Below are 230,686 nucleotides of genomic sequence, written 5' to 3' on the forward strand. Positions count from 1 at the left end.
ACTTTCCGAGTGGCAACCGCTCGTTCTCGGGTCCGGGAGTTCCGGCAACCCGGTGTCCGATCCGTTTCATCGCCGCGCTCCTAGCAGAATCCGGGAACGGAATCCCAGGCGCAGCCGGCGTCGGGAGCGTCCTCGCGCTCGACGGTCGCGTCGATCAACCCGTAGGGGCGGTCGGCCGCGAAGAACACCTCGCCGGGGTTCTCGAGTCCGAACGGTTCCAGGTCGACGAGGAAGTGGTGTTTGTTCGGCATCGAGAACTTCACCTCGGCGATCTCGGGGTGCGCCTCGAGCACCGCCGAACCCATCTGGAACAGGGACTGCTACAGCGCGAGCGAGTGCGTCGTGGCGAACGCCTCCAGCATGACTGCCCGCACGTTCTCGAAGGTCTTGTCGAAGTCGACGTCGGTGGTGAGGTACCGCCACCGGGCGCTCACCGACGTCGCGAGGATCCGGTCGGACGTTTCCTGCAGGGTGGTGTACTTGTCCTTCGGGTAGCCCCGGAACTCCGAGCCCGTCGACTTCAGCACCACCATGTTGCTGAGCCCGGACACGATCCATGTCCGGTCGCCGTCGATGGTGACCACGGTGTTTCGCCGTTCGTCGCTCGATCGGACGAAGGAATGGTCGTGGCCCTCGCCGTCGACCGGGATCCGTGCCCACGAGTACTGCTCGATCTCCCATCGGCCGCCGGTGATCCACTCGAATTCCCCGGTGAAGTGCTGACCGAGTCGCATGGCGAACGTCTCGATCGGGCCGACGCCGTCGCGGGCGAACGCGTACACCGTGTTCTACTGGGTGTCCGTGGCCACGACGTGCGCGTTGTCGCCTTCGGTGTGCACCGCGTCGAGGTCGCCGCGCAGTTGCGACGTCACGGTGACGTCTTCGATCTCGTGTCGCTTCGTGTCCCGCGTGATCTTGACCAACCGGACTTCTGCCTTGCCGTACTGGTTCTGGCCGAGCACGATCTTGCTCATGATTAGCTCCCTCGGTAGGTCGAGTATGCGAACGGGCTGAGAAGGACTGGTACGTGGTAGTGCTGTTCGCTGTCGGTCAGAGCGAACGTGATGGTGATGTCGGGGTGGAACGCCGGACGGCCCTTCGCGGCGAAGTAGCGTCTGGTGTCGAAGACGATCCGGTAGGTGCCCGGATCGAGTCGGGCGGGGCCCAGGGTTGTGACGCGTCCGTCGTCGTCGGTGACGGCGTCGGCCACGGTGATCCATGCGGAGTCGCGCTGGACCGTCAGCGATACCGGCACTTCCCGCGCGGGCATGCCTTCGGCCGCATCCAGCACGTGGGTGGTGACCTGGCTGATCTCGCTCATGCGTCCAGCATCCCGGCGAGACGACGTGCGGCGATGTCGCGCAGTTCCTCTGCGACAACGGCTAATTCGCTGGCCTCGCTGTTGAGTAGCCGGCTGTCGAGTGCGGTGTCGTGACAGGGGTCACAATTCATGTCAAGACCCAAAATTGAATTGATCCAGATTCGGATGCGAGTGCGATCCGTGGCGTGCTGGAGTCATGACGTGTGAAAGCTGTTGTAGAACAACAGCATATAAACACAGTCGCGCCGAATTGCGGGTCCCTAGTCTTTGCCGCCCGCATCGTGATCGAACAGGCGGGGAAACACGAACCACAGCGTCGCGAACATCAGCGCGGCCACCACGCCGATCACGATCGCGACCGGACCGCCCACTGCCACTTCGGCAATCAGGAGCACGGTGCCGGTCATGGCTGCGGCGAGAAATCCGACACCCCACAGTGCGAACAGGTTGGCCCTGCGCAGGATGTCGACCCGGCGGCCCTGGCGGAACAGCACCCGGTGCCAGACCGCCGGGGCGATGAGCAGGGCCGAGGACACCGTTGCCAGGAGCACCGTGACGAGATGGAGCATGCGCAGGCCGAACGGCTGCTCCTCGTACGCCTCGGTGAAGGCGACCGCGAGGAGGAAGGCGAACAGGATCTGCACGCCCGCCTGCGCGACACGGAGTTCCTGAAGGAGCTCGCTGAAGTTGCGTGCGAGCCGTTGCGCGGGTGTCTCGGCGGTGCTCACCTCACGACCGTGAGTACTCGGAGGCCCGGCGGATCTCTTCGGGGGACGGGCGGACGCCGGTGTAGAGCACGAACTGTTCCGCGGCTTGCAGCGCGATCACCTCGGCGCCGGTGATGACGGTCTTGTGGCGTTCGGCCGCGGCACGGATCAGCGGCGTCGCGGCGGGCATGGCAACCACGTCGAACACGGCCTCCGCCGCGTCGATCGCGTCGAGTTCGAACGCCAGATCTTCGGCTTCGGGACCGCCCGCCATGCCGACGGGGGTGGCGTTGATCAGGAGCCCCGGCCGTGCCGCGCCGAGTTCGGGTTGCCAGTCGAATCCGTACTGCTTCGCGAGGGCGCCGCCCGTCGTCTCGTTGCGGGCGACCACGGTGACGTCGGTGAAGCCGTAGTCGCGCACGGCGGCGACCACAGCTTTGGCCATTCCGCCGCTCCCGGCCACCGCCACGGACAGCGAGTGGTGCAATGCGTTGTCGCGCAACAGGTTCGCGATGGCCTGGTAGTCGGTGTTGTAGGCGTGCAACACCCCGTCCTCGTTGACCACCGTGTTGACGGATTCGATGACCGACGCCGATTCGTGCATCACGTCGACGTACTCGATGATCCGCTCCTTGAACGGCATGGAGACACCGGCACCGCGGATCCCCAGCGCGCGGATGCCGCCGACCGCAGCCTGGAGGTCGTTGGTGGTGAACGCTTTGTAGACGAAATTGAGGCCCAGCTCGCCGTACAGATAATTGTGAAACCGGGTGCCGATGTTGCTCGGTCGGCCGGAGAGCGAGATGCAGAGAAGAGTGTCTTTGTCGAGCTGGTTCATCCGGTAAATACTAGTAGTGGGCTCCCATCCGTGCGCGTTCTCAGCTCCGAATACACGGTGACGACGACAAAGGAGCAGGGCTGCGATGACGACGACGATCGGTGACCGGCACGAGGCGGCGCGGACGCCCCGGAGACGGCGGCACCTGCTCTCCCGCGCGCTCGCCGGAGTGATCGCCGCCGGCATCGTGCTCGGGGTGGGCGAACTGCTGTCGGTGCTGATCGACCCGAACTCGTCGCCGTTCTATGCGGTCGGATCGACGACGGTGGACCGCAGTCCCGCCTGGGCTCGCGAGTTCGCGATCGACACGTTCGGAACCAACGACAAACCCGCCCTGTTCGTCGGCATGACGATCCTCATCGTGCTCCTTGCCGCGATCGCGGGCATCGTCGAGCGTCCCCGCGCCCCGTTCGGCAGCGCGATCCTGGCGGCTCTCGGGCTGGTGGGAATCTACGCCTCGACCCAGCGCCCCAGCGCCACGTGGATGTGTGCGCTGCCGACCGTGGTGGGGGTCGTCGCCGGCATCGCGGTTCTGCGGGTGCTGACGGCCGCCGCGCGGGCACCCGAGCACTCGGACGCCGAGGATTCGTGGTTGCCGCGCCGAACTTTTCTTCTGCTGGCCGCGGCCGCCGCCGCGACCGCCGCGGCCGCGGGAGCCGCCGGCCGGTACCTCGGGCAGCAAGCCGCGGGAGCTCTGGACAACCGTAGCGCCTTCGCCGTTCCCGAGGTGACGGACCGGGCGGCCCCGATCGCTCCGGGCACCGACATCGACGTGCCGGGCGCCACCCCGTTCGTCACGTCGAACGAGGAGTTCTACCGGATCGACACCGCACTACGGGTCCCACGGTTGACGACGGACGACTGGAAACTGCGCATCCACGGCATGGTGGACCGCGAGGTCACGCTGACGTGGGACGACCTGGTCGCGAGGACGCCCGTGGAACGGGTGGTCACGCTGACGTGCGTGTCCAACGAGGTCGGCGGAAACCTCGCCGGCAACGCCACGTGGATCGGCTACCCGATCAAAGACATCCTCGACGAGGCCGGGGTGCACCCCGACGCCGACATGCTGCTGTCCACGAGTAGCGACGACTTCACGGCGGGCACCCCGGTCGAGGCCTTGCGGGACGGACGCGACGCGATCCTCGCGGTGGAGATGAACGGTGAGCCGTTGCCGTTCGAACACGGTTATCCGGTGCGGCAGGTGGTCCCCGGTCTCTACGGCTACGTGTCGGCCACCAAATGGGTGGTGGATTGGGAACTCACACGCTTCGACAAGGCGGAGGCCTACTGGACGAAGCGCGGATGGTCCGCGAAAGGTCCGATCAAGACCGCGTCCCGGATCGACGTGCCCGCATCGTTCACGCCCACCGCGCCGGGGCCGATTCTCGTCGCCGGAACCGCCTGGGCACAGCACCGCGGCATCGAGAAGGTGGAGGTGCGGGTCGACAACGGCGAATGGCAGACCGCGACCCTCGCCCCGCAGTACACCATCGACACCTGGCGGCAATGGACCTGGGAGTGGCAGGCCACATCCGGACTGCACACCCTCCAGGTGCGGGCCACGGATCTGGAGGGCAACGTTCAGGTAGAGGAGCGGACGCCGCCGATCCCGGGTGGCGCCACCGGCTGGCACACGCGTTCCTTCACCGTGTCCTGAAGCACCGCCTTCTGAGGTGCTCACGGACACCGCTCCGCCACCTCGGCGAGCGCGTCGCGGTCCGCCAGCGTCACCGGAAGCCCGTACTCCACCGCCACCGACAGGTACTTGCCCGCGTAGAAGCAGTGGTACGCCGGATTCGGCGGAAGCCAGTCCTGCGGGGTCCGGTCGCCCTTGTCCTGATTGTCCGCACCGTTGACGGCCAGCAGGTTGAACGTGACGTCGTTGGCGAACCGCAGCCGACGCTCGGGCGACCACGTCGACGCGCCCATGTCCCACGCCGCCGCCAAGGGGTAGACGTGGTCGATCTGAACGGCTTTCGCGTCGGCTCGGTCGAATTGGAGCACCTCGCCGGAATACGGATCGGCGAGGACCCCGCTCAGCACCACGCAGCCGCGGGTGCCGTCGCGGAACGCCACCGAGCGGAGATCGAGCGCGAGAACGTTGTTGCGGGTGTCGCACCCGTCGTGGCCGGCGGCGGCGTCCTGGTCGTCGGTCCAGGCCGGGCCGAAGACGCACAACTCCTTGCCGGAACACCCGCGCTGATATCCGCCGGGGTGCGGACGGGACTCGACCGTCGCGACCCGGCCGAGCAACTCCTCGATGTGTGCGCGGGGCGGACTGCCCGGTGCCGGGCCGGGGCCGCTGAGGTCGAGAAGCGACACCCCGCAACCGCAGACCGTCAGGATCGCCACCAGCCACGCGGCCACGTACAGAAGTCTCATGCGTCCCCCGGCGCTCGACCCATCTCCCCCTACCACCGGGAGTATGCACCGGGCCCCCGACACGTCAAGTGAAGGGGAGGCGCACCGCGGCGATCGACGACAGGTGCGTGCCATCGTGGCCGATCACCCAGGAACCGCCGCTCTGCCGGCATTCCGCGAGCAGATCGAGGGTGCGGAGGAGGAAGAAGATCGCCTCGCTGGGGGTGGGGGTAACCGCAAGCCTGTGTGCCTCACCGTGTTTCATCCCGTCGAGCCACACACCCGACTGTCCGTCCAGTCGAATCGTGACGATGTGCGTGGCATCGACGAAGGCGTACTTCCGTTGCTCCCACGGAGTGGTGAGCGCGTACCCCTGTTCGAGAACCTGGATCAGGATGCTCATGACCGACTCCCGAGTGTCCGGCAGCTACGTCTCTCCAGCATCTACCTCGGAACCGGTGAAAGCCAGACCTGCTAACCGAACTCGATCACGACCTTGCCGCTCGTGTGACCGGACTCGACCATCGCGAGAGCGTCACCGGCGTGCGCGAACGGGAATCGGTGAGCGACCCGCGGATCGAGGGTCCCGTCGGCCACCAGCGCGGCCAGCTCCGCGAACACCGCGGACGTTCGGCGCCGTTCCACCCCCGAGCCGCCGAGATCCCGCGCGGCGAGCGGATCGCCGGTGCTGAGGATCGCCGCCGGATCCGCGACCACCCGCGCCGCCTCGGCGAGCGCGTCACCCCCGACGAGGTCGAAGACGGCGTCGACCGGGCCGGGTATGCGTGCGGCCAGTCCGTCTCCGGACGCCACCCAGGTGGCACCGAGCGATTCGACGATCTCTCGCTTGCTCTCGCTCGCGACTCCGATCACGGTGACGTCCCACGCCGCGGCCAACTGCAGCGCCACCACCCCCACACCGCCGCCCGCGCCAACGACGAGCAACCGGCTGCCGGGCGCCAGATCCAGGGTGGTCAGCGCGTCGTACGCGGTTCCCGCCGCGACGGGGAGCGTGGCCGCGTCGGCGAACGAGACCGGCTCGGGCTTGTGCGCCGCAGAGGCCGTGTTGACCAGGGTGTACTCGGTGTAGCCGCCGAAGCCGGTGGCGGTCGCGCCGAACACGGGATCGCCGACCGCGAAGCCGGTCGCCCGGGGCCCGACATCCGCGACCACACCGGCGACCTCCCGGCCGAGAACTGCGGGAAGGGTGACGGGGACGGTGTCCTTGCGCGTTCCCGCCCGCACCTTCCAATCGGCGGGGTTCACGCCGGCCGCGTGGACGGCGACCAGCAACTGTCCGGGGCCGGGGGAGGGAACGGGGACGTCGAAGAACTGCTGCGTCTCGGGGCCGCCGTACTCGCTGAAGCCGTATGCCATGCTCACGCCCACAGTCCTATCACGAACCGGGGTCGGAATTCGGGCACGACGGAGGCCCGCCGACGTGGAGTCGGCGGGCCTCCGTCGTGAGAACTCAGGAGCCGAACAGGCCGCCCAGGGAACCTGTGCCTCCGCCGCCTCCGCCGCCACCCATCAACGGTCCGAGAACCTGGATGAGCTGAACGAGGACTTCCAAGATCTGTTCCATGTCCATTTTGTCTTCCTCCGATCACTGCGATCACGTACGGCAGCGATCCCGGTGAGTTACCGGCGTGGACGGCCGCCAACTCGTTCATCGGTGGAATATGGTCGAGGGTTACATGCCACGAGCAGGGACTTCACGCGCTGTCGGTCGCACCTGCTTGGATGGGTGCATGCTGCACGGCCTCTGGACACCGGGTTCGGGTCTCATGCTGTGGGTGGAGGACCGGAATCCGGCCGCCGAGGAGCCGACGGATGCGGTCGGGCGGGTGCTGGCACGGAAGTTCCGGCATCACGTGAAGGTGCCGATGCCGACGCCGTCGGGGCCGGAGATGCTCGAGTGGGCCGCGGTGGCGCTCGCACCGCCGGACGCGACGGAGTTCCTGCTGTCGGTGTCGGCCCGCGACCCCCGGGTCGCCGGGGATCTGCGCTACCTCGCCCACGTCGCCCGCGGTGTCGAGCGGTGGGCACGCGCCGGCCGGGTGGTGCCCGAGGTGCACCGCGCGGAGGGCGGCTGGTGGCCGCGCTGGCGGCTGCTCGGCGGTGAGCGGCAGCGTGCGTGGCTCACGGAGCTGGCCGTCGCGATGCCGCCGGTCCAGCGTCACGGCACGACCCCCCGCGCTGTGCTCGACGACATGGTCACCGAGCTGACCGACCCCGTCGCCCGCCGTGTCCTCGAACGCCGGCATCCGGACGATTCCGCCACCGACGGGGATCATCCGCTGATCGAAGCGCTGCTGCGCGGCGACCAGTTCGACGAGGGCACCGCCCAGCTGTCGGGTTCGCTGGACGGGTGGCGCGACAGCCTCAAGGTGGACGAACCCGAACTGGTGCTGCGGCTCCTCGAGCCGGAAGACGTTGACGTGGAGGGGGACTGGGATCCGGACACGGTGCTGTGGCGACTGGAGGTCTGTCTTCGTCCGGAAGGCGAAGCGCCGGTGCCGATTCCGTTGCATCACACGGAGGCGAGTCGCCTGCAGATCGGGGTGCGCAAGCTGACGGAGGCCGTGGCCGCCTACCCGCGACTGCAGGACGTCCCCAGTGATCCCGACAGCCTGGACCTGATGTTGCCCACCGCCGTGGTCATCGACCTCGTCGGACACGGTGCGGTGGCGTTGAAGGAGAAGGGCATCAGCCTGCTGCTGCCGCGGGCGTGGAGTGTGGCGTCGCCGTCGATGCGCCTGAGGGTGAGCTCGCCGAGCACTCCGGCGAGCGCGGAGAACCGGGCCGTCGGCAAAGACCAGTTGGTGCAGTACAACTGGGAACTGGCACTCGGCGACACGGTGCTCACCGCCGCGGAGATGAATCGACTGGTCAACTCGAAGAGTGATCTCGTGCGGTTGCGCGGCGAGTGGGTGCGGGCGGATCAGGAGGTGCTCTCCCGTGCCGCGCGGTACGTGGCGGAGCGGCACGCGAGCGGCGACCGGGCCATCGTGGACCTGCTGAAGGACCTGATCGCGGACGATCTCTCCGACCTTCCCGTCGAGGAGGTCACGGCCACCGGCTGGGCGGCCGCGTTGCTGGACGGCGACACGAAGCCGCAGGAAGTGCCGACCCCGGACGGGTTGGACGCGACGCTGCGCCCGTATCAGAAGCGGGGACTCGACTGGCTGGTCTTCATGAGCCGCCTCGGCCTCGGCGCCGTCCTCGCCGACGACATGGGTCTCGGCAAGACACTGCAGTTGCTCGCACTGCTGGCACACGAGAACGCCGCGACACCCACGATGCTGGTGTGCCCGATGTCGGTGGTCGGCAACTGGCAGCGCGAGGCGGCACGCTTCGTTCCCTCGCTGCGGGTGCTCGTCCACCACGGTCCGCAGCGGCTGAGCGGTGAGGACTTCACCGCCGCCGTGACGCAGAGCGATCTGGTGATCACCACGTACGCGCTGCTGGCCCGCGACGTCGCGCACCTGAAGGAGCAGGACTGGCGGCGTGTCGTGCTGGACGAGGCGCAGCACATCAAGAACGCGAAGACGTCCCAGGCGCGGGCGGCGCGGAGCATTCCGGCGGCGCACCGCGTCGCGCTGACGGGCACTCCGGTCGAGAACCGGCTCGACGAACTGCGCTCGATCCTCGACTTCGCGAACTCGGGCATCCTTGGCTCGGAGGCGATGTTCCGCAAGCGCTTCGTGGTGCCGATCGAGCGGGAGCAGGACGAGGCGGCCGTCGCCCGGCTCCGCGCCGTCACGTCGCCGTTCGTACTGCGCCGCCTCAAGACCGATCCCGCGGTCATCGCCGACCTCCCGGACAAGTTCGAGATGACGGTCCGTGCCAACCTCACTGCCGAGCAGGCCGCGCTGTACCGGGCGGTGGTCGACGACATGATGGCGCAGATCAAGGACAAGAAGGGGATGAAGCGCAAGGGGGCCGTCCTCGCCGCCCTGACGAAACTCAAGCAGGTGTGCAACCACCCGGCACACTTCCTGCGCGACGGGTCGGCGGTGATGCGGCGCGGACAGCACCGCTCCGGCAAGCTGGGGCTCGTCGAAGACATCCTGGACTCGGTGGTCGCGGACGGCGAGAAGGCGTTGCTGTTCACCCAGTTCCGGGAATTCGGCGACCTCGTGACCCCGTACCTCGCGGAGCGTTTCGGTACCCCCGTGCCGTTTCTGCACGGGGGCGTCTCCAAGCAGAAACGCGACGACATGGTGGCCTCGTTCCAGGCGGACGACGGGCCGCCGATCATGATGCTCTCGCTGAAGGCGGGCGGGACGGGCCTGAACCTCACCGCGGCCAATCACGTCGTTCACCTCGACCGGTGGTGGAACCCGGCGGTCGAGAACCAGGCCACGGACCGGGCGTTCCGGATCGGTCAGCGGCGGGACGTGCAGGTGCGCAAGCTCGTGTGCGTCGGCACCCTGGAGGAGCGGATCGACGCGATGATCGCCACCAAGCAGGAGCTGGCGGATCTCGCCGTCGGGACGGGCGAGAACTGGGTGACGGAGATGAGCACCGAGCAACTCGGTGAACTGCTGCGGCTCGGCGACGAGGCGGTGGGCGAATGACGAATCGGCGACCCGGGCCGTACTTCGGCCAATACGGCAAGCGTCGACCGGTGACGGGCGGGCTGGAGGCACGATCGCAGCGCGGATCGTTCGGGCGCACGTGGTGGGGCCGCGAATTCGTCGACATCATCGAGTTCGTCGCCGACAAGGGCCGGATGAGCCGCGGGCGGAGCTACGCGCGCAGCGGACAGGTGATCTCGCTCGAGATCGCCGGGGGGATGGTCACGGGAGAGGTCCAGGGCAGTCAGCTCCAGCCGTTCGTCGCCACCGTCTCGATCGATCGCCTCGACGACGCGGAGGTCGCGGAACTCGTCGCGCTGGTGCGTCGGCAACCCGGCAGTCTCGCGATGCTGGCGGGCGGCGGAGTTCCGGAGGTTCTCGGACCCCTGCTGCTGCCCGCCGGGGCGTCCGCGCTGAGCTACGACTGCACCTGCCCGGACGACGGCTGGCCGTGCAAGCATGCGGCGGCGGTCGCGTACCTCACCACCGAACGCATCGACGAGAACCCGCTCGAGATCCTGACGCTGCGCGGCGTCGACCTGGACATGCTGATCGACGGCGTCGGCGGCGACTCCTCCGACGCGGACGTCGACGACTGGTTCGGTGACGAGTCCCATCTGCCCGACCTGCCCGACGCCGACTTCCGGGCGGCGATCGACGACCTCGACCCGCTGCTGCTGCGGAAGGCGATCCGATCGGTCAGCGAGGACGAGCGCGCGGTGGACGCCGCGATCCGGGAGCTGAAAGCGCTGTACCAGCACTTCCGCTGACCGTGCGATGATGAGAACGCGGAAGTTCGCCTCGTTCCGCGACCGGGAGCTGGTCACTCATGTTGACGGTCTACCTGCTCGGCGAACAGCGCGTATCGAACCCGGAGGATGCCAGGGTCGGCCCCATCTCGTCACGGGCGATCGCGTTGCTGGCCTACCTCGTGCTGCACGCCGGACTCGCTCAGTCCAGGACCCGCCTCGCGGGGCTGTTCTGGCCCGAGTCGAGCGAGCAGCAGGCCCGCACCAACCTCCGGCGGGAACTGCACAATCTCCGCGGCCTCCTCGGATCGGACGGTGCGCTCGCGGCGGACGGGCCGACGCTCACGTGGACGGACTCGTCGTCGTGCCGGGTGGACGTCGACACCTTCCGCAACGAGCGGTCGGCCGCCGTCGCGGCCCTCGCCGATTCCGACCCGCGGGCATTTCTCGATCACGCCGACCGCGCGATCGACACCTATCGCGGCGAACTCATGCCCGGAACCTACGAAGACTGGGTCCTCGAGCACCGCGAGGTGCTGCGCAGGCAGTGCGTCGAACTCTGCGAGGCGACGGTGCGGGTGTTGCGGGAGTCGGGTGACGTGGAGACCGCCACGGCGTGCGCGCGCCGACGTATCCAGCTCGACCCCCTGGAGGAGGTCGGGTACCGGACTCTCATGGAACTGCAGGCCGCGTCGGGCGACCGGGCGGCGGCGATGACCACCTACCATCGATGCGCGGCCGTTCTCGAGACCGAACTCGGCGTCACGCCGAGCGCGGCGACCAGCAGGCTGTTCGACAACCTGCTGGTGGAGCACCCGAGGGTCGGTGCCGGCGCGGCTCGCCGGCCCGAACGCGTCCGGACCGCGGTGCCCGCTCTGATCGGGCGGGAGCGTGAACGCGGGGAGTTGCAACGGCGGTGGCAGCAGTCCCTCGACGGCAGGCAGGGACTGCTGCTCGTCTCGGGGGACGCGGGTGTCGGCAAGACCCGGTTGACCACCGAACTCGCGGAGATCGCTCGCGCCGACGGAGCGGTGGTGGCGACCACGAGGTGTTTCGGACTGCCGGGCCGCGTCGCGCTGGCGCCCGTCGCCGAGTGGCTGCGCAGCCCGGATTTTCGGTCCGCGATCGGGTCTCTGAATCCGTTGTGGCGGGCCGAGGTCGAACGGCTCGTCCCGAGCGCCGAGCCCGGGCCGCGACCGTCGACGTCCCGGGCGATGGTCGACGCATGGCAGCGTCACCGCTTCTTCGAGGGAACGACGCGTGCGGTTCTGTCGTCGGGCCGGCCGGTCCTGCTCGTCCTCGACGATCTGCAGTGGTGCGACGCGGAGACGACGGCCTGGCTGGCCTTCCTGCTCTCACTCGACACCCACATGCGGGTACTGGTGGCTGCGACCGCCCGCACGGACGAGGCGCGGTCGCGACACGATGTGCGGGAAGCGCTGCGGGCCCTCCGGTCGGCACGGCTGGTCACCGACGTCGAGGTGGACCCGTTGACCGCGGAGGGGACCGCGGAACTGGCGCGGTCCCTCGGCGGCCGGGCGCTGGACCCGTCGGAGGAGGCGGTCCTGTACGCCGCGACCGGGGGCTACCCGCTGTACGTCGTGGAGGCCGCCAGGATGGTGCCGGGCATGGATGCGACCGGGCGCGGCGGGGGCGCCGACGACCTCGGCGAGGTGCTGCAGCGGCGGCTCGAACAGTGCTCGGAACCCGCGCGGGACGTCGCCGGCCTCGCCGGTGCGCTCGGCACGGATTTCGATCTGGACCTGCTCAGCGAGGCGAGCGACCTGGACGCGGATTCTCTCGTCCAGGCGGTGGACGAACTGTGGCGGCGGAGGATCGTCCGGCCGGCGGGCACCGGCTACGATTTCGTGCACGACCTGGTCCGGGAGGCCGCGTACCGTTCGGTCAGCCCGCCGCGACGCTGGCTCCTGCATCGGCGGCTGGCGCAGGGACTCGAACTTCTCCACGCGGGCCGCACGGACGACGTGGCAGCGCAACTCGCCGAGCAGTATCGGCGCGGCGGCCGCCCCGACCGCGCGCTCCACTATCTGCAGCGCGCCGCCGAGGTGGCAGCCAGCGTGTTCGCGAACGCGGAGGCTCTGCGGCATTTCCGGGACTGCCTCGACCTCCTCGAGGCGATGCCGGTGGGCCGCAACCGGGACGCTCATGAGGTGGATGTGCGGCAGGGCATGTCGGCGCCGCTGACCACCCTGTACGGGTACTCTTCCGCCGAGCTCGAGCAGACGCTGGACCGCACAGTCGAGCTGGGGCAGCGTCTGCGCCGGCCGAAAGTCGTGCTCGGTGCCCTGATCGGATTGTTCGCGGCACACTTCGTGCAGGGGCACACCGCGCAGGCCCATGGCATCGGCGTGCGTGCCCTCGAACTGTCCGCGGCCGATCCCGAGTTCGAGGGTCAGGCGCAGTTCGCCGTGGCGGGGGCCGCCCTCGCTCTCGGCCGTCCGAGGGATGCGATCGAACATTTCGACGTCGCGCTGCGATCGTTCTCCGACGACTATTCCTTCATCCTCGGGACCAGGCTCGAGGTGCATGCCCACGCCTGGGAGTCGCACGCGTACTGGATGATCGGTGACGAACAGAAGGCGGCGCGGTCGTGTGCGGATGCCCTCGCATTGGGCAGGACCTGCGGCCACCCCTACAGTCTCGCGGTGGCGTTGGGATACGCATCGGTGCTGTATCAGATCCGCGGCCACGACGCAGCGCTCCTCGCCTCGCTCACCGAGTTGCGGGAGCTGTGCGAGCGCTACCACTTCGCCTACTACAGTCAGTGGTCGCAGATCCTCGAAGGCCGGCTCCTCGGCGGCGAACCGGGAATCGCGAAGATCCGCGAGGGGCTCGCCGAGTTGCGCCGGCAGCGGGCGTTCGCGCGTATGCCGTACTGGCTCTCACTGCTGGCGGAGGTCCAGATCGACGTCGGGTGGAGGGACGCGGCCCGCGCCACGCTCGATGCCGCCCGGATCGCCGCCGAGCAACACGACGACCGCTGGTGGTTGCCGCAGGTGCTGCGACTGCGTGCGGACGCCGGACCGTTCGCGGGCGGGGCGCCGGCGCGAACGGTGCGCGAACGCCGGATTCCTACGGTGTGAATTACCAGGTACGGCCCGTTCCGGGGCCTGCCGATCCGAGGAGAAGGCTATGAGTACCACCACCACGAATTCGACGCCGTCGACGACGACACCGCCGCCCTACGCGGAACTGGCCGCATCGCTACGCGGAGAGTTGATCACCCCCGACGACGCCGGCTACGACGACGCGCGTGCGGTGTACAACGCGATGATCGACCGTCGACCCGCGGCCATCGCGCGGTGCGCCAACGCCGCGGATGCCGTCGCGTGCGTGAAGTTCGCGCGGGAGCATCACGTCGAACTCGCGGTTCGCGGCGGAGGACACAACGCGGGAGGTCTCGGCGTGTGGGACGGTGCCCTCGTGATCGATCTGTCGGGGATGCGCGGAACCACGGTCTCGCCCGCCGACCGGACCGTCCGGGTGGACGGCGGGTGCACCTGGAGCGACGTCGACCATGCCACCGTGCCGTTCGGCATGGCCACCCCGTCCGGGTTCATCGCCTCCACCGGTGTCGGCGGGCTGACGCTCGGCGGCGGGATCGGCTACCTGACGCGCCGTTTCGGTCTCACCGTGGACAACCTGCTCAGCGCCGACGTCGTCCTCGCCGACGGCACACTGGTGACGGCGAGCGAACGATCCCATCCGGACCTGTTCTGGGCGCTGCGGGGAGGCGGCGGAAACTTCGGTGTGGTCACCTCGTTCCAGTTCGCGTGTCACGACATCGGCGACCACGGCACCGTCGTCGGCGGGCCGGTGCTGTACGACCTGGAAGACACGCCCGACGTGATGCGGTGGTACCGCGAACTCCTGCCGTCGCTGCCCGAGGAACTCAACGGCTGGATCGGGCTGCTGACCATTCCGCCTGCGCCGCCGTTCCCCGAGGAACTGTGGGGACGCAAGGCGTGCGGCGTCGTCTGGTGCTACACCGGCGACCCGGACAAGGCCGACGCGGTACTCGAACCGATCCGCGACTTCGGAAACCCGCTGCTGGTCGGACTTCACGAAATGCCGTTCACCGCATTGCAATCCGCCTTCGACGGACTGTACCCGGCCGGATTGCAGTGGTACTGGCGCGCCGACTTCGTCCGGGAGATCTCCGACGACGCCATCGACATCCATCTGGAGTTCGGCCGTCAGCTGCCCACCGGGCATTCGACGATGCACATGTATCCCATCGACGGCGCGGCGACGCGGGTCGCCGAGGATGCCACGGCGTTCGCGTACCGGGACGGCGGCTGGGCCGCGGTGATCGTCGGTGTCGACCCCGATCCGGCCAACGCCGAGGTCATCACGGACTGGGCCAAGCGGTACTGGGAGGCCCTCCACCCGACGACCGCGGGCGGGGCGTACGTCAATTTCATGATGTCCGAGGGTGAGGACCGCGTGCGTGCCTCCTACCTCGGCAACTACGACCGGCTCGCGCAGGTGAAGGCGAAGTACGATCCGGACAACCTCTTCCATGTGAACCAGAACATCCGTCCCGCGGTCCGGTCGGAGCACTAGTCGCAGCCGTATGGATCCGGGGCAGGTGTGGGCGGCGGCATGGCCCGTCCTGATCGGCGCGGCAACGGGCCTGCTGGCCGTCTGGGTGGTGCTGGCGCTCGTGCTGTGGCGATCGAGACCCGACAGCACCCGGATCGGGGAGACGATCCGGGTGCTCCCGGACGTGCTCCGTCTCCTGCGCCGCCTCGCAGCCGATCCCGACCTGCCCCGGGGTGTGCGCGTCCGGCTCGTCCTGCTGCTGGTCTATCTCGCGGTTCCGATCGACCTGATACCCGACTTCGTCCCCGTCATCGGATACGCCGACGACGTGATCATCATCGGCATCACGCTTCGCTCGGTGATTCGCCGCGCAGGTCCGCAGGTCGTGGCTCGGCACTGGCCGGGCACCCCTGAAGGCCTCGAGGCCGTGCGCCGGGTAACGTGCCTACCCACCTGCTCGTGACGTCCGGACCGAGAGGATCCCGCCATCAGTACCTCCAGAGACGACCTGCCCGCGTTCACGTACCCCGAGGTGGGGGCGAGCCGCGACGTTCCCTTCCCTGCGGGATATCACCATCTGACCGAGCAGAAGGTGATCGGCTCCGGGGCAGACACATTCGCCGCAGCCGCCGCCCACCTGTGTGCCTGGGGGATGCACCGCGACGCCGGGCTGGACGTGCGGGCCGACGCTCCGACGGCCTCGCCCGGCACGTCGGTCGAACTGCGATGGGGCATCGGTCCGCTCCGGCTGACGTTCTCCTGCCGCGTCGTGTACGTCCTCGACGAACCGCATCGCAAGGGATTCGCGTACGGGACGCTGCCGGGTCACCCCGAGCGCGGCGAGGAGAGCTTCGTCGTCGAACAGCGGCCGGACGGCACCGTCCTCGCGACCATCTCGGCGTTCTCGAAACCGGATCGATGGTTCACCCGGCTCGGCGGGCCCGCCGGCCGGGTCGTGCAGAGGGTGATGACGCGCAAATATCTCGAGGCGTTGGCCGAGGCCGCACGGTAGGCCGGAGCGTCCGAATCACGTATTCTCGTGGTTGGACCGGACCGGACGGGACCTTTGCAGTCCGACTGCCTGATCCGATGTGTCTCACCCCTGACAGAGCTGGAGCCGCCGGAATGATGCCCGTACATCTACGCGACAGCGTGATTCCGAAGCACGAGCAACTCCGTGCCATCCTGCTGCACAAGTGCACCAAGGAACTTCAGCCCGGAGACCTGATGACGAGTGAACGAAAACTGATGCAGGACTACGGCGTCAGTCGCATCACGGTTCGTGAGGCGATCGGGCAGCTCGTCAACGAGGGTCACCTGGTACGGGTGCGTGGCAAGGGCACGTTCGTCGCGCATCGTCCGGTGCAGTCGAAACTCCACCTGGCCTCGTTCACGGAGGAGATGCGGGCGCAGGGGCACAAGCCGACGACGGTGGTGCTCCAGAGCGAGGAGGACGCGGCGCCGGAGGCCACCGCGAAGGCCCTGCGCATTGCGCCGGACACCAGCGCCTATCACGTCAAACGGCTCCGGCTGGCGGACGGCGAACCGGTCAGCGTCGACGACGGCTGGTTCAACGCCGCGCTGCTTCCCGGCCTGCTGGACCTCGACCTCACCGGCTCGATCTACCGGGCGACCGCCGACAAGTACGGCATGCCGATCGACCGGGCGGAGCAGACCGTGAGCGCCGACGGGGCGAGCCAGGAGATCGCGACCCTGCTCGGCATCAAGAAGGGCGCCCCGGTGATGTACTTCGACCGGGTGTCCTTCAGTGGTCCCACGCCGGTCGAGCACACCCGCAGCTGGTACCGGTCCGATCGCTACCAACTGCAGATGGAAGTTCAGGGGGAGCGGACTCAGCGCAGCGTCTGAGCCCGGCCGCCCCTCCGTTCTACGGCGCCGTCCAGTCGAACAGGGCGTCGCCGGTGGTCACGTCGGATCCGATGGTGTCGGTGGACACCGAATCCGGCTTGGAGTCCATGACGACGATCGGGCAGATGGCGGAGTATCCGGTGCCGTCGATCTCGGTCGGATCGAATCGCACCACGGGATCACCTGCGTCGACGTCGTCGCCCTCCGCCGCCAGCAGGGTGAACCCGTCGCCCTTCAGCTTCACGGTGTCGATTCCCAGGTGCACCAGCACACCGCCGCCCGCCGAGCCCAGAATGACGAACGCGTGCGGGTGCAGTTTGAGGATCTTGCCCGGGATCGGCGCGAGCACGTCGAGGGCGCCGCGGTCGCGCGCCGGTTCGATCGCGACTCCGGAACCCACCATCTGGCCGGCGAATACGGGGTCGGGCACGTCGGCCAGGGCGAGCACGCGGCCGGGCAGTGGAGCCTGCACGGACAGGCTCACAGGATGTCCTCGATGTCCTCGGCCAGCGTGTCCGCCTCGGGGCCGACGATGACCTGGACGACGCTGCCCGCCTTGAGCACGCCGTGGGCGCCTGCGGCCTTGAGCGCGGCCTCGTCGACCTTGGCGCCGTCCTTGACCTCGGTGCGCAGGCGGGTGATGCAGGCCTCGATCTCGACGATGTTGTCGGCACCGCCGAGGCCGCTGATGATTGCGTCCGCTTTGGACATCGGTTCTCCCTCGTAGTTCGTGTTCGAGCTGCAGGTGATGGTGCCGGATGGGTTAGCTGGATCACATTTGCCTGTTGACATCCCGTGCTCACCTGGTCAAACTAGCAACTGGTTATGACCGGACAGTACCCGTTGGGGGTGCTGGTCCACAATAGTTTTCCCGAAGCCGTACGACGCGCTCGCCGCCGCCGGTTTCGGGACTCACCAGACGCCGATTCGGCGACCGAAGCGCACAGAGAAGGCCGATATGACTGTCGTAGACAGCCCGAAAAAGGAATCAGCGGTGTTTGCCGGGTTACAGCGCCTCGGGCGCAGCCTGATGCTGCCGATCGCGGTACTGCCCGCGGCCGGCATCTTGCTGCGGCTCGGCCAGGACGACCTCCTCGGCCGGTTCGACTCGATGCACACCGCCGCATCCGTCATCTCCGCAGCCGGCCAGGCAGTGTTCACCTGGCTGCCCCTCATCTTCGCGGTGGGCATCGCGATCGGCTGGGCGAAGAAGGCGGACGGTTCCACCGCTCTCGCCGCAGTGGTCGGATACATGGTCATCAACGGCGTGTTCGAAGCCATGTCGCCGGTCGTCCTCGAAGGCAAAACCGATCCGAACGGCGACCAGGCGCTGATCAACTACGGTGTGCTCGCAGGCATCGTGATGGGTCTGCTGTCCGCCATCCTGTGGCAGCGGTTCTACCGCACCAAACTGCCCGACTACCTCGGATTCTTCAACGGGCGCAGGCTCGTTCCCATTCTCACCGCCGTCACCGGCCTCGTCGTCGGCGTCCTCATGGCGTTCCTGTACCCGGCATTCAACTCCGCCCTCACGTGGGTGGGCGAGACCGTCGCCGAGAACTCGGTGATCGGTGGCGGCGTGTACGGCATGGCCAACCGTCTGCTCATCCCGACCGGACTGCACCACATCCTGAACTCCACCGTGTGGTTCCTCGTCGGCGACCACCAGAACGCGAGCGGAGAACTCGTCCGCGGCGACCTCAACCGGTTCTTCGCCGGCGACCCGAGCGCAGGCATCTTCATGACCGGCTTCTTCCCGATCATGATGTTCGCCCTTCCCGCTGCAGCACTGGCGATCTGGCGCAACGCCCGGCCGTCGCAGAAGAAGCTCGTGGGTGGCATCATGCTCTCCACCGCGCTGACGGCGTTCCTCACCGGCATCACCGAGCCCCTCGAATTCGCGTTCATGTTCGTGGCATGGCCGCTGTACCTGATCCACGCGTTCCTCACCGGCACCTCGATGGCGCTCGTCAACGCGCTCGGCATCCACGACGGATTCACGTTCTCCGCAGGCTTCTTCGACTACGTGCTCAACTTCGGCAAGGCCACCAACGCGTGGATGCTGATCCCCATCGGGCTCGGGTACGCGGTCATCTATTACGTCCTGTTCAGCTTCGTCATCAAGAAGTGGAACCTGCGCACTCCCGGTCGGGAGGACGACGCGGAAACGAACACCGACACGAACGCCGACACTGAGAAGGCAGGTCAATGAGCATGGCTACACGAACGGTCCTCATCGGTTCCAAGGTCGGACTGCACGCCCGTCCCGCTGCGAAGTTCACCCAGGCCGCCGCGGCGGTACCCGTCGCAGTGCAGATCGCGGTCGGCGAGTCCGCGCCGGTGGACGCAGGCAGCATGCTCGCGGTGATGACGCTCGGCGCCGAATTCGGTACCGAAGTGACGATCACCGCGGAAGGGGAGGGCACCGAGGACGCCCTCGACCGCCTCGCCGACCTGCTCGCCTCCGACCTCGACGCCGCCTGATGCCGACGGCTACGGAAGTTCTCGTACACGGCCTCGGGGTGAGTCCGGGCCTGGTCTGCGCACCCTGGCTCGCGTTCGGGACACCGGTCGCGACGTCGGCCGAAGACCCTGTCGGCGAATCGGTCACGGCCGAGGTCGCCCGGGTGCGGGACGCTCTCGCGACCGTGTCCGCCGACCTCGAAGCCCGCGCCGCTCAGGTGGACGGCGTCGCGTCCGAGATCCTGCTCGTGTCGGCGGCCATGGCCCGCGACCCGGGAATCGTGTCCGCCGCCGAGGAGAACCTTCTCGCCGGCATGCCGACGGCACACGCCGTGAGCGTCGCGTTCGACGGCTACTGCGCCACACTCGAGACCCTCGGTGGGTACCTGGCCGAACGCGTCGCGGACCTGCGTGACCTCGGGCATCGTGCGGTCGCGGTGCTGCTGGGAGTCCCGATGCCCGGCATCCCCGATCCCGGGTACCCGTTCGTGCTCGTCGCCCGCGACCTGTCGCCCGCGGACACCGCGATGCTCGGCGGCAGCGACGTGGTCGGCCTGCTCACCGCCGAGGGCGGGCCGACTAGTCACACTGCGATCCTGGCGAAATCGCTCGGCCTGCCCGCGATCGTGAACTGCGCCGACCTCGACCGGTTGGCCGAGGGAAGGCCGGTGCTGCTCGACGGGACGACCGGCGAGATCGTCGTCGACCCCAGTGACCTTCGACAGGCAGAGGCGGCCGAGCAGATCGCCGAGGCGCTAGCGCGGGTCGCGGCCACGAGTGGACCGGGCCGCACCCGGGACGGCGCACCCGTCGGCCTGCTCGTCAACATCGGCACCATCGACGACGCCGCGCGTGCCGCCACCGCGGATTCGGAGGGCGTCGGCCTGTTCCGCACCGAATTCCTGTACCTCGGCAGGCAGATCGCGCCCACCCTCGACGAGCAGCTCGCGACCTACACGTCGGTGCTGGAGCAGTTCCCGGGACGCAAGGTGGTGGTCCGGACACTCGACAGCGGCTCCGACAAACCACTGCCGTTCCTCGACCTCGGCGCGGAGGAGAACCCGGCACTCGGCGTGCGCGGACTGCGGGTCGGCACCGTCTACCCGGACGTCCTGGCCACCCAATTGGAGGCGCTCGGCGCCGCGGCGGCCGCCACCGGCGCGGACCTGTGGGTGATGGCACCGATGGTCGCGACGGCCGAGGAGGCGGAGGCCTTTGCCTCGCTCGCCCGCTCACGCGGAATCGCCAAGGCCGGGGCGATGATCGAGATCCCCTCGGCAGCACTGCGTGCCCGCGACCTGCTCGAGCACCTCGATTTCGTCAGTATCGGGACCAACGACCTGAGCCAGTACGCGTGTGCCGTGGACCGGATGGCAGGCAGTCTCGCCCCACTGCTCGACCCGTGGCAGCCCGCGGTCCTGGACCTCATCGGCCTGGTCGGCGCGGCAGGAGCGGATGCAGGCACACCCGTCGGTGTCTGCGGGGAGGCCGCGTCCGATCCCGCGCTGGCCCCGGTGCTGGTCGGGCTGGGCGTCACCAGCCTGTCCATGGTCGCCCCGTCGCTGGATGCCGTGCGTGCCCGTCTGGCAGCCACCGACCTCGGCCTGTGCCGGGAGATGGCGGTCGCCGCACGCGGCGCACGGTCCCCGCAGGCCGCACGATCGGCGGTCGCCGCTCTCACATCCGGAGCGCCTCGATGATCCTGCGGGGCAAGGTCGTCGTGGAGGACGGCATCATCGCCGACGGTGTGGTGATCACCGACGGCGACCGAATCTCCTGGGTCGGGTCCGCCGTGCGGTACCGCGGAGAAGTGCCGCTACCGGAACCGAGTTCGTCGATACTGCTGCCGGGCCTGATCGACCTGCACTGCCACGGCGGCGCCGGCGCGGGGTTTCCCAACGCCGACGCCGACGGGGCCCGGCGGGCCGCGGACCATCACCGCGAGCACGGCACCACCGGACTGCTCGGCAGCCTCGTCTCGGCAGGGGAGCAGGACCTGCTCCGGCAGGCCGGAATCCTCGCCGATCTGGTGGAACGCGGTGAGCTCCTCGGGATCCACCTGGAGGGTCCGTTCATTTCCGGTGCCCGGTGCGGTGCGCAGGATCCCGCATCCGTGATCCCCGGCGATCCCGGCCTGTTCGAGAGGATCTGCGATGCCGCGCGCGGCACCGTCCGGTCGATGACGCTCGCGCCGGAGACCGCGCACTTCGGCGAACTTCTCGCCGCGATGCGCCGGCTCGACGTGCTACCGAGCCTCGGTCACACCGACACCGACGCGGCGACCACGTCCGCGAGGATCGCCGACGCCGCCGGCGGCCCACTGACCGCCACACACCTGTTCAACGCGATGCCACCACTGCACCATCGCGCGCCGGGACCGGTGGCCGCATTCCTGGCCGCGGCCGGTCGCGGCGACATCGTCGTCGAATTGATCGCGGACGGAGTGCATCTCGCGCCCGAGACCGTGTCGATGGTGTTCGACACCGTCGGGCCCGACCAGATCGTCCTCGTCAGTGACGCCATGGCCGCCGCCGGTGTCACGGACGGCGACTACCAGCTCGGGCCCCTGGACGTGCGCGTCTCGCGCGGTGTCGCCCGGCTCGCGACCACCGACGGGTCCGAGGGGGCCATCGCAGGCGGCACCGCACGGCTGCTGGACGTGGTCCGCACCGCCGTCGTCGACAGCGGCATCCGACTCGCCGACGCCGTCGCTTCCGCCACCAGGACTCCGGCCCGGCTGCTCGGCCTGGAGTCCGAACGCGGCAGCCTCGCCCCGGGCCGCCGCGCCGATATCGTCGTGACCGATCACCAACTGCGCCCCCGCGGCGTGTTCGTCGGCGGAATACCCGCCGAAACGGAAGGACTCGCATGGAAATCGTAATCCGGCAGACGCCGTCGGACGTCAGCTCGACCGTCGCGGACATCGTCGAGGGGTACGTGCGACGCGGTCCGGCGACGCTGGGCCTCGCGACCGGCTCGTCCCCGCTCGGAAGCTACCGGGAACTCGCCCGCAGGCACCGTGAGTCCGGACTGGACTTCTCGGACGCGCGCGCCTTCCTGCTGGACGAGTACGTCGGACTTCCGAAAACCCATGACCAGTCGTACTTCTCGGTGATCCGCTCGGAGTTCGTCGACCACGTCAACCTCGACACCGACCGCGTGCTCAGCCCGAACGGCGAATCGCCCGACATCGCCGAGGAAGGTGCGCGGTACGACGCGGCCATCGCCGACGCGGGCGGCGTCGACGTGCAGCTTCTCGGCATCGGGACCGACGGCCACATCGGATTCAACGAGCCGGGCTCCGCGCTGACCTCACGCACCCGCGTCAAGACCCTCACCGAGCAGACCCGCCTCGACAACGCGCGGTTCTTCGACAGCGTCGACGACGTCCCACACCACGTCCTCACCCAGGGGTTGGGCACCATCAGCGAGGCCCGGCACCTGGTGATGATCGCGTTCGGCAAGGGCAAGGCCGAGGCGATCGCCGCCGCCGCGGAGGGACCGCTCTCCGCGTTCTGCCCGGCATCGGTGTTGCAGCTGCACCGGCACGTCACCGTCGTGATCGACGAAGCCGCAGCGAGCAAGCTGCAACTCGCCGACTACTACCGGTATGCGCTGGAACACAAGCCTTCCTGGCAGTCGTTCTAGATGACACCCGTACTCGAACTGGCGGTCCAGGACGTCGCGGGCGCCCAGATCGCCCGACACGCCGGCGCGGTGCGCGTCGAGTTGTGCACCGCACTCGGCGCGACCGGCGGGTTGACGCCGAGCATCGGCATGATCGAAGCGGTTGCGGCCCAGGGGATCGCGGTGCACCCGCTGATCCGTTGCCGGCCCGGTGGATTCGTCTACGACGCCGACGAGATCGCCGTGATGGCTCGCGACGTTCGGGCCGCGGTGGGCGCCGGCGCGTCCGGGGTGGTGCTCGGTGCGCTCACGCCCGACATGTCCGTCGACCACGACGCGCTGCGCCGCCTGCTCGACGGCATCGACCCGTACGCGGTGGAGGTGACGTTCCATCGTGCGATGGACGTCGTCGACGACCGGGCGACCGCCGTCGATACGCTCGCGCGGTCGGGCATCAACCGGGTCCTGACCTCGGGCGGAGCGCCGCGGTGCATCGACGGCCTCGACGCCCTGTCCGGCATGGTCGCCCACGCGCACGGCCGGATCCAAGTGATGGCAGGTGGCGGGATCCGCGTCGAGGACATCGCCGCGGTCGCGGGCACCGGCGTCGACGCCGTGCATCTCTCCGCCCGCCGCACTGTCGCCGACAGCGGCGGTCCGGGCGGCGGGTCCGGCGGCTACGACGCCGTCGACGAAACCCTCGCGCGGGCAGCGGCGGCGGCGCTGGGGATCTGACTTCGACGGTTCCCTGTGGCCCCATGTCGAGATCCCTGCGAAGTCTGAATCACTCGCTAGTCCACAATGCCTGCATGGCAGCGACGGGTGACGCCCTTGGCGGCCTTGACAGCGGCGTGTCGCGGGTCGCGACCGTTTTCGATACAGCGTTGTGCCCGTCGGTCGACGGTCCCTTCATTCGGCCCCACCCCAGTACATACGCGGGCCTTTCTGATGCGTCGACGCGGGCTATTGCCACTGGCAAGGGCTGTTGCTAGTCTCGAACAGATATTCGAACAACCTTGGGGGAGGTTTGTTGTGGGGGCAGTACTTCTCGAGGAATTGCGCGCATTCACGGCGCGCCTGCAATGTGCCGAGACAACGAGTGGCGATGCGGGATTGGGCATCGATCTGCTCGATGCGATCGAGACGTTGAAGTCGGTCGGGTGTGCGGTGCAGGCGGTGATCACTGACGATGTCGCGACGAGTATCCGAGAGGACCGTAAAGCTCGGAGGCTCCCGCGATCCGAGTGGGCCCGGGGCGTCGGGTCGCAGATTGCGTTTGCGCGCAGAGAATCCCCGAACCGCGGCGGCCGGCATCTCGGATTCGCGCAGGCGCTGGTGCACGAGATGCCGCACACCCTGGCCCTGCTGCGGTCGGGTCGGTTGAACGAATGGCGCGCCACCCTGTTGGTGCGGGAGACTGCGTGCCTGTCGGCCGCGGATCGGGGCATCGTGGACCGCCGGTTGTGTTCGGACCCAAACACACTGGACGGGGTCGGCGACCGCGGTCTGATCGCACGGGCTAAGGCGTTGGCGGTGGAACTCGACGCCGCAGCGGTCGTGGCCCGGCACCGCAAGGCTGTGTCCGAACGGCGGGTCACAACACGCCCCGCGCCGGATTCGATGGCGTATCTGAGTGTGCTGATGCCGGTTGAGCAGGCGGTCTGCCTGCAGGCGACCCTGGGGCGGGACGCGGACAGCCTGATCGCCACCGGGAACGGCGGTGGCCGCACCCGCAATCAGCTGATGGTGAACTTGTTGTTCGACCGGGGCACCGGAGCCGAAGTGACGTCGGGTATTCCGGTGACGGTGAACCTCGTGCTCTCCGACGAAACGTTGCTGACCGGCGGGCACGAGGCGGCGCAGCTGCAGGGTTTCGGGCCGGTGCCGGCGGGGATCGCGCGGCAACTGGTCGCCGACGCCATCGATGGAGATGCCGAGACGTCGTTGCAGCGCATCTACGCATGCCCACAGTCGGGGTCGTTGACCGCGCTGGAATCCCAATCCCGAACATTTCCGAAAAGCCTGCGAAAGCTGATCGACCTGCGGGATCAGACGTGCCGCACCCCGTGGTGTGACGCCCCGATTCGACACCACGACCACATCCGCTCACACCGCGAATCCGGTGCCACCAGCGCGGAGAACGGGTCCGGGCTCTGCGAGGCCTGCAACTACGCGAAGGAAGCACCAGGCTGGACGGCCCGACCGGTGCACAACCCCGGCCGCACCCACCTCCTCGACCTCGGCACCCCGACCGGGCACCACTACCGATCTGCGGCCCCACCGCTCCCGGCCGCGGCACGACAGTCGGGAGTCGAGGCGGTACTCATCGCACAATTGCGTGCGTCTTGACCCGGCGGCCACAGGATTGGTCGTAGGGTCGTGTGCATGGCCAGCTGGAACGAGTTCGCCGAAGCTGCTCCGCGGATTGCCGCTATCTTCTCCCGTCGACATGCAGCGACCGGAAACCTCTGCATGCTTGGCACGCTTCGCTCCGACGGATTCCCGCGGATCAGCCCGGTCGAGCCGAGATTCTTCGAAAATCAGTTGTGGATCGCCGGAATGCCGAACACCACGAAGTTCCGGGATCTGGCTCGCGATCCGCGCTTCTGCCTCCACACCGCGACCGTCGACACCGAGGTGAAGGAGGGCGACGCAAAACTGTGGGGTGTCGTCGACGACGTCCAGGACAAGGCCCTGCACCAGCGTTTCGCGCAGGCGCTGTTCGACGAGACCGGGTTCGACATCCGGGGGCAGGAATTCGATCACTGCTACCGAGCCGACCTGACCGGCGGCTCGGCGGTGGAGGTCGGCGACGGCCACATGGACATCACCATCTGGAAACCGGGCGAGCCCGAGCACGTCGTGCGAAAGCACTGACTGCTCACTCCCGCCGCGACATGACACGGTCTGGACATACATGGACATCCAACTATAGGATGGGCTACATATTCGGAACTCCCTCATCATCGAGTAAGAAACGGGTTCGCACAATGGTTCAAGAGCTATCCCACTTCGTCGGCGGCAAGCGCGTCCCCGGTGCCTCCAACAAGTTCGGCGACGTCTACGACCCCAACACCGGTGAGGTGCAGGCGCGTGTGCCTCTCGCCGACAAGGCCGAGACCGAGGCGATCATCGCGAACGCGGTGGATGCTCAGCGGGAATGGGCGCTGTTCAACCCGCAGAAGCGGGCCCGCGTCCTGATGAAGTTCCTCCAGCTCGTGCAGGAGGAGATGGATTCGCTGGCGCGCCTCCTGTCGTCCGAGCATGGCAAGACGATCCCCGACGCGAAGGGCGACATCCAGCGCGGCCTCGAGGTCATCGAGTTCGCCCTCGGCGCCCCGCACCTGCTCAAGGGCGAGTACACGGAATCCGCCGGAACCGGCATCGACGTGTACTCGATGCGTCAGCCGCTCGGTGTCGTCGCCGGCATCACGCCCTTCAACTTCCCGGCCATGATCCCGCTGTGGAAGGCCGGTCCCGCGCTGGCCGCCGGCAACGCGTTCATCCTCAAGCCGTCCGAGCGCGACCCGTCGGTGCCGCTGCGTCTGGCCGAGCTGTTCCTCGAGGCCGGTCTGCCCGCAGGCGTGTTCAACGTGGTCAACGGTGACAAGGAAGTGGTGGACGTTCTGCTCACCGACGACCGCGTCAAGGCTGTCGGGTTCGTCGGCTCCACGCCCATCGCGCAGTACATCTACGAGACCGCCGCGGCCCATGGCAAGCGTGCGCAGTGCTTCGGTGGCGCGAAGAACCACGCGATCATCATGCCCGACGCCGACCTCGACGAGGTGGCCGATGCCCTTATCGGTGCAGGTTACGGCTCCGCGGGTGAGCGGTGCATGGCCATTTCCGTCGCGGTCCCGGTGGGCGAGGAGACGGCCGATGCGCTCGTTGCCAAGCTGACCGAACGGGTCGGCAAGCTTACGATCGGCCGCAGCGACGACGAGTCCGCCGACTTCGGCCCGCTGGTCAGCAAGGACGCCCTCGAGCGGGTGAACAACTACATCCAGATCGGCATCGACGAGGGTGCGGAGGCCGTGATCGACGGCCGCGGCTTCACCCTCGAGGGCCACGAGAACGGCTTCTTCGCCGGCGCGACCCTGTTCGACAAGGTCACCACCGACATGCGCGTCTACAAGGAAGAGATCTTCGGACCCGTCCTGCTGGTCGCCCGTGCCGCGGACTACGAGGAGGCACTCCGCCTGCCGACCGAGCACGAGTACGGCAACGGCGTCGCCATCTTCACCCGCGACGGCGACACCGCCCGCGACTTCACGAACCGCGTGAACGTCGGCATGGTCGGCGTCAACGTGCCGATCCCCGTGCCGATCGCGTACCACACGTTCGGCGGCTGGAAGCGCTCCGGCTTCGGCGACCTGAACCAGCACGGTCCCGACTCGTTCCGCTTCTACACCAAGACCAAGACCGTGACGCAGCGTTGGCCCTCGGGCAAGAAGGAAGAGACCAACCACTTCGTCATCCCCACGATGAACTGAACGGACCTCCATGTTCACCTTGACCGATGACGAGCGGGCGATCAGCGACACTGCCCGCGACTTCGCGGCCGAGCATCTCGCGCCGCATGCCGTGGAGTGGGATCAGGCCAAGCATTTCCCGGTGGATGTCCTGCGGAAGGCGGCGTCGCTGGGGATGGGTGGGATCTACATCCGCGAGGACGTGGGTGGATCCGAGCTGACTCGTGTCGACGCGGCCCGGATCTTCGAGCAGCTCGCGAAGGGGTGCCCGTCGATCGCCGCCTACATCTCCATCCACAACATGGTCACCTGGATGATCGACCGGTTCGGCACCGACGAGCAGCGGCGTGCGTGGGTGCCGGGGCTGTGTTCGATGGATCAGCTCGGCAGTTATTGCCTGACCGAGCCGGGTGCCGGTTCGGATGCGGCGGCGTTGAGCACGAGGGCGGTCCGGGACGGCGACGACTACGTGCTGACCGGGGTCAAGCAGTTCATCTCCGGTGCGGGCACCTCGGATGTGTACGTGGTGATGGCCCGCACCGGGGAGAGCGGGCCGCGGGGGATTTCGGCGTTCATCGTCCCGAAGGGGTCGCCGGGTCTGTCGTTCGGGCCGAACGAGGTGAAGATGGGCTGGAACGCCCAGCCCACCCGGCAGGTGATCTTCGAGGACGTGCGGGTGCCGGCGGCGAATCTGCTCGGGTCCGAGGGTGGTGGTTTCCGGATCGCGATGGCGGGCCTGAACGGTGGCCGGCTCAACATCGCGGCGTGCTCGGTGGGCGGCGCGCAGACCGCGCTGGAGCGGGCCGTCGCCTACCTGACGGACCGGAAGGCGTTCGGGTCGCCGCTGATCGACTCGCAGGCGCTGCAGTTCCAGCTCGCCGACATGCGCACCGAACTGGAGGCGGCCCGCACCCTGCTGTGGCGGGCGGCGGCGGCGCTCGAGGACGGCGCCCCCGATGTCGTCGAACTGTGTGCGATGGCGAAGCGGTTCGCCACCGACACCGGTTTCGAGGTCGCCAACCGGGCGCTGCAACTGCACGGTGGGTACGGCTATCTTGCCGAGTACGGAATCGAGAAGATCGTCCGCGACCTGCGGGTGCATCAGATCCTCGAGGGCAGCAACGAGATCATGCGGGTGGTCATCGCCCGCAGCGTCATCGGAAACAGAGGAGCGGCATGACCGACGCGGTACCCACGGAACCGGACGTTCTGATCGAGAAGCGGGGCGGGCTGGGCCGGATCGTGCTCAATCGGCCCCGGGCGATCAACGCCCTCAATCACGGCATGGTCCGGCAGATCGCGGCGGCCCTGGCCGAATGGTCCGGCGACGACACGGTCCGGGCGGTGGTGATCACCGGTGCCGGGGAGCGGGGCCTGTGCGCGGGCGGCGACATCGTGTCGATCTATCACGACGCGAAGGACGGGGGCACCGGTTCGCGGGAGTTCTGGCGCGAGGAGTACCTCCTCAACGCGGCCATCGCGCGCTACGGCAAGCCGTACGTGGCGATCATGGACGGCATCGTGATGGGCGGCGGGGTCGGGGTGTCGGCGCACGGCAGCGTGCGGATCGTCACCGAGCGGTCGATGATCGGGATGCCCGAGACCGGGATCGGGTTCGTCCCCGACGTCGGCGGCACCTACCTGCTCGCCCGCACCCCGGGCGAGTTGGGCACCCATATCGCCCTGACGACCGCCCGGCTCAGTGCCGGCGACGCGATCGCGTGCGGGTTCGCCGACCACTTCATTCCGTCGGAGAAGATCGAGCAGTTCATCGAGGCGTTGTCGACGACGTCCGTTCAGGAGGCGCTCGGCGCGTTCACCGAACCGGCACCGGCATCGGAGTTGCTGGGCCAGCAGGGCTGGATCGACGCCGCGTACTCCGCCGACAGTGTCGCCGACATCGTCGCCCGCCTGCGCGGCAGTGGGGTGCCCGAGGCTCAGAAGGCGGCCGAGCAGGTGCGCTCGAAGTCGCCGACCGCGTGCGCGGTCACCCTGCAATCGCTGCGCCGCGCCCGGCAGGCCGGCAGTCTCGAGGAAGTCCTCAACGACGAGTTCCGGGTGTCCGTCGCCTGCCTGAACTCGCCCGACCTCGTCGAGGGCATCCGGGCGCAGGTCGTGGACAAGGACCGCAACCCGCAATGGTCGCCCGCCACCATCGAGGAGGTCGACCCAGCGCAGGTCGACGCGTTCTTCGCACCACTCGGCGACCTCGAACTCGGCCTGACGGCCCCGCAGCCGCAGCATTGACCACCAGCTACACGCGTCCAGGAGGGACTGCTATGAGCACTACCGTCGGATTTCTGGGACTCGGCCACATGGGTGGTCCCATGGCGGCCAACCTCGTCAAGGCGGGGCACACGGTGGTCGGTTTCGACCTCGCGCCCGCCGCTCTCGAACAGGCAGTGAAAGACGGTGTCACCGTCGCCGATTCGGCCGTGGAGGCGGTGCGTGAGGTGGACGTCGTGATCACGATGCTGCCGAGCGGAAAGCACGTTCTCGGGCTCTACGCGGAGATCCTGCCCGCCGCGAAGCCGGGCACCCTGTTCATCGATTCGTCCACCATCGACGTCGCGGACGCCCGGGCGGCGCACGACGAGGCCGTCGAGGCGGGCCACCGTTCGGTGGACGCACCCGTTTCCGGTGGCGTCGTCGGCGCCACCGCGGGAACGCTCGCGTTCATGGTCGGCGGCACGGCGGACGACTTCGAGTCCGCGAAGCCGCTGCTCGACGTGATGGGCAAGAAGGTCGTGCACTGCGGAGACCCGGGCAACGGTCAGGCCGCGAAGATCTGCAACAACATGATTCTGGGCGTGTCGATGATCGCCATCAGCGAGGCGTTCGTCCTCGGCGAAAAGCTGGGTCTGAGCAACCAGGCCCTGTTCGACGTCGCGTCCAACGCGTCCGGCCAGTGCTGGGCGCTCACCACCAACTGTCCTGTGCCCGGACCGGTTCCGACGAGCCCGGCCAACAACGACTACCAGCCGGGCTTCGCGGCCGCGCTGATGGACAAGGATCTCGGTCTCGCCGCGAACGCGCTGAAGACCAACGGCGTCGAGGCCGACCTCGGGCTGCGTGCCGCCGAGCTGTACAGCCGGTTCCACGCCGCCGGTGGTGGTGGTCAGGACTTCTCGGCCATCATCAACGACATCCGCGACCGTTCTACCAAGGGAGACCAGTGACCGACTTCGAGACCATCCTGCTCGAACGCAAGGGCCGGGTGGGGATCATCACCCTCAACCGTCCGAAGGCGCTCAACGCACTGAACTCCGAGCTGATGCGCGAGGTCGTGTCGGCGGTGGAGGAGTTGGAGAAGGATCCGGAGATCGGTGCCATTCTGATCACCGGTTCCGATCGGGCGTTCGCGGCGGGTGCCGACATCAAGGAGATGCAGCCCAAGTCGTACATGGACGTCTACCTGGACGACTTCTTCGCCGCATGGGACCGTCTCGCCGCGGCCCGCAAGCCGACGATCGCTGCGGTCGCCGGGTACGCACTCGGCGGCGGATGCGAACTGGCGATGCTCTGCGACATCCTGATCGCCGCCGACACCGCGAAGTTCGGTCAGCCGGAGATCAAGCTCGGTGTCATCCCCGGCATCGGCGGTTCGCAGCGGCTGACCCGCGCGGTGGGTAAGGCGAAGGCCATGGAACTGTGCCTGACCGGCCGGAACATGGACGCCGAGGAGGCCGAACGCGCCGGGCTGGTGTCGCGGATCGTGCCCGCCGCGGATCTGCTCGACGAGGCGCTGCAGACGGCGACCACCATCGCCGAGATGTCGCTTCCGGTCGCGATGATGGCGAAGGAAGCCGTCAACCGCTCGTTCGAGACCACCCTCACCGAGGGTGTCCGGTTCGAGCGTCGGGTGTTCCATTCGACGTTCGCCACCGAGGATCAGAAGGAAGGCATGGCAGCGTTCGTCGAGAAGCGTTCGCCCGTGTTCAAACACCGCTAGAAACCCTGAAAACGACTGTCGCCCCGCACCGGGATCCGGTGCGGGGCGACAGTCGTCTCACCACTTGGTGGGGGCGTCTCCGGTGTCGAAATCGCCTGCCTCGCGGCGTAGTTCGGCGAGGATCGTGACCAGTTGTTCCAGCTTGTCGCCGGACACCCCGGGACTCGAGAACACCTGGGCGTTGAGTCGCTCGGTGGACTCGACGGCCAGTTTCCTTCCCGCGTCGGTGATTTCGATCAGGGTCGCGCGGCGATCGCTCGGATGCGGGACACGTCGCACGAGATTCGCCGTCTCGAGCCGGTCGACGGCGTTCGTCACGCTGGTCGGGTGAACCTGAAGGCGCGCGCTGGCCTTCGCCATCGGGAGCGCGCCGGTGCGCGTGAACGTCAGCAGTGTCAGCAATTCGTACCGGGCGAACGTGAGCCCCGACGGCTTGAGCACCTCTTCCACCCGGGCCATCATGATCTGCTGTGCCCGCATCACCGAGGTCACCGCGGCCATGCCGTCGGCGACATCACCCCAGCCGTGCTTCGTCCACTGCCGGTGGGCCTCTTCGATGGGGTCGAGATGAAGTGGTGACGGTGGTGGCATGCGTCGATCATCCCATGACGGGTGATGGGCCGCGAAAGTCTGCCGAACGTGTCGTCAGTGCGCTTCCGCCTTCGCGGCAGCCGCCAATGCCACCAACCCGAGTCCCGCGCACGCCGTCATCGTGACCGCGAGAGCGACGCCGGTGTTGCCGAGCACGCCGACCAGGGGAGCGATCAGCGCGCCGACACCGAACTGCAGGGCGCCGAGCAGCGCGGCAGCCGTGCCAGCCGCCTCCCCGTGGCGGCCGAGAGCCAGCGCGGGGGCGTTGGGCAGGACGAAGCCGACACCGGCGAGGAGGAACCACAGTGGAACCACGAACCCGACGAGCCCGCCGAGCTCGAAGTGGGCGGTGGTGACCAGCGCCAGCCCGGCCACCGTCGCGAAGGCGAGGGCCGACACCGTGATCTGCAGCGGTGACCACCATGCGAGGGCGCGGACGTTCAGTTGCGAGGCGCCGATCAGAGCGATCGCGCCGGAGCTGAACAGCAGCGCGAACTGCTGCTCGTCCAGGCCGTACTGGTCCTGGAACACGAACGACGCACCGGAGACGTACGAGAACAACGATCCCATCGCCACACTCGACACGAGTGCGAGCACCATGAACGCGCGGTCGCCCAGCAGGCTCTTGTAGGTGCCCAGCACGGCGCGCAGACTGCTCTTGCGCCGCCGCTCCGGCGGCAGCGTCTCCGTCAGACCCCACACCCCGATCAACGCCGTCAGGGTGCCGATCACGGCGAGGACGACGAAGATCCCGCGCCAGTCGACGGCGATAAGGAGCGCCCCGCCGATACTCGGGGCGAGAACGGGTGCGACGCCGAGCACGAGCATCAGCCGCGACATCACGACGGCCACGGTGTTCCCCGAGAACAGGTCGCGGACGACGGCGAGCGCGACCACCGCTGCGGCGGCGGCCCCGATGCCCTGGAAGACGCGGAGCACACCCAGCACGGCGACGGTCGGCGCGAAGACAGCGAGGACGGACGCGACCACGTGGACACCGATACCGGCGGTGAGGGGACGCCTGCGCCCGAGGCTGTCCGCGAGCGGTCCGACGATCAACTGCCCCAGCGCGAGGCCGAGCAGAGTGCCGGTGATGGTCAGCTGGACCGCGGACGACGATGCGCCGAGGTCGGTTCCGATGTCCGGAAGCGCAGGCAGGTACATGTCGATGGTGAAGGGGCCGAGGGCCACCATCGCGCCGAGTACCAGGATCACCCGAAGGCTGGGACGGGTGGTTGTCCGGTCGGCGGTCGGGGCGGCGCGTTCTTCGGTATCGGTCACGAAGCAACACAGCAACGAGGGCACGTGGTTTGTTCCCGCCCCGGCATGTCGGTTTCAGAATCACCGTGAGCGCAACCCTCGCGCCCGGGGCACCGGCCCGGCACAGTAATCATCGATGCGGGTGTGACTGAGTGGTTGAGGTACCGGCCTGCAAAGCCGTTCACACGGGTTCGAATCCCGTCACTCGCTCGGGTGAGAACCGGCAGGTGATGCACCTGCCGGTTCTCTTTCGCGTGGTCACACGTCTTCGAGGCGAATGCCCTTGGTCTCCTTCATGAACAGGCACGCGACGCCGGTGAGGACGGCCAGCACCATGATGTAGACGCCGAACACCCAGCCGAGGTCGAGTCCGAGGAGAAGCTGGTTCAGGTACGGGGCGGTGCCACCGAACACCGCGACGGAGAACGAGTACGCGAATCCGATCGCCTGGGTGCGTAGTCGCGTCGGGAAGCTCTCCGACAGCGTGGAGGACAGAATCGACGCGGGGACCGCGACGATCAGCAGGGCGGCGGTGGTGGCGACGAGCAGGGTCCACCCGTCGGACGTGATCATCATCGTCAGCGGTAACTGCAGGGCGAACATCAGAACCGCGAAGGCGCCCAGCATGGGCCGCCGGCCGATCTTGTCGGAGAGCAACCCGAGGAACGGCAGCGAGACCAGTGCGATCAGCTGAGCGATCACCAGCATCCAGTACGCAGTGTCGGGATTCATGCCCTGCTGCGTGATCGCGTACGTGGAGATGTACGACGTCCAGGTGTAGTGCGCGGCCGTGATGCCCGAGGTCATCCCGATCATCAGGAGGATCGCCCGGACGACGGCGCGGCGGGGGATGCTCGGCAGATCGTCGTTGTTCTGCGCTGCGTCGAAGACGTCGCTCTCTTCCATGCTGCGGCGCAGATACAGGGCGAACAGTGCCAGAAGCGCGCCGATGAGGAACGGGATACGCCAACCCCATTGACCGACCGCGGTGTCGGACAGAGAGGAGGTGACGACGCCGCCGACCGTGTAGGCCAGCACCGAACCGCCGAAGATCGCGATGAACGCGACGCTGCCCCACATGCCGCGCCGGTGCGGAGGCGCGATCTCGCCGACGTAGGAGTACGCGGTCGCGGACTCGCCGCCGTGCGCGAAGCCCTGCATGACGCGCGCCGCGAGCAGGATCAGGGAGGCCCACGCGCCGATGGTCGAGTAGGTGGGCATCACTCCGATGATCAGGCTGCCCGTGGCCATCATCAGCATGGTCGTGACGAGGACGAATTTGCGTCCGCGTTTGTCGGCGATCCGGCCGAAGATGATCCCGCCGAGCGGGCGCATCAGGAAGCCGACCGCGAAGACGGCGAGCGTGGACAGCAGGGCGGAGACCGGGTCCGAGTTGCTGAACATCGCCGCCGCGATGAACGGGGCGAACACCGCGTAGGCGCTCCACTCGTACCACTCGAGGACGTTGCCGACGGAGCTGGCGAGGAGCGATTTCTTGCGGGAGGCGAGGGTGGGGCCCGAATGGGTGTCAGGCTGCGCCTGGCGAGTGAGGTCGACGTTCACGTGCAGTCACTTTCGTCGGGGTCGCGGAGTCGAAAGGTCGGAGAGGTCGGGTCGTCAGCGCAGGTCGCTGCGACGGATCTTGCCCGTCTGGGTCTTCGGGAGGTCGGTGATGATGTGCACCAGCCGGGGCCGCTTGTACGCGGCGAGACGGTCGCGGGCGAACGCGACGAGTTCGTCCTCGGTGGCGGTCGCGCCCGTGCGGAGCGAGACGTAGGCCACCACCGATTCGCCCTGGTAGTCGTCGGGCTGACCGACGACGGCGGCCTCGTGCACGGCCGGGTGTTCGTAGAGGGTGTCCTCGACCTCACGGGGCCACACCTTGTAGCCGGAGACGTTGATCTGATCTTTGAGCCGGTCGACGAGGTACACCCACCCCGCGTCGTCGATGATCGCGACGTCCCCGGTGCGCAGCCGTCCGCCGGGCAGTGTGTCGCGGGAGGCGTCCGGGTTGCGCCAGTAGCCCGAAACAACCTGCGGTCCCGCAATTTCCAGCTCGCCCGCGGTGTGGGGCGGAACAGGGTCGCCATTCGGGTCGACGGCCCGGATGTCCACCCGGGGCAGCGGGAGACCGATGGACAGTGAGCCACTCGACGGGTCGACCGGCGCCCGCAGGCCGGGCGGCACCGCGATCACTCCGGCCGTGGTCTCGGTCATCCCGTACGCGTTGTGGATGTACTTGCCGAATCCGGCTTCGAACTTCTCCACTGTCGCTGGCGGGATGGGCGCGCCGCCCGAGTAGAGGGTCTTGACCGAGGCGAAGTGGTCCGCGCTCACACCCGGCACCTCGGAGAGTGCGTTGAACACGGTGATCGAGCCGATCGTGTAGGTCACCCGGTGTTCCACGAACGTCTCCAGTGCGACGGCCGCGTTGAACCTGTTCGCGAAGACGAGCACACAGTCCCGGACGAGGGCCACGCCGGCATTGAGCACGGCACCGGTGATGTGGAACAGGGGCGCGACAGCGAACACGACGTCCCCGTCGACGACGCCGGCGCAGTCACCGAAGTCGAGTGCGGTGGCCAGCACGTTCGCGTGGGAGTTGAGCGCGCCCTTCGGCGGGCCGGTGGTCCCGGAGGTGTAGGTGAGCAGCGCAAGATCGTCGCCGTCGAGTTCGATCAGGGGAGGCCGCCTGCCGCGAAAGCGTGCGAGGAGTGCGACGAGGTCGCCGTCGGCTGCCGGCGTGGCGCGCGTGGTGGACTCGAACACCCGCGGATCGTTGCGGGTCTGGAAATCGAGGGCACTGGTGCTGATCGAGAATCGCACGCTGCTGCCGCGCAGGGTCTCGGCCGTGGCCGCGGCGCTCACGTCTTCGCAGATGATGCCGATCGGTTCGGCATCGTCGACGAGGCGGCGGAGTTCGTTTCCGCGGTACATCGGATTGAGCACCAGCGCCGCTGCGCCGACCTTCCACAGTGCCAGCAGGGCGAGGGCGTACTGCGGCACATTCTGCAGGTAGATGCCCACCCGGTCGCCGCGCCCCACACCCCACTCGTCCAGCGCGACGGCGAGGGCATCCGACAGGTCGTCGACCTCGCGCGCGGTGAGGGTGCCATCGAAATAGGCCACGGCGGGGTGATCGGGATGGGCCTTCACGCGCGACCGCCACGCGTCGAGAGTGGTCGCCACGGGTGGCTCCTGGATTCCGTCGTTGGTGAACGTCGACGACACCGCTGTCCCCTTTCTCCGGCTCCGGTCCGAACGGGATGTCCGAATTCGAGCGGCCGACCGATCACTCGCTCGGTCGATGTGGGCAAGTGTTGTGTGTCACACCCGGGTGTGTCAAGTCGGTGCCCGTGGGACTGCTGAGTCCGTCACGGCTGCAGCGACGGTTGCGGCTCATATTTCCATCTGGCAATATGATGGCATGAGCGCCTACGCCGCCCTGGCCGAGCCGCACCGCAGACAGATTCTCGACTTGCTGCGTGATGGTGAGCGGCCTGCCGGAGAGCTGGTGGAGCACATCGCGCTCAGTCAGCCCGGCGTGTCCAAGCACCTCAAGGTGCTGCGCGAGGCCGGGCTCGTCGTGGTGCGCGTGGACGGCAAGCAGCGTCTGTACGCGCTGCGGCCAGAACCCCTCGCCGAGGTCGACCAGTGGCTGGAGCCGTACCGCGCGTTCTGGTCGAGGCGCCTCGACGCCCTCGAACTACACCTGGAGGAGAACCCATGACCGACGGAACCCTGGAGACGATCGATGGTCGCCCGGCACTGCGCTTCGAGCGCACGCTCGCCCACTCGATCGAGCGCGTGTGGCGGGCGGTCAGCGTGCCGGCAGAACTCGAGAGCTGGTTTCCCGCAGCAGCCGAGTGGACACCGGCGACGGGGGAGACCTTCGAGGCCTACGGCGCGACCGGCGAGGTGACCGAGGTCGATGCACCCCATCGGCTGGCGTGGACCTTCGGCGGCGAGAAGTACAGCTTCGATCTGACCGCTGAGGGAGACGGCTGCCGGTTGATCTTCATCCATGTCTTCGGTGACCGAGCGATCGCAGCGCAGACTGCGGCCGGCTGGGAGACCTACCTGTCGCGGCTCGAGCCGCATCTCGCAGGCGGGTACCTCTCCGAGGCGGAGGCGCACGGCTCGTGGGATCAGTGGGAGGAAGTTCACGAGAGCTACGCCGAGCGCTTCGACGTCGACCCGACGCCGGGACGGCAATTCCTGGCGGCTCAGCGGGCCGGTCAATGACATCCGGTAGACCCTAGGGTCACCCGAAACATTCCGAATTCCTAGCTCGCGACGCGGTAGTGGAGGAAGGCGAAGCCGCTGCCGAAACGGCGCTCGTCCAGCAGTTCCAGCCTGCACCGGACGCGCTCCGGGAGAGACCGGGTGCCGCCTCCCACGACGACGGGTGCGACGAACACCTGGCATGCGTCGACCAACCCGGCCGCGAAGGCGTGGGAGGCGAGTCCCGGGCCCCCGATGCTGATGTTCCGTGCCGCGCTCGCCTTCAGTTGCCGGACGGCGTCGGGGTCGAATTCCCGCTCGATGCGGGTCCTGGCGCTGGACGCCGCCTCCAGTGTCGTGGAGTAGACGACCTTGGTGGCTGCTCGCCAGATTTCCGCGAAGTCCTGCACACAGACAGGCTCTCTCGCGAGGTCGGGTACGGATTCCCAATACGTCATCGTCTCGTACATCCGGCGCCCGTAGAGGTAGGTGCCGATCGGACGTTCGAGGTCGTTGACGAAGCTGTGGACCTCCTCGTCGGGTGCGGCCCAGTCGAAATTACCGTCCTCGTCGGCGATGTAGCCGTCGAGCGACATGATCGTCGAGTAGATCAGCTCGCCCACCGCGAACCCCTTCGTGTCTGCTGGTCCGGATCAGCGTGTCACGTCGAGTGCATCGACATCGACGCCTGCCGCCGGAAGCAGGTAATAGAAAGCACGTTCGCAGAGATCGATCATGTCCGTGCGGCCCATGGTCGGCTCGTCGAGCCACGACAGCACGACCTCTTCCATGAACGCCTGCCAGCCCGAGATCGCAGCCTCGAGCGCGGGTGTCGTCGGCACCCCGAACTCCGCCAGCGACGCACCTATCCAGCGGGTGAAGGTGTGCCGCATGCCGCGGTAGATCTGCCGCATCCGCTCGTCACCGCTACCGGCCATCCGCATGACCGCCAGGTAGATGGTCGGGTGCTCGATCACCGCGTCCGCGAATGTTTCGACGCCGGCCCGGAGCTGCCCGGACACGGGGAGCGTCGCGTCGGGTGTCATCCGGCGTTGCAGTTCGGACGCCGAGGCCTCGAGGACGGCGTTGCGAAAACCCTGCTTGTTCTTGAAATAGTGGAACAGCAGGGGCGGGGAGACGCCCGCCTCGGCCGCCACCTGGTCCATCGACAGATCGTCGAACGGCACCGTCTCGAGAAGCCGGACGGCCACGTCGAGGATCTGCGCGCGCCGATCTTCGGGAGAGCGGGGTGCGGCGGCCACCCCTGCACTCTATTGAGGAACCCTCGAGGCGTCCATTGACTTTTACTCAACGGGATACGTAACCTCGGGTAACATATACCGAGTGTGAGGAGCGCAACAATGTCGGATTTCGATGTCGTCGTCAATGGTGGGCTGTGGTTCGACGGAACCGGATCCGCGCCCCGGCGCCGCAATCTCGGCATCCGCGACGGCGTCGTCGTCCGCGCATCGATCCGTCCGCTGCCCGTCGGGCCCGACACCGAGATCATCGATGCGGCAGGCAAATGGGTGGTCCCCGGATTCGTCGACGTGCACACCCACTACGACGCCGAGGTGCTCGTCAGCCCCGGGCTGCCGGAGTCGGTGCGACACGGCGTGACCACCGTTGTCCTCGGAAACTGCTCCCTGTCCACCGTGTACTCGACGCCGCGTGAATGCGCCGACCTGTTCAGCCGGGTCGAGGCCGTACCACACGACTCCGTGCTCAGGATCCTGGACGAGAACAAGATCTGGCAGAGCCCGGCGGAGTACGTCGAGGCACTCGAATCGCTGCCGCTCGGCCCCAATATCGCCGGTTTCATCGGGCACTCCGACATCCGCACCCACGTGCTCGGCCTCGGCCGGGGCACCGACAAGCGGACCAAGCCGAGCACCCGCGAACTCGAACGGATGGGCGCGATGCTCACCGAGGCCGTGGACGCGGGCTTCCTCGGCCTGTCCTCGATGACCAATGCGCTCGACAAGATCGACGGCGACGAATACCGTTCGCGCTCTTTGCCGTCCACGTATGCGCGGTGGAAGGAGTTCCGCTTCCTCAACCGCATCCTGCGCGACCGCGGCAAGATCCTGCAGAGCGCGCCGACGATCAACCTGCACCCCAACATCGCGGGATTCTTCGCGGAGAGTTCGGGTCTGGGGCGACGCAAGCCCCTCAAGACGTCGCTGCTGTCCGCCGCGGACTCGAAGGCCTACCCGCCGATCGTGTACTTCATGCTCGCCGCGGCGCCGCTGCTCAACCGCTTCGCCAAGACTGACTTCAAGTGGCAGCACCTCCCGGTGCCGTTCACCGTCTACGCGGACGGCATCGACCTCGTGGTGTTCGAGGAGTTCGGTGCCGGCGCGGCGGCACTGCATCTCAAGGACCAGGTGGAACGAAACGCCCTGCTGCAGGACGAGTCCTACCGACGCCGGTTCCGCAAGGATTACGACAACAAGTTCAGCCCCCGCATCTGGCACCGCAATTTCTACGACGCGGTGATCGTCGGGTGCCCCGACGAGGCGCTGATAGGCAAGACGTTCGGCGCGGTGGGCGACCTGCGTGGCGTGCACCCGGTCGACGCGTATCTCGATCTCGTCGTGAAGTACGGCACCGACCTGCGGTGGCGGACCACCATCGCCAACCATCGTCCCAAGTTCGCGAAGAAGCTCGCGGCCAGTTCCGGCGTGCAGATGGGATTCGGCGACGCGGGTGCGCACCTGCGCAACATGGCGTTCTACAACTATCCGATCCGGTTGCTGAAGAAGGTCAAGGACGCGCAATCCGACCGCAAACCGTTCCTGTCCGTCGAGCGTGCCGTCCACCGGCTGACGGGCGAGCTGGCCGACTGGTACGGCATCGATGCCGGCCACCTGCGCGAAGGGGACCGCGCCGACCTCGTCGTCATCGATCCGGCGGGTCTCGACGCGACCGTGGACGGATTGTTCGAGGCCGAGGTCCCCGAGTACGGCGGTCTGCGCCGGATGGTGAACCGAAGCGACGGCGCGGCGGTCGCGACGGTGATCAACGGCAGGCTCGTCTATCGCGACGGGGAGTTCACCGGCGGGTTCGGCGTCACCAAGACGGGACGGTTCCTCCGCGCCGGTGCGTCGGCCGCAGACCACAGCGAGCGTGAGACGGCCGTCCGATGAGCGGCATGGAGCGGATCCGCACGTTCACCCGGGACGGGCTCGTGTTCGACGTTCGCGACGAGGGTCCGATCGACGGCACGCCGGTGGTGCTGTTGCACGGATTTCCGCAGGACTCGCGGTCGTGGGACGAACTGGCACCGTTGCTGCACCGGCGGGGATTTCGCACTCTCGCGCCGGACCAGCGCGGCTATTCGGCCGGGGCCCGGCCCCGCGCCCGCTGGGCGTACCGCGGCTCGGAACTGGTCGCGGACGTCGTCGCTCTCATCGACCAGGCGGGCCTCGGGCCGGCGCATGTCGTCGGGCACGACTGGGGCGCTGTGGTGGCCTGGGGAATCGCGGCGGAACGGCCCGACCGGGTTCGCACGCTCACTGCGCTCTCGGTGCCGCATCCGGCGGCATTCGTGCGGGCGATGCTCACCAGTCGCCAGATCCTGAAGTCCTGGTACATGTTCGCGTTCCAGCTGCCGTGGATTCCGGAGCGGCTGATCACCCCGGACGGTTACGGCTACCGGGCACTGCTCGCCAGCGGCCAGTCTGCGGACCGGGCGAAGCGCGACCTCGAACCCATGCGCGATCGGACGCGGGCCCGGGGCGCTCTGAACTGGTATCGGGCCATGCCGTTCACCGCACCCCGTTCGGCCTCCCGGAAGGTCCGGGTGCCCACGCTCTTCGTGTGGAGCGACGGCGACTCGGCGATCGGGCCGGTAGGTCCCGCGCTGACCTCACGCTTCGTCGACGGCCCGTACACCTACGAGGTGTTCCGCGGTGTGAGCCACTGGATTCCGGACGAGGCGGCCGAGCGCGTCGACGAACTACTCGGCAGCCACCTGCTCGATCAGTCGTGACGCCGATCGGTCCGTCCGCGCCACGTCGCCGGTGACCAAGCGGTCGAGGAGGATGCCCCGCAGCCCGGACACCGCGACCGTCGCATTCTCGCGGGCGTCCTGAGCGGAGATCCCGCTTCGGATCATCGCGCGATCGCCGCCGTCGCCGGACAGGCATCGGTGTACGCACCGAAATCGGCACTCGGGCACTCCATCGGCGCGGTCGGAGCCCTCGCGGCGATCCTCACCGTTCTGACGGTGCGCGAACAGATCGTCCCGCCGACCCTCAACCTCGACAACCAGGACCCCGCCATCGACCTGGACGTCGTCGCCGGGTCGCCCCGCCGTCAGCGCATCGATTACGCACTGAGCAATTCGATCGGTTTCGGCGGGCACAACGTCGCGCTCGCCGTCGGACGGTACTGATCGGCTGTCCGCTGTCGGTGAACGCCGCCGCGTCCGGGTGCGTCGTCTGGAAGACTCCGAAGGTATGGAAGCTCAGCGCGGACTGACGCTGGTGACGGCCGCTCCCGAGCAATCGCGGGAGGAGCCGCTGGTGCGTGAGCTGTACGGGCGAGTGCTCCGCGAGGCCCGCCGGGACCAGGATCGGAGCCTCGAGGACGTCGCCGCCGCCGTCGGCATGTCGAAGCAGTACCTCTCCGAGATCGAACGCGGCAAGAAGGAGCCGTCGTCGGAAATGCTGCGCGCGGTGTGTGGCGCGCTCGGTCTGCCGGTGGAACACCTGCTGTTCCGGTCCGGGCACCGGCTCGGCGCGGCGAACCGGAACCCGGCGACCAGGAGCCTGAACCGGCAGGTGCCCACGCTGCTCGCCGCCTAGCGCCGTCCGTCAGGCCGCGACGAGCGTATCGGCCAGGCCGTACTCGATGGCCTCCTCGGCTGTGAAGATGCGGTCCCGGTCGGTGTCCCGCCGCAGCCGCTCGACGGTCTGACCGGTGTGTTTGCTCAGAATCGCTTCGGTCTGCGAACGGACCCGCATGATCTCCGCGGCCTGAAGCGCCAGGTCGGAGATCGTGCCGTTGCCCTGTGTCGACGGTTGGTGCAGCAGCGTCCGGGAATGGGCCAGGACGTGGCGGTGTCCCTTGGTTCCCGCCGCCAGCAGCACGGCAGCCGCGGACGCGGCCTGGCCCATGCAGTACGTGGCGATGGTCGGACGGAGGAACTGCATCGTGTCGTAGATCGCGAGCATCGCCGTCGTGGAGCCGCCGGGCGAATTGATGTACAACCCGATCTCCTGATCGGAACTGTCCGCCTGGAGGTGGAGCAGCTGTGCCATCACGACATTGGCGACTCCGTCGTCGATCTCGGTGCCCAGGAAGACGATCCGCTCGTTCAGCAGTCGGCTGAAGATGTCGAACGACCGCTCGCCTGCCGGGGTGCGTTCGATGACGTGGGGAATGGTGTATTGGGACATGGCTTCACAATCCAATTCTCGGGGCGGTGGTGTGCGGGGCGATCTCGGCGAACGAGGACACGACGCGGTCGACGATCCCGTAGTCGCGGGCCTCGTCGGCGGTGAACCACCGGTCCCGGTCGCTGTCCTCGGCGATCTGCTCGACCGGATGCCCCGTCTCGGCGGCGAGGATCTCCTGCGACTGTCGTTTCATCCGCTCGAGGCTCTCGGCCTGGATGGCGATGTCGACGGCGGTGCCGCCGATGCCGGCCGAGGGCTGGTGCATCATGATGCGGCTGTGCGCCAGACTGATCCGTTTGCCGTGGGTGCCCGAGCACAGCAGTACCTGGCCCATGCTCGCGGCGAAACCCATGGCGACGGTCACCACGTCGTTGGGAACGAGTTTCATCGTGTCGTAGATGGCCAGGCCGGCGAAGACGGAGCCACCCGGGGAATTGATGTACAGCACGATGTCGCGTTTGGGGTCGGCGGCCGCGAGCAGCACCAGTTCGGAGCAGGCCCGCTCGGCCATGGCGTCGTCCACCTCGCCGGTGAGGAGGATCGTGCGCTGGCGAAACAGTCTGTCCGCCAATAGGTCGCGGTAATTCAGGTCGGGTAGTGCGGCTGTGGTCATGCCTTCATTACTACCGCCGCGCCGGTGCCGGACCGGCGATTGTCTGCTGTGGGCAGACGACCTGCGCCGGGAGGTTCGGAAACCCCGGCGACGGTACCGCACCCACCCGGGAATGTGACGCAGATCGCGTACGTGGCGACACTCCGGCGTCGAGCGCCGTGAACTGGGCGTTCGTGATTCGAGGTGGCCACCAGGAATCCAGTGGGTGAACGACTCACCCCGGTCAGGTGAACGTCGGAAACAGACCGCTCGGCCAGTGGAATTGCCAGCGCGCGAAGGCGAACTCGCTGGTTAGGGTGCCCTCATGCACGTTCTGTTCGTCTGTAGCGGGAACGTCTGCCGCTCACCGATCGCAGAGCGGCTGACGCACGCGTACGCGCTTGCCCACGGTCTGCCGCACCTCACCGCGGAGAGCGCCGGTGTCCGAGCCCTCGTGGGCTTTCCGATCGAACCCGTCGCCGCCCGTGTCATCGAAGGCCTCGGCGCGAGCGCCGACGGGTTCCGAGCGCGTCGCCTGCGGCCCGAGATGATCAAACGCGCCGACCTCGTCCTCGCGATGACCGAGCAGATCCGGGACCGTTCGATGGAACTGCTCCTCGGGACGAGCCACTGCACGTTCACGCTTCGCGAGGCTCGCCGGATCGCCACCGACACCGGTGCCCGCACCGTCGCCGAACTCGCCGTCGCCCGAAGGGAATACGGAGAGATCGACGATGCGAACATCAGCGACCCCGTCGGCCTCGGCGGGGCGGCGTTCGCGCAGGTGGGAGATCGGATCGCCGCCGAACTGATGCCGCTGCTCGACACACTCGACCTCGGCAGCGGCACGAAACGGGAACCCGAGCCCCAGCCCGAGCCCGAGCCCGAGCCCGGACCGCGGCCGTCTCCGGTCGTCCAACTTCCGCTGTCGCCCAGGCCGTTGATCGCGGCGCGGGCGGCGTCGTCGATCCTCGACTATCCCGTCAGCTGGTCGCGCTGAACTGATACTTGGCGAATCTCTCGTCCACCTGCTCGGCCGTGAGCCCGAATTCCTCGAGCGTGTACTTGTGGGAGGGGCGGCGGTCGCCGCTGCGGCTTTCGGCGTGCATCGCCTCCATCGCCGACTGGGCCGAGGCGCTGAGTTCGAGCCCGAAGTGCGTGTAGACCCCTTCGACGGTGCCGAGGGGATCGGCCACGAAATCGTGGTAGTCGACGTCGATGAACTGAGTGGGATCGTGCCGGGCGCGGGCGGCGGTGAACTGCTCGAGCCCCCGGGCCCACAGCTCGAGCTGGCTCTCACCGATGACGCTGCCCCGGAACTTCTCCGACCACCCTTCCGTCGCCTGTTCCGCGAGGCTGCACACCGACGGGACGATCATGCGCGGCGGCCGGTGGGTCTGGATGATCGAGGCGTCCGGATAGACGGCGAGCAACTCGTCGAGCGCGAACAGGTGGCTGGGGTTCTTCAGCACCCAGCGGCGGTCCCGATCGGGAAGCCCGATCAGCTGCAGGTTCTTCTTGTGCCGCTGATAGGCGTTCGTCCAGTCCTGGCCCTCGAGCCAGCGGGAATATGTCGGGAGAGACGCCAGGCACTCGTAGGAGATCGACTTGAACGTCTGCCGCAGCAGTTGCCAGCACTCCTCGACCTCGCTCGCCGACATGTAGTGCACGCCCATGAATTCGGGGCGTTCGATGTGGTGGCGGCTGAAACCCTCCTCGATCTTCTGGAACACAGGATTCGATTCCCAGGTCTCGCGCGGCGGACGGGGTTGGGGCATCTCGGTCAGCCACATCTCCAGGCCCTGATGCGACGGATCCGCGGTGAGTAGCCGGTGCAGCGCCGTCGTCCCCGTGCGGGGAAGCCCGGTGACGAAGATCGGCCGCTCGATCCGAACGTCCGCGTGCTCGGGGTTCTGCTTCCACGCTGCCTCGCTCAGCAGCCGCGCCACCAGGGCGCCGCGGAGGAACACCCGCGACACCTTGCTGCCGAGCGGGGTCAGCTGCTCGTCGACGTGGTACGAGTCCAGCAGGACGCCGAGGGCCTCGGTGTAGTCGTCCACGCCGAAGTCGGTGAGGCCGGTCAGGCGGGTGGCCGAGGCGTGAAGGTCCTCGACCGTGCCGACGGTGGTGCGCTCGCTCATGATGCTCCGGTTCTCGTCGCTAGTGATGGAATTCGCCGCAGTTGACGTCGAGGCACTGGCCGGTCACGGCGCTCGCCAACGGTGAGGCCAGGAAGATCACGGTGTCGGCCACTTCCTCGGTCGTGGGGAGCCTCTTCAGGTCGGTGTTCGCGGCGGTGTGTTCGTAGATCTGCTCGACGGTCGTCCCGTACTTCTCGGCCTGGTGCGTGAAGTACTGCCTCAGCGTGTCTCCCCAGATATAGCCGGGAGCAACGGAATTGACACGGATTCCCTGAGGTCCCAATTCCGTGGCGAGCGACTGCGATGTCGCGAGCAGGGCGGATTTGGCCATCTTGTAGCTGCCGTACCGCTCCTGGGAGTGTCGGAGCACCATCGAGTTGATGTTCACCACCGCTCCGTTCGATTCGGCGAGTGCGGGGGTGAACAGCTGGGTCAGCCGCAGCGCCCCGAGCACGGTCAGCTCGAAACTGCTGCGAATGTGGTCGAATTCCGTGCGGGCCAGCGGTTTCATCGACGGAACCGAGAACGCGTTGTTGATCAGCACGTCGACCTTGCCGTACGCGTCGACGGCCGCGGACACCAGATTCTCGGCCGATGCCTGGTCCGTGATGTCGGTCGGGACGGTCACGGCGCGTCGGCCGACAGCGATGATCTCCTTGGCCACCTCGTCGAGACGCGACGCGGTGCGGGCGGCCAGCACCACGTCCGCGCCGGCGTCGGCGCAGCGGACGGCGAGGGTTCGGCCCAGGGCCGGACCGACGCCGGAGATGACGACCACCTTGTCCTGCAGGAGTTGCGGAGTGGTCATGGCGCTCACCCCAGCATCCGGTCGGCGACCGCGGCCTGGCGTGCGGCGATGCGTTCGGCGAAGTCCTCGGGCGAGATCTTGTTGGAGTCGTGGAACGGCAGCGTCCGATGGATCTCGTCGAACTTCACGACCTCGATGCGGGGACCGTCGTCCGGGGTCAGTTCGCGGGAGACGCGCTGCCAGCGGAACTGCAGGTAGCCGCGGAGGTGCCCGGTGGTGGCGATCCAGTTGGCGACGCCCGGATTGCGCTCGCTGACGACGAGCCGGATGTGGTCGTCGGGATCCACCTGCGACTGGGCGACGTTCAGCGAGGTCTGGTGGTTGACGTAGTCGAGGGAGATGTACCACATGCTGCCCAACTGAAAACCCTGGTAGGGCACGTCGGCTTTCGGGATGGTGATGACGATGGCCTCGTCCTCGGCGAGTTCGTAATGCCCGACGGACGAGTACTGCGTGGCGAGGCCGCCCGGCGTCAGCCGCGGTTCGGTCATCGTGTTCACCGGCAGGTTCAGATAGAACCACTCCGGGAACTGCAGCCACGTCTTCACCCGGGACACCAGGGCTGTGCCCGCGCGGGCGTACCGCTTCTCGACGGCTTCCCGCGTGAGCGGACTCGGAGCCGTACCCGTCGTATCCGCCCTGGCGATGCGGATGGTGCCGCGCTGCTGACTCCAGTCGCTGTACACCTCCCGGACCACCAGCTGCGACGAACCCGGCGCGAGGGTGAAGTAGTTGCGCCTGCCGGCGCTCTCGTCCGGGCCGAACCGCACCTCGAACGAGCCGTCGGGGGCGATGTCGATCTCCCGGTCGTCGAACGCGGTGACGCTGCCGGGAACGTGTGCGGCCGTGTAGTTTCCGCTCAGCACCTGGAAGCTCAGGTCCGCCGTGGTGCCGCGCCGCCCGGTCACCACGTATTCGACGTCGTCGTTGATCCGCGCGCCGAAGTACAGGGTGTCGGGGTTGTCGAGGCCCATCTTCATGTACGGGCCGGTGCCCGAGATGAACGTCGGGTGCGACCGTTCGGTGGCCCAGGCGGCGTGCGTCGTGGCGAGAATGCCGCCGGCGAGGTACTGGTAGCCCTCCAGCAGATCCTGTTCGGTGCGGATGTGGGGGGCGCTCTCGATCAGTTTCTCGGCTTCGGCCATGGCGTCGGCGAATGGGTCGGTCAGCACACCGTGCTCCTCACGAGGGGGGTGGTACAAATATGCACCTGCGTGGTAGAACATTGATGAACCGACAATAGAACGTGTTCTAAGGAGTGGTCAATGGGACACGAGGACGAGACGCCCGACAGGGCGCAGGGCCGACGGTCGCCGCCCACCGAGCGTGTGGTGCAGGTGCTCGACTTCCTGGTGGCGCGCAAGGAGCACCGCTTCGGTTTGTCGGAGCTGGCCCGGCAACTCGACATCAGCAAGCCCACCTGCCTGGGAATCCTCACCGAACTGTGCCGCGGCGGCTATCTCGTCCGAGATCCCGCCACGAAGACGTACGGCCTCGGGCCCGCCCTCATCGCGGCCGGCCGCGCGGCGCAGCAAGGATTCGCGGCCGGGCCGGTGGCGCGCACGCATCTCGCCGTGCTCAGTGAGGAGTTCCGGACCACGTGCACGGCGTCGGCGGTGGTCGGCGACCGCATCGCCGTCCTGGAGCTGACGAGTCCGCCCGGTGTGCGGGCGGCCGCCAAGGTGGGGGAGATGTACCCGTTCGCGCCGCCCGTCGGCCTGATGTACGTGCTGTGGGACGGCGACGACGCGCTGCAGTCGTGGTTGCGCCGGGAGCCGACTCTGCCGGTGCGCCTCGACCGCGACCGGTTGCGCACCGTGGTGGACGAGTGCTCCCGCACCGGGTATCTCGTGGAGACGCTCACTCCGGTCGGCCAGCGCCTGCACACGCTCATGGCCGGGGTCGCCGCGCACGACCTGCCGCCGGAGTTGCGCGACGTGCTCGGTGAGATGGTGTCCAGCCTCGGGGAGCGGGTGTACCTGGACGCCGAGCATGCGGACCCCGCCGCGCCGCATCCCGTCAGCCTCATCGCCGCGCCGACGTACGACGCCGAGGGGCATCAGGCCATGGTCCTGACGCTCTATGTGGGCACCGAACTCGCGCCGTCCGACATCGCGCGGCGGGGCAAGGCTCTCGCCGCGGCCGCGGACGCGATCACGGCGGAGGTGGGCGGCCGCCGGCCGCGGTGACGAACGGGCATTGACCGCAATCTGAAACACGTTCTATTCTCGGAGGTGCAATCATTTTCGACCGGGCTGGTCCAAATATGGACCAGTGACCGGTAAGGCACTCGCGACGAGGAGTCGCCCATGACCGCACCGCCCGTGTACGAGTTGTCCCACCTCGGCGCGCTCGAAGCCGAAGCCGTGCACATCTTCCGAGAAGTGGCCGCCACGTTCGAGCGTCCGGTTCTGCTGTTCTCCGGCGGCAAGGACTCGGTGGTGATGCTCCACGTGGCCGCCAAGGCGTTCTGGCCCGCACCTCTCCCGTTCGCCGTCATGCACGTCGACACCGGCCACAACTTCGACGAGGTCATCGAGTTCCGCGACCGGACCGTCGACCGCCTCGACCTGCGGATGGTGGTGTCCAGCGTGCAGGACGACATCGACGCAGGCCGCGTCAGCGAGGAGACGGGTCCGCGGGCCAGCCGCAACCGGCTCCAGACCGCGGCGCTGCTGCGCGGGATCCGGGACAACGGTTTCGACGCCATCTTCGGCGGCGCCCGCCGCGACGAGGAGAAGGCCCGCGCGAAGGAGCGGGTGTTCAGCTTCCGCGACGAGTTCGGGCAGTGGGATCCGCGGGCGCAACGCCCGGAGCTGTGGAGCCTCTACAACGGCAGGCACCGCAAGGGGGAGCACATCCGGGTGTTCCCGCTGTCGAACTGGACCGAACTCGACATCTGGCAGTACATCAGCGAGGAGGAGATCGAACTGCCGCCCCTGTACTACGCGCACCGCAGGAAGGTTGTGCCCCGCGACGGAATGCTGTTGGCGCACACCCGGTTCCTGACCCTGCTCCCCGGAGACGAGCCGTACGAGGCCCTCGTCCGATTCCGGACCGTCGGCGACGCCACGTGCACGGGCTGCGTCGAGTCGTCGGCAACCACCGCCGAGGCCGTGGTCACCGAGGTCGCCGCGAGCAGGCTGACCGAGCGCGGGGCCACCCGGGCCGACGACCGGATCTCCGAGGCCGGTATGGAAGACCGCAAGAAGGAAGGCTACTTCTGATGCCGCAGCTACTCCGGGTCGCGACCGCGGGCAGCGTCGACGACGGCAAGTCCACCCTCATCGGCCGGCTGCTGTACGACTCGAAGGCGATCTTCGAGGATCAGCTCGAGGCAGTCGAACGCACCAGCCGCGAACGGGGCGACGAGCACGCCGACCTGGCATTGCTCACCGACGGTCTGCGCGCCGAACGCGAGCAGGGCATCACCATCGACGTCGCGCACCGCTACTTCGCCACACCGCACCGCAAGTTCATCATCGCGGACACGCCGGGACACGAGCAGTACACCCGGAACATGGTGACCGGCGCGTCGACCGCCGACCTGGCCCTGATCCTCGTCGACGCCCGCAAGGGGATCCTCGAGCAGACGCGCCGCCACGCGTTCATCGCCAGCCTCCTCGGAATTCCGCACCTCGTGCTGTGCGTCAACAAGATGGATCTCGTCGGGTGGTCCGAGGACCGGTTCGAGGAGATCAAGGAGGAGTTCCGGCAGTTCGCGATCAAACTCGAGGTCCACGACCTCACATTCATCCCGGTGTCGGCACTGCGCGGCGACAACATCGCGCAACGCACCGTCAACATGCCCTGGTACGAGGGAGGGTCGCTGCTGCACTACCTCGAGCAGGTGCACGTGGCCTCCGACCGCAACCTCATCGACGCGCGGTTCCCGGTGCAGTACGTGGTCCGGCCGCAGCGCCGGACCGATTCCGCGCTGCACGATTTCCGCGGGTACGCAGGCACGGTCGCCAGCGGCGTGTTCAAGCCGGGCGACGAGGTGGTGGCACTGCCGTCCGGATTCACCTCCACCGTCAGCGCCATCTGGGGTCCCGGCGGAACCCGCCTCGACGAGGCGTTCGCACCGTCGGCGGTGTGCGTCCAGCTCGCCGACCAACTGGACGTGAGCCGCGGAGATATGCTGTGCCGCCCCAACAACCGTCCGCTCGTCGGGCAGGAACTCGACGCGATGGTCTGCTGGTTCAGCGAACAGTCCTCGCTGACACCGGATGCGCGGTACACGCTGCTGCACACCACCCGCGCCACCAGGGCGTCCGTCGCGCGGCTCGACTACCGCCTCGACGTGAACACCCTGCACCGCGACGAGTCCGCACAGTCGCTCTCGCTCAACGAGATCGGCCGTATCCAGTTGAGGACGTCGCAGCCGCTGATGTTCGACCCGTACCGCCGCAACCACGTGACGGGCAGTTTCATCCTCGTCGACGAGTCGACTCACAACACCGTCGCCGCCGGCATGATCACCGGGCCGACGCTGTCGCGATCCAAGGTGGTGTGGCACGCCGCGGCCGTCTCGCGGGACGAGCGGGCGACACGGGGTCGCACGGTGTGGCTGACCGGACTGTCGGCGTCGGGAAAGTCGACGGTCGCGGTGGAACTCGAGCGACGCCTGGTCGCGGCCGGGGTGCCCGCCTACCGGCTGGACGGCGACAACCTGCGTCACGGTCTCAACGCCGACCTCGGTTTCAGTGCGGAGGACCGCGCCGAGAACGTGCGCCGCGTCGGCGCCGTGGCGCAACTGCTCGCCGACTCCGGGGTGGTCGCGATCGCGTCGCTGATCAGCCCGTACCGCGCCGACCGGGACCGCGTCCGGGAGCAGCACCGGGCTGCCGGGCTCGACTTCGTCGAGGTGTTCGTCGACACGCCGGTGGAACAGTGCGAGGCGCGGGACCCCAAGGGCATGTACGCGAAAGCCCGCGCGGGGGAGATCACCGGATTCACCGGGGTCGACGACCCGTACGAGGCCCCGGAGAACGCCGAACTCGTCCTCCGGCCCGGGGAGGGCACGCCGACCGAACAAGCCGAGAGAATTATGGAATTGTTGAGACGTGATCACTGACGCACGACTCGCGGCCGACATCGCCTCCGGTGCCGGTGCCCTGCTGCTGGACATCCGCACCGCGGGACTCGGATCGGCGGACGGACGGGAGCTGGGCAGGCGAGGCGACGTCGCCGCCGACGCGTTCATTCTCGGCAAGCTCTCCGCGGAGCGACCCGGCGACGCGATCCTGTCCGAGGAGTCGGCCGACGACCGGTCGCGGCTGGAGAGTTCGCGGGTGTGGATCATCGACCCGCTCGACGGTTCCAAGGAGTACGGACTGCCCGGGCACTCGGACTGGGCCGTGCACGTCGCGCTGTGGGAACGCGGTCGGGGCATCACGGCGGCAGCGGTCGCGCAACCGGCGCTGGGCGCCGTGTATGCCAGTGACGACGACAGCCATGCGGTGCATACCGAACAACTCCCGGCACGACCACGGATCGTCGTGTCCGCCAGCAGGCCGCCTGCCTTCGTCGACGCCGTCGCGACGGAGATCGGCGCCGAGGTCACCACCATGGGTTCGGCCGGAGCGAAGGCGATGGCGGTGCTCCGCGGAGACGTGGACGCCTACATCCACTCGGGCGGTCAGTGGGAATGGGACTCGGCCGCACCCGTCGGCGTCGCCGAGGCCGCGGGCCTGCACTGCTCACGGATCGACGGAACCCCGTTGGACTACAACGAATCCCACCCGTACCTGCCCGACCTCCTGATCTGCCGGCCGGAGCTGGCTCGGCCGCTGCTCGCCGCGATCGCGACACACGCCACCGACACGGCCGACAGCGGCCGGGTCGCGATGGCCAGGGCCTACATCGATGCACTGGTCAGCCACGACGCCACCAAGGTGCGTCTCGCGGACAACGCCTGGCGGGTCGAGAACGGGCAGCACACGGGCGAATCGGGGGCGTTCATCCGGGACGAACTCGAGAACGGCCTGCAGTATCAGGCCATCCAGGCCGTGCGCGAACTCTCCTTCCACGAGTGGGGCGACAACGTGGTGGCCCGGTTCGTGCTCGACCTCGGGGCCACGCCCACCGAGGTGACGTCCGTCCGGATCACGGAACATTTCGACATCCCGGCCGGGGCGATCCAGTCCGTCATGGCCATCATCGAACCGTCCGCGATCGAAAGGGAGAACCGATGACCCCGGATCAACTGGTCACCCAATTCTGTGCCGAGTGGATCGAGCCCGATCCGGCGAAGATCGCGGAGTATTTCGCGGAAGACGCCGTCTACCACAACATTCCGATGGAACCCGTCATCGGGCGTGACGCGATCCGCGAGTTCGTCGCCGGCTTCATCGCGGCCTTCGGCGGCATCGACTTCCGTGTGCACCGGCAGGTCACCGACGGCGGGCAGAGCCCCAACGCCGAGGAATCGAGCGGCGTGGTGATGAACGAGCGGATCGACGTGTTCACGCTGAACGGCAACGTCGTCGAACTGCCCGTCGTCGGTGTCTTCGAGATCACCGACGGCAAGATCACCACCTGGCGCGACTACTTCGACATGGCACCGATCCAGGCTGCTGCCGGCGGTGGATAGCGGCCCGATGATCGCCGTCCCGGCCGGGCCGGTCACGCTGTCGGATCGCCGAACCACCCGCAGCTGGAGCGTCGAGCTGGGCGCCTTCGAGATCGCCGTCCATCCGGTGACGCAGGGGGAGTACGCCGACATCACCGGCGATTGGCCGGGCACGACGCGGGGAACGCGGCTGCCGGTCGACGGAGTGTCGTGGCGGGACGCGATCCTGTTCTGCAACACCCTGTCCGAGCGCGCCGGGCTCGCCGCTGCCTATCGCGTGACCGGCGACGACGTCGTGTGGGACACCATGGCCGACGGGTACCGGCTTCCGGCCGAGGCCGAATGGGAACGCGCCTGCCGGGCGGGCACCACGGGTCCGCGGTACGGCCCGCTCGACGCGATCGCGTGGTACCGCGGCAACTCCGACGGCCGGTCGCGGGACGTGGGCGGGAAGCAGCCGAACGCATGGGGCCTGCACGACACCCTGGGCAATGTGTGGGAGTGGTGCTGGGATCTGTACGACCCCGAGGTGTACGGCACGTACCGGGTCCTGCGCGGCGGTGGGTGGTTCGACGAGCACTGGAGTTGCCGTGCCTCCGTGCGGAGGCGCAGTCACCCGACCTACCGCATCGACGACGTCGGATTCCGTCTCGCCCGCGGTGCATTCACTCCTGACTAAATGTTGACGTCAGGTTCAAGTTGGCTCTAGGCTGAGCTCGGGAGTATGACGACGGTCACACCCGGAGAGGGCGAGTCTGCATGAGCCAGGTCAACACGGTCCGCGGGCCGATCGACAGCGCCGAACTCGGACGCACCTACATGCACGAGCACGTGTTCGTGCTGACGCCCGACGTGCAACAGAACTACCCGGACGAATGGGGGAGCGAAGACGAGCGGGTCGCCGACGCGGTCACCAAGCTGCGCGCGCTGGCGGAGCAGGGGGTCCGGACCATCGTCGACCCCACCGTCGTCGGGCTCGGCCGGTACATTCCGCGCATCCAGCGGGTCGCGGAACAGCTTCCCGAGCTGAACATCGTTGCCGCAACAGGGCTGTACACCTACGACGACGTGCCGTTCTTCTTCCACTACCGCGGTCCGGCGCTGGACGCGATCGTGGGGGCCGAGGTTCCCGACCCGATGGTGGACATGTTCGTGAAGGACATCGAAGAGGGAATCGCCGACACCGGGGTCCGCGCGGGACTGCTCAAGTGCGCGATCGACCATCAGGGGCCCACGCCCGGTGTCGAGCGAGTGATGCGGGCCGTCGCGAAGGCGCATCGGCGCACCGGCGTGCCCATCACCGTGCACACTCACCCCGGCAGCGAGGCCGGATTGCACGTCACACGCGTGATGTGCGACGAGGAGGGGGTGCGGCCGGACCGGATCGTCCTCGGCCACAGCGGAGACAGCACCGACATCGAGCATCTGACCAGCCTCGCCGAGGCCGGCTTCGTCCTCGGAATGGACCGGTTCGGGATCAACCTCGAGACGACGTTCGAAGCCCGCGCCGACACGCTCGTCGAGATGTGCCGCCGGGGATTCGCGGGGCAGATGGTGCTGTCGCAGGACGCCTCCTGCTACATCGACTGGATCGACCCCAACCTGATGGCCGCACTCCCGCAGTGGCACTACCTGCACATCGAGAACGACGTGCTGCCCTACGTCCGCGAGCGGGGTGTGACCGAGAAGATGATCACCGAGATGCTGGTCGAGGTGCCTCGGCGATACTTCGAGAACGTCGACCCCTACTGACATGTCGCGCCCGCGAATTGCACCCACACCACCGGTCACGGCCCGGGGCGTCCGCACCCGCGATCGTCTCGTCGCCGCGGCCCGGGTGGTGTTCGAGCGCGAGGGGTACCTCGACGCCCGTCTCGTCGACATCAGCAAGGAGGCCGGACTCTCGACCGGATCGTTCTACACCTACTTCACCAACAAGGAGGAGGCGTTCGCGGCGGTCGTCGAGGTGACGCAGAACGACCTGCTGCATCCGGGCATGGGACGGGTCGCGGACGAAGGCGACGTGCACGCGGTCGTGGAGGCGAGCATCCGCGCCTACCTGCACGCGTGCCGCCGGAACGCGCGACTGCTGGCCCTGCTCGAGCAGGTCGCGCACGTCGACCCCGCATTCCGCGAACTGGAACGCTCGCGGGACGAAACGTTCTACCGGCGCAACGCGCGTGCGATCGCCGACCTGCAGGACCGCGGTCTCGCCGACGCCTCGCTCGACCCGATGCTGACGTCGAAGGCGTTGTCCGCCATGGTCGGAAGGATGGCCTACAGCTATTTCGTCGGACCGCCGAGCGAGCGGCGATCGCTCACGTTCGAGCAGTTGACCGCCGGACTCGCGCGGATGTGGACGAACGCGCTGCGCGTCCCCGACCGCGTGTGAGGACCGTCAGTAGCCGGGTGCGTGGAGGATGCGCAGAACGAGGTCGGCGTTGATGTCGCCCAGTTCCTCCGGCGTGAATTCGCCGTCGGGGCTGTACCACCGGCAGATGTCCACCGCGAGCGACATGATCGCCAGAACCGCGACGCGGGGGTCGGGGATCAGGAACACCCCCTGATCGATCCCGTTCTGCACCTCTCGAATTGCCGCGAGCCGGATCTGGAGCCGGGTCTCGGCGACCACCTCGCGGTGTTCGGGGTCGAGATGCCTGCTCTCGTACTGGGCGATGCGCGCGCGGCGGAAGTTCCGGGCGTGCATGATGCTGAATTCGCGGACCAGTGCCCGGACGCGGTCGATGGGGTCGGTGAACGGCGCCACGGCCTTCAGCACCAGCGCGAGCGCGCGCTCGTTCGACCGGCGGACGAGCTGGAACAGCAGATCTTCCTTGGACGGGAAGTGCACGTACATCGCGGAGGGGCTCATCCCGGCCATGGTGGAGATGTCCCTCGTGCGGGTGGCTTCGAAACCCTTGTCGGAGAACAGTGTCGTCGCCGCCCGGAGCAGGCGTTCCTCGGATGTCGGCGGACCAGGGCTCGGCTCCTCGGTCGCGGACACGTCGTCTCGCAGTTCGGTCATCGGTGGTCCTCTCCGCCGCATCGAGCTTCGTCCGCATCGGCGGGATCCGGCAAGATCAATCCCCTCGAGTGATTGACATCACACAGCTATTCAAACACACTAAGCAAGCGCTCACTGACTTGAAGTTGGCGTCATGTTCTGAAAAATCTGTTTCCCACATCCATACGAAGACCTATCCCGAGGAGTGATCGGATGACTACATCCGCGGTGCAGCCGAGTAAGGACGCAGCCGGCGACACAGCCGTCTCGCGCAAGCGTGCGCATCGGAAACTGCTTGCGGCGGGACTCGTCGGCAGTTCGATCGAGTGGTACGACTTCTTCCTGTACGGAACCGCTGCGGCACTGGTCTTTCCCCACGTCTTCTTCCCCGACTCGTCGGCGTTGATGGGCACCCTGCTCTCGTTCAGCACGTTCTGGGCGGGCTTCGTCGCACGCCCACTCGGCGGCCTCGTCGCCGGCCACTTCGGCGACAAGTACGGCCGCAAGCCGGCCGTCGTCACCTGCCTGCTGTTCATGGGACTGGCGACATTCCTCATCGGCTGCCTTCCGGGCGCCGCGACCATCGGCGTCGCGGCCCCGATCCTGCTGGTGGTCCTGCGGTTCGTCCAGGGCCTGGCGTGCGGTGGTCAATGGGGTGGGATCGTCCTGCTGCTGACCGAATCGGCGAGCCCCAAGCGCAGGGGATTCTCCGGGACCTTCGGCCAGATGGGCGTCTCCTTCGGCGTCCTGCTCGGCAACCTGGTGTTCCTCGGCGCCACCGCGGCGATCTCGAACGAGGCGTTCCTCAGCTGGGGCTGGCGGATCCCGTTCTTCGCGAGCGCACTGCTGTTCCCGGTCGTGCTCTACATCCAGACCAAGGTCGAGGACACCCCCGAATTCCGGGACCTGCAGGAGGAGGCGCAGAAGAAGAACGAGACCGTCGTCCGCGCACCGCTGACGGAGGCGATCAAGGAACACTGGCGCAAGATCCTGCTCGGCTGCGGCCTGCTCGCGGCCACCAACTCCCTGTTCTACATCTCCATCGCCGGTGTGCTCAGCTACGGCACCGCGGAACTGGGGCTCGAGCGCAACGACCTGCTCGCGATCTCGCTGCTCAGCGCCGGACTCACGGTCGGTGTCGTGCTGTGGTCCGGGCACATGTCCGACAAGATCGGGCGTCGGCCGATGATCCTGATCGGCGCGGCGATGATCATCGTGTGGGCGTTCCCGTACTTCTGGCTGATCAACACCCGGAACCTGCTGCTGTTCTTCATCGCCGTCACGGTCGGCAGCGTCTTCCAGTCCATGACATACGGGCCGATCGCCGCGTACATGGGTGAACTGTTCGCTCCCAACGTCCGGTACTCGGCGGCCTCCCTCGCGTACCAGCTGGCGGCGATCACGGTCAGCGGCGGCACTCCGTTCATCATGACCGCGCTGATCGCCAAGACCGGAACCACCACGTTCGTCGCCGTCTTCGTCGCACTGATGGGGCTGGTCACGTTCCTCTGCGCGTGGAAGCTCCGCGAGACCAACACCGCCGAGGTGCGGAACGATCCCACCGCCGTACCCGGCGCCCAGTTCTACTGACCGGCACTACAAGGCGACGTGGGGTGGCTGGGACCCAGCCACCCCACAGCCGTCAGTTCGGCACCGTCAGCACGATCCGGCCTTCGCAGTCCCCGGCTTCGAGCAGGCGGTGCGCCTCGGCGGCCTGCGCCAGCGGCAGCGTGGTGTGCGGCATGCTCACCGTGCCCGCGGCCACCCACTCGATCGCGCGGCGCGCGGCGGCCTCCGCGGCGGTCGGATCCTGCATCAGCAGTCCGCCGACGTTGAAACCCAGGACGGCGCGGTTGGCGAGCCACAACTCGTTGGCACCGACTCGCACGTCGTCCTCTCCGCTCGCATTGCCCACGGCGAGAAGCCGGCCCAGCGGCGCGAGCACCTCGAGGCTCTCGGCACGCAACCGGCCGCCGACCGGGTCCACGACGATGTCCACCGAATCGATGCCCGCGTCCGACAGGGCGCTGCGAAATCCGTTGCTCGACACCACCAGGTCGTATCCGTACCGCTCGGCCTCCGCGGCACGTCGGGCAGACCGAACCGTGCCCAGCACCTGCGCGGCGCCGAGCCGCCGGGCCACCTGTGCGGTGATGCCCGACAGGGCTCCCGCGGCGCCGTGGATCAGCACCTGGCTTCCCGGACCGACATTGCCCACGAGTTCCAGCGACAGCAGCGCCGTAGTGGTGTTCGGGACCAGCGCCACCGCCTCGGGCGGATCGAGGCGAGGGTCCACGGAATCGAGCGGGATCGTGATGGCCGCATCGGCCACCGATACCTCCGCATAGCCGCCCGCGGTCGGGCGAGAGAGCGTCACGACAGGCTGGCCGGCCCGCAGATGATGCACGCCGGCACCGACTTCCCGCACTGTTCCCGCCACCTCGAGGCCGGGCACGATCGGTGGTGTCCCGCCGAACTCACCACGACGCATGAGGACGTCCGCCAACCCGACCGCGGCGTGCGAGACGTCGATACTCACCTGGCCGGGCCCCGGCTCCGGAACGGCGAGCTCGGCCGTCTCGAGGACGTCTACTTCGCCGAAACGTGAAATGGTGATCGCGCGCATGGCCTACCTAGTCATCTCGTCGTCGCACGGGTACGGCCGCCACCGTAGTACGGTGACGGCCGCGACGAGCCCTTCCGAGCGTGCTGTCAGTGGTTGCCGATCTCCAGCACGAGCTTGCCGGTGTTGGCGCCGTCGAACAGCAGATTGAGTGTGCGGCCGAAGGCCTCGACGCCCCCGGTCGCGACCTGTTCGCGGGTCACGATCTCGCCGGCGCGGATCCACTCCGACATCGCGTCCATGCCCTCGGGGAACCGGTCGAGGTAGTCGAACACGATGAACCCCGTCATCGACGCCCGGTTGACCAGTAGCGACAGGTACCGGGACGGGCCGGGCTGCGGGTCGGTGGCGTTGTATCCGGAGATCGCGCCGCACAGCGCGACCCGGGCGTTCTTGCGGAGCCGGGCCAGTGCGGCGTCGAGGATCTCGCCGCCGACGTTGTCGAAGTAGATGTCGATTCCGTCCGGTGCGGCGGCGCGCAGGGCCTTGCCGACCGATTCGGACTTGTAGTCGATCGCCGCGTCGAAACCCAGCTCCTCCGTCAGCCACGCGCACTTCTCCGGGCCGCCGGCGATGCCGATCACCGTGGCGCCCTTCAACTTCGCGATCTGCCCGGCGATACTCCCGACCGCTCCGGCCGCCCCCGAGATGAGCACGGTGTCGCCCTTCTCCAGCTTGCCGATGTCGGTGAGGCCGAAGTAGGCGGTCATCCCCGGGAACCCGAGCGCGCCCAGCCACGTCGGCGCCGGGGCGAGCGACTCGTCGACGGCGAGTGCGCCGCGGCCGTCGGAGAGCGCGAACTCCTGCACGCCGAACTGTCCGGAGACGAGCTGTCCCTCCGGGAACTTCGCGTTCTTCGACGCCACCACCCGGCCGACGGCGTGGGTGCGCATCACCTCACCGATCGCCACCGGCGGCACGTACGACTTCACGTCGTCGAGCCACCCGCGCATCGCGGGATCGAGGGACACGTAGTCCACCTTCACGGTGAATTCGCCGTCCGCGGGTTCGGGGATCGGTTCCGAGGTGATCTCCCAGGTGGAGTCGTCGGGACGGCCGACCGGACGCTTCGCCAGTCGGACCTGCCTGTTCACGGATGTCACGGTGTTCACCTTTCGGGTACCTCTGCGGTCAGTGCGTCGTTCTTCAGTGCGGTCCGGTCGATCGACCGCTTGAGGATCTTTCCGGTCGACCCCTTCGGGAGGGAATCGACGATCGCGACGATCCGGGGAATCTTGTATGCAGACAGTCGTTCCCGCGCCCAGCTGGTCAGTTCGCCGCCGTCCAGACCGGAACCGGGGACGGTGGCCACGACCGCGGCCACCTCCTCGCCGTAGTGGTCGTCGGGAACACCCACGACGGCGGCCTCGAGGATGTCGGGATGTGTGTACAACACCTCCTCGACTTCACTCGGGTACACGTTGTAGCCGCCGCGGATGATGAGGTCCTTGACCCGGTCGACGATGCGCAGATCCCCGTCCGCATCGATCTCGCCCAGATCCCCCGTGCGCAGCCAGCCGTCCGAGTCCAGGACGGCCGCGGTGTCGGACGGCCGGTTCCAGTAGCCCTTCATCACGGTCGCCCCCTTCACGAACACCTCGCCGACGGTCCCGGGAGGGCAGGCGGTGTTGTCGTGGTCCCGCACCTGGACCTCCAGCCGGGGAACCGCGCGTCCGGTGAAGCCGATCTTTCCGCCGCGGTCGATGTCGTTGAACGTGCCGAACGCGGTGGTCTCGGTGAGCCCGTATCCCTCGAGGATGGTGCACCTGAAGCGGGACTCGAATTCGCGGGCCACTTCGCCCGGCAGCGACGCGCCCCCGGAGATGGCGATGCGCAGTTGCGTGAAGTCCTGCGAGTCGGCGCCGTCCGCGGCGTGGAGCATCGCGTTCCACATCGTCGGCACCCCGGCCATGATCGTGAGGCGGTCGCGTCGGAGGAGCGCGAGCATCGCGGCCGGGTCGAACCGGGCCAGCAGCGACAGCGACCCGCCGCCCGTGAACGTCGCCATCATGACCGAGGCCTGGCCGAAGACGTGGAACAGCGGAAGCCCGGTGCCCGTCCGGTCGTCGGTCGAACCGCGACTGCATTCGGCGCCGATCTCACCGCCGGACAGCAGGTTCCCGACCGTCAGCTCCGCGCCCTTCGGCCGCCCGGTGGTGCCGGACGTGTAGAGGATGGCGGCGGTGTCGTCGCGGTCCCGCTCGGCGACGGGAACCGGCTCGGCGTCCGATGCCGCGGCGTCGGGTGCGAGCGTCCAGACGGGGATGCCCAACGCGGACGCGGCGTCGCCGATCGCGGGCCCGAGTTCGTGCCACACGACGGCGAGCGCGGCGCCGGCGTCGGTGAGAACGTACTCGGTCTCGGGCCGGGTGGACATCGTGTTCACGGGGACCACGACGCACCCCGCCGACTGAATTCCCAGATACGCCACCACGAACTCGGGCACGGAGGGTGCGGCCAGGAGAATTCTGTCGCCGGGGGACAGACCCGCTTCGGTGAGTGCTCCCGCATACCGGGTGCTCGCGTCGCGCAACTGTCCGTAGGTCAGGGTGCTGTCCGCACCCCGTAGTGCGATGTTGCCGGGAGTGGCGTCCGCGTGGCGGGACACCGGATCGATCACATTTGCCATGTCGTCAACCTCCGACGCGGTACAGGGTTTTCCGGCCTCGACGGCACGGGCGGTTATCCGGCCTCGACGACGCGGGCGACGGACTCGGACACGACCACCGGCTTGTCGGAGCCCTCACGCTCGACGACCTGACTCATCGTCACCTGGATGCCGCCCCCGACCTGTTCCGCGGACTGCACGGTGGCGCGCATCCGGATGCGTGAACCCACCGGCACCGGCGCGGGGAAACGGACCTTGTTGTAGCCGTAGTTCAGGCTGTGGGCGAAACCGTCGAACCGCAGCAGGGTCGCCGACAGTGCCGGTCCGAGAGACAGGCTGTACAGCCCGTGCGCGATGGTGCCGCCGAGTGGGCTGGCGGCGGCGCGCTCGGGATCGATGTGGATCCACTGGTGGTCGCCGGTCGCGTCGGCGAAGGCATTGACTCGTTCCTGGGTGACGTCGTGCCAGTCGGTGGGGCCCAGCTCCTTGCCGATCAACGCCGTGAGCTCGTCGAAGCTCGCGGGGCGAACGGGCAGTGCGGTGGTGTCAGTCATCTGTCTCCCTCAATTCCGGGTGGTGCGGGGCCTGGATGTGTCACGTTGGCTGCATCGAACTTCGAGGTGTTCGCCGAACTCCGACACTTGAACTTGACGACGGATTCAACTATACAAAAGAGAGACGCGAGTCACAACGCACGGCGAAGGAGAGGACACCTCGTGAAGGTTGCACAGAAGGTCGCCATCGTGACCGGCGGTGGAGGCGGAATCGGCGGGGCGATCGCGGACCGTCTCGCCGACCAGGGCGCCACGGTGCTGGTCGCCGATCTCGACCCGAACGCCGCCGCCGCGGTTGCGGACGGAATCAACGCACGTCACCCCGGAACGGCCGTCGCCGAAGGCGCCGACGTCGCGGACGCCGATCAGATCCGCCGCATCATCGATCGCGCGGAGACCGAGTTCGGCCCGGTCGATCTCTACTTCGCCAACGCCGGCATCGCGGGAGCACCCGGCCTCGACGCCGACGACGCCGGCTGGGATCTCGCGATCGACGTCAACGTCCGCGCCCACATCCGCGCCGCCCGGCAACTCGTGCCGAAGTGGGTCGAGCGGGGCGAGGGGTACTTCGTGTCGACCGCGTCCGCGGCCGGGCTCCTCACTCAAATCGGTTCGGCCACCTACGCGGTCACCAAGCACGCCGCCGTGGCGTTCTCCGAATGGCTGTCGGTCACGTATGGGGACAACGGAGTTCGCGTCAGCTGCCTCTGTCCGATGGGCGTCGAGACGAAGTTGATGCGCTCCGGCGAGAACTCGGGTGATCCACTCGGCGTCGCGGCCACCCGCGCCGTCGTCTCGGCAGGCGACGTGCTGCAGCCCGAGCAGGTCGCCGACATCGTGCTCGACGCCGTGGACCGGGAGACGTTCCTGATCCTGCCCCACGAGAGCGTCCTCACCATGTACCGGCAGAAGGGATCCGACTACGACCGCTGGCTGCGCGGGATGCGCCGCTACCAGAGTTCGCTGCTGGAGCACGCGTGACCCCCGAGCACGCAGACCTGGTCCTCGCCGAGCGGCGCGGACCGGTCCTGGTGCTGACGTTCAACCGGCCGGACAAGCTGAACGCCTGGACCGACGACCTCGAGGACCGGTACTTCACGCTGCTCGGCGACGCCGAGGACGACCCGGACGTCCGCGCGATCGTCGCGACCGGAGCCGGGCGCGGGTTCTGTGCCGGCGCCGACCTCGGACGCCTGCAGGCCGTCGGTGACGTCTCCGAAGCGGACCTCCTCCGGCCGCACCCCCGCGACCTTCCCGCAACACTGCGCAAACCGCTCATCGGGGCGATCAACGGGGTCGCCGCCGGTCTCGGAATGGTGGAGGCCCTCTACTGCGACGTCCGGTTCGCCTCGGCGTCCGCCCGGTTCACGACCGCCTTCGCCAAGCGGGGACTGATCGCCGAATACGGCATCTCCTGGCTTCTGCCCCGGCTCGTGGGGCACAGCCGCGCCACCGACCTGCTGCTGTCGAGCCGCATGGTCGATGCCGAGGAGGCGTTGCGCATCGGACTCGTCGACCACCTCGTGCCGGATGGTTCGGTCGTCGACGCCGCGGTCGCCTATGCCGAACAGCTGGCGACGCACTGCTCCCCGACGTCGATGGCCGTCATCAAGGACCAATTACAGAACGATGCGGACGGCACCTACGCCGAGTCCGTGGCCCGAGCGGAAGGCCTGATGTTGCAGGCGTTCCGCGGGGCCGATCTCGTCGAGGGCGTACAGAGTCACCTCGACAAGCGCACACCCACGTTTCCCTCACTACCCGTCAGGAGTTCCCATGTCCCTGTTTGACATCTCGGATCGCGCCCAGCAGTTGCAGACCGATCTGCTGGAGTTCATGGATTCGCATGTGTATCCGGCGGAGGCGGTGTATGAGGAGCAGATGCGGGAGTCGGGGGATCCGCATTTCCAGCCGCCGGTGTTGGAGGAGTTGAAGGTTGAGGCGCGGCGTCGGGGGTTGTGGAATCTGTTTCATCCGCATCCGGGGACGGGTGCGGGGTTGACGAATCTCGAGTATGCGCCGTTGGCGGAGATCATGGGGCGCAGTCATATTGCGTCGGAGGCGTGTAATTGTAATGCGCCGGATACGGGCAATATGGAGGTGCTCGAGTTGTTCGGTACGGCCGAGCACAAGGAGAAGTATCTGATGCCGTTGCTGGAGGGGACGATGGCGTCGGCGTTCGCGATGACGGAGCCGGCGGTGGCGAGTTCGGATGCGACGAATGTGGAGTTGTCGATGGTCCGGGACGGTGACGAGTATGTGCTGAACGGCCGGAAGTGGTTCGCGTCGAATGCGTTGCATCGGAATTGCCGGGTGTTGATCGTGATGGGGAAGACGGATCCGTCGGCGGCGCCGCATCGGCAGCAGTCGATGATGGTGGTGCCGATCGATGCGCCGGGGGTGACGGTGATGCGGGGGTTGCCGGTGTTCGGGTATCAGGATCGTGAGGGGCATGCGGAGATCGACTTCGCGGATGTTCGGGTTCCGGTCAAGGATGTGTTGAAGGGCGAGGGGGAGGGTTTCGCGATTTCGCAGGCGCGGTTGGGTCCGGGCCGGATTCACCATTGCATGCGGGCAATCGGGATGGCGGAGCGGGCGTTGGAGTTGATGTGTCGTCGGGCGTCGTCGCGGGTGACGTTCGGGAAGCCGGTCAGTGAGAATGCGAATATTCAGGATTGGATTGCGGAGGCGCGGATCGAGATCGAGATGATCCGGTTGTTGACGCTGAAGGCGGCGTATCTGATGGATACGGTGGGGAACAAGGAGGCGCGGACGGAGATCGCGGCGATCAAGGTGGCGGCTCCGAATATTGCGTTGAAGATCGTGGATCGGGCGATTCAGGTGCACGGTGGGGCCGGCGTCACCGACGACTTCCCGCTTGCCATGGCCTGGGCGCACCTGCGGACCCTGCGCCTGGCGGACGGTCCCGACGAGGTCCACAAGCGCGCCATCGCGCGACAGGAACTCCGGCAGTACCGCGACACCGCCGTCAGCGCCTCCACCAACGGACACAAGGTTGCGGTGAGCTGACATGGCCGGTCTCGACCTCACCGGACGCACCGCGATCGTCACCGGCGCGTCGCGGGGCATCGGCCTGGCCGTCGCCAAGGCCATCGCGGCCGCCGGCGGCAACGTGGTGCTCACCTCACGGTCCGAGGAATCGGCCGACGCCGCCGCGGCCGAGGTCGGGGGCACCGCGATCGGAATCGCCGCCCACGCCGTCGACGAAGAAGCCGCCCGGCGCTGCGTCGACGTCACCCTCGAACGCTTCGGCAGCCTGGACATCCTGGTCAACAATGCGGGGACGAACCCGTCGTTCGGGCCGATCATCGACCAGGACCACGCGCGATTCGCCAAGACCTTCGACGTGAACCTGTGGGCTCCGGTGCTGTGGACGGGGCTCGCCACGAAGGCGTGGATGGGCGAGCACGGCGGCGCCGTGGTCAACACCGCCTCCATCGGCGGCATGGCCTTCGAGGCGAACATCGGTCTGTACAACGCGTCCAAGGCCGCGCTGATCCATCTCACCAAGCAACTGGCACTGGAACTCTCACCGAGGGTGCGGGTCAATGCCGTCGCTCCCGGTGTGGTGCGGACGAAGCTCGCCGAGGCGCTGTGGAAGGAACACGAGCCGGCCGTGTCGGCGTCCACGGCGCTGGGGCGGATCGGCGAACCCGCGGACATCGCGTCCGCGGTCGCGTTCCTCGTCTCCGATGCCGCGAGCTGGATCACCGGCGAAACCATGGTGATCGACGGCGGTCAACTGCTCGGCGACGCCCTCCCGTTCCGGCAGGGGGCCCAGCTCGGTGTCTAGCGTGGACGTCGTCGGCATCGACACCGAGGCCGTGAGCCGCTGGTTCGGCACGCTCGGCATCGACAGTGCCGGACCGCTGACCTTCGACCGGATCGGACTCGGCCAGTCGAACCTCACCTACCTGGTCCAGGACCGGGCGGGCGGCAGATGGGTGCTCCGGCGCCCACCCCTCGGACACCTGCTGGCGTCGGCCCACGACGTCGCCCGCGAGGCGCGGGTCCTCTCCGCCCTCGAAGACACCGTGGTGCCCACCCCGCGGGTGTTCGGACTCACCGACGACCCGGAGGTGAGCGAGGTACCGCTGCTGCTTATGGAGTTCGTCGACGGACAGGTCGTCGATCGCATGTCGATCGCGGAGTCCCTGACCGCGGAACGTCGCCGGGCGATCGGTCTGTCGCTGCCGCGGACGCTCGCGAAGATCCACGCGGTGGACCTCGACCGGACCGGGTTGACCGACCTGGCCAGCCACAAGCCGTACGCGCAGCGTCAGCTCAAGCGGTGGTCGGGGCAGTGGGAGAAGTCGAAGACCCGCGAGCTGCCCGCCCTCGACGACCTGACGCGGCGGCTCGCCGCCTCGGTGCCGGAGCAGCGGGAACTGACACTGGTGCACGGCGACTTCCACCTGCGCAACGTCATCACCTCCCACGAGACCGGGGAGGTGACCGCGGCCCTGGACTGGGAGTTGTGCACCCTCGGCGACCCCCTCGCCGACGTCGGCAGCCTGCTCGCGTACTGGCCGGAGCCGGGCGAGACCACCGGCGGCGACTTCCCCGCGTCCACCCTCGACGGTTTCCCGGACCGGGTGGAGATCGCCGGGGTGTACCTCGACGAGACCGGCCGCGACCCGCAAGCCCTCGCGTTCTGGCACGTCCTCGGCCTGTGGAAGGTCGCGGTCATCGCGGAGGGCGTCATGCGCCGCGCGCGGGACGAACCGCAGAACAAGGCGGCCGCGGGCACCCCGACCGTCGAGCGCATCGACGACCTGGTGGCCAAGGCGTGCGACATCGCCGCCCGGGCCGGAATCTGATCGAACGACGATGGAGAAATTCATGAAGAGAACGGCAATCGTCACCGGCGCGGCACGAGGCATCGGTGCCGCGGTGGCGAAGAAACTGGCGAGCGACGGGTACGCGGTGGCCGTGCTCGACCTCGACGAGTCCGCCTGCGCGGCAACCGTCGACGCCATCGAGTCCGCCGGCGGCCGGGCGCTGGCCGTGGGCGCGAACGTCGCCGACGAGGCGTCGGTCGCCGCGGCGGTCGAGCGGGTGGCGACCGAACTCGGTGCCCCGACGATCCTGATCAACAATGCCGGAATCACCCGCGACAACCTGTTGTTCAAGATGACCGTCGACGACTGGGACGCGGTCATGAACGTGCACCTGCGCGGTGCGTTCCTGATGTCGCGGGCCGTGCAGCAGCACATGGTCGACGCCGGGTTCGGGCGCATCGTGAACCTGTCGAGCACGTCCGCGCTCGGTAACCGCGGGCAGGTCAACTACTCCGCCGCCAAGGCGGGCATGCAGGGCTTCACCAAGACGCTTGCCATCGAACTGGGCAAGTTCGGTGTCACCGCGAACGCGATCGCGCCCGGCTTCATCGAGACCGAGATGACCGCCGCCACCGCCGAGCGGGTGGGTGTCGGCTTCGAGGACTTCAAGAAGGCGGCGGCGTCGCAGATCCCCGTGAACCGCGTCGGGCAGCCCGAGGACATCGCCAACACCGCGTCGTTCCTGGCGAGTGAGGGTGCCGGATTCGTGTCCGGACAAGTGATCTACGTCGCCGGCGGACCGAAGGACTGAGGAACATGACCACTGACGAACAGGCGATCGCACGCGACCTCAGCGATCGTGTCGCGACCCTCGTCGAACAGAACGACCTGTCGGATCCGACCGGGTTCCTCGGAGCCCGATTCGACGCCGGCCTCGCGTGGGTCCACTTCCCGCCGGGGCGCGGCGGGCTCGGTCTGCCGCAGAGCTTCCAGGCGCAGGTCGACGCCGAACTCGCTGCCGCCGGAGCGCCCGGTCCGGCCAAGGGCCGCAACGGGATCGGATTGGGCATGGCCGCGCCGACCATTGCCGCGTTCGGCACCGAGGAACAACAGCAGAAGTACCTGCGGCCGATCTTCACCAGCGAGCACATCTACTGCCAGTTGTTCAGCGAACCGGGGGCGGGCTCCGACCTGGCCGCGGTCGCGACGCGAGCCGTCCGTGAGGGTGACGGCTGGACGGTCAACGGGCAGAAGGTGTGGACGTCGGGGGCGCAGAACGCACAGATGGCGATCCTCGTGGCCCGGACGGATCCGACGGTGCCCAAGCACGCCGGGCTCACGTACTTCCTGTGCGACATGAGCGATACCGGTATCGACGTCCGGCCGTTGCGGCAGATCACCGGTGAGGCCGAGTTCAACGAAGTGTTCCTCACCGACGTCCACATTCCCGATACCGATCGGCTCGGCGACGAGGGGCAGGGCTGGCGGGTGGCCACCGCGACCCTCAACAACGAGCGGGTGGCGATCGGCGGTTCCGCGGCCGCCCGCGAGAGCGGGATGATCGGACCGGTCGCCCAGGCCTGGCGGGAGCAACCCGAACTCCGCGATCCGGCGATGCACGACGAACTGCTGCGGCTGTGGGTCGAAGCGGAGGTCGCCCGGCTGACCGGGGAGCGCCTGCGGCAACAACTCGCGGCCGGGCAACCCGGCCCGGAGGGATCCGGCCTGAAACTGGCTTTCGCCCGGCTCGCGCAGACCATTTCGGGTTTCGACATCGAACTCCACGGCGAGGCCGGGCTGCGGTACGACGACTGGACCATGCGCCGACCCGACAAGGTCGACTTCACCGGCCGTGAACCCGGCTACCGGTACCTGCGCGCGAAAGGCAACTCGATCGAGGGCGGCACGTCCGAGATCCTGCGCAACGTCATCGCAGAACGCGTCCTCGGCCTCCCGCCGGAGCATCGCGTCGACAAGGACATCGCCTGGAAGGACCTGCCCCGATGAGCACCGCTGATCTGCTGTATTCCGACACGGAAGACGCCCTGCGCGACTCCGTCCGCCGCCTCCTCGCCGACCGCTGCCCACCGGAACTGGTGGTCGGGGCGTACGACCGGGCACCCGCCGACTTCTCCGGAGTGTGGAAATCCCTCGCCGTCGAACTCGGACTGGCGGGCCTGCTCGTCCCCGAGGACCTGGGCGGCGCCGGCGCGAGCGCACGCGAGGCTGCGGTGGTCATGGAGGAGATCGGACGTGCCGTCGCGCCCGTCCCGTACCTTTCCAGCGCCGTACTCGCGACGGTCGCGCTGCTGAAGGTGGGAGACACGCGAACGGTCGGCGCACTCGCCGACGGGACGACCACCGGTGCGCTCACGGTCGGGCTCGCGACCGCACCGGGCCGGTTCACCCCGACCGTGCGCCGGGACGGCGACGCTCTGACCGGCACCGTGACCAGTGTCGCGGGCGTCTCGGAGGCCGACATCCTGATCGTGCCGGTCGAGGGTCCGGGTGGACTCGAACTGCACACGGTTCCCGCCGGCACCGCCGGCGTCTCGGTCATGCCCGTGCTCGCGCTCGACATGACCCGGCCACTGTCGGATATCTCGTTCGACGCCGCCGCATCCACCCGCATCGACGACGGCAACGCCGCGGCGGCGGTCCGTGACGCCCTCGTCGTCGGTGCCGCACTGCTCGCCTCCGAGCAACTCGGGCTTGCGCAGTGGTGCTTCGAGACGACCCTGGCGTACGTCAAGGAGCGAACCCAGTTCGGCCGCGCCGTCGGGTCGTTCCAGGCGATCAAGCACCGCCTCGCCGACCTGTGGCTCGAGGTCACCTCCGCGGCCGCCGCTGCCCGCTACGCCGCGGACACTGCCGCCCGGGGCGACGCGGACGCCGAGGTCGCGGCTGCCGTCGCGCAGGCGTACTGCAGTGACGTCGCCGTCCACGCCGCCGAGGAGTGCGTCCAGCTGCACGGCGGGATCGGCATGACGTGGGAATACCCCGCGCACCTGTATCTGAAGAGGGCGAAGAGCGATCAGCTCGCGTTGGGCACCGCCTACCGTCACCGCGCGCGCCTCGCCGACCTGATCGACCTGCCCGCGTAACCCGAGCCGCACCACCGACAGTCAGGAAGCAATCCATGAAGGCATGGCGTGTCCACGAACTCGGCGAGCCGCGCACCGCGCTGCAACTCGAGGAGGTCCCGGATCCGACAGCAGGCCCCGGCCAGGTGCTGGTGAAGGTTCTCGCCGCACCGGCGAACTTCCCCGACGTGCTGCTGTGCCGCGGCGAATACCAGATCAAGCCGCCGCTGCCGTTCACACCCGGAGTCGAGCTGTGCGGTGACGTGCTGGAGGTCGGTGACGGCGTGACCCGCTTCGCCGTCGGCGACCGGGTGATCGGCAACCCCAACCTGCCCGGCGGCGGATTCGCCCAGATGGCCGTGATGGACGAGGCCAACACGTTCGCCGCCCCGTCCGCGCTCGACGACGCCGAGGCGTCGGCGTTGAGCATCGGCTACCAGACGAGCTGGTTCGCCCTTCACCGGCGCACCCAGCTGAAGCCGGGGGAGACGCTGCTCGTCCATGCCGCCGCTGGCGGAGTGGGCAGCGCCGCAGTGCAATTGGGCAAGGCTGCCGGAGCGAAGGTGATCGGCGTCGTCGGAGGCTCCGACAAGGTCGAGTACTGCCGCCGGCTGGGGGCGGATCTGGTGATCGACCGGCACACCGACGATTTCGTTCCGCTGGTCAAGGAATTCACCGGCGGACGCGGCGCGGACGTCGTCTACGACCCGGTCGGCGGCGACGCCTACGCGAAGTCCACCAAGTGCATCGCGTTCGAAGGCCGGATCCTGATCATCGGTTTCGCCGGCGGCACCATCCCGACACCCGGCCTCAATCACGCCCTGATCAAGAACTACTCGATCATCGGTCTGCACTGGGGTCTGTACAAGCAGTACAACCAGCAGGCGATCGCCGACTGCCACGAGGAACTGACCGGTCTCGCCGACTCCGGTGCGATCACGCCGCTCATCAGCGAGCGGCTCTCGCTCGCGGACGTCGCCGACGGCATCGGCCGGCTCGGTGACGGCAGCACCGTCGGCCGCCTAGTCTTCCAACCCTGAAGGGAACGCACATGGACATCGGTTCACTGTTCGACGTCGCAGGCAAGACAGTGGTGGTCACCGGAGGTTCGCGGGGTATCGGCCGGATGATCGCGCAAGGATTCGTCCTGGCCGGGGCTACCGTGATCATCTCCGCCCGCAAGGCCGAGGCGTGCGAGAAGGCCGCGGCCGAACTGTCCGCCGCCGGGCCGGGGACGTGTCAAGCACACCCCGCCGACCTGTCCACCGAGGAGGGGATCGAGGGCCTCGTCGCGCGGGTCGCCGAGGTGTCGCCCCGACTGGACGTCCTGGTGAACAACGCCGGAGCGACGTGGGGTGCGCCGGTCGACGATTTCCCCGCCGCCGGTTTCGACAAGATCTTCGACATCAACGTCAAGGGCGTGTTCATGCTCACCCAGGCGTTGCTGCCGAGTCTGCGGGCCGCGGCGACGGACGGTGACCCCGCCCGGGTGATCAACATCGGATCGATCGACGGACTCGTGGTGTCGGGTAGCGAGAACTTCTCGTACGGGGCGAGCAAGGCCGCGGTCCACATGCTCACCCGCAAGCTCGCAGCGACACTGGCCGCCGAGCGGATCACCGTCAACGCCATTGCCCCCGGACCGTTTCCGAGCAAGATGATGGCCTTCGTCCTGGACGATCCGGAGCGGAAGGAGGCGGTCGAGGGATCGGTCCCGCTCGGCCGGGTCGGCACCCCGGAAGACGTCGCGGGCACCGCGATCTTCCTCTCCTCGCGTGCCGGGGCCTACCTCACCGGCACCGTCGTCCCCGTCGACGGCGGGTTGTCGGGAACACGCTGAACAGCACGTCAGACAGTCGGAACACGGAACGAGCGAGAGGCGGTACGGCCGCGATGAGCTGGTACGACGACAGGCCCTGGATGGATCGGTACGACGAGAACACGCGTTCCGTGGGGGAGATCCCCGCCCGGACAGCGCTCGACATGTTCTCGGCCGCGGTCGAATCCGCCCCGGACGGGCCGGCCATCCGGTACCTCGGGGGCACCCTCGACTACCGCGAGGTCGACGAACTCAGCGACGGTGTGGCCGCCTACCTCACCGAGAACGGATTCGGGAAGGGCGACCGGCTCGCGATCTACCTGCAGAACATCCCGCAGTTCGTGCTGGCGTTGCTCGGCACGTGGAAGGCGGGCGGTGTCGTCGTCCCGCTGAACCCGATGTACCGGGACGAGCTTTCTCACATCCTCACCGACGCCGGAGTCACCGCGATCGTGTGCAGCGAGAACGCGTGGGCCGATCGGGTGGCGGAGCGGGCATCCGCCGCGGGGGTGCGGATCGCGCTGACCGCGAGCGAACTCGACATCCAGACGTCCGGCGACCCACGGGTGTTCGGGGGCGTGACCCGGGTGCGCGCCGAGGGCGTGCCGGACCTGCTCGAGGTGGCCCGGGCGCGCGCGGGTACCGGCGTGCCGGATCCCGGTCTGGTCCCGGACGACGTCGCGCTCGTGTCGTACACGTCCGGAACGAGTGGAGTCCCCAAGGGAGCGACCAACACCCACCGGAATCTCACCGTCAACAGTTCGATCCTGCGCCTGTACGAGAGCAAGCCCGCCGGTTCGCCGATCTTCGCGCTCGCACCGCTGTTCCACATCACGGGCATGGTGTGCCAGTTGCTCACCGCGATCGACCTGGCGTCGCCGCTGATCCTCGCGTACCGGTTCGACGCAGGGGTCGTCCTCGACGCCCTCGAGCGGGAGCGGCCGGTGTTCATGGTCGGCCCGTCCACCGCCTACATGGCGCTGATGGCCCACCCCGACTTCTCCGGTGAGCGCTTCGCTTCATTGGAGGCCGTGATGTCCGGTGGCGCCCCGCTACCCCCTGCCATCGTCGAACGGTTCCGGGAGCTGACCGGAAAGTACATCCGCAACGGCTATGGGCTCACCGAGACCAGCGCACCGTGCGTCGTCGTCCCGCCGAACCTGGAGGCGCCGGTCGATCCGTCGTCGGGCACGCTGGCGATCGGCCTGCCCCTTCCGTCCGCCGTGATCCGGATCGTCGGGGAGGACGGGCACGACCTCGACCCGCTCGAAGTCGGGGAGATCGCCGTCGACGGGCCGATGGTCGTGCCCGCGTACTGGAACAAACCGGACGCCACGGCGCAGTCGCTGCCCGGCGGCCGGTTGCTCACCGGCGATGTGGGCTTCATGGACGCCCAGGGCTGGGTGTACGTCGTCGATCGCAAGAAGGACATGATCAACGCGTCCGGGTTCAAGGTCTGGCCGCGCGAGGTCGAGGACGTCCTGTACCGGCACCCGGCAGTCCGGGAGGCCGCCGTCGTCGGCGAGCCGGACAGCTACCGTGGCGAGACCGTCGCCGCGTTCGTCAGCCTCCGCCCCGGGCAGACGGTCGAGACGGACGACCTCGTCGAGTACTGCCGGGAGCGGCTGGCGAGCTACAAGGCCCCGAGGCGCGTCGAGATCGTCGACGAACTGCCCAAGACGGCCAGTGGGAAGATCCTCCGACGCGAAATGCGCCGCAGCACCCCGGCCTGAGCCCGCCGCCGTCCCGGACGAACGGGACGCTCGTCGCGTCAGATCGAACGAGCGTCCCGTTCGTTCCGACAATCAGGCGAGAACGGGGTGCGGGTAGTCCGCCGCGCGGTGCTGGAACGACAGGATCCGGGGGTTCTGCACGACCCCGTCGCGGATCTCGACGGCCCGCCGGATCGTGTCGCTGCGGTCCCAGGCGGCGGGTCCGTCGAGGACGGTCCCCAGGTGCGGGAGCAGGGCCTCGCTGATCTCCCACGTCGCCGAATTCCACAGGTAGGACGGGCTGTGATCGACCGCGTAGTAGCGGACGTTCTCACCGATCATGAACGTCGGATCGGCGAACGACGTGGGCCGGGCCCAGCTGAAGCCCATTCCCTCGTCGCAGGACACGTCGACGACGAGGCTGCCGGGCAGGAGGGTCTCGACGTCCGAGTCGATCAGGAACGTCAGCGGCGACTCCGTGTCCTGCAGGACGCAGTTGACGATGATGTCGTGCCGGGCGAGGAATCCGGCGAGCGGCATCCGGCCCTCGTCCGTGGTGACGTGGCTGCGGCGCGGATCGGCGTCGTCGTGATCGAACTGCACGATCTCCGCGGAGTGGATCGGCGAGCTCACGGCGGTGACCCCGCGCTGGGTGACGACGTGGACGTCGTGAATGCCCAGGGCGTTCAGTGCGGTGACGGCGCCGCGGGCGGTGGCACCGAAGCCGAGGACCACGGCGCGGAGACGGCGGCCGTAGTCGCCGGTCGACCCCGCGATCGACAGGGCGTGCAGCACCGAGCTGTATCCGGCGAGCTCGTTGTTCTTGTGGAAGACATGGAGCTGGAACGACCCCTCGACGCTCCAGTGGTTCATGGCCTCGAACGCGATCAACGTGAGGTGGCGATCGACGGCCACCTGGGTGAGCTCCGTGTCCTGGACGCAGTGCGGCCACCCCCACAGGATCTGGCCGTCACGCAGGTCCGCCAGATCCTTCGCGAGAGGTTTGGGCAGCAGGAGGACGTCGTTGTGCTCGATCAGCTGCTCCCGGGTGCGCAGACCGCCCACCGACAGGGCCAGCTGCTCGTCGGACACGCCGAAGGGCTCTCCGTAGCCGTACTCGAGATGGATGCGGCCACGGAGGTCGGGGTCGATCCGGTCGAAGTGGAGCGGGTGGATCGGGAGCCGGCGTTCGTCGGTTTTGCTCGAACGCGCGACGACGCCGAGGGTGAGTGGATGAGAGCGGTGTTGCTGCACAGGGGTGTCCCTTGGTCGACACTGCCGGAGAGAGTCTTCGGCAGAGAGTTGTTGCCGCGGAACCCGCAATGGAGGAGGCCAGCGTTCGATCGATGTGCGCGGCATCGGCCGGCGCGGCTGCAGCTCTCGACAAAGCCCGAGGAGATCACTCGGGGAAGACTGGTAGCACCAGAGAGAAAGGCTGCGCCGCGACAGGCGACGCAGTTCCTCGTGGTGCCCCCGGCAGGATTCGAACCTGCGACCTTTCGCTCCGGAGGCGAACGCTCTATCCCCTGAGCTACGGGGGCGCACCGGAAATCCGGTGTGCCGATTGGGCTGGCCAATCGTAGCGCATGGGTAGTGGGATCGACCAAATCGGTCCCCCTACTTCGTGGACTCGCCCCGGTAGCGGCCCGAACACGCCTAGTGTCGGGAGGACGTGGACGCTCGCGAACTCTCGGGGAGGGGTCGAGAATGACCGATGGACGGCAGGTCGGGTCGCAGGACTCCGACGGGCACTATTCCGATTCCGACCTCGATCTGGACCTGCGGTGGTGGGCGGCGGCCAACTATCTGACGGTCGCGCAGATCTACCTGCAGGACAACGCGCTTCTGCGTGCGCCGCTGCGCCCCGAACACATCAAACCCCGGCTCCTCGGGCACTGGGGGACGAGCCCGGGTCTGTCGATGATCTACGCCCTGCTGAACCGTCTCATCCGCCGGACCGACACCGACTGTCTCTACGTGACGGGTCCCGGACACGGTGGCCCTGCGCTCGTCGCCGCCACGTACCTGGAGGGGACGTACTCGGAGGTGTACCCGGGCGTGTCCCGCGATGCCGCCGGTATCCACCGTCTCTGCCGGCAGTTCTCGACGCCGGGTGGCATCCCGAGTCACGTCAGTGTGCAGACGCCGGGCAGCATCCACGAGGGTGGCGAGCTCGGCTACGCTCTCGCGCATGCCGCCGGTGCGGCATTCGATCACCCGAACCTGTTGGTGGCGTGCGTGATCGGAGACGGCGAGGCCGAGACCGGACCACTGTCCGGTTCGTGGAAACTCCCCGCATTCCTCAATCCGGAACGTGACGGAGCGGTGTTGCCGATCCTGCACGTCAACGGAGCGAAGATCGCCGGGCCCACCGTCTACGGTCGCAGCAGCGACGCGGACGTCGAGGCGTTCCTCGGCGGTCAGGGCTGGGCGCCGACCGTCGTCTCCGGCGACGACCCGAGGCATGTCTTCCCGGCGCTGCATCGCGCCCTCACCGACGCGCACGCAGCGATCTCCGACCTGCAGCGGGAGGCGCGGGCCGGCCGGCGCAGCGCAGCCAAGTGGCCGGCGATCGTGCTGCGGACCCCGAAGGGCTGGACCGGTCCGCGCACCGTCGACGGCGTGCTCGTCGAGGGCACGCACCGGGCGCATCAGGTTCCGCTGTCGGGGGTGCGGACCGACGAGGCGCATCTCCGTCAGCTCGAGGAGTGGATGCGGTCCTACGGCCCCGGTGAACTGTTCGACTCCTCCGGCGCACTCGTTCCGGACCTCGAGCGGCTCGCGCCGCAGGGCGACAAGCGGATGGGTTCGTCGCCGTACGCGAACGGCGGCCGCCTGCGTGCCGATCTTCCCGTGCCGCCGCTGGAGAAGTACGCGCTCGCGATCGAGAAGCCCGGCACCACCCTCCACGAGACCACCCGGGTGCTCGGGGAACTGCTCCGCGACCTGTACGCCGCCACCGCCACGCCCGACGGCGGTGGATACTTCCGGCTGTTCTGCCCGGACGAAACGGCCAGCAACCGGTTGGGCGCCGTGTTCGAGGTGACCGACCGCTGCTGGCAGCTGCCGGTCACCGACTACGACGACGGACTGTCGGCCCGCGGCCGGGTGATGGAAGTGCTCAGCGAGCACCTCTGCGAGGGATGGCTGGAGGGATATCTGCTGTCGGGGCGGCACGGGCTGTTCGCCAGCTACGAGGCGTTCGCGATGGTGAGCGTGTCGATGCTCGTCCAGCACACGAAGTGGCTGCAGCACGCGGTGGATCTGCCGTGGCGGGCACCGGTGGCGTCGCTGAACGTCCTGCTGACCAGCACGTGCTGGCGCAACGACCACAACGGGTTCAGTCATCAGGGCCCGGGCATGATCGACGCCGTCATCCCGCTCGCACCGGATGTCGTCCGGATCTGGCTGCCACCCGACTCGAACACTCTGCTCTCCATCGCCGACCACTGCCTCCGCAGCACCGACCACGTCAATCTCATCGTGGTCGACAAGCAGCCGCACCTGCAGTACCTGACCCTCGCGGAGGCGCATGCGCACTGCGCGGCCGGGGCGTCGGTGTGGGAGTGGGCGGGGACGGAAGGCGCGGTGGGCGCCGACCCGGACGTCGTGCTCGCCGCCGCCGGGGACGTCCCGACCCAGGAGATCCTCGCCGCGGCGCAGTTGCTGCGCGAACACACGCCGGACCTGGTCACCCGGGTGGTCAACGTCGTCGACCTGATGGGGTTGCTCACCCCCACCGAACACCCGCACGGATTCGACGCACGCATGTTCCTCGACCTGTTCACCGCGGACACGGACGTGGTGTTCGCGTTCCACGGGTACTCGCGCGCCGTCCACGAGCTGATCCACGGGCGTCCCGCCCCGGACCGGTTCCACGTTCGCGGCTTCAGCGAACAGGGCACCACGACGACACCGTTCGACATGGTCGTGCTCAACCGGATGAGCCGCTATCACCTGGTCCTCGAGGCCCTGCGACGCACGCGGAGAGAGCCGGCCGGGGCCGGCGAACTGGCCGATTTCTGCCTCCGGCAACTCGAACGGCACGGCGAATACGTCGTCGCGCACCTCGAGGACATGCCCGAGGTGCGCGACTGGACGTGGTCGTGAAGCCGGAAGTCAGTTCATCGGGAGGGGAGCAGCGCCCTTCGCGGTGAGCATGTTCGTCATCACCGTCGACTCGCTCTGCTGGGTGTCCACCATCGTCTGCGCGAGAGAGCGCACCGCGTCCTCCGACGCGTGCTGGGCCGCGTACTCCATCATCGGAAGTCCGCCCTGGTGGTGACGCAGCATCAGCTGGAGGTACAGGACGTCGACGGCCGGACCGGTGGCCTGACGCAACGCGGCCATGTCCTCCGAGGACGCCATGCCCGGCATCTTCGACATCGATCCCATGTGCCCGCTGTCGGCGGATCCGTGGTCGTGACCGTCCGAGTGCTCGGATTCCATCCAGCCCATGTAGCCGCCGGACGGCAGCGCCGGCTGATCCCACAGCGCGAGCCAGCCCTGCATCTGCCCGAGCTGATTTTGCTGCGTGGTGAGGATGTCGTACGCGAGGCCGCGCACCGCCGGGTCGGTGGCGCCCGCCAGCGCGATCGCCGACATCTCCACCGCCTGGCTGTGATGCACGCTCATGTCCTGCGCGAATCCGACATCGACGGAACCGGCCTCGGGAACCGGGGCGCCGGAGTCCTCGAGCGGAAGCCGGGCGAGGAACCCGAGCGCGAATCCGAGGGCGATGGCGCCGATCAGCCCGATGACCAGCAGCGCTGTGCGCTGACTGGGCCGGGACGGGGCTGGATCGTCCGCGGAGTGGGTCTCGGGTCCGTCCCCGGGTTCGGCAGAACTAGCCATTTCCGCCCTCAGCCGGCGCCTGCTGCAGATCGGACGGCAGCTGCAGGTCGCTCGGGAGCTGCATGCCGCTGGGCAGCTGCGCCCCCGCGCCACCGGACTCGGACTGGTCGGGGCTGATACCGCCACCGTCCATCGGCACCGCGTCCGCGCCGGGTGCGCTCGGGTCGAACGGCGGCGGGTTGTCGGGGTCGAAACCGGAGCCCGGGATGGACGAGCAGCTCGCGCCGACCTCCGGGTAGGTGTTCTTGTTGATCCGCAGCGCGGTGATGAACTGGTCGATGCGCTCGTCGTCGACGCTGTCCAGCTTCAGCTGGTGCCCCCACGACTGCAGCGAGACCGGGCTGTCGAGGCCCGGGAACGGCGACATCAGCGTGTACGTCTCGCCGTCCACCTTGTCCTTCAGCGTCTCGACCTGGTCGGCGGACAGCTCGTCCGGGTTGTAGGCGATCCACACGGCGCCGTGCTCGAGCGAGTGCACGGCGTTCTCGGTGCGGATCGCGTTCGGGTAGACCGTGCCGGTGCACGTCGCCCAGATGGCGTCGTGCGGGCCACCGAACGGGGGCGACTGGTCGTACGCGACGCGCTGCGTCGGCTGGATGTGGATGCCGGCCGGGTAGTCGACCTTGACGACGCCGTCGATGTTGACCGACGGGTCGGGATTCTCGGCGCTCGGTGCGTACTTCGCGGCTTCTTCCTTGGCCTGGTACTTGGGGACCAGGTTGATCGCGAGGATCGCCACGAGTGCGAGAACGGCAGCTCCGGCGCCGATCGTCAGCCAGGGGATGTTCCGCGGAGCGGACGCGCCACCCTTGACTTTCGCGCCGCCGCTCCTCTTCTTGGCGGCCTTGATGGCCTTCGCCGATTTCGCGCCCGAGTTCTTATCGGGACCGCGACTTTCCGAACCGCTTGGCATCGATTGTGATCTTTCGGTGTGTGGGTTACGGGCGCTCGACCCCCGGTAACCGGAAGCTGAGGGCCGGGACTCAGGGCGACACCACTGTACTTTCCCACCCTGAGCGCAACCTGGGAGAGTGGCCGCGGCCACGCTCGCCGGCGGTCGCCGGGCCCGCGGCGAGACTCGCGGGAAGGCGGATCACCGCCCGGGACGCGTTGGCCATAGGATAGATACCTGTGACTCCAGCTGACCTTGCCGAACTGCTCCGCGGAACCGCCGCGAAAGTGCTCGCCGAACGCGGACTCGACGTGTCCGTGCTTCCCGAAACTCTCACGGTCGAGCGTCCGCGCAATCCCGAGCACGGCGATTACGCCACCAACGTCGCGATGCAGGTGGCCAAGAAGGTCGGTACCAACCCGCGTGAGCTGGCCGGCTGGCTCGCCGAGGCGCTGACCGCGGCCGCGGGCATCGACAGCGCCGACATCGCGGGCCCGGGATTCCTCAACATCCGCCTGGCCGCCGACGCGCAGGGCGTGATCGTCGCGAAGATCCTCGAGGAGGGTGCCGCGTTCGGATCCGGACACACGCTCGACGGCAAGAAGATCAACCTCGAGTTCGTCTCGGCCAACCCCACCGGCCCCATCCACCTCGGTGGAACGCGCTGGGCGGCCGTGGGCGACGCGCTGGGCCGGATCCTGTCCACCCAGGGCGCGGCGGTCACCCGCGAGTACTACTTCAACGACCACGGCGCCCAGATCGACCGGTTCTCCCGCTCGCTGATCGCGGCCGCCAAGGGCGAACCCGCCCCCGAGGACGGCTACGCGGGCGCGTACATCGCCGACATCGCCACCCAGGTGCAGCAGCAGCGCCCCGACGTGCTGGAACTGCCCGCGGGCGAGCAGCAGGAAGTCTTCCGCGCCATCGGCGTCGACCTGATGTTCGCCCACATCAAGCGCACCCTGCACGAGTTCGGCGTCGACTTCGACGTCTACTTCCACGAGAACTCGCTGTTCGAGTCCGGTGCGGTGGAGAAGGCCGTCGAGACGCTCAAGGACTCCGGCAACCTGTTCCAGGAGGACGGCGCCTGGTGGCTCAAGAGCACCGACTTCGGCGACGACAAGGACCGCGTCGTCATCAAGAGCGACGGCAACGCGGCGTACATCGCCGGTGACATCGCCTACTTCCAGGACAAGCGCTCCCGCGGCTTCGACCTGTGCATCTACATGCTCGGTGCCGACCACCACGGGTACATCGGCCGGCTCAAGGCGGCTGCGGCCGCGTTCGGCGACGACCCCGACACCGTCGAGGTGCTGATCGGCCAGATGGTGAACCTCGTCCGCGACGGTGTGGCCGTGAAGATGAGCAAGCGCGCCGGGACGGTCATCACCCTCGACGACCTCGTCGAGGCGATCGGCGTCGACGCGTCGCGGTACGCGATGATCCGGTCGTCGGTGGATTCGAGCATCGACATCGACCTCGAACTGTGGACGAGCACCGGCAACGAGAACCCGGTGTACTACGTGCAATACGCGCACGCCCGCCTGTCGGCCATCGCCCGCAACGCCGCCGACCTCGGTGTCGCGGTCACGGATCCCGACTTCTCGCTGCTCGTCTCGGAGCAGGAGGGCGATCTGATCCGCACCCTCGGCGAGTACCCGCGCGTCGTCACCAGTGCCGCGAATCTGCGTGAGCCGCACCGTATTGCGCGGTATCTCGAGGAGCTGGCCGGTGCCTATCACCGGTTCTACGGCGCCTGCCGGATCCTGCCCCAGGGTGACGAGGAAATCGGCCCGCTGCACATCGCGCGACTGGCGCTGTGCGACGCGTCCCGTCAGGTCCTGTCCAACGGACTGGCCCTGCTCGGCGTCAGCGCACCGGAGCAGATGTGAACGCGCACCCCGCAGGTCCCAAGCACGCCGAACAGCTGCACGCACCCGGTCTGCCCGAACGTCCCGCCGACGCGGCCGCATTCGCCGCACTCTCTCCCGAGGTATGGCCCCGCAACGCGCGCCGCGCCGCGGACGGAGTCGTCAGCCTGGCGGGCATCCCGGTCACCGAATTGGCCGAGAAGTACGGCACCCCATTGTTCGTGGTCGACGAGGACGACTTCCGGTCCCGCTGCCGCGACATGGCCCGTGCGTTCGGGCCCACCGCCAAGGTGCACTACGCGTCCAAGGCGTTCCTGTGCGGCGAGATCGCCCGCTGGGTCGCCGACGAGGGCCTGTCCCTGGACGTCGCGTCGGGCGGTGAACTGGCGGTCGCCCTGCACGCCGGATTCCCGGCGGAGCGAATTGCCATGCACGGCAACAACAAATCGGTCGCCGAGCTGAACGCCGCCGTGTCGGCCCGGGTCGGGCACATCGTGCTCGACTCCGCCACGGAGATCGACCGCCTCGACAAGGTGGCCGCCGAAGCCGGTGTGCTGCAGGACGTTCTGATCCGCGTGACGGTCGGAGTCGAGGCACACACCCACGAATTCATCTCCACGGCCCACGAGGACCAGAAGTTCGGGTTCTCGCTCGCGGGCGGAAAGGCGATCGACGCGGTCCGCCAGGTCTTCGCCGCCGACAATCTGCGGCTGGTCGGACTCCACAGCCACATCGGCTCGCAGATCTTCGACGTCGACGGCTTCGAGTTGGCCGCACACCGCGTGATCGGGCTGCTGCGGGACGTCGTCGCGGAGTTCGGTGTGGACAAGACCGCCCAGATCTCGATCATCGACCTCGGCGGCGGCATGGGAATCTCCTACGTCCCCACCGACGACCCGCCGCCGGTCGACCGGCTCGCCGCCAAACTCGGCGACATCGTGCGCAACGAGTCGGCGCTCGCCGGTCTGCCGGAGCCGACGCTGGCCGTCGAACCCGGACGCGCGATCGCCGGACCCGGCACGGTGACGCTGTACGAGGTCGGCACCATCAAGGACGTCACCGTCGGCGCCAACCTCACCCGCCGGTACGTCAGCGTCGACGGCGGAATGAGCGACAACATCCGCACCGCGCTGTACCAGGCGGAGTACGAGGCCAAACTGGTCTCGCGGGTCAGCGACGCGGCACCGGTGGTGTCCCGCGTCGTCGGTAAGCACTGCGAGTCCGGCGACGTCGTGATCCGCGACACCTGGATGCCCGAGGACATCGACGCCGGCGATTTGCTCGCCGTCGCGGCCACCGGTGCATACTGCTATTCGATGTCGAGCAGGTACAACCTGCTCGCCCGCCCTGCCGTGGTGGCGGTGCGCGACGGACAGTCGCGCGTGATCCTCCGGAGGGAAACCGTGGAAGACCTGCTGAGCTTGGAGGTACAGGAGTGACGAGCGAATCGGCGCATCGCGCTATCGGTGTGGCCGTCCTCGGCCTCGGCAACGTCGGGAGCGAGGTCGTGCGCATCCTGCGGGAGCACAGCGAAGACCTCGAGGCTCGCGTCGGTGCCCCGCTGGAACTGCGCGGAGTGGCCGTGCGCCGCCCCGGCAAGGACCGCGGAATTCCCGAGGAGTTGCAGACCACCGACGCGGAGTCACTTGTGGCCCGCGACGACGTCGACCTCGTCGTCGAGGTGATCGGCGGCATGGACCTGCCCCGCAAGCTGATCCTCTCGGCGCTCAACTCCGGCAAGTCCGTCGTCACCGCCAACAAGGCGCTGCTCGCCGATCACACGGGTGAACTGGCCGAGGCCGCGGAACTGCACAACGTCGACCTCTACTTCGAGGCCGCCGTGGCCGGCGCGATCCCCGTGATCCGCCCGCTCATCCAGTCCCTCGCCGGTGACCGGGTGAACAAGGTCGCCGGAATCGTGAACGGAACCACCAACTTCATCCTGTCGGCGATGGACGAGACCGGCGCGGACTACGCCGCGACCCTCGCCGAGGCCGGACGCCTGGGATACGCAGAGGCCGATCCGACCGCCGACGTGGAGGGCTACGACGCCGCCGCCAAGGCGGCGATCCTCGCGTCGATCGCATTCCACACCCGGGTCACGGCCGCCGACGTGTACCGCGAGGGGATCTCCAAGATCACCGCGGCCGACCTGACGTCGGCTCGTGCACTCGACTGCACGATCAAGCTGCTGTCCATCTGCGAGCGGATCACCACCCCCGAGGGCAAGGAGCGGATCTCCGCGCGGGTCTACCCGGCGCTCGTGCCGCTGGAACATCCGCTGGCCTCGGTCAACGGTGCGTTCAACGCCGTCGTCGTCGAGGCGGAGAACGCCGGACGCCTGATGTTCTACGGGCAGGGCGCAGGCGGCGCCCCCACCGCGTCGGCCGTGATGGGCGACCTGGTGATGGCCGCGCGCAACAAGGTGAACGGTGGCCGCGGACCCCGCGAGTCCAAGTACGCCAAGCTGAAGATCGCGCCGATCGGCGACATCCCCACGCGCTACTACGTCAACATGCAGGTGACGGACAAGGCCGGGGTCCTGTCGGCGGTGGCTGCCGAATTCTCGCAGCACGGCGTCAGCATCTCCACCGTGCGGCAGGAAGGCGCCGGCGACGGTGCCCGCCTCGTCGTCGTGACCCACGTCGCGACGGATTCTGCTCTGTCGGAAACCGTTGAGGCACTGAGCAAACTCGAATTCGTCACCGCTGTGACCAGCGTGCTGCGACTGGAAGGCACCGAACAATGACCGGCACCCGTAACCCCGTTCACGTCCCCTGGCCGGGGCTGATCGAGGCTTACCGCGACCGCCTCGCCATCGGACCGAACTGGAAGACGGTCACCCTGCGCGAGGGCGGTACCCCGCTGCTGCCCGCCGGGCACCTCTCGGAACTCACCGGTTGCGACGTCTACCTGAAGGTCGAGGGGCTCAACCCGACCGGTTCGTTCAAGGACCGCGGCATGACGATGGCCGTCACCGACGCGCTCGCCCGCGGCCAGCAGGCGGTCCTCTGCGCGTCCACGGGTAACACGTCCGCTTCCGCCGCCGCGTACGCCGCGAAGGCGAAGATGACCTGCGCCGTGCTGGTGCCCCAGGGCAAGATCGCGATGGGCAAGCTCGCGCAGGCCGTCATGCACGGCGCCCGGATCATCCAGGTGCAGGGCAACTTCGACGACTGTCTCGAACTGGCCCGCAAGACCACCGCGGAGTTCCCCACGATCGGGCTCGTGAACTCGGTCAACCCGGTCCGCATCGAGGGCCAGAAGACCGCGGCCTTCGAGATCTGCGACGCACTGGGCAAGGCCCCCGACGTGCACGTGCTCCCGGTCGGCAACGCAGGCAACATCACCGCGTACTGGCGCGGGTACTCCGAGTACTACGCGGACGGGCTCACCGGCGTGAAGCCGCGCATGCTCGGCGTCCAGGCCGCCGGCGCCGCCCCGCTCGTCCACGGCGCACCGGTGAAGGACCCGGAGACGATCGCGACCGCGATCCGCATCGGCTCGCCCGCGTCCTGGAACGGCGCGGTCACCGCCAAGGAAGAGTCGCACGGCGCCTTCCGGGCCGCGACCGACGACGAGATCCTCGAGGCGTACCGGCTGATCGCCAGGACCGAAGGGGTGTTCGTCGAGCCCGCCTCGGCCGCGAGCGTCGCAGGTCTGCTCGCCGCCCGCAAGGAGGGCTGGCTGGACTCGGGGCTGACCGTCGTCTGCACGGTCACCGGTAACGGCCTCAAGGACCCCGACACGGCGTTGGCGGGTATGCCTGAGGTTCAACCGATCCCGGTCGATCCTGTCGCGGTCGCGTCGGCCCTCGAGCTGGCGTAGTGGTGGCGCCCACGCCCACCACGCCGCAGGACCACACCGCTGCCATGACACAGACCCTCCCCACCGGCCTCACCGTGACCGCCCGCGTGCCTGCGTCGAGCGCCAACCTCGGCCCGGGCTTCGACACGCTGGGCATCGCGCTCGGACTGTACGACGAGATCACCGTGACCACCACGGGTTCGGGGCTGAAGATCCGGGTCGAAGGCGAGGGTGCCGACGACGTGCCGTGGGGTCCGTCCCATCTCGTGGTCCGGGCCATCGAACGTGGCCTGGAATCGGCGGGTGTGTGGGCTGAAGGCCTGGATGTGGTGTGCCGCAACGCGATACCCCATTCTCGGGGCCTGGGTTCGTCGGCCTCCGCCGTCGTCGGGGGGCTGGCGGCCGCCAACGGCCTGGCGATCAAGCTCGACCCCGAACTCGGACTGTCGCTCGATCAGCTCGTCCAGCTGTCGTCCGAATTCGAAGGGCACCCCGACAACGCGTCGGCGAGCGTGCTCGGCGGTGCCGTGGTGTCGTGGAGTTGCGCGGGCGAGCAGACCGACGGAGCGCCCGCGGCCACCGACATCTACTCGGCGGTCGCGCTGAAGGTCCATCCCGCGATCCGCGTCGTCGCTCTCGTGCCGGGGGAGCGCTCGTCGACCGCCCACACGCGGGGTCTGTTGCCCGAGACGGTTCCCCACCGGGACGCGGCGTTCAACGTCAGCCGCGGGGCGCTCGCTGTGGTGGCGCTCACAGAGCGTCCCGACCTTCTGATGGCGGCCACCGAGGACCGACTGCATCAGACGCAGCGCGCTCCGGCTCTCCCGCTCACGACGCGATGGATCGCCGTCCTCCGTAAGGCGGGTATCGCCGCCACCGTCTCGGGAGCCGGACCGACCGTCCTCGCATTGACCACGGAGCCTTTCCCCGTGGATCTTCGAGCGCAGGCCGAGGCCGAGGGGTTGCAGGTTCTCGAACTGGACGTGGCGGACGGCGTCCGGACCAGCTGACACGCCGTAGGGGCGTCTCCTTGCCCCTACGGTCGTTCACAGCTATCCTGGGCAATGTCCGTACATCGTGCGCATCAGACGCCGGTGCTTCACCAGGGCAATTACTCCAGGTCAATCGGGGTTGACGGCTCCTGGCACGATCCTCCGCACTATCTGTCGTGTAGGGATTGCGAGTACGCGCCTGTTTCAAGGGTGATGTGATGGCGGGCAAGCCGGCAGTTCTTCACATGCAACTACGTACGGCACATCCGAATTCGGTATTCGAAACCGAATTGCGGGACGAACCCTCGACTCTGCGCAGCGCGAGTGAGGGAAGGAAAGGACCTCCGTGACCGATACGGACCTCATCGCCGCTCCTGTGCGCGCCTCCTCGGTGGATACCGTTGGCGCGCAGGCAGGCGACTCTTCACAGGCGTCATCGACCGCACCCGACACCGGTGCCGTGACAGCCTCCACCAAGCGCGCCGAGGCGCGCCGGGGTGCCGGGCTGTCCGGAATGGTGCTCACCGAGCTCCGCACTCTCGCAGGTGAGCTGGGCATCAAGGGCATTTCGGGGATGCGCAAGGGCGACCTGATCGCCGCGATCAAGGAGCGTCAGGGCGGCTCTTCCGCCCCGGCCGCTGCCGCGACCGAAGCCGCTCCCCGGACCCGGGCCACGCGCGCGAAGCGCGAACAGTCCGCTCAGACCGAACTCGAAGTGACTCCGCAGGCGGAGACCACGGAGAAGACCGCCGAGCCCAAGTCGGCCGAACCCGCGACGGGCGACGGCGCAGCCGCCGACTCCGACACCGCCGAAGGCGGCCGTCGCGGGCGTCAGCGCCGCGGATCCGCGCGTCGGGCAGGCGCACCCGAGCAGGGTGACCAGGGCGGCAACGCTCAGGACACCGCCTCGGCGAATGCCACCGACACGCAGCAGGCCGAGCGCAAGCAGGCCGACGACCGTCAGGATTCCGCCGAGAAGCCGGCCAAGCAGGACGGCTCCGGCGAACAGGGCGGCGACCGCAGCCGACGTGAGCGGGGCGGCGACCGCGGTGATCGTGGCGACACTCGTGGTGACCGCGGCGAACGCGGTGACCGGGGCGAACGCGGTGACCGGGGCGAACGCGGTGACCGGGGCGAACGCGGTGACCGGGGCGATCGCGACAACCGTGGCGACCGCAGCCAGGGCAGCAACGGCCCGCGCAACAACGACAACCGCCCGGGCGACGACGAGGAAGGCGGTCGCGGACGCCGCGGACGTCGCTTCCGCGAACGTCGTCGTGGACGCGACCGCGGCGAAGGCGGCGGCGGTGACGCCCGCGAGACCGAGATCCGCGAGGACGACGTCCTGCAGCCGGTCGCCGGCATCCTGGACGTCCTCGACAACTACGCGTTCGTGCGGACCTCCGGCTACCTGGCCGGACCGAACGACGTCTACGTGTCGATGAACCTGATCCGCAAGAACGGTCTCCGCCGCGGCGACGCCATCACCGGCGCCGTCCGGGTCGGACGCGAAGGCGAGCAGGGCAACCAGCGCCAGAAGTTCAACCCGCTGGTCCGCATCGACACCGTCAACGGTGGCGACGTGGAAGCGGCAAAGAAGCGCCCCGAGTTCGGCAAGCTCACCCCGCTGTACCCGAATCAGCGGCTGCGTCTGGAGACGACGCCGAACATCTTGACGACCCGTGTCATCGACCTGGTGATGCCGATCGGCAAGGGACAGCGTGCGCTGATCGTGAGCCCGCCGAAGGCCGGTAAGACCAGCGTTCTGCAGGCCATCGCCAACGCCATCGCGACCAACAACCCCGAGTGCTACCTCATGGTCGTGCTGGTCGACGAGCGTCCCGAAGAGGTCACCGACATGCAGCGTTCGGTGAAGGGCGAGGTCATCTCCTCGACCTTCGACCGTCCGCCGGGAGACCACACCTCGGTCGCCGAGCTGGCCATCGAGCGTGCGAAGCGTCTGGTGGAGGCGGGCAAGGACGTCGTCGTCCTCCTCGACTCGATCACCCGCCTCGGCCGTGCGTACAACAACTCGTCGCCGGCCTCGGGACGCATCCTCTCCGGTGGTGTCGACTCGACCGCGCTGTATCCGCCGAAGCGTTTCCTCGGTGCTGCGCGCAACATCGAGAACGGCGGTTCGCTCACGATCATCGCGACGGCCATGGTCGAGACCGGTTCCACCGGCGACACCGTGATCTTCGAGGAGTTCAAGGGCACCGGTAACGCCGAGCTGAAGCTCGACCGCAAGATCGCGGAACGTCGTGTGTTCCCGGCCGTGGACGTGAACCCGTCGGGAACGCGTAAGGACGAGCTGCTGCTCAGCCCGGACGAGGCGGCGGTGCTGCACAAGCTCCGGCGCGTGCTCTCGGGTCTCGACTCGCACCAGGCCATCGATCTGCTGATCGACCGCCTCAAGAAGAGCAAGAGCAACATCGAATTCCTCATGCAGGTGTCGAAGACTGCTCCGGGCGCGATCGACGACTGATCTCGACCCGACGCGGGGCCCGGCGACTCTCGGTCGCCGGGCCCCGCTGTTTTCCCTCGGGAACCACCGTGGAACAAAACGCGGACCACCCGCGTTGACCACACCGCAAGCACAAATGCCGATTGGGATCGCGAACCTGCGATCTGGCATACTGAGCGGCTGAGTCCGGTTCCGGTTCACGTCTTCGAACGGCGAAGGCGACCCGGCGACCATTGAAAGGGACACCATGAAGTCAGGCATTCACCCCAACTACGTGGCCACCACCGTGGTCTGCGGTTGCGGAAACACCTTCGAGACCCACAGCACCAAGGAGACCGGACGTATCAACGTCGAGGTCTGCTCGCAGTGCCACCCGTTCTACACCGGCAAGCAGAAGATCCTCGACACCGGTGGACGTGTCGCCCGCTTCGAGGCTCGCTACGGCAAGCGCGCCGGCAAGGGCGCAGCCAAGGAATCTGCAGAGTCCTAGCTGTTCCGCCGACGCCCGTCCTGCGATAATTGCAGGCCGGGCGTCGGCTTTTTTGTGCCTATTCCCGAAAGAAACGCAGAGCGGAGCGAATCATGGCAGGGACCACCCAGCCGTCGGCCATCGACGACATCCTGGCCGAACATGCCGGCCTGGAGCAGCAGTTGGCGGACCCGGCCCTGCACAACGACGCTTCCGCGGCCCGCAAGGCGGGCAAGCGATTCGCCGAGCTCGCGCCGATCATGGCGACGTACACCAGGCTCAAGTCGGCGCAGGACGATCTGGATGCCGCGCGCGAACTCGCCGCCGACGACTCCAGCTTTGCCGCCGAGGTACCCGAACTCGAGGCACAGGTCCTGGAACTCGACAAGACCCTCACCGACCTTCTGGCCCCCCGCGACCCGCACGACGGTGACGACGTGGTGCTCGAGGTGAAGTCGGGGGAGGGCGGCGAGGAATCCGCGCTGTTCGCCTCCGATCTGGCCCGGATGTACGTCCGGTACGCCGAGCGGCACGGCTGGCGTGTCGAGATCCTCGACGCGACGGTGTCCGATCTGGGTGGATACAAGGACGCGACGCTGTCGATCAAGTCGAAGGGCGATGTGCGTGACGGGGTCTGGGCGCGACTGAAGTTCGAGGGCGGTGTCCACCGCGTGCAGCGCGTGCCCATCACGGAATCGCAGGGACGCGTCCACACGTCCGCCGCCGGTGTCCTCATCTACCCGGAACCGGAAGAAGTCGAGGAGGTGCAGATCGACGAAACCGATCTGCGCATCGACGTCTACCGCTCCTCGGGCAAGGGTGGTCAGGGTGTCAACACCACCGACTCCGCGGTCCGGATCACGCACCTGCCCACCGGAATCGTCGTGACCTGCCAGAACGAGCGCTCACAGCTGCAGAACAAGGCCCGCGCCATGCAGGTGCTGGCCGCACGGCTGCAGGCCGCCGCCGAGGAAGCCGCGGATGCCGAGGCGTCGGCGGGCAGGCAGAGTCAGGTGCGCACCGTCGACCGTTCGGAGCGCATCCGCACCTACAACTTCCCGGAGAACCGCATCACCGACCACCGGATCGGTTTCAAGTCCCACAACCTGGATGCGGTCCTGGACGGCGAACTCGATGCTCTGCTGGACGCCCTGGGCAAGTCGGACCGCGAGGCGAGGCTCGCCGCGGAGTAACCGCGAAGCGGGACCGCGCCACCGGACGGCGAGCCGCGTGGCAGTCTGTACCTGTGAGTCGCCTTCCTCTTCGCCTGGCCCTGATCGACGCAACCGCGCAACTCGACGAGGCCGGGGTGCGTAGCTCCCGTGCGGATGCCGAACTGCTCGCGGCCCACCTGCTGGGGGTGGAGCGGACCCGGCTCGGCCTCGTCCCGCTGGTCGACGAGTCGGTGATCGACGCCTACAAGAAGATGGTCGACCAGCGCGCCAAGCGGATTCCGTTGCAGTACATCCTCGGTACCGCCGCGATGGGGGACATCGACATCGAGGTCGGCCCCGGGGTCTTCGTGCCGCGTCCCGAGACGGAATTGCTGCTCGGCTGGGCGCTCGCGTTCCTCGGAAGCTGCGATCAGCATCCGCCGGTGGTCCTCGACCTGTGCACCGGGTCGGGCGCGCTCGCGCTCGCGATCGCCAATGCCCGCCCCGACGCCGTCGTGCACGCCGTCGAACTCGAACCGCACGCTCTCGCGTGGGCCCGGCGCAACGCCGATGCCCGCGAACAGGCAGGTGACGCACCGATCCGGCTGTACCAGGGCGACGTGACCGATCGGACGTTGCTGGCCGGGCTCGAAGGCGGCGTCGACCTGATCGTGGCGAACCCGCCGTACATCCCGGAAGGTGTCGAGCTCGAACCCGAGGTGGCCGACCACGATCCGCACAGCGCGCTGTTCGCCGGACCGGACGGACTGTCCGTCATCAAGCCGATGATCTCGAACGTCGCGCGCTGGTTGCGGATCGGGGGAGCGGTCGGCATCGAGCACGACGACTCCAACGGGTCCGACGTGGCGGCACTGTTCGCGTCCCGCCGGGTGTTCGGCGAGGTCGCGGAGCACCCGGACCTCGCCGGCAAGCCGCGCTTCGTGGTCGCCCGGCGCGTCGCAACGGATATCGAGGCGCAGCGTGCAGGGGCCGTCGCCGAGGGTGAAAGAATGGGCGGGTGAGTACCGTATACGACTGTGGCCTTCCCGATTCACGCTCCGCCGGAATGAGTGCGGCCAAGAATGCGCTGAAGGCCGGGCGGCTCGTCGTGCTCCCCACAGACACGGTGTACGGAATCGGCGCGGACGCATTCGACAGCGAGGCTGTCGCCGCCCTCCTGCGGGCCAAGGGTCGCGGACGCGACATGCCGGTTCCCGTGCTCGTCGGCTCGTGGAACACGATCGACGGCCTGGTGTACAGCGTCCGCCCGCAGACGCGCGACCTGATCCGGGCGTTCTGGCCGGGCGGGCTGAGTCTCGTTGTGGAACAAGCGCCTTCGCTGGCGTGGGATCTCGGCGACACCCGGGGCACGGTCATGCTGCGCATGCCGCTGCACCCCGTCGCCCTCGAACTGCTGCGTGAAGTCGGACCGCTTGCGGTGTCGAGCGCGAACGTCTCCGGGCAGCCGCCCGCGACGACGGTCGAGGAGGCGCGCGAGCAACTCGGCGGATCGGCGAGCGTGTACCTCGACGGTGGTCGGGCCGAGCAGGGGCAGGCATCGACGATCGTCGACCTCACCGGCGCGACCCCCCGGATTCTGCGTGAAGGTGCCGTGCCCACCGGCGATGTCGCCGACGTGCTCGGAGTGACGGCGGAGAGCCTGTCCGCCCAGTGAGTGCTGCCGAATCGGCCGGCGTGGCGCTGGCCCAAGCAGGTGGGGGCGCGGGTGTCCCGCTGCGTGAACTCCTGCTCGTCCTCTTCACCGCTGCGGTGGTCACCTACCTGGCCACCGGGGCCGTGCGGCTGTTCGCACTCCGGTTCGGGGCGGTGGCCGTGCCGCGGGACCGCGACGTCCACGTCACTCCGACGCCGCGCCTCGGCGGGGTCGGCATGTATCTCGGCATGCTCGTCGCGTTGTTGTTCGCGCAGCAGCTACCTGCCCTGACCAGGGGATTCGAGTTCACCTCCGACATTCCCGCGGCCCTGGTCTCGGGGTTCGTGATCGTGTTGGTGGGGGTGGTCGACGACCGGTGGGGCCTGGACGCGCTCACCAAGTTCGTCGGCCAGGTCACCGCGGCGGGAATCCTCGTCGTGATGGGGGTGAGCTGGTTCATCATCTATATGCCGTTCGGGGACGGCAGCACCGTCATCCTCGACCAGCTCCAGGCCGGTCTCGTCACGGTGGGTGTCGCGGTCGTGATGGTGAACGCCATGAACTTCGTCGACGGCCTCGACGGCCTCGCGGCGGGCCTCGGTCTGATCTCCTCGCTCGCGATCTGCGTGTTCTCGGTGGGGCTTCTGCACGATCAGGGCGGCGACGTCAGCGCGTATCCGCCCGCGCTGATCGCCGCGGCGCTGGCAGGTGCGTGTCTCGGATTCCTGCCGCACAACTTCCAGCCCGCCAAGATCTTCATGGGCGACTCCGGCTCCATGCTGATCGGCCTGATGCTCGCGGCCATCTCCACCAGCGCGTCCGGTCGCATCCCGCTGACGGCGTACGGCACCCGCGACCTGCTCGGACTTCTCTCTCCGCTGCTCCTCGTCGGTGCCGTCATGTTCATCCCGATCCTCGACCTGCTGCTCGCCGTGGTCCGGCGTACCCGTGCGGGGGTGAGCCCGTTCAGTCCCGACAAGATGCACCTCCACCACCGGCTCCTGCAGATCGGGCACTCGCACCGTCGCGTCGTGCTGCTCATCTACTTGTGGGTCGGTGTCCTGGCGTTCGGCGCGGTCGGATCGGCCCTGTTCGACCGTCGCGTCGTCGTCCTCCTGGTTGCGGGAGGCCTCGTCTTCGCGCTGGTCGTCACGGCCGTCCCGTCGATTCGCGGACAGCAGCACGACCGTCGCGGCTGACCGGAGGGTTGCGGCGGACCGGCGAAGATCCACTACCCTTGGCGACCGTGACGTTCACCCCCGCCTCCGCCCCTGATCACACCGCATCGTTGCGGGCTGCCGTCCGCTACGGAGTTCTCGGTCTGATCGTGCTGGCAGTGGTCGGTTCGATCATCGCGTTTCTCGTCGCGGGCAAGCCCGGTCTGTACGGCGCTCTTCTCGGTGCGGCAGTCGGGGGAGGGTTCATCCTGTGCACCGCACTGGGTGTGCTGTTCACCGCGAAACTTCCGGCCTTGACGGCGGGAGCGGTACTGCTCGGTACGTGGTTGTTGAAGATGATCCTCGCGATCACGGTCCTGGCGATCCTCAAACCGCTCGACTTCTACGACAAGACAGCATTGGTGCTGGTCATGGTGCTGTCGCTGGTGATCGTGCTGGGAGCGGAGACGTTCGGAGTGCTGGGAACCAAGGCGCCGTACGTCGAGCCCACGCCGTCGGACGACGCCGGCTCGCCGGAATCGGACGATAAGTAGTACTACGAGATGTAGTAAAATTGAATCGACCCGGACCCCGTCTACACAACGTCGTAGATGACTTGCTAAGGTCTGGGTCAAGCGAGAGCAATGAGAGTGCGAGTAAGTTACTCGCCGGTATTGCATGCTTGTAGGTGGCCGCACTTTCAGGGCCGCCGAGTCGACGAGAGTCGCCGACACCGACAGACGCTGGACTCGAACAGTCCGCTGCAGCTGACGAATACGCGAGTCGAGCTTGTCGACTTGTTTGATCGTCAATGTCCGATCGAACCGCAGTCAACGAAGGCTGCGGACCGACTACGGGAGAGAACGCTGAGCGTCATCAACGTGGCTGCTGGAGAAGAATTCCACGCGCCTTCCCTGAACGACTTCTTCCCGCCCGCGGTCCTGTTCGAAGGGACTCCGTTCGAACTCGACCGCCTGATGCTGGTTCGCATCCTGCTGTCCGGACTGATGATGCTCTTCTTCGTCATCGCGATGCGCAGCCCGAAGATCATTCCGCGCGGTGTCCAGAACATCGGTGAGATCGCGCTCGACTTCGTCCGGATCAACATCGCGGAAGAGATTCTCGGCAAGGAGCAGGGCAAGCGCTTCCTGCCGGTCATCACCACCATCTTCTTCCTGGTGCTCGCCAGCAACCTCGGCAGCATCATCCCCTTCATCAATATCTCGCCGAACGCGCGAATCGGCATGCCGTTGGTGCTCGCCGCCCTGGCGTACATCGTGTTCAACTACGTCGGCATCAAGAAGTACGGCTTCTTCAAGTACGTGAAGAGCAGCATCGTGGTCCCCGGTGTTCCACTTCCGCTGCACTTCCTGCTCGTGCCGATCGAGTTCATCTCGACGTTCGTCCTCCGGCCGTTCACCCTCATGGTTCGTCTCATGGCCAACATGCTGGCCGGCCACATCCTGCTGGTGCTGTTCTTCAGCGCCACCCAGTACTTCTTCTTCGTCTCCGGTGGCTTCCAGGCTGTGTTCGGTGTGGCCTCGCTTGCCGCCGGCATTGCATTCACCTTCTTCGAACTGCTGGTGATCTTCCTGCAGGCCTACGTCTTCGCGCTGCTCACATCGGTGTACATCGATCTGGCGCTGCACGCGGATTCGCACTAGCACCACAAGTTTTCACGACCAGCTACACCAAGAACTGAGCCTCTTGCCGAATCCGGCGGAGGTCAACAGAAAGGGAACGGAACACCATGAGCCTCGCGTACCTGGCACAAGGAGCGGTCGAGACCACCACCACGGCGAAGGGCTTCGGAGCCATCGGCTACGGCCTCGCCGCAATCGGCCCCGGCATCGGCGTGGGCATCGTTGTCGGCAAGGCGATCGAGGGCATGGTTCGCCAGCCCGAGATGGCCGGACAGGTCCGTACCACGATGTTCCTCGGTATCGCCTTCACCGAAGCCCTCGCGCTGATCGGCCTCGTCGCCGGCTTCATTTTCTAAGACCGTCACATGGCAGCCAACATCGCATTGCTCGCGGCAGAGGAAGAGAGCCACAACCCTCTCCTCCCCGCGACGTATGACATCGTTTGGTCGATCGTCTGCCTGGTCATCGTTGGCTTCGTCTTCTGGAAGTACGTCCTTCCGATGTTCCAGAAGGTCCTTGCCGAGCGAACCGAGCAGATCGACGGCGGCATCAAGCGGGCCGAAGAGGCCCAGGCCGAAGCGAAGGCGGCGCTCGAGCAGTACCGCGCCCAGCTCGCCGAAGCTCGCACCGAGGCTGCGCAGATCCGTGAGGACGCGCGCACCCAGGGGCAGCAGATCATCGCCGAAATGAAGGCACAGGCTCAGGAAGAAAGCGACCGCATCGTGGCCGCCGGCAACAGCCAGTTGGTTGCCCAGCGTCAGCAGATCGTCGCCGAACTGCGCGCCGATCTCGGCCGCACCGCGGTCGACCTCGCTGAGAAGGTCATCGGTGAGTCCCTCGCCGACGACGTCAAGCGGGCCGGCACGGTCGATCGCTTCCTGAACGAGCTCGACACCATCGGCGCAAATTCCGCAGCAGGGAAGTGAGCACCATGTACGCAGCGAGCCGTGAGGCCTTGACGCAGACCCGTGCTGCGTTGTCTTCGGCCTTGGGATCCGTCTCTGCCGGAGCAGCCACAGCGGCCGCGGCCCAGATCGGGGCCGAGCTGTTCTCGGTCGTCGAGATCCTGGACGAGCAGCGCACTCTCCGGAGTGCCCTGTCGGACACCTCGACGCCCGGGAACGTTCGCGAAGGTCTGGCCGAGCAGGTATTCGGTGGCAAGGTCTCGGCCGAGACCCTCGCCGTCCTGAAGGCGGCGGTGGGCCAGGACTGGTCCGTCACCTCCGACCTGCTCAACTCGCTGGTGCTCGTCGGTCGGGAATCGCTGCTGAAGGCAGCGGCCGATCAGGGACAGCTCGACGCTGTCGAGGACGAGCTCTTCCGCCTCGGCCGCATCGTTGCCGGTGACCCGAAGCTCGAGCAGGCACTGTCCGACCGTTCCGTGCCGGCGAAGAGGAAGCGTGAACTGCTCTCCAAGCTGCTGTACGGCAAGGTCACCGCTGTCGCCGAGGCGCTGGCGACCCAGGCAGTGGGCCGGTTGAAGAACTCCGCACCCGCGGACGCCTTCGACGAACTGTCGAATCTGGCAGCAGCACAGCGGGAAGCAGTTGTCGCCAAGGTGCGCAGCTCTGCTCCGCTGTCCAGTGAGCAGTCGGATCGGCTGACCGCCACCCTCACCCGTACCTACGGGAAGCCGGTGACGGTTCACGTGGAGGTCGATCCTGAACTCCTCAGCGGCTTGGTCGTCCGGGTGGGCGACGAGGTGATCGACGGCAGTGGCGCGGGACGTCTCGCAGCGCTGCGGAAGTCCCTCAAGTAGTCCGCAACCGAACCCCATACCCCAGATCTTTTCGAAGACCAGACACCGAGAGCAGGAAAAACATGGCGGAGCTGACGATCTCCTCCGACGAGATCCGTAGTGCGATCGAGAACTACACCGCGAGCTACTCCCCGGAGGCCTCCCGCGAAGAGGTCGGCCTTGTGACCGACACCAGCGACGGCATCGCGCACGTCAGTGGCCTGCCTTCGGCGATGGCCAACGAACTGCTGGAGTTCCCCGGCGGAATTCTGGGTGTCGCGCTCAACCTGGATGCCACCGAGATCGGTGCCGTCATCCTGGGCGATTACGAGCACATCCAGGAAGGCCAGGAAGTCAAGCGGACCGGCGACGTGCTGTCGGTACCGGTCGGCGACGCCTTCCTCGGCCGCGTCATCAACCCGCTCGGCCAGCCGATCGACGGCCTGGGCGAGATCGAGAGCAACGAGACCCGCGCCCTCGAACTGCAGGCTGCCTCGGTGCTCGAGCGTCAGCCCGTCGAGGAGCCGCTGCAGACCGGCATCAAGGCCATCGACGCGATGACCCCGATCGGCCGCGGACAGCGTCAGCTCGTCATCGGCGACCGTAAGACGGGCAAGACCGCCGTCTGCATCGACGCGATCCTGAACCAGAAGGCCAACTGGGAGACCGGCGACGAGAAGCAGCAGGTTCGCTGCATCTACGTCGCGATCGGGCAGAAGGGCTCCACCATCGCGGGCGTCAAGGCTGCCCTCGAGGAGCAGGGCGCGATGGAGTACACCACCATCGTCGCCGCCCCGGCCTCCGACTCCGCCGGTTTCAAGTGGCTCGCGCCCTACACCGGCTCCGCCATCGGACAGCACTGGATGTACCAGGGCAAGCACGTCCTGGTCGTGTTCGACGACCTGACCAAGCAGGCCGAAGCGTACCGCGCCATCTCGCTGCTGCTGCGTCGTCCGCCGGGACGTGAGGCATACCCCGGTGACGTCTTCTACCTGCACTCCCGCCTGCTGGAGCGTTCGGCCAAGCTGTCCGACGCCCTGGGTGGAGGCTCGCTGACCGCGCTGCCGATCATCGAGACCAAGGCCAACGACGTCTCGGCCTACATCCCGACCAACGTCATCTCCATCACCGACGGTCAGGTGTTCCTCGAGTCGGACCTGTTCAACAAGGGTGTCCGTCCCGCCATCAACGTGGGCATCTCGGTGTCCCGAGTCGGTGGCGCCGCGCAGACCAAGGGCATGAAGAAGGTCTCCGGTTCGCTGCGTCTGGAGTTGGCTCAGTTTCGTGAGCTCGAGGCGTTCTCCGCCTTCGCCTCCGACCTGGACGCCGCCTCCAAGGCACAGCTCGAGCGTGGTGCCCGCCTGGTGGAGCTGCTCAAGCAGGATCAGTACAGCCCGATCCCCGTCGAGGACCAGATCGTGTCGATCTACCTGGCCGGCGAAGGTGTCTTCGACAGCGTTCCCGTCGGTGACGTCCGCCGCTTCGAGGCCGAACTGCTCGACGAGCTGCACCGCACCGCCTCCGGCGTGTACGAGAGCATCAAGGGCGGCAAGGCCCTCGACGCCGACAACGCCAAGGCGCTGGTCGTGGCCACCGACAAGTTCAAGGAAACCTTCCTCGCGTCCGACGGAAGCCGGGTCGTGAACGAGGCCGAGGCCGAAGCTCTGGATGCCGGCGAGGTCGGCCACGAGCAGATCAACGTCAAGCGCACCACCGTCAGCAAGTGAGCGGCCCGTCCATGATGCTGCGAAACATGAAGGGAGAGTGATCGATCGATGGCAAGCATTCTCGAACTGAGGTCTCGCATCAAGTCGGTCAACTCGACCAAGAAGATCACCAAGGCCCAGGAACTGATCGCGACCTCGCGCATCACGAAGGCGCAGTCGCGCGTTGCCGCGGCGAAGCCGTACGCCGAAGAGATCACGAAGGTCCTGTCGGAGCTGGCGAGCGCGTCCGCTTCGCTGGACCACCCGTTGCTGAACGAGCGCACCGACCCCAAGCGTGCCGCGGTTCTGGTCGTCACCAGCGACCGCGGTATGTGCGGCGGGTACAACTCCAACGTCCTCAAGGAGGCCGAGGAGCTGTTCCAGCTGCTGCGCAGCGAGGGCAAGGACCCGGTCATCTACGTGCTCGGATCCAAGGGTCTGGGGTACTACACGTTCCGTGGCCGCGACCTGGGAGGTGCGTGGACCGGGTTCTCCCAGAATCCGGGCTACTCCGACGCTGCCAAGGCGAGCCGGCACCTGGTCGACCTGTTCATGGCGGGCTCCGGTTCGGAGGTCCCCGCGCCGAACGGTGAGGGCACCATCGAAGGCGTCGACGAGCTGCACATCGTCTACACGCGCTTCGTGTCGATGCTGACCCAGTCTCCCGAGGTTCGCCGGATGGCTCCCCTCGAGGTGATGGTCTCCGAGGAGCGCGTCGAACTCGGCGAAGACATGCTGTCGAACGGTCACGGATCCAGCAACTCGGAACCGGTCGCCGGATACAACTTCGAGCCGGAACCCGACAAGTTGCTCGGTGCCCTGCTGCCGAAGTACATCAGCACCCGTATCTACTCCTCGCTGCTGGATGCTGCGGCGTCGGAGTCGGCTGCCCGTCGTACGGCCATGAAGGCGGCGACGGACAACGCAAACGAACTGGTGAACACGTTGAGCCGTCAGGCAAACCAGGCTCGCCAGGCCCAGATCACCCAGGAAATCAGCGAGATCGTCGGCGGCGCGAATGCGCTCGCCTCGAGCGCAGGAAGTGACTAAGCAATGACCGCAGCAGTAACCGAAAACAACGGGGCAGGCTCGGGTTCGTCCGTCGCCGGCCGCGTCGTGCGGGTCATCGGTCCCGTCGTGGACGTTGAATTCCCGCGTGGCGCTATTCCTGAACTGTTCAACGCCTTGCACGCCGAGATCACGCTCCCTTCGGTCGCCAAGACGCTGACCCTCGAGGTCGCACAGCACCTCGGGGACAATCTGGTGCGCACCGTCTCGATGCAGCCCACCGACGGCCTGATCCGTGGCACCTCCGTGTCCGATACGGGCAAGCCGATCTCGGTTCCCGTCGGTGACGTCGTCAAGGGCCACGTGTTCAACGCACTGGGCGACTGCCTCGATGCTCCCGGCACGGGCCGCGACGGCGAGCAGTGGGGCATCCACCGCAAGCCACCGGCCTTCGACCAGCTCGAGGGCAAGACGGAGATCCTCGAGACCGGCATCAAGGTCATCGACCTCCTCACCCCGTACGTCAAGGGTGGAAAGATCGGTCTGTTCGGTGGTGCCGGCGTCGGCAAGACCGTTCTGATCCAGGAAATGATCACCCGTATCGCCCGCGAGTTCTCCGGAACCTCGGTGTTCGCAGGCGTCGGTGAGCGCACCCGTGAGGGCACCGACCTCCACCTCGAGATGGAAGAGATGGGCGTCCTTCAGGACACCGCCCTCGTCTTCGGCCAGATGGACGAGCCGCCGGGAACGCGTATGCGTGTCGCCCTGTCCGCGCTGACCATGGCGGAGTACTTCCGCGATGTCCAGGGTCAGGACGTGCTGCTGTTCATCGACAACATCTTCCGTTTCACCCAGGCCGGTTCCGAGGTGTCGACCCTGCTCGGTCGTATGCCTTCGGCCGTGGGTTACCAGCCGACCCTGGCTGACGAGATGGGTGAGCTGCAGGAGCGCATCACGTCGACGCGAGGCCGCTCCATCACCTCGCTGCAGGCGATCTACGTGCCCGCCGACGACTACACCGACCCGGCGCCGGCCACGACGTTCGCGCACCTCGATGCCACCACCGAGCTGTCGCGTCCGATCTCGCAGATGGGTATCTACCCCGCTGTGGACCCGCTGACCTCCACCTCCCGCATCCTGGAGCCCGGCATCGTCGGTGCCGAGCATTTCCGGGTCGCCAACGAGGTCAAGCGCATCCTGCAGAAGTACAAGGAACTGCAGGACATCATCGCCATCCTCGGTATGGACGAGCTGCAGGAAGAGGACAAGGTGCTCGTCGGCCGTGCCCGCCGTCTGCAGAAGTTCCTCGGCCAGAACTTCATCGTCGCCGAGAAGTTCACCGGTGAGCCCGGCTCCGTGGTGCCGCTCCGCGATACCATCGAAGCCTTCGACCGCATCTGCAAGGGCGAGTTCGATCACCTTCCCGAGCAGGCGTTCAACAGCTGCGGTGGACTCGACGACGTCGAGGCTGCAGCCAAGAAGATCGCCGGGAAGTAGTCGACGATGGCTGAGATGACCGTGGAACTCGTCGCCGTGGAGCGACGGTTGTGGTCTGGTTCGGCGACTCTCGTCAGCGCACAGACGACCGAGGGCGAGATCGGTGTCATGCCTGGGCATGAGCCGGTTCTCGGACAGCTGGTCGAGGGCGGAGTGGTTGCGATCACGACGGCCGACGGTGAGCGTATCGTCGCTGCTGTGCACGGCGGGTTCCTGTCCGTGACCGCGAAGACAGTCACGATCCTCGCCGAGTCAGCCGACTTGGCCGAGGACATCGATGTGGAAGCGGCCAAGGCCGTGCTCGCAGAGAGCGGAGACGATCTCGAGGCGATTGCTGTCGCCAAGGGTCGGGTCCGCGCTGTAGAGCGCGCTTAGGCTGCACGAGAAAGACCGCGACGGAGCCGACGAACAGTGACAATCGGAATGACTGTGTTGATCATTCTGGTTGTGCTGCTCGCGGCCTTCGTCGCGGTCTTTTTGTATCGGCTTGCAGTACTGCGCCGCGGTGGCACCGCGGCGATCCTCCGGGTGACGCCTGCCCCGGGGGACACCGGGTGGCGCCACGGCGTCATCCGCTACGGCGAGGGTTCCCTCGTCTTCTTCAAACTGTCGAGTTTGCGTCCCGGCCCTGATTCGCGCATCGACCGCCAGGGCATCGAGGTCGCAGGTCGTCGCAGCCCGGAGGGCTCCGAATTCGACATCATGTCCGAGGAAATCATCATCCTGTCGGTCAAGGACCGCGGTAGCTCGTACGAGATCGCATTGGACGGGGGAGCGTTGACCGCGTTCCTGTCCTGGGTCGAATCACGGCCGTCCGGCCGATCGGTTCGCGGTCGCCGACTCTGATCAGGACTTTCCGGCCCCGGGCTTCCACAGCACGTCGCCCTCGGGGTTCGCGAGCCTGCTGACGATGAACAGCAGATCCGACAGCCGGTTGAGGTATTTCGCGGGGAGTGCGTGGGTGGTCTCCGGGTTCGCGTCGACGGCCGCCCACGCAGACCGTTCGGCCCGCCGGGTCACGGTCCGCGCCACGTGCAGCAGAGCTCCCAGTGCCGTGCCGCCGGGGAGAATGAAGGAGTTCAGCGGCGCCAGGCGTTCGTTCAGTTCGTCGCACCAGCCCTCGAGACGGTCGATGTACTCGTCGGAGATCCGCAGCGGCGGGTACTTCGGTTCGGCCTCCACCGGGGTGGAGAGGTCGGCGCCGGCGTCGAACAGGTCGTTCTGGATCTGCCGCAGGATCGACCGGATCTCCTCGGGCGGGTCGCCCAATGCCACCGCGACCCCGATCGAAGCGTTCGCCTCGTCGCAGTCGGCATAGGCGATCAGCCGCGGATCGTTCTTCGACACACGGGAGAAATCGCTGAGTCCGGTGGTCCCGTCGTCGCCGGTCCGGGTATAGATCTTGGTGAGGTGTACGGCCATAGCGTTACGGTACCGGCCTCCGGGGTCGGCATCCCTGGCTCTAGGCTGTGTTCTGTGAGCGAACGCTTCCTTGTCACCGGCGGTAACCGCCTCGTAGGTGAAGTGTCTGTCGGGGGCGCGAAGAACAGCGTTCTCAAGCTGATGGCGGCAGCGCTGTTGGCTGAGGGCACCACAACTGTCACCAACTGCCCGGACATCCTGGATGTCCCCTTGATGGCCGACGTCCTTCGCGGCCTCGGCTGCGAGGTGGACCTCGACGATTCCATCGTCCGGATCACCACACCCGCCGAGCCCAAACACCACGCCGATTTCGCGGCGGTACGTCAGTTCCGCGCGTCGGTGTGTGTGCTCGGACCGCTGGTCGCGCGATGCCGTCGCGCGGTGGTCGCGCTACCGGGTGGTGATGCCATCGGTTCGCGGCCCCTCGACATGCACCAGTCGGGGCTGCGGTTGCTGGGCGCCCACAGCACGATCGAGCACGGCTGCGTGGTTGCGCAGGCCGACGACCTGCACGGTGCGAACATCCGGCTCGCGTTCCCCTCGGTGGGGGCGACCGAGAACATCTTGATGGCCGCCGTACTCGCCAAGGGCGAGACGGTGATCGACAACGCGGCTCGCGAACCCGAGATCGTCGACCTGTGCAACATGCTGATCCAGATGGGCGCGAAGATCCGGGGTGCCGGCACGTCCACGCTGACGATCCAGGGCGTCCCCAAACTCGAGCCGACCACGCACCGGGTCATCGGGGATCGGATCGTCGCAGCGACGTGGGGGATTGCCGCGTCGATGACCCGTGGCGACGTGCGCGTTCGCGGAGTCAACCCGAAGCATCTCGGCCTGGTGCTCGACAAGCTGCGGGTCGCCGGAGCCGACGTCACGGCCGAGGCCGACGGATTCCGGGTGGTCCAGGAAGCACGGCCTACGGCCGTCAACTTCGCGACCCTGCCGTATCCGGGTTTCCCCACCGACCTCCAGCCGATGGCCATCGGTCTCGCCGCGGTCGCGGAGGGAACGTCGATGATCACGGAGAACGTCTTCGAGGCGCGGTTCCGTTTCGTCGAGGAGATGATCCGGTTGGGTGCCGATGCGCGGACGGACGGTCATCACGCTGTGATCCGGGGAATCGCGCAGCTGTCGAGTGCGCCGGTGTGGTCCTCGGACATCCGGGCAGGCGCCGGCCTGGTGCTGGCGGGGCTCGTCGCCGACGGGGTTACTGAAGTGCACGACGTCTTCCACATCGACCGGGGCTACCCCCGATTCGTCGAGATCCTCCAGGAACTCGGTGGCCGGATCGAAAGGGTGGACGCAGATCCAGGCTCTGAGCGGTGAGTCCGGCGTCACAGCGGCCCGGGTGAGCGGCAGAACGCCGGATCGGTTCCGGCGCACCGGCTCTGACCAGCAGAATCTAAATCGACGAACACCGTGACCTGGCGATTTGGCAAGCAGTTTCCCTTCGCGTAACTTATTCCAGGTCAGAGCGACACGGACACCGACCCCGGCCGGAAGGCGGGGACACGAGGTTGGACGCAGGCGCCTGGTAAATCGGAAGTTCACCGTCGTGTACGGTGATGCTTCCATCCCGGTTAGATTCTGATCAGCGTCTCGGCTTGCGCCGGTGAGGCTGGTAGGATAAGATGGAACGGTTGCCCCGGAGCGGCCGAAGTTGCGACTTCGGTAGTGATGGTGTGTGCGTGTTCTTTGAGAACTCAACAGTGTGTCGATGAATGTCAGTGCCAAATGTTTTTGGTACTCCGCATCACGGATGATCAACTGGCCCTTGTGGTTTGGTTGTGAGTTGTGGTGTGGGTATTTGCTGGCTCTTCTCCTTCTTCCGTCGGAGGGGGGTCAGTGTTTGAAATGCTAGTTTGAGTTTTTGATTGCTAGTGATTTGACTCGATGTCTATGACTGATTAGAGACTCCTTTTGGGGGTTTCGAAATCTAGAGTCTTCAACGGAGAGTTTGATCCTGGCTCAGGACGAACGCTGGCGGCGTGCTTAACACATGCAAGTCGAGCGGTAAGGCCCTTCGGGGTACACGAGCGGCGAACGGGTGAGTAACACGTGGGTGATCTGCCCTGCACTTCGGGATAAGCCTGGGAAACTGGGTCTAATACCGGATATGACCTTCGGCTGCATGGCTGAGGGTGGAAAGGTTTACTGGTGCAGGATGGGCCCGCGGCCTATCAGCTTGTTGGTGGGGTAATGGCCTACCAAGGCGACGACGGGTAGCCGACCTGAGAGGGTGACCGGCCACACTGGGACTGAGACACGGCCCAGACTCCTACGGGAGGCAGCAGTGGGGAATATTGCACAATGGGCGAAAGCCTGATGCAGCGACGCCGCGTGAGGGATGACGGCCTTCGGGTTGTAAACCTCTTTCAGCAGGGACGAAGCGAAAGTGACGGTACCTGCAGAAGAAGCACCGGCCAACTACGTGCCAGCAGCCGCGGTAATACGTAGGGTGCAAGCGTTGTCCGGAATTACTGGGCGTAAAGAGCTCGTAGGCGGTTTGTCGCGTCGTCTGTGAAAACTCGAGGCTCAACCTCGAGCTTGCAGGCGATACGGGCAGACTTGAGTACTGCAGGGGAGACTGGAATTCCTGGTGTAGCGGTGAAATGCGCAGATATCAGGAGGAACACCGGTGGCGAAGGCGGGTCTCTGGGCAGTAACTGACGCTGAGGAGCGAAAGCGTGGGTAGCGAACAGGATTAGATACCCTGGTAGTCCACGCCGTAAACGGTGGGCGCTAGGTGTGGGTTTCCTTCCACGGGATCCGTGCCGTAGCTAACGCATTAAGCGCCCCGCCTGGGGAGTACGGCCGCAAGGCTAAAACTCAAAGGAATTGACGGGGGCCCGCACAAGCGGCGGAGCATGTGGATTAATTCGATGCAACGCGAAGAACCTTACCTGGGTTTGACATATACCGGAAAGCCGTAGAGATACGGCCCCCCTTGTGGTCGGTATACAGGTGGTGCATGGCTGTCGTCAGCTCGTGTCGTGAGATGTTGGGTTAAGTCCCGCAACGAGCGCAACCCTTGTCTTATGTTGCCAGCACGTAATGGTGGGGACTCGTAAGAGACTGCCGGGGTCAACTCGGAGGAAGGTGGGGACGACGTCAAGTCATCATGCCCCTTATGTCCAGGGCTTCACACATGCTACAATGGCCAGTACAGAGGGCTGCGAGACCGTGAGGTGGAGCGAATCCCTTAAAGCTGGTCTCAGTTCGGATCGGGGTCTGCAACTCGACCCCGTGAAGTCGGAGTCGCTAGTAATCGCAGATCAGCAACGCTGCGGTGAATACGTTCCCGGGCCTTGTACACACCGCCCGTCACGTCATGAAAGTCGGTAACACCCGAAGCCGGTGGCCTAACCCCTTGTGGGAGGGAGCCGTCGAAGGTGGGATCGGCGATTGGGACGAAGTCGTAACAAGGTAGCCGTACCGGAAGGTGCGGCTGGATCACCTCCTTTCTAAGGAGCACATCTCCAGACGTGTACCACTGAACAGTCAGTGGATGATGTTCTGGCAGAGACTGTTTCGTTCCCACATGTGGAACGGCAGACGCTCATGGGTGGAACACTGACAAACATTCTTTTCACTACTGCCGGCCCGAGTGCCGGTGGGAGAAGAGTTATATCGATGCACTGTTGGGTCCTGAGAGAACACGTGAGTGTTTTTTCTAGGCAAAAACGATCCGGTTCGAATGTCAGGCAGACCGCATCATTTCGGTGGTGGGCATGGTGCTGATGGGAGTTCGAGCGGGGTGTGTTGTTTGAGAACTGCACAGTGGACGCGAGCATCTTTGTTGTAAGTAATGAAGAGCGTACGGTGGATGCCTTGGCACCAGGAGCCGATGAAGGACGTAGGAGGCTGCGATAAGCCTCGGGGAGCTGTCAACCGAGCTGAGATCCGAGGATGTCCGAATGGGGAAACCCAGCACGAGTGATGTCGTGTTACCCGCACCTGAATATATAGGGTGTGTGGAGGGAACGTGGGGAAGTGAAACATCTCAGTACCCACAGGAAGAGAAAACAATAGTGATTCCGTGAGTAGTGGCGAGCGAAAGCGGAAGAGGCTAAACCATGGATGTGTGATAGCCGGCAGGTGTTGCATTCGTGGGGTTGTGGGGTTCATCTTGTCAATGCTGCCGTGTTGGCCGACAGTAAGAAATCATTGTGTTAGTGGAAGTGGTCTGGAACGGCCTGTCGTAGAGGGTGAGAGTCCCGTACACGAAAACATGATGACTGTCGTGATGGAAACCCAAGTAGCACCGGGCCCGTGAAATCTGGTGTGAATCTGTCGGGACCACCCGATAAGCCTGAATACTCCCTGGTGACCGATAGCGGACTAGTACCGTGAGGGAAAGGTGAAAAGTACCCCGGGAGGGGAGTGAAATAGTACCTGAAACCGTGCGCTTACAATCCGTCAAAGCCTTTGCACACTTCGGTGTGGGGGGTGATGGCGTGCCTTTTGAAGAATGAGCCTGCGAGTTAGTGGCATGTCGCGAGGTTAACCCGTGTGGGGTAGCCGTAGCGAAAGCGAGTCCGAATAGGGCGTCCGTAGTGGCATGTTCTAGACCCGAAGCGGAGTGATCTACCCATGGCCAGGTTGAAGCGACGGTAAGACGTCGTGGAGGACCGAACCCACTTAGGTTGAAAACTGAGGGGATGAGCTGTGGGTAGGGGTGAAAGGCCAATCAAACTCCGTGATAGCTGGTTCTCCCCGAAATGCATTTAGGTGCAGCGTCGCGTGTTTCTCACCGGAGGTAGAGCTACTGGATGGTCTAGGGGGCCCACAAGCTTACCGAAATCAGCCAAACTCCGAATGCCGGTGAGTGAGAGCGCGGCAGTGAGACTGCGGGCGATAAGGTTCGTAGTCGAGAGGGAAACAGCCCAGATCGCCAGCTAAGGTCCCTAAGCGTGTACTAAGTGGAAAAGGATGTGGGGTCGCGAAGACAACCAGGAGGTTGGCTTAGAAGCAGCCACCCTTGAAAGAGTGCGTAATAGCTCACTGGTCAAGTGATCCTGCGCCGACAATGTAGCGGGGCTCAAGTACACCACCGAAGCTGCGGCATTCACACAATGCACCCCCTTGATTCTGCGGAGTCTTGGGCAGTGGTGTGGATGGGTAGGGGAGCGTCGTGTGGCCATGGAAGCGGCAGGGTGACCTAGCCGTGGAGGCCACACGAGTGAGAATGCAGGCATGAGTAGCGAAAGACGAGTGAGAAACTCGTCCGCCGAATGACCAAGGGTTCCTGGGCCAGGTTAATCCGCCCAGGGTGAGTCGGGACCTAAGACGAGGCCGACAGGCGTAGCCGATGGACAACGGGTTGATATTCCCGTACCCGTGTGAACGCGCCCCTGGTGAATCAGTGATACTAACCATCCTGAAGCGTCCTTACGCCCCTTCGGGGGCCCTGGATGTGGATGCATGGGACCTGATCTGGTAGTAGCCAAGCGATGGGGTGACGCAGGAAGGTAGCTGAGCCAGTCAGTGGTAATACTGGTGTAAGCCTGTAGGGCGAATGGTAGGCAAATCCGCCATTCACACAGCCTGAGAGGTGACGCATAGCCGAATGAGGCGAATTCAGTGATCCTATGCTGCCGAGAAAAGCCTCTAGCGAGCTTTCACACGGCCCGTACCCCAAACCGACACAGGTGGTCAGGTAGAGAATACTAAGGCGATCGAGATAACTATGGTTAAGGAACTCGGCAAAATGCCCCCGTAACTTCGGGAGAAGGGGGGCCTCGTCCGGTGATCACTCTTGCAGTGTGAGCTGGGTGGGGCCGCAGAGACCAGTGAGAAGCGACTGTTTACTAAAAACACAGGTCCGTGCGAAGTCGTAAGACGATGTATACGGACTGACGCCTGCCCGGTGCTGGAAGGTTAAGAGGACCGGTTAGCCAGCAATGGCGAAGCTGAGAATTTAAGCCCCAGTAAACGGCGGTGGTAACTATAACCATCCTAAGGTAGCGAAATTCCTTGTCGGGTAAGTTCCGACCTGCACGAATGGCGTAACGACTTCTCAGCTGTCTCAACCATAGACTCGGCGAAATTGCATTACGAGTAAAGATGCTCGTTACGCGCGGCAGGACGAAAAGACCCCGGGACCTTCACTACAGCTTGGTATTGGTGTTCGGTTCGGTTTGTGTAGGATAGGTGGGAGACTGTGAAGCGCTCACGCCAGTGAGTGTGGAGTCGTTGTTGAAATACCACTCTGATCGTATTGGACCTCTAACCTCGGACCATGATCTGGTTCAGGGACAGTGCCTGGTGGGTAGTTTAACTGGGGCGGTTGCCTCCCAAAATGTAACGGAGGCGCCCAAAGGTTCCCTCAGCCTGGTTGGCAATCAGGTGTCGAGTGCAAGTGCACAAGGGAGCTTGACTGTGAGACTGACAGGTCGAGCAGGGACGAAAGTCGGGACTAGTGATCCGGCACCGGCAAGTGGAAGCGGTGTCGCTCAACGGATAAAAGGTACCCCGGGGATAACAGGCTGATCTTCCCCAAGAGTCCATATCGACGGGATGGTTTGGCACCTCGATGTCGGCTCGTCGCATCCTGGGGCTGGAGTAGGTCCCAAGGGTTGGGCTGTTCGCCCATTAAAGCGGCACGCGAGCTGGGTTTAGAACGTCGTGAGACAGTTCGGTCTCTATCCGCCGCGCGCGTTAGAAACTTGAGGAAGGCTGTCCCTAGTACGAGAGGACCGGGACGGACGAACCTCTGGTGTGCCAGTTGTTCCACCAGGAGCACCGCTGGTTAGCTACGTTCGGAAGGGATAACCGCTGAAAGCATCTAAGCGGGAAGCCTGTTCCAAGATGAGGTTTCTCACCCCCTCGAGGGGGTAAGGCCCCCGGCAGACCACCGGGTTGATAGGCCAGAACTGGAAGCCAGGTAACTGGTGCAGGTGACTGGTACTAATAGGCCGAGGACTTACCACAAAGAAGCTACGCGTCCACTGTGCAGTATCTGAAACAACACACACGTTTCAGAACAGAAGAAAGAAGAACACCCCACCACCGATGGTGATGGGATGTGTGTCTTCGCTGATGTTCCGTGTGACAGTTTCATAGAGTTACGGCGGCCATAGCGGAGGGGAAACGCCCGGTCCCATTCCGAACCCGGAAGCTAAGCCCTCCAGCGCCGATGGTACTGCACCCGACAGGGTGTGGGAGAGTAGGACACCGCCGAACATCCGTTACCGAAAGCCCCCCAACCATGTTGGGGGGCTTTCGGCATTCCCGGGCACGAACACCCATGCCGCGCCTGTCTTTTCACCCCGGCGCACCGCCGGCCAGGACCTGCAGTGCGCGGGACGCCAGATGAAGATTCAGGCGTGTGTCGACGCTGCGGAGATCACGCCCGGTCAGTTCGTGAATGCGAGACATCCGGTATCGCAGGGTGCTGCGGTGGATCCGGAGTGCCTGCGCGGTCTCGTCGTACTTGCCTCCGCATTCGAGGTATTGGGCCAGTGTGGCCGTCATCGTGCTGCGGTGTTCCCGGTCGTAGTCGAGCAGTGGGCCGAGCCATTCCTGCACGAATGCCTCGACGTCTCCGGTGCTGCTGTGCGAGTCGAGGATCCGGTAGACGCCGAGTTCGTCGAACAGCGCCACGCCACGGGGCGACAGCGACTGTTTTCTGATCTCGAGCGCCCGTATCGCGTGGGTGTACGAGTCGGGAAGACCACTGGGGGAGATGCATTCGGATCCGACACCGATCACTCCCACCGCGGGGCCGAATGACTTCTCCAGCGCTGTGAAGATGATGTTCACATCTGTCTTCGCGTCCATGACGGCGGCGAGGACCCCGGTTCGGTGCTCGGTGTTGTGGACGAGGAGGGCCGACGAGTCGGAGGACGCCAGGTGACGCCGGAAGGCCTCCGCGACGGACTCGACGGGTGTGTCCGGCCCCCAGTGGACCACCAGGACGCGTTGCGGGGTGTGCAGGTCGTAGCCGAGTGCGTCGGCCCGCGAGTAGGCGCTGTCGTCGTCGGTGCCGGCGAGCAGGTCGGCGCCCAGGTCGCGGCTCAGCCGCGCCTCCGTCTCGGCGAGTGATCTGCGATGCGCCATGTCGACGGCGAGCATCGTCGCGGCGTATTCGAGGGCGACGGTGTCGAGGTCGGTGGCCCGATGTTCCGGGTCGGACAGATACAGAACGCCGAGAAGTGTCTGGCCGGGCCGGACTATCTGCACGATCCGGTTGTCGTGCCGCAGCGGGCGCCCTTCCATCGCGGCACGGCGCAGGATGTCGACTCGGTTCCCGCCGCCGATCTTGCGGTACCGCGGGGCCTTGTCCGGGCCGGCCCAGACGCGGAGATTGCCGAAGGCGTCCTCGATCCCGACGGCAAGTCCGGTCACGTGGTGGAGGGTCTCGGCGATGGCGGTCTCGTCGGCGCCGGTCGCGGCAAGGCGTCCGAACGTGTTCTGGATCTTTGCTTCCTCCTCGAGCCGCGCGACCCGCGCGCCGAGCGCGGTGATCTCGTCCGCGGCCTCGCGCAATTGACGTTCCTGTGTGGCCGCCCGGGAGCGGAGCGATGTGGCGCGCAGGGCCGACCCCGTGTGCTGAATCAACAACTCGAGCAGCGTGGCCTGCACCGGGGTAGGCGGGTAGTCGGCCCGCAGGGTGAGCGACACCGGCCTCGACCACGAATCGTCGAGCAGCACGCGGTGTCGCCAGACGTCGTCGTCGTGGCGTTCGCCCGTCGGAACCGACACGGGTTCCACCGTGAAGGGACCGACTTCGGGGAGAGCTTCGACCAGCAGGGCGAGGATCTCGTCCCGATTCCCGCAGTCGTGCATGTGCGCGGTGACGGCCAACACCGCGGACAGGTTCGTCGCCCGCGGCGTGTCATCCACCCTCGGGTCTGGGGCTGCTTCCAGATCCATGGCTTGGAACTACCCCGTTTTGCGCCGTCGAAACCGGGACGCTGTCCGCTGAGGCCGGATTTCGGTGGATTCTTTCGTTCCGCCGTGACCATGTGGCGAGACGGATCAGCCGCCAATCTTGGTAACTGAGGGGTGGCACTATGACCCAATCCAATAATTGGCACGATCCCGATCTGAACATGATTCGCGATGTCGTCGCGCACACGTCGGACGGGTGCGAGGGCTGTCTCGCGCTCGGTACCCGCTGGGAGCACCTGATGTTGTGCCTGACGTGCGGCTATGTCGGATGCAGTGACGGATCACCGATGCGGCACGCGCGACACCACGCCGAACGCAGCGGTCATCCGATCGTCCAGTCGCTCCACGCGGGGGACAACTGGCGCTGGTGCTTCGTGCACGACGCCCAGATCTGCACGCCGTATCCGGCGACCGGGGCCCGGGTGGTCGCACCGAGCCTCGTGCCCGGACCGTCGGACGACCTCAGACGCGGTCTCCGTATCGCGAAATCGCAGTGACGATCGCAGACCACACGGCGTCCGCCTGAACCTCGGGGGGAGCGTCGTCGAGCCAACGTGGGCGCACCAGGATTCCGCCGGAACGAGGCGACGTCGGAAGCGGTCCGGGAACTGCGGCGTAGGCGTCCAACGCCGACACCGGGACGAACGAACCGTCGAGCGAGGAATGAGACGTCTCCTCGTGTGCGCCGTGCCTGAGCTGGAGAACCTCCTGTCCCTCCCGTCCGCGCAGGAGGAAGAAGAGCAGCGGGTCGACGTCGAGCACCCACGCGGCCTGATACAGCACCGCGGCAGCGTGGCGGCACGGCACGGCCCACTCCTCGCAGGTGCACGTTGCGTCGGCGTCGAACATCGACGGCACGAGGGACACGTCGACGGCAGCGAGGTCGTCGTCGAGTTCGCGGGGAAGCGTCCCACTCGACAACTGGGCGACGTGACCGCTCCGCGACGCGAGGGTCGTGAGCACCTCGCCCCACTGGCGCTCGTCCAGCTGGTCCACCCGGATCCGCACGTGTCTCTCCTCGTCCGTGTGCACGTCCGCGGAGACGAGCCCGGCCGCGAACGTGAGCGGACCGACCAGTCCACCACGGGCATAGGCGCGTCCGCGTTTCAGCGTGTCCGAGTCGAGTGCGGCCTGCTCGACATCGTCGACCCATCGCTGCGCCCACCAGGTCCGGCCGCGGGTGCGGCGGCCCTTCTGCGCCGGAAAGCGGGGAAGCGTGACGGCGTCGCTCACAGATCACCTCCGAAGTCGTAGTCGGGGCTCAGCGCCACCAGCCGGGTGAGTTCGCGATCGGTCAGTTCGGTGAAGGCGTCGGCACCGTGTGACAGGACGGAGTCGGCGAGCTGCCGCTTGGACGCGAGCATGCCGGCGATGCGTTCCTCGATGGCTCCCGCGGTGACGAGCCGGTGGACGACGACCGGCTGGGCCTGCCCGATGCGGTACGCGCGGTCGGTGGCCTGGTCCTCGACCGCGGGGTTCCACCAGCGGTCGAAATGGACGACATGATCGGCCCGGGTGAGGTTCAACCCGGTACCGGCGGCTTTGAGGGACAGGATCAGGACGGGAATGTCGCCGTTCTGGAAGCGTTCGACCAGTTCCTCCCGGGCGGGGACGGGTGTGCCCCCGTGCAGGAATTCGCAGCCCACTCCTCGCGCCGTCAGGTGCCGCCGCAGCAGCCGTCCCATCGTGGTGAAGTGGGTGAAGACGAGCGAACGCCCGCCCTCCGACAGGTTGGTGTCGATCAGCTCGTCGAGCAGACCGATCTTGTGGGAGCGGCCGGTGAGCGCGGCGTGCTCCTGCCCGAGGTACTGGGCGGGGTGATTGCAGATCTGCTTGAGTCCGGTCAGCAGCGACACGATGCTGCCGCGCCGCCCGATGCCGTCGCTCGTCTCGATCTGCTCCATGGCCTCGCGCACGAGGGCCTCGTACATTCCGGCCTGTTCCGGGGTGAGCGTGACGTCCAGGTCGATCTCCGTCTTCGGCGGAAGCTCGGGGGCGATCCCCGGATCGGACTTCGTGCGCCGGAGGACGAACGGCGAGATCAACGCCGCCAACTCCGCCGCGCGGTCGGTGCCGTCCTCGGCGGCCGAGCCGTCGTAGCGGCGGTGGAACTGCGCGTACGGACCGAGGAGGCCCGGTGTGACGGCGTCGAGGATCGACCAGAGGTCGCTGAGCCTGTTCTCCACGGGTGTCCCGGTGAGCGCGACGCGGGCCTGTCCCGGAATCGTCCGCAGTGCCCGGGTGACGGACGCGGCGCGGTTCTTCAGGTGTTGCGCCTCGTCCGCGACGACCAGACCCCACACGGTCCGGGCGAGTACGTCGCAATCGAGCCGCATCGTCGCGTACGTGGTGAGGACGACGGTGTCGCTGCCGCCTGCGACCGTCTCACCGGGAGGGCGCCGCTTCGGACCGTGGTGGACGAGGGCGCCGGTGCCCGGTGTGAAGCGTTCGATCTCTCGTCGCCAGTTTCCGAGCAGAGACGCGGGACAGACCACCAGCGTGGGTCCTGCCGTTTGCGGTGTCTGCTGTCGGTGCAGGTGAAGTGCGATGAGGGTCAACGTCTTTCCCAGGCCCATGTCGTCGGCGAGACAGGCGCCCAGGCCTCGTGACGTGAGCCCGGCCAGCCAGCGGAATCCGGTCAGCTGGTAGTCCCGCAACTGCGCGCAGGGCTGCGGGGACCGGCACGGCCTCCGGATCCTGGTCGGACAGCTCACGCGCCACCGCCGCGGCCGCTCCATAGGAGTCGACGCGGACGTCCTCCTCGCCGCGCCGGGCCCGGCCGGTCAGCGACGCGCGGAGGGCCTCGATGGACGTCATCGTTCCGGTCCGCCGCTGGAGGGTCTTTCGTATCAACGCCGAGTCCGCGACGACGTATCGGTTGCGGAGTTTCACGACGGCGCGCTCCGCCGAGACGAGCTCCTCCATTTCCTCGCGGGTCAGAACGTCGTCGCCCACCGCCACGCGCCAGTCGACGTCGAAGGCGCGGTCGCCGCCGAAAGCGGCTGCGCCCTCGCGGGACCCGGGCTCGCCGAGGATCATGCGGGTGGAGGTGCGGGCGACCAGTTCGCGCGGCCAATGGATCTCGACTCCACGCTCACGCAGCCGACGGCCGGCGTCCCCGGCGAGGGACGCCAGGTCGTCGTCCTCGAGCCGGATGCGGTGCGGCGCCTCGGCTCGCAGCAGATCTTCGAGCGGAGCCCAGTCCTGGGCCGCGCGGCGGAGGGCGTCGAGAACCTCGATCCGCGGGTCGGCGGCGAACGCGGACTCGGCGAGCGTCGGATGCCGCCACAGGTCGACGGCGTCGCACACCACCCCGGGCCGCGCCACACCGTGCACCTGGACCGTCGCGTCGAACTCGCCGGCCGAGAGGTCGACCGCGTGCGGATCGACGGGGTCGATCCGCAACGACAGCGCGATCGCATCGGGTGCCAGGGCGTCCGCCCACGCCTAAAGTGCGGGGAAGGTCTCGGCGTTCCATCCCCGGTAGGGGCCGGCGTCGGCCGGTGAGTCGAGTCGCGGGATCGTGTCGACGGCAGCGGTGAGGAAGTCGCGCAGCACGTCCACCGCGGCGGGGAGGCGAACTCCGGCGGCGGACGGATCCCCGAGTGGAATCGCGCGCGCTTCCGGCGGGAGGGCGGCGGCCAGCAGGCGCAGATGCGATTCGTCCTCGTCGTCGAGGACGCCGAGCCGCCAGCGGTCTCGGCCACTCGGCGCAACCGCGGGAAGGATCTTGCCCGTCCCGACGTATCCGAGAGCGGTCCGGGTGCAGGCGGCCCAGAATGCGACCGATCGATGCGCTGTCTCGCCGGGTCGCAGTGCCAGGAGCATCGGCAGCGTGTCGGCGAGCGAGATACTCTGCGTCGGAACGCGTTCCACGGTGCTTCCGATTGCCATCCGGGTGTGGGAATCGATACTCGGTGGCAGTGGCCCGTCCGGGGAATCACGCCAGAACGCCAAGCGGGAGTCGCGCGGAGGATCGGACGGCACGAAGGTGGCCGCACAGGCGGCGAGGATGGGCCCTGCTGTCACTACTGCGCCTTTCGCCTCGTTTACAGTACGCCGTACGTCAACGAGGCGGCGGACGGAATTGTTCCCGGGCGCCGTGGGAAGATCTCGGCATGGGTAGAAGCGCGACACCGGAGGGCGACCCCGCCCGCACCATGGAGCTGCTCTGGGGTGGCGGCAGTACACCGATCTCTCGCCCCCGCAACGGGAAGCCGGGCCTGACGCTCGACCGGATCGTCGAGGCCGCCATCTCCGTCGCGGATGCCGAAGGGCTGGACGCCGTCTCGATGCGCCGGCTGGCAGCCGAACTCGGCGCCGGGGCGATGTCGCTGTACACGCACGTGCCCGGGAAGACCGAACTGGTGGAGGTGATGCTCGATCGCTCGCTGTCCACACTCGAGCCGGCCGACGACACCGAAGCGGGGTGGCGGGAGCGTCTCGCGGCCGCCGCGCACGACTATTTCCAACTGCTGTGCGCCCACCCGTGGATGCTCGGCGTCGTCGCGCTGAGCCGGCCGGTCCTCGGGCCCGGCGGGATGGCCAAGTACGAGCGGGAACTGCGCGCGGTCGAGGGACTGGGACTGTCGGACCTCGACATGGATTCGGTCGTCACGCTCCTCGACAGTTTCGTCGCGGGCGCGGCGCGGGCCGCGGTGGACGCGGCCGCGCTCGCCGCCCAGGGGGAGGCGGACCGTGAATGGTGGCAGCGCGTCGCTCCGCACTTCGAAAAGGTTTTCGACCCCGACCGGTTCCCACTGGCCGCCCGGGTCGGGGCCTCCGCGGGGGAACACCACGACGCCGCGTACGCGCCCGCCCACGCCTTCGAATTCGGGCTGGCCCGGCTACTCGACGGAGTCGGCGCCCTCATCGTCGACGGTGGAACCGGCGGGGAGTAGTTCGGCGGGAACGGCCAGCGTGGTCGGTTCGACACGGCCGCGCAGGGTGACGGTGTCGGTTAGTTGCCACCGCGAGCGTTCGTCCTCGGCTGCCGCGTCGATCGCCCGCTCGGACGCGACGACGTGTCCCGACACGTTCTTGGCGAGTTCGGACAACCGCGCCGCCTCGTTGACGGGATCGCCGATCACCGTGTACTCGAACCGTTCGTGGGCTCCGATGTTTCCGGCCACGGCGCGACCCGCCGCCACCCCGATTCCCGCATCGCACTCCGGGACCTCGGCGGTGAGCCGTTCGCGGAGGGCCCGAGCGGCGGAGAGCGCGGCACCTGCATGGTCGTCGAGCGCCACGGGTGCCCCGAAGATGGCCAGCGCGGCGTCACCTTCGAACTTGTTGACGAACCCGCCTCGCAGATCGACCTCGTCGACGACCACGTCGAAGAACCGGTTGAGCAGGTCCACGACCTCCGCAGGCGACCGGGTGGCCGCGATCGTGGTGGACCCGATGATGTCGACGAACAGGACCGCGACGTCACGTTCCTCGCCGCCGAGTTCGGGGTTGTGCCGCAGGGCCTGGGAGGCCACCTCCTGCCCGACGTGGCGCCCGAACAGGTCGCGGATCCGCTCACGTTCGCGGAGTCCCTCCGCCATCCGGTTGAACCCGGTCTGGAGCGCGCCGAGTTCGGTGCCGTCGTACACGACGACCTCGGCGTCGAGATCGCCCTCCGCCACCTTCGCCATGCCCAGCGACACCGAGCGGATCGGCGCCTCGGTGGCACGCACGCTGATCACGACCAGCAGCAGGCCGAAGAGCAGGATCACACCACCCAGCGCGAGGATCGACACCGCGAGGCTGGTCGGGCTCGCCGGCCGGATGAAACTGAAGATCGCGATGAGCATCAGACCGAGCACCGGAACACCCGTCCCGAGGATCCACGCCAGCGCGGTGCGGCCGGTGATGCCCAGGGTTCGGCGGGGTCGCGGTCCGTCCGATCCCAGTGCCCGGGCGGCGATGGGGCGGAGGGCGAACTCCGTCAGCAGGTAGCAGAACGCGCAGACCGTGATCCCGGCCAACGCAATCGTGAACGCGACTTTCGGAATGGTCTGGGGATCGATGAGGCCGTACAGCGTCGTGAAGAAGACCAGCCCGATGCCCCACAACGCCGCCTGGACACGCGTCAGACGCCACGGTGCGCGAAACGCCGCCGACCGGTCGTGGTCCGTGGGCGTGTCGTCCTCCGTGGCCCACCGGAGATCCGACACCAGTCGTTTGGTGCCCCATGTCACGCCGATCAGGACCGCGCACAGCACGAACACGGGCACCGCGACGAAGTTGGCGATCATGAACTCGCTCGACCACACACTCGGGCCGGGGACGACGACACTGACGAGCAGGCAGGTGATCACCGCGCCGACCAGGTTGGTGAACACCAGCGGGGCGGTCAGCAGCAGCTGGACACGGATACGCCGCCTGCGGGGACTCTCGTCCGGTGATCCGAGCAACCACGACCCCAGCGGGGCGACGGATCGGCGAGGGCGGCGCATAGTCATTCGAGACTAGTCGGCACGATCCCTTAGGGTGGGCGGGTGCGCCTAGTGATTGCCAGATGCCGAGTCGACTACGTAGGCCGTTTGACGGCACATCTGCCCACCGCTCGTCGCCTGTTGTTGATCAAGGCCGACGGTTCCGTGAGCATCCACGCCGACGACCGCGCCTACAAGCCGCTGAACTGGATGAGCCCGCCCTGTTGGCTCGTCGAAGAGACCGTGGAGGACGCCGAAGCGCTGTGGGTGGTGACCAACAAGGCCGGTGAGGAACTGCGGATCACCATCGAGGAGATCGAGCACGACTCCAGTCACGAACTCGGTGTCGATCCGGGGCTCGTCAAGGACGGTGTCGAGGCACACCTGCAGGAGTTGCTCGCCGAACACGTCGAAACGCTCGGCAGCGGTTACACGCTCGTGCGGCGTGAGTACATGACGGCCATCGGTCCCGTCGACCTGCTGTGCCGGAACGCCGACGGGGCTTCCGTCGCCGTGGAGATCAAGCGCCGCGGAGACATCGACGGTGTCGAGCAGCTCACTCGGTACCTCGAACTGCTCAACCGGGATCCGCTGCTGGCGCCGGTGAGCGGTGTCTTCGCCGCCCAGCAGATCAAGCCGCAGGCCAAAACCCTTGCCACCGACCGCGGAATCCGGTGCCTCGTGCTCGACTACGAAGCGCTGCGCGGTACCGAGAGCACCGAGTTCCGGCTCTTCTGAGGCCTAGGCTGAACCCGTGCCCCGTCGTAAACCGCAGCGGAAGAACACACGCCGCAGTGCGCCCCCGGACGACTCCGAGGGGTCGCTGTTCGGTAGTGCGGTGATGCGTCAGGAGTCCGGGCCCGCAGGCTACGCCGACGAGACTTTCATCGTCCGCACGATCCCCGGGGCCCGGGCGACCAAGTCCTACCGGTGCCCCGGCTGCGATCACGACATCCGGCCGGGTGTCGCCCACCTCGTCACCTGGCCGGCCGAATACGGCGGAGCCGAGGACCGGCGGCACTGGCACACCGGGTGCTGGTCGGGACGCAGCACCCGGGGCCTCACGCGAAGGTGGTCCTAGCTTCCCGTCTTCACGGTCCGCTGATCCGCCGGCCGGTTCGCCGGGTTCTTCTCGACGGTGGACAGCACCGCGGTGTCCTCGTCCGAGTTGTCCGTCTCGTCCGCGGAGTTCTTCCCGGACTCGCTCGGCGTGGTTTTCCGGTCGGCGGCACCGCCCGGTGCGGGCTTGCTGCTCGTGTTCTCGGTCGAGCGCTTCTCCGAGTTCGATGCCGCGGTGTCGGGTTGCGCGTCCAGGAGCTCACTCTCCCGGTTGACCGACGCCAACATGGCGGGAACGGAATCGAGCTGACCCCGAATCCCCAAGAGCTGCGCCAGGATCCGGCCGCGTAGCACGCGCAGTTCTTCCGCGAGTTCCTTGGCGTGGGCGATCTTGCGCTCCGACTGGTCGGTGGCCGCCTGCAGCCTGCGCTCCGCCTCGTGCGTGGCGTCCGCGAGACGGCGATGCGCCTCGGCCTTGCTGGTGGACTCGAGTTCGTTGACGGCCGTGATCGTCTTCTGACGACGCTCGGACATCGCGAGGTCGAAATCTTCCTGCACCTGCGACCGACGCAGTTCGGCCTCGGCGGCGAGGCGGTCGCGCTCGGACTGAGCGGCCTCGACGATCTTCGCCGCCTCCGTGCGGGCCTTGGCCATCGTCTGCTCGTGCTGAATCTCGAGAGCACTCCGGCGGTCTTCGAGTTCCGCGACCAGCGACTCGTACTGGCCGCGGAGCTGCGCGCCCTCCTGCTCGGCGACGGAGATCATCTCGGCGGCGTCGGCCTCGGCCTTCGCACGCACCTCGGACGCTTCGTCCGACGCGAGCCGGAGCATGCGCGAGATGCGGTCGCTCATTCCCTCCGCGGTGGTCGGCGGAACGGACAGGCGGTCGACATCCTTGCGGAGATCGTCGATCTCGTCCCGCGCATCGTCGAGCTGCTTGGCGAGATCCCGCGCCTGCGCCGCCGCGGCGTCGCGGTCGGCGGCAGTGACGCGGAGCTCGGCGTCGAATCGCTCGAAGTAGTTACGTACCTCGTCCCGATCGAATCCCTTGCGCACGGTGGAGAAGGGAAGGGGGATCGAACCACGGTCCTGCTCGTTTACCATGGCCGCCAATCTACCTGGGCAAAGTAGAACTTGTCTCTGCGCCTGGTACCCGGCGGCCGGCCACAGCTCTAGTGAGTCGCCGACGGCTCGACGAGCTCGACGAGAACTCCGCCTGCGTCCTTCGGGTGGACGAAATTGATGCGCGAGTCGGCGGTTCCGCGGCGAGGTGCGTCGTACAGCAGGCGCACGCCGCGCTCGCGCAGCTGGGCGGAGATGGCGTCGATGTCCGTCACGCGGTACGCGAGCTGCTGGAGACCGGGACCGCTGCGATCGATGAACTTGGCGATGGTCGAGTTCTCGTTCAACGGTGCGAGAAGCTGCAGCGCGGTGCTGCCCTCGGGGGAGCCGACGACGCTGAGCATCGCTTCGCGCACGCCCTGCTCCTCGTTCACCTCTTCGTGCGTCGACACCATGCCGAGGTGTTCGGAGTACCACGCGATGGCGGCGTCGAGGTCGGGAACGGCGATACCGACGTGGTCGATGGCGGTCACCAGGTCCGAGGACAGCGGTGACGTGGTCTGGGTGGGGGAGGACTGTGTCATGGTCCCGACGTTAGCGCTACCGTTTCGGTAGTTCTCGTCGGGATGTGACTTCCGTCGCCCCGCACCTGCCTACTCGTCTCACGCGGAGGAAATCGTGACCAGTTCTGTGATCGTCGCCGGAGCCCGGACCCCGATGGGCCGGTTGCTGGGTTCGTTGAAGGATGTGTCGGGTTCGGATCTGGGTGGGGTGGCGATTCGTGGTGCGCTGGAGAAGGCGGGCGTCGCTCCCGAGCAGGTCGAGTACGTGATCATGGGTCAGGTGCTCACGGCGGGGGCGGGGCAGATCCCGGCGCGGCAGGCCGCGGTGGCCGCGGGGATCGGGATGGATGTGCCGGCGCTGACCATCAACAAGGTGTGCCTGTCCGGGATCGATGCGATCGCGTTGGCGGATCAGCTGATCCGGGCCGGCGAGTTCGAAGTGGTGGTCGCCGGCGGCCAGGAGTCGATGTCGCGCGCCCCGCACCTGCTGGAGAAGTCGCGGGAGGGTTTCAAGTACGGCGACGTCACGATGCGCGACCACATGGCCTTCGACGGGTTGTACGACATTTTCACCGATCAGGCGATGGGGAGTCTGACCGAGGCGAAGAACGCGGAGGACGGGCAGCGGATCAGCCGTGAGGAGCAGGACACCTTCGCGGCGGCGTCGCATCAGAAGGCGGCGCGGGCCTGGAAGGACGGGGTGTTCGACGACGAGGTGGTGCCGGTGCCGGTGCCGCAGCGGAAGGGGGATCCCGTGCTGGTCGGCTCCGACGAAGGCGTGCGCGGCGATACGACGGCGGAATCCCTGGCCAGGCTGCGGCCGGCGTTCAGCAAGGACGGCACGGTCACCGCCGGGTCGGCGTCGCAGATCTCCGATGGCGCGGCCGCTGTCGTGGTGATGAGCAAGGCGAAGGCGCAGGAACTCGGGTTGTCGTGGATCGCGGAGATCGGCGCGCACGGGGTCGTTGCGGGTCCGGATTCGACGCTGCAGTCGCAGCCGGCGCGGGCCATCGCGAAGGCGTGCGCCAAGGAGGGGATCGAGCCGAAGGACCTGGATCTGGTGGAGATCAACGAGGCGTTCGCGGCGGTGGGGATCGCGTCGACACGGGAGCTGGGGTTGGATCCGGAGATCGTGAACGTCAACGGCGGGGCGATCGCGATGGGGCATCCGCTGGGCATGTCGGGGGCGCGGATCGCGTTGCATCTGGCGCTGGAGTTGCGTCGTCGCGGCGGGGGTGTGGGCGCTGCGGCACTGTGTGGTGGTGGCGGTCAGGGTGACGCCCTGATCGTCCGCGTCCCCAAGGCCTGACCAGACGACAGTCCGTAGTGGTGTATCTCACACCACTACGGACTGTCGTAGATGGTCGGGCACAATGGTCGGCATGGCGAACGTCTTCGATCTCAGCACCACGGCTACGCGCTTCCGATTTGTCGCAATTCTGGAGGCATTCACCTGGCTCGGCCTCCTTATCGGCATGTCCTTCAAGTACCTGCCCGCCGACGGCAACGAGATCGGCGTGAAGATCTTCGGGCCCATCCACGGCGGCGTCTTCGTCCTGTACCTGCTCATCTCGCTGTGGACCGCCCGCAAGCTGAGCTGGAATCTGGTCACCACCTTCTGGGCGCTCGTCGCCAGCGTCCCGCCGTTCGGCACCGTCGTGTTCGAGGTCTGGGCGGCCCGCACCGGCCGGATGGGCGAACTGTCCCGGTCGAGCGCCGTGAAGAGCGAACCGTCGCTCGTCTGATCCGCGCCGCGGTAGGCACGGCCCGCATTCCGGTGCGCGCTCAAATCGTGACAAACTGGTGGACGTGACTCGACCAGGTTCTCGTCCGTCAGCGCGTTCCTCAGCAGTGGCCGCGGCCATGAGCGGAGCAGTCGATCTCTCCGCCCTCAAGGAGCGTGCGGCCGCTCCACCCCCGCCGGCACCCGCACCCTCCGGGGACGGCGCGGCCCCGGCCGCACCCGGGAGTACCGGACTCACACCCGTTATCGACGTCACCGAGGCGACGTTCGAGGCGGAGGTGCTCGTCCGGTCCCAGCAGGTCCCGGTCGTCGTCGACCTGTGGGCCACCTGGTGCGAGCCGTGCAAACAACTCTCACCCCTGCTCGAGAAGCTGGCACACGAGGCCGGCGGCACCTGGGTGCTCGCCAAGGTCGACGTCGATGCCAACCCGCGGATCGCGCAGGCTTTCGGCGTCCAGTCCGTCCCGACCGTGGTCGCCATCGCCGGCGGGCAACCGCTCGCCGACTTCCAGGGCGCACAGCCCGAACCGCAACTGCGTCAGTGGCTCGCCGCCGTTCAGCAGGCCACCGCCGGAAAGCTGTCCGGACCGCCGGCCGGTGACGGCAACGAGGACGAGCCCGAACCGGAGGACCCGCGTTTCGTCGCGGCCGAGGCCGCGCTCGACGAAGGCGACCTGTCGGCAGCCGAAGCCGAGTTCCAGAAGATCCTCGACGACGAACCGGCCAACGCCGAGGCGCAGGGCGCGATCCGGCAGGTGCGTTTCCTCGCCCGCGTGCAGTCCGTCGATCCCGGTGCCGTCGCCGCGGCGGACGCCGCCCCGAACGACATCGACGCCCAGTTGCAGGCCGCGGACGTCGAGCTCTACTCCCAGGCCCCCGACGCGGCGTTCGCCCGTCTCATCGGTGTCGTCGCCCGCAGCGCCGGCGACGACAAGACGCGGGTACGGACACGTCTGCTGGAGTTGTTCGAACTGTTCGACCCGGCCGAGCCGGTCGTCATGACCGCGCGACGGAAACTCGCCGCCGCACTGTACTGACGAGGAACCGGGGTGAGTGCTGTCGGCACTCACCCCGGTCACCTCGTCTGATGGTCAGCTTCGTACGCGCTCCACCCGTCCGACCAGGAAGACGTAGGACGCGACCCCGACCGCGGTCACCACGGTCATGTAGACGAATCCCGGCGCGAAGCTGTCGTCGGTGACGAGCAACCCGATCACGATGGGCGTCGCGATCGACGACAGGTTGCCGATGAAGTTGAACATTCCACCGGTGAGCCCGAGCAGCCGTTCCGGCGCGAGCGCCGAAACCAGCGACCACGTGATCGACGCGAGTCCGTTGCCGAAGAACGCGATGGACAGGAACACGATCACCATGGCGGTCGAGTCGGTGAAGTTGGCGCCGATCATCGCGACGGTCAGCAACAGGCCCACGATGATCGGACCCTTCCGGGCGACTCCGAGAGACACTCCCTTGCGCAGCAGGAAATCGGAGAACGCCCCGGAGAACAGCACACCGGCGAGTGCCGCGACGAACGGCAGCGAGGCGAGAAATCCGGACTTGATGTAATCCATGTCCCGGTACTCGACGAGATACGTGGGGAACCAGGTGAGGAAGAACCACAGCGTCGACGTGAGGCAGAACTGCCCCAGGTAGATCCCCCACAGCTTGCGCCGGCCGAGGACGGTGGCGACATCGTTCCGGGTCACCGCCGGACGTTCGGGTTGCTGCTCGTCCGCGAGGTCGACGAGTCCGCCGCCGTCGCGGATCAGGTCGATCTCGGCGTCGTTCGCCCGCGAGTCGCGTGGCTCGCGATAGAACGCGTACCACACGGCACCCCAGACCGCCCCGATAGTTCCGGTCACGATGAAGACCCAATGCCACGACAGCACGGACTGCAGCCAGGACAGGAACGGCGTGAGCAGGGCCAGTCCGATGAACTGCCCGGAGGTGTAGAAGCCGATCACCGTCGCCCGTTCACGCTCGGGGTACCAGGCCGTCGCGACCCGGTTGTTGATCGGATATGCGGGCGCCTCGAACACACCGACCAGCAGGCGCAACGCGATGAGCGCCACGAAGCCGCCGATGACCCCCATGAACGCGGTCGCGACCGACCACAGGATGAGGCAGGCGGGGTAGAGCAGTCTCGGGGGAATCCGGTCGACGAGCCATCCTCCGGGGATCTGCAGCGCCGCATAGGTCCAGCCGAAAGCCGAGAGCAGAAGTCCCTGCTGCGCCTTGGAGAGATCCATTTCGTCCGCGATCGCAGGCATCGCGATCGACAGGTTTGCCCGGTCCATGTAGTTGATGACGACGGTCACGAACAGCATCACCGCGATGAGAACGCGCGCCTTCGACGCCTGCGCGGCGACCGTAGTGGACTTGCCGATCTTCTGGGTCTGCACCATTGCCCTCACCACTCCGCAAAGGATCCGTCGGTGTGGCGCCAGACCGGGTTTCGCCAGCGATGGCCTTCGGCGGCCCGTTCGATCACGTACTCCTCGTTCACCTCGATGCCCAGTCCCGGACCGGTGGGGATTCGGACCTGACCGTCCGCGTACGTGAACACGGACGGGGCGACGAGATAGTCGAGGAGATCGTTCGACGTGTTGTAGTGGATGCCGAGGCTCTGTTCCTGGATCGTCGCGTTGTAACAGCCCGCGTCGATCTGCAGGCACGTGGCCAGAGCGATCGGCCCGAGGGGGCAGTGCAGCGCGAGTGCCACGTCGTACGCCTCGGCCATGTGCGCGATCTTCCGGGCCTCGGTGATGCCACCGCAGTGCGACGGATCGGGCTGGATGATGTCCACCGCCCCGGACGCGAGGACGGTTTTGAAATCCCAACGAGAGAACAATCTCTCACCCAGCGCGATCGGGATCGGCGACTGTCGCAGCACGTCGACGAAACCGTCGACGTGCTCGGAGAGGACCGGTTCCTCGACGAACATCAGCCGGAACGGCTCGAGTTCCTTCAGCAGTACCTTGGCCATCGGCTTGTGCACCCGGCCGTGGAAATCGACGCCGATGCCGATGTTCGGGCCCACTGCGTCCCGTACCGCGGCGACGTTGGCGAGGCACTGGTCCACCTTGTCCCAGGAGTCCAGGTACTGCAGTTCCTCCGTGCCGTTCATCTTCACGGCGGTGAACCCCCGGTCGACCACTTCGCGTGCCGCCTTCGCGGTGTCCGAGGGGCGGTCGCCACCGATCCAGGAATAGACCTTGATCCGGTCCCGGACGCGGCCGCCGAGAAGCTCGTACGCCGGCACGCCGAGGGCCTTGCCCTTGATGTCCCACAGGGCCTGGTCGATGCCGGCCAGCGCGCTCATGTGGATGCCGCCACCGCGGTAGAAACCGGACCGGTACATGACCGTCCACAGGTCTTCGATCTGCGTCGGATCCTGTCCGATCAGGTAGTCGGACAGTTCCTCCACCGCCGCGGCGACGGACGCGGCCCGGCCTTCGAGCACCGGTTCGCCCCAGCCGACCACGCCGTCGTCCGTCTCGATCCGCAGAAACAGCCACCTGGGGGGAACGGCGTACGTGGTGAGTGACTTGATCTTCATGGAGTCCTCCTGTGCGGGGCTGTGGTGGTGGCCCCGGGGTAGTAGGTGTCGGTTCAGGCGGCTTCGGCCGACCAGATGTTCATCAGGGTGAGGGCGCGGTCGCGGACGGTCTCGGCGCCGTCCCCGGGCCGGTACAGGCAGGTTCCGAGTCCCGCGCCGCCCGCGCCCGCGGATGCCCACTCGGCGAGGTTGGTTCGGTCGACGCCGCCGACGGGGAGCAATTCGACCTCCGTCGGCAGGACGGCCCGCCATGCCTGCATCCCGGCTGTCCCGACCGAGTCGGAGGGAAACAGTTTGATGCTGCGCGCTCCCGCACCGACGGCGCGAAACGCCTCGGTGGGAGTGGCCGCTCCCGGATACGGGTGCAGGTTCCGGGCAACGGCGGCGCCGATGACCTCCACGTCGGTGTTGGGCGAGACGATGATCCGGGAGCCGGCTGCTTCGGATCGGATCACGTCGTCGACGCTCAGTACCGTTCCGGCCCCGACGACGCAGACGTCGCCGACGGCCGCGGCCAACCGCTCGATCGAGTCGAACGGTCGCGGCGAGTTCAGCGGGACCTCGATCGCGGTGAACCCGGCGTCGACGAGGGCCGAGCCGACGGCGACGATCTCGTCCGGGATGATGCCGCGCAGAATGGCGATCAAACCGGTCCTGGTGGTGGTGGTGGCTGTGCTGCTCATAGGGACTCCTTCTCGGGATTGGTGGATGGCGCCGGGTCGACCAGCCCCGCATCGACCGCCACGCGCCACAGACCCTGTGCGGCGGCCTCCTCGGCGACGATGTCGGCGGCCACGCCGTGAACGCGCAGTCCGGCTGCGTAGCGTCGGCAGAGATCGGCGTTTCCGCACAACAGGATTCGGCTTCCGGCGGCGTAGTGGGGCAGGAGATGCCGGACCTCGTCGGCGATGATCACGCCGGAGACGTAGTCGGGAAGCGACGCCGGATCGAGGAGTCCGTCGAGCACGAGCGCTCGTGCTCCGAACAGCTCCGCGGGTAGTCCGCGACGCGGTGTCGACGTTCCGGTGGCGAGGCCCCGCTCGAACGCGGCGTCGTCCCGCACCTCGGCGGTTGCCGTTCGGCCGAGGATGCCGTGCTGGATCACCAGGCCGTACAACTCGCCCGACATCGATGTGGCGAACGAGACGATCTTGCGGTTCTCGACTCGTGCCCACTTGCTGTGTGTTCCGGGGAGCACGATCGCGAGTGGTCGGTCGGTCGGCGGGAGCAGACCCAATGCCCCGATGATCTGCGTCTCCTCGCCCCGCATGACGTCGCCGGCCACCGTGCCGTCGGCCGAGGGTGCGACGCGCAGGCCGGGTACGAGATGCAGTACTCCGCGCGAATGAGGAACCGTCGTCAGATCGCCGGCGTCGATCGCGAGATCGGTCGGCGTGGTCAGATAGCCGGCTTCACGCCAACCCTGGGCGCTGCCGACCATGCCGCAGGCAATCGCCGGGAGATCGGGGGTGGCCGCGATCCAGTCGCCGCAGGCCTCGTCGAACGCGGCTTCGTAATCACGCGTGCGCGATGTGGGGTCGTCTCCGGCGGTGCCGAGCAATCCGAAGTCCGGCCGGCGAACGTCCAGAATGCGGCCGCCGTCGCCGAGGAGCCAGGCACGCTGTGACGACGTACCCCAGTCGAGGGCGATCAGGCGCGGTGTCGATGTGTCGGGGGTGTTCTGGATCACGCGAACCACTATCGGACGCGAATCCCATAATGACGAACATGGTCCCTATATGTGGGACAGTGGGGTGTGGCGAATCCGACGTACGACATTCCACCCGGCACTCAGACGCTCGCGAGGGGGCTGGCCGTCATCCGCGCCGTCTCCGACGGCGCGCAGGATCTCCGCGCGGTCGTCGAGAGCACCGGGCTGGGACGCAGCACCACCCACCGGCTCGTGCAGTTGCTGGTCCACGAGGGATATCTCCGGAGCGGAAGCCGCGGCTACACGCTCGGCCCGACGTTGATCGAACTGGGTTTCAAGGCCCTCCACGGCAGCCCACTGCCCGTCGTCGCGCGACCGATCCTCGAAGAGCTGTCGGCGCACGTCCACGACACCGTGCACCTGGCGGTCGAGGACGGCGGATCGGTGCTGTATCTCGACAAATTGCCGGGGTCACGGGGTGCCGAGATGCGTTCCCGCATCGGTCACCGCATGCCGCTGACCCGCGCCGGTGTCGGAAAGGCGCTGCTGCTGGACTCGGCCGACCGCTGGGATGCGCTGTACGAGAGCGATGCCGCGCAGGGACAGCGGCCACCGAGCCCCCGCGGAGTGGCGGACTTCCGCGCGCGGATGGAGGACTACGCGCGGAGGGGCGCGGCGATGGACCTCGAGGACAACGAACCCGGAATCCGCTGTGTGGCGGCACCGGTGCGGGACGCGTCGTGCGCGATCGTCGGTGCGATCAGCGTGTCGGCCACGAGCCCGTACATGCCGGACGAGCGCATGCGCGGACTCGTGCCGGTCGTGTGCCGGGCCGCGGGGCGGATCTCCGCGGCGCTCGGCTACCGGGAGATCTGAGACGGCGATCGGGTGGTGGGACGGTCAGCGGTACCGGCCCTCGCAGGCCTGCTCGCCGCCGAGCACTCCGGTGCGGAACGCGTCGACCCTGGAGAATCCGCTGGGAACGGTCTCCCCGTTGACGTCACTGGCGGCGAGTCCGTCGGTGAGCAGCCCCGACACGGCCTCGTCGAGATCGCCGGGGGACAGCCACACGCTGCCCGCCTCCAGGGTGGCGGGACTGTCCGGGCTCAACGCGCTGGTGATGACGCCGGACAGGCAGGCGGCTCGCAGCGCGGTCTGGGGTGAGTGCAGATCGTTGCCCCGGTCCCGCTGCAACGCCAGGGTGTACCGCGAGGCGAGCAGGACGTATGCGTTGTAGTCGCCGGTGAGTTTGGTCTGGAAGAGTTCCCGCCTGCCCGGGCGGCCCGGTGTGCCGCGTTCGGCGAGGGCGTCGACACTCACCCCGATCGTGTTGGTGGCCGGGCAGTACGACACCGGTTCGGTCGCGTCGGCGTCCGCGCAGTCGAGGTCGGCGCCGTCGAGTTGCAGCGTCGGGGGATCGCTGAGATCGAAGATCTGCTGGAAGGACGTGAAGAACGCCTCGAGCGCCTCCTCGGTGACGGGGAGTTCGCCGTCGTCGCTCTCGTCGGCGAACCGCTGAGGCAGATCCGCGCGGCGCGAGTCGATCTCCTTCTCGTCGATGCGCGTGCAGGACGCCGGACCGTCCGTGAATCCGATCTGGGTGGCGGTGACGCGTTCGAACGCCGAGCCGTGCACGTTGTCGGGATCGTTCGGGTCGCTGTCACCGATCGCCACCGCCGACGCCAGTACCTTGTTCAGCCCGTCCGACGTGTTCAGCGTGAAATGGGTCGCCTTGTCTTCCGCGATGTACCGCATGAACGCCCCCGCGAAGCAGTCGGCCTGCTGTTCCCGCACGATGCCACCGCCCACGTTCTCGTCGGCGATTCCCGCCTTCGTCTGCACGGCGTGCCCGTACTCGTGTGCCAGAACGAAGACGGCGGCGACGACGCCGAACTTCTCCACGACCTCGGGCAGCAGCAGCGCCCGGTCCCAGCCGATCGTGTGGTCCGTGCTGCAGTAGCCGGCGTTGAGGAGTTCCTCGGTGCTGTCCCCGCAGAACCGCGGGCCGTCGGACTCGCGCGGATCCCAGGAGATCAGTTCCTCGACCGGCTCGAACTTGCGCTGGAACAACGCCGGGAACTCGGTGCGCCAGTAATCCTCGATGTCGCTCACCGCGTTGGCGGCCATCGTGTCGATCTCACCGCCGTCGGTGCCGGTGACGGGCACGTCGGCGTCGGCCACGCCTTTGCGGGCACCGCTCGGACCCGACGTGGCATCCAGCCCAGCCACCTTGAACGGATCGTCGTAGATGGACGCGGCCTCGCCGTCCACCGACCGCGTGCACCCGGACAGGACGACCGCGGCCACGGCCAGAACGCCCACGCTCGCAGCCCACTGCCGACGTCGGGTCAGCAAGGCCGTGCCTTCATCAACGCTCCAGACTCATCCAGATCGCGCCGTTCGCGGGCAGTGCCACCTCTGCAGAGGCGGGACGGCCGTGCCACGGCTGCGACGTTGCCGTCACCGCACCGAGATTTCCCCAACCCGATCCCGCGTAGATCTCGGCGTCGGTGTTGAGAATTTCACGCCATTCGCCCCGTTCTGGCAAGCCCACACGATAATTCGCGTGCGGCGAACCCGAGAAATTGAACAGGCAGGCCAGGATCGACCCATCGGTGCCGTAGCGCAGGAAGCTCAGGACGTTGTTCGCGGTGTCGTTGGCGTCGATCCAGGAGAACCCGCCCGGTGACGTGTCGAGAGTCCACAACGCCGGGTGCTCGCGGTAGGTGGCGTTGAGGTCGTGAACGAGCCGGAGCAGACCGCGGTGGAAACCGCCGGTGTACGGGTCGTCGAGCTGGTACCAGTCGAGTCCGCGCTCCTCGGACCACTCCGCGGTCTGTCCGAATTCCTGACCCATGAACAGCAGTTGCTTACCGGGGTGCGACCACATGTACGCCAGCAGGGCCCGTACACCGGCGGCCTTCGCGTAGTCGTCGCCGGGCATCCGCGTCCACAGCGTGCCCTTGCCGTGCACCACCTCGTCGTGGCTGATGGGCAGCAGATAGTTCTCGCTCCACGCGTACATCAGGGAGAACGTGATCTCGTGATGGTGATAGCTGCGGTGGACGGGATCGTGCGCCATGAATCCGAGGGTGTCGTGCATCCACCCCATGTTCCATTTCATGTTGAAACCGAGACCGCCGACATTGGTCGCGCGGGTGACACCCGGCCACGCCGTCGACTCCTCCGCGATGGTGACGACCCCGCGGTGCTGCTTGTGGACCGTGGCGTTGGTCTCCTGCAGGAAGGCGACGGCCTCGAGGTTCTCCCTGCCGCCGTGGATGTTCGGCGTCCAACCGCCCTCCGGCCGCGAATAGTCGAGGTAGAGCATCGACGCGACCGCGTCGACGCGCAGACCGTCCACGTGGAACTCGTCGAGCCAGTACAGCGCGTTCGCGACGAGGAAGTTGCGGACCTCGCGCCGCCCGAAATCGAACACGTACGTTCCCCAGTCGAGTTGCTCGCCGCGCTGAGGATCGCTGTGCTCGTAGAGCGGTGTGCCGTCGAAACGTGCCAGCGCCCACTCGTCCTTGGGGAAGTGGGCCGGTACCCAGTCGACGATGACCCCGATGCCGGCCGAGTGCAGGTGGTCGACGAACCACCGGAAGTCGTCGGGGGAGCCGAACCGTGAGGTGGGCGCGTAGTACGACGTGACCTGGTACCCCCACGAACCGCCGAACGGGTGCTCGGCGACCGGCAGCAGTTCGACGTGCGTGAATCCCGTCTCCGTGATGTGGGCCGCGAGTTGTTCGGCCATCTCGCGGTAGTTCAGGCCTGGCCGCCACGAAGCGAGGTGAACCTCGTACACGCTCATCGGGGACTGCGCCGGCTCGGTGGCCGCGCGCTGCGCCAGCCAGTCGGCGTCGTTCCATTCGTACGTGCTCACCGAGACCCGGGACGCGGTAGCCGGAGGGACCTCGGTGGCGAAGGCCATGGGGTCGGCCTTGTCGCGCACGGTGCCGTCCGGTCCGTGGACCCGGAACTTGTACAGGTCACCGGCCTCGATACCGGGAACGAACAACTCCCACACCCCGGTGGAGCCGAGCACCCGCATCGGGAAGTTCCGCCCACTCCATCCGTCGAAATCGCCGATCACACTCACCCCGCGGGCATTGGGAGCCCACACGGCGAACGAGGTGCCGGTGACGGTGCCGTCGGGGGTGTCGTAGCGGCGGCGGTGCGCGCCGAGGATCTCCCACAGCCGCTCGTGCCTGCCCTCACCGAACAGGTGCAGGTCGAGTTCGCCGAGCGTGGGCAGGAACCGGTACCCGTCGGCGGAGACGTCGTTGTGACCACCGGGCCACGTCGTGGACAGCCGGTAGTCCATCAGATCCCGGTACGGGACGAGTGCCCCCCACACACCGTGCGCCAGGTGTTCCAGCGAGAAACTCGTCCCACCGATGACGGCGTCGACGGCCTCGGCGTGGGGGCGCAGTGCGCGGATCACCGTGCCGTCGGGGTGCGGGTGCGCGCCCAGGACCGAGTGCGGGTTGTGATGCTCGCCCCGGGACAGCAGGTCGAGGTCGGCGGCGTCGGGTGCGATGGCGACAGGCGGTTCGACGGTCACTATGTACCTCCGCGGTAGGCCAGTTTCGTTCTGGCCGGATAGGGGATCGACGGTAATGCCAGGATATGGGCCACCGCGCGCCAGGGTTCCAGGCGCACGAAGTTGGCCTGCCCCCAGTGATACTGCTCCCCGGTGACCTCGTCGAGCACGGTCAGGTGGTCGTGCCAGTCGCGGCCCAGCGCGGGCATGTCCAGCCACACGTTGCCCTGCTCGGCGCCGTACGGGTTGAGATTGATCACCGTCAGCACGGCGTCGCCGGTGGTGGCGTCGAACTTGGAATAGGCGATCAGGGCGTCGTTGTCGACGTGGTGGAAATGGATGTTGCGCAACTGCTGCAGCGCCGGATGCTGCCTGCGGATCCGGTTGAGCGCGGTGATCCACGGTTCGAGGGACTCGCCGCGCGCGGCGGCACCCTCGAAATCGCGGGGACGCAGCTGATACTTCTCGGAGTCGAGGTACTCTTCACTGCCCACTCGCAGCGGAACATGTTCGTACAGTTCGTATCCCGAGTACACCCCCCACGTGGGGGACAGGGTGGCCGCCAGCGCGGCGCGCAGGGCGAACATTCCCGGGCCGCCGGTCTGCAGGCTCTCGTGCAGGATGTCCGGGGTGTTGACGAACAGGTTGGGGCGCGCCTCGTCGGCCTTGGCGGCGATCTCCTTGCCGAACTCCGTCAGCTCCCACTTCGCGGTCCGCCACGTGAAATACGTGTAGGACTGGGTGAAACCGCGGCGGGCGAGACCGTACAACCGTGCGGGACGGGTGAACGCCTCGGACAGGAACAGGACGTCCGGATCCGATTTCTTGACCTCGGCGATCAGCCACTCCCAGAAGTCCGGCGGCTTGGTGTGCGGGTTGTCGACCCGGAAGATCTTGACGCCCGCCGCAACCCAGTGCCGGACGACCCGCAGGACCTCCGCGTAGATGCCGTCGCGGTCGTCGTCGAAGTTGACCGGGTAGATGTCCTGGTACTTCTTCGGCGGGTTCTCGGCGTAGGCGATGGTGCCGTCGGGGAGCACGGTGAACCATTCGGGGTGCTTCTTCGCCCACGGATGGTCGGGTGCGGCCTGCAGGGCCAGGTCGATCGCCACCTCCATGTGCAGCTTCTTGGCGGCAGCGATGAACGCCTTGAAATCGCGCATCGTCCCGAGTTGGGGATGAATCGCGTCGTGGCCGCCCTCGTCCGAGCCGATGGCCCACGGCGAACCGACGTCGTCGGGGCCGGGGGTCAGTGTGTTGTTGGGGCCCTTCCGGTTGATCTTGCCGACCGGGTGGATGGGTGGGAGGTACACCACGTCGAATCCCATCGACGCGATGCGGGGAAGCGCAGCCACGGACGTGGCGAACGTACCGTGCCGCGGCTTGCCGTTCTCGTCCCAGCCGCCGGTGGATCGCGGGAAGAACTCGTACCAGGACCCGAACAGGGCGCGCGTGCGATCGACGAGCACGGTGTGCGGTTCGCTCTTCGTGACGAGATCGCGCAGCGGATGTGCGCGCAGCAGTTCGGTGACGTCGGACCCGAACGCCGGGGCCACACGTTCGGAGAGGTGACGGTCGGAACGCAGCGACGCCGCGACCCCGGCCAGCCGCGAGCGGTCCGCGCGGGGGACGCCCTTCGCGGCTCGCTCGAACAACCGCGCACCGATCTCGAGGTCGTTGGCCAGTTCGGCCGGCCCCTGTCCCACTGCCAGCTTGGCCTCGACCGCGTGCTTCCACGTGGTGAGCGGATCGCTCCAGGCCTCGATCCGGAACGTCCAGATGCCCTCGCCGGTCGGGGTGAAGGAACCGTCGACGGTGTCGGGCACCGGACCGCCGGTCATCGGAATGCGGAAGGTCGCCGAGCCGCCCGACGCCGCACTGCGCGGTCCCCGCACCGCAAGCGTGGCGGCCACGGCGTCATGACCTTCACGCCACACGGTTGCCTGGACGGGAAACACCTCACCCACAACGGCCTTGGCGGGGTAGCGACCGCACCCGATGTTCGGTTCCACGTCGTCGATACCGAGTCGACCTGTCACACTGGGCTCCGTTCCATAGCCGGAAGTTGCCGGCGGCTCGTGGGCTGGGCCGCCCGTTCAACCGTAATGGAGTCGACCGGTTCCTGTCCGTATTGGAGATCTGACGTCCACCCGCCCCGACACGGCGCAACGGCGCCCGCGGTGCGTTATCGTTCGCGAGGTGAAAGCCTTGCGTCGGTTCACTGTCCGAGCCCACCTTCCGGAGCGGCTCGCTGCCCTCGGTCCGCTGTCCACCAATCTTCGCTGGTCGTGGCATCCGGCCACGCAGGAACTGTTCGGATTGCTGGACGAGGAACTGTGGCGGCAGGTGCAGTTCGACCCGGTCCGGATGCTCGGTGAGGTCGATCCGGCCCGCCTGGACGAACTGGCCGAGGACGTCGCGTTCCTGGCCCGGCTCGACGCCGCGGCCGCCGACCTCGACGACTACCTGTCCCGCCCCCGCTGGTATCAGAACCAGCAGGCCAAGGGCGTGTCGCTGGACGGTGGGATCGCGTATTTCTCAATGGAGTTCGGGGTCAGCGAAGTGCTGCCCAATTACTCCGGCGGTCTGGGAATTCTCGCAGGCGACCACCTGAAGGCGGCGTCCGATCTGGGCCTGCCGCTGATCGGTGTCGGCCTGTTGTACCGCTCGGGTTACTTCCGGCAGTCACTGACCGCGGACGGCTGGCAGGCCGAGCACTACCCGCCGCACGACCCGCAGGGCCTGCCGCTGCGCCTGCTCACCGAGTCCGGGCCGCAGTCGTCGGACGGGGCGCCCGTCCTAGTCCACGTCGCGATCCCCGGTGGCCGGGTTCTGCGCGCCCGCGTGTGGATCGCCCAGGTGGGGCGCGTCCCGCTGCTGCTGCTCGACTCCGACATCGCGGAGAACGACGCCGAGATGCGGGGCGTCACCGACCGTCTGTACGGCGGCGACCAGGACCACCGCATCAAGCAGGAGATCCTCGCCGGCATCGGCGGTGTCCGTGCCGTGCGCGCCTACACCCACGCCTACGGCCTGCCCGATCCCGCCGTCTTCCACATGAACGAGGGACATGCAGGTTTCCTCGGCATCGAGCGGATCCGTGAACTGGTCACCACCGGCGGACTCGACTTCGACGAGGCGCTGGCCACGGTCCGGGCCGGCACGGTGTTCACCACCCACACCCCGGTTCCTGCGGGAATCGACAGGTTCCCGGCCGACCTCGTGCGGCACTACTTCGGCGGCGACAACGCTGCGAACGAATCCTCGCTGCTGCCGGGGCTGACGATCGACCGGATCCTCGGACTCGGCCGCGAATCGGATCCGGCCGTGTTCAACATGGCCCACATGGGCCTGCGGCTGGGGCAACGGGCCAACGGTGTGTCCAAGCTGCACGGCATCGTCAGCCGCGAGATGTTCCAGCCGCTGTGGCCGGGATTCGACGCCGAGGAGGTGCCGATCGGCTCGGTGACCAACGGTGTCCACGCGCCCACCTGGGCCGCACCCGAATGGATCGATCTCGCCACCCGCATCCTGGGCCCCGAACTGGTGGAGGAGGCCCGCGGCTGGGAGCGGCTGCAGGACCTGTCCGCCGAGGAACTGTGGTCGACCCGCAACGCGCTGCGCGGAAAACTGGTCGAGGAAGTGCGCCGCCGGGTCCGCGCGTCCTGGATCGAACGCGGTGCGACGTCCGCCGAACTCGGCTGGACGGACGAGGTGTTCGACCCGAACGTGCTCACCGTCGGCTTCGCCCGGCGGGTGCCCACCTACAAGCGACTGACGCTGATGCTGCGCGACCCCGAGCGGCTCCGCGCCCTCCTCCTCGACGAAAAGCGTCCCGTGCAGCTGGTGGTGGCCGGGAAGAGCCACCCCGCGGACGACGGCGGGAAGGCCCTCATCCAGCAGGTCGTGCGATTCGCCGACGCCGCCGACGTCCGGCACCGCATCACTTTCCTTCCCGACTACGACATGTCGATGGCGCGGTACCTCTACTGGGGTTGCGACGTGTGGCTCAACAACCCGCTGCGCCCGCTGGAGGCGTGTGGCACGTCGGGTATGAAGTCCGCTCTCAACGGCGGACTGAACCTGTCGATCCGGGACGGCTGGTGGGACGAGATGTTCGACGGCGAGAACGGCTGGGCCATCCCCACCGCCGACGGCGTCGTCGACGAGGCACGGCGTGACGACCTCGAGGCCAGCGCACTGTACGAACTGCTCGAGCGCGCCGTCCTGCCGAGGTTCTACGACCGCGCGGACGGCCTGCCGGTGCGCTGGGTGGAGATGGTCCGTCACACCCTGCAGAATCTCGGGCCCAAGGTGCTTGCATCGCGGATGGTGCGCGACTACGCCGTCCAGTACTACGCGCCCGCCGCCGAATCGGCCCGGACGGTGGCGGCGGAGAACTTCGCCGGCGCCCGCGAACTCGCCGCGTTCCGTCGCCGCGTCGAGGCCGCCTGGCCGTCGGTGGCGGTCCTGCAGGTCGACGGCGCGGGGTTGCCCGACACCCCCGAGATCGGCGCCAATCTGGTGCTCCGCGCCCGCATCCGCCTCGGCGAACTGTCCGTCTCGGACGTCACCGTGCAGGCCGTGATCGGAAAGGCCGGACCGGACGAGGAGCTCACCGACATCGTCACGGTCCCGATGACCCATTCCGCATCGGACGAGTCGGGGGAGTTGTTCGTCGCCGACCTGGCCCTGCCGTTGTCGGGGTCGGTCGGATACACGGTGCGGGTCCTTCCGCACCATCGGTTGCTCGTCGACCCGTCGGAGCTGGGTCTGGTGACGGTGCCGAACCCCTGACCGGCGCTACCGAGCCGTCACCAGCCGACGTCCCGGCGCTGGAATCCGGTGACGGCCGCGAGGAACAGGGCCGCTGCGAGAAGCAGCAGCACCGCGAGGGGAGTCGCCGAGAAACTCTCGGCAGGCAGGGTCGGCGTGTAGTGGAAGGGGGAGAGCACCCCGAACCGGTCCGGGAGCACTTCCCCGAACATTCCGGCGACGAGAACGTAGCCCAGGAAGGCCCACAACGCCGGCAGCGCGCGTGGAATCAGGCCATAGACGGCTGCGCACGCACCGACGATCACCAGCACTGCCGGCACGGTGTTCAGGGCCGCGCCGATCAACCGGCCGAGCGCGCCCGCATCGGACAGCGTGAACGCCGCGGTGATCCCCATGCCGACCCCTGCCGCCGCCGTGATCGCGACGGCCGCACCGGCGATCACGGCCAGCTGGCCACCGAGCCACGACGTGCGGGACACCGGGGTGGCCAGTGCCTCCTCGGCGCGACCGGACGATTCCTCCGAGCGGACGGATATGACGGCACCGACGACGTACATCGCCGCCATCACCACCAAGAACACCAGATACAGGGCGAATGCACCGTCCGCGGCCGCCGCGGCGCCACCCGGCAGCAGCTGTGCGAGATCGGGATCCTGGTCGATGAGGTCGCTGATCTGCCTGCCGAGTGAACCGATCGGCAGCGACAGCGCGAACACGCCGACACCCCAGGCGAGGATCTGGCCGCGCTGCTGACGCGCCGCCAGCGCGGTGACACCGGTCAGGCGGGGGGACGCCTCGGCGCGCCCGCCCCGCGGCGCGAGGAGCCCCGCCCCGACGTCCCGTCGACCGATGGCGGCATACGCGCACCCGACGGTCAGCGCCGCCGCGACGATGCCGATCAGCAACGGCCACCACCGTTCGTCGACGTAGGCGCGAGTGGCCTGCGACCAGCCGATCGGCGACACCCACGTCAGCAGGCTCCCGCTGTGTCCCTGCTGCACGTCGCCCACCGCACGCAGCAGATACGCGACGGTGATCGCGGAGATCCCGACACCGCTTGCAGTGCGGGCGTGCTCGGTGAACTGGGACGCCAGCGCCGACAGCGAGGTGAACACCAGACCCGCCACCAGCACACCCGCGGACATGTTCAGCGAACCTGCCGGAGGCAGACCCACGGCGAGCAGCCCGATGACGAGCAGAAGCGCGACGAACACATTGGCGAGCGCCGCGGAGATCAACCCCGCCGTGATTCCCGCATACCGCCCGACGACGCCGGCGCGTACCAGTTCCGTGCGCCCGGTCTCCTCCTCCGTCCGCAGATGCCGCGTCACCAGCAGCACCGACATGATCGCCACGGCCACCATCGTCATGCCGGCGATCTCGTTGGCGACCATCGCACCGAGCGTGTAGTCGTCCAGGCCGTACCCCGGCCCGGCGAGTGCCGTGGCGGCCGGGGACGAGATGAGTTCGGCACGGGCCTGCCGGGATTCGGCGGTCGGGTAGATGGTGGAATAGCTCGACGCGATCAGGACGGTGAGGCCCGCCACCGCGACCGTCCACACCGGAATCCGGACCCGGTCGGTGCGCACCGCCAATTCGGCGAGCACCCCCGTTCCGCTCAGTCGGCTCACTGCGGCCGTCCGATCCCGAGTGCCTCGACCTCGTCGAGGTACTCACGGAGGAACAGGTCCTCGAGTGTCGGCGGGTTGGCGGTGATCGAGACGATGCCCAGCCCCGTCAACGTGGTCATGACCGGATCGATCTGATCGGAATCGACGTCGAACGTCACCGTGTTCGCATCCTCACCCTTCCGCAGGTTGTGCACACCGGGGACGTTCGCGATGGGAGTGGGCCTGATCCGGGTGGTCGCCGTCACCGTGGTACGGGTGAAATGGCGCAGTTCGGAAAGCGTTCCCGCCTGCACGGTCCTGCCCGCGCGAATGATGGTGACGGCGTGGCACAGCGCGTCGACCTCGGCGAGGATGTGGCTGGACAACAGCACTGTGCGTCCGCTACGGGCGAATTCGGTGATGCACTCCTGAAACACCGCCTCCATCAACGGGTCCAGGCCCGACGTCGGCTCGTCGAGGATGAGGAGTTCGGTGTCGGCGGCGAGCGCCGCCACGAGGGCGACCTTCTGCCGGTTGCCTTTCGAATAGGTGCGGCCCTTGCGGGTGGGGTCGAGTTCGAACCGCTCGATCAGCGACGCGCGACGGACCGGATCCAGCCCGCCGCGCAGCCGCCCGAGGAGGTCGATCGCCTCGCCACCGGACAGGTTGGGCCACAGGTTCACGTCACCCGGAACGTAGGCGAGTCGCCGATGCACGGGAACGGAATCACGCCACGGATCGGAACCGAGAACGGACGCCGAACCGCCGTCGGCGCGCAGCAGACCGAGGAGCACCCGGATCGTCGTGGACTTGCCCGAGCCGTTGGGGCCGAGGAATCCGTGCACCTCACCCGACTTCACCTCCAGATCGAGGCCGTCGAGGGCGAGGACTTCGCCGAACTTCTTGGTGAGTCCGCGGACTGAGATCGCAAGGTCCATCGGTCGAGCATAGGTGCGCACCGATCCGCTGTCCGACTCAGTCTGCGCAGCGGTTCAGGGGCGCGAATCGCGGATCCGTCCCAGCGCCTTCCGCACGACTTCCGGATCGGACGTCTCCCAGAACGGTGGCAGCGAGGCCCGCAGATACCCGGCGTAGCGGGCGGTGGCGAGCCGCGGATCGAGGACGGCCACCACACCCTTGTCGTCGACGCTGCGCAGCAGACGTCCCACGCCCTGGGCGAGCAGCAGCGCCGCGTGATTGGCTGCGACGGAAAGGAACCCGTTTCCGCCGCGCGACTCGACGGCCTTCTGCCGGGCGACCAGCAACGGGTCGTCGGGGCGGGGGAAAGGGATGCGGTCGAGGATCACGAGGCTCAGGGACGGGCCCGGCACGTCGACACCCTGCCACAGCGACAGCGTGCCGAACAGCGACGTAGGCTCGTCTCCGGCGAACGCACGGACGAGAGCGCCCGTCGAGTCGTCGCCCTGGCACAGGATCGGGGTGTCGAGCCGGTCGCGCATCGCCTCGGACGCGGCCTTCGCGGCCCGCATCGACGAGAACAATCCCAGCGTGCGCCCACCCGCCGCCTCGACGAGCTCGGCGATCTCGTCGAGATACGTGGGGGACAGGCCGTCCCGCCCCGGCGGCGGAAGCTGCTTCGCGATGTAGATGATGCCGGCACGGGCATGGTCGAACGGCGACCCGACATCGAGGGCATTCCATTTGAGAGTGCCCGAATCGGACGGCGCCTCGGAGCCGGTGGCCATCGCCGGATCGATCACGACGGACGATTCGGCCGGAAGTCCCCAGTTGACGGCCAGACCGTCGAACGACCCGCCCACGGTCAGCGTGGCGGACGTCAGGACCACGGTCGATTCGGCGAACAGCCGGGAACGCAGCAGCCCGCCGACTGACAGCGGCGCCATCCGCACCACCCGGCGGATCGACCCGCGGTTGTCGTCGGCGGCCAGCCACACCACGTCGTGACGCTTGGCCGGATCCGGCTCGTCGAAGGCGCTCAGAACGCGGACGGCGCTGTCGTGCACCTCCTCGACCGACGCGAGTGCGGTGTTGCGTGCCGCCGCGGCCTCCGGGTCGCTCAATGCCATACCGGGGCGGGACGGGCCGATGGCCGTGCGCAGCGACCAGGCGGCGTCGCGAACAGCGGCGAGGGCGGGGGCCGCGCCGGGCGGCAACGCCTCCCACCGTTCCGGCCGCAACTCCTCGAGCAGTGCCGCCCAGCCTTCGCCCGCGGCCTCGAGACGGTCTGCGTCCTGCTCCTCGACGAGCTTCGCGCAGCGCCGCGCCGCGGCACTGATCGTCGACGCCGCCAACTCCGCGGTGGCGACGTTGGTGACGCGGTCGACCAGTTCGTGCGCCTCGTCGATGACCACGACGTCGTGTTCGGGGAGGATCGCGATCCCGGTGATGGCGTCGATGGCGAGCAGGGCGTGGTTGGTGACCACGACGTCGACCTGCGAGGCCTCCGCGCGGGCGCGCTCCGCGAAGCAGTCCTCGCCGACCGGACAGCGGGACTTGCCGAGGCATTCCCGGGCGGTGACGCTGACCTGGCGCCACGCCTTGTCGCTGACTCCGGGGGCCAGGTCGTCGCGGTCGCCGGTCTCGGTGTCCGAGGACCACTCGGTGAGGCGCTGGACCTCCCGTCCGAGCCGCGACACCGCGAACGGGTCGAACAGCTCGTCCGTGGGAGGCTCCTCGGCGGACCCGGTGTGGATCTTGTTCATGCACAGATAGTTGTTGCGGCCCTTGAGGATCGCGAAGTGCGGTCGCCGTCCGAGTGAACCCGCGAGCGCGTCCGCGAGCCGCGGCATGTCGCGGTCGATCAGCTGACGCTGCAGTGCGATGGTGGCCGTCGAGACGATGACCGTCTTCCCGCTCTGCACCGCGTGCCGGACGCTCGGCACCAGATAGGCGAGGGACTTGCCGGTGCCCGTCCCGGCCTGGACGGCCAGATGCTCCCCGGTGTCGATCGAATGCGCGACGGCGGAAGCCATGGTCAGCTGGTTGGACCGCTCGGCACCGCCCAGCGACCGCACCGCCGTGCGCAACAGCTCGGGGACGTTGGGGAGGTTTTCAGGCACCCGAGCAGGTTACTCGGGACCTACGTCAGAAATCGTCACGCGGTCCGAGGGGGTGTCTGCGTCGCGGCCCACGAGGCGCACCCCGGCGGCCCGCATCGCGGTGATCGCGGCCTCGACGGTCGCGGGGGCGACGCCTGCGGTGAGGGGGAGGCGGACGCGCGTCGGGAACCCGGCGGCCACGGCGTCGAGAGCCGTCGCGACCACGCAGTGATCAGTGGCGATCCCCACGACGTCGACCTCGGTGACTCCGGCCGCACGCAGCCATTTCTCCAGGCTCTGGCCGTCGGAGTTCTTGCCCTCGAAGCCCGAGTAGGCCGCCGAGAACTCGCCCTTGGAAAACACCGATTCGATGCCGCTCAGGTCGAGGTCGGGGTGGAAGTCCGCGCCGGACGTTCCCGATTTGCAGTGCACCGGCCAAGTGTCGACGTAGTCCGGTTCGTCGGAGAAGTGGTGGCCCGGGTCGATGTGGTGGTCGATCGTGGCCGCGACGGCGTCGTACTCGGTCGCCGCCAGGAAGCGGCTGATCGCGGCGGCGACCGCGGAACCGCCGTCGACGGCGAGGGAGCCGCCCTCGCAGAAGTCGTTTTGGACGTCGACCACGAGCAGCGCCCGCCGGAGGTCGGTGTTCTCGATGTCGGTCATGGTGCCCTCCTGGGTTCGGGTTCGGCGAAGCGCACCGGGATCGCGGGCTCGCCGTGGGAGAGCTTCAGGGCCTCCCAGGGCAGGCTGACGAGGCCCGCCGCCAGGAGGGATCTGCTGTCTTCCAGGGTAGTCGTGTCGCAGACGGTCTCACCGCCCCGCACCAGCGGGACCAGCAGTTCCCGCGTCTCGAGGCCGGCCGAGCCTGGTGCGTCCGAGTGGGCCGAGTACACGACCTCCTCCACCAGGGTTCCGGTGTCACGGGCGGATCGCAGCGCCCGCTTGGTGCCGCCCCGCGACGCCTTGTTGCTACTCCTCTTCTCGACGGGGATGCCGTCCACCTCGACGAGTTTGTAGACCATTCCGGCGGTCGGCGCGCCGGAGCCGACGACGACGGACGTGCCGACGCCGTAGACGTCCACCGGTTCGGCCCGCAATGCGGCGATGGCGTATTCGTCCAGGTCGCCGGAGACGACGATCTTCGTCCCGGTCGCACCGAGGTCGTCGAGTTGCCTGCGGACCTGCCGGGCCAGCACACCCAGATCGCCGGAGTCGATCCGGACACCCCCGAGACCGGGGCCCGCCACCTCGACGGCGGTCTTGACGCCTGCGGTGATGTCGTAGGTGTCGACGAGGAGCGTGGTCCCGACTCCGAGTGCCGCGACCTGCGCGCGGAACGCCGCCGCCTCGTCCGGCCCGTCCGGGGTGGTGTGCAACAGGGTGAACGCGTGCGCGCTGGTACCCGCACCGGGTACTCCGTGCCTGCGGACCGCCTCCAGATTCGACGTGGCCGTGAAGCCCGCCAGGTAGGCGGCGCGGGAAGCCGCCACCGCGGATTCCTCGTGGGTGCGCCGCGAACCCATCTCGATCATGGGGCGTCCGTCGGCAGCGCTGACCATGCGGGCGGCGGCGGACGCGATCGCGCTGTCGTGGTTGAGGATCGACAGGCTCAGCGTCTCGAGGAGGACGCATTCGGCGAACGTTCCGCGGACGGAGAGGATCGGGGAGCCGGGAAAATAGAAGTCGCCCTCCCGGTAGCCGTCGATGTCCCCGCTGAAGCGATAGTCACGCAGCCATGCGACGGTCGCCTCGTCGAGGAAGCGGGACACGATCTCGAGGTCCTGCTCGCCGAAACGGAAGTTCGACAGCGCGGCAACCAGACGGGCGGTGCCGCCGACCACTCCGTACCGGCGGCCGTCGGGGAGCCGGCGGGCGAACACCTCGAAGCTGCAGCGTCGGTGGGCGGAACCGTCGGCGAGGGCCGCCGACAACATCGTCAACTCGTACTGGTCGGTGAACAAGGCGGTGCTGTCTCTGGACACCCGGCCACTGTAAGCCGCGGTGTCGCCCAGTGGAGGAGCGTCGTACCCTGGTGTCATGGCTCATTGCTCGACGACAGCTCCATTCGTGGATGCCATGCCGGCATCGCCGCAGGTCACCCCTGCAGAGTCGGAGGTCGCCGAGATCGATGAAGCCAATGATCGTCCCTGGGTCACCGTCGTGTGGGACGATCCGGTGAATTTGATGCACTACGTCACCTACATTTTCCAGAAACTCTTCGGGTACAGCAAAGCCAAGGCCACGGAATTGATGATGCAGGTCCATTCCGAGGGGAAGGCCGTGGTGTCGAGCGGTTCCCGGGACAAGGTCGAAAACGATGTACGCAAGCTGCACGCGGCCGGCCTGTGGGCCACGATGCAGCGTGACGGCAGCTAACTTTCCGTTCGGACAGTAAGGAACTCGGTACACGACGTGCGGATGTGGAGCAGGAAGAACTCGCTCGGCGGTGTGAAGCTGCGTTCGGAGATGGACGCGCACGAGGCCACGGTGCTGCGATCGCTGGTCGCCTCCGTCCTCGGTCTCCTCGAGGAGCGGGCCGCGTCCGCCCCGGAGGACGAACTCGCGGCGCTCACCGGGATGCGGACCGGCAACACGGCGGCACCCGACGAGGAGGTCCTCGCGCGGCTGCTGCCCGACTTCCACCGTCCCGGCATGGACGCGCCGGACGACGACGAGATCCGCGCCGAATCGAAGGCCGACATCAACGGTGCGCTGCGCGGACTCCACGAACCGGAGATCATCGACGCCAAACTGGCGGCGGGCTCGGTCATTCTCCACACGGTGCCCGAGAACGGCGGCAAGGTGCTGCTCACGCCGGAGCAGGCCGACGCCTGGCTCAGCGGTCTCAACGACGTCCGGCTGGCGCTGGGCACCAACCTGGGCATTGACGCCGACACACCCGACGAACTCGATCCCGCCGATCCCCGCGCACCGCACCTCGACATCTACCACTGGCTGACCTGGATGCAGGACTCGCTCGTTCAGGCACTCGCGCCGTGACGGCCACGACGCCGGGCCGCACCGATTCGCTCGTCGATGTGGTGGGCCTGAGCGTCGGGCACCACCACGAACTCGCCGCGGACGCCACGCTCGGAAGCGGTGCCGCCACCGGGTGCACCGTGGTCCTCGCGCCGCACGGCGCGACCGGAGCGGTCGACGTCCGTGGCGGGGGACCGGGCACCCGGGAAACCGACCTTCTCGACCCCAGCCACAGCGTCCGGAAGGTGCACGCGATCGTCCTGACCGGCGGCAGCGCCTATGGACTCGCCGCCGCGGACGGCGTCATGCGGTGGCTCGAGGAGCACGGTCACGGAATCGCCATGGGGGAGCCCGATCAGGTGGTTCCGATCGTCCCCGCCGCCGTGATCTTCGACCTACCGGTCGGTGACTGGCGCACGCGTCCTACCGCCGAATTCGGTTACCGGGCAGCAGAGTCCGCGTCGCACGCCGTGCTCTCCGGTTCGGTGGGCGCCGGAGTCGGGGCGCGGGCGGGCGCGCTCAAAGGGGGGCTCGGAACGGCGAGTGTCGTCGTCACGGACGGTCCCGCGAAGGGCATCACGGTGTCCGCGCTGATGGTGGCCAACCCCGTCGGAACCGTGTTCGACCCGGCGACCGGACTGCCGTGGGGTGTCGCCACCGTGGGTGCAGCCGCTTTCGGGCTCAGGCCCCCCGTCGCCGCCGAGGTGTCGGCGGCGCGCGAACTGATCGCCAAGAGCACGGTCCTCAACACGACCATCGGGGTCGTCGCGACCGACGCCGTCCTGGGGAAGGCGGCGTTACGCCGCGTCGCCGTCGCCGGCCACGACGGGTTGGCCCGCGCGATCCGGCCGGCGCATTCGCCGCTCGACGGCGACACGATCTTCGCGCTCTCCACCGGTATCCACCCGGTTCACCACCCGCCGGGAGTGCCCGACGCGTTCCCGCCCGATCTGCCCGTCGTCGACGCCGTCTGCACCGCGGCCGCCGAAGTGGTGGAGAAGGCCATCGTCGACGCCGTCCTCAGCGCCACCCCTGTCGCGGGAATTCCCACCTACCGCGAACTGTTCCCCTCTGCACTGCGTTCCTGAGGTTCGCGTACCTGAGGTACCCGTTCCTGAGGTACCGGCCGGTCGGTGGCCGACTCGCCGGTGCGCACCTAGGATGGCGCTCACGGAGGTGGATGACGTGCTGGTGATTCGATCGGACTTCGTCGAGGCGATGGTGGCGCATGCGCGCGCCGACCACCCCGACGAGGCGTGCGGGGTCGTCGCCGGGCCGGAAGGCTCCGACCGCCCCGAACGGCACATCCCGATGATCAACGCCGAGCGTTCGCCCACGTTCTACCGCTTCGACTCGGGTGAGCAACTGAAGGTGTGGCGGGCAATGGACGACGCCGACGAGGTGCCCGTCGTGATCTACCACTCGCACACCGCCACCGAGGCGTACCCCAGCCGGACCGACATCTCCTTCGCATCCGAACCGGACGCTCACTACGTGCTGATCTCCACCCGCGACCCCGACGCCCACGAACTGCGCAGCTACCGCATCGTCGACGGTGTCGTCACCGAGGAACCCGTCGACGTGGTCCAGAGCTACAAGTTCGCCCACACGTCCGTGGCAGACATCCCCGACAAGTGACGGTGCCGTCCCTCGCGACGGGCCCGCGGCATGCAAAGACACCCACATCCCGAGGAGCCGACCATGGCTGTCACAGTTTCGATCCCCACCATCCTGCGTACCCACACCGGCGGTGAAAAGCGGGTGGAGGCAACAGGTCCCACACTCTCCGACGTCATCGACGATCTCGACGGCAACTACGGCGGCATCAAGGACCGCCTGATCAACGACGGTCGTCTGCACCGCTTCGTCAACGTGTACGTCAACGACGAGGACGTCCGATTCTCCGGCGGACTCGACACCGAGGTGACCGACGGGGACTCCGTGACGATCCTGCCCGCCGTCGCCGGAGGCTGATCGCGGCCGTGGCGCGGTTCGGTTCGCTGATCGACACCCTGGGCGACACACCCCTCGTCGGGCTGCCCCGCCTGTCGCCGAGCTGGAACGGCGCTGCGCCGGTCCGGCTGTGGGCGAAGCTCGAAGACCGCAACCCCACCGGTTCGGTGAAGGACCGGCCCGCCCTCCGCATGATCGAGCAGGCCGAGAACGACGGCACCCTGACACCCGGCGCCACGATCCTCGAACCGACCAGCGGGAACACCGGGATCTCGCTCGCGATGGCCGCGAAACTCAAGGGCTACCACCTGATCTGCGTGATGCCCGAGAACACGTCCGTGGAACGCAGGCAACTGCTCACGATGTTCGGTGCACAGATCATCGACTCGCCCGCGCGCGGTGGCTCGAATCAGGCTGTGGCCGTGGCCAAGGAGATGTCCGCGGAGCACCCCGACTGGGTGATGCTGTACCAGTACGGCAATCCCGCGAATGCGCTGGCGCACTACGAGACCACCGGCCCCGAGATCCTGCGCGACCTTCCCGAGATCACCCACTTCGTCGCGGGCCTCGGCACCACCGGCACCCTGATGGGTGTGGGACGCTACCTCCGCGAACACGTCGACGGCATCGAGATTGTGGCGGCCGAGCCCCGCTACGGCGAACTCGTCTACGGCCTCCGCAACATCGACGAGGGCTTCGTCCCCGAGTTGTACGACGAATCCGTCCTCACCTCACGGTTCTCCGTCGGCCCCGCCGACGCCGTCCGCCGCACCCGGCAACTGATCGACAACGAAGGCATCTTCGCGGGCATCTCGACCGGCGCGATCCTCCACGCCGCGCTGGGGGTGGCGCGCAAGGCCGTCAAGGCCGAACGCGCGGCGAACATCGCGTTCATCGTCGCCGACGGCGGATGGAAATATCTGTCGACCGGCGCATACGGCGGTACGGTCGAGGAAGCAGAAGAAGCACTGGAAGGGCAGTTGTGGGCATGACGACAGGGGTGTGTGGATCGTGACTTCGTCGTTCGACTCCTCGCGATTCGACTCGCCGGTGCCCAGGGGTGGCGCGAAGCCGGCGCCCGCGTCGAAGTCGAAGCCGCTGTGGCTGCAGTCCGCAATCCTCATCGGCACCTTCACGATGCTGCTGTACGTCATCGAGATCGTCGACGTGGCGTCCGACGAGCGACTCGAAGAGAACGGCGTCGGGCCGCGCTCCATCGACGGGCTCTGGGGGATTCTGTTCGCCCCGGTCCTGCACGACGACTGGGCGCACCTGTTCGCGAACACCGTCCCGCTGCTGGTCCTCGGGTTCCTCGTGCTGCTGTCGGGCATCGCCCGCGGCCTCGCCGCCACCGGGATCGTCTGGGTGGTCGGAGGTCTGGGCACCTGGTTGACCGGCGGATCCTATTCCAACCACATCGGCGCCTCCGTCCTGATCTTCGGCTGGCTCGCCTACCTGCTGGTCCGGGGAATCTTCGCCCGCAGCCTCGGTCAGATCCTCGTCGGTGTGGTGGTGTTCGTCGTCTACGGCAGCCTGCTGTGGGGTGTGCTGCCCAGCGCTCCCGGTGTGTCCTGGCAGGGACATCTGTTCGGTGCCGTCGGCGGTGTCGTCGCCGCCTGGCTGCTCTCCGCGGACGCCAGGAAACAGCGGGCCCGGAAAGCAGTGGGGCCACAATCGTTCGGGTGATCGCCCCGACCCGGTCGGCGCAAGCCCCCGACGCGTGCGATCAGGTCACAGTTCCCCATCGGTTGTGAGGTCGACGCGCCAATTCGGTCGGAAGCTTTTTCCGAAACGGGTCGTCGTGGCAGCATGGCGGGTATGCGCATTACCGTCCTGGGGTGTTCAGGGAGCGTCTCCGGACCAGACTCACCTGCATCGGGTTATCTGTTGACAGCGCCGGACACACCGCCGCTGGTACTCGACTTCGGACCCGGTGTCCTCGGTGCGCTCCAGCGGTTCGCCGATCCCGGCGAGGTCTCCGTCCTCCTCAGTCACCTGCACGCGGACCACTGCCTGGACCTCCCCGGACTGCTCGTCTGGCGTCGCTATCATCCGCTCCCGCCGAAGGGGCGCGCACTCGTCTACGGCCCGTCCGACACCGCCCGCCGGATCGGCGTCGCGTCCGCGGAGTGCGGCGGCGACATCGACGACATCTCCGACACGATCGACCTGCACCATTGGACCGACGGCGAACCGGTCACGTTCGGCGACCTCACCATCACCGCGCGCCGGGTAAACCACCCGCCCGAGGCGTACGGGTTCCGTGTGACCAACGGCGCCGGGCGCACCCTCGTCTACACCGGCGACACCGGCATGTGCGAAGAAGTGATCGACCTCGCCCGCGGGGCCGACGTACTGCTCGCCGAGGCGTCGTGGACGCACAGCCCGGACCGGCCCGAAGGGATCCACCTGTCGGGGACCGAGGCCGGTCAGGTCGCACACCGCGCCGGTGTCGCCGAACTGCTGCTCACCCATATACCGCCGTGGACGTCCCGCGAAGACGTCATCGCCGAGGCCAAGGCCGAATTCTCCGGCCCCGTGCACGCGGTGTCCGCGGGCGGCGTCTACACCGTCTGAAGCCGTGTGCCCGCGCCCCGCACGGGGGCGACTAGGCTCTCTGCCGTGACCACACGAGAAGACGGTAGGGCGGACGACGAACTCCGCGAGGTCAAGATCACCCGGGGCTTCACCACTCATCCCGCGGGATCGGTGCTGGTGGAATTCGGAAACACCAGGGTGATGTGCACGGCCAGCGTCGAGGACGGTGTTCCCCGTTGGCGTCAGGGCTCCGGACTCGGCTGGCTGACGGCCGAATACGCCATGCTGCCCGCCGCCACCCACACCCGCAGTGGCCGAGAGTCCGTCAAGGGCAAGGTCGGTGGACGAACCCAGGAGATCAGCAGGCTGGTCGGACGCTCCCTCCGCGCCTGCATCGACCTCGCCGCCATCGGTGAGAACACCATCGCCCTCGACTGCGACGTGCTGCAGGCCGACGGCGGAACCCGCACCGCAGCCATCACCGGCGCCTATGTGGCCCTCGTCGACGCGGTGACCTACCTCCGCGCCGCCGGCCGTCTCGCCGACCCCCAGCCGATCTCCTGTGGCATCGCCGCGGTGAGTGTGGGGGTCGTCGACGGCCGTGTGCGCCTCGACCTGCCGTACGAGGAGGACTCGCGCGCCGAGGTCGACATGAACGTGGTGGCCACCGACACGGGCACCCTCGTCGAGATCCAGGGCACCGGCGAAGGCGCGACGTTCCCGCGGAGCACGCTCGACAAACTGCTGGATTCCGCACTCGCAGGGTGCGAGCAGCTGTTCGAGATCCAGAAGGCCGCGCTCGAACTGCCCTACCCCGGTGCGCTTCCGGAGCCGAAGGTCCCGGAGACGTCGAAGAAGAAGTTCGGGGGCTAGCTCGGTGCCAACCACACGGGTGCTGGTGGCCAGCCGCAACGCGAAGAAACTCCGGGAACTGCATCGGGTGCTCGCGGCGGCCGGTGTCGACGGGATCGAACTGGTCGGGCTCGATGCCGTACCCGAGTACCCCGAGGCCCCCGAAACGGGTGCGACGTTCGAGGAGAACGCCTTGGCGAAAGCGCGCGACGGTGCCGCCGCAACCGGAATGGCCTGTGTCGCAGACGATTCCGGAATCGAAGTCGATGCGCTGAACGGCATGCCCGGAGTCCTGTCCGCCCGGTGGTCGGGCTCGCACGGGAACGATCCCGCGAACACCGCCCTGGTCCTGGCTCAGCTCGGTGACGTGCCCGACGACCGCCGGGGAGCGGCGTTCGTCTCGGCGTGCGCGCTCGTGGTGCCCGGCGGCGAGGAATCGGTGGTCCGCGGCGAATGGCGGGGAAGCATCGCCCGCGAGCCGGTCGGCGACGGCGGATTCGGCTACGACCCGGTCTTCGTGCCCGACGGAGACACCCGCTCGGCCGCCCAGCTGTCACCCGAGGAGAAGGACGCGTCCTCGCACCGAGGGCGGGCGCTCGTTCAACTCGTCCCCGCCCTGGCGGCGCTCACCGGGCACTGACCCTCGCTACGCTTCACGGGAGGAGGTTTTCGCATGTCGCCGATGATGGTGCCGCAGACACCGCTCGGCTGGCTGACCTACGTGATCGCGATGATCACCGGGCAGCCGGTCATCATGTGAAGGAGCCGACCGGTTCGATCAGAGACCGAAGTCGCGGCGGACCTGCTTGGTCCGCTGGTGCTCTACGTAGAACGACAGGAACGGAATGGTGCCCGCGAGGAGCGTCCCGACCGTCCGGCCCGCGGGCCAGCGCACCTTGACCGCCAGGTCGAGCGTCACCAGCAGGTAGACGAAGTACACCCAGCCGTGCACCACGGCGATCCAGCTGGGCAGGTTGTCGACCTTGAAGATGTACTTGGCCACCATCTCTGCGGTGAGGACCAGCAGCCACACACCGGTGGCGTAGGCGAGGACGCGGTAGCGCAGGAGCGCGGGGGCGATCTTCTTCTGCTTCGCGGTGTCTGTAACCGAACCGGCAGTCGTTTCGTCTTGGCCCGTGCTCACGTGGTGCTCCTATCGGTCTCGCGAGCAGACAGCTCGGCGAGGTACTGGTTGTACTGCGAAATCTGCCGGCTCTCGAGGTCGTCCGGATCGTCGTCCTCGGCCACCGAGGGGCGAGGGGGCAAGACGTCGGCCGGGATCTCCCGCAGTTCGGTGGGAGCATCCCGGACGTCGGTGGTGTCAGCTGGTTCGGCATCCTCGAGCTGCACGAATCGCCGATAGGCGTAGACGAGGAACGCCGCGAACAGTGGCCACTGGAACGCGTATCCGAGATTCTGGCCGGTCCCGCCCACCGCTTCGAAACGTGTCCACTGCCACCAGCCGAGTGCGAGGCACCCGACAGCCCCGACGACCACCAACAGGATCAGCGCGGGGCGGTGTTGCTTACGGTTACCGGACACGTAACGACGGTACCTGAATCGCTGAATGCGCTGCTAGGAGAGGTTGCCGCTATGGCGGCGGTCACAGCCGCCGCAGCGCCCGACAAGCCGTAAATCTAAGCGAAACAGGGCCGCCGGAAAATTGGCAAAGAACCCGAGAAGTGCGCGAGGGGGGATTCGAACCCCCACGTCCTTTCAGACACCAGGACCTAAACCTGACGCGTCTACCCTTCCGCCACTCGCGCGCGAAGCACAGACTACGCCATGTGAGCGACACTCTGGCGCACACGCGTCAGCCGGTGTGGTCGCCTCCGTTCCCGCTCCTTCGCCCGGCCCACGTCGCAGTCTGGCTGTGGCAGTTGGGGCACAGGAATCGAACTTGCTCCAAGCGGGAGTCCGACGGGTCACCCCGTATGTGGTCCACGTGCAGGATCAGTGGGAGTCCGCACCAGTCGTCACCGAGGCCGCAGAGAACGCATTTGTATTCGACTCCGGCCTCGATCAGGGCACGGCGCAACAGATGTGGTTTCACGCGTGCGCTACCTGGTGGTCGTTTCACCAGAATCTCCTCCCACGACATGCGATTGCGAGCCCGCTTGCCCTTGGTGTGTGCACTCCCCGTGAAGTGCGTCGTATCGATCCCGAACTTCTTGATCTGCCGACTCAGGTGCGCGTGTGTCCCACCCGCGGGCTTCAGTCCGAGGTAGCGCATGACGCCGGCGTAGCTCGTCGATTCTGCGACCGCCTGCTCGAGTACTTCCCGCGTGTACTTCATCTGGCACCCGATGCCCGCCGCTGCGCGCGCTGGTATCGCCAGACGGCGTGGGTGAAGGCGGTAGGTGTGATCTCGAGCCGTGCTGCTGCTGCGGCGACGAGGTGTTCGGCGTCTGCCGTCGATGGGGGTGCTTCGAGATGGAGCGCCTCGCCGAGGAACTCGCACACCACGCGGTGAGATTCGGCGGTGCGGATGCCGAGTTGCGTGGCGAGGCACTCCCAGGTGGCGGGACCGAACCCGGGCACCCCGACGAGGGCGTTCCGCTGGGCCTCGTCGTCGCGGAGGTCCGCCGAGGTGGTGCAGCCCAGTTCGGTGAGCGAGCGTGCCGCCGAGGCGACGGCCTCGGGCTTGGTGGTGTAGTTCCCCGGTACTCGCTGCCGGTTGTTCAGGACGGCCAGGAGGTCTTCGGGTTCGTCGGCGTGCGCGGCGAGCGCCGTGAGGTCGTCGAGAGGGCGGCCCGGTGATCGCGCCAGCGGGTGACGACGGCGCGGACCCCCGTGGTGGGCGTGCCGTACGTGGCGCGGGCGGAGAACGCGGCATCGAGCAGACCGGCTTCGATCTCGTGCGGCCAGCCCTCCGTCCAGTGCGGCCACGACTCTGGTGGCAGTTCGGCGGCGACGTGATCGAGTAGGGCGCGGACGTGGGCCGTGCTCATTTCTTCCCCCCGGAGAATGGCTGTCGGCTGTTCCTGGACTCGAACATTAGTGCGAGGGACCGACAGGTTCGCTTTCGCTGGTCGCGGACCCGGATTCGAGGGTGCAGACCTGCATGAACCTGGGACTTCGTCAAGGTGGTAACAGATTGATAACGATTAATGTGAGGCTTTCCTCAGGTTCTTGGACGTCCTCGCACTGCCCTCCTCCAGCACGGACGCGATCTACTCACCGGTCACTTCGCGGGAGATCTGTGAGGGACATCACGCGATATTTCTCCGATGCGCGGCTGTGACACCCCGACGGCTCGTGAACGTGAGGAAATCCTCATGATTCTGTGTCAACCTTGAACAGCCCGAAGAGCTGATCAGAGCCGATACAGCTGGCACACGATGCCGAGGGCGGCAGACACTATCCCCACCTCCCCCCAGAGGGGACCAGGAGAGGACATACGCGTGACGATTGACGACACGACACCCGCAGGAAACGGAAAAAACTCGAAGGGTTCGCGGCGCATCGGCGTAGACCGGGACGACACTCGGTCGTCGAGCAAGGGCACCCTCGTGGATCGTCTGCTCGGAGGTGAGCCGTACGCGCTCGCCTTCGGTGGTCAGGGCGCGCCCTGGCTGAGCTCGCTGGAGGAACTGAGCCGCGACAACGGACTCGAGCCGGCACTCACCACGATCGTCAACGACGCGGCCGACTACCTGGCCCCCGTGGCGCAGGAACTCCTCGTCGTGCGCCCGGTCGGATTCGACCCCATCGCCTGGATCCTCGAGCAGGAACTCGCCGACGAAGAGGACGGCGCCCAGGCGGCCGGTCCCTCCGCGGCAGCGCTCACCTCGGCGGCGGTGTCTCTCCCCGGCGTCTTCCTCACCCAGATCGCAGCGCTGCGTGCGCTGGCAGCTCAGGGCCTCGATCCCGCGGTTACGGCTCCCGTGTCGGTGATCGGCCACTCCCAGGGACTCCTCGCCGCGGAGGCCGTTGCCTCCTCGGGTCAGAAGGACGGCGAACTCCTCGCCCTCGCTCAGCTCATCGGTGCGGCTGCCGGCCTCGTCGGCCGTCGTCGCGGAGTGATCGCCGCCGCCGACTCCACCCCGATGCTCGCTGTCTCCAACGTCGACCCGGAACGACTCCGTCAGATCGTCGAGGAGCTCGCGGAGGGCCTCGAGCCCGAGCGTGCAGCCGTCCTCGGCATCCGCAACGCTCGTCGCCGCGTCGTACTGTCCGGCCCGCCTGCCCAGCTGGCACGCGTCCAGCAGCGGTGCGAGCAGATCGAGGCCGACGAGGCCCGTGAGCGCGACGCCAAGAAGCGTGGCGGCTCCATCTTCGCGCCCGTCTTCGAGTCCCTCGCGGTCGAGATCGGCTTCCACCACCCCGCACTCGCGGAGACGATCGACATCGTCGGCCAGTGGGCCGTGCGCTGCGGTCTCGACGAGGAGAAGGCCCGCGCTCTCACGAGCGCCTGCCTCGTCGATCCCGTCGACTGGGTCGCCGCCGTCGACAGCACCCTCGAAGCCGGTGCCGCGTGGATCCTCGACCTCGGACCCGGTGACCTCCTCACCCGCATGACGTCGGCCAGTGTCCGCGGCCAGGGCGTCGGCATCGTTGCCGCCGCGACCCGTGGCGGTCACCGCAACCTCCTCACCCCGGGCGCAACCCCTGAGGTTCCCGCCGCGTGGACCGAGTTCCTCCCGAAGCCGGTGTCGCTGCCGGGCGGCCGCATCGGCGTGGAGACCGCGTTCACGAAGCTGACCGGTCGTTCGCCGATCCTGCTCGCAGGCATGACCCCGACCACGGTCGACCCGACGATCGTCGCCGCAGCAGCCAACGCAGGCCACTGGGCCGAGCTCGCCGGCGGTGGCCAGGTCACCGAGCAGATCTTCGCCGACAACGTCGAGAAGCTCACCGGGCTGCTCGAGCCGGGCCGCGCCGTGCAGTTCAACTCGATGTTCCTCGACCCCTACCTGTGGAAGCTCCACGTCGGTGGCAAGCGCCTCGTGCCGAAGGCCCGTGCCGCGGGTGCCCCGTTCGACGGTGTCGTCGTCACCGCCGGTATCCCCGAACTCGAGGACGCCGTCTCGATCATCGGCGACCTCACCGACGCCGGCTTCAGCTACGTCGCGTTCAAGCCGGGCACGGTCGCGCAGATCCGTTCGGTCATCCGCATCGCCAACGAGGTTCCCTCGTTCCCCGTCATCGCCCACATCGAGGGCGGCCGCGCCGGTGGTCACCACTCGTGGGAAGACCTGGACGACCTGCTCCTCGACACCTACGCCGAGCTGCGCACCCGGCCGAACCTGGTCCTGTGCGTCGGTGGCGGCATCGGCACGCCCGAGCGGGCTGCCGACTACCTGACCGGCCGCTGGTCCGTTGCACACGGCTTCCCGGCCATGCCGCTGGACGGCATCCTGGTCGGCACCGCCGCCATGGCCACCCTCGAGGCGACCACCTCTGCCGAGGTGAAGCAGCTCCTCGTCGACACCCCCGGTACTCCGGACTGGGTCGGAGCAGGTACCGCCGAGGGCGGCATGGCCTCCGGCCGCAGCCAGCTCGGCGCCGACATCCACGAGATCGACAACGCAGCGTCCCGCACCGGCCGTCTGCTCGACGAGGTCGCCGGTGACGCCGACGCCGTCGCCGAGCGTCGCGACGAGATCATCGAGGCACTGAACATCACGGCGAAGCCGTACTTCGGCGACGTCGCGACCATGACGTACGAGCAGTGGCTGCGCCGCTACCTCGAGCTGGCCGTCGGCATCGACGCGGCGAAGGCATTCGACTGCGGCACCGACCTCCAGGACGCCATCACCGAGGCCACCTCGAGCCCGTGGCTCGACATCACCTGGCGTGCGCGCTTCGGTGAGATGCTGCAGCGCACCGAGTCGCGTCTGCACCCGGTCGACCGTGGCCCCATCCCCACCCTGTTCGCCGACGACGCGATTCTCGAGCGTCCCGAGGCGGCCGTCTGCGCCCTGCAGGCGCAGTACCCCGACTACGCCACCACGGTTCTGCACCCCGCGGACGTCTCCTTCTTCGTCTCGCTGTGCAAGACCCCCGGCAAGCCGGTCAACTTCGTGCCCGTCGTCGACGGTGACGTCCGCCGCTGGTGGCGTTCCGACTCGCTGTGGCAGGCACACGATCCTCGCTACACGGCCGACCAGGTCTGCGTCATCCCCGGTACCGTCGCCGTCGCCGGCATCACGCGCGTCGACGAGCCTGTCGGCGAGCTGCTGGACCGCTTCGAGAAGGCCACGTACGACGAGCTGGTTACCGCCGGTGTCGCGCCGCTGTCGCTGCCCGCACGCCGTCACGCGGACATCGCCCGCGGCCTCCTCGACACCGTGTTGTCGGCTCCCGACATCCAGTGGGCCTCGCGCCTGACGCTGAACCCGGTTCGCCGGCTCGGTGACCTCGACAAGTGGTCGATCGAGTCCGACACCCTCGCGGTGCACGAGACCACCGGTGCCGAGCTGTCCGTCATCGACGACCAGCAGGTGCTCCTCACCGTCCCGCTGGTGGCAGCCAAGTCCGTCCAGATCACCATCACCGTTCCCGCGTCCGTCGCGGACGGTGGCGCTCCCGTGGTCACCGAGGCCGACGCCGAGAAGTCGATGACCGCACTCCTCGCGGTCGCGGCCGGTCAGGAACTGCCCGCCGTCAAGAACGGTGTCGCACGCCTCAACCTCGCCTGGACGCCCGACCTGGTCGCCGACCATGCCGGTGTCACCGGCTCGGGTCTGCCCACGACGCTGAGCGTCAGCGGCAAGGCCGTCCCGGACGTGGTCGTCGGTGCTTGCTGGCCGGCCGTGTTCGCCGTGCTCGGTGCTGCCAAGACCGAGGACTCGCTGTCCGTCATCGAGGGCATGCTCGACCTGGTCCACCTGGACCACAGCGTCGATTTCGTCGGCGAACTGCCTTCGGAGACCAGCATTCTCGTCGTCAAGGCCGAGGTCGCCTCGGTTCTCGACACCGACCTGGGCCGCGTCGTCGAGGTCAAGGTCGAGGTCGGCGCCATGCTCGGCGAGGGCCTGGACGCGCCTGCCGTCGTCACCCTGTCGGAGCGCTTCGCGATCCGCGGCCGCACCGGCAAGGGCGAACTGACCGACCCGGCCCGCGCCGGTGGCTCGCTGAGTGACGAGGCCGTCGACACCCCGCGTCGTCGTCGCCGCGACACCACGATCGTCGCTCCCCGCAACATGGGCTCCTTCGCCCAGGTGTCGGGCGACCACAACCCGATCCACACCTCCGACAACGCGGCACTGCTCGCCGGCCTCGGCAGCCCGATCGTGCACGGCATGTGGCTCTCCGCCGCCGCTCAGCAGGTCGTCACCGCCGTGGATCCGGCCGAGACCAAGACGCCGCCGCGTCGCCTCACCGCCTGGACCGCACGCTTCCTGGGCATGGTTCGCCCGGGCGCCGAGATCGACGTCCGCGTCGACCGCATCGCGGTGGACCGTGGCGCCGAGATCGTCGAGGTCGGTTGCCGCATCGACGGTGAACTGGTGATGGTCGCAACGGGTCGCACCGCCGCCCCGAAGACCGTCTACGCGTTCCCCGGACAGGGCATCCAGCGTCCCGGCATGGGCCTCGACGCCCGCGCCCGCTCCAAGGCCGCCCGTGAGATCTGGGACCGCGCCGACAAGCACACCCGCAAGGCCCTCGGCTTCTCGATCCTCGCCGTGGTCCGCGACAACCCGACGGTCGTCAAGGCCCGCGGTGTCGAGCACAAGCACCCGGACGGCGTCCTGCACCTGACCCAGTTCACCCAGGTCGCGATGGCGACGCTCGGTGTGGCTCAGGTTGCCGAGCTCCGCGAATCCGGTGCCTTCGTCGAGGGTGCCCTGCTCGCAGGCCACTCGGTCGGTGAGTACAACGCCCTCGCCGCCGTCGCCGGTGTGCTGCCTCTCGAAGCCGTTCTCGAGGTGGTCTTCCAGCGTGGCTCCGCGATGCACGCACTCGTACCCCGCGACGAGGCCGGCCGCTCCGACTACCGGATGGCTGCCATCCGCCCGTCGCAGATCGGTCTGGCCGACGACGACGTCGAGGCGTTCGTCGCCGGTGTCGCCGAGGCGACCGGTGAGTTCCTGCAGATCGTGAACCTGAACCTGCGTGGCTCGCAGTACGCCATCGCCGGTACGGTCGCCGGACTCAACGCGCTGGAGGTCGAAATCGACATCCGCCGTGAGGCTTTCGGTGGCAAGCGCGCGTACATCATGGTCCCGGGCATCGACGTTCCGTTCCACTCGACGGTGCTCCGCGGCGGTGTCGACGACTTCCGCGGACGTCTCGAGGAACTGCTTCCGCAGGACATCGACCCGGCCATCCTGATCGGGCGCTACATCCCGAACCTGGTCCCCAAGCCGTTCTCCCTGAAGAAGGAGTTCGTGCAGGAGATCGCCGACCTGGTGCCGTCGAAGCCCCTCGACAAGGTGCTGAAGGACTTCGACTCCTGGTCGAAGAAGCCGGTTCAGCTCACCCGCGTGGTCCTCACCGAGCTCCTGGCCTGGCAGTTCGCCAGCCCGGTGCGCTGGATCGAGACTCAGGATCTGCTGTTCGCCGACGAGTCCGAGGGTGGACTGGGTGTCGAGCGGTTCGTGGAGATCGGTCTGGGCTCGGTCCCGACCGTCGCGAACCTCGCGTCGCAGACCCTGAAGCTGCCGGGCCGCTTCGGCTACCCGGTCGAGGTCCTCAACATCGAGCGTGAAGCGTCCATCGTGTACTCCACCGACGTCGATCCGGCGCCGGTCGAGGACGACGAGCCCGCAGCACCCGCAGCCGAGGCGCCCGCCGCATCGGCCGCACCCGCCGCGGCTCCGGTCCCGGCCGCGGCACCGTCCGGTGGACCGCGTCCCGACGACATCGCGTTCAAGGCCGCCGACGCCACGAAGGTCCTGATCAGCCTGTGGACCAAGCTCCGTCCCGATCAGGTCGGCCCCGTCGACACGATCGAGGCGCTGTGCGACGGCGTGTCCTCGCGGCGTAACCAGCTGCTCGTCGACCTCGGCTCCGAGCTCTCGCTCGGCGCGATCGACGGTGCCGCTGACGCCGACATGGGCTCGCTCGCCGGCACGGTCGACTCCCTGGCCCGCACGTACAAGCCGTTCGGCCCGGTGCTGTCCGACTCGATCAACGATCACCTCCGCAAGGTCTTCGGCCCCTCGGGTCGTCGTCCGGCGGCCATCGCAGACCGTGTGAAGAAGGTCTGGGAACTCGGCGACGGCTGGGCGTACCACGTCACCGCCGAGGTGGCGCTCGGAACCCGCGACGGTTCCAGCATCCGTGGTGGTGACCTCGGCGGCCTGGCCGGCGGCGGTCTCGCCGACGGCGCCGCAGTGGACGCCGTCATCGACAGCGCAGTGGCCGCAGTGGCCTCGCGCCGCGGGATCAGCGTCTCCCTCCCGTCCTCGGGTGGCGGAGCCGGTGGCACCGTCGACGCCGCGGCACTGGGCGAGTTCACCGAGCACATCACGGGCCGCGACGGCGTGCTGGCCTCGGCCGCCCGCCTCGTGCTCGAGCAGCTCGGTTTCGCAGGCGACACGGCGACGGCAGCGCAGCCGACCGACACCGAACTCGTCGACCTCGTGTCGGCGGAACTCGGCTCCGACTGGCCGCGCCTGGTCGCTCCGGCGTTCGACGCCAAGCGGGCGGTCCTGCTCGACGACCGTTGGGCCAGCGCACGTGAGGACCTCGCTCGTCTGTGGATCGACGCGGCAGGCGTGGAGTCTCTCGAGATCGAAGGCTTCGCCGGTGCAGGCAAGTCCGTTGCGGCGCAGGCCGCATGGTGGCAGGCCCGCGCAACCGACGAGGGTCGCACGGCCCTGGCCGAGAAGTACGGACGCATCGCGGAGGCGGCAGTCGTCGTCACCGACGAGACCCCGGAATGGGCAGACCAGGTCGCCGTCGTCACCGGTGCCAGCAAGGGCTCCATCGCGGCCTCGGTCGCAGGCAAGCTCCTCGCCGGCGGCGCGACGGTCTTCGTGACCACCTCGCGTCTCGACGACAAGCGTCTCGGCTTCTACCGCGACCTCTACCGCCGCACTGCTCGCGCCGGTGCCGCCCTGTGGGTGGTCCCCGCGAACATGGCGTCCTACACGGACATCGACGCGCTCATCGAGTGGATCGGTGAAGCCCAGTACGAGACGGCCGGTGGATCGAAGAAGCTCGTCAAGGAAGCGGTCACCCCGACGCTGCTGTTCCCGTTCGCCGCGCCCCGCGTGGCAGGCGACCTCGCCGACGCCGGCGCCCGCGCCGAAATGGAGATGCGCGTTCTGCTCTGGTCGGTGGAGCGCCTGATCGGCGGACTGTCGAAGATCGGTTACGACCGTGACGTCGACACCCACCTGCACGTGGTCCTGCCCGGTTCCCCGAACCGCGGCCTGTTCGGTGGCGACGGTGCGTACGGCGAGGCCAAGGCCGCGCTGGACGCAGTGGTCGGCCGCTGGAAGGCCGAGCGCAACTGGGCCGAGCGCGTCACCCTGGTGCACGCTCTCATCGGCTGGGTCCGCGGAACCGGCCTCATGGGCGGCAACGACCCGCTGGTCGAGGCCGTCGAAGGTGCCGGAGTCCGTACCTGGTCCACCCAGGAAATGGCCACCGAGCTGCTGCAGTGGTGCGAGCCCGAGGCACGTCGCCTCGCCTCCTTTGAGCCGCTCGCGGCCGATCTGACCGGTGGGCTCGCCCAGGCGAACCTGGACCTGCCCGCGCTGGCGAAGCAGGCTCAGGAAGCTGCGACCGCAGCCGCCGAGGCCGACGCGGATGCCGCCGAGCTCGACACCATCGCGGCCCTGCCCGCCCCGCCGCGGGTCTCCGCGTCGGTGGCACCGGCCTGGTCCGGCGTCACCGCGGCTCCGGAGGACCTCGTCGTCATCGTCGGCGCCGGTGAGCTCGGACCGTTCGGTTCCTCGCGTACCCGCTTCGAGATGGAGGTCGACGAAGAGCTTTCGGCGGCAGGCGTTCTCGAACTCGCCTGGAACACCGGACTCGTCGTGTGGGAGACCACGCCGTCCGCAGGCTGGTACGACGCCGAGACCGGGGAACTGGTTCCGGAGGCCGAGATCGCGGACAAGTACCACGACGCAGTCGTCGAGCGCTGCGGCATCCGCCGCTACGCGGACGACGGCGCCATGGTCGAGAACACCGCACCGCTCCTCACGTCGGTCTTCCTCGACAAGGACCTGAGCTTCGTCGTCAGCACCGAGGCGGAGGCACTGGCCTTCGTCGAGGCCGACCCGGAGAACACGGTCGCGACGCCGGTTCCGGATAGCGGTGACTGGCAGGTCACCCGCCGTGCGGGCACCGAGATCCGCGTCCCCCGCAAGATGAAGCTCACGCGCAGCGTGGGTGGTCAGATCCCGACCGGATTTGACGTCACCAAGTGGGGCATCCCCGCCGACATGGCCGACTCCGTCGACCGCGTGGGCCTGTGGAACATCGTCGCCACGGTGGACGCGTTCCTCACCGGTGGGTTCACGCCCAGCGAACTGCTGCGGTGGGTGCACCCCTCGCTGGTCGCCAACACCCAGGGCACCGGCATGGGCGGCATGACCTCCATGAGGTCGCTGTACATCGACACGCTGCTCGGCGAGAACCGGCCGAACGACATCCTGCAGGAAGCCCTGCCGAATGTGATTGCGGCGCACGTGGTCCAGTCCTACGTCGGCGGTTACGGCGCCATGGTCCACCCGGTTGCGGCGTGCGCAACGGCCGCGGTGTCCGTCGAAGAGGGCGTCGACAAGATCAAGCTCGGCAAGGCCCAGCTCGTGGTCGCCGGCGGGTTCGACGACCTCAGCGCGGAGGGCATCATCGGATTCGGTGACATGTCCGCCACGGCCAAGACCGACGACATGCGGGCCAAGGGCATCGACGACCGTCGATTCTCCCGGGCCAACGACCGTCGTCGCGGCGGGTTCGTCGAGTCGCAGGGTGGTGGCACGATCCTGCTGGCCCGCGGTGACCTGGCACTCGAGATGGGCCTGCCCGTCCTCGGTGTGGTCGCCTACGCCGGCTCGTTCGCGGACGGTGTGCACACGTCGATCCCGGCTCCCGGAATCGGTGCGCTCGGTGCGGGTCGTGGGGGAGCGGATTCGCAGCTCGCCCAGTCCCTCGGCAAGCTCGGTGTCAGTGCCGACGACATCTCGGTGATCTCCAAGCACGACACGTCCACCGCGGCCAACGATCCCAACGAGGCGGAGCTGCACGAGCGCCTCGCCGGGGCACTCGGCCGCAGCGAAGGTGCACCGCTGTTCGTGGTCTCGCAGAAGAGCCTCACCGGACACGCCAAGGGTGGTGCCGCCGCGTTCCAGCTGATCGGTCTCTGCCAGGTGCTCGACCAGGGCATCGTTCCGCCGAACCGCAGCCTCGACTGCGTCGACGAGAAGATGGCCGAGTTCGAACACCTCGTGTGGGCTCGGGAGCCGCTCCGCTTCGGCGAGCAGTTCGCGCTGAAGGCCGGTCTGCTGACCAGCCTCGGCTTCGGGCACGTGTCCGGCATGGTCGCGGTCGTGCACTCGCAGGCGTTCGTCGAGGCCATCCCGGCCGACAGGCGTGAGGCGTACCTCGAGCAGGCACGCAAGCGCACCGTCGAGGGTCAGCGTCGCCTGGCGAAGGCCATGGTCGGCGGCGGCAGCCTGTACGAGCGTCCGGCGGATCGTCGCTTCGGCGGCGACAGCGTCCCGGCCGCAGCGTCCCGTCAGCTCGAGGCGGACGTCCTGCTCACCGAGGCCGCGCGCCTCGGAGCGGACGACGTGTACAGCTCGGGTCTGCCCGGCTGCAAGTAGGAACGACGGATGGGAGTTCTGGGGATCGGCTTCGATCTCGTGACGGTGTCGGAGTTCGCCGAGCAGCTGGACCGGCCAGGGACGGCCATGCTCGACAACTTCACACCGGGCGAGCGTCGGGACGCCGTGACCCGGAGCTCCGATCCGGCTAGACATTTCGCCGCCCGGTGGGCTGCGAAGGAGGCAGTGATCAAGGCCTGGTCCACGTCTCTCTTCGCCAGCCCGCCGGTGCTGCCCGAGATGATCCACCACCTGATCGAGGTGGTGACGGATGCGTGGGGGCGACCGAGTATCCGCTTACGCGGAGACGTCGCCAAGCATCTGACCGACGTGAAGATTCACATCTCCCTCACACACGACGGAGACATGGCGGGCGCGTTCGCCGTCATCGAGTCGCTGTAGGCGCCTTCGGCGCCCGTGCGCCTTTCTGGTAGCTCCGGCAACCGGAAGGGCGCACAGGCGCGTAGCGCCTAGGTGGAGCGCGATTCCTTCTCCGCGACCAACAGGTATGCCACCATCAGCCGTTTGAGTTCGGCGACGGCGTCGGCGTGGCTCTGATTGTCCTGCACGGAGAAGTTGAGCATCGAGTACACGACGTGGACGAGCACCTCGGCCATCATCGTGCGCCGCTCCCGCGATGTCTGCGGGGTGAGCGGCGCGAGCATCCGTGACACCTGCTCCGCGAACGCCTTCTCGTGGATGGCGCCGGTGGCGCGCGTCGACGGCGTCGACTGCATCGCCAGCCACACCTCGCGCCTCGACGGGTCGGACGTCCACAGGCCCGCCATGTGGTCGACGAAGGAATTGAGGAACCGCAGCCAGTCGAGGGACGGGACCTCACCGTTGAACTGGGCGATCTCGTGCTGGACTCCGACGAGGTCCTGCCGGTTGAGTTCGCAGACGATCACGTACTTGTTCGCGAAGAACTGGTAGAGGGTGCCGATCGGGACGTCCGCGCGTGCGGCGACCTCCTCGCACGTGAACGATTCGAATCCCACGTCCACCAGCAACTCCCGCGATGCCGTGAGCAGCGCGTCGAACTTCCGGCGACTACGTTCCTGGGTCGGCCGTCTGCGGGGCAGGAGTTCCTGCGGGTCCGACTGCAGCTCCAACGCCGGGTCCACTCGGCGCGGCGCTTGCTTGCTGACTGAAGACTCCACCGCCCCAGGCTATCCGTCTTTCGTCCGGATTCCGAAGATCCCTCCCGGTGACGCGTCGGGTTTCACCTGGGCGAGGAGACTCGTCGCGCCGTTTCGGGCGTGACCGATGTGATCGGCCACAAGTGGCCGCTCGCTGAGATTCCGACCCACCACAACGCCGCGGGCAGTGCCGTGGCGTCGGCGTGTGTGCCCGACAGCAGGCCACGGACCGTGTCGGATGGGTCGCGGGCGGCTGACGATGCAGCCGCCCGTCGCGTGGATCAGACGGACAGGTCCCGGCGCAGTTTCGCGACATGGCCGGTGGCGCGGACGTTGTACTGGGCCACTTCGATCTTCCCGTCCTCGTCGACGAGGAACGTGGAGCGGATGACACCCTGCACCGTCTTGCCGTACATCTTCTTCTCGCCGAATGCGCCCCACGCCTCGAGTGTGGCCTTGTCGGGATCGGACAGGAGGGGGAACGTCAATTCCTCGTTGTCGCGGAACTTGGCCAGCTTCGCCGGCTTGTCCGGGGAGATGCCGATCACGTCCAGGCCGGCGCCGTTCAGGTCGGCGAGGTTGTCGCGGAAGTCGCAGGCCTGTTTGGTGCAGCCCGGCGTGCTCGCCGCCGGGTAGAAGTACACGACGACCTTGCGGCCGCGGTAGTCGGCGAGCGACACGTCGTTGCCGTCGGCGTCGGGCAGCGTGAAGGCGGGTGCGGTGTCTCCGGGGGCGAGTCTGTTGTTGTCGGTCACGAGAAGTCAGGCTACCGGGAAGGGGTGGACGTGGCCCGAAGCGCGATCGGGGGAGACGGAGTCGCAGGTCGGGAGTTCTCGTCTACGGTTGACGCAAGTGTGGGATCGTCGCGGTAGCGTCGCTCTCGCTGATCGAACCAGTCGAACAAGTTGGAGGACACGTGCCCAGGGACACCGAGAGCATCGAGCGTGAGATCGAGAACGCGCGCAATCAGCTCGCGAGCACTCTCGACGAATTGACGGTCCGCACCAACCCGAAGCGTCTCGTGGAGAACACGAAGCGCACGATGATCGCGAAGCTGAACGAGCCGGCGGTCAAGTACGGACTGATCGCCGTGGGTGCGGTGGCAGGGCTCCTGGTGCTCCGCAAAGCGTTGCGCTGAACGACCCTCGTCGACAACGGGCCGTCGGATGTGAAGTTCGCAGTGACTTCACGTTCCGGCGGCCCGTTCGTCATCTGACCGCCCGAGCGGTGCGTTGAGATGGTGACACGAGAAAGGCCCCCATCCTCGTGAGAGGATGGGGGCCTTCGTGCAAGTGCGCCCACAGGGACTCGAACCCCGGACCCAGTGATTAAGAGTCACTTGCTCTACCAACTGAGCTATAGGCGCTCGCTCTTGCGAGACAGAACATTAGCGGGTCGCTTCTCGGGAATGCAAATCGCCTGGTGGCGACTGCCCATGGCGACCCGGTCCGCACGGTGGCGCGTAACGAGAGCGCCGCTGGTCACGATTGATATTCGAACGTTATTGAGCGGCTCGGCGCTTGGTTGGAACCGGTCTCCAGTGGCTGGCATCATTGGAGACCACACGGTCTCGACGTGCTGATTCGTCTCGCGAAGGCGAGGGACGTGCCGGCTTGAACGTGAATTCGGAGCGAGGACGTGAAGTGGGGTTATCCATGGGTGTGGGGCGTGGCGGGCGCGTGCGTGCGCAATCGGTGAGATCCGTCTCGAAGACGGCGACGATTGTGGCGGCATCACTCGTATTCGCATTGTCGATCGCGGGGTGCACCGTCTCCGGTGCCGACAGCGTCACGTCGGAAGGTGAGGCGCCGATCGATTCCAATCCGGTCACCGAGCTCATCAAGCCGAAGCTGACGGCGTCGGCCGTCGATGGTGCGGTGGGATTCTCGCCCGGACAGCCGGTGACAGTGACGGTGGCCGACGGCACGCTGGTGGCGGTCACCATGCTCAACCCGGAGGGCGAGACGGTCGACGGCGCCATCGCCCCCGACGGGTTGTCCTGGGTCAACACGGAGCCGCTGGGCTACGACAAGGAGTACCGGCTCGAGGTGAAGGCGAACGGACTCGGCGGGGGCACCACCTCGACATCCGCGTTCACCACCAGCGCTCCCGGCAACGTCACCAAGCCGTACGTGATGCCGTCGGAAGGCGACGTGGTGGGCATCGGTCAGCCGATCGCGGTCCAGTTCGACGAGAACATCCCCGACCGCAAGGCCGCGGAGGCCGGCATCACCGTCACGACGAATCCGCCCGTCGAGGGCGCGTTCTACTGGGTGAACAACCGTGAGGTGCGGTGGCGTCCGCAGAGCTACTGGGCGCCCGGCACCGCCGTGGACGTCAAGGTCGCCGTGTACGGCCGTGATCTCGGTGACGGACTGTTCGGCCAGGAGGACGTCCACACGGCCTTCACCATCGGCGACGCCCTGATCGCGACGGCGGACGACAACACCAAGCAGGTGACGTTCGAGCGCAACGGCGAAGTGATCATGACGATGCCCACGTCGATGGGTAAGGACGACACACCCACCGACAACGGCGTCTACATCATCGGCGACCGGTTCGCGAACCTCGTCATGGACTCGTCCACCTACGGCGTGCCGGTCAACTCCCCGCAGGGATACAAGACTCCCGTCGACTGGGCCACGCGAATGTCCTACAGCGGCATCTTCTTCCACTCGGCGCCGTGGTCGGTGGGGCAGCAGGGCTACTCGAACGCGAGCCACGGCTGCCTGAATCTCAGCCCGTCCAACGCGAAGTGGGTGTACGACAACACCAAGCGCGGCGACATCGTGATCGTCAAGAACACGCTGGGCGGCACGCTGTCGGGTACGGACGGCCTCGGTGACTGGAACATCCCGTGGGATGTCTGGAAGGCGGGCAACGCCAACGCCTGACAGCAGGCGTCAGACCAATCGCAAAGAGGAAAGCCCCCGGCCGAGGCCGGGGGCTTTCCGTTTGGGGTGAGTGACGGGACTCGAACCCGCGACAGCCAGGATCACAACCTGGTGCTCTACCAACTGAACTACACTCACCATGTGCTTCAGGCACCGCCCGGGGGCAGTAACTTCGGCGAGGAAGATACTAGCGCGTCCGGTGCCCGAGAAGCCAATCGGTATCTCAGGCGGGCCCGAGTTCCTCGACAACGGCGGCGATGTCGCTGGTAGACGGTCCGGGCTCGGGCACGAACGCCGTCTTCCGGTAATACTTCAGTTCCCGGATCGACTCCTTGATGTCGGCCAGGGCGCGGTGGGCGAGACCCTTTTCGGGCTGACCGAAGTAGATCCGCGGGTACCAGCGCCGGGACAGTTCCTTGATGGAGCTGACGTCGATCATCCGGTAGTGCAGGTAGGTGTCGAGGTCCGGCATGTCGCGGGCGATGAATCCGCGGTCGGTCGCGATCGAGTTGCCTGCGAGCGGCGCCGTCCCGGCGACCGGCACGTGCTCGCGGATGTAGGCGAGCACCTGCTGCTCGGCCTCGGCGAGCGTGACCGTGGACTTCCGGACCTCGTCGGTCAGCCCCGAGTTCTCGTGCATCTTGGTCACCACGTCGGGCATGGCCGCGAGCGCGTCGTCGTCGGCGTGGATGACGATGTCGACACCCTCACCGAGCACGTTCAGCTCGCTGTCCGTGACCAGAGCTGCGATCTCGATCAGCTTGTCGGTGCCGAGCCGGAGCCCGGTCATTTCACAGTCGATCCACACAAGTTTGTCCTGCACCAGGAACACAGTAGTCACGTGAGTGACGGGATAAGGTCTGCGGTGGACACTTTCTCCCGACGTGCGTGATCCGAGGAGGGCTTGGATGACCCGGCAATCGCAGGACGGCGACGCGACCTCGACCCCGGCGGAAAGGGCGGCGGCGGCGAGGGCGGCGGCCGCCGAAGCGGCCAGGATCGCGGCGGAGGCTGCGGCAGCGGCAGAGGCGGCGGAGCAGGAAGCCCGGGACGCGGAGGCTGCGGAGAACCGTGCTCCCGCAGACGTCGCCGCCTCCTCCGGTGCCGCCGCGGACATCGCGGCCGGATACTCCTCGGAGGGTGCGGCTCTGGAGCTGGGCACCGTGGTTCTCGACGGCGCCGTGGATCCGGCGGCCCGGGTGCGTATCCCGCTCGCGACGGTCAACCGGCACGGACTCGTCGCCGGCGCCACCGGGACGGGAAAGACGAAGACGCTGCAGGGTATTGCCGAGCAGTTGTCGGCTGCAGGGGTTCCCGTGGTGATGGCCGACGTGAAGGGCGACCTGTCGGGCCTGTCACAACCGGGTGCGGCGGGCGACAAGATCACCGCCCGAGCGTCCGAGACGGGTGACGACGAGTGGCGGCCGGCGGGATCCCCGGTCGAATTCCTCTCGCTGGGAACGGAAGGCCTGGGCATTCCCGTCCGCGCGACCATCACGGCGTTCGGGCCGATCCTGCTCGCCAAGGTTCTCGGGCTCAACGAGACTCAGGAGTCCACGCTGGGGCTGATCTTCCACTGGGCCGACGTTCAGGGGCTCGCGCTGCTCGACCTGTTGGATCTGCGATCGGTCATCGCGCATCTCACCAGCGACGAGGGCAAGGCCGATCTGAAGGGCATCGGCGGCGTGTCCCCGGCCACGGCCGGCGTGATCCTCAGGGCCCTCGTCAATCTCGAAGCCGACGGCGGCGACACGTTCTTCGGGGAGCCCGAGCTCGAGACCGAGGACCTGCTCCGGGTGCTCGACGGCAAAGGCGTGATCACGTTGTTCGAGTTGGGCGCCCAGGCCGCGCGCCCGGCATTGTTCTCCACTTTCCTGATGTGGGTGCTGGCCGACCTGTTCCAGACGTTGCCCGAGGAAGGCGATCTCGACAAACCCAAGCTAATCTTCATCTTCGACGAGGCGCACCTGCTCTTCGCGGACGCGTCGAAGGCGTTCCTGCAGCAGGTGGAACAGACCGTGAAGCTCATCCGCTCCAAGGGAGTGGGGGTGTTCTTCTGCACCCAGTTGCCGACGGACGTCCCGAATGCGGTGCTGTCGCAGCTCGGCGCGCGGATCCAGCACGCGCTGCGCGCCTTCACCCCCGACGACCAGAAGGCACTGACGAAAACGGTACGGACGTACCCGAGCACCGAGAACTACGACCTCGAGAAAGCTCTCACCTCACTGGGCATCGGTGAGGCGATCGTCACGGTCCTGTCGGAACGGGGCGCGCCGACGCCGGTGGCGTGGACGAGGATTCGGCCTCCCCGCTCGCTGATGGACACCATCGGCAACGACGCGATCACGGCCGCGGCGTCGTCGAGCCCGCTGTCGGCGAAGTACCGGCAGACCGTCGACCGGGAATCGGCGTACGAGAAGCTGACGGCGAAGGTCGCCGGGGCACCGGCCACGGAACCGGGCCTCGACCTGCCCCCGCTGCCCGACCTGCCGCCACCGCCGCCCGCTCAGCCGGAGGGGCCGAACATGGCCGAGCAGATTCTCGGGAACTCCGCGGTGAAGAGCTTCCTCCGCTCGGCCGCGTCGGCCGCCGGCCGCGAGATCTCCCGCAGCATCTTCGGGACGGGAAAACGTCGCAGGCGCTAGAAACGCTGGGCGAATGTACCTTTCAGCGCCTCGGCAGGGGTGACCGGTACATTCACCCGGGCGTCATCCGCCCAGCTTCTTGTAGAACGTTCCGACGATCGGGGCGACCACCGCGCGCGGGCTGTATTGCCCGGCAACGGACATCGCCTTGCTGATGATGCCGGGCACGACCCGCATCTTGTTGTCGGCCAGACCGTCGAGCGACACCTTGGCGGTGTATTCGCTGGAGATCCACAGAAAGTCGGGCACCAGCTTGTCCACGATCGACGCCTCCGCCGGATCGGGCTCCTCGGTGCGGACCGGGCCGGGTGCGAGCAGCGTGACGTTCACTCCCGTCCCCTTGAGTTCGCCGCGCAGCGACTCGGAGAAGGTGTTGACGAACGCCTTGCTGGCCGCGTACGTGGCGTTGTGGGGAATGGGCATGTTGCCTGCCGCGGAGCCGACCATGAGGATGGCGCCGGACTTGCGTTCGAGCATCCCGGGCAACACCGCGAGGGTGAGGTCGTGCACCGCAACGGCGTTGAGTTCCACCTGGGCCCGCTCGTAGGCGGGATCGAGTCCGGCGACCGGGCCGAACGTGGCGATCCCCGCGTTGTTGCACAGGACGCTGATCTCTCGTCCGGACAGTTCGGTGACGAGGGTGGCCCGAGCGTCGCGATCCGACAGATCGCACGCGCGCACGTCGACCTCGACGCCGTGCTGGTCGCGCAGGGTCCCGGCGAGTGACTCCATCACCTCGCCGCGGCGTGCGACGAGGATCAGGGAGTGGCCCCGGGAGGCGAGATCGGTGGCCAGCGCCTCGCCGATTCCGGACGAGGCGCCGGTCACGACGGCGCGGGCACTGGGAGTGGGATTCGGCAAGCTCACGGTCAGCAGCGTAGTGCGTCAGAGGCGTGCGGCGAGCCGGGTGCCCTGCTCGATCGCGCGTTTGGCGTCGAGTTCGGCTGCGACGTCGGCGCCGCCGATGACGTGGGTGGTGACGCCGGCAACGGTCAGTTCGTCGACGAGGTCACGCACCGATTCCTGACCTGCGCAGATCACGACGTTGTCGACGGCGAGGGTGCGGGGCTTCTCGCGTTTGGCGCCGAACGTGATGTGCAGGCCGTCGTCGTCGATGCGCTCGTAGTTGACCCCGGACAGTTCCTGCACGCCCTTGTTCTTCAGCGCTGCCCGGTGAACCCAGCCAGTGGTCTTCGCGAGTCCGGCGCCGATCCGGCCGCTCTTGCGCTGCAGCAGGTACACCTCGCGCGGCGACGGTTCGGGAATGGGTGTGGTGAGGGCGCCCGCCGCCGCTTCGGGTGCGGTGACACCCCACTCCTGCTTCCACTCCTTCAGGTCGAGCGTCGGGGAATGCTCGTGGGTGAGGAACTCGCTGACGTCGACGCCGATCCCGCCGGCTCCGATCACCGCGACCGACTTCCCGACGGGTTTGCCGCCCCGCACGACCTCCGGGTACGTGAGCACCTTCGGGTGGTCGATACCCGGAATGGACGGAACGCGCGGCGTCACACCGGTCGCGACGATCACCTCGTCGTACGCGCCGATCAGTTCGGTCGCGGTGACGCGGCTGTCGAGCCGGACGTCGACACTGGCGAGCGGAAGCTGGCGGTTGTAGTACCGGATCGTCTCCGCGAACTCCTCCTTGCCGGGGATCTTCCGGGCGATGCCGAACTGGCCGCCGATCTCCGAATCCGCCTCGAACAGGGTCACCGAATGGCCACGCTGTGCCAGGCCGAGTGCCGCGGACAGTCCCGCGGGGCCGGCGCCGACGACGGCGACACGCTTCGCGGCCCGGGTGGGGGAGAGCGTCAGCTCCGTCTCCCGGCCCGCACGCGGATTCAGCAGGCACGACACGTGCTTGCGGACGAAGGCGTGGTCGAGGCAGGCCTGGTTGCATGCGATGCACGTGTTGATCTCGTCGGGGGTGCCTGCCTCCGCCTTCCGCACCCAGTCGGGATCGGCGAGCATCGGGCGTGCCATCGAGATGAGCTGCGCGTCGCCGCGGGTCAAGATTTCCTCGGCGACCTCCGGCATGTTGATCCGGTTCGACGCGGCCACGGGGATGCTCACGTGCTTCTCGAGCTTGCCGGTGATGTCGGCGAACGCGGCCCGCGGCACCGACGTCACGATCGTGGGAACACGGGATTCGTGCCAGCCGATGTCGGTGTTGATGATGGTCGCGCCCGCGGCCTCCACTTCCTGTGCCAGCGCGACGATCTCGTCCCACGTCTGACCGCCCTCGACGAGGTCGGCCATCGACAGGCGGAAGATGATGATGAAGTTCGGGCCCACCGCCTTGCGCGTGCGGCGGACGATCTCGACGGCCATCCGCCTGCGGTTCTCGGGAGTGCCGCCCCACATGTCGGTGCGCTTGTTGGTGCGCTCGCACAGGAACTGGTTGATGAAGTAGCCCTCACCGCCCATGATCTCGACGCCGTCGTAGTTCGCCTGCTGCGCGAGCCGGGCGCAGCGGACGAAGTTGCGGATCTGCCAGCGCACGCCGCGGCCGGTGAGTTTGCGGGGCCGGAACGGGTTGATCGGGGCCTTGATCGAGGAGGCGGACACGCTGAAGGGCTGGTAGCTGTACCGGCCGGCGTGCAGGATCTGCAGGGCGATCTTGCCGCCCTCGTCGTGCACCGCCTTCGTGATCGCGCGGTGCCGCCCGGCCTCGACACGGTTGGTGAGCTTGGCGCCGAACGGCAGCAGCCAGCCCGTCCGGTTGGGCGCGTATCCGCCGGTGACGATCAGCGCGACACCTCCGCGGGCACGCTCGGCGAAGTACTCGGCCAAACGGGGAACGTCCTTCGCGCGATCTTCGAGCCCGGTGTGGATGGAGCCCATGATCACCCGGTTCTTCAGCGTCGTGAAACCGAGGTCGAGGGGAGCGAGGAGCTCAGGGAACTGGGTCATTGGCGGCGTGTCCTTACTGTGCGAGCGCGTCGAGTACTTCTTGGCACCAGTCGGCGAATCCCTCTTCGACGCGGATTCCGCCGCGCAGGACGAGGTACTGGTGCAGGGCTGCCCCGGAGAGCTGGTCCGGTGCGGGAAAGTCGCGTTTTTCGATCATGCGGTAGACCTCGAGCCGGGCGGCGTGGCCGTCGCGGTGGCGAGCGACCTCGGCCGTGAGTGCGGCGATGTCACCGTGCTGAGCGGCGCGGATCTTCACTGCCAGCTCGTTACGCAGGTGATTGGGCTCGGTCGGTTCGGCGATCCAGCGCTCGAGTTCCGCGCGCCCGGCCGCGCTGACCCGGTACACCTTCTTGTCGGGTCTGCCGTCCTGTGCCACGACCTCGGCGTCGACCCAGCCGGACTCGTCCATGCGTTTGAGGACGCGGTAGATCTGCTGGTGGGTGGCGCTCTGGAAGAAGCCGATGGACTTGTCGAACCGGCGCGCCAATTCGTAGCCCGAGCCGGAGTGCTCGGTCAGGGAGACGAGAAGCGCATGTTCGAGGGCCACGAACAGAAGTATGTATGCAACGAGGTGCGTATGCAACTGAGTGCACACTAGGTCCTCCCGGTCGAACGGGACGCTCGTCGCGTCGGACCGCACGAACTCCCCGTTCGCTCGCATAGGCTCGCGGGCATGAGCACCGACGTTCGTCCGCCGGCCGGGATCGGCGAGGCCGCGACGCGCAGACATGTTGTCGCGTGGGGGCTGTGGGACTGGGGATCGGCCGCGTTCAACGCCGTGATCCTCACGTTCGTCTTCTCCGTGTACCTGACGGACGCCGTGGGGGAGGACCTGCCGGGATCGATCTCCGCGAGCACGTGGCTCGGGTGGTCGCTCGGCATCGCTGGTTTCCTCATCGCCGTGCTCGCCCCCGTCACCGGGCAGCGATTCGACGCCGCGGGACGACGCAAGTGGGCGCTCGGCGTCCTCACGTTCGCGACGGTCGGGTGCATGGCGGCGATGTTCTTCGTCCGCGACTCGTATCAGTACGTGTGGCTCGGGCTGGTGCTGCTGGCCGCCGGTTCGGTGATCTTCGAACTGGCCGGCGTCCCGTACAACGCGATGCTCAGGCAGGTGTCGACGCCGGCGAACATCGGCCGGGTGTCCGGGTTCGGCTGGGCGATGGGCTATTTCGGTGGGATCGTGCTCCTGCTGGTGTGCTACTTCGGTTTCATCTCCGGTGACGGCGACAACCGGGGGTTCCTCGGGCTCACCACGGACGGCGGCCTGAACATCCGGATGGTGGCGCTGCTGGCCGCCGTCTGGTTCGCGGTCTTCGCGATTCCCGTGCTGCTGAAGGTCCCCGAGCTACCCCGCCCGCACGCGGATCCGGGTGCGGACAAGGCCGGTTTCGTCGAGTCGTACCGGGTGTTGTGGCGCGATCTGCGCGACCTGTGGTCCGCCGACCGGCGCACCGTCTACTTCCTGGTGGCCAGTGCGTTGTTCCGCGACGGTCTGGCCGGTGTCTTCACGTTCGGGGCCGTCCTCGCCGTCAACGTCTACGGCATCGGTGCGGGTGACGTGCTGTTGTTCGGCGTCGCGGCCAATGTCGTCTCCGCGCTCGGCGCGCTCACCGCCGGCCGGTTCGACGACCGGATCGGGCCGAAGACCGTGATCATGACGTCCCTGATCGCGATGATCATCGTCGGTGTCGTCCTGATGGCCGTCTCGGGACCGGCCATGTTCTGGATCTTCGGACTGCTGCTGTGCCTGTTCGTCGGTCCCGCGCAGTCGTCCGCGCGCACGTTCCTGGCCCGGATCACCCCGCCCGGCCGGGAGGGGCAGATGTTCGGCCTGTACGCGACCACCGGTCGCGCGGTGTCGTTCCTCTCGCCCACCCTCTTCGGATTGTTCGCCTGGTGGTTCGCGGCGGATCGGGCGGGGATCCTCGGCCTGGTGATCGTGCTCGCGATCGGGCTCGCCGCGCTGACGGTGGTGAAGGCGCCCGAACGCGACTAGCGCCTCGCGCGAGTGTCGTCGATGCGAAGCTTCTCCGGGAACAGGCGCCGCTGCGTCAGCCAGCCCGCCGCCGCCACGACGATCCAGATCAGCGTGGCGAAGAACTGCTGGCCGCCCTCGTTCGGATCCTCCAGGAAACCCAGCGGGGGGACGGCCAGGCCGAGCCCGGTCAGCACCATGCTGGCGCCGCCGAGCGCGGTGAGCCACAACAATGCCCGCGCCCGGTACCGGTCGGCGATGAAACCGCAGGCGACGGCGAGCGCGACGATCACGACTCCACTGAGGAGCCAGCCGGCGTCGTCGGGTTGCAGAACACGACTGAGCTTCGCTCCGATCACCGCGCCGGCGATGATGCCGATGAAGAATGCGGCGAACTTGAAGATCAGGGTCGTGGCCACCCACACCACTACCGCGCCGATCGCCGCGACCAGGAACGTCGTCCCGAGCGACAGCGACAGCAGATCGGCCAGGAGCCAGCCGAGGCCGAAGCCCGAGGCGAGAACGGCGACGTGGAGTGAACCGACACCGGCGAAGCACAGAACGGCGCCGACCAGAAGAATTGCGATGCCACTCATGGTGCCCTCCCGGGGTGCACGAGACGAGTAGTGTCATCAAACCAGAACGGACGCCCCGTCGAGGGGAAGGGCGGATTTCAGTTCGGCACGGTTCCGGCACGCGTGAGGATCGCGTCCGCGAGGGCGTCGGGTCGCTGTTCCGGGATCCAGTGCGTGGCATCGTCGAGCACGACGAATTCGTACGGCGCATCGACGAACTCGCCGCACCGCTCCGCTCCCGCACGCCCCAGCGCCTGGTCGCCGGTGCTCCAGACGTAGGTCGTGGGAACGGTGACGGCGGGCGTCTGCTCGAAGTCGCTCGTCATGGCGCGGTACCAGTTCAGCGCGGCGGTCAGCGCTCCCGGTTCGCTGAGCAGCGCGACGTGCCGGTCGACGAGCGCCGGCGGGACGACGTCACCGAACATTGCGCGCAGTGAGTGCGCGTTGTCGTCGAGGAGGACCCGCTCGGCCTTGCCCTCCATCCTCAGGAGCCGGATGTAGGAGGAGCGTTCCTTCTGATCGGCGTCTTCGCGCAACGCCCAGCCGAACGCGCCGGGATGTGGCACCGACACGGTGGTGAGCGAGATGATCCGATCGGGGTGCCTGGCCGCGACGACCCAGGCCACGGCGGCACCCCAGTCGTGGCCGACGAGATGCGCCGTGTCGAGGTCGAGTGCGTCGAGCAGTCCGATCACGTCCGCGACGAGGTGGTCGATCCGGTAGGAGTCGACTCCGTCGGGTCGCGCACCGGGCGAGTATCCGCGCTGGTTCGGGGCGTACGTCCGCAGACCGGACTCGTTCAGCAGGGCGCTGACGGGTTCCCAGGACGCGGCGCTCTCCGGAAACCCGTGCAGGAGAACGACGGGGACGCCGTCGGCCGGACCGCTGGTCGTGACGTCGAACGTCAGGTCGCCGAGGGTGATGTGCGCGTGTTCCGAGGTTGACAGCATGCCCCCACCGTACGGCGAGAGCGCGACTACTTTCCGGGATTCCACCCGCTCATGCCGAGCATGATCAGGCGCAGTTGCCGTTCGGCGCGCGCGACCACCTCGGCCTCGCTTCGGCTTCCGGGGCGGTCGGCCTCGAGCAGGTCGACGACGACGGCGAACATGGTGGACACGATCAGGTCGGCCGCCATCTCCAGGTCGTCGTGGTCCCAGGACTGCAAACCCTCGATGCGGGACAGATCCACCGTGAGTTCGCTGACGAACAGCGTCATCTCGGTCGCGATCGCCCGGCGAATTTCGGGGACGCCGCCGTAGCGTTCACGGCTGAGGAACCGGAACTGCGCCTCGTGGGTGCGAACCTGCCGGACGAGGATGTCGAGGGATGCGCCAGCGCTCTTGGTGCTCGGGGTGCGCCGGGCGTCGCGCAGCATCTGCCGCAGTATTCGCATGCCCTCCTCGACGAGCACCACGCCGAGCTCCTCGATGGACGCGAAGTGGCGATAGAACGCGGTGGGCACGATTCCCGCAGTGCGGGCGATCTCGCGCAGGCTCACGCCGGCGAAACTCCGATCCGCCATGAGTTCGAGCGTGCCGTCGAGAAGCGCCTTCCTCGTGCGCTCCTTGCGGGCTGCCCTGCTCTCGGGTTCGGCGCCGGTCGACTGACTCACGGCAGTGAGTGTATTCGCGACAGTGCCCACACCTGTCATCTCCGGGTGCTCGTACCCGTCATCCGGCATGCGTATCCGATCCCTGCCTCGAGTGTGCGTGCGATCACATTCTGATTGACAACTTCCTGTCCCCCTCTGTCACACTATTGTCAGTGTACAACCGTGCACTCAAACGGAGGAGGCTGACGTGTCAGTTGCCCACACCAGTCGTCCGGCGGAGGGACGAAGGTTCTCGCTGCTGTCGTTGTTCGAGGCGATGGCCACTCCGCACCAGCTCGACCGCTACCTCGAACTCGTCACTCCCATGATCACCGTGCGCGACCTGCGTGCCGAAGTGGTCGAGGTCCGGCGGTCCACCGCCGACACCGTCACCCTCACGCTGCGCCCCACCCGTCAGTGGCGCGGATTCCGTGCGGGGCAGTTCGTACAGGTGAGCGTCGTGATCGACGGGGTTCGCCACACCCGGTGCTACTCGCCGGCCAATGCACAGGCGTCCATCGACGGCCTCGTCGAGCTGACGATCAAGGCGCATCCCGAGGGTCTCGTCTCGCGGTACCTGCACGCCCACGCGAGCCCCGGTCTCGTGCTCGACCTGTCTCAGGCGGCGGGCGAATTCACCCTTCCCTCTCCTCGCCCTCGCCGGCTCCTGCTGGTGAGCGGAGGCAGCGGAATCACCCCGGTTCTGTCGATGCTGCGCACCCTCGTCGACGAGCAGCACTTCGGAAGCATCACTTTTCTGCACTACGCGTACACCGAAAACGACGTCGCGTACCTCGACGAGTTGCGGGCACTCGCGGACGCGAACGCCAACGTCTCGCTCGTGCTGGCGTACACCGATCAGGACACCGGCGGCCATCTCCACGGGTTCTTCGGCCAGGAGCACCTCGACGCGGTGGCGCCCTGGTACGCGGACGCCGACACCTTCCTGTGCGGCCCGCCCGGACTGATGCGTGGCGTTCGGGAGGTGTACCGCCAACTCGGCATCGAGGACCGTCTGCACACCGAGGAATTCGCTCCCGCCGCTGCCCCGGCGGAGGGTGAGGCCGGTGGTGAGGTGTCCTTCACCGCCAGCGGTGTCACAGCGGACAATTCCGGAGCGACGCTGCTCGAACAGGCGGAGGCCGCCGGGCTCCATCCCGAGTACGGATGCCGGATGGGCATCTGTTTCTCCTGCACCACGGTGAAGAAGTCGGGGTGCACCAAGAACGTCCGCACCGGCGACACCGACACCGATCCGGACAAGGCGATCCAGCTGTGCGTCTCGGTTCCGGTGGGCGACGTCGCCCTCGACATCTGATTTTCACTCGACATCCAACGTTTGGAGACCGACATGTTTGGACTCTCACTCTCGTTCCTCCCGTTCGTCGACGGCTCCGACGGTTCCCGTAACGACGCCCCGGTGGTGCTCAGTCACGACCAGGTCGAAGAAATCGGCCGGGAACTGGACGCCCTCCGCGACCGGACGGTTGCGGACCTCGGCGCCGAGGACCGCGACTACATCTACAAGATCATCAAGGCGCAGAGGGGATTCGAGGTCGCCGGCCGCGGGCTGATGTACCTCGGCTTCTTCCCGCCGGCCTGGATCGCCGGGGTCGGGGCTCTCGGTGTGTCGAAGATTCTCGACAACATGGAGATCGGCCACAACGTCATGCACGGGCAGTACGACTGGATGCGTGAACCGGGCCTGAACTCCCGCGTGTTCGAGTGGGACACGGTCTGCCCGGCCGATCAGTGGAAGCACTCCCACAACTACATGCACCACACGTACACCAACATCCTCGGCCGGGACCGGGACATCGGCTACGGCATCCTGAGGATCGACGAGGCGCAGAAGTGGAACCCCTACTACCTGGGGAACCCGGTCTACGCCTTCTTCCTGATGATGCTGTTCGAGTGGGGCGTCATGATGCACGACCTGGAAGCGGAGAACGTGATCCAGGGCAAGCGGAAGTGGCGTGACGTCAAGCCGCTGCTGAAGGGCTGGTGGCGCAAGGCCGGTCGGCAGGTGCTCAAGGATTACGCGATCTTCCCGGCGCTCACGGGGCCGCTGTTCGTCCCCACACTGCTCGGCAACGTGACCGCCAACCTGATCCGCAACGTGTGGGCGTACTCCATCATCTTCTGCGGCCATTTCCCCACCGGCGTGCAGAGTTTCACCGAGGACGAGACCGCGGAGGAAACCCGCGGCGAGTGGTACGTCCGGCAGATGCTCGGCAGCGCGAACATCGAGGGGAGTCCGCTGTTCCACATCATGTCGGGCAACCTGTCGCATCAGATCGAGCACCACCTGTTCCCGGACCTGCCCGCCCACCGGTACCCGGAGATGGCGCCCGCGGTGAAGGCGCTGTGCGAGAAGCACGGGCTGCCCTACAACACCGGTGGCTTCTTCAAGCAGATCGGCTCCGTGTGGGGGAAGATTTTCACGTTCGCACTGCCGCCCGGTCTCGTCTCGTCCGACACCCCTCCCGGTGTTATCGTCGAGCGGCAGAAGACTGCAGCCTGAGAGGCGAAACACATGGTGGGGAAGTTCGAGCGGCGCAAGGACACCGTGCAGGAACTGACGGAGTCCGCGGCCACGCACGTGGGCCACATCGCGACGATCATCGCGGGCGCCGTCCGGGACGTCACCCGGGAGATCGGTGACTGGGTGTCCGACGGCATCGAGATGCGCGAGGCCGCGAAGAAGGCCCGCGAAGACGAGGGTGAAGACAGGCCGGTCGACTGAGGATCCTCGCGTGGGTGGGGCGCGGCCGGCGACGGCCGCGCCCCTTTTCGTTCTGCTAGATGACGCCGAGCGAGATCATGGCGTCGGCCACCTTCACGAAACCGGCGATGTTCGCGCCGTGCACGTAGTCGCCCGGCATGCCGTACTCGGCGGCCGTGGCCACGGTGCGCTCGTGGATGCCGCGCATGATTCCGGCCAACCGCTCGTCCGTGTATTCGAAGCCCCACGAGTCGCGGGATGCGTTCTGCTGCATCTCGAGTGCCGACGTGGCGACGCCGCCCGCGTTGGCCGCCTTGCCCGGGGCGAAGGCCACCGCGGCATCGCGGAACACCTGGACGCCCTGCGGGGTCGTGGGCATGTTCGCGCCCTCGGCCACCGCCTGCACGCCGTTCGCGACCAGTGTCTTGGCGGCCGCTTCGTCGAGTTCGTTCTGGGTGGCGCAGGGGAGCGCGACGTCGCACGGCACGTCCCAGATGGAGCCGTTCGGCACGAACCGGGCGTGCGGCACGGTGTCCGTGTACTCGCTGATCCGTCCGCGTCGCACCTCCTTGATCTCCTTCAGGAGCTCGAGGTCGATGCCCTTCTCGTCGACGAGGTATCCGGAGGAATCGGAGCTCGCGATCGCGATTCCGCCGAGCTGGTGCACCTTCTCGATCGCATAGATCGCGACGTTTCCGGAGCCCGAGACGACGACGGTCTTGCCGCCCAGTGAGCTGTTCGCCGCCTTCAGCATCTCGGCGACGAAGTAGGCGACGCCGTACCCCGTCGCCTCGCGACGCACCTGCGAGCCGCCCCAGGTGAGGCCCTTACCGGTGAGGACCCCCGACTCGTAGGAGTTGGTGAGGCGCTTGTACTGGCCGAACAGGTAGCCGATCTCGCGCCCGCCGACGCCGATGTCACCTGCCGGGACGTCGGTGTACTCGCCGATGTGGCGATGCAGCTCGGTCATGAACGACTGGCAGAACCTCATGATCTCGGCCTCCGAGCGACCCTTGGGGTCGAAGTCGGAGCCACCCTTGCCGCCGCCGATCGGAAGTCCGGTGAGGGCGTTCTTGAAAATCTGCTCGAAGCCGAGGAACTTCACGATTCCCAGGTTCACGCTGGGGTGAAACCGCAGGCCGCCCTTGTAGGGGCCGAGCACGCTGTTGTACTGCACACGGAAACCGCGGTTGACGTGCACGTTGCCGGAGTCGTCGACCCACGGCACCCGGAAGATGATCTGACGCTCCGGCTCGCACAGTCGCTCGATCAATCCGGAGTCGGCGTAGTGGGGATGGTGGTCGAGCACGACCTGGAGCGACTCGAAGACTTCGGCGGCTGCCTGGTGGAACTCGGGTTCTCCGGCGTTCCGCAGGCGGACCTGCTCGTAGATCTCTGCTACCTGGTCGCGCGTTGACACAGACCCACCTGCCTGACGTGTGAGGAATTCGTTACCTGACGTTTACTTTGGAAACTATAGACCTGGCGTCAGGCGTCCTGTATCGCGCCGTGCGGAGAGGTCAGGACTCCCGCAGTGGTGTGCGGGAATGCATTGCGACAGACGTGTTCTCGACGGTCTCGCCGCAGTGAGCGCAGCGGTGTTCCAGCTCCAGTGAGTGCCCGCATTCGTGCACGAGCACCGACGGCGCCTCGTCGACGGCCCACTTGCTGCCCCATTGGAACAGCGAGAGCAGCAGTGGTCGCAGGTCCTCTCCTGCCGGGGTGAGGTGGTACTCGAAACGGGGAGGGTGCTCGGAGTACTGGCGGCGCTCGATGACGCCGACCTCCTCGAGTTTGCGTAGTCGCGCGGTGAGGATGTCGCGCGAGACGCCGATGTACCCGGCAATCCGGTCGAAGCGGTGCACCCCGTAGCTCAGTTCGCGGATCACCAGCATGGACCAGCGGTCGCCGATCAGTTCCATGGTGGCGGCGATCGCGCAGGGTCTCGGCGCCAGTGGCATGCGGTCCATGAAGATCTCGGGTGTCGCTCGCTCGGTGTCGCCGTTGGTCATGTACTCCATCATAGAGGGTTGTGTTTTCCAACTAATAGGGTTTACTGTCGTAGCGCAGTTAGTTGGAAAAGCAGACTTACTCTCTCGAAGGGGTCGTCATGACCACGATTCAAGATCGAACGGTGCTGGTCACCGGAGCCGGCCGCGGGCTCGGACGTGCCTTCGTCGCCGAGGCGCTCGCGCGAGGAGCGCGAACGGTCTACGCGTCGGCACGTGATACGTCGACGATCGAAGGACATCCCCGGGTCGTGCCCGTCGAACTGGATGTCACGAACCCCGAATCGGTCTACGCCGCCGCGGAGTACGTCGGGGACCTCGGGGTGCTGATCAACAACGCCGGCATCCTCATCGGCGAGTCGCCGCTCACGGGTGATCTCGACGGAATGCGCCGGGAACTCGAAACCAACCTCTACGGCCCGCTCAACGTCACTCGCGCGCTGGCACCGATCATCGCCGCCAATGGGGGCGGCGCGATCCTCAACGTGCACTCCGTCCTGTCCTGGCTGGCCGTCGGTGGTTCGTACAGCGTCTCGAAAGCCGCCCTGTGGAGTGCCACCAACGCGATGCGTGCCGAACTCGCAGCGCAGAACATCCAGGTGGTCGGGCTGCACCTCGGGTACATGGACACCGACATGACGAGCGGTCTGGACGTACCGAAGATCTCCGCGGCCGAGGTCGCGCGACTGGCCTTCGACGGCATCGAGTCCGGCGCTCACGAAGTCCTCGCCGACGACACCTCCCGCACCGTCAAGGCGGCACTGTCGGGTGACCTCGACGTCCTCTATCCGCAGCCGGCGCAGCAGGGGGCGGCATAGTGAGCGAGTCCGGAAACGGTGCAGTGGCGACTGTCGAGGGCGGCGCGGACGCGGAGTGGGGAGAGGTGCGGTCGAGGACCGTCGAATGGCGCGACCCGGCAGGCCCGGCGCGGAAAGCGCGAGAACTCGACGGCCTCGGCTACCTGCGGGCGATCCTCGACGGCGAGATTCCCGCGCCCCCGATCGCGAGCCTGATGAACCTGCGGTTCCTCGAGGCCGAACCCGGAAGGGTCGTCTTCGCGCTGAACCCCGACGAGTCGCAGTACAACCCGATCGGCGCCATCCACGGCGGCGCCGTGTGCACCCTGCTCGATTCGGTCGCCGGCTGCGCCGTGCACACCACGTTGCCCGCGGGGTGGGGCTACACGTCGGTCGAGATCAAGGTCAACTACATCCGCGGAGCGACCCGGGACTCCGGGCCCCTCACGGCCACCGGAGTCGTCAAGAAGTCGGGTCGCCGCATCGCGTTCGCGGAGGGGGAGGTCACCGACTCGCAGGGCCGACTCGTCGCCACCGCCACCAGCACCCTGCTGGTGTTCGAGGTTCTACACGAGAGCTGACGCCGGACGGCGCCCGCCGGGTGCCTCGGGGGCGTCCGGCGGGCCGCCTGCCGACCCGAGTCGGGGGAGGGCCGGCGACCCCTAGGTTAGGTCATGAAAAGGTAATACGCGAGTAAAGGCAGCTGAAATGCGGGAAACCCGCCACTCGCGGAGGATCGTGGCGGGTCCCGGTGCACCGTTGCCCCGTCGGGTTGGGGCGATGCGCGAACAAGACTAATTGGTCGGTTTGTTACGCGCGAGTACGCAACTCCGGGTACGGACGAGGGGCGCAATGCCTATCGGACGGTCGTACAGGACGTCGCCGGTCGAAGCCGCCCTGTGGGGTACCGAAGTTTGATGTACTGAATTCCGTCCTCATCAGCGTCATCCCAGAGCGGTCAAGGAAGGCAACCACATGGGCACGATCACCACCCAGGATGGCACGGAGATCTTCTACAAGGACTGGGGAACCGGTCAACCCATCGTGTTCAGCCACGGCTGGCCGCTGTCGGCCGACGACTGGGACACCCAGATGCTGTTCTTCCTCCAGCAGGGCTATCGCGTCATCGCCCACGATCGGCGCGGTCACGGGCGCTCCACCCAGACCGGTGACGGCCACGACATGGACCACTACGCCGACGACCTCGCGGAGCTGACCGCGCATCTCGACCTGCAGAACGCGATCCACGTCGGCCATTCGACGGGCGGCGGCGAGGTGGTGCACTATCTCGCGCGGCACGGGGAGAGCCGGGTGTCGAAGGCCGCACTGATCAGCGCGGTACCGCCGCTGATGGTCAAAACCGAGGCGAACCCGGGCGGCCTCCCCAAGGACGTGTTCGACGACTTGCAGGCACAGCTCGCCGCCAATAGATCGAAGTTCTATCGCGACCTGCCGTCGGGACCCTTCTACGGATTCAACCGACCGGGCGTGGAATCCTCCGAGGCGATCATCGAGAATTGGTGGCGCCAAGGGATGATGGGCGGGGCCAAGGCTCACTACGACGGCATCGTCGCCTTCTCGCAGACCGACTTCACCGAGGATCTGAAGAAGATCACGGTGCCGGTGCTGGTGATGCACAGCGAAGACGACCAGATCGTTCCGTACGCCGACGCCGGACCCCTGTCCGCGAAGCTTCTCGCGAACGGGACGTTGAAGACATACCAGGACTTCCCCCACGGCATGCCCACCACACAAGCGGAGACGATCAACGCCGACCTGCTGGCGTTCCTGAAGGGCTGACGACGGACCCTCGATTCCTGTTCGTCCAGGTGATCGGGGGTTTTCGTCTGTCTGCGCTCCGTGGAATGAGTGCCCCCGGCAGGATTCGAACCTGCGACCAAGAGATTAGAAGGCTCTTGCTCTATCCCCTGAGCTACGGAGGCGCGCAGCAAATATTACCTGCCGCCTCGAGCGCTCCGACCGGGGCTGTGGTGTGCGGGTCACGAGCCCAGGCCGGCCGCCGACAGCAGAAGTCCCGCCAGAACGAGCTCGACCACGAAGTAGAACCACACGGGGTAGAAACGGGTAGGCCGGTCGGCGACGGCCGACACGATCCGGCCGAATGCCATCCCCAGCAGGGCGACGGCCACGGTCACCGAGGCGGCGGATCGGATGCCGTGGGCGTCGAAAGCTGCGAAGAACAGCAGGGCCGCCACCGCGACACCGAAGCCGCCGTAGACCGCGCGCACCTCGGCGCGGGAGGTCGCCGAATCCGCGGACAGACCGAACGGGGCGACCAGCCGGGCCGGCGCGGCGAGCCCGTACACACCCATGCCCGCGAAGAACAGCGCCACCGCGATGATCAGAAACTCAGCCATCTCAGCCTCTCGTTGCCTCGGGAGACGTCCCTGTCGACGGTAACCGGAGCGGCGACGGAACCCTCGCGTCTCCGACGGCCTGTCGTAGGTCCTACCCTTGATGTATGGCTACACCCCAGCTCGCGGCGTCCGACCCGGCATCGAAACCCCCGGATCGCGCCGATTCGACCGCCCTGTTCGTCGTCGGCGGACTCATCGCCGGTCTGGTCGCGGCAATCGTCGTCGGACTTTCCGCTGCTCAGGCGCTCGTGCTGCTGGGAATTCCGGATCCCGGACCGATCACCACCTACGGACTGCCTGCGATGCGAGCCGTGTCGGAGATCGCTGCGGTCATCACCATCGGGTCGCTGCTGCTCGCGGCGTTCTTCGTACCGCCGCAGAAATCGGGTGTCCTGGACGTGGACGGCTACCGTGCGGTCCGGACCGCGTCATATGCCGCGATCGTGTGGGCCGCGACCGCCCTCGTCCTGGTCCCGTTGACGTTGTCGGACACGTCCGGGCAACCCTTCGCCGAGGCGGTCGAACCGGCCAACATCTTCAATTCGATCGATCAGGTCGAACTCGCCGGCGCCTGGCGCTGGACCGCGATCATCGCGATCGTCCTCGCGATCGCATCCCGGCTCGTACTGCGCTGGTGGTGGACGCCGATCCTTCTGGTCGTCGGCATCCTCGGGCTGATGCCGCTCGCGTTGACGGGGCACTCGTCGTCGGGCGGTTCGCACGACATGGCGACGAACAGTCTGATACTGCACCTCGTCGCGGCCTCGCTGTGGGCCGGCGGTCTGTTCGCTCTCCTCGCCCATGCGCGCCGGCGCGGCGCCTACACCGATGTGGCAGCGCGACGGTTCTCCGCGGTCGCGACGGTCTGCTTCGTCGTCATGGCGGTCAGTGGTGTGGTGAACGCGCTCGTCCGCGTCCAGATCGGTGACCTCGTCGACACCACGTACGGACGCCTGGTGGTCGCGAAGGTCGTGGCGCTCGTCATCCTGGGCGTCTTCGGCTGGGCGCAGCGTCGACGGGCGCTGCCCGCGCTGCAGAAGGACCCGGCCGGCCGCGGCAACCTGATCCGTTTCGCCGGCGCGGAGGCCATGGTGTTCGCCGCCACGATCGGTCTCGCCGTCGGGCTCGGTCGCACACCCCCGCCCCCTCCGACCGCGGCGCCCACCCTCGCGGAGGTGGAACTCGGCTACAACCTGGCGGGGCCGCCGACGTTCTCCAGGCTGATGCTGGACTGGCGATTCGACCTCCTCTACGGCACCGCCGCGATCGTGCTGGTCGTCGTCTACGCGCTCGGATTGCGCAAACTCCGGCGTCGCGGCGACAGCTGGCCGGTGGGCCGGACCGTCGCGTGGATGTGCGGATGCGTGGTGCTCCTCGTGGCGACGTCGTCGGGTGTCGGGCGCTATTCACCGGCCGTGTTCAGCGTGCACATGGGCGCGCACATGGCACTGTCGATGCTGACCCCGGTCCTGCTAGTGCTCGGTGCGCCGATCACCCTCGCCCTGCGTGCCCTCGATCCGGCGGGCAAGAATGGTGTGCCGGGTCTGCGCGAGTGGATCCTGACGGCGCTGCACAGCCCGTTCTCCCGGTTCATCACCCATCCCGTCGTCGCGGCCGTGCTGTTCGTGGGCGGTTTCTACGCCCTGTACCTCGGCGGGATCTTCGAGGCCGCCGTCGACTCGCACTCCGCGCACGTCCTGATGAACCTGCACTTCCTGCTGAGCGGCTACCTCTTCTACTGGGTCGCCATCGGCGTCGATCCCTCGCCGCGCAAACTTCAGCCGGTGACGAAGCTCGCGATGGTGTTCGGCTCTCTGCCGTTCCACGCGTTCTTCGGTGTGGCGCTGATGAGCATGGGCGCGGTGATGGGCGAGTGGTACTACCGGTCGCTCGGACTGGGCTGGAACGCCGACCTTGTGGGTGACCAGCAACTGGGTGGCAGCATCGCGTGGGCGACCGGCGAGATCCCGTTGGTGCTGGTGATGATGGCGCTGCTCATCCAGTGGTCCCGCAGCGACGGCCGCACGGCGCGGCGGGTCGACCGGGCCGCCGACCGCGACGACGATGCCGACCTGGCAGCGCACAACGCGATGTTCGCGGAACTGGCGCGACGGGACCGAGAAGCCGGACACTGACCGCTAGCACGTGGTTCCGACACCGTCGGAGCGTCAGCAGCCGTTTCGGCTGCTCTATCCACACCCGCTCCGCTTCTCCACAGATTTCGGATGCCGTCCGGCAATCTCCCATCCGGACGGCACGCTGTGAGTGACGGCACCTTGCCGCACTCACAGGGGGTAGAGCGAAATGTACGAAACACACGGCACCGTGGTCGGAACGGTCATCACCAGCCCGGTCACCCGGTCGAACGCGGCCGGTGACGAGTTCCTCAATTTCCGGATGGCGAGCACGGTCCGGCGCCGCGATCACGCGACGGGCGAGTGGCGCGACGGGAGCACGCTCTACCTCACGGTGACCTGCAGGCGGCGACTGATGGCCGGCGTCGTCCAATCGATCGCGAAGGGGGATCCGGTCATCGTGACCGGCGAGTTGCGCACCACGGAGTACACGACGCGGGACGGAATCGCCCGCTCCGACATGGAGCTGAGCGCGACCGCGATCGGACCGGATCTCGCCCGCTGCACGGTCGTCCTCGAGCGCGCGCCCAGAACCGCGGACGGGGGTGCGGCGACCCCGGCGACGGAACAGGTCGCCACTCGGTCCCTCGTCGCGTAGCGCACCAGCGGGTATCGGCGCCGACCCCGCGCCCGCGGCGCCGGTGCCCGCGGCCTCTTCCTGCGAAGCCCCCGATCACGTCCCCGACCCTCCGCGATGTGGGTTCATCGCACTTCACCATTAGGCTGGCCCCATGGCTGAGTTCATTTACACGATGAAGAAGGTGCGCAAGGCGCACGGTGACAAGGTCATCCTCGATGACGTCACGATGAGCTTCTACCCCGGCGCCAAGATCGGTGTGGTCGGCCCGAACGGCGCGGGTAAGTCCAGCATCCTCAAGATCATGGCGGGGCTGGATCAGCCGGGCAACGGTGAAGCGTTCATCGCTCCGGGTGCCACCGTCGGGATCCTCATGCAGGAACCGCACTTGGACGAGACCAAGACCGTTCGCGAGAACGTCGAAGAGGGCCTGGGTGAAACCATGGTCCAGCTCAAGCGGTACAACGAGATCGCCGAGCTGATGGCCACAGACTACTCCGACGAGCTGATGGAGGAGATGGGCGAGCTCCAGGAGAAGCTCGATCATGCCGACGCGTGGGAGATCGACTCCCAGCTCGAGCAGGCGATGGACGCCCTGCGCTGTCCGCCGCCGGAGGAGATGGTCACGCACCTCTCCGGTGGTGAGAAGCGCCGCGTCGCCCTCTGCAAGCTCCTGCTCAGCAAGCCCGACCTGCTGCTGCTCGACGAGCCGACCAACCACCTCGACGCGGAGAGCGTCCTGTGGCTGGAGCAGCACCTGGCCGCCTACCCGGGTGCGATCCTGGCCGTCACCCACGACCGGTACTTCCTCGACCACGTCGCCCAGTGGATCTGTGAGGTCGACCGCGGCCGCCTGTACCCCTACGAGGGCAACTACTCCACCTACCTGGAGCAGAAGGCCGCCAGGCTCGAGGTCGCGGGCAAGAAGGACCAGAAGCTGCAGAAGCGCCTCAAGGAGGAGCTGGCCTGGGTCCGCTCGGGAGCGAAGGCCCGTCAGGCCAAGAACAAGGCCCGCCTCGACCGCTACGAGGAAATGGCCAACGAAGCCGAGAAGACCCGCAAACTGGACTTCGACGAGATCCAGATCCCGGCGCCGCCGCGGCTCGGCGACGTCGTGGTCGAGGTCTCGAGCCTCGACAAGGGCTTCGACGGCCGGGTTCTGATCAAGGACCTGTCGTTCACCCTGCCGCGCAACGGCATCGTCGGCGTGATCGGCCCCAACGGTGTCGGTAAGACGACGCTGTTCAAGACCATCGTCGGGCTCGAGGAGCCGGACGCCGGTGAGGTGAAGATCGGTCAGACGGTCAAGCTCAGCTACGTCGACCAGAACCGCACGGGCATCGACCCTGACAAGACGGTGTGGGAGGTCGTGTCCGACGGTCTCGATCACATCGTGGTCGGCCAGACGGAGATGCCGTCGCGCGCCTACATCAGCTCGTTCGGGTTCAAGGGCCACGATCAGCAGAAGCCGGCGGGCGTCCTCTCCGGTGGTGAGCGCAACCGCCTGAACCTTGCGATGACGCTCAAGCAGGGTGGAAACCTGATCCTGCTCGACGAACCGACCAACGACCTCGACGTCGAGACCCTCGGTTCGCTGGAGAACGCCCTCGAGCAGTTCCCCGGCTGCGCCGTCGTGATCTCCCACGACCGCTGGTTCCTCGACCGCACCTGCACGCACATCCTCGCGTGGGAGGGTGGCTTCGGCGACAACGAAGCCGCCTGGTACTGGTACGAGGGCAACTTCGAGGGCTACGAGGCCAACAAGGTCGAGCGGCTCGGACCGGACGCGGCACGTCCGCACCGGGTGACGCACCGCAAGCTCACGAGGGACTGACCCTTGGCGGAGTCGAAGGTCTTCACGTACGAGATCCAGGTCCGGTGGGGTGACTCCGACCGGCTGGGTCACGTCAACAACACCCGCTTCGTCGAGTACATGCAGGAAGCACGTGTGCATTTCCTGTCGTCGGAGCTGGAGTCGGTGGGAGCCCGGGCGGGCGCCACGGTGGTGCGCAAGATGGACGTGGAATTCCTGCGTCCCGTCACGGACGCCTCCGGTCCGCTGACGATCGACGTGTCGGTGCTCCATGTCGGCAATTCGTCGTATACGATCCGGCACGTCGTCACGAACCGCGACGGGGTCCGCTGCGCGACGGGCGACGCCCTGATGGTGGCGTTCGACGCGAAGACCGAACGCTCGCGTCCGCTCTCCGAGGCGGAACGGGACGCGCTCGAGCGGTACCTCGCGCCGGTGACCACCGGCTGACGGATCCGGCACGCGGGGTGCCCGAAGTTCACCCTCTGTTCCCATCGCCGCGGGCTAGTCTCGAGAGAGTTGCCCGCGGCGATCGGAACGAATAGGAAGTGAGCCCCGATGACGGAATCGGCAGCACTGAAAGATGCGGAGTGGGCGCGGAATCTGCCCGAAGGTCTCCGGTCGCAGGTGCCGACTCTCGCAGCCGTGTATTTCCGTCACGTAGATCGCGGTGACAGCGAGAGCGCCGTCAACGGCGCCTCCGAGGCCGTGCTCGGCGCGCATCTGACACTTGCCCTGCACCGTCCGCCGGAGCGCGCGGTCACCCGCGTCTACCGCCCGGGTGACGGGCACGAACTCGGTGCGTCCCTGCAGATCGTGACGGACGACATGCCGCTGCTCGTCGAATCGATCACCGCGCTGCTGAACCGCCTGGGCATCGGGATCAGCGAATTCGTGCACCCCATCGTCTCGGTCCGGCGCGATCCGATCGGTGCACTGCGCGGAATCCTCATGGGAGACACGGCCAAGGATGCCGACGAGGGCAGCCTCGCCGAGTCGTGGATTCACGTCCAACTCGATCCCCGTACCGACTCCGCGGTTCTCGACACACTCGAGAAGGAAGTCGGCACCGTCCTCGCCGACGTGCGCCAGGTGGTCCGGGACACCGACATCATGCGCAAGCTCGAGCGGACACTCGCCGACGAACTCGAGACGTCCACACCCTCTCCCGGCGCGTCGAAGGACGACCTGGAGGACTGCGCCGATCTGCTGCGGTGGATGTCGCAGGGCAATTATGCGGCGCTGGGCTACCGCCGCTTCGAACTGGGGGAGCCCGACAGCTCCGGCGCCCGCAGCCTGCAGGTGGTGCCGGGCAGCGGTCTCGGACTGCTGCGCTCCGACACGGTCACCGAAGGCCCGCTGAGTCTGCCGCCGGCCGCCGAGATCCCCGACCGTCCCCTGCTCGTGCTCACGCAGGGCTCGTTCCCCGCGACCGTGCACCGCTCGGTCTACCCGTTCTTCGTCGGCGTGAGCATTCTCGACGAGAACGGCAACATCACCGGTGAGCACCGTTTCCTCGGGGTCTTCACCGTCACGGCGCTGCACGAGAACGTCCTCGACATTCCCGTGATCGCTCGCCGGGTGCGCAAGGTGATCGACCGGGCCGGGTTCCAGTTGAATTCGTATTCGGGGCAGGCAATGCTGGAGGTCATCCAGTCGTTCCCGCGCACCGAGCTGTTCTCGAGCGACGCCGACACACTGTTCGACACGGTGACCGCCGTGCACAGCATCGGGCTCCGGCGTCAGGTGCGTCTGTTCGTGCGCGAGGACTTTCTCGGACGATTCGTCTCCTGCCTGATCTACCTGCCCCGCGACCGGTACACCACCCGGGTCCGGCTCGCGATGCAGGACATCCTGCTGCGGGAATTCGGTGGCGGCACTTTGGAATACACCGCGCGCGTCACGGAATCCGACCTGGCGTTGCTGCACGTGACGATCCGCAAGAGCACCGAACAGATGGGGTCTCGGCTCGACCTCTCGGACGCCGACCGCGAACGGGTCCAGGCCATGCTGGCCGAGGCGAGCCGCAGCTGGGACGACCATCTCGGCGACCTCCTCCCGGTGACCACCGGTGTGGATCCCGTTCTGGCGCAGCGTTACGCCGCCGTCCTGCCCGAGGGGTACAAGGAGGATTTCGACGCCACGCGCGCGTTGTCGGATCTCGCGAGGCTGGAGGCGCTCGAAGACGGTTCCATCGATCTGCTGCTCTACCGCGATCCCGGGGCGGAGGTCGGGCACTGGCGATTCACCCTGTACGTGGGAGGGGACGGCATTTCGCTGAGCCAGGTGCTTCCGGTGCTGCAGAGCCTGGGTGTGGAGGTGCTCGACGAACGGCCCTATCTGATCCCGCGGCCGGACGGGTTGGCGTGCTGGATCTACGATTTCGGGCTGTCGGTGCCCGCGGAGCTGCTCCGCTCCTCGGTGGAGGACGACCTGGATGCCGAACTCGCCGCCGAGGAGGCGTCGGCCGCCGCACCGAAGCTTCAGGAACGGTTCACCGATGCCTTCACCGCCGTCTGGTTCGGGCGGGCGGAGGCCGACCGGTTCAACGAGCTGATCCTGCGGGCGGGAGTGTCGTGGCGGCAGGCCGTGATCCTGCGGACGTACGCAAAGTACCTGCGTCAGGCGGGGTTTCCGTACAGTCAGTTCCACATCGAGGGGGTTGCGCTGGCGAATCCCCGTTCGGCGTACACACTCGTCGAGTTGTTCGAGGCGATGTTCGATCCGGAGACGCCCTCACCCGATCTGGTGTCCGAACTCGACACCCGTCAGCGGGAGTACATCGACGCCGTGGTCAGCCTCGACGCGGACCGCATCCTGCGCGGTTTGTTCGGGCTGATCAAGTCGACGCTGCGCACCAACTACTTCGTCGTCGGCCGCACCGGGGAGCCGCCGTCGTACCTGTCGATCAAGCTCGATCCGACCTCGATCCAGGAACTGCCGAAGCCCCGCCCCAAGTACGAGATCTTCGTGTACTCGCCCGACGTCGAGGGTGTCCACCTGCGGTTCGGATCCGTCGCCCGCGGCGGTCTGCGCTGGTCGGACCGGCGTGAGGATTTCCGCACCGAGATCCTGGGGTTGGCGAAGGCTCAGGCCGTCAAGAATGCGGTGATCGTCCCGGTCGGCGCGAAGGGCGGTTTCGTCGTCAAGAATCCGCCGACACCCTCGGGCGACGCGGCGGCCGACCGCGCGGCCGCCCTGGAGGCGGGTCAGGACTGCTACCGCACATTCATCTGCGGGCTCCTGGACCTCACCGACAACGTCGATCAGGCGTCGGGGGAGATCGTGCCCCCGGCCCGGGTGGTGCGGCGCGACGGTGACGACCGGTATCTCGTCGTGGCCGCGGACAAGGGGACTGCGAAATTCTCCGACCTCGCCAATTCTGTTGCGGAGCAGTACAAGTTTTGGCTCGGCGACGCGTTCGCGTCCGGTGGGTCGGCCGGGTACGACCACAAGGGGATGGGCATCACCGCGCGCGGCGCCTGGGAGAGCGTGAAACGGCACTTCCGGGAGATGGGCGTCGACACCCAGACCCAGGACTTCTCCGCAGTCGGTGTCGGTGACATGAGCGGCGACGTGTTCGGAAACGGCATGCTCCTGAGTCGGCACATCCGGCTGGTGGCGGCGTTCGACCACCGGCACATCTTCCTCGACCCCGATCCCGACGCCGCCAGGTCCTTCGCGGAGCGGTCCCGCATGTTCGCGCTGCCCCGGTCGTCGTGGGCCGACTACGACACCGGCATCATCAGCGAGGGCGGGGGAGTGTGGGACCGGACGCGCAAATCGGTCCCGATCAGTGCCGCCGCGCGCACTGCGCTCGGACTCGACGACGCCGTCACCGAACTCTCCCCGCCGGAACTGGTCCGGGCGATCCTGCGTGCCCCGGTTGACCTGCTGTGGAACGGTGGCATCGGCACGTACGTCAAGGCGTCCACCGAGACCAACGCGATGGTGGGCGACAAGAGCAACGACTCCGTGCGCGTCGACGGCAACGAGGTGCGGGCGAAGGTGGTCGGCGAGGGTGGCAACCTCGGGGTGACGGCGCTCGGCCGGATCGAGTACAGCCAGAATGGTGGCCGGATCAACACCGACGCGATCGACAACTCCGCGGGCGTCGACTGCTCCGATCACGAAGTGAACATCAAGATCCTGCTGGACTCGTTGGTGAGCAGCGGCGGGTTGCCACGGGAGGAACGTAATCCTCTGCTGGCGTCGATGACCGACGAGGTGGCCCACCTCGTGCTCGCGAACAACATCGCGCAGAACGATCTCCTCGGTGTCTCCCGGACCAGCGCGGTTCCGATGCTGACCGTGCATCGCCGCCAGATCGAGCACCTGGCGTCGCGTCGCGGACTCGACCGGAAGCTCGAGGCCCTGCCCACCGACGAAGAGATCGCCCGACGCAGGCAGGCCGGTCAGGGCCTGACGTCTCCGGAACTCGCGACCCTCACCGCGCATGTGAAACTCGCGCTCAAGGACGACCTCCTCGCGACGGACCTGCCCGACAGCGAGACGTTCGCGCCGCGGCTGCCGCGGTACTTCCCGACAGTGTTGCGCAAGCGGTTCCGCACCGCGATCAAGGCGCATCCTCTGCGCAGGCAGATCGTGGCGACGATGCTCGCGAACGAGACCATCGACAACGGTGGCATCACCTTCGCATACCGATTGGCGGACGAGGCGGGTGCGAGCAGCACCGACGCCATCCGCGCCTACGCGGCGGTCACCGAGATCTTCGCCCTGCCCGAGCTGTGGTCGAGGATCCGGTCGGCGAACATCGCGGCGGACATCGAGGACGACCTGATTCTCGAGTCCGGCCGGGTTCTCGACCGCGCGTCCCGCTGGTTCCTGACCAACCGGCCTCAGCCCCTCGCCGTGGGCGCCGAGATCGCCCGGTACTCGGCCGACTTCCGCGCGCTCTCGCCGCGAGTCCCGCAGCTCGTGCGGGGGCATCAGCTCGCCGACGTGGAGACACGGGCGAGGCCGCTCGTCGTCCGCGGAGCGCCGGAGGACCTCGCGTTCGAGGTGTTCCGGCTTCTGGACAAGTTCTGCCTGCTCGACATCAGCGACATCGCGGACATCGCCGAACGCGACATCGACGAGGTCGCCGAGCTGTACTACGAACTCGACGCGCACCTCGGCATCGACTGGCTGCTCAGCGCCGTGTCCACACTCGCGCGGGGTGACCGCTGGCATTCGCTGGCCCGCCTCGCACTGCGGGACGACCTCTACAGTTCGCTGCGTCAGCTCACGATGGAAGTGCTCCTGGGTGGTGAACCTCACGAGACGCCGCAGGAGAAGATCGACGACTGGGAGTCGACGAACGCGTCCCGGCTGGCCAGGGCGAGGTCCGCTCTCACCGAAATTTTCGAGTCTGGGACCCTTGACCTCGCGACGCTCTCGGTGGCGGCGCGTCAGGTACGCAGCATGGTGCGAGGTATGGGCACCCGATCGGAGGTATGACGTTGAGCGAGGGCTTTCACGCGGAGGTCGAAGTTCGATGGTCGGACATGGACGTCTTCCAGCACATCAACCACGCACGGATGGTGACGTTGCTGGAGGAGGCGCGGATTCCCTGGCTGTTCGAGGACGATCGGCCCACTGTCACGTTGCGTGACGGCGCGGTCATCGCGGACCTCCATGTGCGCTACCGCGGGCAACTCCGGCACAGCGATTCACCGCTCGACGTCCTGATGTGGGTGGAGAAGGTGCGCGCGGTCGATTTCACGATCAACTACGAGGTCCGACCGAAGGGCGTCGATGTCTCGGTCGCGCCGTCCATCATCGCCTCCACGCAGATCGCGGCGTTCGACATCGACACCCAGCGACTGCGCAGAATCACCGACGTCGAGCGTGCGTACCTGGAGAGCTGGCAGCGTGCATGAGCGCGTCCTGTCGATCCCGGACGCCACGGAACGCGGTGATCTCGCCACGTTCCTCACGCGGGTGGTCCGGTTGGACGAGTCGGCGGTGGTGCGTCTGCGTCAGCGCGGACCCGGCCGCCTGACGATCTGGGCGGCAACCGGTTTCGACGCGCTGGCGGTGCGCACGGTCGCGGGGACCATCACCCCCGACGACACGTCGGCTGCCGGTGACCAACTGCTCGCCGCCCTCGAAGCGGCGACCGCCGCCGACATCGATCCCGGGTTTTCGATGGATTCGGCGTGGCGGGGCGCTCTGCCTCCGACGGAGGGCTTCGTGCACGTCGACGACGTCCCGGCGCGTGTCCTCGTGGACCTCGCGCAGCGCGGTGCGGCCCTGGCGCAGGAGCACGGCAGCGGCCACGGCCCGCCCGCATCACTCCTCGACCAGGAGGTGCTGCAGGTGAAGGGCGCGGAGCACACGGTCGGCATCCCGATGCGGGTGGTGTTCGCACTCACCGCGATGGGATTCGTTCCGCACGCGGGCTCGGATCGGCTGACCGCCGACATCGACCTCGAGCGCATCGACGCGGCCGAACTGGTCCGGGTGCGTGCCACCGCGTCGTGGCTGCGGGTGGACGCCCGGTTCGGGTCGATCTACCGGCACCGCGGTGGGGGGATTCCGTTGTCGGTCGCGCGGTAGCGCGCCGTCAGCCGGACCGCAGGGTGCTGGTCGCCAGAACGGCGAGTGACGCGACGACGGCCGCCATGCCCAGCCCCGCGACCAGGGTCAGCTGTTCGCCGAGCACCGCGGTCCCGAGCAGTGCCGCGACCACCGGTTCAGTGAGTGTCAGCGTCGCGACCGTCGCGGGTGGCAGCCGCCGCAGACCGGCGGCGAACAGCAGATACGCCAGGACGGTCGGGACGATCGCCAGATACACCGCGGCCGCAGCGCCCGGTCCGGTGTCGAGGCCGCCGGGCCAGGTCGCGACGAGCACGGGGATCAGGAACAGTCCACCGAGACCGAACATCTGTCCCATCGCCGCCTCGGGACTCGCACCCGCGGCGAGCAGCGACGATCCGGCAACTGTGTAGGCGGCGTACCCGAGGCCGGCGAGCAGTGCAGGGAGTGCACCCGCCAGGATCCCGGACGAGTCGGAGCCGCCCGTCGTGCCCGCCACGATAAACGCCATTCCGGCGACCGCGATGACGGTGGACACGGCCCACACCGGGCCGGGACGGTGCCGGTGCACCGCCCATTGCAGTGCCCCGGTGAACGCGGGGCCCGAACCCAGCGCGATCATGGTTCCTGCCGCCACCCCGGCGCTCTGCACACCACTGAAGAAGCCGAGTTGGTACGCCGCGACTCCGATTCCGCCCCACACGGCGGGCACGTACCCGCGAATCCCGGAGCCGTCACCGAACCCGAGCCCGCCCCGCAGCGCTGCGAACGCCGCGAGGAGCGCGCCCGCGGCCACGACCCGGGCCGAGCCGACCGCCAGCGGGTCGAGGTCGTAGCCGAGGGAGCGGGACGCGAGGGCCTGCGCGGTTCCCGTCGTGGCGAACAGGATCGATGCTGCGACGACCGCCGCAACTGCGGGAGTGCGGGTCAGATGAGCCACGCAGCCGCGTTCGGTGGGAGCTGCCCCTCGACGAGCGGCGCGCTGCTGAGCAGCACCTCACCGGGTGGCAGCGAGATCGGCCCGTCGGTGGCGTTGAGGGCGCAGATCAGCCCGCCGCGCCTGCGGAAGGCGAAGCAACCCGCGGGGCTCCCGTACCAGTCGACCCCGGGCCCGGAGAACTCCGGGCGCAGCGAGCGCAGTTCGAGTGCGGCCCGGTACAGCGACAGCGTCGACGTGACGTCCTCGAGTTGCGCCTCGACGGTGAGGTCCGCCCACTCGGGTGGCATCGGCAGCCAGGGCTCGCCGGTGCTGAACCCGAACGGCGGTTCGGTGCCCTCCCACGGAACGGGCACACGGCAGCCGTCACGTCCGCGTTCGGTGTGACCGGACCGTTCCCACACCGGGTCCTGCAACGCCGAATCGGGGAGGTCGACGTTGGGCAGGCCGAGTTCGGCGCCGTTGTACAGGAACGCCGCACCCGGCAGCGCCAGTTCGACGAGGATCATGGCCCGGGCGCGTGCCGTGCCGATCTCGCCGCCGCCGTACCGGGTGACTTCCCGTTCGACGTCGTGGTTCGACAGGGTCCAGGTGGGTGTCCCGCCCACTTGGTCGACGGCGGTCAGGGAGTTCTCGATCGCCTCCCGGACCGTCTCCGCCGAGAACTCGGCCTCGGCCAGCCGGAAGTTGAACCCGAGGTGCAGTTCGTCGGGCCGGATGTACTCGCCGAAGCGTTCGTTGTCGCGAACCCAGATCTCTCCGACCGCCATCGTGCCCGGGTACTCGTCGAGGACCTTGCGGATGCCGCGGTGGATGTCGTGGACCGCGGGGTTGTCGAACCGCGGATCGTCGTCGGAGTTCTGCAGCAGGGCGTTGGCGGACCAGTCGTGGTCCGGCAGACCTTCCGGCTTCGCCATGCCGTGCGCGACGTCGATGCGGAATCCGTCGACGCCGCGGTCCAGCCAGAACCGGAGCGTCGTCGTGAGATCCTCGACGACATCCGGGTTGTCCCAGTTCAGGTCGGGCTGTTCCGTCGCGAAGATGTGCAGGTACCACTGGCCGGGCTTGCCGTCGGCCTCGGTGATCCGCGTCCAGGCCGGCCCGCCGAAGATGCTCGGCCAGTTGTTGGGCGGCTCCGCGCCGTCCTCACCGCGACCGTCGCGGAAGATATACCGGTTCCGTTCGGGACTGCCGGGCGGTGACGCCAGGGCGGCGCGGAACCATTCGTGCTCGACGCTCGTGTGGTTGGGCACCAGGTCCATCGTCACCTTGATCTGGCGCGCGTGCGCGGCCTCGATCAGTGCGTCCATGGTCGCGAGGTCACCGAACAGCGGGTCGATGTCTCGGGGATCGGACACGTCGTAACCGTGATCGGCCATCGGGGAGCGCATCACCGGGCTCAGCCAGAGGGCGTCGACACCGAGTAGTTCGAGGTATCCCAGCTTGTCCCGCACTCCGTGGAGGTCGCCGACACCGTCACCGTTCGCGTCGGCGAACGAGCGGGGATAGATCTGGTAGAAGACGGCGTCGGACCACCAGGGTGCCGGCTGTGTGTCGTCGGCGGACGTTTCGGCGGGAGTGCTCACAAACGCCCATCGTGCCAAACGATCGCCCGCACCACGACCCGACCGGCGTAATCGGCGCGGTGCGGTTTCAGAAGGCGGAGTTCACCATCGACGCCGCGGCCATGTCCATGTACTCGGAGAGGGCCTTGCGGTGGGCGTCGTCGAGGGTTCCGGTGTCGATCGACGCGATGGCCGTGTGCATGCACCGCAGCCAGGCGTCCCGCTCGATCGGGCCGATCTTGAACGGCTGGTGACGCATCCGCAGTCGTGGGTGGCCGCGCTCGTCCGAATAGGTGTGCGGTCCGCCCCAGTACTGCTCGAGGAACATCCGCATCCGGCGCTCGGCCGGACCCAGATCTTCCTCGGGGTAGAGGGGCCGCACGATGTCGTCCTTGGCGACTTCCTCGTAGAAGCGCGCGGTGAGTTTGCGGAACGTCTCCGCTCCGCCCACCGCCTCGTAGAAGGTCTGCTGCACGTCAGTCATGGCGCCCTCCATTGTGCACGTGCGGGCGCGAACGGTCTTCGTCACCGTCTGTTCACCGAACGTCCTGCCTTTTTGTCGGAAATGGACGTGCACGAGCAGGCAATTCATGGTGCACTTGGTGGCAATCTCCCGGAGGTCGCATGAAGAATCGACACAGCGCCCGCGCGCACCGACAACTCGTGCCCACTGATGCCCGGAGTGCCGGGGTTTCAGGGGCGTTTGCTTTACAAGTGATCACCGAAGGCTCCGCGCGCAGCGCAGAGCCTTCTTTCCCGGGCGAGAATGCGGTTCCGCTCTGGATCAAGCGCCGGGTGCTTCTCCTGAATGTCACCTACGAGCCGCTCACCGCCCTTCCTGCCCGCCGTGCCGTGGTGTTGATGACCTGCGGTAAAGCCGATACCGTCCACGAGGATCCCCAGGCCCCGGTCGTCCACTCCGAGCAGTGGTCCGTGCAGGTGCCGTCCGTGATCCGCCTCCGGAACTACGTCCGCGTCCCGTATCGCGCCCGTGTTCCGATGACCCGCGCAGCCCTCATGCACCGGGACCGGTTCCGGTGCGCCTACTGCGGTGCCAAGGCCGAGACCGTCGATCACGTGGTTCCCCGCAGTCGAGGCGGCGAGCATTCGTGGGAGAACTGCGTGGCCTGCTGCGCGCCCTGCAACCACCGCAAGGCGGACAAATTGCTGAGCGAACTCGGCTGGACGCTCAGGGCCTCCCTCGTGCCTCCGTCGGGGCCGCACTGGCGACTGCTGGCGTCCACCAAGGACTTGCACCCGTCGTGGATGCCCTACCTCGGTGAAGGCGCCGCCTGAGCGTTCCGCGCGTCCGCTTCGCGAAGTTCGGCCCTGACGCTTCCCCTCGCACGGTTCTGGGCTACCGTTTGCGTTGTGAGCATTCTCGAGACAGTGCTGATATTCGTAGGAATTCCGGCGTTGATCACCGCCTTCTTCGCGGGGATGTCGTTCGTCGGCAAGAAGACGCCGGGCCCCGTGCCGCCCGCGTTCCACCTCGGTGAGGAATGGACGCACGCGCCGGTGCTGTGGAGCGCCGTCGACGAGGTGACCACGCACGGTCATCACGGCGGACACCACGGCGCGCACGCCGGTTCGGCAGACCTGATTGGAGGCTCGGCAAGTGGCAAGTGGTGACCTGATTCCCGCGTCGGCGGTATCCGCGGACAATCTGCCTGTCGGCAGCGTCGTGACCTCCAGCGGTCGCATCTCGGGCGTGCATCGCGTCGGTGAGCCGTTCACCGACGACCTGCCGTTCACGACGGACGAACTCGTCCGCCTCGACGATGCCCTCACCGAAGGCACCCGCAAGACGAAGGTGCGCTTCAACGCGTACATCGGCGACCTCGGTGCCGACACCGCGGCCGGCGCCGACGCGCTGTTCCCGACGACGCCCGAGGCGGAACGGTCCGTGCTCATCGCGGTCTCGCCCAACCAGCGGACGGTCGAGATCCGCAGCGGCCGGGCCGTGGCCAACCGTGTCACCGACCGGGTCGCCCAGCTCGGCGCCACCGCCGCCGTGTCGTCGTTCGGCGACGGGGACCTCATCGACGGTCTCGTGAGTGCCATCCGCGTGATGAGTGCGGCGATCGCCTCGCCGTAAAACCTGCACAGATCAGCATCGGCGCGGCCCGATCCGGCTCAGTCCTCCTGAACCGGATCGGGCCGTCGGTGTCTCACCGGGTGCCGACGACGCGATCGGCGCCTTCGAGGGTCCGCCGAACGGCGTCGATGCCGAGTTCCATCATCTGCGCGGTCCGCCCCGCGAGAGTTGCGGGCAGGATGTCCGCGATCCAGACGAACACGGTCGCGCCGTGGCCGTCGTCGCTCACCTGGGCGGAAGCACTGTGATGCAGGTAGGGGTCGTCGACGATCGACCAGGCCAGTCGGCGCGCGTCCTCGTCGCACGAGACGAGACGCTCCCGGACGACGGAACCGTCGAAGAACGTGATGACCCGATCTCCCCGGTCGATCACCGAGGCGGTGACGAAACCTGCGGCGAGCCGCGTGGGCAACGCACCCCAGTCGCGCAGAGCGTCCCACGCGGCAGCGGGTGTGACATCGATGTGGGTGGACTCGTAGATGTATGACATGACTGCAGCCTGCCGCGGGAACTGCCGTGAGGATTGAAGATTCTTGCAGGCCACCGTATGTGCGGAAAGGTGTCGGGCCCCACGGGTAGCGTCCCCGTTGTGGCGGTGAGCGAGGTCGCACGTCTGCCGGGCGCGAGTGTCTGGGCTGTGGACTGCTGTGGCGTGCACACGGGCTGGTCGGACGTGGAGGTGCGGGACGATCACCGGCTCGTGCTCGTCCGTGGCGGCCGATTCGTTCGCCGGATCGGCAGACGCGAGTCGGTGGCCGATCCGACCGTGGCGTATCTCGGAATACCCGGCGAAGTGGAACAGTTCGCGCACCCCGCCGGTGGAGACCGGTGCACGTCGATCAGTGTCCGGCCCGAGCTCTGGCGTGCGATCGCCGGTGACCACTGGACACTCGGCCGTTCCGATGTGTACGTCGATGCCCGCGTCGACCTTCTTCATCGGCGCCTGCTCCGTGCCGGCCGGACGGGCGACGTCCACTTCGCCCTCGCCGAGGAGGCCGGCCGGCTCGTCGCGGTCGCCGCGTCACGGGCGCGGTCGTGTTCACACCGGCGCGGCGGCATTCCGGACCACGTAGTGGCCGCGGCTGCCCGCGCGGCGGTCCTCGACGACGAGCCCGGCTCGGACGGTTTGATACCGCTCGCCGGACGGTTCGGGGTGTCACCGTTCGCGCTCAGTCGTGCGTTCAGTGCAGTCATGGGCGTCTCGCTCACCAGGTACCGCAACAGGGTTCGGGTCGGGCGGGCGCTCGAGCGGATCGAGAACGGCGACCGTGACCTCGCCGGACTCGCCGCGGACCTGGGATTCTCGGATCAGGCGCACACGACCAGGACCATCGGGGCCCACCTCGGCGAGAAACCCACCGCGCTGCGAACACTGTTGTCGGCCTGAACGACCCTCGACTTCTGTCGGTGGTCGATGCGAACATATGTTCGTGTCCGATTCGTCGCGCCCGCGCATCTCGAGTGGCGCCGAGGCGACCATCCTGCACGCCGACCTCGATGCGTTCTACGCCTCGGTGGAGCAGCGGGACGACCCCGGCCTGCGGGGTCGTCCGGTGATCGTCGGCGGCGGCGTCGTGCTGGCCGCGAGCTACGAGGCGAAGGCGTACGGGGTGCGCACGGCCAGCAGCGGTGCGCAGGCGCTGCGCCTGTGCCCGCACGCCGTCGTGGTGCGCCCACGAATGTCGGCGTACGCGGCCGCGAGCAAGGCGGTGTTCGAAGTATTCGGCCGGACGACGCCCCTGGTCGAGGGACTGTCGATCGACGAGGCCTTCCTCGACGTCGCCGGTCTCCGCAAGATCGCTGGCGCGCCGGTCGACATCGCGGCGCGTCTGCGCCGGGACGTACGCGAGCAGGTGGGTCTGCCGATCACGGTCGGGATCGCGAGAACGAAGTTTCTCGCGAAGGTCGCCAGCGCGGTGGGCAAACCCGACGGACTGCTGCACGTGCCGCCGGACCGCGAGATCGAGTTCCTCCATCCGCTGCCGGTCGAAAGGCTGTGGGGTGTCGGCGCGGTGACGTCGGTCAAGCTCCGCGACGCCGGGATCGCCACCGTCGGCCAGCTCGCCCACTATCCCGAAGAGCTGCTCGTGTCCATCGTCGGACCCGCGGCGGGCCACCACCTCCACGCGCTCGCCTGGGCACGCGACCCGCGTCCCGTGCAGGTGGGGCGCAGGCGGAGATCCGTCGGCGCGCAGCACGCTCTGGGGCGCAGACCGAAGTCGACGGAGGATGTGGACGCCGCTCTGGTGACGTTGGTCGACCGGGTGGCCGGCCGGTTGCGCCGCGGCGAGCGGGTCGGGCGCACGGTGGTGCTCCGGCTGCGGTTCGACGACTTCACCCGGGTGACGCGTTCGCACACACTCGCGCAGCCGTCGGCTCAGACGCAGACGATCCTCACGACGGCCCGCGGCCTGCTGAACAACGCGATGCCGATGATCGAACGCAAGGGCATCACCCTCGTGGGAATCGCGGTGGCCAACCTCGAGGACGACTGCCCGCAACAGCTGGCGTTGCCGTTCGACCCGTACACGAGTAGTTCACTCGACGGCACGCTCGACAGTCTCCGCGACCGCTTCGGCTCCTCGGCCGTCACCCGCGCCGTGCTGCTGGGCCGGGATCAGGGTGTGACGGTGCCGATCCTGCCGGATTAGGCCGGCAGGATCGGCCACCGATCAGCTCGCGTCGAACTTTCGGGCCGCCAGCGACCGGACGATCCCGGCGCGGCCCTCGACCACCAGGCGGCGCAGGGCGGGCGGGTGGTCGCCGGCCAGGAATTCGTCGGCTGCCGCCACGGATTCCTCGCTGATCGACCACGACGGGTACAGACCCACGACGACGGTCTGCGCGACCTCGCTCGAACGCCGCTCCCACACCCCGGGAATGTCCGCGAAGTAGCGGGCCACGTACGGTGCGAGGATCTCGGACTGGCCGTGACCGGCGAATCCGCCGATGATCGAGCGGGCGGTGATGTTCGGCACGGAATCGTCGCCGACCACCCGGTTCCAGGCCTGTTCCTTCACCGCGGCCTGCGGGCGGACGGTGGCCGCGGCGGCGGCGTTGCGGGCACCTGCCGCGGTGGGGTCGCGTTCGGCTTCGGCGTCGATGAACGGCGTCTCGACGCCCTCGGCGTCGATCTCACCGGCCCCGGCGAGTGCGGTGACGAGACGCCAGCGCAGGTCCGTGTCGACGACGAGCCCCGGAAGCCCGACCGTCTCGGGTGCGGCGTCGAGCAGTTCCTGCAGCACCTCGGTGTGCCACGCCGACAGCTGCGCCCCCGCCAGCGCGTTGACGAACGCCAGCTGGTGGTCCGAACCCGGCTCGGCTTCCCGCGCCAGTTCGAGGAGCCGGTTCGCGAAGTCCGGCCAGCCGTGTTCCTTGGCCCACTCGGGTTCGGCGTAGCTGTGCAGCGCGGTCTGGGCCTGCATCAGCAGTCGCTGGACGACGCCGACCTCGGTTTCGGCGCCGACGCCGCGCTGCACGAGGGCGACGAAGTCCCGCGCCTTGAGTTCGGCCTGACGCGTCATCTCCCAGGCCGCCGACCACACCAGGGTGCGGGGGAGGGGCTCGTCGATGTCGCCGATGCGGTCGATGGCGGTGGCGAGCGAGTCGGGATCGAGCCGCAGCGAGCAGTACGTGAGGTCGTCGTCGTTGACGAGGATCAGCTGACCGCGTTCGACACCGACGAGTTCGGCGACGTCGGTGCGTTCGGTGGCGTCGAGGTCGAGTTCCACCCGCTTCGTGCGCACGAGCTTGCCGTCCCGGTCGTCGTACACGCCGACGGCGATACGGTGCACCCGTCGCTCACCGGCACCCGGTGCGGCGCCGGACTGCAGGACGGCGAACCGCGTGAACTTGCCGTCCGCGTCGACGTCGAATTCGGGGCGCAGGATGTTGAGCCCGGTGGTCTTGAGCCACTGGGCTCCCCAGTCGGACAGGTCGCGGCCCGACGACTTCTCGAGTGCGCCGAGGAGGTCGTCGAACGTGGCGTTGTCGAAGGCGTGGTCGCGGAAGTAGTCCCGCAGGCCGGACAGGAAGGGGTCGAGCCCGACATACGCGACGAGCTGCTTGAGGACCGAGGCGCCCTTCGCGTACGTGATGCCGTCGAAGTTCACCTCGACCGCGGCGAGGTCGGGGATGTCGGCGGCGATGGGGTGGGTGGAGGGCAGCTGATCCTGCCGGTACGCCCAGGACTTCTCGACGTTGGCGAACGTGGTCCACGCGTTGGTGTATTCGGTGGCCTCACTCTGGCAGAGCACGGAGGCGAACGTCGCGAAGGACTCGTTGAGCCACAGGTCGTCCCACCAGCGCATGGTGACGAGGTCGCCGAACCACATGTGCGCCATCTCGTGCAGGACGGTCTCGGCGCGCCGCTCGTACGACGCCCGCGTCACCTTGGACCGGAAGACGTAGTCCTCGAGGAATGTCACGGCGCCGGCGTTCTCCATTGCGCCCGCGTTGAATTCGGGAACGAACAGCTGGTCGTACTTCCCGAACGCGTAGGGGGTGCCGAAATTGCGGTGGTAGAACTCGAAGCCCTGCTTGGTTTCCGTGAACAGGCGCTCGGAGTCCATGTGCTTCCCGAGCGAGGCGCGGCAGTAGATCGCGAGGGGGATGTCGCCGTGCTCGTCGGAGTAGTTGTCGGTCCACTCCGCGTACGGGCCGGCGATGAGCGCGACGAGGTAGGTGCTCATCTTCGGTGTGGTGCGGAAGATGTGGCGGCCGGCGTCCGGCGCCACCGTCTCGACGGTCGCGGAGTTGGAGATCACCTTCCAGTCGGCGGGGGACGTGACGTGTACGTCGAACGTCGCCTTCAGGTCGGGCTGGTCGAAGCAGGCGAACATGCGCTTGGCGTCGGCGGTCTCGAACTGCGAGTACAGGTACACCGCGTCGTCGGTCGGGTCCACGAAGCGGTGTAGCCCTTCACCGGTGTGCGAATACGCGCAGTCGGCCTCGACCACCAGTTCGTTGCGTTCCGCGAGATCGGTGAGTGTGATGCCGGTGGACTCGTCGTAGTTCGACACGTCGACGGGGGAGCCGTTCAGCGTGGCCGAATGCACACGGGCCGCGACGATGTCGACGAACGTGGACGCGCCGGGGGTGGCCCCGAACGTGACGGTGGTGCGAGAGGAGAACGTCTCGACTCCGGGCTGAAGTGTCGTCTCGACTCCGGGCTGACCTGTCCCGTCGGTGAGGTCGAGTTCGATCAGATAGTTGTCGACGGTCAGCAGTCCGGCTCGTTCGGCTGCCTGTTCGCGGGTCAGGTTCGGTGGGGCCACAGAGGTCTCCTCGTGATCGGCGGCGGTGCTCGTACTCGATGCTGCCATCCCATCACGAGTGGGCCGGGGGTGTTAACCGGACAGGTCGGCCAACGGCACCCCGGGGTCGGCCAGGCGGTCGGGATCGACCGGGGCGGACGACGACACCAGTTTCTTGATCTGATCGGTGACATCCCAGATGTTGACGTTCATGCCGGCGAGGACGTGGTTGTCCGCGTCGAGCCAGAAGGCCACGAACTCGCGTGCGGCGAAATCGCCGCGCACGACCACTCGGTCGTACGAATCGTGCGGGGCGTACCCCACATACTCCATGCCCAGATCGAACTGGTCGGTGAAGAAGTACGGCAGGTTCCCGTATTCCGCCTCGTGCCCGAGCATGGTGGCGGCGGCCACGGCCGGCTGGTTGAGCGCGTTCGCCCAGTGCTCGACCCGGATGCGGGTGCCGAGCTGCGGATGCTGTTGCGCGGCGATGTCGCCCACCGCGACGACGTCGGGGTCGCTGGTCTGCAACCCGGCGTCGACGAGAACGCCGCCGTCGACGTCGAGTCCGGCCCGCTCCGCGATCTCGATGTTGGGTGCCGCACCGACGGCGACGAGGACCGCGTCGGCGGGCAGGACGGTGCCGTCGCCCAGCCGAACCCCGGTGGCCTTGCCGTCTTCGACGACGATCTCCTCGACCGTCGCGCCGAGGTGCAGTTGAACGCCGTGCTCGCGGTGGAGTTCGGCGAAGACCGAGCCGATCTCGGGGCCGAGGGAGCCGAGCAGGGGAACTTCGGCGGCTTCCACCACCGTCACGTCGGCGCCCTTCTCCCGCGCGGAGGCACCCACCTCGAGACCGATCCAGCCGGCGCCGATCACCACGAGTCGTCGGCCACCGGCGACCGCCTCGATGAGCTTGTCCGATTCGTCGATGGTGCGGAGGTAGTGGACGCCCTCGGCGTCGGACCCGGAGATCGGTGGGCGGCGCGAGCGCGAACCGGTGGCGAGGGCGAGCTTGTCGTATCCCAGCGTGGAACCGTCCGGCAGCGTCACGGTGTGGGCGGCGAGGTCGAGGGCGGTGGCGGTGGTGCCGAGCCGCAGGTCCACGTGATGGTCGCGGTACCAGTCGCCGTGGTGGACGGTGAAGTCGCCGAGTGCCTTCTTGCCTGCGAAGTGTTCCTTTGACAGCGGAGGTCGCTCGTAGGGAAGATGTTCCTCCTCCGACAGGAGGATGATCGATCCGTCGAAATCCTTGTCACGCAATGCTTCTGCCGTCTTCGCTCCGGCGAGGCCGCCGCCGACGACGACGAACGTGCGAGTGGAGGACATGTGAGGATGCTCCCTTCCGGTCGACCACTTTCGACCCTACTGCCGCGAGCGGGGTCTCCGGGAAGGATTGCCGGAGGGGAGGTGTTGACTGGACGGGAATGTGTACATCACCGAGAAGGAGCATCACGTGAGTGCTGGGACGAACGCCGGGACCGCCAAGGACGTCGCTGATTTCTGGTTCGACCCACTGTGCCCGTGGTGCTGGATCACCTCGCGATGGATCCTCGAGGCCACGCAGGTGCGTGACCTGGAGGCGAACTTCCACGTGATGAGCCTGGCCGTCCTCAACGAGGGCCGGGATCTGCCGGAGGAATACCGCGAGCTCATGACCAAGGCGTGGGGCCCGGTGCGGGTGCTGATCGCGGCCGCGCAGAAGCACGGCGACGAGATCCTGCTGCCGCTGTACACCGCGATGGGCACGCTCATCCACAACGAGGGCAACAAGGACTTCGGCGACGTGATCGTCAAGTCGCTCGCCGAGGTCGGGCTGCCGGCCGAACTGGCCGAGGCCGCCGAATCGGAGGAGTTCGACGCCGCACTGCGCGAGAGTCACGCCGCAGGCATGGACGCCGTCGGACCGGACGTGGGAACCCCGACCATCCACGTCAACGGTGTCGCGTTCTTCGGCCCGGTCCTGTCGCGGATTCCCCGCGGCGAGGACGCGGGCAAGGTGTGGGACGGTGCGGTCGCGCTGGCCGGCTACCCGCACTTCTTCGAACTCAAGCGCACCCGGACCGAGGACCCCCAGTTCGACTGAGCCCCGTCCCGGGCACGGTCACCGAGTGACGGGCCCGGCCGGGTCGGCCGCGTACCGCAGTAGCTGCGGATCGCGGTAGATCTGGCCGGGTTTGACGAACAGGTGACCGTGCCGGGTCCTGTTCCGCAGGGCGGCGGCGCGCCAGGTCAGCACCGGATGTCCCGACAGCAGATTCACGAACCACGGAAAGAACCCGCGTTCGGTGGTGGCCCGGTCGGCGAGTTCGTCGAAGCCGACGTTGCTCACGAGGTATTTGCCCGCGCCGAGAACGCCCATCGCGCCGCGGGCGCCCTGGGGCCGCACACAGTAGCCGTGATTGTCTGCGGTGTATTCCATCGATCGGAACAGCGCCGACCCGACGACAGGAATGTAGTTGGCGGCGAACTGTCCCAGTTGCCGCCAGTAGGAGGCGTGACCGGCCGCGATGTGACCGACCTCGTGGCCGATGATGAAGGCGAGGGCGTCGGGCTCGCGGGCCTCGCCGCCGATCTCGAACAGATCGCTGTACACCACGACGAAGCGGCGGAAGCCGTGTCCGGATGCGAACGCGTTGATCCGGCCGTTCCCGAGCACGACGTACGCGTCGGGCGGTTCGGTCATCCCGAACCGCGCAGCCGCCTCGGCCACCATCCGATAACCGTCGGGGAACTGGGTGGGCGTCATCTTGATCCCGTTCACCTGCTGCGAGCCGTAGAGCTGGCCGCGGCCGACGGCGATGAGGATCGGTGCGATCAGCACGATGAGCACCCAGGTGGACACCACGCCGAGGAAGAGTGCCGCGATCGCCGCGACGTAGGCGACCACGGTGAGAACGATCGCCGCCACGAGCAGCGGGATCTCCCACGAGTGCCGGGCGGGCCTGTCGTGCGGCATGAGGCCCGGCAACGGGACGGGAGGATTCCATCCCGTCCCGCCACTCCACTGGTGCTGCGCGGGGGCCTGCCGATGTCCCGGATACGCCTGTCCCCAGTTCTGTCCGTTGTCGGGATACATGCTGATCACGATAAGCGTCCCGGGCCCCTGACACGATTCGCGAGGACGCCTGACAGAATCACCAGTCATGCGCGTATACCTGGGTGCCGACCATGCCGGATTCGAACGTAAGAACGAGATCATCGAACACCTGAAGGCCGCGGGCCACGAGACCGTCGACTGCGGCGCTCATGTCTACGACGCCCTCGACGACTACCCCGCCTTCTGCATCGAGACGGCTCGTCGTGTCGTCGCCGACGAGGGCAGCCTCGGCATCGTGCTGGGCGGCAGCGGCAACGGTGAGCAGATCGCCGCGAACAAGGTGAAGGGTGCGCGATGTGCCCTGGCGTGGAGCGTCGAGACCGCGCAGCTGGCCCGCCAGCACAACAACGCTCAGCTGATCGGCCTCGGCGGCCGCATGCACTCCCTCGAGGAGTCCCTCGCGATCGTGGACGCGTTCCTCGCCGCCGAGTGGTCGAACGAGGAGCGCCACCAGCGCCGCATCGACATCCTGTCCGAGTTCGAGAAGACCGGCGTCGCCCCGGCCCTGCCCGAGGCCTGATCGTCCTTGCCCGAAGGTCACACCCTGCACCGGCTGGCCCGGCTGCACCAACGCCGGTTCGCCGGTGCGCCGGTGCGGGTGCTGAGCCCGCAGGGCAGATTCGCCGAGGACGCAGCCCTCGTCGACGGCCGCGTCCTCGTCAAGTCCGAGGCCTGGGGTAAACACCTGTGGCATCACTACGAGTCCGGACTGGTCGTGCACGTCCATCTGGGACTGTACGGAGCGTTCACGGAATCGGCCGTTCCGATGGAACCGCCGGTCGGGCAGGTCAGGATGCGGATGGTCGGCGCCGAATTCGGCACCGACCTCCGCGGTCCGACGGCCTGTGAGGTTCTCCATCCGCCGCAGGTCGCCGCCATCGAGGCGCGGCTGGGACCGGATCCGCTGCGGAAGGACGCCGATCCCGACAAGGCGTGGAAACGCATCTCGGCGTCGAAGACCCCGGTCGGGGCACTGCTGATGGATCAGGCCGTGATCGCGGGCATCGGCAACGTGTACCGGGCGGAGGTCCTGTTCCGGCACGGCATCAACCCCGACCGGCCCGGCCGCGCGCTGTCCCGTGACGAGTGGGACGCGCTGTGGGCCGACCTCGTCGCCCTGATGAAGGTCGGGGTCCGCCGCGGCAAGATGCACGTCGTCCGTCCCGAGGACGATCACGGCGATCCGGCGTATGCGAAGGATCGTCCCCGGACGTACGTCTACCGGCGGGCGGGATCACCGTGCCGGATCTGCGGCACCCCGGTGGCCCACTCGGTCATGAAGGGCCGCAACCTCTTCTGGTGCCCGAGTTGCCAGCCCTCCTGACGGCCGGCTAGAAGTCGAACCCACCACCGAAGTCGAACCCGCCGCCGTCTCCGCCGCCACCGAAGTCGAATCCGCCGCCGTCGCCACCGGCGTCCCCGCCCATGTCGCCGCCGCCGTCCGCGCCTGCGTCACCGCCGTCGCCACCGCCGTCTGCGCCCGCGTCACCGGTGTCCTGGGACGCGTCGCCCGCTCCGCTCTCGAAGCCCTGTGCGTCGTACCCCACTCCGGCCATCCCGGAGAACATCGCCGAGAACAGGAACATCGAGCCCAGGCCCCACGCGCCTGCGACGAGAGCGGGCTTCCACCACGGCTCCGAGTACCAGCCGGCCGGAACCGGGCGTCCCGCGACGCGGCCGCCGGGATAGTAGTTCGGTGTCTTCGACGACGGGTTCGGCGACGCCGCGACCTGCCGCCCCTCGAACTCGACCTCACGGTCCTCGGTGACCGCGCCCGCGGACTTCTGGCCGTCGATGGACGGAATCTCCGGGCCGGGGTCCATGCCCATGGCCGTGCGGGCGGCGCGGATGTAGTAGAGACCCTCGAGTGCCGTCTGCTTGGCGAGCCGCGCCTGGACGGGCGTCGTGGCCTGATCGATCTGGGAGCCGGCGGCGGTGTAACGCTCGGACGCGTCGGCGAGTGCCTGCTGGGAGGCGGTATCGGATCCGGTGAGGCTGTACACCTGTCCGCCGAGCCGTTCGATGGCCTGGCGCGCGTCTGCCTTGGCGTCCTCGAGCTGGTTCGCGGTCTGCCCGGCGCGGTTGCTGCGGCTCCTCACCACCAGGAAGGCGACCGCCGCCACGATCACGAGAATGAGTAGCAGTTCCACGGTGGGCCTCCGGAGTTCTCGCGGACCGCCGGCTGCGGAGCTGCAACATCCACGAGTAGGGGACGAATCGGACATCTCCCAGAGTACTGACCGAAATCGTGGTTACGCGCTCGGCGAACGGGGGAGCGGTCCCGTGGAGGGCGAGTGGGGCCGCGTCCATCGTCCATGTGACGCATGTCATAGCGGATGCGGTCTCTGCGGCCGCCCTCGAATATGAAAAAAGGAGCGCTCCCTGGGGTGGGAACGCTCCTGTGTGGAGGGGATGACGGGAATCGAACCCGCGTAATCAGTTTGGAAGACTGAGGCTCTACCATTGAGCTACATCCCCGTGCATACGACTACCTGGGATCGCCATGCATGTCGTCTGCGATGAGTGACTGTACCCAACCTCGCTTTGGATTTCATAATCGGGGGGCCGTAGGATTCTTCCTCGGGTCCTCGCGAGGTTGGCGAGAGCCGGCTTCGACCGGGGTGTAGCGCAGCTTGGTAGCGCATCCGCTTTGGGAGCGGAGGGTCGCAGGTTCAAATCCTGTCACCCCGACCAGAACCACAGGGCAGGTAACTGCCGCACAGAAAAGCACGACCAGACGAAGGAGCCAGTCCGTGAAGAGCACCGTCGAGCAGCTCAGCCCGACGCGAGTCCGTATCAACGTTGAGGTGCCCTTCGAGGAGCTCAAGCCTGATTTCGACAAGGCCTACAAGGCCCTCGCGCAACAGATCCGTCTCCCCGGCTTCCGTCCGGGCAAGGCACCGGCCAAGTTGCTCGAAGCCCGTGTCGGTCGTGGCGCAGTCCTGGAGCAGGTCGTCAACGACGCACTCCCGTCCCGCTACTCCGAGGCCGTCACCAGCGCCTCGGTGAAGGCGATCGGTCAGCCCGAGATCGAGATCACGAAGATCGAGGACGGCGAGCTCCTCGAGTTCACCGCCGAGGTCGACGTCCGTCCCGAGATCACGCTGCCCGACTACAGCGAGCTGAGCGTCACCGTCGATCCGATCGAGATCACCGACGAGGCCGTCGAGGAGCAGCTCCTGTCGCTGCGTCAGCGCTTCGGCACCCTCACCGGTGTCGAGCGTGCGGTCGAGGACGGAGACTTCATCTCCATCGACCTGTCGGCCACCGTCGACGGTGAGGCCGTTCCCGAGGCCACCGCGAGCGGTCTGTCGCACGAGGTCGGTTCGGGTCAGCTCATCGAGGGCCTCGACGAGGCCGTCGTCGGCGTCAAGGCCGGCGAGTCCAAGGAGTTCACCTCGACGCTCGTCGCCGGTGACCACGCGGGCAAGGAAGCTGTCGTCACCGTCACCGTCGGCACCGTCAAGGAGCGCGAGCTGCCTGCCGAGGACGACGAGTTCGCTCAGCTGGCAAGCGAGTTCGACACCCTCGACGAGCTGAAGGCCGACCTGCGTGAGCGCGTCGGACGCGTCCGTAAGGTCGAGCAGGCCGGTCAGATCCGCGACAAGGTCCTCGAGACCCTGCTCGAGACCGTCGAGGTCCCGCTGCCCGAGGCCGTCGTCAAGGCCGAGGTCGACGCTGCACTGCACGACGCCGTGCACGGTCTCGACCACGACGAGGAAGCGCTGAACAAGCTCCTCGAGGAGCAGGGCACGAGCCGCGAAGAGTTCGACAAGGACGCCAAGGAGAGCGCCGAGCGCTCGGTGAAGACCCAGCTGCTGCTGGACGCCATCGCCGACGCCTCCGACGTCACCGTCGGCCAGGACGAGCTCACCGAGCGCATCCTGTTCCAGGCGCAGCGCTACGGCATGGCCCCCGAGCAGTTCATCCAGCAGATCCAGCAGGCCGGCCAGCTCGGCGCCGTCTTCGCGGACGTGCGTCGGGGCAAGGCTCTCGCCGGTGTCGTCGAGCAGGCCACCGTCACCGACACCTCGGGTGCCGCTGTCGACACAGCCGAACTGTTCGGCAACGGTGAGGGCGACGCCGAGGAGGCTGCGTCCACGGACGAGGCTGCGTCGGATTCCGCCGAGGGCGAAGACCAGAAGTAATGCTGGTCGCGGGATGTTTCTCTCGCGTTCGGCTGTGAGTTGTTTTCCGCTTTGAGCGAAGTAGGGCGGCACCGGGACTCCGGTGCCGCCCTCCTTCGTTAGTGTCTGTGTCAGCAATCAACGATTTACGGAGAAGGCAGGTACCGTGACTTCCAATCACCTGGAGACTTTGCAGAGTCCCGCCATGACTTCAGCCACCGCTGGGTTGAACCTCAGCGACTCGGTGTACGAACGCCTGCTGCGCGAGCGCATCATCTTCCTCGGTACCCAGGTCGACGACGACATCGCGAACAAGCTGTGCGCTCAGATCCTGCTGCTGTCGGCAGAGGATCCCAGCCGGGACATCTCCCTCTACATCAACTCGCCCGGCGGTTCGGTCAGCGCCGGCATGGCGATCTTCGACACGATGCAGTTTGCCGAGTGCGACGTCGCGACGTTCGGAATGGGTCTGGCCGCGTCGATGGGTCAGTTCCTGCTCTCCGCCGGCGCCAAGGGCAAGCGGTACGCGCTCCCGCACGCGCGGATCATGATGCACCAGCCGTCCGCCGGAATCGGTGGTACCGCCAGTGACATCGCGATCATGGCCGAGCAGTTCGCGCACACCAAGCGCGAAATGGCCGAGCTGATCGCCGAGCACACCGGTCAGACGGTCGAGCAGATCACCGCCGATTCGGATCGTGACCGCTGGTTCACCGCCCAGCAGGCTCTCGAATACGGTTTCGTCGACCACGTCGTCTCCCGGGCGGCGCAGGCGGGCGGGACGGGGCTGTAGTGGCCCGGCTTCCTCACTGACCGCTCCCACACATCCTTTGGAGAACTGATGACCAACCTGTTCGATCCCCGCAGCCTGGGAGGCCAGGCGCCCGCAGGCCCCGAGTCTCGCTACATCCTGCCGTCGTTCATCGAGCACTCGAGCTACGGCGTCAAGGAGTCCAACCCGTACAACAAGCTGTTCGAGGAACGCATCATCTTCCTCGGCGTGCAGGTGGACGACGCGTCGGCCAACGACGTGATGGCTCAGCTGCTCGTTCTCGAGTCGCTGGACCCCGATCGCGACATCACCATGTACATCAACTCGCCGGGTGGCTCGTTCACCTCGCTGATGGCGATCTACGACACCATGCAGTACGTCCGCGCCGACATCACGACGGTGTGCCTCGGCCAGGCGGCCTCGGCTGCCGCGGTGCTGCTGGCGGCCGGTAGCCCCGGCAAGCGTCTCGCCCTGCCGAACGCTCGTGTCCTCATCCATCAGCCCGCCACCGGCGGCATCCAGGGTCAGGTCTCCGACCTCGAGATCCAGGCTGCCGAGATCGAGCGGATGCGTCGCCTGATGGAGACCACCCTCGCGAAGCACACCGGCAAGGATGCCGACGTGATCCGCAAGGACACCGATCGCGACAAGATCCTCACGGCCGCCGAGGCCAAGGAATACGGAATCATCGACGACGTGCTCGAGTACCGCAAACTCAGCGCCCAGAAGTGATTTCCTGCCGCCCCGGCTCGGGCGACACGCCGTTACGGCGCGGTTGCCGCGAGCCGGGTGCGGGATCGGCAAGGCTGGCTTTCCCGGAAGATCGGTGCGCGAATCACCGACAACCAGTCGACCTCGCTCGCGATCTGCGGGTACGGTCACATAACGGGCTTTCGTTTTCGGTCGGTGCGCGCACGGCGTGGGATCGGTTCGATGGTTGCACGTAGACGAAGGAAGTAGGGACCTGACGAGATGGCACGCATCGGTGACGGCGGGGATCTGCTCAAGTGCTCTTTCTGCGGTAAGAGCCAGAAGCAGGTCAAGAAGCTCATTGCGGGGCCTGGGGTGTACATCTGCGACGAGTGCATCGACCTGTGCAACGAGATCATCGAAGAGGAGCTGGCCGAGTCCAGCGAGGTGAAGCTCGACGAGCTGCCGAAGCCGGCCGAGATCCGGGATTTCCTCGAGAATTACGTGATCGGCCAGGATGCCGCCAAGCGGACTCTCGCCGTTGCGGTCTACAACCACTACAAGCGCATCCAGGCCGGTGACAAGGGTCGTGATGCGCGCGGCGAGACGGTCGAGCTGGCGAAGTCGAACATTCTCATGCTCGGTCCCACGGGCTGCGGCAAGACGTATTTGGCTCAGACGCTGGCGAAGATGCTCAACGTCCCGTTCGCGATCGCCGATGCGACGGCGCTCACCGAAGCCGGCTATGTCGGTGAGGATGTCGAGAACATCCTCCTCAAGCTGATCCAGGCCGCCGACTACGACGTCAAGCGCGCCGAGACCGGCATCATCTACATCGACGAGGTCGACAAGATCGCCCGCAAGAGCGAGAACCCGTCGATCACGCGGGACGTGTCCGGTGAGGGTGTGCAGCAGGCTCTGCTGAAGATTCTCGAGGGCACGCAGGCCAGCGTGCCGCCGCAGGGCGGTCGCAAGCACCCGCATCAGGAGTTCATCCAGATCGACACGACGAACGTCCTGTTCATCGTGGCGGGCGCGTTCGCCGGCCTCGAGCGGATCGTGTCCGATCGCGTGGGTAAGCGCGGCATCGGTTTCGGCGCCGAGGTGCGGTCGAAGGCGGAGATCGACACGCAGGACCACTTCGCAGAGGTCATGCCGGAAGACCTGATCAAGTTCGGGCTGATCCCCGAGTTCATCGGACGTCTGCCGGTCGTGGCGTCGGTGACGAACCTGGACAAGGAATCGCTCGTCCAGATCCTGTCCGAGCCGAAGAACGCGCTGGTCAAGCAGTACAACCGGTTGTTCGACATGGACGGCGTGGAGTTGGAGTTCACCACGGACGCGCTCGAGGCCATCGCCGACCAGGCGATCCTCCGCGGCACCGGTGCTCGTGGACTCCGCGCGATCATGGAGGAAGTCCTCCTGCCGGTCATGTACGACATCCCGAGCCGTGACGACGTCGAGAAGGTCGTGGTCAGCGCCGAGACGGTCAACGACAACGTGCTTCCGACCATCGTTCCGCGCAAGCCGGAGCGGGGAGAACGCCGAGACAAGTCCGCCTAGGCGGGAGCGCGCTGTATCCTGGGTGCGAACTAACTCACTAGTTCGTACAAATGGAGGTAATGCGCGCGATGACCGCTCCCGGACCGATCTTTGTTCTCAACGGCCCCAACCTGAACCTGCTGGGGCAGCGGCAGCCCGAGGTGTACGGGCGGGAGACGCTCGACGATGTCGTGGAGTTGTGCCGCACGGCTGCCGCGAAAGCTGGACGTGAGATCGTCGCGCGGCAGTCCAATCACGAGGGCCACCTGATCGACTGGGTGCACGAGGCCCGGACCACGGCGTCGGGCGTCGTGATCAACCCCGGCGGTTTCACGCACACGTCGGTGGCGCTGCGCGACGCCCTGGTGACGCTCGAGGTGCCGCTCGTCGAGGTGCACATCAGCAACGTGCACGCCCGCGAGGAATTCCGGCACCACTCGTACGTGTCCGGGGTCGCGACCGGTGTGATCGCCGGACTCGGAATCCTCGGCTATGCGCTGGCCGTCGACTTCATCTGCAACAAGGGCTGACGCCGCCATGGGACGACAGGTTCGTACGAGCGTTGCCACGGTATCCCTGAGCGGATCGCTGGAGGAGAAGGTCACCGCGATCGCGGCGGCCGGGTTCGACGGATTCGAGGTGTTCGAACCCGATTTCGTGAGCTCGCCGTGGTCGCCGCGTGAGCTGGCTTCCCGCGCAGCGGATCTCGGACTCACCCTCGATCTGTATCAGCCGTTCCGCGATCTGGACTCCGTGGACGACACGACGTTCGCGCGCAACCTGATCCGAGCCGAGCGCAAGTTCGACATCATGGAGCAGCTCGGCTGCGACATCCTGCTGGTCTGCTCGTCGCCGTTGCCCGAGGCGGTGCGGGACGACGCTCGCCTGACCGAGCAACTCCACACTCTCGCCGAGCGTGCACACAGCCGGGGACTCCGCATCGCCTACGAGGCGCTGGCCTGGGGCACGCACGTCAACACGTACCGGCACGCGTGGAAGATCGTGCAGGACGCGGACCATCCTGCCCTCGGTACCTGCCTCGACAGCTTCCACATCCTCTCCCGCGGCGACGACCCGTCCGGCATCCGCGACATCCCGGGGGAGAAGATCTTCTTCCTCCAACTCGCCGACGCGCCCCGCATGTCGATGGACATCCTGCAGTGGAGCCGGCACCACCGGAACTTCCCGGGGCAGGGCAACTTCGATCTCGCGACGTTCGGCGCGCACGTCCAGGCCGCTGGATACACCGGACCGTGGTCGCTCGAGATCTTCAACGACACGTTCCGGCAGTCGTCCACGGGGCGCACGGCCGCCGACGCGCACCGCTCGCTGCTGTACCTCCAGGAGGAGGTCGCACGCGTGCAGGCCGAGCGCGGTGAGGACACCGGTCGCGGCCTGACGCTGTTCGAGCCGCCGCCGCGCGCACCCCTCGAAGGCATCGTGTCGCTCCGGCTCGCGGCCGGTCCGGGCAAGGATTCCGACCTTCGGCAGGCGCTGCAGCACATCGGATTCCGTCTGGTTGGCCGGCACCGCAGCCACGACCTCCAGTTGTGGCGGCACGGCCGGATGACCATCGTGGTCGATGCGACCGCGGGCACGGTGTGGACCGCTCCGGGTCTGCCTGCGCACCTGCCGGTGCTCACCCAGATCGGTATCCGGTCGAGCGATCCCGACGCGTGGGGTGAGCGCGCCGCGGCGCTCGAGGTCCCGGTGCACGAGGTCCTGTTGCCCGGTGTCGACACCGCACCCGAATCGGATGTGGTGCGTCTCAAGATCACCGACGCGACGTCGCTGGATCTGCGCGGCCCGGGCAGCGCCGCGTCGTGGCAGTCGGCGTTCGATCTGTATCCGACGGAGTCGCGCTGGCAGGATGAGGTGCCCGTCTTCACCGGTGTCGATCACGTGGCGCTCGCCGTACCGTCCGACAACTGGGACGGCATCATGCTGCTGCTCCGTTCGGTGTTCGCGATGGCGCCGCACGAGGGCCTCGATGTCACCGACGCGGTCGGAATGATGCGCAGTCAGGCGCTGACGATGGATCAGACGGGTGCGGACGGCGTCGACCGTCCGCTGCGCATCTCCCTGAACATGGTTCCGGGTGCGGTGTCGGGCAACTCCCACATCGCCGCGGCTCGGCGCGGCGGCATCAGTCACGTCGCGTTCTCGTGCACGGACATTTTCACCGCCGCCGCGACCATGCAGTCCAACGGGTTCGAGCCCCTCGTGATTTCGCCGAACTACTACGACGACCTCGAGGCCCGCTTCGGGCTCTCCCGCGAACTCCTGGACCGGATGATCGGGTCGGGCATCATGTACGACCGTGATGCGCACGGCGAGTTCTTCCATCTGTTCACCCAGACGGTGGGCGCCGACCTGTTCTTCGAGGTGGTGCAACGCGTCGGCGGTTACGAGGGATACGGGGATGCGAACTCCGCGATGCGTTTGGCGGCCCAGTTGCGGGCGGCTGGCTGAGCGGTCGATTCGAAGGTCACGGAGCCCGCGGTCACGACCGCGGGCTCCGTGACTTCGGACACTTTTGGAGCGGGACCACTGTCGTCGATGTGGGCCCACGGGGTGCATGTGACTGATGAGGTCGAGTAATCCAGTTCGAGACCTTGACCTCGTCCGAGTGTGTCAATGCGACGCGCAGGATTCAGCCCGATCCGTACTAACCTGTGTCGAAACCGTGACCGTTTCGTTATCGATCACGAACTCGACAGAGGAATGTGGTTTTGGCTCTACACCCGAACACCGTCCCGCAAGCCCGGCGCACCCGGCGCCTCCGTTCGACGAAGACCTCCCGTAGACGGCTGGTCGCGACCTCGCTGGCGGCCGCTGCACTGCTCGCATCCGGGGGGATCGCCTCCGCGGCCACCGGTGAGGTAGCGCAGGCGTCGACCGAGACGGGCATGTCCCTCTCGACGCCGCCCCAGTTCCTACAGGTCACGCGCCCGGTACCCGTCGACTACGCCGAGCAACTCCAGCGCGGCGCCCAGCGTGAGGTCGAGCGGCTGGCGTTCGAGAAGGCCGAGGTCGAGCGGCTGGCTCGCGAGGCCGCCGAACAGGCCGCGCGTCAGGCTGCGGCGGAGGAAGCGGCACGTCGACCCGCCGTGCTGGTCCCGGCCGTCGGCAGCTTCACCTCAGGCTTCGGCCCGCGGTGGGGCACGAACCACAACGGGATCGACATCGCGAACTCCATCGGCACCCCGATCAAGGCTGTCACCAACGGCACCGTGATCGAGAGCGGTCCGGCGTCGGGATTCGGGTTGTGGGTCCGCATCCAGCAGGACGACGGCACCACCGGCGTGTACGGCCACATCGACACTTCACTGGTGTCGGTCGGGCAGCAGGTCCGGGCCGGCGACCAGATCGCCACCATGGGCAACCGGGGTCAGTCGACCGGACCGCACCTGCACTACGAGGTGTGGGCGGTCAACGGAACCAAGATCGATCCGGCGGGCTGGTTCCAATCGCGCGGCGTCCCCGTCCCCCAGGGGCAGGGCTAGGCGCGGGCGAGTCGCCGATCCACGCCGTCACGGCTGGTTGTACGGGGTGACCACCCGGATGGGTGACGCCGCGGTCGCGACTCCACCGAGCGCGCCCCGGGCCTGCAGCAGCATGCGGCACGCCAGATGGGCGTCGGCCCGGAGGTCGTGGTGCAGCACCGCGGAGAGCGTGCCCGCGCGCAGCAGCCCCGTGTTGTCCTCGTCGAGGTCGTGGGCGATGAACACGCGGCAGGCGCGGCCGGTGCGTTCGAATGCGCGGGTCGTGGCCACGTTGCCGCCGCCGATCGAGTAGACGGCCGCGATGTCCGGGTTCTGTTCGAGGGCCCGGAGGACGAGGCTCTCGATGGTCGCGTCCAGCCCGTCGCTCTCGGCGATGTCGATCACCGCACGGTCGGTGCCGAAACTTCGCAGTGCGGCGCGGAACCCCATCTCCCGTTCCTCCTCGCCCCGGAAGGCGTTGCTGCTCAGCGTGATCAGGACGGTGGACGACACCTCGCCGAGCCACTGGTCGACGAGATAGGCGGCGGTCGCCCCCGCGGCCCGGTTGTCGATCCCGACGTAGCCGGCCCGCGAGCTGCCCGGCACGTCGGTGGCATAGGTGACCACCGGGATCCCCGCCGCGGTGAGCCGGTCGATGGCCTCGACGACCTCGACGGAGTCGGGCGCCTTGACGATCACGCCCTGCGTGCCGCGGGCCCCGATCCGATCAAGGGTCTCGACCATCGCGGGTGTGGAGCCGGTTTCCCGGAAATGGAACCGTGAGCGCACGACGGCGGGAGCGAGAGCGGGCAGTTCCGCCTCCACGGCCGCGCGGAACGCGGTGGTGAAACGCTCGGGTGACTGCATGACGACGTCGACGAGGAACTTGCGCCCACTCAGCTTGAGCTGAGTGCGTTGTTTGTCGAGATCGCGGATCGCCTGCTGCACTTCCGCTCTCGTCGATTCCCGTACTCCGGGGCGTTCGTGGAGCACGCGGTCGACGGTCGCCTCGCTCAATCCCGACTGCTGGGCGATCTCACGGACCTTGTAGCGGTGCTTCACGGCCGGCTCCTGAGGTGAAAATGATGGATTTCTGCTGTTGTTCGGCGCTCACATCACCGCAAGACTATCCCCATGACCATCACGACTCCTCCGCCGACCGGCCGGCGTGAGTGGATCCGCGACTCCGACTGTGACCTCGACTCGTTTCGCGCGTCCACTGACCGCTCGACGAACCTCGCCGACTACCCGTTCGCTCACTCCGTGGAACGGAACGTCCTGCTGTACCGCAGTGACTCGCTGATGCCCCACCTCGACGACGAGCAGTCCCGCCGCGCGGTGCAGACCGAACTCGTGCGCGCGCTCACCGACGGCCCCGGAATCGTGTTGTTCCAGAACGCCTTCAACGATCTCGCGGTGGTGGATCGCGCCACGGAGCAATTCGACCTCCTCATCGCGCAGCAGCACGCGTCGGGTGGCGTGGTAGGTGACCACTTCGGCAAGGCGGGCGACAACGACCGCATCTGGAACGCCGCGCAGAAGCTGGCTCTCGGCACCCCGCAGGTGTTCGCCGAGTACTACTCCAACGACATTCTCGCGCTGATCTGCCAGAGCTGGCTGGGGCCGCTGTATCAGGTGACGTCGCAGGTCAACGTGGTCAACCCCGGCAGTGCCGCGCAGGTGCCGCATCGGGACTACCACCTCGGCATCGTGCCCCGGGACGAGCTGACCGAGTATCCGGCCCACCTGCACCGGATGTCGGCCACCTTGACACTGCAGGGCGCGGTGGCGCACTGCGACATGCCCGTCGAGAGCGGACCCACCCTGTATCTGCCGTACTCGCACCTGTTCGAGGCGGGCTACCTGGCGTTCTCCCGGCCGGAGTTCGTCGAGTTCTTCCGCGACAATCATGTTCAGCTGCCGCTGCGGAAAGGCGACGCGGTGTTCTTCAACCCGGCGCTCTACCACGGTGCAGGCCACAACCGTTCGGACGCGATCCGGCGGACGGCCAATCTGCTGCAGATCTCGTCGCCGTTCGGCCGGGCGATGGAGGTGCTGGACCGGGAGGCGATGGCGAACGTCGTATATCCGGCCCTGCTGGCACGGCAGAGTGCCGGAGCGAGCGAGCGCACCCTCCGCAATGCCGTCGTCGCGACGGCTGAGTGCTACCCGTTCCCCACCAACCTCGACCACGATCAGCCGGTGCACAGTCTCGCGCCGGCCACTCAGGTGGACACGGTGTGGGGAGCATTGCGGGCAAACGCCGATCCGGCGGTGCTCGCCGAGCGTCTGGCCGAGCAGACCACCCGGCGGCAGCCGTGAGCGGGATTGTCGACACGGCCACACTGTCACTACAACAGCACCGTCCGGTGCGATGGGATGAAACACGACGATGACGATTCGACTTGCAGGCGCACCGATTTCGTGGGGAGTGTGTGAGGTGGAAGGCTGGGGCCACCAGCTCGACCCCGACCGGGTGCTCACCGAAATGCGTGGCGCCGGCCTCGCTGCCACCGAACTCGGTCCGGACGGATTCCTCCCGTCGGATCCGCACGAGCTGACGAACACGCTCGCCCGTTACGACATGACTGCGGTCGGGGGATTCGTCCCGGTGCTGCTCCACGATCCGGATCAGGACGCTGTCGCTGCTGTCGGCGGGGCGATCGACTCACTCCTCGCGTCGGGGTCGGAGGTGATGGTCCTGGCGGCGGTGACGGGAGCCGTCGGTTACGATTCGCGACCGGAACTCGACGACTCGGGATGGAAGACGTTGTTGCGCAACCTGGACCGCGTGTCGTCGGCCGCTGCCGACCGGGGGCTCCGGGCGGTGATCCACCCCCACGTGGGGACGATGATCGAGAAGCGCGCCGAGGTGGACCGCATCCTGGACGGCTCGTCGATCCCGCTGTGCCTGGACACCGGACACCTGCTGATCGGCGGCACCGACCCCCTCGACCTCGTCACCACGGCCCCCGAGCGGATCGCGCACGCGCACCTGAAGGACGTCGATGCGGCGCTTCTCGGGCGGGTCCGGGCGGGCGAACTCACCTACACCGAGGCCGTCGCGCAGGGAATGTACACGCCACTGGGCACCGGAGACGTGGATATCGCCGGGGTGGTCGAGCGGCTGCAGAATCAGGGTTACGACGGTTGGTACGTCCTCGAACAGGACACCATCCTCGCGTCGGAACCGGAAGGCGAAGGCCCCGTGCGGGACGTCGTCCGGAGCGTCGAATACCTGAGGAGCATCACGCAGTGAGGCCATTGCCTCTGCGCTGAATCGGGGTGCCGGCGGGGACGCGGCTACGACCGGGCCGGACCGGTCGTGCCGCGCACCACCAGGTGGGGGTCGATCACGAAATCCTGCGGGACGAGGTCCTCGTCCTCGAGTCGCCCGATGGCGAACTGCACGGCGCGCCGCGCCAGACCCTCCGTGTCCTGCCGCACGGTGGTGAGGTCGATCCGCGACAACTGTGCCAGGTGGCTGTCGTCGTACCCGACGATCGAGATGTCGCCGGGCACGTCGACGTGGGCGCGGGTGAACACGTCCATGAGGCCGATGGCGCAGCGGTCGTTGCCGGCGAGCACCGCGGTCGGCAGGCGGTCCTCCGCCAGTAGGGTGTTCGCGGCGGCGACACCTGCGTCCTCGGTGTGCTGACCGGGAATGACGCGAATGTGGTCGGAGAGGTCGTGCTTGCGCATCGCCGCGAGGTACGCGCGACGACGCTCGGGTGACCCCGGGTCCGCTCCGCCGTCGACGTGCACGATGTCACGATGTCCCAGTTCGACGAGGTGGTCGACGGACTGCCTGATGCCCTTGGCGTCCGCGGTCCGCACGGTGTCGACGGCGGTGTGGGGGAGTGCGCGGCCGACGACGGTGACGACGGCACGGTCCGCGAGCGTCCGCAGATAGTCGGCCTCGGACAGCGGACCGAGCAGGATCAGGCCTTCGCACCGGTGACTGAGAAGCGCTTCGATCGCCTTGTGTTCGTCCCGGGCGGGTGCGCTCGCGGAGAGCAGGACTTCGTATCCGGCGGCCTCGGCCTCCGCGTAGATGGTTCCGATCAGGTCGGCTTGGAAGGTCTGGTGGACGTCGATGAGCACACCGAGGGTGCGACTGCGCCCACGGGCGAGCATGCGGGCGGCCCGGTCGAGCCGGTAGCCGAGTTCGTCCGCGGCCTGGAGGACGCGTTCCCGCGTCTCGTCGGAGGCGCCGGGTTTGTTGCTGAAGATCAGTGACACGAGGGTGCGCGACACCCCGGCCCGCGTCGCGACATCGGCCATCGTGGGGCGTCGGTGCAGGCCGGCGGGTAGCCGTTCCGCACCGTCGTGCGCGGTGGCTCGATCGTCGAGCATCTCGATCTCCCTCGGTCGCGTAGTCAGGGACATTCTCACGCATCGCGTCATCTGCCCTTGACACCCTCTGTGATTCACATCATAGTAGGTAACTGAAGCGCGTTAGTGAAGCGCTTCAGGTCAGGAGAGAACGCCCCGTCGGCTGCATCGAGCCGAGCGCACTCGGGCGATATCGACACACGTGAACCGATCTTCCGTGTCGCGATGCGTGAGCATTCCCCAGAAAGGCCATACACCTGATGTCGACAACCCACTCGGCTGCCAGTGCCCGCGGAAGCGGCGGCGCTGCGCGTAACGAGCGCAGTCACAAACGCTTCCTGACCAAGCTCACCGTCATCTCCACGCTCGGGGGCCTGCTGTTCGGCTACGACACCGGTGTGATCTCCGGTGCGCTGCTCTACATGAAGGACGAGCTGAACCTCAGCGCGGTCGGCGAAGCCACTGTCGTGAGCTCGCTGCTCTTCCCGGGTGCCGCCGTCGGTGCGCTGCTCGGAGGCCGGTTGTCGGACGCTCTCGGTCGCAAGCGCACGCTCCTCGTCTGCGCGGGACTGTTCCTCGTCGGCGCCCTCGGGTGTGCGATGGCCCCCAACGTGGAGATCATGGTGCTGGCCAGGATCGTCCTCGGACTCGGTGTGGGCGCCGCCGCCGTCACCTGCCCGCTCTACCTGGCCGAGATGGCGCCGGTCGAGCGCCGCGGTCGGATGGTCACCATCAACGAACTGATGATCGTCACCGGTCAGATGCTCGCCTTCTCGATCAACGCGCTACTCGATCACCTGATCGAGGATCCGACGGTGTGGCGGTACATGCTGGCCGTCGCCTCGGTGCCCGCGGTACTCCTGCTGCTCGGCATGCTCGCGCTCCCGGATTCGCCGCGGTGGTACGCGTCGAAGGGCCGGTTCGCCGAAACCCGCAGGACGCTCGAATTGAGCCGCAGCGAGTCGGAGGCCGCAGTCGAGTACGCCAGCATCAGCGTCCACGCCGCCCGCGACCGGAACTCGAAGGTCAGTGGAGCCGTCCACTATCTGCGCGACTATCCCTGGATGCGCCGGATCCTCTGGATCGGCTGCGGTCTGGCCATCGTCCAGCAGGCAACGGGTATCAACACGGTCAACTACTACGCCCCGACGATCCTGGAACAGAGCGGGTTGGGTGTCAGCGCGTCCCTGGTTGCCACCATCGCGGTCGGTGTCACGTCGGTGGTCATGACGATTGTCGGAATCATCCTGCTAGGCTTCGTGAATCGTCGCACGATGCTGCTGACCGGATTCATCGGTGTGGCATCCTCGCAGGCCGCGCTGTCCCTCGTGTTCCTGCTGCCCTCGTCCACCGGCCGCAGCTACATCATCCTCGCCGCGATGATGGTGTTCGTCGCCTTCGTGCAGTGCTTCATCGGAACCTGCGTGTGGTTGCTGCTCTCGGAGATCTTCCCGATGGCCATCCGCGGGTTCGCCATGGGCATCGCGGTCTTCGTGCTCTGGACGACGAACGCCTTGATCTCGTTCGTCTTCCCGATCCTGAACTCGGTCCTCGGATCCACCGGAACCTTCGGCCTGTTCGTCCTCGTCAACCTCATTTCGGTGTACTTCGTGTACCACTTCGTCCCGGAAACCAAGGGTCGCAGCCTCGAAGAGTTGGAGGACCGCCTCGGCGCAGGCAAGCCCGACGCGTCGGCTGCGGGAAGCACCGCCGCCGTCGCCACTCACTGATCGCTGGATCTCAGGCACCGGCGCCGCCGCCTTCGGGTGGTGGTGCCGGTGGGTGGTGGTGTGTGGCCCGCCTCCCGAGCAGGTCGTGTAACAATTTCGCGTCCTGCTGGTCGTGGAGCGCTCGATGAGCAGTCGGAGGGCGCGGGGAGGTCTGCACCGATTGTGGGTGAGGTGAGATCGTCGCCTGCACCGCGCTTTTCCGGATGGCAGCGAGGACCGGCAACGCTTCCTCACCGAGGCACGCACGCAGTTCGATGCTTTCCCGATCGCTCACGGCCCGAATCCTCGACCGCGCCCGTGAGTGCCCGACGAGCCCAGAGACCCCTCAACCACGCACGGGGAGCGGAGCTCCGTTCAGTAGTGCGTCCCTGGCCATCGTCGCGGCCCCGATCCGCTGGGCCGATTCGCCGAGTTGGGTTTCCCGGATACGGGCGAGGGGACGGTGCCCGGAACCGGTTGCGAGAGAGGCGTAGACGTCTCGCGCGTGGTCGAGGAACAGCGGAGCCGAACCGCTGACACCACCGGAGACGACGACGAGATCGGGGTCGTAGACGTCACCGACGATGGCGAGTCCGACGCCCAGCCACCGTGCGAACTCCTCCATGGTGCGCACGGCGAGCGGGTCGCCGTCCCGCGCGGCGCTCGCGATGCGGCGGCCGGTGAGCGATCCCGGGTCGCTCGCGACCTCGCGTGCGAGCAGCGTGGAAGTCGCCGGGTCGGCGGCGAGGAGCTCGATGGCCGTGTCGACGAGAGCTGTTCCGCTGCAATACCGTTCCCAGCACCCCCGTTTACCGCACGCGCACGGTCTGCCGCCCGGCACCACCTGGAGGTGACCCAGCTCGGGGGCGACGCCGTAACTGCCCCGGTAGAGCGTGCCGTGGATGAGCAGAGCCGCACCGATGCCGGTGCCGATCGCGACCATCACGACATTGCGACCACCGGCGGCGGCACCGAACCGGTGCTCCGCCCACGCCGCCGCGTTCGCGTCGTGTTCGAGGACTACCGGCAGTCCGAGCCGGTCACTCAGATCGTTCGCGACCGGCACGTTCTTCCACGGCAGGTGCGGGGCGAATCGCACCGTGGTGAGGTCGGAGCTGATGAATCCGGCCACGGCGAGACCGACGGCGGCGATCCGATGACGGGACGCGAGCTCGCGGACGGCACGGTCGAGCGCGTCCTCGAGGGCTTTCGCCGACTGCGGTGTGGGTGCCTGGACGGAGTCGAGTACCTCGCCGGTGTCGTCGACCACACAGGCACGGATACTGGTACCACCGACGTCGATGCCGACGGCGAGAGCGGAAGCAGGCACGGAGGCGACGGTACTCACCGTGCCGAGGCCGTCGCCGCCTCGGGTACCGCCCGGGAATCTTCCCAGGCGTCGAGCCGGTTGATGGCTGTCCTCGCGACCACCTGTTGCTCCGTGACCGCCAGGTGTCCCCGGGTCCTGCCCAGGAACGACCAGGTCCAGGAGATGGCGGTCGCGAGTCGGCTCTTGAAGCCGACGATGTAGACCAGGTGGATCAGGAGCCAGAGCAGCCAGGCGAGCAGCCCGGTCAGTTGGAGGCGGCCGACCTTCGCGACCGCGTGGAAGCGGGAGATCATGGCCATGCTGCCCTTGTCCGTGTATCGGAACGGGGCGCGTTCGGGCTTGTCGCGACCTTTCCGGTGGGCGCGCACCTCCGCGGCGATCAGCTGCGCGGCGTAGCGGCCGCCCTGGATCGCGACCTGGGCGACGCCGGGAAGGCCGTCGCGGTTCATCATGTCCCCGACGACGAAGACGTTGCTGTGGCCGGGGAGGGTGAGGTCGGGTTCGACGAGGACACGGCCCGCGCGGTCGGTGTCGGCGCCGGTCTGTTCGGCCAGTTGCCGGCCCAGCGGGCTGGCTGCGACGCCGGCGGACCAGATCTTGCAGGCGGCCTCGATCCGCCGCTCCCCGTCCTGGTCGCGGACGGTGAGTCCGTCGTCGTCGACGTCGGTCACCATCGCGCCGAGCTGGATCTCGACGCCGAGATCCTCCAGCGTGTCGGCGGCAGCTCGACGCAGTTTGTCGTCGAAGGACGGGAGCACCGTGGGCGCCGCGTCGAGCAGGATGATCCGCGCGTCACGGGGATCGATGGTGCGGTAGGCGCCGGCGAGAGTGCGGTGTGCGAGCTGGGCGATCTCGCCGGCCATCTCGACTCCGGTGGGCCCGGCGCCGACCACGACGAACGTCAGGAGTCGCGCCCGCTCGGCGGGATCGGTGCTCACCTCGGCGCTTTCGAAGGCGCCGAGGATGCGGCCGCGCAGCTCGAGGGCGTCGTCGATCGTTTTCATTCCGGGTGCGTGCTCGGCGAAATGGTCGTTGCCGAAATAGGATTGGCGGGCGCCCGCCGAGACGACGAGGCTGTCGTACTCGGTGACGGTGGTGCGGCCGCGATGTGTGGAGGTGACGGTCCGATCGGCGACGTCGATCTTCTCGACTCCGCCGATCAGGACGGACGCGTTCTGCTGGTCCTCGAGGACGAGCCGGGTCGCGGGCGCGATCTCACCCTCGGACAGGATTCCCGTCGCCACCTGGTACAGCAACGGCTGGAACAGGTGGTGCGTCGTCCGATCGATCAGAGTGACATCGACGTCCGTCCGTTTCAGGGCCTTGGTGGCGAAGAGGCCGCCGAATCCCGATCCGATGACCACGACCCGATGACGGCGGGCGAGAGAGGTGTCGCTCATGAAGTTCCTTTCGATCGAACGGACTCCGCGCCGGACCGCGGACGGTCCGGCGCGGAGAACCAGGACCTATGCGTTCTGGGGGAAGCCGAGGTTGAGTCCGCCGTGGCTGGGGTCGAGCCAGCGGGTGGTGACGACCTTGCCGCGGGTGAAGAAGTGCACGCCTTCGGTGCCGTGGGCGTGGGTGTCGCCGAAGAGGGAGTTCTTCCAGCCGCCGAAGGAGTAGTACGCCATGGGGACGGGGATGGGGACGTTGATGCCGACCATGCCGACCTCGACCTCGTTCTGGAACCGTCGGGCGGCGCCGCCGTCGTTGGTGAAGATGGCGGTGCCGTTGCCGAACGGGCTCGAGTTCACCAGTTCCAGGGCCTCGTCGTAGGTCTCGACCCGGATCACGGAGAGGACGGGTCCGAAGATTTCGTCGGTGTACACGCTCATGTCGGTGGTGACGTGGTCGATGAGGGTTGGGCCGAGCCAGAACCCGTCCGTGCCGCCATTTGCCTGCACCTGTCGGCCGTCGACGACGATCGTGGCCCCGTCGTTTTCGCCGGCGTCGATGTAGGAGGCGACCTTGTCGCGGTGCACCTTCGTCACCAGCGGTCCCATGTCGGAATCGAGGGTGCCGTCGCCGATCTTCAATGTGTCGGTGCGGTCCTTGATCTTGGCGACGAGTTCGTCGGCGATGTCGCCGACCGCGACCAGGGCGGAGATGGCCATGCAGCGTTCGCCGGCGGAGCCGAAGCCGGCGTTGACCATGGCGTCGGCGGCGAGGTCGAGGTCGGCGTCGGGCAGGACGATGGCGTGGTTCTTCGCCCCACCGAGGGCTTGGACGCGTTTGCCGTGGGCGGTGCCGGTGGCGTAGACGTACTGGGCGATGGGGGTGGATCCGACGAAGCTGATGGCCTTGATGGCGGGGTGGGTGAGCAGTTCGTCGACGGCGGTCTTGTCGCCCTGCAGGACGTTGAACACCCCGGCGGGCAGGCCGGCTTCGGCCCAGAGTTCGGCCATCCAGATCGCGGCGGTGGGGTCCTTCTCGGACGGTTTGAGGACGACGGTGTTGCCGGCGGCGATGGCGATGGGGAAGAACCACATCGGGACCATGGCGGGGAAGTTGAACGGGGAGATGATCGCGACCGGGCCGACGGGCTGGCGGAGGGAGGTGACGTCGATGTTGGTGGAGGCGTTTTCGGTCATGCCGCCCTTGAGTAGGTGCGCGATGCCGCAGGCGAATTCGACGACTTCCTGGCCGCGGGAGACCTCGCCGAGGGCGTCGGAGACGACCTTGCCGTGCTCGGCGGTGATGATCTCGGCCAACTCGCCCTTGCGGGCGTTGAGCAGTTCCCGGAAGTTGAAGATCACCTGGGTGCGTTTGGCGAGGGAGGTGTCGCGCCAGGCGGGGAACGCGGCGGCGGCGTCGTCGATCACGGCGCGGGCGTCCTCGACGCTGGCGAGGGCGACCTGACCGGTGACGGCACCGGTCGCCGGGTTGGTGACCGGTGCGGTGTTGCCGCTGGTACCGGCGAAACCCTTGCCGTCGGACCAGTGTGCGATTTCGCGAGTGATGTTGGTGCTCATGTGTTGTCCTTTCACCGCGTGCGCGCGATGTAATCCTTCATGGTCTTCAGTTGGTAGCGGGAGACGTCGTGAGCGTTCTCGTCTTCGGCGAAAACGCTGGACACCATCACGGTGTCGGGTTTGTCGTAGAAGCCGAGTTCGCCGAGCCCGCCGAAGAATTCGTCCCAGTCGAGGTCGCCGTCACCGATCTTGAGGTGCTGGTGCACACGCACCGGGTTGCCGGGCGGGTTGGTGATGTACCGCAGTCCGTGGGAGCGGTGGTGATCCATCGTGTCCGCGACGTGGACGAGCCGCAGCATGTCGCCGGCCGCGCGCATGATCTCGAGCATGCCGGCGCCCATGTGGTACGAGTGGCACGCGACGTACACCAGTCCGAAGTTCTTCGAGTTGATGCCGCGGATCATCCGGATGGCGTCCAGACCGTTCTCCACGAAATCGTCGGGGTGCGGGTCGATGCGAACGTCGATGCCTTCACGTTCGATGATGGGGACGAGTTCCTCCATCGACCGGTAGAAGGCGCGCTCCGATTCCTCGGCCTTCTCCGGGCGGCCGCTGAACTCGGTGTTCATCACGTTCACACCGAGGTCGACGGTGATCTGAATGGCGCGCTTCCAGTACCGCACCGCCGCCTCGCGGGCGTCCTCGTCCGGGCCGGACCACCGCAGGACCGGCAACACGGAGGCGATTCCGACGCCCGCGTCGCTGCAGGACTTGCGGAACTGCCGGACCAGTTCGTCGTCGGCCTTCGGGTGGTTGAAGAACGGGATCATGTCGCGATGCGGGGTGAGCTGCAGGTGTTCGAAGCCGAGTTCCGCAACCACGGCCGGCAGTTCGAGCAGCGAGTAGTCGTGGTGGAACGGGGTGGGATCGAGTGCAATCTTCATCGTGATCAGGCTCCCGGAATGGAGGAACGGTCGACCATGTCGACGGCCACGCGCTCGCCGGTCTCGAGTGACTGCACGCCGGCGGCACACACGGCGGCGGCGGCGTAGCCGTCCCACGCACCGGGTCCGTCGACGTAGTTGCCGGTCTCCGCAGCCGTGCGGGCGGCGTTCACCCAGCGCTGGATCTCGACGTCGTAGGCCTGGCCGAAGCGTTCCTTGAACGAGGGGGTGATCTCCCCGCCCCACGCTCCGGCGCCCGAGCGGCCGTTGCCCGCGCCGGTGCCGTACTTGCGGACGAGTCCGACATCGAGCCCGATGAACGCCGAACCCTTCTCGGCGACGATCTCGGTGCGCACCTCGTAGGCGATGCCGGTGGTCACGAAGACCTCGACGTCGACGTGGCGACCGGATTCGGTGGTGAAGAACGCGATCTGGGGATCCTGAAGTCCCTTGGGCGCACCGGGGTTCGCGGCGGGCCGGAGGATGTGGACAGAGGTGATCTCCTCGTCGAACAGGAATCGGGTGACGTCCACCTCGTGGACCAGGGAGTCCTTGACGATCATCGAGCTGTCGAAGCTCGGCGGCACGGCGGGGTTGCGGTGCACGCAATGGGCGAGGAGCACCTGCCCGAACGTGCCGTCGTCGATGAGCGACTTCAGCTGCTCGTACTCGTGGTCGAAACGTCGCATGAAGCCGACCTGGATCAGTTTCTTACCGAGCTCGGCTTCGCGCTTCACGATCTCGAGGGACGTGGCGACGTCGGTGGTCAGCGGCTTCTCGCACATCACCGGCTTGCCGTGCTCGAGGCAGGCGAGGAGCTGCTTCTCGTGGGTCGGGCCTGGGGTGGCCAGGACGACGGCGTCGACACCCGGGTCGGCGATCGCGTCGAGCGGGTCGCTGATCACCCGGCAGCCGGGGATCCCGGCCGCGATCTGCTCGGCCTTCTCGATGAAGTAATCGTTGACGACGGCGACCGTGGCGCCCTTGATGCGCTCGGTGATGCGTGCGACGTGGTCGGCGCCCATCATTCCGACACCCAGGACGGCGATGCGCAGGTCGTTGCTTCCGGACATAGCTGACTAGCTCCTGACGGGATCGGTTAGACGAACTTGACGGACGGGATCCCGCAGGAACCCAGGTACTTACGGGTGCGCTGGGCGATCGGCAGCGGAACGTCCACGGCGCAGGGGTAGAGATCCTGCTCGACGATCGCGAACACGTCGATGTCGAGCTTCTCGATCGCGGCGAGCAGCGGCGGCAGGTCGGGGATGCCGAGCGGCGGCTCGATCATCGCGCCGAGCTTGACGGCCTCGCCGAAAGGCAGGTCCTCGGCCTCGACCTTGGCGCGGACCTCGGGATCGACCTGCTTGAGGTGCAGGTAGCCGATCCGCTCGGGGGCGCGCTCGATGATCGCGAGGTTGTCGCCGCCGCAGTAGCTGATGTGGCCGGTGTCGAGGCACAGGTTCACGTACTCGCTGTCGGTGCCGTCGAGGAAGCGGTACACATTCTCCTCGGTGTCGACGTGGCTGTCCGCGTGCGGGTGGTACTGCGCCTTCACGCCGTACTGCTCGAACATC

209 protein-coding genes, 8 tRNA genes, 3 rRNA genes and 3 pseudogenes (2 of these 223 cut by a window edge) are annotated in these 230,686 nt (G+C 67.5%); 132 read left to right on the plus strand and 91 right to left on the minus strand.

The annotated features are described in order from the left end of the window. The 6 genes and pseudogenes from GO592_RS06445 to GO592_RS06470 all read right to left on the minus strand — a co-directional run. Positions 1-70 carry the 5' portion of a nucleobase:cation symporter-2 family protein gene (locus GO592_RS06445; protein WP_007300573.1) on the minus strand. 1,364 nt of this gene lie to the left of the window's left edge, so 70 of the gene's 1,434 nt are visible here — the first part of the coding sequence; it begins with the start codon at positions 68-70; its stop codon lies off the left edge, out of view. A gap of 10 nt (positions 71-80) precedes the next feature. Beyond that, positions 81-974 (minus strand): annotated as a pseudogene (gene pucL / locus GO592_RS06450) (factor-independent urate hydroxylase). A gap of 2 nt (positions 975-976) precedes the next feature. Further along, the gene (gene uraH / locus GO592_RS06455; protein ID WP_007300574.1) at positions 977-1,321 is read right to left on the minus strand and encodes a hydroxyisourate hydrolase; all 345 of its coding nucleotides are present in this window, start codon (positions 1,319-1,321) and stop codon (positions 977-979) included. Then, positions 1,318-1,452 carry a hypothetical protein gene (locus GO592_RS45775; RefSeq protein WP_272943296.1) on the minus strand — a complete coding sequence of 45 codons (135 nt, stop codon included), beginning with the start codon at positions 1,450-1,452 and terminating at the stop codon, positions 1,318-1,320. Before GO592_RS45775 ends, uraH begins: the two co-directional genes overlap by 4 nt. A 129-nt stretch (positions 1,453-1,581) precedes the next feature. Further along, positions 1,582-2,049, minus strand: coding sequence for a DUF6328 family protein (locus GO592_RS06465; RefSeq protein WP_007300575.1), 468 nt, complete (start codon positions 2,047-2,049; stop codon positions 1,582-1,584). 1 nt (position 2,050) lies between these two features. Next, the gene (locus GO592_RS06470) at positions 2,051-2,866 is read right to left on the minus strand and encodes a shikimate 5-dehydrogenase (protein ID WP_005264949.1); all 816 of its coding nucleotides are present in this window, start codon (positions 2,864-2,866) and stop codon (positions 2,051-2,053) included. A gap of 85 nt (positions 2,867-2,951) precedes the next feature. On the opposite strand from GO592_RS06470, the gene GO592_RS06475 reads away from it, so the two are divergent. Next, positions 2,952-4,526, plus strand: a complete 1,575-nt coding sequence (locus tag GO592_RS06475) for a molybdopterin-dependent oxidoreductase (RefSeq protein ID WP_007300576.1) — start codon at positions 2,952-2,954, stop codon at positions 4,524-4,526. Positions 4,527-4,546: 20 nt separating this feature from the next. On the opposite strand, the gene GO592_RS06480 is transcribed toward GO592_RS06475, so the two are convergent. From GO592_RS06480 to GO592_RS06490, 3 genes are all read right to left on the minus strand, one after another. After that, the gene (locus GO592_RS06480; RefSeq protein ID WP_005566660.1) at positions 4,547-5,251 is read right to left on the minus strand and encodes an HNH endonuclease family protein; all 705 of its coding nucleotides are present in this window, start codon (positions 5,249-5,251) and stop codon (positions 4,547-4,549) included. 64 nt (positions 5,252-5,315) lie between these two features. Next, a complete protein-coding gene (locus tag GO592_RS06485) occupies positions 5,316-5,633 on the minus strand; it encodes a hypothetical protein (RefSeq protein ID WP_005252838.1) in 318 nt (105 codons plus the stop codon). Between the two features lie 71 nt (positions 5,634-5,704). Beyond that, on the minus strand, positions 5,705-6,607 hold the full coding sequence (locus tag GO592_RS06490) for an NADP-dependent oxidoreductase (RefSeq protein ID WP_007300577.1): 903 nt from the start codon (positions 6,605-6,607) through the stop codon (positions 5,705-5,707). 374 nt (positions 6,608-6,981) lie between these two features. Between GO592_RS06490 and GO592_RS06495 the strand changes: the two genes are divergently transcribed. From GO592_RS06495 to GO592_RS06525, 7 genes are all read left to right on the plus strand, one after another. After that, entirely contained in the window at positions 6,982-9,813 is a 2,832-nt protein-coding gene (locus tag GO592_RS06495) for a DEAD/DEAH box helicase (protein WP_007300578.1), read from the plus strand. After that, on the plus strand, positions 9,810-10,583 hold the full coding sequence (locus tag GO592_RS06500) for an SWIM zinc finger family protein (RefSeq protein ID WP_007300579.1): 774 nt from the start codon (positions 9,810-9,812) through the stop codon (positions 10,581-10,583). The genes GO592_RS06495 and GO592_RS06500 overlap by 4 nt, the downstream gene beginning before the upstream one ends. A gap of 59 nt (positions 10,584-10,642) precedes the next feature. Then, the gene (locus GO592_RS06505) at positions 10,643-13,666 is read left to right on the plus strand and encodes an ATP-binding protein (protein WP_007300580.1); all 3,024 of its coding nucleotides are present in this window, start codon (positions 10,643-10,645) and stop codon (positions 13,664-13,666) included. A 49-nt stretch (positions 13,667-13,715) separates the two neighbouring features. Then, positions 13,716-15,149: an FAD-binding oxidoreductase gene (locus tag GO592_RS06510; RefSeq protein ID WP_007300581.1), complete on the plus strand. Its 1,434-nt coding sequence runs from the start codon at positions 13,716-13,718 to the stop codon at positions 15,147-15,149. Positions 15,150-15,159: 10 nt separating this feature from the next. Beyond that, the gene (locus GO592_RS06515; RefSeq protein ID WP_005563044.1) at positions 15,160-15,591 is read left to right on the plus strand and encodes a YkvA family protein; all 432 of its coding nucleotides are present in this window, start codon (positions 15,160-15,162) and stop codon (positions 15,589-15,591) included. Between the two features lie 69 nt (positions 15,592-15,660). Then, complete coding sequence (locus tag GO592_RS06520; RefSeq protein ID WP_007300582.1) at positions 15,661-16,140, plus strand: DUF1990 family protein; 480 nt, start codon at positions 15,661-15,663, stop codon at positions 16,138-16,140. Between the two features lie 113 nt (positions 16,141-16,253). Further along, positions 16,254-16,997 (plus strand): GntR family transcriptional regulator, encoded by a 744-nt coding sequence (locus GO592_RS06525; protein ID WP_005563042.1) that lies wholly within the window; start codon positions 16,254-16,256, stop codon positions 16,995-16,997. A 19-nt stretch (positions 16,998-17,016) separates the two neighbouring features. On the opposite strand, the gene GO592_RS06530 is transcribed toward GO592_RS06525, so the two are convergent. Together GO592_RS06530 and GO592_RS06535 are read right to left on the minus strand one after the other, a co-directional pair. Then, positions 17,017-17,481 (minus strand): PTS sugar transporter subunit IIA, encoded by a 465-nt coding sequence (locus tag GO592_RS06530; RefSeq protein ID WP_007300583.1) that lies wholly within the window; start codon positions 17,479-17,481, stop codon positions 17,017-17,019. Next, on the minus strand, positions 17,478-17,708 hold the full coding sequence (locus GO592_RS06535; RefSeq protein ID WP_005563039.1) for a glucose PTS transporter subunit EIIB: 231 nt from the start codon (positions 17,706-17,708) through the stop codon (positions 17,478-17,480). Before GO592_RS06535 ends, GO592_RS06530 begins: the two co-directional genes overlap by 4 nt. A 247-nt stretch (positions 17,709-17,955) precedes the next feature. Between GO592_RS06535 and GO592_RS06540 the strand changes: the two genes are divergently transcribed. The 13 genes from GO592_RS06540 (at position 17,956) to GO592_RS06600 (ending at position 31,511) form a co-directional block, all read left to right on the plus strand. Then, entirely contained in the window at positions 17,956-19,209 is a 1,254-nt protein-coding gene (locus tag GO592_RS06540; RefSeq protein WP_050998700.1) for a PTS transporter subunit EIIC, read from the plus strand. Next, on the plus strand, positions 19,206-19,481 hold the full coding sequence (locus tag GO592_RS06545) for an HPr family phosphocarrier protein (RefSeq protein ID WP_007300585.1): 276 nt from the start codon (positions 19,206-19,208) through the stop codon (positions 19,479-19,481). Before GO592_RS06540 ends, GO592_RS06545 begins: the two co-directional genes overlap by 4 nt. Beyond that, entirely contained in the window at positions 19,481-21,160 is a 1,680-nt protein-coding gene (ptsP, locus tag GO592_RS06550) for a phosphoenolpyruvate--protein phosphotransferase (protein WP_039952806.1), read from the plus strand. The genes GO592_RS06545 and ptsP overlap by 1 nt, the downstream gene beginning before the upstream one ends. Beyond that, positions 21,157-22,341, plus strand: a complete 1,185-nt coding sequence (locus tag GO592_RS06555; RefSeq protein ID WP_007300587.1) for an N-acetylglucosamine-6-phosphate deacetylase — start codon at positions 21,157-21,159, stop codon at positions 22,339-22,341. The genes ptsP and GO592_RS06555 overlap by 4 nt, the downstream gene beginning before the upstream one ends. Continuing rightward, positions 22,329-23,108, plus strand: coding sequence for a glucosamine-6-phosphate deaminase (nagB, locus tag GO592_RS06560; protein WP_007300588.1), 780 nt, complete (start codon positions 22,329-22,331; stop codon positions 23,106-23,108). Before GO592_RS06555 ends, nagB begins: the two co-directional genes overlap by 13 nt. After that, positions 23,109-23,822 carry a copper homeostasis protein CutC gene (locus GO592_RS06565; RefSeq protein WP_007300589.1) on the plus strand — a complete coding sequence of 238 codons (714 nt, stop codon included), beginning with the start codon at positions 23,109-23,111 and terminating at the stop codon, positions 23,820-23,822. It abuts the gene before it with no gap. A gap of 297 nt (positions 23,823-24,119) precedes the next feature. Beyond that, entirely contained in the window at positions 24,120-25,436 is a 1,317-nt protein-coding gene (locus tag GO592_RS06570) for an HNH endonuclease (RefSeq protein WP_039952807.1), read from the plus strand. 36 nt (positions 25,437-25,472) lie between these two features. Then, complete coding sequence (locus GO592_RS06575; RefSeq protein WP_005252867.1) at positions 25,473-25,964, plus strand: pyridoxamine 5'-phosphate oxidase family protein; 492 nt, start codon at positions 25,473-25,475, stop codon at positions 25,962-25,964. Positions 25,965-26,077: 113 nt separating this feature from the next. After that, positions 26,078-27,580, plus strand: coding sequence for a CoA-acylating methylmalonate-semialdehyde dehydrogenase (locus GO592_RS06580; RefSeq protein WP_005564060.1), 1,503 nt, complete (start codon positions 26,078-26,080; stop codon positions 27,578-27,580). 10 nt (positions 27,581-27,590) lie between these two features. After that, complete coding sequence (locus GO592_RS06585) at positions 27,591-28,739, plus strand: isobutyryl-CoA dehydrogenase (protein WP_202715102.1); 1,149 nt, start codon at positions 27,591-27,593, stop codon at positions 28,737-28,739. Beyond that, the gene (locus tag GO592_RS06590; protein WP_172651240.1) at positions 28,736-29,806 is read left to right on the plus strand and encodes an enoyl-CoA hydratase/isomerase family protein; all 1,071 of its coding nucleotides are present in this window, start codon (positions 28,736-28,738) and stop codon (positions 29,804-29,806) included. Before GO592_RS06585 ends, GO592_RS06590 begins: the two co-directional genes overlap by 4 nt. 32 nt (positions 29,807-29,838) lie before the next feature. Further along, the gene (gene mmsB, locus GO592_RS06595; RefSeq protein ID WP_005264621.1) at positions 29,839-30,738 is read left to right on the plus strand and encodes a 3-hydroxyisobutyrate dehydrogenase; all 900 of its coding nucleotides are present in this window, start codon (positions 29,839-29,841) and stop codon (positions 30,736-30,738) included. Further along, positions 30,735-31,511: an enoyl-CoA hydratase gene (locus tag GO592_RS06600; protein WP_007300592.1), complete on the plus strand. Its 777-nt coding sequence runs from the start codon at positions 30,735-30,737 to the stop codon at positions 31,509-31,511. Before mmsB ends, GO592_RS06600 begins: the two co-directional genes overlap by 4 nt. A 57-nt stretch (positions 31,512-31,568) precedes the next feature. Here GO592_RS06600 and GO592_RS06605 read toward each other — a convergent pair whose 3' ends face one another. Both GO592_RS06605 and GO592_RS06610 read right to left on the minus strand, forming a co-directional pair. Then, positions 31,569-32,102, minus strand: a complete 534-nt coding sequence (locus GO592_RS06605) for a MarR family winged helix-turn-helix transcriptional regulator (RefSeq protein WP_005252880.1) — start codon at positions 32,100-32,102, stop codon at positions 31,569-31,571. Between the two features lie 54 nt (positions 32,103-32,156). After that, positions 32,157-33,407 (minus strand): multidrug effflux MFS transporter, encoded by a 1,251-nt coding sequence (locus GO592_RS06610; RefSeq protein ID WP_007300593.1) that lies wholly within the window; start codon positions 33,405-33,407, stop codon positions 32,157-32,159. Positions 33,408-33,500: 93 nt separating this feature from the next. Between GO592_RS06610 and GO592_RS06615 the strand changes: the two genes are divergently transcribed. After that, a tRNA-Cys gene (locus GO592_RS06615) sits at positions 33,501-33,572 on the plus strand. A 48-nt stretch (positions 33,573-33,620) separates the two neighbouring features. Here the strand turns inward: GO592_RS06615 and GO592_RS06620 are convergent. Both GO592_RS06620 and GO592_RS06625 read right to left on the minus strand, forming a co-directional pair. Further along, positions 33,621-34,925: an MFS transporter gene (locus GO592_RS06620; RefSeq protein WP_005568028.1), complete on the minus strand. Its 1,305-nt coding sequence runs from the start codon at positions 34,923-34,925 to the stop codon at positions 33,621-33,623. Positions 34,926-34,979: 54 nt separating this feature from the next. Beyond that, complete coding sequence (locus GO592_RS06625; protein ID WP_007300594.1) at positions 34,980-36,593, minus strand: class I adenylate-forming enzyme family protein; 1,614 nt, start codon at positions 36,591-36,593, stop codon at positions 34,980-34,982. A 196-nt stretch (positions 36,594-36,789) separates the two neighbouring features. Between GO592_RS06625 and GO592_RS06630 the strand changes: the two genes are divergently transcribed. Together GO592_RS06630 and GO592_RS06635 are read left to right on the plus strand one after the other, a co-directional pair. Further along, positions 36,790-37,092, plus strand: coding sequence for an ArsR/SmtB family transcription factor (locus GO592_RS06630; protein ID WP_005264609.1), 303 nt, complete (start codon positions 36,790-36,792; stop codon positions 37,090-37,092). Further along, complete coding sequence (locus GO592_RS06635; protein WP_007300595.1) at positions 37,089-37,607, plus strand: SRPBCC domain-containing protein; 519 nt, start codon at positions 37,089-37,091, stop codon at positions 37,605-37,607. The genes GO592_RS06630 and GO592_RS06635 overlap by 4 nt, the downstream gene beginning before the upstream one ends. Positions 37,608-37,648: 41 nt before the next feature. Here the strand turns inward: GO592_RS06635 and GO592_RS06640 are convergent, their stop codons facing one another. Together GO592_RS06640 and GO592_RS06645 are read right to left on the minus strand one after the other, a co-directional pair. After that, complete coding sequence (locus GO592_RS06640) at positions 37,649-38,209, minus strand: dihydrofolate reductase family protein (RefSeq protein WP_007300596.1); 561 nt, start codon at positions 38,207-38,209, stop codon at positions 37,649-37,651. A 30-nt stretch (positions 38,210-38,239) separates the two neighbouring features. Next, positions 38,240-38,848, minus strand: a complete 609-nt coding sequence (locus GO592_RS06645) for a TetR/AcrR family transcriptional regulator (RefSeq protein ID WP_007300597.1) — start codon at positions 38,846-38,848, stop codon at positions 38,240-38,242. Between the two features lie 99 nt (positions 38,849-38,947). On the opposite strand from GO592_RS06645, the gene GO592_RS06650 reads away from it, so the two are divergent. Then, a complete protein-coding gene (locus GO592_RS06650) occupies positions 38,948-40,735 on the plus strand; it encodes an N-acyl-D-amino-acid deacylase family protein (protein ID WP_007300598.1) in 1,788 nt (595 codons plus the stop codon). Continuing rightward, positions 40,732-41,580 carry an alpha/beta fold hydrolase gene (locus tag GO592_RS06655; protein ID WP_039952831.1) on the plus strand — a complete coding sequence of 283 codons (849 nt, stop codon included), beginning with the start codon at positions 40,732-40,734 and terminating at the stop codon, positions 41,578-41,580. The genes GO592_RS06650 and GO592_RS06655 overlap by 4 nt, the downstream gene beginning before the upstream one ends. On the opposite strand, the gene GO592_RS06660 is transcribed toward GO592_RS06655, so the two are convergent. Further along, positions 41,548-41,706 carry a hypothetical protein gene (locus GO592_RS06660; RefSeq protein WP_007300599.1) on the minus strand — a complete coding sequence of 53 codons (159 nt, stop codon included), beginning with the start codon at positions 41,704-41,706 and terminating at the stop codon, positions 41,548-41,550. The genes GO592_RS06655 and GO592_RS06660 overlap by 33 nt on opposite strands. Here GO592_RS06660 and GO592_RS06665 point away from each other — a divergent pair. Then, positions 41,686-41,985, plus strand: a pseudogene (locus GO592_RS06665) (beta-ketoacyl-ACP synthase); the annotation flags it as partial. The gene GO592_RS06660 and the pseudogene GO592_RS06665 sit on opposite strands and share 21 nt — an antisense overlap. 64 nt (positions 41,986-42,049) lie before the next feature. Beyond that, positions 42,050-42,397 carry a helix-turn-helix domain-containing protein gene (locus GO592_RS06670; RefSeq protein WP_007300601.1) on the plus strand — a complete coding sequence of 116 codons (348 nt, stop codon included), beginning with the start codon at positions 42,050-42,052 and terminating at the stop codon, positions 42,395-42,397. A gap of 9 nt (positions 42,398-42,406) precedes the next feature. On the opposite strand, the gene GO592_RS06675 is transcribed toward GO592_RS06670, so the two are convergent. Both GO592_RS06675 and GO592_RS06680 read right to left on the minus strand, forming a co-directional pair. Next, the gene (locus GO592_RS06675) at positions 42,407-42,991 is read right to left on the minus strand and encodes an ATP-dependent Clp protease proteolytic subunit (protein WP_005264590.1); all 585 of its coding nucleotides are present in this window, start codon (positions 42,989-42,991) and stop codon (positions 42,407-42,409) included. Between the two features lie 4 nt (positions 42,992-42,995). After that, positions 42,996-43,604, minus strand: a complete 609-nt coding sequence (locus tag GO592_RS06680) for a ClpP family protease (RefSeq protein ID WP_005568279.1) — start codon at positions 43,602-43,604, stop codon at positions 42,996-42,998. A 304-nt stretch (positions 43,605-43,908) separates the two neighbouring features. On the opposite strand from GO592_RS06680, the gene GO592_RS06685 reads away from it, so the two are divergent. Further along, complete coding sequence (locus tag GO592_RS06685; protein ID WP_007300602.1) at positions 43,909-44,583, plus strand: arsenate reductase/protein-tyrosine-phosphatase family protein; 675 nt, start codon at positions 43,909-43,911, stop codon at positions 44,581-44,583. On the opposite strand, the gene GO592_RS06690 is transcribed toward GO592_RS06685, so the two are convergent. The 3 genes from GO592_RS06690 to GO592_RS06700 are packed head-to-tail and all read right to left on the minus strand — an operon-like array spanning position 44,567 to position 47,704. After that, positions 44,567-45,724, minus strand: a complete 1,158-nt coding sequence (locus tag GO592_RS06690; protein WP_007300603.1) for a sulfotransferase family protein — start codon at positions 45,722-45,724, stop codon at positions 44,567-44,569. The genes GO592_RS06685 and GO592_RS06690 overlap by 17 nt on opposite strands. Before the next feature lie 19 nt (positions 45,725-45,743). Continuing rightward, the gene (locus tag GO592_RS06695; RefSeq protein ID WP_039952832.1) at positions 45,744-46,532 is read right to left on the minus strand and encodes an SDR family oxidoreductase; all 789 of its coding nucleotides are present in this window, start codon (positions 46,530-46,532) and stop codon (positions 45,744-45,746) included. A gap of 5 nt (positions 46,533-46,537) precedes the next feature. Further along, positions 46,538-47,704: a hypothetical protein gene (locus GO592_RS06700; RefSeq protein ID WP_007300605.1), complete on the minus strand. Its 1,167-nt coding sequence runs from the start codon at positions 47,702-47,704 to the stop codon at positions 46,538-46,540. Between the two features lie 93 nt (positions 47,705-47,797). Here GO592_RS06700 and GO592_RS06705 point away from each other — a divergent pair, with 93 nt between their 5' ends. The 8 genes from GO592_RS06705 to GO592_RS06740 all read left to right on the plus strand — a co-directional run bounded on the left by GO592_RS06705 (position 47,798) and on the right by GO592_RS06740 (position 55,498). Continuing rightward, a complete protein-coding gene (locus GO592_RS06705; RefSeq protein WP_007300606.1) occupies positions 47,798-48,721 on the plus strand; it encodes a helix-turn-helix domain-containing protein in 924 nt (307 codons plus the stop codon). Between the two features lie 120 nt (positions 48,722-48,841). Then, a complete protein-coding gene (cysD, locus tag GO592_RS06710) occupies positions 48,842-49,759 on the plus strand; it encodes a sulfate adenylyltransferase subunit CysD (protein ID WP_007300607.1) in 918 nt (305 codons plus the stop codon). Continuing rightward, positions 49,759-51,609, plus strand: coding sequence for an adenylyl-sulfate kinase (gene cysC, locus GO592_RS06715; RefSeq protein WP_007300608.1), 1,851 nt, complete (start codon positions 49,759-49,761; stop codon positions 51,607-51,609). The genes cysD and cysC overlap by 1 nt, the downstream gene beginning before the upstream one ends. After that, a complete protein-coding gene (locus GO592_RS06720) occupies positions 51,599-52,729 on the plus strand; it encodes a 3'(2'),5'-bisphosphate nucleotidase CysQ (RefSeq protein WP_005264576.1) in 1,131 nt (376 codons plus the stop codon). Before cysC ends, GO592_RS06720 begins: the two co-directional genes overlap by 11 nt. Beyond that, a complete protein-coding gene (locus GO592_RS06725) occupies positions 52,726-53,127 on the plus strand; it encodes a nuclear transport factor 2 family protein (protein WP_005252906.1) in 402 nt (133 codons plus the stop codon). The genes GO592_RS06720 and GO592_RS06725 overlap by 4 nt, the downstream gene beginning before the upstream one ends. A gap of 7 nt (positions 53,128-53,134) precedes the next feature. After that, positions 53,135-53,785 (plus strand): formylglycine-generating enzyme family protein, encoded by a 651-nt coding sequence (locus GO592_RS06730; protein ID WP_007300609.1) that lies wholly within the window; start codon positions 53,135-53,137, stop codon positions 53,783-53,785. A gap of 80 nt (positions 53,786-53,865) precedes the next feature. Continuing rightward, positions 53,866-54,858, plus strand: coding sequence for a phosphotriesterase family protein (locus GO592_RS06735; RefSeq protein ID WP_005264574.1), 993 nt, complete (start codon positions 53,866-53,868; stop codon positions 54,856-54,858). Between the two features lies 1 nt (position 54,859). Continuing rightward, positions 54,860-55,498 carry a TetR/AcrR family transcriptional regulator gene (locus GO592_RS06740; protein ID WP_005252917.1) on the plus strand — a complete coding sequence of 213 codons (639 nt, stop codon included), beginning with the start codon at positions 54,860-54,862 and terminating at the stop codon, positions 55,496-55,498. 6 nt (positions 55,499-55,504) lie between these two features. Here GO592_RS06740 and GO592_RS06745 read toward each other — a convergent pair whose 3' ends face one another. Next, the gene (locus tag GO592_RS06745) at positions 55,505-56,131 is read right to left on the minus strand and encodes a TetR/AcrR family transcriptional regulator (RefSeq protein WP_005568268.1); all 627 of its coding nucleotides are present in this window, start codon (positions 56,129-56,131) and stop codon (positions 55,505-55,507) included. 192 nt (positions 56,132-56,323) lie between these two features. On the opposite strand from GO592_RS06745, the gene GO592_RS06750 reads away from it, so the two are divergent. Next, the gene (locus GO592_RS06750) at positions 56,324-57,700 is read left to right on the plus strand and encodes an MFS transporter (protein ID WP_007300610.1); all 1,377 of its coding nucleotides are present in this window, start codon (positions 56,324-56,326) and stop codon (positions 57,698-57,700) included. 52 nt (positions 57,701-57,752) lie between these two features. Here the strand turns inward: GO592_RS06750 and GO592_RS06755 are convergent, their stop codons facing one another. The 4 genes from GO592_RS06755 to GO592_RS06770 form a co-directional block, all read right to left on the minus strand. After that, positions 57,753-58,736 carry a quinone oxidoreductase family protein gene (locus GO592_RS06755; RefSeq protein WP_007300611.1) on the minus strand — a complete coding sequence of 328 codons (984 nt, stop codon included), beginning with the start codon at positions 58,734-58,736 and terminating at the stop codon, positions 57,753-57,755. An 86-nt stretch (positions 58,737-58,822) separates the two neighbouring features. Continuing rightward, a complete protein-coding gene (locus tag GO592_RS06760) occupies positions 58,823-59,836 on the minus strand; it encodes an NADP-dependent oxidoreductase (protein ID WP_039952833.1) in 1,014 nt (337 codons plus the stop codon). A 5-nt stretch (positions 59,837-59,841) separates the two neighbouring features. After that, on the minus strand, positions 59,842-61,362 hold the full coding sequence (locus GO592_RS06765) for an AMP-binding protein (protein WP_007300613.1): 1,521 nt from the start codon (positions 61,360-61,362) through the stop codon (positions 59,842-59,844). A gap of 53 nt (positions 61,363-61,415) precedes the next feature. After that, positions 61,416-61,895 (minus strand): MaoC family dehydratase, encoded by a 480-nt coding sequence (locus GO592_RS06770; RefSeq protein ID WP_005252926.1) that lies wholly within the window; start codon positions 61,893-61,895, stop codon positions 61,416-61,418. A gap of 162 nt (positions 61,896-62,057) precedes the next feature. Here GO592_RS06770 and GO592_RS06775 point away from each other — a divergent pair, with 162 nt between their 5' ends. Genes GO592_RS06775 through GO592_RS06825 form a run of 11 tightly spaced genes read left to right on the plus strand, consistent with a single transcriptional unit; the run spans position 62,058 to position 73,332 of the window. Next, a complete protein-coding gene (locus GO592_RS06775) occupies positions 62,058-62,876 on the plus strand; it encodes an SDR family oxidoreductase (protein ID WP_007300614.1) in 819 nt (272 codons plus the stop codon). Further along, positions 62,873-63,685 carry an enoyl-CoA hydratase-related protein gene (locus tag GO592_RS06780; RefSeq protein ID WP_007300615.1) on the plus strand — a complete coding sequence of 271 codons (813 nt, stop codon included), beginning with the start codon at positions 62,873-62,875 and terminating at the stop codon, positions 63,683-63,685. Before GO592_RS06775 ends, GO592_RS06780 begins: the two co-directional genes overlap by 4 nt. Then, a complete protein-coding gene (locus tag GO592_RS06785; RefSeq protein WP_172651225.1) occupies positions 63,672-64,925 on the plus strand; it encodes an acyl-CoA dehydrogenase family protein in 1,254 nt (417 codons plus the stop codon). Before GO592_RS06780 ends, GO592_RS06785 begins: the two co-directional genes overlap by 14 nt. Position 64,926: 1 nt before the next feature. Further along, the gene (locus GO592_RS06790) at positions 64,927-65,709 is read left to right on the plus strand and encodes an SDR family oxidoreductase (RefSeq protein ID WP_007300033.1); all 783 of its coding nucleotides are present in this window, start codon (positions 64,927-64,929) and stop codon (positions 65,707-65,709) included. After that, entirely contained in the window at positions 65,702-66,736 is a 1,035-nt protein-coding gene (locus GO592_RS06795) for a phosphotransferase family protein (RefSeq protein ID WP_039952659.1), read from the plus strand. The genes GO592_RS06790 and GO592_RS06795 overlap by 8 nt, the downstream gene beginning before the upstream one ends. Before the next feature lie 10 nt (positions 66,737-66,746). Next, positions 66,747-67,508 carry a 3-oxoacyl-ACP reductase FabG gene (gene fabG, locus GO592_RS06800; RefSeq protein ID WP_007300035.1) on the plus strand — a complete coding sequence of 254 codons (762 nt, stop codon included), beginning with the start codon at positions 66,747-66,749 and terminating at the stop codon, positions 67,506-67,508. A 5-nt stretch (positions 67,509-67,513) separates the two neighbouring features. Further along, positions 67,514-68,704: an acyl-CoA dehydrogenase family protein gene (locus GO592_RS06805; protein ID WP_007300036.1), complete on the plus strand. Its 1,191-nt coding sequence runs from the start codon at positions 67,514-67,516 to the stop codon at positions 68,702-68,704. Then, a complete protein-coding gene (locus tag GO592_RS06810; RefSeq protein WP_007300037.1) occupies positions 68,701-69,801 on the plus strand; it encodes an acyl-CoA dehydrogenase family protein in 1,101 nt (366 codons plus the stop codon). The genes GO592_RS06805 and GO592_RS06810 overlap by 4 nt, the downstream gene beginning before the upstream one ends. Positions 69,802-69,836: 35 nt before the next feature. Next, on the plus strand, positions 69,837-70,820 hold the full coding sequence (locus tag GO592_RS06815) for an NADPH:quinone oxidoreductase family protein (protein WP_007300038.1): 984 nt from the start codon (positions 69,837-69,839) through the stop codon (positions 70,818-70,820). 11 nt (positions 70,821-70,831) lie between these two features. Then, positions 70,832-71,620 (plus strand): RhlG family 3-oxoacyl-ACP reductase, encoded by a 789-nt coding sequence (locus tag GO592_RS06820; protein WP_007300039.1) that lies wholly within the window; start codon positions 70,832-70,834, stop codon positions 71,618-71,620. A 53-nt stretch (positions 71,621-71,673) separates the two neighbouring features. Continuing rightward, positions 71,674-73,332, plus strand: a complete 1,659-nt coding sequence (locus GO592_RS06825) for an AMP-binding protein (RefSeq protein WP_007300040.1) — start codon at positions 71,674-71,676, stop codon at positions 73,330-73,332. Between the two features lie 72 nt (positions 73,333-73,404). Here the strand turns inward: GO592_RS06825 and GO592_RS06830 are convergent, their stop codons facing one another. Both GO592_RS06830 and GO592_RS06835 read right to left on the minus strand, forming a co-directional pair. Beyond that, positions 73,405-74,565: a N(5)-(carboxyethyl)ornithine synthase gene (locus GO592_RS06830; protein WP_005252938.1), complete on the minus strand. Its 1,161-nt coding sequence runs from the start codon at positions 74,563-74,565 to the stop codon at positions 73,405-73,407. A gap of 211 nt (positions 74,566-74,776) precedes the next feature. Further along, a tRNA-Arg gene (locus GO592_RS06835) sits at positions 74,777-74,852 on the minus strand. 166 nt (positions 74,853-75,018) lie between these two features. Between GO592_RS06835 and GO592_RS06840 the strand changes: the two genes are divergently transcribed. Further along, positions 75,019-77,421 carry a phosphoketolase family protein gene (locus tag GO592_RS06840; protein WP_007300041.1) on the plus strand — a complete coding sequence of 801 codons (2,403 nt, stop codon included), beginning with the start codon at positions 75,019-75,021 and terminating at the stop codon, positions 77,419-77,421. A 9-nt stretch (positions 77,422-77,430) separates the two neighbouring features. Here the strand turns inward: GO592_RS06840 and GO592_RS06845 are convergent, their stop codons facing one another. Together GO592_RS06845 and GO592_RS06850 are read right to left on the minus strand one after the other, a co-directional pair. Further along, on the minus strand, positions 77,431-78,165 hold the full coding sequence (locus tag GO592_RS06845) for a DUF305 domain-containing protein (protein ID WP_007300042.1): 735 nt from the start codon (positions 78,163-78,165) through the stop codon (positions 77,431-77,433). Next, entirely contained in the window at positions 78,158-79,078 is a 921-nt protein-coding gene (locus tag GO592_RS06850; protein WP_007300043.1) for a DUF3105 domain-containing protein, read from the minus strand. Before GO592_RS06850 ends, GO592_RS06845 begins: the two co-directional genes overlap by 8 nt. A gap of 218 nt (positions 79,079-79,296) precedes the next feature. Here GO592_RS06850 and argS point away from each other — a divergent pair, with 218 nt between their 5' ends. The 21 genes from argS to GO592_RS06955 all read left to right on the plus strand — a co-directional run bounded on the left by argS (position 79,297) and on the right by GO592_RS06955 (position 101,063). Continuing rightward, entirely contained in the window at positions 79,297-80,949 is a 1,653-nt protein-coding gene (gene argS, locus GO592_RS06855) for an arginine--tRNA ligase (protein WP_007300044.1), read from the plus strand. Then, complete coding sequence (gene lysA, locus GO592_RS06860; protein WP_007300045.1) at positions 80,946-82,367, plus strand: diaminopimelate decarboxylase; 1,422 nt, start codon at positions 80,946-80,948, stop codon at positions 82,365-82,367. The genes argS and lysA overlap by 4 nt, the downstream gene beginning before the upstream one ends. Then, a complete protein-coding gene (locus GO592_RS06865; RefSeq protein WP_005252944.1) occupies positions 82,364-83,677 on the plus strand; it encodes a homoserine dehydrogenase in 1,314 nt (437 codons plus the stop codon). The genes lysA and GO592_RS06865 overlap by 4 nt, the downstream gene beginning before the upstream one ends. After that, complete coding sequence (thrC, locus tag GO592_RS06870) at positions 83,674-84,756, plus strand: threonine synthase (RefSeq protein WP_007300046.1); 1,083 nt, start codon at positions 83,674-83,676, stop codon at positions 84,754-84,756. The genes GO592_RS06865 and thrC overlap by 4 nt, the downstream gene beginning before the upstream one ends. Positions 84,757-84,800: 44 nt before the next feature. Next, a complete protein-coding gene (gene thrB / locus GO592_RS06875) occupies positions 84,801-85,745 on the plus strand; it encodes a homoserine kinase (protein ID WP_039952663.1) in 945 nt (314 codons plus the stop codon). Positions 85,746-86,073: 328 nt separating this feature from the next. Next, positions 86,074-88,212: a transcription termination factor Rho gene (gene rho / locus GO592_RS06880; protein WP_007300047.1), complete on the plus strand. Its 2,139-nt coding sequence runs from the start codon at positions 86,074-86,076 to the stop codon at positions 88,210-88,212. Between the two features lie 226 nt (positions 88,213-88,438). Beyond that, a complete protein-coding gene (gene rpmE / locus GO592_RS06885; protein WP_005252948.1) occupies positions 88,439-88,681 on the plus strand; it encodes a 50S ribosomal protein L31 in 243 nt (80 codons plus the stop codon). Between the two features lie 92 nt (positions 88,682-88,773). Continuing rightward, positions 88,774-89,853: a peptide chain release factor 1 gene (gene prfA / locus GO592_RS06890; protein ID WP_007300048.1), complete on the plus strand. Its 1,080-nt coding sequence runs from the start codon at positions 88,774-88,776 to the stop codon at positions 89,851-89,853. 53 nt (positions 89,854-89,906) lie between these two features. Continuing rightward, a complete protein-coding gene (prmC, locus tag GO592_RS06895; protein WP_005571059.1) occupies positions 89,907-90,836 on the plus strand; it encodes a peptide chain release factor N(5)-glutamine methyltransferase in 930 nt (309 codons plus the stop codon). Further along, a complete protein-coding gene (locus GO592_RS06900; RefSeq protein ID WP_005264478.1) occupies positions 90,833-91,489 on the plus strand; it encodes an L-threonylcarbamoyladenylate synthase in 657 nt (218 codons plus the stop codon). Before prmC ends, GO592_RS06900 begins: the two co-directional genes overlap by 4 nt. Beyond that, positions 91,486-92,667: a glycosyltransferase family 4 protein gene (locus GO592_RS06905; RefSeq protein WP_005252952.1), complete on the plus strand. Its 1,182-nt coding sequence runs from the start codon at positions 91,486-91,488 to the stop codon at positions 92,665-92,667. Before GO592_RS06900 ends, GO592_RS06905 begins: the two co-directional genes overlap by 4 nt. A 38-nt stretch (positions 92,668-92,705) precedes the next feature. Next, positions 92,706-93,179, plus strand: a complete 474-nt coding sequence (locus GO592_RS06910; protein WP_007300049.1) for a hypothetical protein — start codon at positions 92,706-92,708, stop codon at positions 93,177-93,179. Between the two features lie 327 nt (positions 93,180-93,506). Continuing rightward, positions 93,507-94,289 (plus strand): F0F1 ATP synthase subunit A, encoded by a 783-nt coding sequence (atpB, locus tag GO592_RS06915; RefSeq protein ID WP_005264492.1) that lies wholly within the window; start codon positions 93,507-93,509, stop codon positions 94,287-94,289. An 86-nt stretch (positions 94,290-94,375) separates the two neighbouring features. Next, positions 94,376-94,624, plus strand: a complete 249-nt coding sequence (locus GO592_RS06920; protein WP_007300050.1) for an ATP synthase F0 subunit C — start codon at positions 94,376-94,378, stop codon at positions 94,622-94,624. 9 nt (positions 94,625-94,633) lie between these two features. Further along, positions 94,634-95,194 carry a F0F1 ATP synthase subunit B gene (locus GO592_RS06925; RefSeq protein ID WP_005264494.1) on the plus strand — a complete coding sequence of 187 codons (561 nt, stop codon included), beginning with the start codon at positions 94,634-94,636 and terminating at the stop codon, positions 95,192-95,194. Between the two features lie 5 nt (positions 95,195-95,199). After that, positions 95,200-96,027 carry a F0F1 ATP synthase subunit delta gene (locus GO592_RS06930; protein ID WP_054248286.1) on the plus strand — a complete coding sequence of 276 codons (828 nt, stop codon included), beginning with the start codon at positions 95,200-95,202 and terminating at the stop codon, positions 96,025-96,027. A 62-nt stretch (positions 96,028-96,089) separates the two neighbouring features. Beyond that, the gene (atpA, locus tag GO592_RS06935; protein ID WP_007300051.1) at positions 96,090-97,733 is read left to right on the plus strand and encodes a F0F1 ATP synthase subunit alpha; all 1,644 of its coding nucleotides are present in this window, start codon (positions 96,090-96,092) and stop codon (positions 97,731-97,733) included. A 48-nt stretch (positions 97,734-97,781) separates the two neighbouring features. Then, a complete protein-coding gene (locus tag GO592_RS06940; RefSeq protein ID WP_007300052.1) occupies positions 97,782-98,762 on the plus strand; it encodes a F0F1 ATP synthase subunit gamma in 981 nt (326 codons plus the stop codon). Between the two features lie 3 nt (positions 98,763-98,765). Continuing rightward, a complete protein-coding gene (gene atpD, locus GO592_RS06945) occupies positions 98,766-100,217 on the plus strand; it encodes a F0F1 ATP synthase subunit beta (RefSeq protein WP_005252960.1) in 1,452 nt (483 codons plus the stop codon). A gap of 6 nt (positions 100,218-100,223) precedes the next feature. Further along, positions 100,224-100,592, plus strand: coding sequence for a F0F1 ATP synthase subunit epsilon (locus GO592_RS06950; RefSeq protein ID WP_007300053.1), 369 nt, complete (start codon positions 100,224-100,226; stop codon positions 100,590-100,592). A gap of 48 nt (positions 100,593-100,640) precedes the next feature. Then, positions 100,641-101,063, plus strand: coding sequence for a DUF2550 domain-containing protein (locus GO592_RS06955; protein ID WP_005571048.1), 423 nt, complete (start codon positions 100,641-100,643; stop codon positions 101,061-101,063). On the opposite strand, the gene GO592_RS06960 is transcribed toward GO592_RS06955, so the two are convergent. Continuing rightward, entirely contained in the window at positions 101,064-101,639 is a 576-nt protein-coding gene (locus tag GO592_RS06960; protein WP_007300054.1) for a cob(I)yrinic acid a,c-diamide adenosyltransferase, read from the minus strand. It abuts the gene before it with no gap. Between the two features lie 54 nt (positions 101,640-101,693). Between GO592_RS06960 and murA the strand changes: the two genes are divergently transcribed. The 4 genes from murA to rrf all read left to right on the plus strand — a co-directional run bounded on the left by murA (position 101,694) and on the right by rrf (position 108,827). Beyond that, the gene (gene murA, locus GO592_RS06965) at positions 101,694-102,968 is read left to right on the plus strand and encodes a UDP-N-acetylglucosamine 1-carboxyvinyltransferase (RefSeq protein ID WP_005571044.1); all 1,275 of its coding nucleotides are present in this window, start codon (positions 101,694-101,696) and stop codon (positions 102,966-102,968) included. A 619-nt stretch (positions 102,969-103,587) separates the two neighbouring features. Next, a 16S ribosomal RNA gene (locus tag GO592_RS06970) occupies positions 103,588-105,106 on the plus strand. 335 nt (positions 105,107-105,441) lie between these two features. Further along, a 23S ribosomal RNA gene (locus tag GO592_RS06975) occupies positions 105,442-108,575 on the plus strand. Between the two features lie 135 nt (positions 108,576-108,710). Beyond that, positions 108,711-108,827: ribosomal RNA gene (gene rrf, locus GO592_RS06980) — 5S ribosomal RNA — on the plus strand. Together the 16S, 23S and 5S rRNA genes form the textbook arrangement of a ribosomal RNA operon. An 81-nt stretch (positions 108,828-108,908) precedes the next feature. Here rrf and GO592_RS06985 read toward each other — a convergent pair. Further along, positions 108,909-110,519 (minus strand): PucR family transcriptional regulator, encoded by a 1,611-nt coding sequence (locus GO592_RS06985; protein WP_039950828.1) that lies wholly within the window; start codon positions 110,517-110,519, stop codon positions 108,909-108,911. A gap of 140 nt (positions 110,520-110,659) precedes the next feature. Here GO592_RS06985 and GO592_RS06990 point away from each other — a divergent pair, with 140 nt between their 5' ends. Continuing rightward, entirely contained in the window at positions 110,660-111,034 is a 375-nt protein-coding gene (locus tag GO592_RS06990) for a UBP-type zinc finger domain-containing protein (RefSeq protein ID WP_007296551.1), read from the plus strand. On the opposite strand, the gene GO592_RS06995 is transcribed toward GO592_RS06990, so the two are convergent. From GO592_RS06995 to GO592_RS44110, 4 genes and pseudogenes are all read right to left on the minus strand, one after another. After that, a complete protein-coding gene (locus GO592_RS06995; protein WP_007296552.1) occupies positions 111,000-111,770 on the minus strand; it encodes an SWIM zinc finger family protein in 771 nt (256 codons plus the stop codon). The genes GO592_RS06990 and GO592_RS06995 overlap by 35 nt on opposite strands. Beyond that, positions 111,767-113,275, minus strand: coding sequence for a DEAD/DEAH box helicase (locus tag GO592_RS44100; protein ID WP_237720376.1), 1,509 nt, complete (start codon positions 113,273-113,275; stop codon positions 111,767-111,769). The genes GO592_RS06995 and GO592_RS44100 overlap by 4 nt, the downstream gene beginning before the upstream one ends. Positions 113,276-113,384: 109 nt before the next feature. Further along, positions 113,385-113,873, minus strand: a pseudogene (locus GO592_RS44105) (SNF2 helicase-associated domain-containing protein); the annotation flags it as partial. A gap of 111 nt (positions 113,874-113,984) precedes the next feature. Then, positions 113,985-114,566: a hypothetical protein gene (locus GO592_RS44110; RefSeq protein ID WP_237720377.1), complete on the minus strand. Its 582-nt coding sequence runs from the start codon at positions 114,564-114,566 to the stop codon at positions 113,985-113,987. Between the two features lie 89 nt (positions 114,567-114,655). Here GO592_RS44110 and GO592_RS07005 point away from each other — a divergent pair, with 89 nt between their 5' ends. Beyond that, positions 114,656-115,438, plus strand: coding sequence for a TetR/AcrR family transcriptional regulator (locus GO592_RS07005; protein ID WP_007296554.1), 783 nt, complete (start codon positions 114,656-114,658; stop codon positions 115,436-115,438). Here the strand turns inward: GO592_RS07005 and GO592_RS07010 are convergent. After that, positions 115,385-116,980, minus strand: coding sequence for an adenylate/guanylate cyclase domain-containing protein (locus tag GO592_RS07010; protein WP_007296555.1), 1,596 nt, complete (start codon positions 116,978-116,980; stop codon positions 115,385-115,387). The genes GO592_RS07005 and GO592_RS07010 overlap by 54 nt on opposite strands. 42 nt (positions 116,981-117,022) lie before the next feature. On the opposite strand from GO592_RS07010, the gene nucS reads away from it, so the two are divergent. Together nucS and GO592_RS07020 are read left to right on the plus strand one after the other, a co-directional pair. Further along, the gene (gene nucS / locus GO592_RS07015) at positions 117,023-117,697 is read left to right on the plus strand and encodes an endonuclease NucS (RefSeq protein WP_007296556.1); all 675 of its coding nucleotides are present in this window, start codon (positions 117,023-117,025) and stop codon (positions 117,695-117,697) included. A gap of 16 nt (positions 117,698-117,713) precedes the next feature. Then, entirely contained in the window at positions 117,714-118,040 is a 327-nt protein-coding gene (locus tag GO592_RS07020; RefSeq protein WP_007296557.1) for a hypothetical protein, read from the plus strand. Here GO592_RS07020 and GO592_RS07025 read toward each other — a convergent pair. Together GO592_RS07025 and mce are read right to left on the minus strand one after the other, a co-directional pair. Continuing rightward, on the minus strand, positions 118,037-119,122 hold the full coding sequence (locus tag GO592_RS07025; protein ID WP_007296558.1) for a hypothetical protein: 1,086 nt from the start codon (positions 119,120-119,122) through the stop codon (positions 118,037-118,039). The two genes, GO592_RS07020 and GO592_RS07025, sit on opposite strands and share 4 nt — an antisense overlap. A 68-nt stretch (positions 119,123-119,190) precedes the next feature. Next, on the minus strand, positions 119,191-119,664 hold the full coding sequence (gene mce, locus GO592_RS07030; protein ID WP_005248354.1) for a methylmalonyl-CoA epimerase: 474 nt from the start codon (positions 119,662-119,664) through the stop codon (positions 119,191-119,193). 94 nt (positions 119,665-119,758) lie between these two features. On the opposite strand from mce, the gene GO592_RS07035 reads away from it, so the two are divergent. From GO592_RS07035 to GO592_RS07045, 3 genes are all read left to right on the plus strand, one after another. Continuing rightward, a complete protein-coding gene (locus tag GO592_RS07035; protein WP_005262053.1) occupies positions 119,759-120,952 on the plus strand; it encodes an acetyl-CoA C-acetyltransferase in 1,194 nt (397 codons plus the stop codon). Between the two features lie 64 nt (positions 120,953-121,016). Next, the gene (locus GO592_RS07040; RefSeq protein ID WP_007296559.1) at positions 121,017-121,388 is read left to right on the plus strand and encodes a DUF3817 domain-containing protein; all 372 of its coding nucleotides are present in this window, start codon (positions 121,017-121,019) and stop codon (positions 121,386-121,388) included. A gap of 118 nt (positions 121,389-121,506) precedes the next feature. After that, positions 121,507-122,424: a tetratricopeptide repeat protein gene (locus GO592_RS07045; RefSeq protein ID WP_007296560.1), complete on the plus strand. Its 918-nt coding sequence runs from the start codon at positions 121,507-121,509 to the stop codon at positions 122,422-122,424. 54 nt (positions 122,425-122,478) lie between these two features. On the opposite strand, the gene GO592_RS07050 is transcribed toward GO592_RS07045, so the two are convergent. From GO592_RS07050 to GO592_RS07065, 4 genes are read right to left on the minus strand one after another with little or no spacing between them, the layout of a single operon-like run. After that, positions 122,479-123,792, minus strand: coding sequence for an MFS transporter (locus GO592_RS07050; protein WP_007296561.1), 1,314 nt, complete (start codon positions 123,790-123,792; stop codon positions 122,479-122,481). 5 nt (positions 123,793-123,797) lie between these two features. After that, entirely contained in the window at positions 123,798-124,946 is a 1,149-nt protein-coding gene (dgoD, locus tag GO592_RS07055; protein ID WP_007296562.1) for a galactonate dehydratase, read from the minus strand. A 53-nt stretch (positions 124,947-124,999) separates the two neighbouring features. Then, positions 125,000-125,629, minus strand: a complete 630-nt coding sequence (locus tag GO592_RS07060) for a 2-dehydro-3-deoxy-6-phosphogalactonate aldolase (protein WP_007296563.1) — start codon at positions 125,627-125,629, stop codon at positions 125,000-125,002. Continuing rightward, positions 125,626-126,636 carry a 2-dehydro-3-deoxygalactonokinase gene (locus GO592_RS07065; protein WP_007296564.1) on the minus strand — a complete coding sequence of 337 codons (1,011 nt, stop codon included), beginning with the start codon at positions 126,634-126,636 and terminating at the stop codon, positions 125,626-125,628. The genes GO592_RS07060 and GO592_RS07065 overlap by 4 nt, the downstream gene beginning before the upstream one ends. Positions 126,637-126,687: 51 nt before the next feature. Here GO592_RS07065 and GO592_RS07070 point away from each other — a divergent pair, with 51 nt between their 5' ends. Further along, the gene (locus tag GO592_RS07070) at positions 126,688-127,473 is read left to right on the plus strand and encodes an IclR family transcriptional regulator (protein WP_007296565.1); all 786 of its coding nucleotides are present in this window, start codon (positions 126,688-126,690) and stop codon (positions 127,471-127,473) included. A 24-nt stretch (positions 127,474-127,497) separates the two neighbouring features. Here GO592_RS07070 and GO592_RS07075 read toward each other — a convergent pair whose 3' ends face one another. The 3 genes from GO592_RS07075 to GO592_RS07085 are packed head-to-tail and all read right to left on the minus strand — an operon-like array spanning position 127,498 to position 133,182. Next, positions 127,498-128,919, minus strand: coding sequence for a neutral zinc metallopeptidase (locus tag GO592_RS07075; protein WP_005567784.1), 1,422 nt, complete (start codon positions 128,917-128,919; stop codon positions 127,498-127,500). A gap of 46 nt (positions 128,920-128,965) precedes the next feature. Beyond that, positions 128,966-131,164: a 1,4-alpha-glucan branching protein GlgB gene (gene glgB / locus GO592_RS07080; RefSeq protein ID WP_007296566.1), complete on the minus strand. Its 2,199-nt coding sequence runs from the start codon at positions 131,162-131,164 to the stop codon at positions 128,966-128,968. Beyond that, complete coding sequence (locus GO592_RS07085) at positions 131,164-133,182, minus strand: maltotransferase domain-containing protein (protein ID WP_007296567.1); 2,019 nt, start codon at positions 133,180-133,182, stop codon at positions 131,164-131,166. The genes glgB and GO592_RS07085 overlap by 1 nt, the downstream gene beginning before the upstream one ends. 160 nt (positions 133,183-133,342) lie before the next feature. On the opposite strand from GO592_RS07085, the gene glgP reads away from it, so the two are divergent. Then, entirely contained in the window at positions 133,343-135,940 is a 2,598-nt protein-coding gene (gene glgP, locus GO592_RS07090) for an alpha-glucan family phosphorylase (RefSeq protein ID WP_007296568.1), read from the plus strand. A gap of 17 nt (positions 135,941-135,957) precedes the next feature. Here the strand turns inward: glgP and GO592_RS07095 are convergent, their stop codons facing one another. The 5 genes from GO592_RS07095 to GO592_RS07115 are packed head-to-tail and all read right to left on the minus strand — an operon-like array spanning position 135,958 to position 142,588. After that, positions 135,958-137,550 carry an ABC transporter permease gene (locus GO592_RS07095; RefSeq protein ID WP_157234204.1) on the minus strand — a complete coding sequence of 531 codons (1,593 nt, stop codon included), beginning with the start codon at positions 137,548-137,550 and terminating at the stop codon, positions 135,958-135,960. Then, positions 137,547-138,467, minus strand: a complete 921-nt coding sequence (locus GO592_RS07100; RefSeq protein ID WP_007296570.1) for an ABC transporter ATP-binding protein — start codon at positions 138,465-138,467, stop codon at positions 137,547-137,549. The genes GO592_RS07095 and GO592_RS07100 overlap by 4 nt, the downstream gene beginning before the upstream one ends. A 54-nt stretch (positions 138,468-138,521) precedes the next feature. Beyond that, positions 138,522-140,570, minus strand: a complete 2,049-nt coding sequence (locus GO592_RS07105) for an ATP-dependent DNA helicase (RefSeq protein WP_007296571.1) — start codon at positions 140,568-140,570, stop codon at positions 138,522-138,524. A gap of 9 nt (positions 140,571-140,579) precedes the next feature. After that, positions 140,580-141,212 carry an isochorismatase family protein gene (locus GO592_RS07110; protein ID WP_007296572.1) on the minus strand — a complete coding sequence of 211 codons (633 nt, stop codon included), beginning with the start codon at positions 141,210-141,212 and terminating at the stop codon, positions 140,580-140,582. Next, complete coding sequence (locus GO592_RS07115) at positions 141,209-142,588, minus strand: nicotinate phosphoribosyltransferase (RefSeq protein WP_007296573.1); 1,380 nt, start codon at positions 142,586-142,588, stop codon at positions 141,209-141,211. Before GO592_RS07115 ends, GO592_RS07110 begins: the two co-directional genes overlap by 4 nt. Between GO592_RS07115 and clpS the strand changes: the two genes are divergently transcribed. The 10 genes from clpS to rdgB all read left to right on the plus strand — a co-directional run bounded on the left by clpS (position 142,587) and on the right by rdgB (position 149,511). Further along, entirely contained in the window at positions 142,587-142,925 is a 339-nt protein-coding gene (clpS, locus tag GO592_RS07120; protein ID WP_039950843.1) for an ATP-dependent Clp protease adapter ClpS, read from the plus strand. The genes GO592_RS07115 and clpS overlap by 2 nt on opposite strands. A 36-nt stretch (positions 142,926-142,961) precedes the next feature. Continuing rightward, positions 142,962-143,549: an oxidative stress transcriptional regulator AosR gene (gene aosR, locus GO592_RS07125; RefSeq protein WP_039950846.1), complete on the plus strand. Its 588-nt coding sequence runs from the start codon at positions 142,962-142,964 to the stop codon at positions 143,547-143,549. After that, positions 143,546-144,616 carry a P1 family peptidase gene (locus GO592_RS07130; protein ID WP_007296575.1) on the plus strand — a complete coding sequence of 357 codons (1,071 nt, stop codon included), beginning with the start codon at positions 143,546-143,548 and terminating at the stop codon, positions 144,614-144,616. Before aosR ends, GO592_RS07130 begins: the two co-directional genes overlap by 4 nt. Before the next feature lie 73 nt (positions 144,617-144,689). Further along, on the plus strand, positions 144,690-145,166 hold the full coding sequence (locus GO592_RS07135; protein WP_007296576.1) for a Mov34/MPN/PAD-1 family protein: 477 nt from the start codon (positions 144,690-144,692) through the stop codon (positions 145,164-145,166). 63 nt (positions 145,167-145,229) lie between these two features. Further along, positions 145,230-145,502: a MoaD family protein gene (locus GO592_RS07140; protein ID WP_005262004.1), complete on the plus strand. Its 273-nt coding sequence runs from the start codon at positions 145,230-145,232 to the stop codon at positions 145,500-145,502. 8 nt (positions 145,503-145,510) lie between these two features. Further along, a complete protein-coding gene (locus GO592_RS07145; RefSeq protein WP_007296577.1) occupies positions 145,511-146,473 on the plus strand; it encodes a PLP-dependent cysteine synthase family protein in 963 nt (320 codons plus the stop codon). 10 nt (positions 146,474-146,483) lie between these two features. Then, a complete protein-coding gene (locus tag GO592_RS07150; RefSeq protein ID WP_007296578.1) occupies positions 146,484-147,167 on the plus strand; it encodes a rhomboid family intramembrane serine protease in 684 nt (227 codons plus the stop codon). 132 nt (positions 147,168-147,299) lie between these two features. Further along, positions 147,300-148,058, plus strand: a complete 759-nt coding sequence (locus GO592_RS07155) for a cyclic nucleotide-degrading phosphodiesterase (protein WP_167332368.1) — start codon at positions 147,300-147,302, stop codon at positions 148,056-148,058. A 45-nt stretch (positions 148,059-148,103) separates the two neighbouring features. Further along, a complete protein-coding gene (gene rph, locus GO592_RS07160; protein ID WP_007296580.1) occupies positions 148,104-148,892 on the plus strand; it encodes a ribonuclease PH in 789 nt (262 codons plus the stop codon). A gap of 4 nt (positions 148,893-148,896) precedes the next feature. After that, a complete protein-coding gene (gene rdgB / locus GO592_RS07165) occupies positions 148,897-149,511 on the plus strand; it encodes an RdgB/HAM1 family non-canonical purine NTP pyrophosphatase (protein WP_039950850.1) in 615 nt (204 codons plus the stop codon). A gap of 138 nt (positions 149,512-149,649) precedes the next feature. Here rdgB and GO592_RS07170 read toward each other — a convergent pair whose 3' ends face one another. From GO592_RS07170 to GO592_RS07185, 5 genes are all read right to left on the minus strand, one after another. Then, positions 149,650-150,015: a DUF3817 domain-containing protein gene (locus GO592_RS07170; RefSeq protein WP_007296582.1), complete on the minus strand. Its 366-nt coding sequence runs from the start codon at positions 150,013-150,015 to the stop codon at positions 149,650-149,652. Continuing rightward, positions 150,012-150,413, minus strand: coding sequence for a hypothetical protein (locus GO592_RS07175; protein WP_007296583.1), 402 nt, complete (start codon positions 150,411-150,413; stop codon positions 150,012-150,014). Before GO592_RS07175 ends, GO592_RS07170 begins: the two co-directional genes overlap by 4 nt. Positions 150,414-150,554: 141 nt before the next feature. Then, positions 150,555-150,637 (minus strand) — tRNA-Leu (locus tag GO592_RS07180). A 47-nt stretch (positions 150,638-150,684) separates the two neighbouring features. Next, positions 150,685-151,167 (minus strand): hypothetical protein, encoded by a 483-nt coding sequence (locus GO592_RS44115; protein WP_007296584.1) that lies wholly within the window; start codon positions 151,165-151,167, stop codon positions 150,685-150,687. After that, complete coding sequence (locus GO592_RS07185; protein WP_237720378.1) at positions 151,164-151,760, minus strand: hypothetical protein; 597 nt, start codon at positions 151,758-151,760, stop codon at positions 151,164-151,166. Before GO592_RS07185 ends, GO592_RS44115 begins: the two co-directional genes overlap by 4 nt. 515 nt (positions 151,761-152,275) lie before the next feature. Between GO592_RS07185 and GO592_RS07190 the strand changes: the two genes are divergently transcribed. Together GO592_RS07190 and acpS are read left to right on the plus strand one after the other, a co-directional pair. After that, positions 152,276-161,599 (plus strand): type I polyketide synthase, encoded by a 9,324-nt coding sequence (locus tag GO592_RS07190; RefSeq protein ID WP_007296586.1) that lies wholly within the window; start codon positions 152,276-152,278, stop codon positions 161,597-161,599. A 9-nt stretch (positions 161,600-161,608) separates the two neighbouring features. Then, positions 161,609-162,001 carry a holo-ACP synthase AcpS gene (gene acpS, locus GO592_RS07195; RefSeq protein WP_005248288.1) on the plus strand — a complete coding sequence of 131 codons (393 nt, stop codon included), beginning with the start codon at positions 161,609-161,611 and terminating at the stop codon, positions 161,999-162,001. 68 nt (positions 162,002-162,069) lie between these two features. On the opposite strand, the gene GO592_RS07200 is transcribed toward acpS, so the two are convergent. Beyond that, a complete protein-coding gene (locus GO592_RS07200) occupies positions 162,070-162,759 on the minus strand; it encodes a TetR family transcriptional regulator (protein WP_005248286.1) in 690 nt (229 codons plus the stop codon). Between the two features lie 260 nt (positions 162,760-163,019). After that, positions 163,020-163,493, minus strand: coding sequence for a thioredoxin-dependent thiol peroxidase (gene bcp, locus GO592_RS07205; protein WP_007296587.1), 474 nt, complete (start codon positions 163,491-163,493; stop codon positions 163,020-163,022). A 161-nt stretch (positions 163,494-163,654) separates the two neighbouring features. Between bcp and GO592_RS07210 the strand changes: the two genes are divergently transcribed. Continuing rightward, positions 163,655-163,876 carry a DUF3618 domain-containing protein gene (locus GO592_RS07210; RefSeq protein ID WP_005261991.1) on the plus strand — a complete coding sequence of 74 codons (222 nt, stop codon included), beginning with the start codon at positions 163,655-163,657 and terminating at the stop codon, positions 163,874-163,876. A 155-nt stretch (positions 163,877-164,031) separates the two neighbouring features. Here the strand turns inward: GO592_RS07210 and GO592_RS07215 are convergent. Further along, positions 164,032-164,104, minus strand: a tRNA-Lys gene (locus GO592_RS07215). Between the two features lie 289 nt (positions 164,105-164,393). Between GO592_RS07215 and GO592_RS07220 the strand changes: the two genes are divergently transcribed. Continuing rightward, positions 164,394-165,632 (plus strand): L,D-transpeptidase, encoded by a 1,239-nt coding sequence (locus GO592_RS07220; protein ID WP_007296588.1) that lies wholly within the window; start codon positions 164,394-164,396, stop codon positions 165,630-165,632. A gap of 62 nt (positions 165,633-165,694) precedes the next feature. Here the strand turns inward: GO592_RS07220 and GO592_RS07225 are convergent. Together GO592_RS07225 and orn are read right to left on the minus strand one after the other, a co-directional pair. Next, positions 165,695-165,770 (minus strand) — tRNA-His (locus GO592_RS07225). 85 nt (positions 165,771-165,855) lie between these two features. After that, positions 165,856-166,455 (minus strand): oligoribonuclease, encoded by a 600-nt coding sequence (orn, locus tag GO592_RS07230; RefSeq protein WP_005570251.1) that lies wholly within the window; start codon positions 166,453-166,455, stop codon positions 165,856-165,858. A gap of 85 nt (positions 166,456-166,540) precedes the next feature. Here orn and GO592_RS07235 point away from each other — a divergent pair, with 85 nt between their 5' ends. Then, positions 166,541-168,277 carry a helicase HerA-like domain-containing protein gene (locus GO592_RS07235; protein WP_007296589.1) on the plus strand — a complete coding sequence of 579 codons (1,737 nt, stop codon included), beginning with the start codon at positions 166,541-166,543 and terminating at the stop codon, positions 168,275-168,277. Between the two features lie 63 nt (positions 168,278-168,340). Here GO592_RS07235 and cmrA read toward each other — a convergent pair whose 3' ends face one another. The 3 genes from cmrA to GO592_RS07250 are packed head-to-tail and all read right to left on the minus strand — an operon-like array spanning position 168,341 to position 171,734. Further along, positions 168,341-169,144 carry a mycolate reductase gene (gene cmrA / locus GO592_RS07240; protein WP_007296590.1) on the minus strand — a complete coding sequence of 268 codons (804 nt, stop codon included), beginning with the start codon at positions 169,142-169,144 and terminating at the stop codon, positions 168,341-168,343. An 18-nt stretch (positions 169,145-169,162) separates the two neighbouring features. Beyond that, complete coding sequence (locus tag GO592_RS07245; protein WP_007296591.1) at positions 169,163-171,187, minus strand: NADPH-dependent 2,4-dienoyl-CoA reductase; 2,025 nt, start codon at positions 171,185-171,187, stop codon at positions 169,163-169,165. 13 nt (positions 171,188-171,200) lie between these two features. Further along, positions 171,201-171,734: a PadR family transcriptional regulator gene (locus GO592_RS07250; RefSeq protein WP_039950873.1), complete on the minus strand. Its 534-nt coding sequence runs from the start codon at positions 171,732-171,734 to the stop codon at positions 171,201-171,203. A 126-nt stretch (positions 171,735-171,860) separates the two neighbouring features. On the opposite strand from GO592_RS07250, the gene GO592_RS07255 reads away from it, so the two are divergent. Then, positions 171,861-173,186 (plus strand): MFS transporter, encoded by a 1,326-nt coding sequence (locus tag GO592_RS07255; RefSeq protein WP_007296593.1) that lies wholly within the window; start codon positions 171,861-171,863, stop codon positions 173,184-173,186. On the opposite strand, the gene GO592_RS07260 is transcribed toward GO592_RS07255, so the two are convergent. The 3 genes from GO592_RS07260 to GO592_RS07270 all read right to left on the minus strand — a co-directional run bounded on the left by GO592_RS07260 (position 173,183) and on the right by GO592_RS07270 (position 175,424). After that, on the minus strand, positions 173,183-173,761 hold the full coding sequence (locus GO592_RS07260; protein ID WP_005261984.1) for a hypothetical protein: 579 nt from the start codon (positions 173,759-173,761) through the stop codon (positions 173,183-173,185). The two genes, GO592_RS07255 and GO592_RS07260, sit on opposite strands and share 4 nt — an antisense overlap. Positions 173,762-173,838: 77 nt before the next feature. Continuing rightward, positions 173,839-174,690 (minus strand): alpha/beta fold hydrolase, encoded by an 852-nt coding sequence (locus GO592_RS07265; RefSeq protein ID WP_007296594.1) that lies wholly within the window; start codon positions 174,688-174,690, stop codon positions 173,839-173,841. Positions 174,691-174,716: 26 nt separating this feature from the next. Then, on the minus strand, positions 174,717-175,424 hold the full coding sequence (locus GO592_RS07270) for a TetR family transcriptional regulator (protein ID WP_007296595.1): 708 nt from the start codon (positions 175,422-175,424) through the stop codon (positions 174,717-174,719). Positions 175,425-175,542: 118 nt separating this feature from the next. Between GO592_RS07270 and GO592_RS07275 the strand changes: the two genes are divergently transcribed. From GO592_RS07275 to GO592_RS07285, 3 genes are read left to right on the plus strand one after another with little or no spacing between them, the layout of a single operon-like run. Then, complete coding sequence (locus tag GO592_RS07275) at positions 175,543-176,652, plus strand: ferredoxin reductase (RefSeq protein ID WP_007296596.1); 1,110 nt, start codon at positions 175,543-175,545, stop codon at positions 176,650-176,652. A gap of 33 nt (positions 176,653-176,685) precedes the next feature. Next, positions 176,686-177,858, plus strand: coding sequence for a fatty acid desaturase family protein (locus GO592_RS07280; protein WP_005261980.1), 1,173 nt, complete (start codon positions 176,686-176,688; stop codon positions 177,856-177,858). Between the two features lie 12 nt (positions 177,859-177,870). Further along, positions 177,871-178,080, plus strand: a complete 210-nt coding sequence (locus tag GO592_RS07285) for a hypothetical protein (RefSeq protein ID WP_007296597.1) — start codon at positions 177,871-177,873, stop codon at positions 178,078-178,080. A 55-nt stretch (positions 178,081-178,135) separates the two neighbouring features. Here GO592_RS07285 and gdhA read toward each other — a convergent pair whose 3' ends face one another. After that, on the minus strand, positions 178,136-179,479 hold the full coding sequence (gene gdhA, locus GO592_RS07290; RefSeq protein ID WP_005570280.1) for an NADP-specific glutamate dehydrogenase: 1,344 nt from the start codon (positions 179,477-179,479) through the stop codon (positions 178,136-178,138). A 100-nt stretch (positions 179,480-179,579) separates the two neighbouring features. Next, positions 179,580-180,083 carry a winged helix-turn-helix transcriptional regulator gene (locus tag GO592_RS07295; protein WP_007296598.1) on the minus strand — a complete coding sequence of 168 codons (504 nt, stop codon included), beginning with the start codon at positions 180,081-180,083 and terminating at the stop codon, positions 179,580-179,582. Between the two features lie 86 nt (positions 180,084-180,169). Between GO592_RS07295 and GO592_RS07300 the strand changes: the two genes are divergently transcribed. The 3 genes from GO592_RS07300 to GO592_RS07310 all read left to right on the plus strand — a co-directional run bounded on the left by GO592_RS07300 (position 180,170) and on the right by GO592_RS07310 (position 182,665). After that, positions 180,170-180,886, plus strand: a complete 717-nt coding sequence (locus GO592_RS07300) for an SDR family oxidoreductase (RefSeq protein WP_005261977.1) — start codon at positions 180,170-180,172, stop codon at positions 180,884-180,886. Further along, a complete protein-coding gene (locus tag GO592_RS07305) occupies positions 180,886-181,446 on the plus strand; it encodes a PaaI family thioesterase (RefSeq protein WP_007296599.1) in 561 nt (186 codons plus the stop codon). Before GO592_RS07300 ends, GO592_RS07305 begins: the two co-directional genes overlap by 1 nt. 394 nt (positions 181,447-181,840) lie before the next feature. Continuing rightward, positions 181,841-182,665, plus strand: coding sequence for an alpha/beta fold hydrolase (locus GO592_RS07310; protein WP_005261975.1), 825 nt, complete (start codon positions 181,841-181,843; stop codon positions 182,663-182,665). 70 nt (positions 182,666-182,735) lie between these two features. Here the strand turns inward: GO592_RS07310 and GO592_RS07315 are convergent. Together GO592_RS07315 and GO592_RS07320 are read right to left on the minus strand one after the other, a co-directional pair. Next, positions 182,736-182,808, minus strand: a tRNA-Arg gene (locus GO592_RS07315). 57 nt (positions 182,809-182,865) lie between these two features. Then, a complete protein-coding gene (locus GO592_RS07320; protein ID WP_005264310.1) occupies positions 182,866-183,243 on the minus strand; it encodes a DUF4345 domain-containing protein in 378 nt (125 codons plus the stop codon). Positions 183,244-183,347: 104 nt separating this feature from the next. Between GO592_RS07320 and GO592_RS07325 the strand changes: the two genes are divergently transcribed. The 7 genes from GO592_RS07325 (at position 183,348) to GO592_RS07355 (ending at position 194,329) form a co-directional block, all read left to right on the plus strand. After that, a complete protein-coding gene (locus GO592_RS07325) occupies positions 183,348-185,378 on the plus strand; it encodes a cytochrome c oxidase assembly protein (RefSeq protein WP_007296600.1) in 2,031 nt (676 codons plus the stop codon). Positions 185,379-185,547: 169 nt separating this feature from the next. Then, a complete protein-coding gene (locus GO592_RS07330) occupies positions 185,548-185,976 on the plus strand; it encodes a single-stranded DNA-binding protein (RefSeq protein WP_007296601.1) in 429 nt (142 codons plus the stop codon). Positions 185,977-186,109: 133 nt separating this feature from the next. Next, positions 186,110-187,789 carry an energy-dependent translational throttle protein EttA gene (gene ettA, locus GO592_RS07335; protein WP_007296602.1) on the plus strand — a complete coding sequence of 560 codons (1,680 nt, stop codon included), beginning with the start codon at positions 186,110-186,112 and terminating at the stop codon, positions 187,787-187,789. A 3-nt stretch (positions 187,790-187,792) separates the two neighbouring features. Continuing rightward, a complete protein-coding gene (locus tag GO592_RS07340; protein ID WP_007296603.1) occupies positions 187,793-188,218 on the plus strand; it encodes an acyl-CoA thioesterase in 426 nt (141 codons plus the stop codon). A gap of 108 nt (positions 188,219-188,326) precedes the next feature. After that, complete coding sequence (locus GO592_RS07345) at positions 188,327-193,228, plus strand: NAD-glutamate dehydrogenase (RefSeq protein ID WP_007296604.1); 4,902 nt, start codon at positions 188,327-188,329, stop codon at positions 193,226-193,228. After that, a complete protein-coding gene (locus tag GO592_RS07350) occupies positions 193,225-193,650 on the plus strand; it encodes an acyl-CoA thioesterase (protein ID WP_005264316.1) in 426 nt (141 codons plus the stop codon). The genes GO592_RS07345 and GO592_RS07350 overlap by 4 nt, the downstream gene beginning before the upstream one ends. Beyond that, positions 193,643-194,329 carry a hypothetical protein gene (locus tag GO592_RS07355; RefSeq protein ID WP_007296605.1) on the plus strand — a complete coding sequence of 229 codons (687 nt, stop codon included), beginning with the start codon at positions 193,643-193,645 and terminating at the stop codon, positions 194,327-194,329. Before GO592_RS07350 ends, GO592_RS07355 begins: the two co-directional genes overlap by 8 nt. A 7-nt stretch (positions 194,330-194,336) precedes the next feature. Here GO592_RS07355 and GO592_RS07360 read toward each other — a convergent pair whose 3' ends face one another. The 3 genes from GO592_RS07360 to GO592_RS07370 form a co-directional block, all read right to left on the minus strand. Then, entirely contained in the window at positions 194,337-195,248 is a 912-nt protein-coding gene (locus GO592_RS07360; protein WP_007296606.1) for a DMT family transporter, read from the minus strand. Continuing rightward, positions 195,236-196,831 (minus strand): glycoside hydrolase family 13 protein, encoded by a 1,596-nt coding sequence (locus GO592_RS07365; RefSeq protein ID WP_007296607.1) that lies wholly within the window; start codon positions 196,829-196,831, stop codon positions 195,236-195,238. The genes GO592_RS07360 and GO592_RS07365 overlap by 13 nt, the downstream gene beginning before the upstream one ends. 67 nt (positions 196,832-196,898) lie before the next feature. Continuing rightward, positions 196,899-197,294, minus strand: coding sequence for a globin (locus GO592_RS07370; protein ID WP_005264320.1), 396 nt, complete (start codon positions 197,292-197,294; stop codon positions 196,899-196,901). 140 nt (positions 197,295-197,434) lie between these two features. Here GO592_RS07370 and GO592_RS07375 point away from each other — a divergent pair, with 140 nt between their 5' ends. The 3 genes from GO592_RS07375 (at position 197,435) to GO592_RS07385 (ending at position 198,908) form a co-directional block, all read left to right on the plus strand. Then, a complete protein-coding gene (locus GO592_RS07375) occupies positions 197,435-198,106 on the plus strand; it encodes an HNH endonuclease (RefSeq protein ID WP_164709521.1) in 672 nt (223 codons plus the stop codon). A gap of 75 nt (positions 198,107-198,181) precedes the next feature. Further along, the gene (ctaJ, locus tag GO592_RS07380) at positions 198,182-198,442 is read left to right on the plus strand and encodes an aa3-type cytochrome oxidase subunit CtaJ (RefSeq protein ID WP_005248217.1); all 261 of its coding nucleotides are present in this window, start codon (positions 198,182-198,184) and stop codon (positions 198,440-198,442) included. After that, entirely contained in the window at positions 198,429-198,908 is a 480-nt protein-coding gene (locus tag GO592_RS07385) for a DUF5130 family protein (RefSeq protein WP_005264322.1), read from the plus strand. The genes ctaJ and GO592_RS07385 overlap by 14 nt, the downstream gene beginning before the upstream one ends. 73 nt (positions 198,909-198,981) lie before the next feature. Here the strand turns inward: GO592_RS07385 and GO592_RS07390 are convergent, their stop codons facing one another. After that, positions 198,982-199,398 (minus strand): SRPBCC family protein, encoded by a 417-nt coding sequence (locus tag GO592_RS07390; RefSeq protein ID WP_007296608.1) that lies wholly within the window; start codon positions 199,396-199,398, stop codon positions 198,982-198,984. A 99-nt stretch (positions 199,399-199,497) separates the two neighbouring features. On the opposite strand from GO592_RS07390, the gene GO592_RS44120 reads away from it, so the two are divergent. After that, positions 199,498-200,295: an AraC family transcriptional regulator gene (locus GO592_RS44120; RefSeq protein WP_237720379.1), complete on the plus strand. Its 798-nt coding sequence runs from the start codon at positions 199,498-199,500 to the stop codon at positions 200,293-200,295. Positions 200,296-200,332: 37 nt separating this feature from the next. Beyond that, positions 200,333-201,559: a DNA polymerase IV gene (gene dinB / locus GO592_RS07400; protein WP_007296610.1), complete on the plus strand. Its 1,227-nt coding sequence runs from the start codon at positions 200,333-200,335 to the stop codon at positions 201,557-201,559. Between the two features lie 21 nt (positions 201,560-201,580). On the opposite strand, the gene pepN is transcribed toward dinB, so the two are convergent. After that, positions 201,581-204,184 carry an aminopeptidase N gene (pepN, locus tag GO592_RS07405; protein WP_007296611.1) on the minus strand — a complete coding sequence of 868 codons (2,604 nt, stop codon included), beginning with the start codon at positions 204,182-204,184 and terminating at the stop codon, positions 201,581-201,583. A 72-nt stretch (positions 204,185-204,256) separates the two neighbouring features. Then, positions 204,257-205,492, minus strand: a complete 1,236-nt coding sequence (locus tag GO592_RS07410) for an NAD(P)/FAD-dependent oxidoreductase (RefSeq protein ID WP_007296612.1) — start codon at positions 205,490-205,492, stop codon at positions 204,257-204,259. Positions 205,493-205,619: 127 nt separating this feature from the next. Between GO592_RS07410 and GO592_RS07415 the strand changes: the two genes are divergently transcribed. After that, positions 205,620-206,249, plus strand: coding sequence for a mycothiol-dependent nitroreductase Rv2466c family protein (locus GO592_RS07415; protein ID WP_039950879.1), 630 nt, complete (start codon positions 205,620-205,622; stop codon positions 206,247-206,249). 18 nt (positions 206,250-206,267) lie between these two features. On the opposite strand, the gene GO592_RS07420 is transcribed toward GO592_RS07415, so the two are convergent. Beyond that, positions 206,268-207,242: a M48 family metallopeptidase gene (locus GO592_RS07420; protein WP_007296614.1), complete on the minus strand. Its 975-nt coding sequence runs from the start codon at positions 207,240-207,242 to the stop codon at positions 206,268-206,270. 67 nt (positions 207,243-207,309) lie between these two features. On the opposite strand from GO592_RS07420, the gene GO592_RS07425 reads away from it, so the two are divergent. Both GO592_RS07425 and GO592_RS07430 read left to right on the plus strand, forming a co-directional pair. Beyond that, the gene (locus GO592_RS07425; RefSeq protein WP_005248193.1) at positions 207,310-207,783 is read left to right on the plus strand and encodes a ribose-5-phosphate isomerase; all 474 of its coding nucleotides are present in this window, start codon (positions 207,310-207,312) and stop codon (positions 207,781-207,783) included. A gap of 6 nt (positions 207,784-207,789) precedes the next feature. Continuing rightward, positions 207,790-208,587, plus strand: coding sequence for an Fpg/Nei family DNA glycosylase (locus GO592_RS07430; protein WP_005570671.1), 798 nt, complete (start codon positions 207,790-207,792; stop codon positions 208,585-208,587). A 7-nt stretch (positions 208,588-208,594) separates the two neighbouring features. Here GO592_RS07430 and GO592_RS07435 read toward each other — a convergent pair whose 3' ends face one another. Both GO592_RS07435 and GO592_RS07440 read right to left on the minus strand, forming a co-directional pair. Next, on the minus strand, positions 208,595-209,413 hold the full coding sequence (locus GO592_RS07435; RefSeq protein ID WP_007296615.1) for a hypothetical protein: 819 nt from the start codon (positions 209,411-209,413) through the stop codon (positions 208,595-208,597). A 254-nt stretch (positions 209,414-209,667) separates the two neighbouring features. Further along, a tRNA-Gly gene (locus GO592_RS07440) sits at positions 209,668-209,741 on the minus strand. Between the two features lie 139 nt (positions 209,742-209,880). On the opposite strand from GO592_RS07440, the gene GO592_RS07445 reads away from it, so the two are divergent. The 8 genes from GO592_RS07445 to GO592_RS07480 all read left to right on the plus strand — a co-directional run bounded on the left by GO592_RS07445 (position 209,881) and on the right by GO592_RS07480 (position 217,900). Beyond that, positions 209,881-209,957, plus strand: a tRNA-Pro gene (locus tag GO592_RS07445). Between the two features lie 59 nt (positions 209,958-210,016). After that, on the plus strand, positions 210,017-211,411 hold the full coding sequence (gene tig / locus GO592_RS07450) for a trigger factor (protein ID WP_007296616.1): 1,395 nt from the start codon (positions 210,017-210,019) through the stop codon (positions 211,409-211,411). A 184-nt stretch (positions 211,412-211,595) separates the two neighbouring features. Then, complete coding sequence (locus GO592_RS07455) at positions 211,596-212,183, plus strand: ATP-dependent Clp protease proteolytic subunit (RefSeq protein WP_005264333.1); 588 nt, start codon at positions 211,596-211,598, stop codon at positions 212,181-212,183. 48 nt (positions 212,184-212,231) lie between these two features. Next, entirely contained in the window at positions 212,232-212,894 is a 663-nt protein-coding gene (locus GO592_RS07460) for an ATP-dependent Clp protease proteolytic subunit (protein WP_005264334.1), read from the plus strand. A gap of 240 nt (positions 212,895-213,134) precedes the next feature. After that, complete coding sequence (gene clpX, locus GO592_RS07465) at positions 213,135-214,415, plus strand: ATP-dependent Clp protease ATP-binding subunit ClpX (RefSeq protein ID WP_005248181.1); 1,281 nt, start codon at positions 213,135-213,137, stop codon at positions 214,413-214,415. Positions 214,416-214,483: 68 nt separating this feature from the next. Beyond that, positions 214,484-214,924 carry a type II 3-dehydroquinate dehydratase gene (gene aroQ / locus GO592_RS07470; protein ID WP_005248177.1) on the plus strand — a complete coding sequence of 147 codons (441 nt, stop codon included), beginning with the start codon at positions 214,484-214,486 and terminating at the stop codon, positions 214,922-214,924. Between the two features lie 7 nt (positions 214,925-214,931). Next, a complete protein-coding gene (locus GO592_RS07475) occupies positions 214,932-216,866 on the plus strand; it encodes a bifunctional sugar phosphate isomerase/epimerase/4-hydroxyphenylpyruvate dioxygenase family protein (protein ID WP_007296617.1) in 1,935 nt (644 codons plus the stop codon). A 260-nt stretch (positions 216,867-217,126) separates the two neighbouring features. After that, complete coding sequence (locus tag GO592_RS07480) at positions 217,127-217,900, plus strand: M23 family metallopeptidase (RefSeq protein WP_007296618.1); 774 nt, start codon at positions 217,127-217,129, stop codon at positions 217,898-217,900. Positions 217,901-217,927: 27 nt separating this feature from the next. On the opposite strand, the gene GO592_RS07485 is transcribed toward GO592_RS07480, so the two are convergent. Then, complete coding sequence (locus GO592_RS07485) at positions 217,928-218,941, minus strand: LacI family DNA-binding transcriptional regulator (RefSeq protein ID WP_007296619.1); 1,014 nt, start codon at positions 218,939-218,941, stop codon at positions 217,928-217,930. Between the two features lie 72 nt (positions 218,942-219,013). Here GO592_RS07485 and GO592_RS07490 point away from each other — a divergent pair, with 72 nt between their 5' ends. Next, entirely contained in the window at positions 219,014-220,201 is a 1,188-nt protein-coding gene (locus GO592_RS07490) for a phytanoyl-CoA dioxygenase family protein (protein WP_007296620.1), read from the plus strand. Positions 220,202-220,271: 70 nt separating this feature from the next. Continuing rightward, positions 220,272-221,138 (plus strand): sugar phosphate isomerase/epimerase family protein, encoded by an 867-nt coding sequence (locus GO592_RS07495; protein WP_039950866.1) that lies wholly within the window; start codon positions 220,272-220,274, stop codon positions 221,136-221,138. Positions 221,139-221,182: 44 nt separating this feature from the next. On the opposite strand, the gene GO592_RS07500 is transcribed toward GO592_RS07495, so the two are convergent. After that, a complete protein-coding gene (locus tag GO592_RS07500) occupies positions 221,183-222,235 on the minus strand; it encodes a LacI family DNA-binding transcriptional regulator (RefSeq protein WP_007296622.1) in 1,053 nt (350 codons plus the stop codon). A gap of 239 nt (positions 222,236-222,474) precedes the next feature. Here GO592_RS07500 and GO592_RS07505 point away from each other — a divergent pair, with 239 nt between their 5' ends. Continuing rightward, entirely contained in the window at positions 222,475-223,944 is a 1,470-nt protein-coding gene (locus GO592_RS07505; protein ID WP_007296623.1) for a sugar porter family MFS transporter, read from the plus strand. Positions 223,945-223,954: 10 nt separating this feature from the next. Here the strand turns inward: GO592_RS07505 and GO592_RS07510 are convergent, their stop codons facing one another. From GO592_RS07510 to GO592_RS07540, 7 genes are all read right to left on the minus strand, one after another. After that, positions 223,955-224,218 carry a hypothetical protein gene (locus GO592_RS07510; RefSeq protein ID WP_202715103.1) on the minus strand — a complete coding sequence of 88 codons (264 nt, stop codon included), beginning with the start codon at positions 224,216-224,218 and terminating at the stop codon, positions 223,955-223,957. Between the two features lie 51 nt (positions 224,219-224,269). After that, positions 224,270-225,271, minus strand: a complete 1,002-nt coding sequence (locus tag GO592_RS07515; protein WP_007296624.1) for an ROK family protein — start codon at positions 225,269-225,271, stop codon at positions 224,270-224,272. Further along, a complete protein-coding gene (locus tag GO592_RS07520; protein WP_007296625.1) occupies positions 225,268-226,653 on the minus strand; it encodes an NAD(P)/FAD-dependent oxidoreductase in 1,386 nt (461 codons plus the stop codon). Before GO592_RS07520 ends, GO592_RS07515 begins: the two co-directional genes overlap by 4 nt. A gap of 66 nt (positions 226,654-226,719) precedes the next feature. Then, positions 226,720-228,225, minus strand: a complete 1,506-nt coding sequence (locus tag GO592_RS07525; protein ID WP_202715104.1) for a CoA-acylating methylmalonate-semialdehyde dehydrogenase — start codon at positions 228,223-228,225, stop codon at positions 226,720-226,722. Positions 228,226-228,236: 11 nt separating this feature from the next. Further along, positions 228,237-229,109 (minus strand): sugar phosphate isomerase/epimerase family protein, encoded by an 873-nt coding sequence (locus GO592_RS07530; protein WP_005261338.1) that lies wholly within the window; start codon positions 229,107-229,109, stop codon positions 228,237-228,239. Between the two features lie 5 nt (positions 229,110-229,114). After that, positions 229,115-230,182, minus strand: a complete 1,068-nt coding sequence (locus tag GO592_RS07535) for a Gfo/Idh/MocA family protein (RefSeq protein ID WP_007299435.1) — start codon at positions 230,180-230,182, stop codon at positions 229,115-229,117. 26 nt (positions 230,183-230,208) lie between these two features. Then, positions 230,209-230,686, minus strand: partial view of a sugar phosphate isomerase/epimerase family protein gene (locus GO592_RS07540; RefSeq protein ID WP_005261336.1) — the 3' portion only. It continues 428 nt past the right edge of the window; the window shows 478 of its 906 coding nt (coding positions 429-906); its start codon lies beyond the right edge, outside the window — the gene reads right to left on this strand; its stop codon occupies positions 230,209-230,211.

Source organism: Rhodococcus sp. 21391, assembly GCF_016772255.1.
In the GTDB taxonomy this organism is placed as follows: domain Bacteria; phylum Actinomycetota; class Actinomycetes; order Mycobacteriales; family Mycobacteriaceae; genus Rhodococcus_F; species Rhodococcus_F opacus.

Excerpts from the sequence above, each read along its gene's own strand:
- GO592_RS07525 (WP_202715104.1), bottom strand. The coding sequence starts at position 228,225 with ATGAGCACCAACATCACTCGCGAAATCGCACACTGGTCCGACGGCAAG.
- GO592_RS07370 (WP_005264320.1), bottom strand. The coding sequence starts at position 197,294 with ATGACTGACGTGCAGCAGACCTTCTACGAGGCGGTGGGCGGAGCGGAG.
- GO592_RS07040 (WP_007296559.1), top strand. The coding sequence starts at position 121,017 with ATGGTCGGCATGGCGAACGTCTTCGATCTCAGCACCACGGCTACGCGC.
- fabG (WP_007300035.1), top strand. The coding sequence starts at position 66,747 with ATGGAGAAATTCATGAAGAGAACGGCAATCGTCACCGGCGCGGCACGA.
- GO592_RS06845 (WP_007300042.1), bottom strand. The coding sequence starts at position 78,165 with ATGGCTAGTTCTGCCGAACCCGGGGACGGACCCGAGACCCACTCCGCG.
- GO592_RS06540 (WP_050998700.1), top strand. The coding sequence starts at position 17,956 with ATGACTGTCGTAGACAGCCCGAAAAAGGAATCAGCGGTGTTTGCCGGG.
- dinB (WP_007296610.1), top strand. The coding sequence starts at position 200,333 with ATGTTCGTGTCCGATTCGTCGCGCCCGCGCATCTCGAGTGGCGCCGAG.
- GO592_RS06825 (WP_007300040.1), top strand. The coding sequence starts at position 71,674 with ATGAGCTGGTACGACGACAGGCCCTGGATGGATCGGTACGACGAGAAC.
- dgoD (WP_007296562.1), bottom strand. The coding sequence starts at position 124,946 with ATGAAGATCAAGTCACTCACCACGTACGCCGTTCCCCCCAGGTGGCTG.
- GO592_RS06505 (WP_007300580.1), top strand. The coding sequence starts at position 10,643 with ATGTTGACGGTCTACCTGCTCGGCGAACAGCGCGTATCGAACCCGGAG.
- GO592_RS06635 (WP_007300595.1), top strand. The coding sequence starts at position 37,089 with ATGACCGACGGAACCCTGGAGACGATCGATGGTCGCCCGGCACTGCGC.
- GO592_RS07025 (WP_007296558.1), bottom strand. The coding sequence starts at position 119,122 with ATGGTAAACGAGCAGGACCGTGGTTCGATCCCCCTTCCCTTCTCCACC.
- GO592_RS06500 (WP_007300579.1), top strand. The coding sequence starts at position 9,810 with ATGACGAATCGGCGACCCGGGCCGTACTTCGGCCAATACGGCAAGCGT.
- GO592_RS07330 (WP_007296601.1), top strand. The coding sequence starts at position 185,548 with ATGTACGAAACACACGGCACCGTGGTCGGAACGGTCATCACCAGCCCG.
- GO592_RS06510 (WP_007300581.1), top strand. The coding sequence starts at position 13,716 with ATGAGTACCACCACCACGAATTCGACGCCGTCGACGACGACACCGCCG.
- GO592_RS06525 (WP_005563042.1), top strand. The coding sequence starts at position 16,254 with ATGATGCCCGTACATCTACGCGACAGCGTGATTCCGAAGCACGAGCAA.
- GO592_RS06580 (WP_005564060.1), top strand. The coding sequence starts at position 26,078 with ATGGTTCAAGAGCTATCCCACTTCGTCGGCGGCAAGCGCGTCCCCGGT.
- GO592_RS44115 (WP_007296584.1), bottom strand. The coding sequence starts at position 151,167 with ATGAAGTACACGCGGGAAGTACTCGAGCAGGCGGTCGCAGAATCGACG.
- GO592_RS06655 (WP_039952831.1), top strand. The coding sequence starts at position 40,732 with ATGAGCGGCATGGAGCGGATCCGCACGTTCACCCGGGACGGGCTCGTG.
- cysD (WP_007300607.1), top strand. The coding sequence starts at position 48,842 with ATGACCGCACCGCCCGTGTACGAGTTGTCCCACCTCGGCGCGCTCGAA.
- GO592_RS06535 (WP_005563039.1), bottom strand. The coding sequence starts at position 17,708 with ATGTCCAAAGCGGACGCAATCATCAGCGGCCTCGGCGGTGCCGACAAC.
- GO592_RS07010 (WP_007296555.1), bottom strand. The coding sequence starts at position 116,980 with ATGCGCCGCCCTCGCCGATCCGTCGCCCCGCTGGGGTCGTGGTTGCTC.
- GO592_RS06840 (WP_007300041.1), top strand. The coding sequence starts at position 75,019 with ATGACCGATGGACGGCAGGTCGGGTCGCAGGACTCCGACGGGCACTAT.
- GO592_RS06565 (WP_007300589.1), top strand. The coding sequence starts at position 23,109 with ATGACACCCGTACTCGAACTGGCGGTCCAGGACGTCGCGGGCGCCCAG.
- prfA (WP_007300048.1), top strand. The coding sequence starts at position 88,774 with ATGGCAGGGACCACCCAGCCGTCGGCCATCGACGACATCCTGGCCGAA.
- GO592_RS06660 (WP_007300599.1), bottom strand. The coding sequence starts at position 41,706 with ATGATCCGAAGCGGGATCTCCGCTCAGGACGCCCGCGAGAATGCGACG.
- GO592_RS07410 (WP_007296612.1), bottom strand. The coding sequence starts at position 205,492 with ATGTCCTCCACTCGCACGTTCGTCGTCGTCGGCGGCGGCCTCGCCGGA.
- GO592_RS07155 (WP_167332368.1), top strand. The coding sequence starts at position 147,300 with ATGCGCATTACCGTCCTGGGGTGTTCAGGGAGCGTCTCCGGACCAGAC.
- GO592_RS06820 (WP_007300039.1), top strand. The coding sequence starts at position 70,832 with ATGGACATCGGTTCACTGTTCGACGTCGCAGGCAAGACAGTGGTGGTC.
- rpmE (WP_005252948.1), top strand. The coding sequence starts at position 88,439 with ATGAAGTCAGGCATTCACCCCAACTACGTGGCCACCACCGTGGTCTGC.
- GO592_RS06725 (WP_005252906.1), top strand. The coding sequence starts at position 52,726 with ATGACCCCGGATCAACTGGTCACCCAATTCTGTGCCGAGTGGATCGAG.
- mce (WP_005248354.1), bottom strand. The coding sequence starts at position 119,664 with ATGACACAGTCCTCCCCCACCCAGACCACGTCACCGCTGTCCTCGGAC.
- GO592_RS07135 (WP_007296576.1), top strand. The coding sequence starts at position 144,690 with ATGGCGCTCACGGAGGTGGATGACGTGCTGGTGATTCGATCGGACTTC.
- GO592_RS06810 (WP_007300037.1), top strand. The coding sequence starts at position 68,701 with ATGAGCACCGCTGATCTGCTGTATTCCGACACGGAAGACGCCCTGCGC.
- GO592_RS07050 (WP_007296561.1), bottom strand. The coding sequence starts at position 123,792 with ATGGTGCAGACCCAGAAGATCGGCAAGTCCACTACGGTCGCCGCGCAG.
- GO592_RS06740 (WP_005252917.1), top strand. The coding sequence starts at position 54,860 with ATGTCGCGCCCGCGAATTGCACCCACACCACCGGTCACGGCCCGGGGC.
- GO592_RS06735 (WP_005264574.1), top strand. The coding sequence starts at position 53,866 with ATGAGCCAGGTCAACACGGTCCGCGGGCCGATCGACAGCGCCGAACTC.
- GO592_RS07530 (WP_005261338.1), bottom strand. The coding sequence starts at position 229,109 with ATGAAGATTGCACTCGATCCCACCCCGTTCCACCACGACTACTCGCTG.
- GO592_RS06605 (WP_005252880.1), bottom strand. The coding sequence starts at position 32,102 with ATGCCACCACCGTCACCACTTCATCTCGACCCCATCGAAGAGGCCCAC.
- GO592_RS07280 (WP_005261980.1), top strand. The coding sequence starts at position 176,686 with ATGTTTGGACTCTCACTCTCGTTCCTCCCGTTCGTCGACGGCTCCGAC.
- GO592_RS07495 (WP_039950866.1), top strand. The coding sequence starts at position 220,272 with ATGACGATTCGACTTGCAGGCGCACCGATTTCGTGGGGAGTGTGTGAG.
- thrB (WP_039952663.1), top strand. The coding sequence starts at position 84,801 with ATGACACAGACCCTCCCCACCGGCCTCACCGTGACCGCCCGCGTGCCT.
- GO592_RS07235 (WP_007296589.1), top strand. The coding sequence starts at position 166,541 with ATGACCCGGCAATCGCAGGACGGCGACGCGACCTCGACCCCGGCGGAA.
- GO592_RS07490 (WP_007296620.1), top strand. The coding sequence starts at position 219,014 with ATGACCATCACGACTCCTCCGCCGACCGGCCGGCGTGAGTGGATCCGC.
- GO592_RS06850 (WP_007300043.1), bottom strand. The coding sequence starts at position 79,078 with ATGCCAAGCGGTTCGGAAAGTCGCGGTCCCGATAAGAACTCGGGCGCG.
- GO592_RS07045 (WP_007296560.1), top strand. The coding sequence starts at position 121,507 with ATGAGCGGAGCAGTCGATCTCTCCGCCCTCAAGGAGCGTGCGGCCGCT.
- GO592_RS06680 (WP_005568279.1), bottom strand. The coding sequence starts at position 43,604 with ATGACCACAGCCGCACTACCCGACCTGAATTACCGCGACCTATTGGCG.
- GO592_RS07505 (WP_007296623.1), top strand. The coding sequence starts at position 222,475 with ATGTCGACAACCCACTCGGCTGCCAGTGCCCGCGGAAGCGGCGGCGCT.
- GO592_RS06755 (WP_007300611.1), bottom strand. The coding sequence starts at position 58,736 with ATGCGCGCGATCACCATTTCACGTTTCGGCGAAGTAGACGTCCTCGAG.
- GO592_RS07060 (WP_007296563.1), bottom strand. The coding sequence starts at position 125,629 with ATGAGCAGCACAGCCACCACCACCACCAGGACCGGTTTGATCGCCATT.
- ptsP (WP_039952806.1), top strand. The coding sequence starts at position 19,481 with ATGCCGACGGCTACGGAAGTTCTCGTACACGGCCTCGGGGTGAGTCCG.
- GO592_RS07310 (WP_005261975.1), top strand. The coding sequence starts at position 181,841 with ATGGGCACGATCACCACCCAGGATGGCACGGAGATCTTCTACAAGGAC.
- GO592_RS06790 (WP_007300033.1), top strand. The coding sequence starts at position 64,927 with ATGGCCGGTCTCGACCTCACCGGACGCACCGCGATCGTCACCGGCGCG.
- nagB (WP_007300588.1), top strand. The coding sequence starts at position 22,329 with ATGGAAATCGTAATCCGGCAGACGCCGTCGGACGTCAGCTCGACCGTC.
- GO592_RS06555 (WP_007300587.1), top strand. The coding sequence starts at position 21,157 with ATGATCCTGCGGGGCAAGGTCGTCGTGGAGGACGGCATCATCGCCGAC.
- GO592_RS07220 (WP_007296588.1), top strand. The coding sequence starts at position 164,394 with ATGGGTGTGGGGCGTGGCGGGCGCGTGCGTGCGCAATCGGTGAGATCC.
- GO592_RS07285 (WP_007296597.1), top strand. The coding sequence starts at position 177,871 with ATGGTGGGGAAGTTCGAGCGGCGCAAGGACACCGTGCAGGAACTGACG.
- GO592_RS06925 (WP_005264494.1), top strand. The coding sequence starts at position 94,634 with ATGGCAGCCAACATCGCATTGCTCGCGGCAGAGGAAGAGAGCCACAAC.
- GO592_RS06730 (WP_007300609.1), top strand. The coding sequence starts at position 53,135 with ATGATCGCCGTCCCGGCCGGGCCGGTCACGCTGTCGGATCGCCGAACC.
- GO592_RS06695 (WP_039952832.1), bottom strand. The coding sequence starts at position 46,532 with ATGACCACTCCGCAACTCCTGCAGGACAAGGTGGTCGTCATCTCCGGC.
- GO592_RS06765 (WP_007300613.1), bottom strand. The coding sequence starts at position 61,362 with ATGGCAAATGTGATCGATCCGGTGTCCCGCCACGCGGACGCCACTCCC.
- GO592_RS06805 (WP_007300036.1), top strand. The coding sequence starts at position 67,514 with ATGACCACTGACGAACAGGCGATCGCACGCGACCTCAGCGATCGTGTC.
- GO592_RS07300 (WP_005261977.1), top strand. The coding sequence starts at position 180,170 with ATGACCACGATTCAAGATCGAACGGTGCTGGTCACCGGAGCCGGCCGC.
- clpS (WP_039950843.1), top strand. The coding sequence starts at position 142,587 with ATGGCTCATTGCTCGACGACAGCTCCATTCGTGGATGCCATGCCGGCA.
- GO592_RS07260 (WP_005261984.1), bottom strand. The coding sequence starts at position 173,761 with ATGAGTGGCATCGCAATTCTTCTGGTCGGCGCCGTTCTGTGCTTCGCC.
- GO592_RS07320 (WP_005264310.1), bottom strand. The coding sequence starts at position 183,243 with ATGGCTGAGTTTCTGATCATCGCGGTGGCGCTGTTCTTCGCGGGCATG.
- GO592_RS06955 (WP_005571048.1), top strand. The coding sequence starts at position 100,641 with ATGACTGTGTTGATCATTCTGGTTGTGCTGCTCGCGGCCTTCGTCGCG.
- GO592_RS06990 (WP_007296551.1), top strand. The coding sequence starts at position 110,660 with ATGACCCAATCCAATAATTGGCACGATCCCGATCTGAACATGATTCGC.
- GO592_RS07100 (WP_007296570.1), bottom strand. The coding sequence starts at position 138,467 with ATGGACCTTGCGATCTCAGTCCGCGGACTCACCAAGAAGTTCGGCGAA.
- GO592_RS06585 (WP_202715102.1), top strand. The coding sequence starts at position 27,591 with ATGTTCACCTTGACCGATGACGAGCGGGCGATCAGCGACACTGCCCGC.
- GO592_RS07345 (WP_007296604.1), top strand. The coding sequence starts at position 188,327 with ATGACGGAATCGGCAGCACTGAAAGATGCGGAGTGGGCGCGGAATCTG.
- GO592_RS07325 (WP_007296600.1), top strand. The coding sequence starts at position 183,348 with ATGGCTACACCCCAGCTCGCGGCGTCCGACCCGGCATCGAAACCCCCG.
- GO592_RS06705 (WP_007300606.1), top strand. The coding sequence starts at position 47,798 with ATGGGACACGAGGACGAGACGCCCGACAGGGCGCAGGGCCGACGGTCG.
- GO592_RS06690 (WP_007300603.1), bottom strand. The coding sequence starts at position 45,724 with ATGAGCGAGCGCACCACCGTCGGCACGGTCGAGGACCTTCACGCCTCG.
- GO592_RS06495 (WP_007300578.1), top strand. The coding sequence starts at position 6,982 with ATGCTGCACGGCCTCTGGACACCGGGTTCGGGTCTCATGCTGTGGGTG.
- aroQ (WP_005248177.1), top strand. The coding sequence starts at position 214,484 with ATGACCGCTCCCGGACCGATCTTTGTTCTCAACGGCCCCAACCTGAAC.
- GO592_RS07005 (WP_007296554.1), top strand. The coding sequence starts at position 114,656 with ATGGGTAGAAGCGCGACACCGGAGGGCGACCCCGCCCGCACCATGGAG.
- GO592_RS06920 (WP_007300050.1), top strand. The coding sequence starts at position 94,376 with ATGAGCCTCGCGTACCTGGCACAAGGAGCGGTCGAGACCACCACCACG.
- ettA (WP_007296602.1), top strand. The coding sequence starts at position 186,110 with ATGGCTGAGTTCATTTACACGATGAAGAAGGTGCGCAAGGCGCACGGT.
- GO592_RS06940 (WP_007300052.1), top strand. The coding sequence starts at position 97,782 with ATGGCAAGCATTCTCGAACTGAGGTCTCGCATCAAGTCGGTCAACTCG.
- GO592_RS06515 (WP_005563044.1), top strand. The coding sequence starts at position 15,160 with ATGGATCCGGGGCAGGTGTGGGCGGCGGCATGGCCCGTCCTGATCGGC.
- GO592_RS07520 (WP_007296625.1), bottom strand. The coding sequence starts at position 226,653 with ATGAGCGACACCTCTCTCGCCCGCCGTCATCGGGTCGTGGTCATCGGA.
- GO592_RS07270 (WP_007296595.1), bottom strand. The coding sequence starts at position 175,424 with ATGCCGGATGACGGGTACGAGCACCCGGAGATGACAGGTGTGGGCACT.
- GO592_RS06750 (WP_007300610.1), top strand. The coding sequence starts at position 56,324 with ATGACTACATCCGCGGTGCAGCCGAGTAAGGACGCAGCCGGCGACACA.
- atpA (WP_007300051.1), top strand. The coding sequence starts at position 96,090 with ATGGCGGAGCTGACGATCTCCTCCGACGAGATCCGTAGTGCGATCGAG.
- GO592_RS07350 (WP_005264316.1), top strand. The coding sequence starts at position 193,225 with ATGACGTTGAGCGAGGGCTTTCACGCGGAGGTCGAAGTTCGATGGTCG.
- GO592_RS06470 (WP_005264949.1), bottom strand. The coding sequence starts at position 2,866 with ATGAACCAGCTCGACAAAGACACTCTTCTCTGCATCTCGCTCTCCGGC.
- cysC (WP_007300608.1), top strand. The coding sequence starts at position 49,759 with ATGCCGCAGCTACTCCGGGTCGCGACCGCGGGCAGCGTCGACGACGGC.
- GO592_RS06685 (WP_007300602.1), top strand. The coding sequence starts at position 43,909 with ATGCACGTTCTGTTCGTCTGTAGCGGGAACGTCTGCCGCTCACCGATC.
- GO592_RS07425 (WP_005248193.1), top strand. The coding sequence starts at position 207,310 with ATGCGCGTATACCTGGGTGCCGACCATGCCGGATTCGAACGTAAGAAC.
- GO592_RS06815 (WP_007300038.1), top strand. The coding sequence starts at position 69,837 with ATGAAGGCATGGCGTGTCCACGAACTCGGCGAGCCGCGCACCGCGCTG.
- clpX (WP_005248181.1), top strand. The coding sequence starts at position 213,135 with ATGGCACGCATCGGTGACGGCGGGGATCTGCTCAAGTGCTCTTTCTGC.
- GO592_RS06490 (WP_007300577.1), bottom strand. The coding sequence starts at position 6,607 with ATGGCATACGGCTTCAGCGAGTACGGCGGCCCCGAGACGCAGCAGTTC.
- GO592_RS06575 (WP_005252867.1), top strand. The coding sequence starts at position 25,473 with ATGGCCAGCTGGAACGAGTTCGCCGAAGCTGCTCCGCGGATTGCCGCT.
- GO592_RS06630 (WP_005264609.1), top strand. The coding sequence starts at position 36,790 with ATGAGCGCCTACGCCGCCCTGGCCGAGCCGCACCGCAGACAGATTCTC.
- GO592_RS06590 (WP_172651240.1), top strand. The coding sequence starts at position 28,736 with ATGACCGACGCGGTACCCACGGAACCGGACGTTCTGATCGAGAAGCGG.
- GO592_RS06930 (WP_054248286.1), top strand. The coding sequence starts at position 95,200 with ATGTACGCAGCGAGCCGTGAGGCCTTGACGCAGACCCGTGCTGCGTTG.
- GO592_RS07255 (WP_007296593.1), top strand. The coding sequence starts at position 171,861 with ATGAGCACCGACGTTCGTCCGCCGGCCGGGATCGGCGAGGCCGCGACG.
- thrC (WP_007300046.1), top strand. The coding sequence starts at position 83,674 with ATGACCGGCACCCGTAACCCCGTTCACGTCCCCTGGCCGGGGCTGATC.
- GO592_RS06950 (WP_007300053.1), top strand. The coding sequence starts at position 100,224 with ATGGCTGAGATGACCGTGGAACTCGTCGCCGTGGAGCGACGGTTGTGG.
- GO592_RS06485 (WP_005252838.1), bottom strand. The coding sequence starts at position 5,633 with ATGAGCATCCTGATCCAGGTTCTCGAACAGGGGTACGCGCTCACCACT.
- GO592_RS07500 (WP_007296622.1), bottom strand. The coding sequence starts at position 222,235 with ATGCTCGACGATCGAGCCACCGCGCACGACGGTGCGGAACGGCTACCC.
- GO592_RS06770 (WP_005252926.1), bottom strand. The coding sequence starts at position 61,895 with ATGACTGACACCACCGCACTGCCCGTTCGCCCCGCGAGCTTCGACGAG.
- GO592_RS07375 (WP_164709521.1), top strand. The coding sequence starts at position 197,435 with ATGAAGAATCGACACAGCGCCCGCGCGCACCGACAACTCGTGCCCACT.
- GO592_RS07110 (WP_007296572.1), bottom strand. The coding sequence starts at position 141,212 with ATGACCGACATCGAGAACACCGACCTCCGGCGGGCGCTGCTCGTGGTC.
- acpS (WP_005248288.1), top strand. The coding sequence starts at position 161,609 with ATGGGAGTTCTGGGGATCGGCTTCGATCTCGTGACGGTGTCGGAGTTC.
- GO592_RS06985 (WP_039950828.1), bottom strand. The coding sequence starts at position 110,519 with ATGGATCTGGAAGCAGCCCCAGACCCGAGGGTGGATGACACGCCGCGG.
- GO592_RS06545 (WP_007300585.1), top strand. The coding sequence starts at position 19,206 with ATGAGCATGGCTACACGAACGGTCCTCATCGGTTCCAAGGTCGGACTG.
- GO592_RS07245 (WP_007296591.1), bottom strand. The coding sequence starts at position 171,187 with ATGACCCAGTTCCCTGAGCTCCTCGCTCCCCTCGACCTCGGTTTCACG.
- GO592_RS07420 (WP_007296614.1), bottom strand. The coding sequence starts at position 207,242 with ATGTATCCCGACAACGGACAGAACTGGGGACAGGCGTATCCGGGACAT.
- mmsB (WP_005264621.1), top strand. The coding sequence starts at position 29,839 with ATGAGCACTACCGTCGGATTTCTGGGACTCGGCCACATGGGTGGTCCC.
- GO592_RS07455 (WP_005264333.1), top strand. The coding sequence starts at position 211,596 with ATGACTTCAGCCACCGCTGGGTTGAACCTCAGCGACTCGGTGTACGAA.
- GO592_RS07390 (WP_007296608.1), bottom strand. The coding sequence starts at position 199,398 with ATGTCATACATCTACGAGTCCACCCACATCGATGTCACACCCGCTGCC.
- GO592_RS07460 (WP_005264334.1), top strand. The coding sequence starts at position 212,232 with ATGACCAACCTGTTCGATCCCCGCAGCCTGGGAGGCCAGGCGCCCGCA.
- uraH (WP_007300574.1), bottom strand. The coding sequence starts at position 1,321 with ATGAGCGAGATCAGCCAGGTCACCACCCACGTGCTGGATGCGGCCGAA.
- GO592_RS07140 (WP_005262004.1), top strand. The coding sequence starts at position 145,230 with ATGGCTGTCACAGTTTCGATCCCCACCATCCTGCGTACCCACACCGGC.
- GO592_RS06480 (WP_005566660.1), bottom strand. The coding sequence starts at position 5,251 with ATGAGACTTCTGTACGTGGCCGCGTGGCTGGTGGCGATCCTGACGGTC.
- GO592_RS06675 (WP_005264590.1), bottom strand. The coding sequence starts at position 42,991 with ATGTCCCAATACACCATTCCCCACGTCATCGAACGCACCCCGGCAGGC.
- GO592_RS07475 (WP_007296617.1), top strand. The coding sequence starts at position 214,932 with ATGGGACGACAGGTTCGTACGAGCGTTGCCACGGTATCCCTGAGCGGA.
- atpD (WP_005252960.1), top strand. The coding sequence starts at position 98,766 with ATGACCGCAGCAGTAACCGAAAACAACGGGGCAGGCTCGGGTTCGTCC.
- GO592_RS07535 (WP_007299435.1), bottom strand. The coding sequence starts at position 230,182 with ATGTCCGGAAGCAACGACCTGCGCATCGCCGTCCTGGGTGTCGGAATG.
- GO592_RS06960 (WP_007300054.1), bottom strand. The coding sequence starts at position 101,639 with ATGGCCGTACACCTCACCAAGATCTATACCCGGACCGGCGACGACGGG.
- GO592_RS45775 (WP_272943296.1), bottom strand. The coding sequence starts at position 1,452 with ATGAATTGTGACCCCTGTCACGACACCGCACTCGACAGCCGGCTACTC.
- GO592_RS06475 (WP_007300576.1), top strand. The coding sequence starts at position 2,952 with ATGACGACGACGATCGGTGACCGGCACGAGGCGGCGCGGACGCCCCGG.
- GO592_RS06650 (WP_007300598.1), top strand. The coding sequence starts at position 38,948 with ATGTCGGATTTCGATGTCGTCGTCAATGGTGGGCTGTGGTTCGACGGA.
- GO592_RS07115 (WP_007296573.1), bottom strand. The coding sequence starts at position 142,588 with ATGACACCAGGGTACGACGCTCCTCCACTGGGCGACACCGCGGCTTAC.
- GO592_RS06745 (WP_005568268.1), bottom strand. The coding sequence starts at position 56,131 with ATGACCGAACTGCGAGACGACGTGTCCGCGACCGAGGAGCCGAGCCCT.
- GO592_RS44100 (WP_237720376.1), bottom strand. The coding sequence starts at position 113,275 with ATGGAGCGGCCGCGGCGGTGGCGCGTGAGCTGTCCGACCAGGATCCGG.
- GO592_RS07265 (WP_007296594.1), bottom strand. The coding sequence starts at position 174,690 with ATGCTGTCAACCTCGGAACACGCGCACATCACCCTCGGCGACCTGACG.
- GO592_RS07295 (WP_007296598.1), bottom strand. The coding sequence starts at position 180,083 with ATGATGGAGTACATGACCAACGGCGACACCGAGCGAGCGACACCCGAG.
- GO592_RS06785 (WP_172651225.1), top strand. The coding sequence starts at position 63,672 with ATGTCCCTGTTTGACATCTCGGATCGCGCCCAGCAGTTGCAGACCGAT.
- GO592_RS06670 (WP_007300601.1), top strand. The coding sequence starts at position 42,050 with ATGGAAGCTCAGCGCGGACTGACGCTGGTGACGGCCGCTCCCGAGCAA.